Source organism: Vreelandella aquamarina, assembly GCF_020075495.1.
Lineage (GTDB): Bacteria > Pseudomonadota > Gammaproteobacteria > Pseudomonadales > Halomonadaceae > Vreelandella > Vreelandella aquamarina_A.
This window is the reverse complement of sequence record NZ_JABYQT010000001.1, coordinates 56294-286979: the sequence shown is the minus strand read 5'-3', so window position 1 is coordinate 286979 and position 230686 is coordinate 56294. Positions and strand designations below refer to the sequence as shown.

Below are 230686 nucleotides of genomic sequence, written 5' to 3'. Positions count from 1 at the left end.
ATCCCTAGCGTTTCATAAGGTGTTCCGCATGATAACGCAGATGGTCCTCGATGAACGAGGCAATAAAGAAGTAACTATGGTCGTAACCCGGCTGACGGCGCAGGGTGAGCGGATGGTCGTGGGCTTCGCAGACAGCTTCCAGGCGCTCGGGCTTCAACTGCTCTTCGAGAAACTGGTCGGCTTCGCCCTGATCGATGAACAGCCGCTGGCGCGAGGCACCGTTGGCGACCAGCTCGCAGGCATCGTACTGGCGCCAGCGTGACTGATCTTCACCCAGGTAATGAGTGAAGGCTTTCTGCCCCCAGGGGCACTCCATCGGGTTGACGATAGGCGCAAACGCGGAGACCGAGCTGAACCGACCGGGATGTCGCAACGCCAGAATCAAGGCGCCATGCCCGCCCATGGAGTGGCCGCTGATCGACTCGCGCCCATTGACCGGAAAGTGCTGGCGTACCACCGACGGCAACTCTTCGACAATATAGTCGTACATCCGGTAGTGAGGCTTCCAGGGCGCCTCGGTCGCGTTGACGTAAAAGCCGGCGCCGGACCCCAGGTCATAGCTTTCATGTTCACCGGGGAGGTCGGTGCCGCGAGGGCTTGTATCGGGGCAGACGATCGCGATGCCAAGCTCGGCTGCCAGGCGCTGGGCGCCGGCTTTCTGCATGAAGTTCTCATCGTTGCAGGTCAGCCCGGACAGCCACCATAAAAGCGGCACACGTTCGCTCTCGGCCTGGGGCGGCAGATAGACTGCAAACTCCATATCGCAGTCCAGCGCCCGGGAGTAGTGGCGGTAGCGCTTGTGCCAGCCACCAAAGCTGCGGTTGGCAGACACCAGTTCTAGAGTTTCACTCATGCTCATCGGCAGGCTCCTTGAAAAAGACAGGCGCGGCAGAACTTCTACCGCGCCTTGGCCCTTGTATCAGGGTAGAAACTTACAGGCCTTGCTCAGTAGTGCAGGACGGTACGGATACTCTTACCGGCGTGCAGCAGCTCAAAGGCCTCGTTGATCTTTTCAAACGGCATATCGTGGGTGATGAAGTCATCGATATTGATTTCACCGTTCATGTAACGTTCAACATAACCGGGCAGTTCGCTGCGGCCTTTCACACCGCCAAAGGCGGACCCTTTCCAGACGCGCCCGGTCACCAGCTGGAACGGACGGGTAGAGATTTCTTCGCCCGCACCGGCAACCCCGATCACGATCGACTCGCCCCAGCCCTTGTGACAGCACTCAAGCGCCGAGCGCATCACGTTGACGTTGCCGATGCACTCGAACGAGTAATCTACCCCGCCATCGGTCAGGTCGACGATCACCTGCTGGATCGGGTCGCTGTACTCCTTGGGATTGACGAAGTCGGTCGCGCCAAACTGCTTGGCAAGCTCGAACTTGTCGGCATTGACATCGATGGCAATGATGCGCGCCGCCTTGGCCATGACTGCGCCCTGAATGACCGCCAGACCAATCGCGCCCAGGCCGAAGACGGCAACGGTAGAACCCGGCTCCACTTTCGCCGTGTTGAGCACCGCACCAATACCGGTGGTGACGCCACAGCCCAGCAGGCAGATCTTGTCCATCGGGGCTTCCTTGGAAACCACCGCCAACGACACTTCGGGTACCACGGTGTACTCGCTGAACGTCGATGTGCCCATGTAGTGATGAAGCATCTTGCCGTCGAGCGAGAAGCGCGAGGTGCCGTCGGGCATGACGCCCTTGCCCTGGGTCGCGCGCACGCTGCCACACAGGTTGGTCTTGCCGGAAAGACAGAACTTGCACTTGCCGCACTCGGCCGTATACAGCGGAATGACGTGATCGCCTGGCTTGAGGCTGGTGACGCCTTCACCGACTTCCTGCACCACGCCGGCGCCTTCATGCCCCAGTACGGAAGGGAAGAGTCCTTCCGGGTCAGCGCCTGACAGCGTATAGGCATCGGTATGGCAGACACTGGTGGCCGCCATGCGAACCAGCACTTCGCCCGCCTTGGGACCTTCTACATCAATTTCGACCAGTTCAAGCGGCTTACCCGCTTCCAGGGCAACAGCTGCGCGTGACTTCATGGATTAACTCCTTAATACGGTTACTGCACTATAGACCAAACGTATCGCCAAGCAGTCGGGCACGGGCAGTGTAAGTTAGCTGGGGGGGCAAGAAAAAGCGGGATATACTCATAAGATTATTGCCTGTGTGCAACAATCAACCTGCCAGCGGGAACGACGATGCAACGATGGGACCGTATTGAAGCGTTTATCGAAGTGGTGCGGCTGGGCACGTTTTCAGCGGCTGCCCAGCACTTGAAGGTATCGACATCGCACATCAGTCGCCTTGTCAGCCAGCTTGAAAATCACTTGGGCATTCAGCTTCTCTACCGCACCACGCGCCAGATTCGCCTGACCGATGCAGGTGCTCTCTACGTGGAGCACTGCCAGCACTTGTTCGACGGCCTGAAGGACGCCGAACAGGCCATCAGTGAACTTCAGGCCAAGCCCCGCGGCTTGCTGAAGCTGACATCGGCCACCACCTTTGGCGAGCGGTATATCGCGCCTCTCGTGAACGACTTTCAGTGCCTGCACCCGCAGCTTGAAGTGCACATGCACTTTACCAATCGGCCGGTAGAGTTGATCGAAGAGGGGTTCGATATCGCCATTCGCATGGGTGTGCTCAAGGATTCGAGCCTGATTGCCCGGCGTCTGTGTCAGCGGCGCGAATACATTGTCGGTTCCCGGGCCTATTTTCGTCAGATGCCGCCGCCGCATACCCTGGCGGAGCTTGGTCAGCACCGCTGCCTGACGGGGTCACGCCCCAACTGGCTGTTCGAGGTAAACGGCCAGCGCCGTGAAGTGCGGGTGGAAGGCCGCTGGAGCGGCAACTCCGGCCCTGCCCTGCTGGATGCTGCCCTCAAGGGCCTGGGGCTTGCTCAGCTGCCTGACTACTATGTGGCCCCCTACCTTGCCAGCGGGGAACTCATCGCCGTACTCGACCCCTTTCAGCATCACGATACGGCGGTATGGGCGGTCTATCCGCGCCACCGTCACCTTTCACCCAAGATTCGTCAGTTGGTCGACTATCTGGCGGCGAACATTGACAAACAGCTACCCAAACGCTGAGTACCGGAGTAAAAGGGAGTATTCGGAGGCAAAGCGCGTCTGGACCGACATCTGAGGGCATTCTCGACGTGCGAGCATGCGTCAGTGACGATATAATGAACATTCACTAATGAATGTTTATAGCATCTGCTATGTCTTGCAAGGATACTCGATGTCACTCCCTCCACCCAACTGGCCCATCAACTTTAAAACGACCCTCATGCGCGCAATACTTTATGTACTGTTTATCGGTGCCATCGCTCAAGGCGCGTACCTGGAAGCGCTTTACATGCCTGAGCTTCGCTTCAGCGAGTACGGCTTTACCGAGCTTGCGCAGACAGCGGTGCTTGCCACGTGCTGCCTGATGCTGATCTACGTGCGCCACGTGCTCAAGATATGGCCGACGGTCACGCTGCTTCTGTTCGCCTTTATCGCCTCGTCACTGGTGCGTGAGCAGGACTATTTTCTGGACGAGTATATTGCCCGCCATACCTGGAAGATCCTGGTGGCGCTGATCGTGATTCCGTCGATTGCCTGGGTAGTCATCAAGCGCCATCAGTTCCTGGATGAATTTCGCTACTACAGCAACACGTTCGCCTTCGGACTTTTCGCCGGTGGCGTACTGACTACCTACGTATTTTCGCGTCTCTACGGGCGCAGCATCTTCTGGGAGGCAGTACTTGAAGACAACTATGTGCGCACCTTCAAGGATGCCGCCGAAGAGGTTACCGAGCTGCTTGGTTACAGCCTGATCCTGTTTGCCACCCTGGAGCTTTTGCTACTGGCACGACGCATCTACCTGACCCGACAGTTGCCCAGGTCAAGCTGACAGCCACCGCCTTTGCCTTCAACGCCGCCCTCGAGGCGGCGTTTCATTTTTTATATACCTCTATACGTAAAGCCATTTGCTCCGTTTCGGGCTTCTCCGTAGTGTTCGGGCTGACTCTTTTCAATTACCCAATCACCAAGCGGATATCTATGCCTCATGAACAATCCCAACAATACTGAAAAGGCGCAACGGCGCGGCGCATTCACGCGCTTTCTGGACAGTGTCGAATGGCTGGGCAACCTGTTGCCCCACCCCGTTACCCTGTTTGCCCTGCTGTGTATCTTCGTGGTTATCGCCAGCGGTATCGCCGGCGCGCTTGGCGTATCGGTAGCCGACCCGAGGCCGGCCAACGAAGGCGAGATCATTGCGGTCAACTCGCTGCTCAACGCAGAAGGCCTGCGGCGCCTGGTTACCGAAATGGTCACCAACTTTACAGGCTTTGCCCCTCTGGGCACCGTGCTGGTAGCCATGCTGGGGGTCGGCGTGGCCGAACACTCCGGCCTGCTCTCGGCCAGCATGCGAGCACTGGTGCTCAACCGCTCACCGCGCATCGTGACCTACGCGGTGGTATTTGCCGGCATCATGTCGAACATGGCCGCCGAGCTTGGCTATGTGGTGCTGATTCCGCTCGCCGCGATGATCTTCCACTCCCTGGGGCGCCACCCGTTGGCTGGCCTGGCGGCCGCCTTCTGCGGCGTTTCCGGAGGCTATAGCGCCAACCTGCTGATCGGCACCGTTGACCCGCTGCTCTCCGGCATTACCCAGGAAGCCGCGCGGCTGCTGGACCCGGCCTATATCGTAGGGGCCGAAGCCAACTGGTTCTTCATGTTTGCCAGCACCTTCTTCGTGACGCTGATTGGCGGACTGGTCACCGAGCGTATCGTGGAGCCCAAGCTGGGCAAGTTTGACTCGGCCTACGCCGAAAGCGATATCGACCAGCAGCGCATGGAAGGCCTGGGCGATCAGGAAAAACGTGCGCTGAAAGGCACCGGCCTTGCCGCTCTGGCGCTTGCGGCGCTGATCGCGGTCATGGTCGTGCCCGAAAGTGGTATTCTGCGCAACCCGGAAACGGGTCTGGTGAGCGGCTCGCCGTTTCTGCGCGGCATCGTGGTCATCGTGGCCGTCGCCTTTACCCTGCTGGGATTCGTCTACGGCCGCCTGGCAGGCACCATGCACAATGATCGCGATGTGGTAAACGCCATGGCCAAGAGCATGAGTAGCCTTGGGCTTTATATCGTGCTGGTCTTCTTTGCCGCGCAGTTCGTCGCACTGTTCAACTGGAGCAACTTTGGAACCGTCACCGCCGTTGCCGGTGCCGACCTGCTTGAATCCTTGGGTCTACGCGGGCCGGGCCTGTTTGCACTGTTCATCCTGCTGTGTGCTTTCGTCAACCTGTCGCTGGGTAGTGCTTCGGCTCAGTGGGCGGTAACGGCGCCTATCTTCGTTCCCATGCTGATGCTGATGGGTTACGCGCCGGAAGTGATCCAGGCGGCCTACCGGATCGGTGATTCAGTCACCAACCTGATCACCCCGATGATGAGCTATTTCGGTCTGATTCTCGCGGTAGCCTCGCGCTATCGCAAGGATATGGGAATCGGCACGCTGGTCGCGATCATGCTGCCTTATACGCTGTTCATGCTGATCGGCTGGAGCATACTGTTCTTTATCTGGGTATTCGTATTCGGCCTGCCGGTGGGCCCAGGCTCCGCGACGTACTACACGCTATAGCCCGCCTGGTTGGCAAGACATATCACGCTCACCCAACAAGAAAGCCCGCCGTATTGAACGGCGGGCTTTCTCGATACAGACAGGTAGTAGGCCTGCCCCCCCCCTTTCATAGCATGAGACAAGGCTTACGGGTTGCGGCTATCTCCCGCGCTGCCGGGAAGTGCCAGCGGGCGCTGGCCTGCCTGATCGCCCACGCTGAAGCGCCCGACCAGGCTATGCATATCGCCTGCCCGCTCATCCAGGGTCTGGCTTGCACTTGAGGCCTCCTGCACCAGACGCGCGTTCTGATGCGTAACCTGATCGAGCTGGGACACTGCCTGGTTGATCTGCTCGATCCCCGACGACTGCTCCTTGGTCGCATCGGCAATTTCGGTAACGTAACGGGTTACCGATGACAGGCTGTCGATGATCTCCTGCAGGTGCTGACTGGAGGCCTTGACCAGATGCTCTCCTTCATTCACCTTGGCAACGCTATCATCCACCAGATGGCGAATCTGGGCTGCCTCTTCGGCGCTGCGCCCGGCCAGCATGCGCACTTCCTGAGCCACCACGGCAAAACCACGCCCCTGGTCGCCAGCACGCGCCGCCTCGACCGAGGCGTTGAGCGCCAGCAGATTGGTCTGAAAAGCGATGTCATCGATCGCCTTGATGATCGAGGTGATCTTTTCACTGGCATCACGAATCTTGCCCATCGCCTCTGTCGTACGCGTGGCGACCTCGCCTGCCGAACGGGCGCGGTGATCAACGCTTGAACTGGCATCGCGCGCCTGATCGGCGTAATCGGCGGTCTGCCTGACCGTCGCGGTGATCTCTTCAAGACTCGAGGCCGTTTCAGCAAGCGACGCCGCCTGCTGATCGGTACGCTGGGAAAGGTTTTCATTACCGGCGGCGATCTGGCGGCTGCTGGTGGCAATGGCTTCGGCACTGTCACGAATCTGCGCGACCATGCCCTCGAAGGTGTCCATCATGCGGTTGAACGCTTGCGCCGTCTGTCCTACTTCATCGTTGTGCTGCAGCGCCAGACGCATGGAAAGATCGGCATTTTCACCAGCCGCGCCGCTGATATTCTCCATCTGACGACGCATGGTCACCAGCGGGCCGAGTACGCGCACCAGGGTGCGCCAGCCGAAAATGGCCAGCAGTGCAATCACGGCAAGCGTCACGGCAATCAGCAGCGTGCGCCCGGCATTGGCCAGCGTTTCGGCCTGGCCGGCGGCGCTGTCGGCCTGCTCCACCGCGTAGACTTCGATATCACGCAGCTGGGCACGCATATCATCCATCGCCTCGGACACTTCGCTCAAGGCGTCCTGAACGCGGGCGGCCATCTCGAGCTGCTGCTCGCGAAGCACGAAGACAGAGTCGTTATCACCGATCATCAGCGCTTCGACATCGGCGATGATCTGGTCAAGCTCGGCAATCATGGTGCGCTGCTCAGCCTCGGTACTGGGCGCTTCGGCAATCGCCGAAAGCGACTGGCGCGCGAGCATCACCTGCTGGGCAATCTCGTTGGTTCGCAGATGTACCAGCGCATCCTGGCTATGGGTCAGCGTCATCTGCCGGCCAAGGTCGGAAAGCAGCGCCACCGCCATGCGCACATTGCCGCTTAGCTGACCGATATCCGGCTGTACTTCGAACATGTTATCAAGCAGCTGGGTAGGCAATTCCGTCATGCCATCTTCCCGCCAGGCCAGCATCACCTCACGCTGGCGGCGCTCGCGGCGCACCTGGGCCAGCGCGGTACGCCCGGCAATATCTTCAGCGTTGAGCATGACCGTATGGATCATCGCCTCCATCTCAACCAGGCGCTCGTCGGTACGCGCCGATAGCGTGAGCGCTTCGCGGCGCACCTGTTCAAGCAGACGGTCGCCATCTTTCAGACGCTGGTAGCTGGCGGTGATCGTGGCCAGCTGGTCACGCTGGTCGATCGCCGCCTGGCCGCTTTGCAGCGCATCGAGTGCAGCATTGAAGCGGTCATCAAGCGGTTCCGGGGACATTACCTGATCGATGGTAGCGGCATCCGCCGTCAACAGATCGGTATGGCGCTGGCGGTACTCGCCCATGGTCAGCACCAGGTCACGACTGGCGGCCTGGAGAGGCATGACATCGTTGGTGATGTAACGCTGCGAGTTGATCAGCCGCTGGTTGGTTACCCACCCGGTGACTGCCAGTACAAGAGCGCCTATCACGGCCGCCAGAAATAGCGCGACCAGCATGGCGCGAATGCTCAGGGATCTTTTCATGTTTTTTTCGCTGTCAGGGTATCAGCAGAGAACTGCTTGTTTTAGGGGGTGAGCGCTGTCCAGTCCACGGGTTCGAAACGGCCGCTGCGAATGACCGTGGGCCATACGCTGTGACTGGCCTGATGCTGGTCGGCACTCAGGGTCAGCGGCGCATCCAGACCGATATCGACATTTTCAAGGCTCAGCAACCCATCCACGATGGACTCGCGGTCTGGTGCGGCCCCCGCTGCCTTGATCCCCTCGACGAACAATCTGGACGCAAGGTAACCTTCCAGCGAGATGAAGCTGGGCTCGGCATCCCCCGCATGGCGCGCCAGTGCGGCACGATAGCTTTCAACGGCGGGCAGCGCCGAATCCAGCGGCGGCACGACCTGGGTCACGATGACGCCTTCACCTTTATCGCCAAGCTCGTTGAGCAGCGCCTGGCTACCCACAAAGGAGACGTTCAGAAAGAGCGTGTCGGGCAGGTCTTCACGCGCCTCGCGGATAAAGTCGGCGGCGGGCCCAAAGGTACCCACGATAATGATCGCGCGCGGCGTTACCGGCGCCTGAAGAATGGCCGCTAGCCCCTGATGGATGTTACGCGTGCCGCGAGTAAACCGACCGTGGGCCAGGTGTTCGGCATTCGTTACGCCCTGAGCCTTCAAGGCATTGATGGCCCCGTTGTAGCCTGCATCACCAAAACTGTCGTTCTGTGTGAAAAACGCGATCTCCTCCGGTTCAATGCCAGCCTCCAGCAGCCCGCTGATCATGGTGGCGGTTTCTTCGGCATAGCTTGCCCGGTAGTTGATGACATAACGATCAGGCGGCGACCGGCGCAGTAGTCCGGCACCGGTAAACGCGCCAAACAGCAGCATCTGTTCATCGTTATGAATAGGCACGGTTACTGCGGCAGTCGGCGTGCCTACATTACCGATCGACGCCAGGATGGAGGTATCTGCAGCGACTTCCCGGGTATGCCGGGCCGCCTTCAGCGGGTCGTACTGGTCGTCAAAGGGGACCAGGGTCAACGGCTGACCGTTGACGCCTCCTTGTGCATTCACTTCAGCAAAATAGGTGCTGATACCCTGCTGCATTTCCATTCCCATCAAGGCCGCGCCCCCCGTCTGGGGCGCCACAATGGCGAACTTGAGGTCTGCCTGGGCAAGAGACGGTATTAGCACCGCCATCAGCCAATATATCTTGAACCTTCGCATCGCATTTCCTTATCAGCTATTTGACAAGCCAGCTTTCAATAGCCGACCAGAGCGCTCATGCCCCACCGCATGTTTCTCGCAAATGCTCGCTTGGCAGATACGTGTGGCGAGGGGGTTACCATGAAAATATCGACAGAAATTATACGACTAAAGGCTCATTTCATTTCGTTGAATTGCGGCAATTGTTAAACGATTTTAGATTTATAATAATAAGTTATTAAAAAATAGAGCATTTACGCATTGATTTACGCTTGTGACATCGGCGCCTAGGCCAGCAACGCTCTTGTATCGAACACAAGGCCATAAACGACAAGACCCCGCCGAGGCGGGGTCTTGTCAATACGCTTGGTCGCTGACAGCGTTACTCGTCAAGGAACGAGCGCAGCGGCTCAGAGCGGCTGGGATGGCGAAGCTTGCGCAGCGCCTTGGCTTCAATCTGGCGAATCCGTTCACGGGTCACGTCAAACTGCTTGCCGACTTCCTCGAGCGTATGGTCGGTATTCATGTCGATACCGAAACGCATGCGCAGCACCTTGGCTTCACGAGCAGTAAGACCGCCCAGCACATTGCGCGTGGCTTCAATCAGACCTTCGCCGGTGGCCATGTCGATCGGCAGCAGCATGGTGCCGTCTTCGATGAAATCCCCCAGGTGCGAATCGTCGTCATCACCAATCGGCGTCTCCATGGAGATCGGCTCCTTGGCAATCTTCAGCACCTTGCGCACCTTGTCTTCCGGCATCTCGAGGCGTTCGCCAAGCTCTTCCGGGGTCGGCTCGCGGCCCATCTCCTGAAGCATCTGGCGCGATACGCGGTTGAGCTTGTTGATCGTCTCGATCATGTGCACCGGAATACGGATGGTACGCGCCTGGTCGGCGATCGAGCGAGTAATCGCCTGACGAATCCACCAGGTGGCATAGGTCGAGAACTTGTAGCCGCGACGGTATTCGAACTTGTCCACCGCCTTCATCAGACCGATGTTACCTTCCTGAATCAGATCCAGGAACTGCAGGCCGCGGTTGGTGTACTTCTTGGCGATCGAGATCACCAGACGCAGGTTGGCCTCGACCATTTCCTTCTTGGCACGACGCGCCTTGGCTTCACCAATCGACAGCTTGCGGTTGACTTCCTTGAGATCCGCCACGGTGAGCTGCACCATGTCTTCCTCGAAGGCGATCTTGCGCTGCGAGCGGGCAATATCGGCACGCAGGGGTTCGAGACGATCAGCATACTTGGGCTGCGCCTCCTGGAAAGCATCCAGCCACTTGGGGTCGGATTCGCTGCCCGGGAACGACTTGATGAACGTCTTGCGCGGCACCTTGGCTTTCTTCACGCAAAGCTGCATGACCGCCTTTTCCTGGGCTCGCACCTGCTCGACGCTGATACGCACCTGACCTACCAGACGCTCGAAGTGCTTTGGCACCAGCTTGATCGGCGAGAAAAGCTCGGCAAGACGCTCCTGCTCGTCCTTCAGCTCAACGCTGCCGCGGCCGTGCTTGGCAAGCGCGGCTTCGACCAGGGCATTCTGCTCGCGAATCTGCTCGAAGCGGGCTCGTGCCTCTTCGGGATCGGGACCACCCTCGCTTGCGCTGGAGTCGTCCTCATCATCGTCGTCGTCATCGGAGACGTCGTCGTCATCGCTTAGCTCGGCATCGACCTCCGGCTCCGGCACGTCCGCCTCGGCAACACCGGGGATACCTTCGTCCGGATCGATGAAACCGGAAAACAGATCCGACAGGCGGCCAGGAGCTTCTTCATCCTGAGTGGCGTCGTAGGCTTCCAGAATCGAAGCGACCGCGCCTGGCAGGTATGCCAGCGCCGACATCACTTCGCGAGTACCCTCTTCGATCCGCTTGGCAATCTCGATTTCGCCTTCGCGGGTCAAGAGTTCTACGGTACCCATTTCACGCATGTACATGCGTACAGGGTCGGTGGTGCGACCCACGTCACTTTCCACCGCGGCAAGGGCCGCAACGGCCTCTTCCGCAGCGGACTCGTCCGTGGAGTGATCCGACATCATCAAGGTGTCTTCATCAGGCGCTTCTTCAGCGACACGGATACCCATGTCGTTGATCATGCCAATGATGTCTTCCACCTGATCCGGGTCGGCGATGTCCTCGGGTAAATGGTCGTTGACCTCGGCATACGTCAGGTAACCCTGCTCTTTGCCGCGCGCGATCAACTCCTTCAGACGTGACTGCTGCTGCGCATTTCCAGCCATAGAAACCCTATCTCGACGAAGAAGAATGAAACACCTGGTGCGCTGAATCGATTAAACTCAACAAGCCGGACATTATAGCGTAATTTACTGAACTTTTTCCAGCAAAACGTATTTTCGCGGTCATTCAGGTGTGTTAGTTTGTTCGGTTAGGTCAATATTTCACCAATGACCTCTAGATGGTATTGAAGCAGACAGAATTCAACCCTGCCCCTTCAGTTCTCGCTCAAAATCGCTGGGCCAGCTCCACCACCAGGGCTGCCAAGCGCTGACGCTGCTGTTTATCGAGCTTCTGTCCGGCACGCTCCTGTGCCAGCAACGCCTCGTACTCTTCCTCAGGCGAACGCTTGCGCTGCTTGTGCTGCAAATGCTCGACCAAGCCTGCAAGCTCGGCTTCCCGCGCGGCCTTGGGAATCAACAGCTCCCGCTTGGCAAACTCTGCCAGCACCTGCCCCTGCGGGCTGCCCTGAAAGTGAGCAAGCACTACCTGCGGGCTGCGATAGCGACCGGCCTGCAACAGCGCCATCAGGTCACGGCATAGCGGCGCATCATCATCGTCGGGCAGCCACTCAAGCGTATCGGGCAGGACCGAGACAAGGCCTGGTTCGTGCAAGAGCAGCTGCACGATACGGCCAACCGGCGACAGCGTCTGGCTACGCGTGCGGGGTTTAGACCGTCTAACGTATTCAGGTTCCCTGCTTTCTTCATGGTCATTTTCTGTGACCGGCTCCCAGTACGCCTGCTCCTTCGGTGGCGCGGCCCGCTTATCAAGCAGCGCCTGGAGCTGCTGCTGTGCAAGCCCGCTGCGCTTGGCAAGCGCTTCCAGCAGCAGCGACTTGAGCATACCTTCGGGCACCTTGTTCAGCGCCTCAAGCACCTGGCTTGCAAAACGCTCGCGCCCTTCCACCGTGTTCAGATCGCGCCCTTGCGCCGCCTGCTCGAACAGGAATTCGGAAAGCGGCATCGCGCAGGTGACGCGGTCCCTGAAGGCATCTGTCCCTTCGCGCCTGACCAGCGTGTCCGGGTCATCGCCTTCGGGCAGGAACAGAAACCGCGCCTCACGCCCATCGATCATCAGTGGCAGCGCGGTTTCCAGCGCCCGGCTGGCCGCCTGACGCCCAGCGCGGTCGCCGTCAAAGCAGAACACCACGCGGCTGACCAGCCGAAACAGGCGGCTCAAGTGATCTTCGGTGGTAGCTGTCCCAAGCGTTGCGACTGCGTTATGAATGCCATACTGGGCCAGCGCCACCACATCCATGTACCCCTCGACCATCACCAGTTGCTCGAGCTTGCTGGTGGCCTGGCGCGCTTCATAGAGTCCGTAAAGCTCACGTCCTTTATGAAACACCGGCGTTTCCGGCGAATTGAGATACTTGGGCTGCTCATCGCCCATCACCCGGCCGCCAAACGCGATCGTACGGCCACGCAGGTCGCGGATCGGAAACATTACCCGGTCGCGGAAACGGTCGTAGGTACGCCCCGTGTCCTCGCGATGGATCAGCAGGCCGTACTCGATCTGGACCGATTCGGAGATACCGCGCTCGCCCAGATGCTGCTTGAGCGCCTCCCAGCCGCCCGGCGCGTAGCCGATGCCGTAGGTCTGAATCACCTCGGAGGAGAGCCCCCGCCCTTCCAGATACTGCTTGGCACTCTGCCCTTCACCCATCCGCAAGCGTTCACGGTAGAAGCTGGCGGCAAGCTCGAGCAGATTGACCCCTTCCTTGCGCTTTTTATCGCGCTCACGGGCATGCGGGTCATCAGCACCTTCGCGCGGTACGTCAAGCCCCAGGCGTCCGGCCAGCTGGTCTACTGCTTCGGGAAAGGGAAGCTTGTCGTACTCCATCAGAAAGCGTAGTGCATTTCCGTGCGCACCACAGCCAAAGCAGTGGTAAAACTGCTTGTCGGCACTCACGGTAAACGACGGCGTCTTTTCCTGATGGAAGGGGCAGAGCCCTGAGTAGTTCCGGCCAGCCTTCTTGAGCTGCACGCGCTCGCCAACCACCTCCACCACGTCAACGCGGCCAAGCAGATCGTCGATAAAACGCTGTGGAATCTGACCTGCCATGAACTATGGACATCCTCGCGCATAACGCTGGCTCGCCTGGCAAGAGTCATCGGACCTGGAATCGGATCACTCTTGACGGCGATGGATCAATCGAAAAAACAAACGGCCACCTAGTGGCGGCCGCTTGGCATCCCTCTTGAGACAGCCAGCCAACTACGCTGACCCTCTCCAGGTACGGATCAATAGAGCCGTTCGAAACGCTTACGCTCACGCTGCAACTTCTTGGCGTGACGCTTCACGGCAGCTGCCGCTTTGCGCTTGCGCTCAGCAGTCGGCTTCTCGTAGTGCTCGCGACGGCGTACTTCAGAGAGAACACCAGCTTTTTCGCAAGAACGCTTGAAGCGACGCAGGGCGACGTCAAACGGCTCGTTATCACGTACTTTTACAGAAGGCATTAAGCACTCACCTACCTTAAGGAGTCTTGAGTTCGGATAGTACGCACACCGCTTGTGGCATGATTGCCTGGACGGTGCACGACCCAGTTTTACAGCGCACGATATTCTAGTCGTCAAAAGCCATTTTTGCAACCTGGCACCATCCTGAGCCTGCGGTTGCGCTTCGTCGGCTTTTGCAAGCCGGTGATCAAAGATGTGCTTTCAAATGGCTCAAGGACGCCTCGAGACGCGAAGACAACGCCTGCTCGTCCACGTTCAGAAGCTGGCCGTCACGCTTGGCCAGCCGCCCGCCTACCGCCACCAGCGATACATTGGCGGGCGTGGCGGCAAAGACCACGAACGCCGCCGGGTCCTCGGGCAGCATGCCCAGGTTGACGGCCCGGGTATCGATCATGATCACATCCGCCTGCTTACCGGGCGTCAGGGTGCCGATCTCGTCGCCCATGCCGATCGACTCCGCCGCCCGGGAAGTCGCCAGGGAGAGCAGGCGTCGACAGTCCACCGCCGTCTCCTCCCCACTGGCGGCAAGCTCCGTCAACGCGGCGGTCTTCATCACCGCAAACATGTCGCCGGTGCCCGCCAGCGCATTGCCGTCGATGCCCAGCCCCAGGCGCTCGACGCCTTCGAAGTGGGAGAGCCGCGTAATACCGTAAGCCACCCGATGCTCGGTGATCGGGGTCAGCGACAGGCTGGCCCCGGCTGCATTGAGCGCGTCCAGGTGGGCCGGCCTGGCATCGGTTGCATGCACCACCTGCAGCCCCGGAAACAGGAAATCGCCATCTATCAGCGCCTGGAACATGGCATGGTGCTCCTCACCGCTGACGTGTACGGCGATGGGCAGCCCCATGTCCCGTGCAACATCGTATTCGCGGCGCTTCATGGCCATGGCGTTCTCGTCGTTCAAGTCATCCGGCAGGCGCCAGGCAAGTCCCAGTGACAGGCGCCCCTGCTCGTCGAATCGCTCCCAGTCACGCTGCAGCTCGGCAAGCTGCTCGAGGTCGATCATGGTATCGGTCGTCTTGCTTTCATTACCGAACAGCAGACGCGCTCGCAGCGGCGAGGCAGCCAGTGCCTCTAGCGCGGCCTTGCCATGCGCCGGTGAGCGGTTGTTGTCAAAGAAGTCGTTGCTGGTGGTGACGCCGGCATTGACGTTCTCCATGGCCGCCAGGTATTCGCCTACCCAGGTATCTTCCGGACGAAAGTGCGAGCCCAGGCGATTGGTGACCGGGAAGAACAGGCGCTCCTCGGTTTGGCCGAACATGCCACGCATCTGGGTTTGCCACATATGGTTATGGGTATCCACCAGCCCCGGCATGACGATGCAGCCCTGTCCATCGACAATCTCCGCATCCCCTACCGCCAACTGCTCCCCCACCGCTTCGATGCGCCCATCCACCACCCAGACGTCGGCGTTGTGCAAGGGGGCCTGGCCCTCCTCCATGGTGAGAACGCAGGCGTTGCGGATACACCAGCTGCGCGGCGAGGCGTCCGAGGGCGAACTGGCCGGCGCCTGCGTGCTGGCAGCGTAAGCGCCGGGCAGTAACGTGCTGCCTGCCAGGGCGGTCATGCCACCCAGCAGATGGCGACGGGTGATGTTCAGGCGGTCCAGCATTGTCTTCTCCTTGGGTGGCTTGATCCATGCTAAAAATTTAACCCTAGTTGAGTGCTGAAAACCGTCAATAGTTAGGTAAAATTAATATTCCCGAGACAACGTCTTGATTGTCGTGTCGCAGGCGCCGCTGCCGAGCAGAGACAGGCATGCTAAAATCCGCTCACCCTGTGTCTGACCCTCTGTAGAGACTTTTTTATGCGTGTGCTTGGCATCGAAACCTCCTGCGACGAAACCGGCGTTGCGCTTTACGATACTTCACGGTCCGGCGGCAGTGGGCTGCTGGCCGACGCGCTGTATAGCCAGATCGCCATGCACGCGGATTATGGCGGCGTGGTGCCCGAGCTGGCCTCGCGCGACCATACCCGCCGCCTGCTTCCATTGATCGAACAGGTACTCAGCGACGCCGGATTGACCCGCCTCGACATCGACGGCATCGCCTACACCGCAGGGCCAGGCCTTGTCGGCGCGCTGATGGTCGGCGCCAGTACCGCCCACGGCATGGCCCGTGCGCTTGGCGTACCGGTGCTGGGTGTTCATCACATGGAAGGCCACCTGCTCGCCCCGATGCTTGAAGATGACGCGCCTGCGTTTCCGTTTGTGGCGCTTCTGGTATCCGGTGGCCACACCCAGCTGGTCGAGGTGAAAGGCCTTGGGGATTACGCGCTGCTGGGCGAATCGGTAGACGACGCCGCCGGTGAGGCGTTCGACAAGGCCGCCAAGATGCTCGGTCTTGCCTATCCGGGCGGCCCTCAGGTTGCCAGACTGGCCGAGCAGGGCGATCCCAAGCGGTTTCGCTTCCCGCGTCCGATGACCGACCGTCCGGGGCTCGATTTCAGTTTTTCGGGTCTCAAGACCCACACGCTGACCGCGATCCGTCAGCTTGAAACCGCCGGTGAACTGGATGAGCAGGCGCGCGCCGACGTGGCCCGCGCCTTTGAAGAGGCGGTAGTGGATACTCTGGTCATCAAGTGCCGTCGTGCGCTGGACCAGACGGGGCTCAAGCGGCTGGTCGTGGCAGGGGGCGTCAGCGCCAATCAGCGCCTGCGCGAGCGTCTGGCCCTGGAGTGCGAGAAACGCCAGGCGAAGGCCTACTACCCGCGTGGGCGCTTCTGCACGGATAACGGTGCCATGATTGCCTACGTGGGCGCCCAGCGTCTGGCGGCAGGCGAACAGGATAACGACGGCGTGATGCAGGCCACCCCCCGCTGGCCGCTTGATCACCTGGCGCCGCCCAGCCTTCCAGCCGAGTAAGGCACCTTCCTCTCAAGGCCCTTTCAGGCGCGGCTCCTCGCCGCGCCTGAGCCTTAGAATATTCAACCAGTGACGCAGCACCACCAGCAGGCTCAGCCCGCCCACTACCCCCACGTAAGCGGGTGCCAGCCACAGACACACCAGCGGCGCGGCCAGCGCACTCATCAGCGAGGCAAGTGCTGCGGTCTTGAGTCGCCAGGCCAGCAGTGCCCATATCGCTGCGCTGGCAATCGCCACTCCCGGCGCCAGTACCAGCAGCACGCCCAAGGCGCTGGCCACCGCCTTGCCTCCGCGAAAGCCGTACCAGACGGGATAGCTATGCCCAAGCAGTACCGCCAGACCAATCAGCCCTTGCCAACTGATGGGCAGCGCCATCAGCTTGCTGGCCAACACCACCGGCATGCCCTTGAGCGCATCGAGCATCAGCGTGGCACCTGCCAGGCGCGGCCCATGCAGACGCAGCACGTTGGAAAAGCCGGGATTCAGGGAGCCGGCACAGCGTGGGTCGGCAACGCCGGCCGCGCGGCAGACGCTGATCGCCGCAAGCCAGCTGCCGCTCAAGTAGCCAATCACTATCCACGCCATGGCATCGTTCCATCCTGCTGTCGTTTCGTCTCATCCTAACGTACAATCGCCGGCTTGTTGCAGCCGAGGAAACGCTCGTGGATCGCATTTTGATCGAAGCGCTGAAGGTAGACACCGTCATCGGTGTCTACGATTGGGAGCGCACCATTCAACAGACCTTAAGCCTGGATCTTACGCTGGCAACCGATATCCGCCCTGCCGCGGCGACCGATGATTTGAGCCTGACGCTGGATTACGCTGCCATCTGTCAGCGCATCCAGCGTTTTGCCGATGCGCACCAGTTCGCGCTGGTTGAAACCTTCGCCGAACGCCTGGCGGAATGTTTACGTCACGAGTTCTCGATTTCCTGGCTACGCTTGAGAGTACGCAAGCCCGGCGCCGTGCCCCAGGCGACCAGCGTAGGTCTTGAAATCACCCGTGGCGAGCTACCCACCGCCAAGGAGTGACCATGAGCCTGGTTACTGTCAGTCTAGGCAGCAATGTCGAGCCGGTGCGCCATATCCGTTTATGCCTGGATGCGCTTTTTGACACCTTCGGGGCGCTGCATATCTCCCGCGTGTTTGAAAGCGAGCCGGTAGGCTTCAGCGGCGGCCACAACTTCTATAACCTGGTAGTGGCCTTCGAGAGTGACCGCTCGCCCAGCGAGCTACAAGCCTGGGCCAAGGGCGTTGAAGTGCTTTACGGCCGCAAGCCGGACACTCCCAGGTACAGCCCCAGAGCCCTGGATATCGACCTGCTGACCGTGGGCGATCTGTGCGGGGTTGTCGAGGGCATCGAGCTGCCGCGCGGGGAAATCACCCAGAACGCCTTCGTGCTGCAGCCGCTCGCCGAACTGCTGCCCGAGGAGCGCCACCCCGCCTGCAACACGTCCTACGCCACGCTCTGGGCCAATTTCTCCCTGGGCAGTCAGCGCCTCTGGCCGGTGGATTTCACCTGGGGTAATGCCTGGCTATCCCGTGCCGAGGCCACTACCTTGAAAACCTCGGCGCGCTGAAGCCGTTCAAAGTGCCTCTTCTACCGCAAGCCGGCGCTGCTCACGTAGCGCCTCGCCCAACGCGGCGCCCTTGAACCCTTGCGCCATCAGCGCCTGGGGGCTTGCGCGGCGCGCCCCCTCCCAGGCGGCTTCGAGCGTCGCGACGTGCTCAGCGGCCAGTACGCCGACCAGGGCCAGCTGCGCCTTGACCTGGGCAGGCTTGCGCCAGCCGTCCAGCCGCTCCAGCCAGCAAAGCACCGCGTCGGTCGCCAGGGGGGCGGCCAGCAGTTGCCCGGTCAACGCGACATGGCGTGCCAGTTGTGCCACCGCATTGGGCAGGCGCAGACGCTTGGCCAGCGCCTCGCGCGCGGGGTCATCCAGTGGCGAGACCAGCCGCGCGTAGCGCCAGTGGGCAAGCGGCGTATCCTCATACTCGGGCACAGGCTCAAACGCCGCCAATCCTTGGGCAAGCGCCTCCCCGGCAAGCTCCGGAAACCAGATTTCGAGCGCCCGGCACTCGGCCAGGGTAGTGAAATATGCCTCGGGGCTTGGCTCACCCAGGGCCTTTTCGGTCTCGACCCACACCCGTTCGGCGGCCAGGTGCTCAAGCTCATCACTGCCGCTGACGTCGGTCATCAACGCCAGGGTGTCAGGGGCAATGGAGAACCCCAGGGGTGCATAGCGGGCCAGAAAGCGCGCGGTACGCAGCACGCGCAGCGGGTCTTCGCTGAACGCACCGGAGACATGCCGTAGCAGGCGCCTTTCGATATCCCCCTGGCCACCGAACGGGTCGACCAACTCGCCATCTGCGCCCTGGGCGATGGCGTTGACGGTCAGGTCACGGCGCAGCAGATCCTCCTCCAGCGTGACATCCGGGCTTGCGTGCACCTCAAACCCGGCATAGCCGTGGCCAGATTTGCGCTCGGTGCGCGCCAGGGCATACTCCTCGGCGGTATCCGGGTGCAAGAAGACCGGAAAGTCACGCCCCACCGGCTTGAACCCACGCTCCTGCATCATGTCTGGCGTTGCACCGACCACCACCCAGTCATTGTCGTAGACCGGCCAGCCCAGCAGCGCATCGCGCACCGCCCCGCCCACGCGGTAGACCTCAAGACCCGCGGTGCGGGGGTCAGTGGCAGCCATCAGTAACCTCCCCGCTGTCGACTGGGCACGCTCGTCCGCTCACCGGTTTCCAGGTCGAGCGCGGTCAGTGCACCACCCCATACGCAGCCGGTATCCAGTGCCTCGACCCGCACCTGTGCGCCGGGTGTGCGGCCTTCAAGCGCCGCCCAGTGGCCAAACAGCAGCCGCGGGTCGTCATGACGGGGGTACTGGAACCAGGGAGCAAACCCTGCAGGCGCGCTGTCGAGCCCCTCTTTCGCGGCAAAATCGAGCCGTCCATGAGCATCGATAAAGCGCATCCGCGCCAGGGCATTGACGATGAACCGCAGGCGGCCCATGCCCTCAAGCTCTTCACGCCAGACATCCGGCTGATTGCCATAAAGCTCGGTCAGAAAGCGCCCGGAATGCTCGCTGGCCAGCACCTGCTCTACCTCCCGGCTACCGGCCATCGCCTGCGCGATGCTCCACTGAGGCAAAAGCCCCGCGTGAGTCATCAGCGTGGCTCCCTCGCAAACGGCCAGCGGCTGGCTCTGCAACCAGTCCAGCAGTCGCTCGCGGTCCGGAGCGGCGAGAATGCCGTCCAGCGTATCGTGTCTTTTCTGCCGGCCGCCGCCACGCGCCACCACGAGCAGATAAAAATCGTGATTGCCCAGCACGCAGCGCACCGCGCCGCCCAGTGCCTCGGCCTGACGCAGGCACTCGAGCGAGCCGGGGCCGCGGTTGATCACATCGCCGACCAGCCACAGGGTGTCATGGGCGGGGTCGAACGACAGCGCTTCGAGCAGCGCCATGAATTCGGCATAACAGCCATGCAGATCGCCAATCGCGTAGGTACTCATGCGCGGGGCCTTTTATCGGGAACAGGAAATACCAGACAGGATAAAGCCTATGGCACGTAGCGCCCACCCCGAGGCATACGTAATGGCAAGGGTGCACGCATGCTTAATGCAGCTGGCACGGCACCGCCAACCGAAACGGCGCTACCGGCACCTCGAAAGCACGCTGGCTGTAGGTATTCAGCAGGGTATAGGCGCCTTCCATCACCCCCACCGGGGTCTGCAGAATGGCGCGGCTCGTGTAGCGAAAACGTTGGCCGGGGCCAATCAGCGGCTGCTGGCCCACTACTCCCTTGCCGCGCACTTCCTGACTGTCGCCACTACCCTGGGTAATCTTCCAGTAGCGCGCCATCAGCTGCACACTGTGCGGACTCTGGTTGTGTACCGTGACGGTGTAGCTGAAGACGTAGCGCGACTCCGCCTCGCTCGACTCCGCCGCTTGGTACTCCGGCGCAACACTGACCTCGATGGCTAGACCACTCACCCGTTGTCACTCCCTGCCGCATTTACCGCGTCGTCCGCCGCGACCTGATTGGCGATGGCCACGTACTCGGCCACCGTCAGCGTCTGGGGGCGGCGGGCCGGGTCGATCCCCAGCGCTTCCAGGGTCTCGGGGGTTACGCGGCCCTTGAGATTGTTACGCAGCGTCTTGCGCCGCTGACCAAAGGCCAGCTTGACCAGTTCGAACAGCAGTGCCGGGTCGTCGGCGGTATGCGGCAGCGTGGCGTGGGGCGTCAGGCGCACGATGGCGGAGTCGACCTTGGGACGCGGCACGAACGCCTCGGGCGGCACGATGAACAGTTGATCCACCTGGCAGTAGTACTGGGCCATCACCGAGAGCCTTCCCCAGTCGGTACCACCGGGCTTGGCCGCCAGCCGCTCGACCACTTCCTTTTGCAGCATGAAGTGCATATCGGCAATGGCGTTGCCCGCGGTCAGCAGGTGCACGATCAAGGGTGTCGAGATGTTGTAGGGCAGGTTACCTACCACGCGCAGCGCCGGGCCTTGGCCCTTGAGGGAGGCAAAATCGAACTTGAGCGCATCGCCCTCATGGATCACGAAATCCGGGTAGTTGAAGAACTGTACCCGAAGGCCCGGGATCAAGTCCCGGTCCAGCTCGACGACCTCCAGCGCCCCGGCGGCCTCCAGCAGCGGTCCTGTCAGTGCCCCCTGCCCCGGACCGATTTCAACAAGACGGTCACCTTCTCGCGGCCCGATGGCGCGCACGATACGCGAGATGATCCCCAGGTCACGGAGAAAGTTTTGACCGAAGCGTTTGCGAGCGCGGTGCTGCTGGGGCACTTGAGACATCTAACAGGGTTCCTTGGAGGTTTTCAGTACGTGAAGCGTATAAGGCGAGTAGCCCATGGGGCTAGCAGGCAGCATTGGAACGCTGGTTGGCGAGCCGACGGGCCAGCGCCAGCGCAACACCGAGGCTGCCAGGGTCGGCAACGCCCTTGCCCGCCAGATCAAGGGCGGTGCCATGATCCACCGAGGTGCGCACCAGCGGCAGGCCCAGGGTGATATTGGCGGCCTGGCCAAAGCCTGCGTACTTGAGTACCGCAAGCCCCTGGTCATGATACATCGCCAGCACCGCATCCACACCCGCCAGATGGCGCGGAGTAAACAGCGTATCGGCGGGCAGCGGCCCTTGGATGTCCATGCCTTCGGCGCGCAGGGCATCGAGGGCGGGAGTGATGATATCCAGCTCTTCGCGGCCCAGATGCCCTTCTTCACCGGCATGAGGATTCAAGCCACATACCGCAATCCGCGGCGCGGCAATGCCAAACTGGCGGGTCAGGTCGGCAGCCAGCAGGCGGCTGATATGGGTTACTCGCTCAAACGTGATGGCATCCGCCACCTCCCGCAGCGGCAGGTGAGTGGTGACCAGCGCCACACGCAGGTCAGCGCTGCCCTGCCAGCCTGGGGCGCTGGCATGCAGAGCGGCATCGGTGGCCAGCATCATGACCACGTCATCCACCTCGCAGGCATCGCGCAGCCACTCGGTATGGCCGGTGAACCCCGAGTAGCCGCCCTCGATGATCACCCCCTTGTGCAGCGGAGCCGTGACCATGGCCGCCGCCTCTCCGGCCTGACAAGCGCTGACGGCAAGTTCGAGGGTTGCCAGCACGTAGCTTGCATTGGCCGGGTCGAGCACGCCGGGCGTGACAGGCGCGCGCAGCGCCACCGGCCATACCGGCAATGCGCCAGCAGTGGCCATGACCGGCTGGCCGGGACTCGCCTGGACCAGCGTCACATCGAGCCCAAGCGCAGCGGCCCGCTCGCGCAGCATGGTCAAATCGCCAATCGCCACCGTCTGCTCGGGCAGCCTGCCCTGAGCGGCGAGCATCAGCACAAGTTCAGGCCCCACGCCTGCCGGTTCGCCGGTGGTAATCAGCAGCGGCAGGCCAGCGCTTGCACTCATTAGAGGCGGATATCCACAAAGGCTTCCGCGCGTATTTCCTGCTGCCAGGTCTGCAGCTCTTCATTGGCGCGGCGCTGGAAGATCGCCTGGCGAACCTGTTCGCGACGACTCTCGTCGGTCACGTTCTGGCGGCGACGCTCTTCCACTTCGATCACGTGATAGCCAAACTGCGAACGCACCGGCTCGGATACCTGGCCCTCGCTCAACGACTGCATGGCGTCTTCGAATGCCGGCACGGTCTGACCGGGACGAACCCAGCCAAGCTCGCCGCCGTTGAGGGCGCTGCCGCGATCGTCGCTGAACTCACGCGCCAGCGAGGCGAAATCCTCACCCTGCTGCAGACGCTGGCGCACTTGCTGGGCACGCGCCCGGGCCTGCTCTTCGTTACGCGTGGGGTTGAGCTCGACCAGAATATGGCGGGCACGAGTCTCTTCCACAAACGACTGGTCGCTGCTCTGGCTCATCTGCTGATCCAGCACGCGCTGAACATCACGATCGCTGACCGATACGCGCTGACCGACCTGGCGCTGCTGCACCTGACGCATGAGCATTTCGCGGCGAATTTCCTCACGCACGTCGGCCAGCGTCATGCCGTCGGCTTCCACCGCGTCGGCAAACTGCTCGAGGTTCATGTTGTTGGATTCGGCAATGCTGCGCAGCTGACGGTTGAGCTCGGTATCATCGATGCTCAGGTTGGCACGGCGCGCCAGCTGCAGCTGGATTTCATCCATTACCATACGCTCGAGCACCTGGGCTTCGAGTGCCGAGCGCGGCGGCAATGAACCGCCCTGGGCCTGAGCCTGCTGCTCGATCTGCGCGATGCGATCATTGAGTTCGCTGCGCATGATGACGCCCTCATTGACCACGGCCACCACGCTATCGATGGGCTGGCGCTGGGTGGAGGTATAGTCCTGAGCCGGGGATACCAGCGGGATTGCCAAAGCACCGGCGCCAATGCACAGCGCCATGACGCCCGTGGCCGATACTTTGCGCGCCTGGGCTAGCAGCGTATTTCTGGTCTTCATAAAAGGTCTCTTTCAGTCGCCATTCGACACCGTCTACAGGGGAGTAGGACGATAACCTGGAATGGTGCGTTCAAAATAGCTGTCGGCCTCTTGGCCAATGCCGCCTAAGCCACGGAATACAAAACGCAAGAACAGCCCGCGGTCGTTGAAGTCATCCTCGATGCGCGCCGTGTCGTTATCATCGACCCATTCGCGCCAGACAAGTTGCACGCCGTAGCAGCAGTCGTTCCACTGCAATCCGGCCAGTTGCTCAAGCGCGCGGTCGTTGGTCTGATCGTGCAGATAACGGCCAATCAAATCAATCCTGGGGCTCGCTTTCCAGGCAAACGACAGATCCCACTCTTCGCGGCTGTAATTGCGAAAGCTGTCATCCCCGGGCACCACGTCAGGATCGAAGCCTTCGATCTCCCACCGATAGCCAAGGTTCACTACATGACCTTCGGGGTGGCGATAGCGCAGATCGACGCTCGAACGCTCGGTCTGCTCGCGGTGGTCATCGTAAAGCCACTCGTAGCCGGTACTCCAGCGATCATTGATCTGCCAGTCCAGCCGGGTGACCAGCGGCGAGCGATCGCGCGTGGCCTGATAGTAGCGCTGCGGATTGACGTCAGGGTCAACTTCAGGCCTTGCAGGCAGCGTGTCCGGGTCGCCCTCGCTATCGATACGCCGATCGGCGAAGTAGACGCTCTGACCGACACCGAAGGTCAAGCGCTCCTGGCCACTGGCGTCTTCGACCAGGCGCGACTGCACCCCCAGCGACACGCGGTTGAGATCCCCTACCCGATCAGCGCCGGAAAAGCGGTGCGGCGACCACAGCTGATCCCAGGAGAAGGCGCGCTCGCGACTGTCAAAATCCGGCAACTGGGTCTGGTCGGTGCGCGGCACGTAGGCGTAGTTGAGGCGCGGCTCCAGCGTCTGGCGATAGTCGCGGTTGCCAAGCTCAAGTTCACGCTCGAATACCAGGCCACTATCTACGGACGTTACCGCCACGCTGCGCGTGGGGGAAGTGCCTCGCTCGGTCTCCCGTGCGCCATAGTCAAGCTGATAAGCGGTATACCAGAGTTCGGTGCGCGGCTCGATATAGCCCCAGGACTCCTCGCCACGCCAGCCAAGCGCGGGCGTCAGGTGCAAGCGGGTACCGGTGGCCGCTTCGCGCTCGGGCACCCGGCGCTCATCCACATCACGCCAGAAGTAGGTCGCGTTGGAGCGCCATTCGCTGTAGAGCCCACCGCCCAGTTGCCAGTTGGAGTTGGCCGTCAAGCTCGGCAAGCGGTAAAACGGCTTGTCGGTATCGCTGAGCGGGTCCTCAAGGCGCTGGAACCCCTGGGCGCGGGCATCGAGCTGCCAGCGCTCGCCCCGGTAATCCACCTGGGCCAGGCGCTCCATGCTGGCGCGGTCGCTGTCGCCAAACTCGCCACCGAAATCATCGAAGTAGCGGCCGTCGCTGGCGGCGCCGTAACGCAGGCGGTAGTTGCTGCGGCTGTTGACTCGGCCGGCATGCTGGGCATCGATATACCAGCGCTCCTCGCCGGCAAAGCGGTTGTCGTTACTGGAGTTGCCGTCATCGCGGCTCAGATAGCCGCCTTCCACGGTACCCGCGCTGTCGTCCAGCAGGTAGCGGTACTCGCCGTTGAGCAGCAGGCCGCGGTCCGTCATCCAGCGCGGGGTGATCGTGGCATCGTGATTGGGCGCAATGTTCCAGTAAAACGGCTGGGCGTAATCGATGCCGTCGGTCGAGAAGCCGATCGCCGGCCACAGCAGGCCGGTATGGCGCTTGTCATCGATCGGAAAGCGCAGCCACGGCCAGTAGAAAATCGGAACATCCTTGACCAGCAGACGTGCATTGCGCGCCGTACCGAATCCCTGGGCCTGATTGAGCCGAATGTCGCTGCTGGCCAGTTGCCAGGTATTGGCACCGGGGTCACAGGTGGTGAAAGTGGCGTCGCGCAGCCGATACTGGTTCTCGTCGAGCTGCTCGAGCTGGCTTGCCTGGCCACGCAGGTGCTGGTCGTACAGCACGTAGTGGCTGTTGTTTACCGTCGCCCTGTCTTCGTTGAACATCAGCGTCGCGCTGTCCCCTCTTACCAGCGCCTGGCCGTCGCGCAGCGCCAGGTTTCCCTCGGCGTCTACCTGCTGGCGTTCGGCGGGGAGAAAGATGCGCTCTGCCTCAAGCTCTGAATTGGCGCGCCGAAGCACCACGTCGCCGCGCAAAAGCGCCTCGCCATCGGTGGCGTAATCAGCTTCCTCGGTCTCGATCGACAGCGTTTCCGGATTCTGCTCGGCAGCCAGCCGGTACTCGGGCATGACATATCGCCCACGGCATAGCTGCTGGGCGGCTTCGCCTTGGCCCCAGGGCTGCCAGTCCAGCGCTTCAGCGGGCAGCGCCTCACCTTGCGCCACCGCTGAAAACGAGGCGCCAGCGAGCAGACTGCCCATCAGCGTATGCGCAACCGGTAAAGTGCGCGAAAATCGCTTGCCCATGTTCGTTATCCTTGGCATCCAGAATAGGTATTATACAGCGCGCATGATGCCCGACCAGCAAGGAGCTTGCATGTCCTCTTCCCGGATAGATGCCCTCACCCAGTGGGCCGCCCGAAAGCACGGCCTGACCCAGGCCGATATCATACTTTCACCGGCCGGCGGCGACGCCAGTTTTCGACGCTACTTTCGCCTGACCCTGCCCGACGGCAGCACCCAGGTAGTCATGGATGCGCCCCCGGCCCAGGAGGACTCCGCCCCGTTCGTCATGATCGGCCAGCGCTGGTACGCAGCCGGCCTGCCCGTGCCCAAGGTGCATGCCGCCAACCTGGAGGATGGCTTTCTGCTGCTCGATGACCTTGGCAACACGCCCATGCAGGATTACTTCATCGATGAAAGCACGACACTTGGCTACGTCGACACCGCGCTGGCGCTGATTGCCGAGCTGCAAAATCGGGCAAGCCCGGAGGGGCTGCCGGGCTATGATGCCTCGTTACTCACTCGCGAGCTCGACCTTTTTCCCGAGTGGTGCCTGGGCGAGTGGCTCGACCTGCCCGTCCCGGAAAGCTGGGAGGCACTTCGCGAAGCGCTTGTCCAGTCAGCGCTCGAGCAGCCGGTGGTCAGCGTACACCGCGATTTCGACGCCATGAACCTGATGGTCGACCAGGCGCGACTTTACATGATCGATTTCCAGGACGCCGTGGCAGGTCCTATCAGTTACGACGTCATTTCCCTGCTTTGCGGGCGCTACTGGCGGTTCACGCCGGCACAGTTTGCCCGACTTGCCGGTATTTTTCATGACCAGGCGCGCCGCGATGGCAGGCTGTCTGCCGCGTCAGGTCAGGCGGAGTTCATCACTCAGTGCCACGCCATGGCGGCTCAGCGCTCGCTCAAGGTACTGGGCATTTTCTGCCGCCTGACGCTGCGCGATCACAAGTCAGGCTACCTTGCGCGCCTGCCGCACTTTCTGGATCACCTGGAAGACAGCCTGGCCGCGCTACCGGAACATGCCCACTTTGCCCACTGGGTGCATGCCACGCTGCGCCCGGCCATTGCTCAGCGCCTTGTGGACGCGACGCCATGAAGGCGATGATTCTGGCCGCCGGGCTTGGCAAACGCATGCGCCCTCTGACTGACCACTGCCCCAAGCCCCTTTTGCCGGTCGCGGGCAAGCCCCTGATCGCCCATCACCTCGAGCGGCTTGCACAAGCGGGCATCGAAGAAGTGGTCATCAACGTAAGCTACCGCGCCGAACAGATCGTCGAGACACTCGGCGATGGAAGCGCCTACGGCCTGCACCTTCATTACAGCGTGGAAACCACCCCGCTTGAAACCGGCGGCGGCATCCAGAAGGCCCTGCCGCTACTTGGTGAGCAGCCCTTTTTACTCATCAACGGCGATGTCTGGTGTGACTACCTGCCAACCCCGGCCACGCTGCAAGGCCAGGACCTTGCACATCTGGTCCTGGTGGATAACCCGGCGCATCACCCAGCTGGTGATTTCGCTCTGCTGGGGAGCCGCGTTGCCGCCCAGGGCGAGCCGCGGCTCACCTTTGCCGGGGTGAGCATTATCCATCCCGCCCTGCTGGCTGGCCATCCGCCGGGCGCCTTTGCCCTGGCGCCGCTGTTGAAACAGGCCATGGCGAGCGATCGCGTCAGCGGTGAGCACTTTACCGGCCCGTGGGTGGATGTGGGCACACCCGAGCGCTTGAAGGCACTGGAGGCGCAGTTGAAGGCTCGCGGCCGAACGGTCAGCGTGTAAACAGTGCGTACTGGTCAGGAAATGTTATGCTGCGCGACTTACCTGTCGTTGCCTAGATAAGGAGAGCCACGTGAAAGCAAGGGTAAAATGGACGGACGGTCGTCAGTTTGTCGCCGAGTCGGGTAGCGGACACAGCGTCGTGATCGACGGCCCGCCCGACCACGGTGGCCGCAATACCGGGCCGCGGCCCATGGAGATGCTTCTGATGGGCATGGGCAGCTGCACCGCGTTCGACATCCTCAACATTCTTGATAAAGCGCGTGCCGATGTGACCGACTGCGTCGCGGAACTCGATGCCGAACGCGCCGATGAAGTGCCGGCGGTGTTTACCAAAATCCACGTGCATTTCGTGGTCACCGGCCGTGCCCTCAAGGAGAAGCAGGTCGCGCGCGCCGTGGAGCTGTCTGCCGAGAAATACTGCAGCGCCTCCATCATGCTGGTAAACGGCGGCGTCGACATCACCCACTCCTTCGAGATCGTCGAAGCTTGATGTCGCCAGGGCGCGACTGGCGCTGCTCTTGGCGACGTTACCTGCCTTCTTTTACACAGGCTGATTTTGCAAAGGCCCTGCCTGCCAGCATCCTGCCTGCAAAAAAAAAGCCCTGGCCGGATGCACAGCGTGCCCTGGCCGGGCATAATACGCCCCCTGCTGCCCTGCCGACGCTTATGACAAGCGCGCCGTGCGCATGGCACCAGGTTGGTTCATCGGTTCCGACGCTGGCTCGTCGGGGTATCCTCATCTGCCATAGGGAGGCTCGGACTTGACAGATAATCTCCGACTCCACGGGTTCAATAACCTGACCAGCTCCTTGAGCTTCAATATTTACGACATCTGCTACGCCAAGACCGAAGAGCAGCGTGCCGCTTATATCGATTATATCGATGAGCTTTACAATGCCGAGCGTCTTACGCAGATCCTCAAGGATGTCACCAATATCATTGGTGCACACGTGCTGAATATTGCCCGTCAAGATTACGAACCCCATGGGGCGAGTGTCACCATTCTCATCGCCGAGCATGAGCTTGATGAGGCGGATCCAGAAAAGACGGTGCCCGGTCCCGGCCCGCTGCCGGAAACCGTGGTTGCCCACCTGGATAAAAGCCATGTCACGGTACACAGCTATCCGGAATCGCACCCGGATAACGGCATCAGCACCTTCCGCCTGGATATCGACGTTTCCACCTGTGGTCATATCAGCCCGCTGAAGGCGCTGAACTACCTGATCCACAGCTTCGATTCCGATATCGTCACCATGGATTACCGGGTGCGCGGCTTTACCCGGGATGTGGACGGCAAGAAACTGTTCATCGACCACAAGATCGCCTCGATCCAGGACTATCTGGCCGAAGATACCAAGCAGGCGTACCAGATGATGGATGTGAACGTGTATCAGGACAACATGTTCCATACCAAGATGCTGCTCAAGGACTTCGAGCTCGACAACTACCTGTTCGGCACCTCGCGTCGCGACATCACCTTCGAAGAGGCGCGCGATATCGAAAGCCGCCTGCGCAAGGAGATGCTGGAAATCTTCTACTCACGCAATCTGGACTGAGCACCAGGCAAGTAGACGTAAAAAAGCCGACGCAAGTCGGCTTTTTGGTTCCTAGTAGACCCCTTCCTCGCCTTCTGGCCGAGTCTTGAAGCGCCGGTGCAGCCAGAGATATTGCTCGGGATGCTTGCGAATCGCCCGTTCGATGAACTGATTCACCCGCGTGGCGTCCGCCACTTCATCGCTGCTTGGGAAGTTCTCGAACGCCGGCAGACACTCGATGGTGTAGGTACGGTTATCCGGGTTACGGTGAAACATCAGCGGCACCACCGGCGCCCCGGTCATTCGGGCGATCTTGGACGTCAGCCGGATGGTGGCCGCCTGCTGGCCGAAAAGCGGCGCAAAGACGCTGACATCGCGGCCAAAATCCTGATCCGGCGAGTACCAGACAATATGCCCGGCTTTTATACGGCGAACCACGCCGCGCAAGTCATGCCGGTCGATCGCCTGGCCAAAAATGCGCGAGCGCGCCCGTGTCATGAAGCGCTCGAACAGCGGGTTGTTGTGCGGGCGATAGACGACATCCGCTGGAAAGAACAGCGAATGCAGCGCGCCGCCGAGATCCAGAGTCGAAAAGTGAATGCCCACTACCAGCACGCCCTTGCCCTGTGCCTTGGCCTGCGCCAGGTGCTCCTGGCCATTGTAGGCCACGCGATGGCGCAGCGCTTCTGCATCGCGGCACCAGCCCGTGGCCGTTTCCACCAGGCCGATGCCGTTGGCGATAAAGGTTTCCCTGACCAGTCTGCGCTGCTCATCGGCCCCTTTCTCGGGAAAGCAGAGCGCCAGGTTGGCGGCGGTAATATGCCGTCGCCGCTTGGCAAACCGCCAGGCCAGCAGCCCGATGGCCTTGCCCACCCAGAGCTTGACGCGCCAGGGGAGCCAGGCGGCCACGTACATCGCGGCAATGGCAAGCCAGGTGCCCCAGTAGCGTGGGTGGGCAAAGGAGTGTGGGTAGTGTGTTTTCGACATTCCAACAACCTAGACTGAGGGCGCCTGATAGCGCCGGGGTACGCGCGGCAATACGCCGGTTAACAGGGTGTAGCTGATGGTATCGCAGTAGCGCGCCACTTCATCGACCGACAGCACCGCACCATTGCGGGCAGTGCCCCAAAGCACCACTTCGCTGCCGATCTCAGCGTCTGCGATATCGGTTACATCCACGGTCAGCATGTCCATGGAAACCTTGCCGGCAATCGCGCAGCGCTGCCCGTTGACCAGCACCGGCGTGCCATCTACCGCATGGCGGTCATAGCCGTCGCCGTAACCGGCGGCCACTACCGCTATGCGCGAGCGGCGTGGTGCGCGCCAGCGGCCGCCGTACCCCACCGGCTCGCCCTCTTCGAGCTCGCGCAGGGCGATGATTTCCGAGCGCAGGCTCATGACCGGGCGCAGCTCACGCGTGACATCGTTGGCGATTTCCAGCGGATCGCTGCCGTAAAGCATGATGCCTGGGCGGTTCCAGTCGCCATGGGCGGCAGGCCAGGCAAGGGTGGCCGGCGAGTTGGCCAGGCAAAGCGGTGCGTCAAGCGTACTGGCCAGCGCCTTAAGACGTGCCATCTGCTGGTCGAAATAGCGGCCATCGCGGGCATCTGCCGTTGCGAAATGACTCATCAAATGCAGGGCGCCCACTTGCGGGGCCCTGGACAGGCGTTGCCACACAGAAGCGGCAGCCTCCGGTTCGAACCCCAACCGGTGCATGCCAGAGTCGACCTTCAACCACACGGGGATCGGCTGACGAGGCGAGAAGGCCAACAGCGCCTCTACCTGCCACGCGCTGTGCACGGCTACCCAGAACCGGTGCTGATCCACCAGCGGCAGCTCCTCGGCACTGAAAAAGCCTTCCAGCAGTACAACGGGTTTGGTAATACCGCCTTCGCGCAGCGCAAGTGCCTCTTCGATGCACGCCACGCCGAACGCCGGCACCTGGCTTTCCAGCGCCTGCGCGCACGCCACGGCCCCATGACCGTAAGCGTTGGCCTTGATCACCGCCAGCGAGCGGCTTTGCGGCGCGCAGCGGCACGCCAACTGATAATTATGACGCAGCGCGTCCAAATCGATATGGGCCGCTAACGGGCGCATCACATCTCTCGCTTATGGGTAATCGTTTATCGGAACCTTCCTCCCAACGGCAACGCACCGAGCGTAAACTCGGTGCGTTGCAGCCAGGGTGATGATACGTCGCTTGGTCAACTTTCGAAGATAGCTTCCATCGACAGTCCCTGCTTTTCAAGCGAACGGCGCAGTTTCTTCAGCGCCTCTACCTGAATCTGACGCACGCGTTCGCGGGTCAGGCCAATCTCGGCACCCACCTCTTCAAGCGTGGCCGCTTCATGACCGCGCAGCCCGAAGCGGCGTACCACCACTTCGCGCTGCTTTTCACTCAGCTCGTCCAGCCAGAGATCGACATGCTCGCGCACATCGCCGTCCACCAGGCTTCCTTCCGGCCCCTGGACATCGTCATCGGCCAGGGTATCGATCAGCGGCTTGTCGCTTTCACCGCCCATCGGATAATCCACCGAGGAGACTCGCTCGTTGAGGCCCAGCATTTTCTTGACCGTATCCACGGGCTTGTCGAGATGCTCGGCGATCTCTTCCGCCGTCGCTTCATGGTCAAGCTTCTGGGTCAGTTCACGGGCAGCCCTCAGATAGATATTGAGCTCTTTTACCACGTGAATCGGCAGACGAATGGTGCGCGTCTGGTTCATCAGCGCGCGCTCGATGGTCTGGCGAATCCACCAGGTGGCATAGGTCGAGAAGCGGAACCCGCGTTCGGGGTCGAACTTCTCGACGGCGCGGATAAGCCCGAGGTTACCCTCTTCGATCAGATCCAGCAGCGTCAGCCCCCGGTTGAGATAACGCCGCGCGATCTTGACCACCAGACGCAGGTTGGATTCGATCATCCGCGAACGGCCAAGCGGATCCCCCTTGCGTGCCAGACGGCCGTAATAGACTTCCTCTTCAGGCGTCAGTAGTGGCGAAAACCCTATTTCATTGAGGTAAATTTGTGTGGCATCCAAGCTCTGAGTCGATTGTCGATCCTCTCGCCCTAATGCTTTCTCAAAGGCATCCTCTTCTACTGCAACGTCATCATCGGCGTTTTCCAACGCTTCTTCGGCAGCATCAAGGTCAACCTCCTGTAGATCCTTCTCCAGCATACTCATGGTCTTACCCCCGTAGTATCGCCTGCCCGCCTTTTAAAGAAAATTAAAGGTAGTCGCACTGAATGTGCGTTGTACCGTTATTATTATTCGCTTGAACCGGCCATAGGCAGGCCGATTCAAGAAAGCTTTGCTGTTCGTTTTATCCGATTACCGTGTGGTTAGCGTGAAGGCAGAAAGGTCAAAGGATCTTGAGGCTGCCCGTCGCGGCGCACCTCAAAATGCAGCCTGACACTCTCTGCATCGCTGTTGCCCATGGTGGCAATGACCTCGCCTGCCTCGACCACGTCATTTTCGCTGACGTTCAAACTGTCGTTATGCGCATAGGCGCTCAGGAACTGGTCGTTATGCTTGAGCAAGATGAGATTGCCGTAGCCGCGTACGCCACTGCCTGCATACACGACAATCCCCGGGCCAGCTGCCTTGACAGGTTGCCCCTTTTGTCCAGCGATATCAATCCCGGCGGTTATCGAATCCCCTTCGCCGAACTTGCCGGTCACCTCGCCGCTGGCAGGCCACTGCCAGTCAATCGTCTCGGCAGGCGTGAAGGTACGCGACGAACGGTCGACACGCGCGGCTGGCGTGGGCGGTGTTGCCTCCTGGGTTGCCGATTGTGCAACCGTCTGTTGCGCAGGCTCGCGGGCCGGTTCTTCACGCGGTTGAGGCGTTGAATCCGGCTCAGCGGCGGCAACAACGTCAGGTTCGTCAGCGGCTGGCTCGGCCGAGGGTTCGCTGCTGGCGGCGACGGCCTGGGCACTGGCAACGGCCTGGTGATCGGGCGTCTCGGCGGGCTTGTGCTCGGCATTCAGGCGTTGATTGCGCTCGATGGCAGACTCATCGGGCAGCAGCCAGTCAAGCTCTTGATCGTTGCTTGCAACGGCGGTGGCCTGAGGCTTGAGCCCGGTGGCGACCACACCACGCGATTCGCTGCGTCCCGTCGCCTGAGGCTGGGCCTGTGCGCTTCCGGCCACATTGGCAGTCTCTCCCGCGCGCAGGGCGATCGTCTGTCCGGGATAGATCTGATAAGGGGCATCGATATTGTTCATGGCCGCCAGCTGGCGATAATCCAGGTTATGCTGCCAGGCAATGCCGTAGAGCGTGTCGCCTGCTTTCACCGTATATTGGGGCGAGTTTTCCACCGCCCGGCGCGCTTCGCTCAAATCGCGTACCTGTGGGGTGTTGTGCTGCTGATTGGCACACCCGCCAATTGCCAACACCAACGCTGACATCATGAAGACTTTACGCATGCAAACCCTACTCCTTTTCAGCGCTGTGCGGTATCTGTTGAATGAGTCGTTATCCTTCTTGCCGACCGGCGATTGAGCAGCACCACCAGCAGCGCGCCGATGATCATCAGGCCAACCACGCCGATGACCTGGGCAGAGCCACCGGTCAGCATCGCGTAATCATCCGGCAGCAGGTAGCGATAGGCCAGCGGTATCATCTGCCCTTCCGGTCCGATCTGGTAGCGTAACAGCTCCCGCCATGGCCAGAGAACCGGCAGCGAGCCGACAATGAAGCCCAAAAGCAGCTGCAGCGTAACGCCATGGTGGCGCTTCAGCAGCCAGGACAACAGGCGCGAAAACAGCGCAAGCCCCACCACGCAGCCTACGCCGAACAGCGCAATGATAGTGATATCAAGACTGCGAATAGCCCCCATGATCGTGCCGTAGAGCCCCATGGTGAGCAACAGGAAGCTGCCCGATACGCCCGGCAGCAGCATGGCGCTGATGGCAATACAGCCGGCCACCATGACCACCAGCGCCTCGTTGCCCAGCATCAATACCAAAGGCATCAGACTAGGCAGCATACGGGCAAGAAACAGCCCGACCAGCAGAGGCAGAATATACCAGATTCGCCAGCGATCGCCTGCCTGGCCCACCACCAGGGCAGATGCTGCCACCAGGCCGAAGAAAAAGCCATCCAGCAGCAGGGGATGTGTGTCCATGAGCCACAGCGCCAGGTGCGCCACGCTTACCAGGCTGACCGCCACGCCAGCCAGCAGCGGGATCAGAAACGCCAGGTTCAGATGGATGGCCAGTGCCTTCAGGCCGCCACGGTAAAGGGCCACCAAGGCGCCTGGGCCAAACTGCTTGATGGTATTGATCAACTCTTCATAGATGCCGGTAATAAAGGCGATGGTGCCGCCCGATACCCCGGGCACGGCATCCGCGGCACCCATTCCGGCGCCTTTCAGGAAAATTCCCAAGGGTTTACGCTTCAATCCACCACTCCTTGCAACAAAGGTACGAAGCGAACGGGTTCGAGCCGCCGCTTTTCAAAGGCGCCACCAATGCGCTTGATCTGGGTAAGCCATTGGCTGCCGTCCGGTTCTTCCAGTGGCGCAATCAACACGCCGTCACGGGTCAGCTGCTCGAGCAGCACTTCCGGCAGCGTCTGGGCGCAGGCAGTGAGCAGGATGACATCGAAGGGCGCCGCCTCCGGCCAGCCTTCACCGCCGTCGGCCAGTGTCAGTGCCGCTTCGGCTTCCAGGCGCCACAGCCTCTCGTAGGCTCGTTCATGCAATGCGTAGATACGCTCGATGGAGTAAAGCTCCTTGACCAGGCGCGACAGAATCAGCGTCTGGTAGCCGGAGCCGGTGCCGACTTCCAGCACCCGGCGCGGGTTGGCACGCACGACAAGCTCGGTCATGCGGGCAACCGTGAGCGGCTGGGAGAGGGTCTGCCCAAAGCCTATGGGTAGCGCCGTATCCTCATAGGCCCGGTGAGCCAGAGCCTCGTCGACAAACAGGTGCCGAGGCTCGCGGGCCATGACGTCAAGCACCTGTGGGTGGCGAATGCCCTGCTCGATCAGACGGTCGATCATGCGGTCTCGCGTGCGCTGCGAGGTCATTCCCCGCCCGCGCCGCTCGATCGAGGAGAGATCAGGCAAAGGCATCCAACCAGTCCTGCACATCGCTGCGCGCCGGATGGCGCGTCAAATCGGTTTGCAGCGGCGTAATCGAGACGAACCCGGCCTCGATGGCGGCAAAATCCGTATCGTTGCCATCATCGGCGTTGGCCGCCACAGGAGCGATCCAGTAGCGCGTACGACCGCGCGGGTCTTCAACGGGCAGCGGTTTTTCTGCAGGCCCCCGATAGCCAAGACGGGTGACCTTGACCCCCTTGATCGCCTCCCAGGGCACATCCGGCACGTTGACGTTCAACAGTGTTCTGGGCGGCAGGGAGAGCCGGTCGGCGGCACCGACCAGGCTGGCCGCCACCTTCGCCGCCGTCGCAAAGTGGCAGCTGCCGCACAGCGACATCGCAATGGCCGTCATGCCTAGATTGCGCCCCTCCATGGCGGCGGCCACGGTACCTGAGTAGAGCACGTCATCGCCCAGATTGCTGCCGTGATTGATGCCGGAAATCACCAGGTCCGGGCGCTCGTCCCAGATGCCGTTGACCCCCAGGTAGACACAGTCGGCGGGTGTGCCATCAACGCTGTAGAAGCCGTTGTCCAGGGCCGTCAGCGAAAGCGGCCGCGACAGCGTCAACGAATTGCTTGCACCGCTGCGATCGCGGTCCGGGGCTACCACGCGCAGCTTGGCGTGGGCCGCCAAGGCGTCATGCAGCGCCTTAAGTCCCGGCGCGTGAACACCATCATCATTGGAAAGCAGCAGTCGCCGCATGGGGTCTCCTTGTCAATCAGCGCCGCCTGGCGGCTTACGCCATGTCCGGGTGGTCGATCAGCTCACCTATCACGGCAGTGGCAAAGCTGCCGCGGGGCAGCGCAAACGAGAGTAGCACGCCTTCTGGCTCCCAGCGCAGTTGAGGGTCGATCAAGCGCATACGCAGGGCGCGCCGGGCGCACTTTACACCGCTTTTCTCAAGCCCTTCACACAAAGCCGGGTGTCGGTGTGCCAGCTGCGCTTCATAGGCCGCCGCCTTGCTCGCCTGACTCGCTCCACTACCGACACCCCAGAGTACGCCCGTAGGATGCACATCCAGCGCGTCGGTGCGAGCCAGCAGGTCCTGGTCGGTAGCCTCGATGGCGAAGACACTCTGCGTGCCCTCCAGCATCAGCGTATCGCCGGCAATCGGGCGGTTCCAGGTGCCGTCGGCCAGTCGGGCGCTCAGCAACTCGTTGAACAGAAAGCTTCGCGCCGTGGAAAGCATCATTCCCTGGCGGTCGTCACGCTTGCGCCAACCTCGTGCCAGCAGCGCTTCGGCACGCTGCAGATTACGCCCCTGGGGGCCAAAGCGCTGGGGGCCGAAATAGTTGGGCACACCGTGCTTGCAGAGTGCCTGCCAGCGGCGCTCGAAATCATCGGCCTGTACGGCTTCGCCGGTCAAGCGCAGGGTAAAGCCGTTGGTACGGTGAACGCCGCGCTTCAATTTACGCGGATGGCGGGCTTTTTCCAGCACCTTGATACCCAGCGCCCCGAGCGAAGCGTCAAGCTCGTCCGGCGCGTCGCGCCCAGGCAGATGCACGCTCAGCCATTGGCGCGTCACGGCGATGCGATCCTTCATGCCGGAGTAGCCAATATCTCGCTGGGTAACGCCACAGATCCGGCTGAGGCTCTTTACCACATCAAGCGTGGTCTGGTTGCGCTTCTCAAGCCGCAGCCAGAGATGTTCGCCGTGGGCTTCGGGGATGAAATCAAGCTGCTCATCGACCAGGAAGTCTTCAGGCCGGGCGCGGTACTGGCCCGGCTTGGGTACGCCGAACGTGGCATCCAGGCAGCGCTGCCAGCGGGGCAGTTCACTCATCGAGCGCCCCAGCGCGGCCCAGCAGCACCACGGCCTCGGCGGCGATGCCTTCACCCCGGCCAGTAAAGCCAAGCTGCTCGGTGGTCGTTGCCTTGACGTTGACCTGGTCAAGCGCCACGCCCAGCGTCTCGGCAATGGCGTTACGCATCGATTCGATATGCCCCGCCATCTTGGGCGCCTGGGCCATGAGCGTGGCGTCCAGATTGACAACGCCCCACCCCTTTGCCTGAACAAGGCTCATGACGTGGCGCAGCAGTTCACGACTGTCCGCGCCCTTCCATTCCGGGTCGGTGTCCGGAAAGTGGTGGCCAATATCGCCCAGCGCGCAGGCACCCAGTAGCGCATCGCTGATCGCATGCAGCAGCACATCGCCATCCGAGTGGGCGACAAACCCCTGCGAAAACGGCACCCTGACGCCGCCGATCATCAGATGATCCCCGGGGCCGAAACGGTGCACGTCAAATCCATGGCCAATTCGCATTGGGTTCTCCTAGGTTAACGGATCGAGTTGCGCGACCAGGATGGCACTGGCCAGAGCCAGGTCATCCGGGTGCGTGACCTTGAGATTGTCGCGCCGACCGCTGACCAGCAGCGGCTGCTCGCCCAGCGCTTCTACCGCCGAGGCCTCATCGGTCACCAGACGTTGATGGCACCGGGCGCTCTGCAGGGCCTCGAGCAGTAGCGCATAGCGAAACCCCTGAGGCGTCAGCGCGTGCCAGAGCCCGTCGCGGGGCTCGGTGCGCATACTGTGGCATTCGGCACTGGCGCGTTTCATGGTATCGGCGACCGGCATGGCCAGAAGCGCGCCGCTTGGGTGGCGACAGGCCGCCTGATAAAGGGTGTGCAGGTCATCGGGCGTAATACATGGCCGGGCCACATCGTGAACCATGACGATGTCATCTTCCTGGGCCGCTATTGCCACGAGTGCGTTGAGCACGCTGTCCATGCGCTCTTCGCCGCCACTGACCCGCTGCCAGCGGGCAAAGGGTACCCACTCGGGCTGAAACCAGGCATCGTCGCTGTCCAGACAAAGCACAAGAACCGCCTCGGGGAAGGCCTGATAAAGCCGAGCCAGGGTATGGGCCAGGATGGGCTGCTCGCCAAGTGTCAGGTACTGCTTGGGTCGATCCGCCCCCATGCGGCGCCCCTGTCCGGCGGCAGGCACGATCAGCCACAGTGTTCTATCGGCACTCACGGGGCCGGCCGCTCGCGCCCAAAGCTTGGCTGGGTAACCAGGCCCGCGTTGATACCTAAAAGCTCGGTGGCAATCGCCACGCCCGGCACCCAGAAAAACTGCTCGTCGCTGCGCACCATGCCCATATCGCTGCGGGCGCGCTCTTCGATGGCATCGAGCCCGGTCTTGAGGTCGGTGACCTCGGCCGCGAGCCGGGCGTTGCGCTCGCGCAGGGGCAGATTATCCGCCTCCTGAACGGCCACACGCTGCTCGACCACCTGCAGGTCGCGCCAGCCGCCATTGCCCAGCCACAGCGTATACTGGAGCAATCCCAGCACGCCAAGCAGTGCCACTACCAGCCACTTGTGCATTACCGATCTCCCGAGAATCAGATAAGCGGGTATGCAAGCCCCGCAGTAATGGCGCGCATTATGCCACCATGACGCACCATCAGCGAGCCGCTGATCACTTGAAGGGCAGCGCCTCCAGGGCGGCCTCCCGGTAGGCTGCCACGTGAGCGCCCTCCTCCTCGCAGAACCGGGCTACGCCAGCGGCAAGTCCTGGGTGGACCATGTAGTGCAGCGAGCGCACCCGCTGGGGGGCAAAACCACGCACTAGCTTGTGCTCGCCCTGGGTGCCGGGGTCAAAGCGTGCAAGCCCCTGCTCCAGGCAGTACTCGATACCCTGGTAGTAACAGGCTTCAAAGTGCAGGCAATCGGCGATTACTTCACTGCCCCAATAGCGGCCATAGAGTGTCTGCTCGCCGCGGAAATAGAGCGCCGCGGCCACCGGCTGCCCGTCTATACGGGCCTGTACCAGCATGAGCGCGTCAGGCATGGTGCGAAGCAGCTGTTCGAAAAAGGCCTGATTGAGATAAGGCGCACGCCCCCGCTCGTGATAGGTAATGGCGTAGCAGCGGTAGAAGTGCGCCATCGCTTCCGGCGTGATCTCGACGCCTTCAAGACGCTCGAGGCTTATGTCCTGCTCGGCCACCAGCCGTCGTTCGCGCTTGATCATCTTGCGCCGCTTGGAGGTGAGGCTTGCCAGAAACCCGTCGAAGTCGCCAAAGCCATTATCCTGCCACTGAAACTGCACACCCTCCCGGGCGATCAGCTCGGGAAACTGCGCTTGCCAGGCGCTGACATCGCCCTCGTCGGCAAACAGCAGATGCCAGCTCGACAGCGCCACCGGCAGGCTATGTGCCTGCCAGGCCTTTGCCAGCGCGGCGCGAACCGCTTCGGCATTGGCCTGCGGGGCAATCAACGTGCGCGGGCCCGGCACGGGAGTAAACGGAATGGCGCTGAGCAGCTTGGGATAGTACGTGCCGCCGGCGCGCTCGAACGCCTCGGCCCACCCCCAGTCAAACACGTACTCCCCATTGGAGTGATGCTTGCGGTACATGGGCAGCGCACCCACCAGTCGCTCGCCCTGCCAGATGCACGCATGACACGGCTCCCAGCCAGTGCTCTGGCAAACCGAGCCGCTGGCTTCCAGGGCATCCAGAAAGGCATGGCGCAAAAACGGCTGGTCGCGCCCCACCAGAGCATTCCACTGGCAGGCATCGATGTCCTGCATGGCGGATAGCGTAGAGCGTCTTAGTGGATACCCGGACATCGTATCTCCTGGAACAGGGGCGCTTGTCTGCCGCCTACTCTAGCATCAACCCACGCACGGTAGTTGCCCGGCTTAATAAGTGCGACCATCAATGGGCACTGCCGCCGGTGTCGGTCCGTGCATGCCCGAGTAGGCGAAACCGAGGCGTATGATTATCATGTATCTTGTCAACTTTATCAGGCTAAACAAGGTGCTAGCCACGGCATGCCAGCACCTGGCCAGCTTGACCCATTAATATTGTGGCGAAGTGACTAAAGCTTGCTTGCTCATGACCGATATTTAGATAAGTTAAATTGTTCATTTTTTTCATTTGGAAACCCGATGCAAGCCGCTGACCAGCCGCATAACGAAGCACAACGCCTTGCGGCATTGCGTGCTCTGAACGTTCTCGACTCACCACTTGAAGCCTCTTTTGACCGCATCACCCAGCTGGCGCGGGAAGTCTTCGAGGTACCGATTGCCCTGGTTTCGCTGGTCGACAAGGAGCGTCAATGGTTCAAGTCGCGTCAGGGACTGGCCGCCTGTGAAACCGAACGCAGCATCTCCTTTTGTGCTCACGCCGTTGCCCACGATGCGCCGCTGGTGGTCGAGGATGCGCACGCCGACGCACGCTTTGCCGACAACCCGCTCGTCACCACAGCACCTTTCATTCGCTTCTACGCCGGCCATCCGCTGCGCCCTACCGATGGCCTGCCTGTCGGTACGCTATGCATTATCGACCGCGAGCCACGTACGTTTTCAGACCGCGAGAAGCGCATCCTTAAAGGGCTTGCCCAGCAGGTCGAGGAGCTGTTGCGCCAGCACGTGCTCAAGGAGTCGTTATCCAGCACGGCCCGCCGCTTTGAGGCGCTGTTCACCAAAAGCGCAACCGGCAAGGTGCGCATCGATCGCACCGGCAGCATGATTGCTGTCAACCCCTTTGCGCTCAAGCTGCTTGGGTATACCGAAAGCGAACTGCTGGGCCGCAACGTTTCCATGCTGACCCCGGCCGATATCGCGCCGCGTCACGACGGCTTCATCGGGCGCTATCTTTCCGGCGGCGAACCCACGGTCATCGGGCGTGGGCGCGAAGTAGAAGCACAGCACAAGCAGGGGCACCGTGTGCCTGTGCATCTTGCCATCAATGCCATTCCCAACGACCAGGGCGAGGTGGTGGAGTTTCTGGGAATCCTGACGGATCTGAGTGATATCCACTCGGCCAATCAGCGTATCCAGAAAGAGCAGAGCCTGCTTAAAGTGCTTCACCAGGGGATAACCGACTATCAGGCACTGATGTCGGGAGAGCGGCTGTGGGTCTTTCTGATGGAGGCGCTGCGCGAGCTGACCGACAGTGACTATGCGCTGATCGGCGAGGTAAAGCCGTCAGATACCACCAACACTCTCAAGATACACGCGCTTACCGACCTTTCATGGAACGCCGAGTCGCGCGTTCTGATGGAGCGACTGCGCAGTGGCGACATGACACTGACCAATCCCAATTCGCTGCTTGGCCGAGTGTTCGCCTTCGGTGAAGTGATCATGACCGACGATGTGCTGACACACTCCAAGCGCGGCGGCTTTCCGCCGGGCCACCCCCACCTTACCAATTATCTGGGTGTACCGATCTATAGCGGCAAGCGCCTGATCGGCATGTACGCGATTGCCAACAGCAAGCAACCATTGGATCAGACCCTGATAGACTGGCTGCAGCCGTTTACCGATACCTGCGCCCTGCTCATCAACCTGTACCGGCAGATGGCCGAACGCGAACAGGTGACGAGGGACTTGGGAGCGGCCCGGGATCAGGCGGAGAAGGCCAGCCGAGCCAAGAGCGAATTTCTCTCCTCGATGAGCCACGAGCTGCGTACGCCCCTCAACGCCATCATCGGGTTTGCCCAGCTGCTGGGCAAGGGCCGCCGCGAGCCGCTGAGCAGCAAGCAGCAGCGCCAGGTCAACCAGATCGAAAAGAGCGGCCAGCACCTGTTGAGTCTGATCAATGAAGTTCTCGACCTGGCCAAGATAGAGGCCGGGAAAATGTCCTTTTCCATTGAGCCATTGCCGCTTGAAAACCTGCTCGACGACGCCTGTCTGACGCTTGAGGCGAGCATGGAAAAGGCCAATATCACCCTGGTACGCCGGCCCTTTTCAGCCAGCTTGTACATTGCGGCAGACTACACGCGCACCAAGCAGGTCTTGCTGAATCTGCTCTCCAACGCCATCAAGTACAACAGCCCCCGAGGTTCCATTACGCTCTCGGCCGAACAGGTGGATGGCCACGTGCGCATCAGCGTGGCCGATACCGGTCTGGGTATCGCGCCTGAGCGCCATCATGAGCTGTTTGAGCCGTTCAACCGCCTGGATGCTGAGCATGGGGCTATCGAAGGCACGGGCATTGGCCTTGCCATCACGCGCCAGCTGGTCGAGCGCATGAATGGCCGCATCGGCGTTGACAGCCAGCTTGGGCACGGCACCACGTTCTGGTTCACGCTACCCCAGGCTCACCCGAGTGCGTTCGACAGCAGCAGCCCAAGCGACAATAGCGCGCGTCAAGGCTTGGACAAACCGCACGCTTATACCCTGCTTTATGTCGAAGACAACCCGACCAATCAGCGCCTTATGGAAGATATCGTCGATGAGATCGACGAGCTCAAGCTGCAGATCGCGCCCAACGCCGAAATCGGCCTGGAACTGATGCGCCAGTCACCGCCAGACGTGGTCCTGATGGATATTCACCTGCCGGGGATGAACGGCTTTCAGGCGCTGGATATCATCCAGAAGGATCCTCATCTACGCGGTATCTATGTCGTTGCCCTGTCGGCCAACGCCATGGAGCGCGACATCATGCACGGCTTGATGGCTGGCTTCGATGCCTACCTGACCAAGCCCCTGAACATCGATCGGCTGACCGCAACATTGAACAAGTTCGTCACCCTGACGCCGGAGCAATCGTCATGAACCTAACCGACAAGCACCTGCTGGCGGTAGACGACAACCCTATCAACGTCGAGCTTCTGCTTGATCTTCTGGATGATCATGGCTTTAGCAACGTGCACGGCATAAGCGACCCGCGCGAGGTGCTTGCCTACTGCGAGCAGCACAAACCCGACCTGCTGCTGCTCGATATTCGCATGCCTTATCTGGATGGCTATGCGCTGATCAGTCTGCTGCAGGAGCGCTTTGGGCAGCAGACGCCTCCCGTCATCGTACTCACGGCACAGATCGACGACGAAACACGCTACCGTGCGCTCAATCTGGGCGTGCGCGATTTCATCACCAAACCGTTCAACCATGACGAAGTACTCCAGCGCATTCGCAATACGCTGCGCCTTGAACACCGCTACCAGATACGCGACCAGCAAGCAGAAACCCTCGAGCGCATGGTAGCGAAACGCACTCAGGAGCTGGACCGCCAATCGCGTACCGACCCCATTACCCAACTGCCCAACCGCCGTGGCTTGATGCAGGCGCTGCGCGAAGCCTCCCTGGGAGGCGCTGATACCGGGCTTCTGTTCATTGCGCTCGACCATCTGGATGAGGCGATTCGCCTGCATGGGTATCGCATTGCCGACCAGCTGGTTGGCCATATCAGCCAAACACTCCATTCAGCGCTGAGCAGCGAGTGCACGCTTGGCCTGTGGGGCGGCAGCGAACTCTTGCTGGTTACCCGTAGCGCCGACCAGCACTCCCTTGAGCGGCTGGCCACACGGCTGCTCGGCTTTTTCGAGCACGACCAGGCGCTGGATGATCTGTTGATTCCGTTAAACGCGCGTATCGGCATCAGCTGGACCACGGGCAGCTTCAATATCGAGCGGCTTGTACACATGGCCGCCCTGGCGCTGCCCCAGGACACTCCCCAGCGGATACAGAGCTACAGCGAAGCCCTCGAGGCCCAGCAGCGTCACCGGCTCAGCCTGCAGCAGGCCATCCGCGGGGCAACCCAGCGGGGCGAGATGTCCCTTGCGTTCCAGCCCAAGATATCGCTGGAGACTCAGGAGATCATCGGTGCCGAGGCGCTGCTTCGCTGGCATCATCCGGAACTTGGCCATATCTCACCGGCGGATTTTATTCCCCTTGCCGAGGCCAGCGGTGATATTCTGGCCATTGGCGACTGGGTGCTTGAAGAAACCATGCAATATATCGTGTCATGGCGAAAGCAGGGCCTGCTCAATGACCACTTTCATGTAGCGGTGAACGTGGCGGCGCGACAGTTGACCCGCCGGGATTTTGCAAAGCGGCTGCTGGAGCGGCTGGCGGGCTATGGCATTCCCGAGCGCTTTTTTGCACTCGAGGTAACCGAATCCGGGTTGATGAGCGATATGCAGAATGCGCGTATCCAACTGGCCCAGCTTGCCAGGATGAACGTAGCGGTTGCCATTGACGACTTTGGCACCGGGCATTCATCGCTTGCCTACATCAAGACGCTGCCATTTTCGACGCTCAAGATCGACCGCGCGTTCGTCATGGATATCGAGAATAACCCGGTGGATCGCCAACTGGCGGTGATGATTACCCAACTGGCGCACGCTGTCGGCTGTGACGTAGTGGCAGAAGGCATTGAAACGCCCGCCCAGGCGGCGTACCTGCATGCTATTGGTTGTGAAGCGGCGCAAGGCTACTATTATGCTCGCCCATTACCCGCCAACGACTTTATCGATTGGTGTAACCACTGGACACCCGAGCCTTCCCCACTCACTGCCATGGAGCTTGTTTGATGGCGCATGACTTGCTTGACCGCTTACGCGAACGCTTGGAAGAGCTGAACCGCTCCGAGCGCAAGGTAGCTAACGTGATTCTGGACGATCCGGCGGCGGCTACCAGCTTAAGCATCGCAAGCCTCGCTCAGTCGGCCAGCGTCAGCGAGCCCACCGTGAACCGGTTCTGTCGCAACTTTGGTGCCAAGGGGTATCCGGACTTCAAGATCAAGCTGGCCCAGAGCCTGGCCGGCGGCACGCCGTACGTTACCCGCGCCGTTGAGCCGGGTGATACCGCGACCCAGTACACGCACAAGATATTTGGTGCCACCATTGCCGCCCTCGATGAAGCTCAGCGCGATATCGACATGAACGCCGTCGAGCGCATGGTCGACTACCTGACCCAGGCAAAGCAGATCCACTTTTTCGGTCTGGGGGCGTCGGGTGCGGTGGCCCAGGATGCCCAGCACAAGTTCTTCCGCTTCAACCTGCCGGTCATGGCCTACGTTGACGTATTGATGCAGCGCATGGTGGCGGCTGCCTGCCATACTGGCGATGTGGTGGTGATCATTTCCTACACTGGACGCACTCGGGAGCTTGTGGATATCGCCAGAGTGGCGCGCGCGGCGGGCGCGGTGGTGTTGGGCATTACTGCCCCGGCCTCTCCCCTTGCTCAAGCGTGCAGTGCGACACTCGACGTTGCCACCCCGGAAGACACCGACCACTACATGCCGATGACGTCCAGGGTGATCCAGCTCACCCTGATAGACGCGCTGGCCACCGGGGTCACGCTGCGTCGCGGCGAAGGGTTTCTGCCGCATCTGAAGAAGATCAAGGACAGCCTGCGCGACACCCGCTTTCCGCTGGATAGCTAATCGCTAGAACCTAGGCCGACACGGCCGTGGTGACGGTGATTTCGACTTTCAGCTCGTCAGCCGGCATCGGCGCGCAGACACAGGTACGCGCCGGCGCATGGCCTTCGGGCACCCAAGCATCCCAGACGGCGTTCATGGCCGCAAAATCGCTGCCGTCCTTCAGGTAGATGGTGGCACTCAGCAGCTGCTCACGGCTTGATCCAATCTCCTCGAGCAGCGCATCCACGCGCGCCAGCATGCTCCGGGTCTGCTCGGTGATATCAGCGTTTCGCGCGTCCGGCCCGGCTACCTGGCCGCATAGGTAGGCAACGCCTTGATGAATGACTGCGCGACTCATGCGCGCTTTGGTATCGTGACGCTCGATAGTCATGGAAAACTCCACTGCCAACATGAAAAAAGGCAGTGTAAACGCCTGGCAAGTCTCTGACCACGCCTGAATGTTCAGCGCTCGGTAGGTACCGGGCGATGCTCGAACACCCGGCGCAGCACGAAACTCGTGTGCGCCCCGGTCACGCCTTCGATCCGGTTGATGACATGCAGCAGCAGGTGCTGATAGTCATCCATGTCACGCACCAGAATCTTCAACTGGAAGTCCGCCGCCTGGCCAGTGATGATCAAGCACTCGATCACGTTGGGAATCTCACGGATATGACGCTCGAAATTCTCGAACCGCTCAGACGTATGCTGATCCATGGCAATGTGCAGCAGTACCATCAGCTGATAGCCCAGCTGCCGGGCATCCACCTCGGCGCGATACTGCATGATCAGGCCATGCTCTTCCAGGGCACGAACGCGCCGCAGGCAGGGCGAGGCGGAAAGGCCGATGCGGTCGGCAAGTTCCTGATTGCTGATCCGGCCCTCCTGCTGAAGGATGGTCAGAATCTGTCGATCAAAGCGATCCAGAGTCAATGGTACTACCGACATGGTAAGCAGCCTCTGCCAATTAACTCGTATAATTTAAAATATTCTGCCAATCAATGCCAATATTGGCTTTTTCTTAGCAATCATCTAGCGCCGCAAACCCGTTACACTATAAAAACTGCCAAAAGCGGTAACCGTTGCCGTGCAGCGCTTTGTACCACGAACCTGCATCGATACACGTGCATGTACGAGCCCGGCCTACGCCAAAAGCGGCCAGTTTTCCAAGTCATCCATCTTCAGGAATCTAACAATGTCTGCTTTCGATCATCGAAAATACCGTCCAGCACCGCGCGTGCCTGCGTTCAACCGCCAGTGGCCTGACCGTGACCTGGATCGTGCCCCGATCTGGGTGAGCGAAGACCTGCGTGACGGCAACCAGGCGCTGCTGGAACCGATGACCGTCGAGCAGAAACAGCGTTTCTGGCACCAGATCATCAAGGTGGGCATCAAGGAAGTGATGGTCGGGTTTCCATCGGCAAGCCAGCCTGACTACGACTTCGTGCGCTGGCTGATCGAGGAAGACCAGATTCCTGACGACGTGACCATTGCCGTACTGGTGCAATGCCGCGAGCACCTGATCGAAAAGACCTTCGAATCCTTGGTCGGCGTCAAGCGTGCGATTATCCACCTGTACAACTCGACCTCGACCATTCAGCGTGAACGGGTATTCGAGATGGACCGCGACGGCATTACCGACATTGCCGTGCAAGGCGCCACCTGGGTGAAAACCTACGCGGCCAGATACCCCGACGTGGCCTGGCGCTTTCAGTACTCGCCGGAGAGTTTCTCCAGCACCGAAATCGACTTCTCGCTGGCAATCTGCGAGGCGGTCATGGATGTCTGGCAGCCCACGCCGGACAACAAGTGCATTCTCAACCTGCCAACCACGGTGGAAGTGGCAGGGCCTCACCATCACGCCGACCAGATCGAGTATTTCTGCCAGCACATCAGCCGCCGCGACAGCGTGATCATATCAGTCCATACCCATAACGACCGGGGCGGCGCGGTGGCCTCCGCCGAGCTTGCCCTGCTCGCCGGCGCCGACCGCGTGGAGGGCACGCTTTTGGGCAACGGCGAGCGCACCGGCAACATGGATATTGTGACGCTGGCCATGAACCTCTACAGCCAGGGCATCGATCCCAAGCTCGACCTTTCCAACCCGGATGAAATCATTCAGGTGGTTCACGAGTGCACCGGTATCACCATGCATCCGCGTCACCCTTGGGTCGGCGAGATGGTCTATACCGCGTTTTCCGGCAGCCACCAGGATGCGATTCGCAAGTCGCTCAAGCACCAGAAAAGTGATGAGCCTTGGCAAGTGGCGTACCTGCCGATCGACCCGCATGATATCGGCCGCGACTATCAAGCCGTCATTCGCGTCAACAGCCAGTCCGGCAAGGGTGGCATGGCGTTTTTGCTGGAGCGCGACTACGGCATCAACCTTCCGCGCTGGATGATGCTGGCGCTTGCTCCTCATGTGCAAAAAGAGAGTGAAGCGCGCGCCAGCGAGCTTTCAAGTGAAATGATTCGCCAGGTGATGTTCGACAACTTCACCCAGGAGGCGCCGCTGTCACTGGCGGACTACCAACTCTCCAAGGGCCAGCGCGAAGGTCTTGAAGTAACCCTGTGGCAGGGTAGCGAAACCCTGCGCCTGTCGGGCTCCGGCAACGGTGCCATGTCCGCGTTTACCGATGCCTGGGAGAAGCACTCCGGGGTCAAGGTGGGCATCATCGATTACAGTGAACACTCGCTGGGCGGCGACAGCGAAGCCAATGCCATTGCCTTCGTGCAGCTCAATATCGATGGTCAGCGTATCTGCGCCGTGGCCGAAGACAGCGATACCGTCAGTGCTTCTCTGAAAGCGCTTATTTCAGGTATCAACCGGGCCGGTGACATGACCAGGGCAGCCACCAATCGCCAGGACAGCGCGCTGACGGTCTAGGCACCTGGCAAGACACGAATCCTGAACTGACGCCTTGCGCGGCTTACCGCGCAAGGCGTTTTCTCGTGCACTGATGTCACATGCTAAAATCACTGCCAGTGCGTCGAGCATTCATTCAGCAAGCGGAGAGAGCATGGGCCAGGGCGTGATGAACGTACTGCTGGTAGCGCTGGGCGGGGCACTCGGTGGAGCGGGCAGATTGGCCATCTCCAATCTGATGGCGCACTGGCTGGGCAAGGCGTTTCCCTGGGGTACGCTCGTGGTCAATACTACGGGGGCGCTGGCGGCGGGCTGGCTGCTGGGCTGGCAGGGCTTGTCGGACACGGCAAGCGTCCTCTGGCTGTTCAGTATCGCGGGGCTGCTGGGTGGCTATACCACCGTCTCCTCGTTCAGTCTGCAGACGCTTGAACTGTGGCACGGCGGCCAGGCGGGGCGCGCAGCGCTCAATGCAGGCGCCACGATGACACTTGGCATTGTCATGGCGACGCTGGGCTGGGCGCTGTCGAAAGGCTTCTCATGAGTGTCTGGAAAAACTATCTGGCCGTAGGGCTTGGCAGCGGTGTGGGAAGCGCGCTGCGCTATGGCGTGTCATTGGTGTCCCAGGCGGCCCTGGGCAGCCACTTCCCGTGGGGTACGCTGCTGGTAAACGTGCTGGGGTCTGGTCTGATTGGCTGGTTAGCGGCCCAGGCGCTGCGCTTCCCCCAAGGCCAGCTGGCACGCTTGCACCCGCTACTGATCGCCGGCTTTTGCGGAGGCTTTACCACTTTTTCACTGTTCAGCCTGGAAACCCTGCACTTCGTCACGACTGGCCGGCCGTGGGCAGGACTTTTATACGTCATGGTGAGCCTGCCGCTCTGGCTGACAGCTGCCCTGCTGGGCGAACGTCTGGCACTTTCTTGCCGGTAGCCCTTAAAGGAAATTCAATGCGCGAGCAGCTGGAAAAACACCAGTGCTGGATATATCTGGCCTGTATCGGCCTGGGATTGACACTTGGTGTTGCGCTCCCCTGGTTTGCGGATGCACTTGAGCCGCTGCTTTGGCCGCTGCTGGGCCTGCTGATGTATACCACCTTTAGCCAGATCCCCCTGTCAAGCGTGGCCCGCCGCCTTACTGATGGGCGCTTTATCGCCGCGCTGCTGGTAGGCAACTTTATCGCCATTCCGGCCTTTCTGGCCCTTGCCGTGCACTGGCTGCCGCTCTCCCCTGCCGTATTGGTCGGGGTGTTGCTGGTACTGCTTGTGCCCTGTACCGACTGGTTCATCAGCTTTACCCATCTGGGCAAGGGCGACACATCCCGCGCCGTTGCCGCTGCCCCGCTGCTTTTATTGGTGCAGATGGGTGCCCTGCCTGCCTATCTATGGCTATTTCTGGGAACAGAGTGGTTTCAGCTGGCGCTCTCCGCCTCGCTCGTCAGCGCCTTTGCAGGGCTTGTCATGCTGCCCCTGGCCCTGGCCGGGCTGACCGAGTACCTAGGTAGCCGACACAAGCGCATCCGGCGCACCCTTGAGCATCTTGGCATACTGCCTGTGCCGCTTCTGGCCATGGTCGTATTGATCATCGCAGCCTCTCAAGCAAATAACCTGGGCGGCCTTTATCCGGTGATGGCTCAGGTGGTGTTTATCTTCATCGGCTTTCTGCTGTTTGCCGGCTGGCTGGGCCGCGCGCTTGGCAGGCTGTTCAAGCTGCCTGTCGCCAGCGCCCGAACGCTGGCCTTCAGCTTCGGCACGCGCAATTCGTTCGTCATGCTGCCTGTCGCCCTGGCCCTGCCCGAGGCATGGCAGGCAGCGGTGGTGGTGATTGTCTTTCAGTCGCTGGTGGAGCTTTTCGGCATGATCGTTTACCTGCGCTGGGTACCCAACCGGCTGCTGCCTGAAAACCAGAAACAAGAAAGCCGCCCGGCTAGCCGGTAGCGGGCGGCTTGGCGGCGCTGATGTCAAACAGCGCCGGCCTGGATCAGCGCAGAATCAGCACCGGGATCTGGCTGCCACGCAGCATGGCGGTCGTCGTGCTGCCTACCAGCAGGTGGCGAATGCGCGAGTGCCCGTAGGCGCCCATCACCAGCAGATCGATACCCTGTGCCTGTTCGTAGGCTTGCAATACCTCGTCCACCTCACCTGCACGAATGATGCCTTCTGCTCGGTGGCCCGCCTCACGCAGCGTGGTCATTGCCCAGTCAAGCTGGGAGCGATTTTCTGCCGTTTCGGCCCCCACGATCAGCACGTGACACTCGTTATCCGCAAACAGCGGCGAACGGGCCAGCATCTCAACCCCCTTGCGGGCCGTCTTGCTGCCGTCAAAGGCAATCAGCACCTTTTGCGGCGGCTTGAAGGTAGCCGGCACCATGAGGATCGGGCGGTGCACTTCACGCACGACGCGCTCGAGATTGGCGCCAAGATGATGGCTTGCCTGATGGGCGTTTTCACCCCGCTTGCCGATGACCACCAGGCGCGTCTCGCTTTCAAGCTCGGCCAGCGTCTCCACCAGAGCGCCGTTCACCTGGCGTGCGGCAGGGTTAGTCACACCGTGCTCAATGGCACGAGCCTGAGCTGCCTCCAGCATCAACCGGCCCTGCTGGCGGTTCACCTTGGCACGCTGCTCATCAAGGGTGGAAAGCGCCTCCAGCAGATGTTCCTGGGCACCAAGATGCAGATGGCCGGAAAGATCCTGCTCGTCGGGCACACCTGAGTGGTTATCAACCGCGTGCACAAAATTCAGCGGGGCGCCTAACGCAAGGCTGGCCCAGGCGGCATAATCACAAACGCCCTCTGAAAACCGGGAGCCGTCAATGGCGGCCAGGACGTATTCGGTAACAACGTGCTCAGTCATGCTGCTCTCCCTGTTCATCAACGATCACTCGTCAGTGGCCGCCCATCAGTTTGTCGACCGCCTGAGGGTCGTTGTGCACCGCGTAACGGTCGACCACCGTGGCACTGGCTTCGCTCAGCCCTACAAGCTCTACCTCGGTGCCTTCGCGGCGGAACTTGATCACCACGCGGTCAAGCGCCTGCACCGCGGTGACGTCCCAGAAATGCGCCTTGGACAGGTCGATTGTCACTTTATCAAGACTCTCCTTGAAATCGAATGCCGCCATGAAGCGCTCGGAGGAGGCAAAGAATACCTGCCCGACTACCTGATACTCCCGCGTGCGCCCTGCCTCCACCTCGACCGAGCCGATATACATGATATTACCCACCTTGTTGGCGAAGAACAGCGCCGCCAGCAGCACGCCAACGAACACGCCCAGCGCCAGGTTGTGGGTGCTGACCGTGACGGCAACGGTGGCCAGCATGACGATATTGGTGCTCAGGGGATACTTTTTCAGATCCCGGATCGACGCCCAGTTGAACGTGCCGATCGATACCATGATCATGACCGCCACCAGGGCCGCCATGGGAATCTGTGAAACCCAGTCGGATAGAAATACCACCATCAGGAGCAGCAGCACACCGGCGATCAGCGTGGAAAGCCGCGTGCGGCCGCCGGATTTGATGTTGATCACCGACTGGCCGATCATCGCACAACCCGCCATGCCGCCCAGAAGGCCCGCGCCGATGTTGGCCATGCCCTGGCCCTTGCACTCACGGTTCTTGTCGCTTTGGGTGTCGGTCAGATCATCCACGATGGTCGCGGTCATCATCGATTCCAGCAGGCCCACCACGCACAGCATCAGCGCATAGGGCAGAATGATCAGCAGCGTATCGACCGTCAACGGCACGTTGGGCCACAGAAATACCGGCAGCGTATCCGGAAGCTCGCCCATGTCGCCTACGGTGCGAATATCCATGCCGCTTGCCATGTACACGATGGTCAGCACCACGATGCACACCAGCGGCGACGGCAATGACCTGCCGATAACGGGCAGGTAGGGAAACAGGTAAATGATCCCCAGGCCCGCCGCCGTCATGGCATAAACGTGCCAGGTGACGTTGGTCAGCTCCGGCAGCTGGGCCATGAAGATCAGAATCGCCAGGGCGTTGACGAAGCCCGTCACCACCGAGCGCGAGACAAAGCGCATCAGCTCCGCCAGACGCAGATACCCGGCGATGATCTGGAACACGCCGGTCAAGAGCGTGGCCGCCAGCAGATACTGGAGGCCGTGCTCGCGCACCAGCGTGACCATCAAAAGCGCCATGGCGCCGGTGGCCGCGGAAATCATGCCGGGTCGGCCACCGGTAAAGGCGATGATCACCGCGATACAGAACGAAGCGTAAAGGCCGACCTTGGGGTCGACCCCGGCAATGATCGAAAACGCGATCGCCTCGGGAATCAGCGCCAGCGCCACGACGATACCCGAAAGCGTGTCGCCCTTGATATTGGAAAACCACTCATGCTTGCTGAAAAGTGCCATTCAGGGAGTCCATGGTTGTGATGTGAACACGACGCGCCAACGCCACCGCACAAGGGCAGAAGCCACGCCATAATGTCAGGTTGCAGGTTTCAAGCTAAAGATCGAAGGCGCCAAAAGCGCCCATGAAAACGACGGCCACAGGGGACCGATACGCCGCAGTAGCGCAAGCGCCAGAGCGTTTCAAGGGGGGAGTATTACCTAGGGTGGAGTCATCAACCCAACAGTCGGTCGTACAAGCGTCGCCTGTGAGCGTTTCATTGCGCGTATGCCTTGCCGTGAAAACGTGTGTCCTGTGCTGGCCGCGTGAGAGCTCGGGCCAACAAGGCGCGGAGTTTACCAGCAATCGACAAGGCCTGCACCCGCTAGACGTATGGACCCACGTGGCGGGATGACCGTGCACTTCGCCATGGCTTACCATAGGTATTCTGCAGCAAGACACCACATCTACGCCGGATCGCCACCCGAGCGATCATCATCACACCTGAGGAGCAGTACATGAGCCAGTCAATTGCAGTGATCAAGGGCGACGGTATCGGACCGGAAATCATGGACGCCACCCTGCGCGTGCTTGAAGCGCTCGAATGCGGGCTTGAGTATGAGTTTGTCGATGCCGGCCTGGTTGCACTGGAAAACCACGGCACCCTGATCCCCCAGGCATCGCTCGATGCCATCGAGAAGTATGGCGTTGCCTTGAAGGGTCCTCTCACCACGCCTATCGGCAAGGGCTTCTCCTCTATCAACGTGCAGCTACGCCGCCACTTCGACCTCTACGCCAACGTGCGCCCGGCGATCAGTTTCCCCGGCACCCGCTCGCGCTTTGAAGATATCGACATGATCACCGTGCGCGAAAATACCGAAGGCGCCTACCTTTCCGATGGCCAGGAAATGATCGACGACGGCAACACCGGCATTTCGGTGATCAAGGTCACCCGCAAGGGCTCCGAACGAATCGTGCGCTACGCCTTCGAACTGGCGAAAAGCAGCGGCCGCAAGAAGGTGACGGCAGTGCACAAGGCCAATATCATCAAGACCAGCTCCGGGCTGTTTCTGGACGTGGCCCGCGAAATCGCCCGTGAATATCCCGAGATCGAGTTTCAAGAGATGATCGTCGACAACGCCTGCATGCAGCTGGTGATGAACCCGCACCAGTTTGACGTTGTGGTCACGACCAACCTGTTCGGCGATATTCTTTCTGATTTATGCGCCGGCCTGGTGGGCGGCCTTGGCCTGGCGCCGGGCGCCAATATCGGCGAAAAAGCCGCGATTTTCGAAGCGGTACACGGCTCGGCGCCGGATATTGCCGGCAAAAAGCTCGCCAACCCCTGCGCCCTGCTGCTGGCCGCCGCGCAGATGCTCGACCACCTGGGCATGGCAGACAAGGGTGACGCCATCCGCCGCGGTATTCGTGCAGTGCTGGAAACCCGCCGCGACATGGTCACACCGGACATGGGCGGTACCGGCACTACCGATACGTTTGCCCAGGCCCTGGTGGAATACGTTCAGGCCTGACCCGCTTATTGTGCATCGCCTTTTCAAGCGCCCTTCTCCCGCAAGGGCGCAGCTTTCCCGCTGTTATCAGCCTCCATTGTACATACCTGTGACAGAAAACCTTTTATGACCGATCTTGCCAAGGGAAGAGTATTTTTCAGCCTCATCCTGAAAATTTGATTTTTATTAATATTAGTCGTTACCCCGCCAATCTTGTCGATACCTGCAGGAATACTAACGGTTCAAAAGACGCCTATCGGTAGGCATCTTCTGCCTATCACTCTATTTTCAGCACTAAAGCTAAGATTACTTTTCTCAATCACAAGTATTGAGAAAAAAGCAGTGCACATGTTGCGGGCAAGGGCTACTCTTTTACTCATAAAACTATACCAATCCTGTACAGAGAGCACCGTTCCCATGCTAGGCTTTCGTCGAAACTCATCCATGAAGGCTGCCTTGTGGCAGCACACGGCTTATATCACCTTCACCCCGACCGGCCATATCAAAAAGGCAAGCCCGCTTTTTTTGACCACGATGGGGTATACCCTCAAGGAAATAGAGGGCAAGCATCACCGCATGTTCTGTAGTCACACCGAAACCCAGGCCCTTGAGTACCAAGCGTTCTGGAAATCACTTGCCGACGGTGAAAGTCGTCGCGGGACGTTTCGGCGCTTCAATGCCAAGGGTGATGAGGTATGGCTGGAAGCGACCTACCTGCCCACACTTGATCGACGCGGTCGAGTCAAGGAGATCGTCAAGATCGCCAATGACATCACCGAAGCGCATATTGAAGCCGAGCGCAAGAATGCCGTTCTGCAGGCCTTGAATGGCTCCATGGCGGTTATCGAATTTACGCCGGACGGCCACGTGCTAGGCGTCAATGCCAACTTCGAGCGGGCCATGGGGTATACCAGCGATTCGCTGATCGGCTCTCATCACAAGCGCTTCTGCACCCCCGAATTCTATCGAATGCATCCAAATTTCTGGCAGGACCTGGCCCAGGGAGAAGCCAAACAGGGCAAGTTCGAGCGCTTGAATGCCCAAGGCAGAAGTGTCTGGTTGGAGGCCACTTACAATCCTATCTTCGACAGCCACGGCCAGGTGTTCAAGGTCGTCAAGTTTGCGACCGACATTACCTCATCGATAGAAGAGTCAGAGGCAGCTAAGGCCGCTGTCCACTCGGCCCAGAGCACTTCCACCCAGACCGAGCAGATCGCCCGCAGTGGATTGACGCACCTTCAACGGGTGATGGACGACGCCAAACAGGCGGCTCAAACCCTCGCTGAAGCGCAAAAACTGGTGGGGGCATTGACACAGCAGGCACAGAGCATCGACAGCATCACCACGTCCATTGCTCGTATCGCCAATCAGACGAACCTGCTGTCACTCAATGCGGCCGTGGAAGCTGCCCGGGCTGGCGAACAAGGCCGCGGCTTTGCCGTCGTGGCCAACGAGGTACGCCAGCTTGCCAAGGGCTCCAGTGAGGCGGTGGATGAAATCACCAGGGTGTTGAAAGAGAATACGGCGCTGGTCATGCAGACCACCGCAGCCATGCAGCAAGTGGTAGAGCAAGGCAAGTCGAGCCAGGAGAGCGTCAGCGAGATCGAAATGATCGTCAGTGAGATTCTGACGGGGGCGCGCAACGTCTCTACGTCGATCGATCAGCTGGCGCTGGAGTCGCCAGAACTGTAAGTCGGAGTCGGCCATGAAAAAGCCCGAAGAGCGGCGTCTTCGGGCTTTTTTAGCGCTGGTACAGAGTATCTTATTTCAGTGACGTCTTGCGCAGGTAAGGCAGCACTGCCTCGAACTCGCCAAACTTCTGCTTGGCATCTTCATCGGAAACGCTTGGCGGAATGATGACGTCCTGACCCACTGTCCAGTCGGCGGGTGTGGCAATACCATGCTTGGCCGTTGCCTGCAGCGCATCCAGCGCACGCAGGATCTCGGCGAAGTTGCGCCCGACCGTCATCGGATAGGTCATGGAAAGCTTGAGCTTCTTGTCCGGCCCGATAATGAACACCGACCGTACGGTAGCGCTATCGGCAGGCGTGCGGCCATCCGGCAGATAGGCATCTTCCGGCAGCATGTCGAACAGTTTGGAAACGTTCAGGCCTTCATCGGCAATGATGGGAAAGCCGACTTCGCTGCCACTATAGGTTTCGATATCCCCGGCCCAGCGCTTGTGATCCTCGACGCCATCTACCGATACGCCAATGACCTTGGTGCCACGCTTTTTCCACTCCGCGTCGAGCTTGGCCACGGCGCCAAACTCCGTGGTGCACACCGGCGTGAAATCCTTGGGATGGGAGAACAGAATGGCCCAACTGTCGCCAATCCAGTCGTGAAACTGGATCGCGCCCTGGCTGGTCTGGGCTTCGAAATCGGGAACAACGGCATTGATACGCAGTGACATGATGCCTCCTCACGGGTGGTTGTTTTAATACCTTAAACCACCATCAAGTAATTCGCTATAGATCATCCGGTGCTAAGACAACCCACTCCGCTTTAGCGTTCACTACGCAATAAGAGTGGTCATGGCTTCATGCTTGGCCAGGGCGAAAAGCGTCTACTGCTGACAATCGATCCTGCCTGAACGCAAAACGCCTCCCTGAGATGCGTTTCCCAAGGAGGCGTTTTCGCCTGCGCTGACGAATCAGGCGAAGACGTTGGTCCATTCACTGCGCTTGGCGAGCAGGTCGCGGGCAAGCTTCTGGGCACCTTCCAGGCTGTGGCTGGCGGCCCAGCCGCACTGCATTTCGTTGCAGGCGGGTACTTCGGTGGCCTGCAGTACATCGTTGAGCGTCTGCTCGATGATGCTCAGCACATCGTCGTAATCGTCGTGGTTGATCAGTGCGACATAGAAGCCGGTCTGGCAGCCCATCGGGCTGATATCGACCACTTTGTCGGTGTGGTTGCGCGAAAGCTCGGCCATCAGATGCTCGAGGGAGTGCAGCGCAGGCATCTCCATGTGCTCTTTATTCGGCTGACAGATGCGCAAGTCATACTTGTGTATCTTGTCGCCGTTCTGGCCCTGCTTGATATCGGCAAGGCGCACGTAAGGAGCTTTTACCTTGGTATGGTCCAGGTTAAAGCTTTCGACGTTCATCTTTTTTTCAGTCATGTCTGCTCCACGGTGTTCGATTGCATGGGCCCATTCTACACGCTTGGCCTAGACCTTGGGGGCATCGAAGTTCCAGGGTTCATCAGTGTAGACACACACGTTGGCGTCTTCGATATCTCCCTCGGGCGATTCAACGTGCTGGGCGAAGAAGTCCTGAATCTCCTTGCGCTGGCAGTGAGCTTCGAATGCCTTGCGGTTTGCCCAGATCTCGTGAAAGACGATGGGGTAGCTGGTGCCTTGCGCGAAGGGGTTATCGATCTGGCGAGTGACCGTGTAGTGAATGCAGGCATCTTCACGGTGCGTGTTGGGCTCGAGTGACTGAAGCGCCTTGAAGACCGCCTCCTCCTTGCCGGGCTTGGGTTTGAAGCTGGCTACACAGTAAATCTTCTCTGACATGATCGCTCCGATTCATTAAACGTGCGTCATTATGCGGCTTCTGTTACCGGGTGAACACCCTGGCAGATACGACGTAGCGAACCGCCTGAAAAACAGCAACGCCGCTGCATGGCAGCGGCGTCAAGTGACCGTTCAGCCGTTTATCAAACCGTAAACGCTGCCTGCTGCTGGCCGGTCTTGAGATCCCCCGAGCGGGTCAGCTCGTCGGTCACGCGATCGATGGCGCGCTTGGCACGTTTGATCATGTCGTCAACTTCACCGCGGTTGATGGTCAAGGGCGGCGCGAAGCCGAGAATATCGCCCTGGGGCATGGCGCGGGCAATCAGGTTCTCCTCCATCGCCGCGGCGGCAACCCGCGGGCCGACTTTCAAGGCCGGGTCGAAGTGCAGACGCTCGCGGGCGTCCGGCGAGAATTCGAGCGCGGCCATCAGACCGACGCCACGCACATCCCCTAAAAGCGGATGGCCCTCGAAGGTTTTCTTGAGCTGTTGCTGAAAGTAGGCGCCGGTTTCCGCGGCGTTGCCCACCAGGTTCTCGCGCTCGATGATATCCAGGTTGGCGATACCGGCAGCACAGCCCAGCGCATGGCCAGAGTAGGTCCAGCCGTGGCCGATGGGACCGAACTCATGGGTGCCGTCTTCGAGTACCTTCCACACCTTGTCGCCGACGATCACCCCGGAGAGCGGCTGATAGGCGCTGGTCAGTCCCTTGGCGATGGTGACCAGGTCAGGCTTCATGTTGTAGTGATGACTGCCGAAATCGGAGCCGGTACGGCCAAAGCCGCATACCACTTCATCGGCAATCAGCAGCACGTCGTACTTGTCGAGCACCGCCTGAATGGCGTCCCAGTAGCCTTCCGGAGGCGGCACGATGCCGCCGGTACCCAGTACCGGCTCGCCGATGAACGCCGCCACGGTGTCCGGGCCTTCTTCGAGAATCATGGCTTCGAGCTTCTCGGCACAGAAGGAGGAGAACTCGAGCTCGGTCATGCCATGCTGCTCGGCGCTTCGCAGATAGTAGTGCGGCGCCTCGGTATGGCGAATGGTGTCGATGGGCAGATCGAAATGATCGTGGAAGGCTTTCAGGCCGGTCAGCGAGCCTGACGCAATACCCGAGCCGTGGTAGCCGCGCATGCGTGAGATGACCTTTTTCTTCTGCGGGCGGCCCAGGACGTTGTTGTAGTAGCGCACGATCTTGAGCTGGGTTTCGTTGGCGTCGGAGCCCGACATGCCGTAGTAGACCTTGGACATGTTCATGCCGGCGATTTTCAGAACGCGCTCGGAAAGCTCGATCTGCGGCTCGTTGGAGTGGCCTACGTAGGTGTGGTAGTAGGAGAGTTCCAGCGCTTGCTTGTAGATCGCCTCGGCGACTTCGGTGCGCCCGTAGCCGATGTTGACGCAGTAAAGCCCGGCGAAGCCGTCGATGAACTCGCGCCCATCCTTGTCCACGATATGGATGCCCTTGCCGCCGGTAATCACGCGGCCCGGCGCGTCGCCGTGGGCAAAATCACGCAGGTGGGTGGAGGCGTGGAACGTCACCTTGCGGTCGCGTTCGATCAGGTCCTGATGCTGGCTCATGGCGTTCTCTCTGTACGATAAACCTCCCCGATCAGCGGGGCGGCATTTGAAATATTGCGGGCTTCACGGCTAGTCAGGCACACGCGAACACGCTGTAAACCCATCCCTGGGCGCTCGGCTTTTTCATCCCTGAAAAAGACGGTTCGCTTAGTGCCTGACCAGCCTCTACCGTGATTTTATCCGCACTAGCTTCCCGACACCGAACCCAGCGCGCCGAGGCAGTAGTACTTGGTTTCGAGATACTCGTCGATGCCGGTGGCGCCGCCTTCGCGGCCAAGGCCGGACTGCTTCACACCGCCAAAGGGCACCGGCGGGCCGGTCATCTTCACCGAGTTGACGCTGACCATACCGTACTCCAGCGCGCGCATCAGCTTCCAGATACGGCGAATATCGTGGGTACAGAGGTAGGCGGCCAGGCCGTACTCGGTGTCGTTGGCAAGCTCGATCACCTCTTCATCACTTCCGTAGGCGGTGATGCCGGCCACCGGGGCGAAGTTCTCCTCGCGCCAGACCTTCATCTGCGCCGTCACGCCAGTCAACAGTACCGGCATGAAGAAGTTCTCGCCCGGCGCCTGGCGCTGGTCGCCGGCTACCAGCGTCGCGCCGCGGGAAATCGCATCGTCGACGATCGCGGCAGCCTTCTCAACCGCCTGGCGATGAATCAAGGGGCCGAGATCGACGTCGCTCTCGAACCCGTTGCCTACCCTGAGCGTGGCCATGCGTTCGGCAAAGGCGGCGACAAAGGCGTCGTGAATGGATTCATGGACCAGGATACGGTTGGCCGCCAAGCAGTCCTGACCGGCGGTCTGGAACTTGGCATCCACTGCGGCAAAGGCCGCCTCCTTTGGGTCCATGTCTGGTCCGACAATAAACGGCGCGTTGCCCCCAAGCTCCAGGGAAAGGCGCTTTACGGTGCCGGCGCTCTGCTCCATGAGCAGACGCCCCACCCGGGTGGAACCGGTAAACGAGAGCGCCCGAATGCGCGGCTCTGCGCACAGGATCTTCGATACCTCGGCAGGCTCGCCCAGCACCACGTTGAAGATACCCGCCGGAATACGCGCACGCTCGGCAAGCTCCGCCAGCGCCAGCGCCGAAAACGGCGTCTCGTTGGCGGGCTTGACGATCACCGGGCAGCCCGCCGCCAGTGCCGCCGCCGCCTTGCGGGTAATCATCGCCAGCGGGAAGTTCCAGGGGGTGATCATCGCCGCGATCCCCACCGGCTCCTTGAGGGTGCCAAGCGCTGCGTTGGGGATATGGCTCGGAATCGTCTCGCCGTAGGTGCGTTTGCTCTCTTCGGCGAACCAGCGTACAAAGCTCGCCCCGTACTCCACCTCACCGCGGGCATCGGGCAGTGGCTTGCCCTGCTCAAGGGTCATGATAGTGGCGAGGTCTTCACGATTGGCCTGGATCAGGTCATACCAGGCCAGCAGACGCTCGCAGCGCTCGTCGGCACGCAGGGCACGCCACTGGACAAACGCACGGTCAGCCGCATCCACCGCGGCGGTAACCTGACCCGATTCCAGTAGCGGTATATGCCCGATGATCTCACCGGTGGCCGGGTCATGCACGGCTTCTTCCCGGCCACCGTTGGAATGGGTCCATTGGCCGTTCACGTAGGCGTACTGGCGAAACAGGCGCGGGTCTTCCAGGCGTTTGGCAAGCGTCGTCGATAGCGTGGTCATGGGCACCTTCCTCACGATGGGCAAACGGCTAAAGAGCATCCGCTTGCAGTCGATATAGCCTAAAGAAGACACCGCACGAAGTGTTTTTGAAAGTACTCCCTAAAGACGCACTATTTTTGCCGAACCCAGCCTTAACGTGCTCTTTTTTTGGCGAGCCTCTCAAGAGAGGTCGAAGTATTGAGCGGTTATCCAAATGGTCAGGAACTCCTTCCATGCCCATCCGGCGTTGGTGCTAATATGTCCAACCGCGCTGAACCAGATTGATTGGCGCAAGGGTTGTTAGTGCCTTAAATAGTTCTCCCTGCGCAAGCGCGCAGAACAAAACGATCACCCAGTGAGAATGCCGTGTACCGACTCCCCTACTTCAAGCTGCTTGCCCAACCAAGCGGTGGCACTACGGTAAAAAAGCGCTATGACATTGATCGTCACGACCAGCGGCTGCGCTCGCTACGGCTGCTCAGTACCCTGGTGACGGTTCTGTACTTCTGTTACATACCCGTTGATATCTACCTGCTGGCGGACATCGGCCTTCGTTCGGTGCTGCTGCGCGTTCTCGTGGCAGTCCCGCTGGTTGCCTTCATGTTCTACTATCTCAGGCGCCCCGGGCCTATTCGCCACAAGGAGCTTGTCAGCATCATCCTGGTCAGCCTGGCCGCGTTGATATGGTGCTTGAGCATGCTCGGAACCAACGACCCGCGCGTGCTGCACTATTTTTACGCCGGACTCGTTTTCCAGCTGGCCCTGACCATCGTGCTCGCGCACCCGTTCGAGTACAGTGTTTACGCCTCGCTGTTTCTCTGCGCCTGCCTCTACACCACTATCTGGTTCTTGCCCGGAGCGAATACGGAGTACGTGATCAACCACCTCGTGGTGGGGGTGCCCACCGTCGCGCTGACTCTGATGGCGAACTATCGCTTCTCTTACGAATCGCTGCGTCTTTACTTGCAGCATGTGAATAGCGATGAACTGCGCTCCGAACTTGCCGCGCGCAACAAGGCCCTGGAGAAAATCTCGCATATCGACCCGCTCACCGGCATTGCCAACCGCCGAGGGTTGAGCCGTCATGCGGCATCCCTGACGCTGCGCCGACGCTCTGCGGACAAGCACGTAGCGGTCATTTTGATCGATGTGGACCACTTCAAGGCGTTCAACGACGCCTACGGACATGACGCGGGGGACGACTGCCTGAAACAGGTGGCCCAGGCGATCAAGAATGCGTGCGGTCCGCGGGATATGGCTTGCCGTTACGGGGGCGAAGAGTTCCTGGTGCTCCATACCCTGGGCGCAAGCAGCGTTCTTTCGGGTGGAGCGCTTGGCAAGCGCATCAATGCTGCCGTGGAGGCGTTGAGGATTCCCCATCAGGATTCTTCCCACGCGTACGTGACGGTGAGCGTCGGGGTCTGCGTCGGGATATTCGAGCAGGGCAAGGCGCTGAAGCCGTTGATCCAGAGGGCCGACCAGGCGCTCTATGCAGCTAAACATGCCGGGCGCAACTGCGTATACGAAGAACAATATAGCGACGTGGCGAGCGTTCAGCCGTCGCTTTTCAAGGATGCTTGATGTATCTCGCAGGTATCGATACCCATTGCGCTCTGCTTGACCGTCTTGGTCACGATATAGGTGCAGTAGCGCTCGATGCCCACTTCGGACACCAGCCAGCGGTCCATCAGCCGCTGGTAGCTGTCGATCGAGCGGGTTTCGAACTTCACCAGGTAATCCACCCCACCGCCAACGGCGACGCACTCGGTCACTTCCGGGGTATCGAGCACCAGCGCCTCGAAGCGGGCAAAACTTTCGGCATTGTGCGCTTTCAACTCGATCTGGACCCATACCGGGGTGCGCGGCACCAGTACTCTGGCATTGATGCGCGCGGTGTAGCCCTCGATGACTCCGGCTTTTTCCAGACGCTTGACGCGCTCCCAGCAGGGGCTGATCGACAGGTTGATCGCCTCGGCCAGACGGGATTTGGTGATCCGCCCGTCCCGGGAGAGAATGTCGAGGATCTTCAGATCATAGCGGTCAAGTTTCATCATGCCGGGGCTACGCTTTTAGACGTTCGACGACATCGGCAATCACCGCAATGGTGTCGCCCATGTTGACCAGCGCAGGCGCACGACGCGCCATCAGGATCCCGTCGCGCTCGGCGCGGTAGGCCACCGGTTCGCTGCCGGTACGCGTCATGTCATGAACGTAGGCCAGCACCTGCCCCCGGGTCACGGCATCGCCCAGCGCCACGGTCATCTCCAGCACGCCCTGATGCTCGCTCTGCACATAGCAGCTGGCATCCGGCATATCCAGATAGACCTGCCCGCCTTCCGGCATTTCCACCTCGCCTTCCATCAACCCGTAATGGATCAGGAAATTGCGCACGCCGCGTTCGGTAATTGCCATGCTTTGCGGAGTGGAGGTACCGCCGCCGCCGAGCTCCGTGGCCACGAACACCTTGCCCTGGCGCTCGCAGGCGGTATCGAAGAGTCTTTCGGCGTCGAGTTCGAACATCACCATGGCATAGGGAGCGCCAAACGCCTTGGCGCCATCGAGCGCGGCCTGCTGCTGAGCCTTGTCATCGAGCACATGAGAGGCGCCGAAGGGCAGGATATCCAGCGTACGCCCGCCGGAGTGCAGATCCAGCACCACATCGCTCATGGGCACCAGCACGCGGGTGAAATAATCGGCGATCTGCAGCGTCACGCTGCCATCGGGGTCGCCGGGGAAGCTGCGGTTGAGGTTACCTTTATCCATGGGCGAGGTGCGTGCGCCCGCCATCACCGCCGGGGTATTCATGCAGGGCACGATGATCACCCGCCCGCTGACCTCTTGCGCGCTCAGGGCGTTGGCGAGTTTCAAAAGCGAGGTAATACCTTCGTACTCGTCCCCGTGATTGCCACCGGTCAGAAGTGCTGTAGGGCCGTCGCCATTCTTGACCACCGTGATCGGGATCATGACGGCTCCCCAGGCCGAGATGTCCGTCGAGATGGGCAGTTTCAGAAAGCCGTGCTGTACACCATCGGCATCGAAGTCGACGGTCGCTGAAATCGGGCTGGGTCGCAGGGTCATGGCGATTCCTTCAATCAATAGGTTACTTGACGAACAGCTGTCGCGGGAAATTGGCCAACGTCTCGCAGCCCGTCTCGGTGATCAGGATGCTTTCGGTAATCTCGAGGCCCCAGTCATCCACCCAGAGGCCCGGCATGAAGTGAAACGTCATGCCCGGTTGCAGGATGGATTCGTCCGAGGGCCGCAGGCTCATGGTGCGCTCGCCCCAGTCAGGCGGGTAGGAAATCCCGATGGGGTAGCCGCAACGCGCCCCACCCCGGTCGAAGCCGTACTTGTCCATCGCCGCCCCCAGGGCCATGGCGATATCCGCGGTGCGATTGCCGGGCTTGGCCACCGCCAGGCCGTTTTCGATGCCTTCCAGCAGGGCGGATTCGGCGCGGATGAAATCGATCGGCGGGCGCCCCAGAAACACGGTGCGCGACATCGGCGCATGGTAGCGCTTGAACACCCCGGCGATCTCGAAAAATGTTCCCTCCCCTTCGCGAAACGGCGTGTCGTCCCAGGTCAGGTGCGGGGCCGCTGCATCCTTGCCGGTGGGCAGCATGGGCACGATGGCAGGGTAATCGCCACCATGCACCTTGCCGTTCTCGTCCACGAAGCCCTCGATGCCGACGCGGTAGATTTCCGAAACCAGCTTGCTCTTGGGAAGCCCCGGCTCGATCACCTCGAGAATGCGCGAATGCATGCCCGCAACGATCTTGCCGGCCACCCGCATATAGGCAATTTCCTGGGGCGACTTGATCGCCCGGCACCAGTTCACCAGCGCGTTGGCGTCGAGAAAGCGGGCATGGGGCAGCTCGCGCAAAAGGCTCTGGTACGCCTTGGCGGAGAAGTAGTAGTTGTCCATCTCCATGCCCACCACGCCGGTATGCCAGCCCCGGTCCGGCAGAATCGACTGGGCCAGGTAATCCATGGGGTGCATGTCCGGATTCTGGACGTAGTAGTCCGGGTAATAGGTGATGTTGGCCGGATCGATCCAGCAGGTGCGCAGCGCCCCGTTGGCATCCATGCGCCGCCCGAACCAGACAGGCTCGCCTTCAAGGCCCACCAGCACGCACTGGTGAACATAAAACGACCAGCCGTCGTAACCGGTCAGCCACGCCATGTTGGAAGGGTCACTGACGATCAATACATCGATGCCGCGGCTGGCCATTTCGGCACGCACCTTCCACAGGCGGCTTGCATACTCTTCACGCGTAAAGGGCAGGGAAACCTGAGTCATCGGGCAACTCACCATCAAAGATCACTAAGTACCGATGCGCTTGAATGACACCTGGCACCGGGCCACAGGATCGACCTGGTCACTGCCGCTTGAGGGGTGCCAACGTCGTCTTGTCTCGATACTAGCACCCCCCCTTGGTCATGGGTCAAAGCCTTTGTGAACCTCAGCTCGCCTGCTCCTTCAGGCGGCTGCGCAAAAGTTCGAGCACGGCGCGCTCATCCGGGCCGATCAACTGCTCCTTTTCAAGCTCGTGTTCGACCAGCTGGCGAAAATGCTCGAGGGTACGGCCATCCAGGTAGCTCTCGACCACGCGGGGGTCGATATAGCTGGCCTTGGCAATGCTCGGCGTATTGCCCAATGACTTGGCGACCCGCTCGACCGCCTGGCGCACGTTTTTCTGGCTGACTTTTTCATCTTCGCCAACGCCCAGCTCTTCAAGCGCCAGCGCCGCAATGGAGGTTCCCGCCCAGGTACGAAAATCCTTGGCACTGAACTCCTCCCCCATGACCTCGTGGATATACGCATTGAGCTCGGTGCTGTCCACCCGCACCTTGTTACCTTCACCATCGAAGTACTTGAAAATCTCGTAGCCGGGTATGTCATCGAGCTCGGCGACCACCTGGGCAAGCTTGGCATCTTCCACGACTCGGTGCTGATGCTGACCGCTTTTGCCCTGATAGTCGAAAATCAGTTCGTCGCCGTCGATAGTGAGGTGCTTGGAGCGCATGGTGGTCAGCCCATAGGAGTCGTTCTCGCGGCGGTAGCGCTCACTGCCCGGTCGAAAGTAGGCGCTGTCGATCAGCCGTACCATGCAGGCCAGCACTTTTTCCCTCGGCATACCTTCAAGCGCCAGATGCTGCCCGGTGATGCGTCGCATGGTGGTCAGCCGCTGGGCAAAATCCACGATGCGGTCAAACTTCTTCGCTTCGCGCGCTTCACGCCATTCGGGATTGTAGACGTACTGCTTGCGCCCGGCGTCGTCACGCCCCACGGCATAGATATGGTGGCGACGGTCAAGGGTTATCTCGACCTCGCGCCAGGCTGGCGGAATGGCCAGAGAGTCGATCCACTCCCGCCAGCGCACGTCGCGTAGCGTATTGCCGGAAGCAGTTTTATAGGTGAAGCCCTTGCCGCGTCGATGGCGGGTGACCTTGCGCGGTGAAACGGATGGCATGGCAATTTCCCTTTACCTTGATCTTGCCTTATAGCGTAGGCCAGACTTTCGCTTTCTTCGCCGTGGCTGAGCGCCAACGGATGAAATTAGTGGATAGCAAGCAGTACGTTACGACTTGCAGCACATGCCGGGCGCGCCCATGCTAGTGGCTTGATCGCGAAATCAGCCTAGGGAGACGAGATGAAAATTGTGGTGCATATCGACAACGCCCGGCAGTGGCAGGAAGCCCTGAGTCAAGCACTGCCCCAGGCCACGGTGCTGACCAGCGAGGCCCCGGCGGATGAGCGCAGGGGCGCCGATTATCTGGCGGTATGGAAAGCGCCTGCGCATCTTCTACAGGAGCAGACCGCACTCAAGGGCATCATCAACCTGGGCGCCGGGGTGGACTATCTCTTGAGCACGAAGGGATTGCCCGCCAATGTACCCATCGTCAAACTGCGCGATGCCGGCATGGGCGAGCTGATGGCCGACTACGCGCTATACGGGGTACTGCATTTTTACCGCAGCATGGACCGCTACGCCGCACAGCAACCTCACGCTTGCTGGAAACCGCACACAGTGGTCGAAAAAGCCGACTGGCCGGTGGGTGTACTGGGCCTGGGCGCGATTGGCGCTCATGTCGCTACTACCTTGCAGCAGGCGGGGTTTCCGGTGCTGGGCTGGAGCCGTTCACCCAAGGCCATCAAGGGCGTGGAGTGTCTACATGGCGACGCGGGGCTCGACGCGCTGCTGCCTCGCGTGAAAAGCGTGATCACCATCCTGCCCGATACCGCGGCCACCCGCCACCTGCTCGATGCCAGGCGGCTGGCTCAGTTGCCAGAGGGTGCCAGTATCATCAACCCCGGCCGCGGCAGCCTGATCGATGAGCAGGCTCTGCTCGAGGCGCTTGGCAGCGACGATGCCCCCGGGCACGTGCGTGGCGCGCTGCTGGATGTCTTTCACGAAGAGCCACTACCCAAAGAACACCCGCTCTGGCAGCATCCGCGGGTCGTCATCACGCCGCACATGGCCGCCCCGACGCCGCTCGCCGAAGCCATCGATCAGGTGATCTCCTACCTGCACGCCTTCGAAGCGGGCGAAACGCTGCCTACCGTGAGCTCTGGCCAGGGATACTGAGCCGCTCGCCGCTCAGATGAGGAAAAGCTAGAATACCGGCTAGCGTTAGAGAGTTAGAGTTATAGAAAGGACGTTGCGATCACGCGCAGGAACCAACGCCTGCGTTTCGCCCTCTATCGATACACTCGTTTTTTGCCCCTGCCCGGTCTTATTGGGCAATCGCTTGTCAACAAGGAGAGTCACCATGCGACACGCCCATTTAACGCCCCTGCTGGGCGCCACCTGTCTTTCGCTGCTGGCCTTTCAGACCCAGGCCGGTGAAGAAACCCAGCAGGCGCTCACTGACCTGGCCCCGTTTGAGGCGCAGTACCGCCTGGAAACCCGTGGCTGGCCGAGTGCGACCATTACCCATACGCTTTCTCGGGAAGGCTCGCACTGGCTGACCGACATGCGCTTTTCCGTTGCCATCGCGCGGGGTCAGGAGTACAGCCGCTTTTCAGATAGAAACGGCACCATACGTTCCCTGCTTTACAGCAGCAGCTATTCGCTGCTTGGTGTAGGCGACAGCTACCAGCTCAACGAGGCCGACATCCCGAGCATTGACCGTCAAGCCGCGCTGGTCGATCTTTCCCGCCGGGCGGGGCATGAATCATGCACGCAAGCAGCACCTTGTGATCTCGAGTTTGTCGATCACCGCGGGCGCGATGAACACTTTCAGTACTACGCCGTGGAGGAGCTGCAGACGGTGAATGTACCGGCGGGCGAATTCGAGGCCCAGCGGGTCGTGCTCAACGACATCGAAAAGCCCGACCGTTTTCTTGAAATCAACTTCCACCCTGACTGGCCCGGACTGATCGTCTCGGCGGAGTACCTGAAAGAGGGGAAACGCCAGACCCGCATTCGGCTGACCAGCTTTACACCCTAAAGGGGCATCACACCTTCAATGCTGTCTGGATTACTGATCATTCTTCTGCCCCTGATAGGGGGCTACCTGGTACCCATTCGCTCCCCTTATCTGCAATCGTTGATCAACCGGGCCGTCAGCGGCTCGGTATATCTCATTTTGCTTCTGATGGGTATAAGCCTTGCCGGGCTTGAAAACCTGGCAAGCCAGCTCTCGCGGCTGGGCGGCAATGCGTTCGTGCTATTTGGCATCACCGCCGCGTTCAACCTGGGCGCCCTTTGGTGGCTATCCAGACGCCTAGCGCTGACAGCAGGCACGTCACCGGTCGTCAAAAACGCCCCGACCAGCAAGCTTGCCGCCATGCAGGGCTCGCTGATGTTGCTGGTCGCGGTGGTGGTGGGCGTGGTGGTCGGTTTGGGGCTGGGGCCCCGATTGGGCGAGCCGCTTTTTAAAACGGCGGACCAATTGGCCGAGTGGGTGCTTTATGCGCTGCTCGCCCTGATCGGCTGCCAGCTGCGCAACTCCGGCATGCCGCTTCGGCAGATCCTGCTCAACCGGCTGGGGCTTGCCATCGCGCTTACCCTGGCCGCAAGCTCCCTGCTTGCCGGGCTGCTGGCAGCGCCTCTGCTCTCGCTTACCTGGAACGAGGGCCTGGCCATGGCAGCCGGTTTTGGCTGGTACTCGCTTTCCGCGATTCTGATCGGCGATCAGCTGGGGCCGCTTTTGGGTGGCGTTGCGTTTTTCAACGATCTGGCCCGCGAGCTTTTGGCCTTCGTTCTGATTCCACTGGTCATTCACCGCCATACAGCGCTTGCCATCGGCTACGGTGGCGCCACCTCCATGGATTTCACCCTGCCGGTCATCCAGCAACACGGTGGCGTGGTCTGCGTGCCCATCGCCGTTGTCAGCGGCTTTATCCTCTCGCTGTTGTCCCCCCCCTTGATTCTTTTTTTCCTTTCCCTGTCGGCCTAGGCCGGCAGCCATCGTGTGCGCTGCGCCTGGCTGGCTTGGCCCCTCCGCGGCGCCACGCCACTTCTCGATCGCCATGTCTGGGTAACTTGAACGCTATGTCTCTGGAACCGACGAAGCCCTAAAAACAGATAAAACCCTACTAAACAATTAATAAATATAAAGAATAAAACAAGCATTCTTGTTTATCTTATAACGTCTGTTTTTTTGACTCTCATCAAACTATTCAGCAAAAACCATATTTTTTAGATACTTAAAAAATATATTAAACACTCGTTCCAAAAGCGACAATTAATCTACTATTTCATAAAAAGGATAATCTATATTATGGTTATCCCGCGTATCGCCAGCGTATGCTTTTTAAACACTTTATCGAGTGGTAACGATAGCGTCTCTCCTGATGGCAAGGCAGCCAGCAGGAAACGTAAGTAAATCGTTAAAAAGATGAGTTATCTAGACACGATAACTGACCATGGTAATCCAAGGAGGTTGAACATGGGTAGTGTGGCTTTTGGCGAGGCAAGAAACGAGGATAGTGGCTCCGAGAAGAGTTTAAAAGAAGTCAGCGATGAAGACCCAGGTATAGGGGCTACCTCTTTTACTACTTCCCCTGTAAAAAAACCCTACTCTTCGGCTCAAGGCTTCACTGGTAGTCCTGATAGTACAGGGATCAGTCAATCGCATGACGACCATCCCGATGCATCACAACGCATTCTCTTCGTTACCACCGAAATTACCGATTTTGTGAAAGTCGGCGGTCTGGGCGATGTCTCCTCTGCGCTACCCCGTGCACTTGCCGCCCATCACGATGTGCGCGTATTGATACCTGCCTATCGTGAAATGATCCACTCCGAGCATGACATCGTGCCAGCCGGGCACGTACCGGCCTTTGCCGGATTGCCAGCCTGCGATATTGGACGTATCACCTGCAGTGACGGGTTGATCCTCTACGTGCTGCTGTGCCCTGAGCTCTACGAGCGCGAGGGCACACCCTATGGGAGCGGCGCAAGTGGCTATGGCGATGGCCAGGGCGAAGGCTGGGCGGATAACGACATCCGCTTTGCCCGACTGTCGCGTGCAGCGGCAGACATCGCCCTGGGCCAGGCCGACCTCGACTGGCAGCCTCAACTGCTTCATCTCAACGATTGGGCCTGCGGGCTCGCGCCGGCCTATCTCCACTGGCAAGGCCGCCCGGTACCCTCGGTATTCACCATTCATAACCTGGCGTACCAGGGCCTTTTCAGTGCTTCACGCATGGCACTGCTCGGGGTTCCTGAAGAGGCCTTTCACATCGAGGGCGTCGAGTATTACGGCGAGTTCTCGTTCATGAAGGCAGGCATCAACTACGCCTCGCAAGTCACCACGGTCAGCGCCACCTATGCCCAGGAAATCACCACGCCCAAGTTCGGCTGCGGGCTGGACGGCCTGTTGCGCTGCAAGTCCGAACAGGGCCGCCTGAGCGGCATTCCCAACGGTATCGATGACTCCTGGGACCCGCGTACCGATAGCCATTTGGTGCAGGCTTTCTCCTGCAACGACTGGCGGGGCAAACGCGCCAATGCCGATTACGCGCGGCGCTTTTTCGGCTTGGCTCCGAGTCAGGGACCACTGTTTGCCGTGATTTCCCGTCTGGTACATCAAAAAGGCCTCGACCTTACCATCGAAGCTGCCAAGGCCATCGTCCATGCCGGCGGCCAGATCGTCTTCATGGGCTGCGGCGAGCGCCACGTGGAAGACGCTCTGCGCCAACTGTCGCAGCGCTTTCCAGGGGCGATCTCCGCCTATATCGGCTTCGACGAGTATCAGGCCCGCAGCCTTTTTGCCGGCAGCGATTTTCTGCTCATGCCCTCACGGTTCGAACCGTGCGGATTGAGCCAGATGTACGCCCAGCGGTTTGGCTCGCTGCCGATTGCGCACCGCACCGGCGGCCTGGCCGATACCATCGAAGATGGGGTCACCGGATTTCTGTTCGATGACATGCAGTTTGAAAGCTACATGCGTGCCATCCAGCGGGCGTTTGCGGTGTACAGATCGACCGACCTGTTCAATGCCATGCGAGGCGCGGCGATGGTGGGACGCTATCACTGGAAGCAGTCGATCGTGCCTTACAGCAAGCTGTACCGGTCGACCATCGAACAGATGGGCAATGCGACAACACTGGCCTGCCAGTAGAGGTGACAAACGCGATGTTGGAAACGCTACCATTCCACGAAGACGCCTTTCAACCGCTGCTGGGTGCTCAGGTCGTTGAAGCAGGACGCACGCGGTTCACCCTTTGGGCGCCAACGGCGACGCGAGTAGACGTCGAAGTCGAGGGGCTGCCCAGCACCACGATGACGCCCACTCACGATGGTTACGTCACCGCGGAGCTGGCCTGCGGCCATGGCGCGGGCTATCGCTACCGCATATTCACCGAAGACGACGAGCAGGGCACCCTGATACCCGACCCGGCGGCCCGCGCTCAGCAAGCGGATATCGATGGCCCAAGCCTGGTGATCGACCCGCGCCACTACGCCTGGAAAGCCACTGACTGGCGCGGGCGCCCCTGGCACGAAACGGTGCTTTACGAGCTGCACGTGGGGGCACTGGGAGGCTTTGAAGGGGTGCGCCAGCATCTGGCCTATCTGGCTGAACTGGGAGTAACCGCCATCGAGCTGATGCCGGTGGCGGAGTTTCCCGGCGCACGCAATTGGGGGTACGACGGGGTACTGCCCTACGCCGTGGAAGCCTCCTACGGCAGTCCGGATGACATGAAAGCCCTGATCGACGAGGCCCACCGCCTGGACATCATGGTATTTCTCGATGTGGTCTACAACCACTTCGGCCCGGACGGCAACTACCTGGCAAGCTACGCCACCCCCTTCTTTCGTGAGGACCTGACCACCCCCTGGGGACCTTCCATCGATTTCAGGGCCCCTCAGGTGCGCCGCTATTTCATCGATAACGCCTTGATGTGGCTAGAGGAGTATCGCCTGGACGGCCTGCGCTTCGACGCCGTTCACGCGATCAGCGAGCAGGATTTTCTGACCGAGCTGGCCGAGACGATCCGCAGTCGAATGGATTCCGAGCGGCACGTTCATCTGGTGCTGGAAAACGAAGGCAATACCGCAAGCCTGCTCGCCCCCCGGCAGTTTACCGCCCAGTGGAATGACGACTGGCACAATGTGATGCACGTCCTGCTGACCGATGAGCAGGAAGGCTACTACAGCGACTTCGTGGAGGGCGCCACCCAGCGCCTGGCACGCTGCCTTGGCGAAGGCTTCATCTTTCAAGGGCAGACGTCGCGCCATGGCCACATCCGTGGCGAGCCCAGCGCACACCTTCCCCCCACCGCTTTCGTCGCTTTTCTGCAGAATCATGACCAGACCGGCAATCGTGCCCTTGGCGAGCGCTTGAGCGTTCTGGCCGACGCCGAGAAACTGGCGGCCGCTGCCACGTTGTTGTTGCTGTCGCCGATGATTCCCTTGCTGTTCATGGGCGAAGAGTGGGGCTCCACGCAGCCATTTCTGTTTTTCACCGAACACAACGAAGACCTCGCCGAAGCCGTTCGCGAAGGGCGCCGGGCAGAGTTTGCCGACTTCAGCGCCTTTCGTGACGAAAAGGCCCGCGCACGGATTCCCGACCCCAACGCCCTGACCACCTTTGAAGCGTCGGTGCCGGATTTTGCCGCACGAGAACGTCCACCCCACGCTGACAGCCTGGCGCGTTATCGCCAGTTGCTCGCTCTGCGCCACCAGCACATCGTGCCCCGCCTGGAAGGGGCTGCTTCCCAGGGGGCCGAAGCACTTGGCGACAAGGCCGTACTGGCCCGCTGGCGGATGGGCGACGCGACTCAGCTTGTGATCGCGCTCAACATGAGCGAACAGCCCGTGACGATGCCCCAGCAACGAGGCGAACACTTGCATGAAACACGCAGTGGGGCCGCGGGCGCGGCTGCAAACGGCCAACTCTTGCCCCGCGCGGCCATCGCCTGGCTGAACCGCGAATCGTCTGCTGATGAGGTGGCTTCATGAAAACAGACCTGCGACAACTTGCCGAAGCGGCCGGGCTACTGCTCGAATGGGAGAACAGCGACGGGGAGCCCTGCCAGTTGCCCGAAGAGACGCAGCGCCACCTGCTGGACATTCTCGGCTTCAAGACAGCCAGCGAGGCGGACATCAAGGAGAGCCTCGAGCGCCTGCATGAACCACAAGACCCGGCCAAGTGGCCGCCCCTGCTGACGTGTGATGCCGACACGCCGATTGCCCTTCCCTCACCGCTCCCGCCTGGTCAGGCATTTACCCTCACCCTGGAACAGGGTGGTCAGGTCAATGGCCATCTGGAGAGTGATGGCCGTCTGCCCGGCATAGCGGACATCGGCTATCACCAGCTCGAGATTGCCGGTGTTCGGTTGACCCTCGCTGTCGCCCCTCGACAGTGCTATTCACCCGGCGATGCCAGCGGCGAAACCACGCCGCGGCTGTGGGGCCTGGCCGCTCAGCTTTACGCGCTGCGCCGCCCGGGTGACGGCGGCATCGGTGATGTCATGGCCCTTGAGCAGTGCACACTTCAGGCCGCCGAGCAAGGCGCGGATGCCGTGGCCATCAGCCCGACACATGCCATGTTCAGCGCCAATCCGGAGACCTATAGTCCATACTCGCCCTCTACCCGGCTGCTTCATAACGTGCTGTATAGCGCCGCCGAGCCTCTGCTGGGTGAATCCTGGGTTCACAAGGCACAGGCACGTAGCGGATGGCAGGCAACGCTGCGCCAGCTCGAAGCGTGCGAGCTGCTCGACTGGCCCGAGGCAGCGCGCGCCAAGCTCGCCTGGCTGCGCTGCCTCTATGAGGATTTCACCAACCGCGAGGACGACGCGGCCAACACGCTGCGACAGGCGTTTGAGACCTTTCGGCACCAGGGCGGCACCATGCTCGAAGACCACTGCCGCTTTGAAGCCCTGCAGGAAAAGCTCGGACCGAGTGACTGGCGCACCTGGCCTGCAGAGCTGCGCGACCCGGCCAGCCCGGCGCTTGCCCGGTTCGCCGAGACCCAGGCGTTTGACGTCGGCTTTCACGCCTTTCTGCAATGGCTCACCGCCGAAGGCCTCTCTCGTGCCCAGCAAACGGCACGCGAGAGCGGCATGGCCATTGGCCTGATTGCCGACCTGGCAGTAGGTGCCGATGCCAGCGGCAGCCAGACCTGGAGCCGCCAGGCAGACATGCTGGAAGGCGTCTCCATCGGCGCCCCCCCGGACCTGTTCAACGCTCATGGCCAGGACTGGGGCCTGGCCGCCTTCTCCCCTTACGGCCTGAAGCGTTCAGGGTTTCGCAGTTTCATCGACATGCTGCGCAGCGCCTTCGCTCACGCGGGCGGGGTACGTATCGACCATATTCTGGGCTTGATGCGCCTGTGGCTGGTTCCTCATGGGTCCTCGCCCACGCAAGGCGGTTACCTGTGCTATCCACTGGATGATCTGCTGCGCCTGATCGCCCTCGAATCCTGGCGGCATCGCGGCATCGTGATCGGTGAAGACCTGGGCACCGTGGCCCCGGGCTTTCGTGAGCGCCTGAGCGAGCGTGGCATCCTGGGCATGCAGGTGCTGTGGTTCGAACAGGATGAAAAGAACGACTTTCTTCCCGCCCGTCAGTGGTCGCATGAGGCCATGGCCACTACCTCGACCCATGACCTGCCCACCGTGGCCGGCTGGTGGGCAGGGCGTGATATCGAATGGCGCAGCCGCCTTGGACTATTGAAGGAGACGCAAACCGCTGCCAGTGAGCAGCAGACTAGATGCCAGGAGCGCGCCAAGCTGGCCGCCACGCTTGGCCTTTTGGGCACCACACCTGCCACCCAGACCCTGGAAGCCGCCGATATCCCGGTTTCCAAGGTGCTCGATGCCTGCGTGCGCCACCTGGGCGGCACCGCTGCCCCCTTGCTGCTGCTCCCCGTGGAGGATGCCCTAGGGCTCGAGGAGCAGGCCAATCTGCCGAACAGCGTGGATGAACATCCCAACTGGCGCCGCCGCTTTACCGCCGAGGCCGACCAGCTGTTGGCTTCCGATGAAACACGCACACGGCTAGCCACGCTGGACCAGGCGCGCAAGGCCGCGGCCCACTCTCCTTCCCACTCCGCGCTTTCCGGGAGGCCTGCTCATGAATGACATACGCGCCACGCTGCGGCTGCAGTTTCATCGCGACTTTACGCTAGCCGATGCCGAGCGCTGGGTGGACTACTACAAGGCCCTTGGCATCAGCCACCTTTATGCCTCTCCGCTGCAGGCATCACGGACGGGGTCTGCGCATGGCTACGACGGTATCGACCCTACCCGCATCGACCCGGAGCTCGGCGGCGAAGCCGCATTGAAAAGCCTGGTGGCCCGGCTGCGTGAACGCGGTATGGGGCTGGTTCTGGATATCGTGCCCAACCACCTGGCGGTAGGCGGCTCGCAAAACCCGTGGTGGCTGGATGTACTGGCCTGGGGTGAGCAGAGCCCCTATGCCGGGTTCTTTGATATCGACTGGCACTCCCCGGATCCAACGCTTGCCGGCAAACTGCTCGTACCGTTTCTAGGCGCCCCTTACGCCGAAGCGCTGCGCGCAGGCGACCTCGTGCTTGGCCATGACGCTGACAGCGGCGGATTTCACGTCGATTATCACGAACATCGTTTTCCCATCGACCCACGCCACTATGGCGATATCCTGCGCTTTGCCGAGCACAACGCGCTTTACGAGCAGGCTGCGTTTTTCGAATCCCTGCAGCACGACGAAGACGCCTATGGGGCGGCGCAAGACATGCGCGCCCAGTTGACCAAGGTCATGGAGTCCGCCGCGGCGCAAAAGGCGACCAGGGCGGCGACCGCGCTGTTCGATGGCACCACTCCCCACGGTGCCACGCGACTTCACGCCCTGCTAGAGCGTCAGCACTACCGCCTGGCGTGGTGGCGCACCGCCTCGGATGAGATCAACTGGCGGCGCTTTTTCGACGTCACCGAACTCGGCGGTGTACGGGTCGAGATCCCCGACGTGTTCGACGCCGTGCATGCCCTGCCACTACGCCTGGTCGAGCAAGGCTGGGTCGATGGGCTGCGCGTTGACCACGTGGACGGGCTGGCCGACCCTCGCGGCTACTGCCAGCACCTGCGCCAGCGCCTGGATGCCCTGGCAAAAAAGCGTCACGCCGAGGCGCCGCGCCATGTGCCTCTCTATGTGGAAAAGATTCTGGGCGATGGCGAAACGCTGCACACTGACTGGGGCGTGGAAGGCACCAGCGGCTACGAGTTCATGAACGAGGTTTCGGGGATACAGCACGACCCGGCCGCCAGCGCGCCACTTGGCCAGCTTTGGCAGCAGATGAGCGGACGCGAGGCCGATTTTACCGCCGAGGTACGCCTTGCCAGACGCGAGATACTCGAGTCTCTGCTGGCCAGCGAGTTTTCGGCCTGCGCGCGCGCCCTGCACCGTGTCGCTCGCGCTAGCCTCGAGAGCCGGGACATTACCCTGGCCGCCATCCGCCGGGCACTTGAGGCGCTGATTGTCCACTTTCCTATCTATAGAAGCTATGCCGACGATAAGGGCCGCCCGGCGGCCGATGCCCCCTTCTTCAACGCGGCGGTTCGGGGCGCACGGCAGGTACTGAGCCCGCCGGATACAGCGGTACTCGAGACACTGGAGCGCTGGCTGGGGGGAGAGGCGCCCAGTGAGTGCGCCACGCAGGAAGAGCGCCAGTTGCGCCAGCGCGCCATTACCCGTTTTCAACAGCTCACCTCGCCGGTGGCCGCCAAGGCGGTCGAGGATACCGCCGGCTACCGCAGCGCCGTGCTGATTTCGCGAAACGACGTGGGCTTCGATGGCGAGCATTTCAGCCATACGCTCGAGCACTTTCACAAGGCCAACGCCCGGCGCGCCCAGGATTTTCCGCAGAGCATGGTGACCACCGCCACTCACGACCACAAGCGTGGCGAGGATGTGCGCGCCCGGCTGGCTGCCCTGAGTGAAGTACCAGCGTACTTTACCGCCCAGGTCGAGCGCTGGCGGCGGATGGCGGCACCGCTGCGCCAGACCCTGCCCGAAGGGCCGGCCCCCTCCCCGGGCGATGAGCTGATTGCCTATCAGATACTGCTCGGGGCCTGGCCGCCTACGCTCGACCCGCAGGATGACGATGCCATGCAGCGGTTCATCGAGCGGCTGACCGAGTGGCAGCAGAAAGCCCTGCGCGAAGCCAAGCTAAGAAGCCACTGGCTGTGGCCCGACGAGGCCTACGAGACCGCCTGCCGCGACTTTCTGGAAGGCGTGTTGACGACGCCGGCCCTGCGCGACTCGCTGGCCGCCGCCGCACGCGAGCTTGACCTGCCGGGGGCGGTCAACGGACTGGTGCAAACGACACTGCGTCTGACCGTTCCCGGCGTGCCCGACCTCTACCAGGGCAACGACTTCTGGGACTACAGCCTGGTCGACCCGGACAACCGCCGCCCCGTCGACTACGCCTTGCGCCAGGCAGCGCTTGCTGAAGCGCTCCCCCCTGCCAAGGCGCTGCCTGCCTGGCGTGACGGACGAATCAAGCAGGCCATCACGGCCCGCCTGCTGGCCTTGCGAAGCCGCCGCCCGGCGCTGTTTGCTCAAGGCGATTACCAGCCACTTACGGGCACCGGCGAGCAGGCCCATCGCATGGTGGCCTTCACTCGTCGGCACAACGGCCAGGAACTGCTGGTCGTGGCTGCGCGTCTTGCCACACCGCTTTTAAAAGCCGCCGACCGACCGCTGATCACGCAACCCGCGTGGGGTGACACGTCCCTGCCCTTGAGTCCTGGCGACTGGCAAAACGTCTTGACTGACACACACCTGGACGCAGGCAGCGGCGGCGTTTACCTGGCCACCCTGCTTCGTGATCTGCCCGTGGGCGTCTATCTACGTGAAGAATCTACGTGAAGGCCTCGCGTCGCCGTACCTACACTGCCACGACCTCAACACAGAGCCACATCGAAAGAGTACATAGGGAGAGCTGAGATGACTGACGAAGAACGCGTACGTCAACTGGCCTACAGCATCTGGGAAGCTGAAGGACGCCCCGAAGGGCAACAGCAACAACACTGGGACAGGGCGCTCAAGATAGCCGCCGCCGAGCAGGCAGCCGGCAACGATGCCGACCTCGAGGAGGTGGGCGACCCCATCGACGAGACTCCCCTTCTCGAAGACGACCTGCCTCTGGAAGAGGACGAACTTGGCATTCAGGAAAATCGCCTGCCCCTGGAAGACCCGGACGGGGATCCTTCCTTCGATGAAGTTCCCTTTCGGGATGACGTGGCGGCGGGGCAGGACGTCCCTGTTCAGGACCGCGGCCACCCGCCTCAGATGCCGACCCCCGAGGCTACGCCCGGCTCGCTGGAACCTCTGCCCGAGGATTCTGCCACGGTTAAGCGCACCCGTCGCCCCCGGCGCGCCAGCGAGCCCGCCTCCGCTGACGATACCCGCAAAACCACGACAAAGCGCAAGACCAGCACGGGCAAGGCCAGTACGAGCAAGGCCAGTACGAGCAAGGCCAGTACGAGCAAGGCTAGTACGAGCAAGGCCCCGGATAGTGACAAGATGAAAGCGGGAGCGGCGAAACGATCCAAGCCGACGTCTGAATAGCGTCAAGTCAAAACGATAGCCCCCAATCGAATGGCCGAACAGCTCAAGGATGAAGGTAATGAATACAAGCCAAGATCGGCGGGACAGCAGCGATTCCGTTGCCCCGGATGAATCACCCAGCGTCATGCGGCGTTCGCGCGTTCATGAAGGCTCCTCGTTCCCCCTCGGCGCCACCTGGGATGGGCTGGGCGTGAATTTTGCGCTCTTCTCGGCGCACGCCACTCGGGTCGAGCTGTGCCTGTTCGACGATACCGGCGAGCACGAGCTCGAACGCATCGAACTGCCCGAATATACCGACGAGGTGTGGCACGGTTATCTGCCGGACGCGCGACCGGGCCAGCTCTACGGTTACCGGGTCCATGGCCCCTACGCCCCCGAACAGGGCCACCGCTTCAATCATCACAAGCTCTTGCTCGACCCTTACGCCAAGCAGATCGTCGGCGAGATCAAATGGGACGAGGCGCTGTTTGGTTACACCATCGGCCATGCCGACGCCGATTTGAGCTTCGACGAGCGCGACAGCGCACCGTTCATGCCGCGCTGCCGGGTGGTCGACCCGGCCTTTACCTGGGGCCGCTCTCAAGGGGTACAGCGCCCCTGGGACCGCACCGTGGTCTACGAGACCCACGTGCGCGGCTATACCATGCGCCACCCCTCGGTGCCCGAGGCGCTGCGCGGCACCTTTGCGGGCCTGATGGTCAACGATGTCGTCGAGTATATTCGCTCGCTGGGGGTGTCGTCGGTCGAGCTTCTGCCCATCCACGCCTTTGTCGATGACCAGCGCCTGCAGGAGCTGGGCCTGCACAACTACTGGGGCTACAACACCCTGGGGTTCTTCGCCCCGCATTCGCCCTATCTTTTCGGCGACAACATCAACGAATTCAAGGAAATGGTCGCGCGTTTCCATGCCGCCGACCTGGAAGTCATCCTGGACGTGGTCTACAACCATACCGCCGAAGGCAACGAGCTCGGCCCGACGCTTTCGCTCAAGGGTATCGACAACGCCTCCTACTACCGGCTGATGCCCGAGGAGCCGCGCTACTACATCGACGATACCGGCACCGGCAACACTTTGAACCTGAGCCACCAGCGTGTGCTGCAGATGGTCACCGATTCGCTGCGCTACTGGGCCACCGAAATGCGCGTCGACGGTTTCCGCTTCGACCTGGCGACCATTCTCGGACGCGAGCCTCACGGGTTCGATGAAGGCGGCGGCTTTCTCGACTCCTGTCGCCAGGACCCGGTGCTTGGCCAGGTCAAGCTGATTGCCGAACCCTGGGACTGCGGCCCCGGCGGCTATCAGGTGGGCGGGTTTCCACCGGGCTGGGCGGAGTGGAACGACCAGTTTCGCGATACCGTGCGCGCTTTCTGGCGGGGCGATGAAGGGCAACTGCCGACGCTTGCCACACGACTCATGGGCTCGGCGGATTTCTTCAATCGCCGCGGTCGACGCCCGTTTGCCTCGGTCAACTTCGTCACCGCCCACGACGGCTACACCCTGTTTGATCTGGTGGCCTACGACGACAAGCACAACGAAGCCAACGGCGAGAACAATCAGGATGGCCACAGCCATAACCTCTCCTGGAACCACGGCGAGGAAGGCCCCAGCGACGACCCCGACATCCAGGCGCTGCGCCTGCGCCAGATCCGCAACCTGATCGCCACCACGCTGTTTTCTCAAGGCACGCCCATGCTGCTGGCCGGCGACGAGCTCCTGCGCACTCAGCAGGGCAACAACAACGCCTACTGCCAGGACAACGAGATCAGCTGGCTGGACTGGAACCTGGATGGTGATGGCCACGCGATGATCGAGTACGTCCGCCGGGTCAATGCGCTGCGGCTACGCTACCCCATCCTGCGCCGGGGGCGCTTTCTCTCCGGTGACTACAACGAGGAGATGGGCCTCAAGGAAGTGACCTGGCTTGCCCCGGACGGCAACGAAATGGATGTCGGGCGCTGGGAAGACCCCGAGGCGCGCACCCTGGGCCTGCTGCTCGATGGCCGCGCCCAGCCTTCGGGCATCCGAAAGGCCGGGGCCGATGACACCCTGCTCTTGATTCTAAATGCCCACCACGATGCGGTGGCCTTCCAGCTACCCGAAGCGCCCAGCGGCAGCGGCTGGCGATGTCGCCTCGACACCAGCCAGACCCTGAAGGATACGTCCTCACCGCGCGCCTTTGGTGAAGAGTACGCCATGGAGGGCCGGTCGCTGGCCCTGCTGGAGTTGGTTCAACAGGCGGATGACAGCGTTTGACCCTCAGCGGCGCAACGACAAGCGCCAGGTTTTGCGTTGCAAGGAGAAGCATGCGATGAGTTCAACTGTCTACCCAGCGCCGGGGACCGACCCGGCGCAAGGCGATATCCAGGCCGCCCTCGAGGCTCCACGTATCGCTATCGAAGCCGTCAGCCCGTCTCTCGACCAGGGGCGCTTCGCGGCCAAGGCGGTGGTCGATGAGCCGGTGCTGGTCAAGGCCACGATCTTCGCCGATGGCCACGATGTACTCGCCGCGGCGATCTGCTGGCAGGATGATGAAGGCCGTGAGCAGCGCGAGCCCATGCAGTTGAGCAAACCGCTCGGTCTCGATGTATGGGAAGGCCACTTCACGCCGCGCCGATTAGGGCGCCACACGTTCGTCATCGACGCCTGGTGGGATGTTTATGCCACCTACCGCTACGAGCTTTCCAAAAAGCATCAGGCGGGCGTGGCGGTGGGGCTCGAACTCGAAGAAGGTCGGCGTCTGATCGAGCGCGCCGCCAGGCGCAGCGAAGGCGCACTGCAGGACGCCTTGCAAGACGTCCATGCGCAGTTTCAAACGACCGAGCAGGAGGCCGAGCGCGTTGCCCTGCTGCTGGATGCCGACACCGCCCGGCTGATGCAGGAGGCGGATACCCGCCCGCACCTGACCCGAAGCGATACCCGCTACCCCCTGGAGGTGGAGCGGCTCAAGGCGCGCTTTGCCAGCTGGTACGAACTGTTCCCCCGTTCGGAAACCGATGACCCCCGCCGTCACGGTACGTTCAAGGACGTTCACCGCCGCCTGCCCATGATTCGTGACATGGGCTTTGACGTTCTCTATTTCCCGCCGATTCATCCGATCGGGCGCGCCCATCGCAAGGGGCCCAACAACAGTCTGGAAGCCGGGCCGAGTGATCCGGGCAGCCCCTACGCCATCGGCAGCGCCGACGGCGGCCACGAGGCCATTCATCCTGAACTCGGCACCCGCGAGGACTTTCGCGAACTGGTGCGTGCGGCAAGCCGGCACGGCCTGGAGATCGCGCTGGATTTCGCCATCCAGTGCTCGCCGGACCACCCGTGGCTCAAGGAGCACCCGGGCTGGTTCTCCTGGCGGCCCGACGGCTCGATTCGCTACGCCGAGAACCCGCCCAAGAAGTATCAGGACATCGTCAACGTCGATTTCTACACCGAGGAGGCCATGCCGGCCCTCTGGTGCGAGCTGCGTGACGTGGTCCAGGGCTGGGTCGATGAAGGCGTGAAGATCTTTCGCGTCGATAATCCGCACACCAAGCCGCTGCCCTTCTGGGAGTGGCTGATTGCCGACATCCGAGCCCGTGACCCCGAGGTGATGTTTCTGGCGGAAGCCTTTACCCGCCCGGCCATGATGCTGCGCCTGGGCAAGCTCGGCTTCAACCAGAGCTACACCTACTTCACCTGGCGCCATACCAAGGCCGAGCTGACCGAATACTTTACCCAGTTGAACGAAGCGCCGCTGCGCGACGGCTACCGTCCCAACTTCTTCGTCAATACGCCGGATATCAACCCCTACTTTCTGCAGTCCTCCGGGCGCCCCGGCTTTCTGCTGCGTGCGGCACTCGCCACCATGGGTTCCGGGCTATGGGGCATGTACTCGGGGTTCGAGCTGTGCGAAGGCGCCCCGGTGCCGGGCAAGGAGGAGTATCTCGACTCTGAAAAATACGAGATTCGCCCTCGGGACTATCGTACGCCCGGCAATATCGTCCACGAGATTACCCAGCTCAACCGGATTCGGCGCGAAAACCCGGCCCTGCATACGCATCTGAACCTCGTCGTCCACCGCGTTCACAACGACCGTGTGCTGCTTTTCAGCAAGCATACCGAAGCGCTGGACAACGTCATTCTGGTGGCCGTCAACCTGGACCCTTTCGAGCCTCAGGAAGGCGCTTTCGAGCTGCCGATGGCGCTTTGGGATCTCACCGACCAGGCGTCACTGCAGGTCGAAGACTTGATGAGCGGCAGGCGCTGGGCCTGGCACGGTAAATGGCAGTCGTTGCGCCTCGACCCCGGCGCGCTGCCGTTCGCCATCTGGCGTCTGCACCCCGCTTTCTGACCGGGCTGGCGGATTATTCGAACGGGGTTCGACGCAACCCCATGTGAGTCAATGTGGACACACCGATGAAAACAGGGAGGGCAAGCCAATGATGGATGCCAGCAGCGAAACGCACGCCGTCGAAGCGATGGATTTCCTCGACGACCCACTCTGGTACAAGGACGCCGTGATCTATCAGGTCCACGTCAAATCGTTCTTTGACGCCAACGACGACGGGATCGGCGATTTCAAGGGCCTGATTCAGAAGCTCGACTATATCGTCAGCCTCGGCGTCAATACGATCTGGCTACTGCCGTTCTACCCGTCACCGCGGCGCGATGACGGCTACGATATCGCCGAATACACCGGCGTCAGCCCCGACTACGGCACCCTGGATGACGCCAAGCGCTTCATTCAGGAGGCGCACCAGCGCGGGCTGCGCGTGATTACCGAGCTGGTCATCAACCATACCTCCGACCAGCACGAGTGGTTTCAGCGCGCCCGTCACGCACCGGCCGGCTCACCGGAGCGGGACTTCTACGTCTGGTCGGACACCGACCAGGCCTACGCCGGCACGCGGATCATCTTTCTGGATACCGAATCCTCCAACTGGACCTGGGATCCGGTGGCCGGCGCCTACTTCTGGCACCGCTTCTACTCCCACCAGCCGGATCTCAACTTCGACAACCCCGTGGTCCTCGACGAGATTCTCAAGGTCATGGAGTACTGGCTGGACATGGGGGTCGATGGCCTGCGCCTGGACGCCATTCCGTACCTGGTCGAGCGCGAAGGCACCAACAACGAAAACCTGCCGGAAACCCACGTGGTGCTCAAGAAGATCCGCGCGGTGCTCGATGAGCGCTACCCGGACCGCATGCTGCTCGCCGAGGCCAACCAGTGGCCCGAGGACACCCGCCCCTACTTCGGCGATGGCGACGAGTGCCACATGGCGTTTCACTTCCCCTTGATGCCACGCATGTACATGGCACTGGCCCAGGAAGATCGCTTTCCGATCACCGATATCCTGCGCCAGACGCCGGAAATTCCCGCCAACTGCCAGTGGGCGATCTTCTTGCGCAACCACGACGAGCTGACCCTCGAGATGGTCACCGACAAGGAGCGCGATTACCTGTGGAACCACTACGCCTCCGACCGCCGGGCGCGCATCAACCTGGGGATTCGCCGCCGCCTGGCACCGCTTCTGGAACGCGACCGGCGGCGTATCGAGCTGCTCAACAGCCTGCTGCTGTCGATGCCGGGCACACCTGTGCTCTATTACGGCGACGAGATCGGCATGGGCGACAACATTTATCTTGGCGACCGCGACGGCGTGCGCACGCCCATGCAGTGGTCGGTGGATCGCAACGGCGGCTTCTCCCGCGCCGACCCGGCAAGCCTTGTGCTGCCGCCGGTGATGGATCCGCTCTACGGCTACCAGACGGTCAACGTCGAGGCCCAGGTGCGCGACGCCCATTCGCTGTTGAACAACATGCGCCGCCTGCTGGCGGTACGCAGCCAGCACCGCGCCTTCAGTCGCGGCACCCTGCGCCCGCTCTATCCGACCAACCGACACATCCTCGCCTACCTGCGTGAGATGACCCTGGACAACGGCGACACCGAAACCCTGCTGTGCGTGGCCAACGTGGCCAGTACCGCCCAGGCCGTCGAGCTCGATCTTTCCGCCTTTGCAGGCCAGGTGCCGGTGGAAATGGTCGGGGGCAGCGCCTTTCCGCCGGTGGGCCAGTTGAGCTACCTGCTCACCCTTCCGCCCTACGGGTTTTTCTGGTTCCTCTTGGCCCCGGCGACCGCCATGCCCGAGTGGCATACGCCGACCCCCGAGCCGATGCCGGATTTCGTCACCCTGATCATCAAGAAACGCCTAGAGGAAATTTTCCAAGGCGAGTCGAGGCAGCTGCTCGAGCGCGAGACCTTGCCGCACTACCTGACCAAGCGGCGCTGGTTTGCGGCCAAGCAGGCGCGCGTCGAGGAGATCACGCTGCATTCACTGGCAAGTCTCGAGCACAGCGGCCATACCCTGCTGCTTGGCGAACTGGAGATCACCCATGCCCAGGGCCACGAGCGCTATCAATTACCGTTGGCATTTTTGGCCGAGGACGAGCAGAGCAGCCCCCTTGCCCAGCAGCTTGCCATGGCGCGGGTACGCCGCTTCCATGAAGTGGGCTTGCTCACCGATGCGCTGACCCTGGACGCCTTTACCCTGGCCGTGCTTGACGCCCTGCGCCAGGCCACGGTGCTGCCAGGCGCAAGAGGCGCCATCCACTTCACGCCTACCCCCGAGCTCGTCGAGCTGACGCTGCCCGAGCGCCCCGACATTGCCCAGCAGGGCGCGGAGCAGTCCAACAGCTCCGTGGTGATCAACCATCAATTGGTGCTCAAGCTGTTTCGGCGCCTGGAGCCCGGCATTCACCCGGAGGCAGAGATCGGTCGCTATCTGACCGAGCGAGGCTATATCAACACCGCGCCGCTGCTTGGCGAAGTGACCCAGCTCGATGAGCAGGGCACGCCCCAGACCCTGATGATTCTGCAGGGTTTCATCGATAACCAGGGCGATGCCTGGTCGTGGACCCGCACCACGCTCGAGCGCGCGATCCGCGAGGCCCTGGAAGACGAGCAGTCAAACGCCCCCCCGGGCAAGTCGCGCTACGGCGCGTTCGACGAGCTGGAAGCCTTCGCCGCTACCCTGGGCCAAAGGCTTGGCGAGCTGCACATGGTGCTGGCACTGCCCACCGATGACCCGGCGTTTGCAAGCGAAGTGGCCGGCCCTTCCCACACGGCGCACTGGAAAGCACGCGTGCGCCAGCGCGTCGAAGAGGCGCTGGATCTGCTCGAGCGCCACCTGGGTGCCGCGGATGCCGCCGAGCAGGCAATCGCCGACACCGTTCTGGCCCAGCGCGACAAGCTGCTCGCCTCCATCGACTACATGGCGACCCTGGCCGAGGGCAGCCTGATCACGCGTATTCATGGCGATCTGCATTTGGGTCAGGTGCTGGTGGCCCACGACGATGCCTATATCATCGATTTCGAGGGTGAACCGGCACGGCCACTTGATGAGCGCCGCGCCAAGGACAGCCCGCTGCGTGATGTGGCCGGCATGCTGCGCTCCTTCGATTACGCCTACGCCAAGATCGAAGAGGCCCAGGGAGGGCACCATGAGGCAGAGACTTCCCACAAGGGCCATGACGTGGTGGAGCAGTACCTGCTCAGAGGGCGCCAGGTGTTCTTGAATGCCTACTGGCAGGCAACGCAGGAACTTCCCCATGAGTGGAAGAAAGCCAACGGCGCCGCGGCGGCGGTCGACCTGTTCGTGCTCGAAAAGACCGCCTACGAGATCGCCTACGAAGCCGCCAACCGCCCGGCCTGGCTGGGCGTGCCGCTGCGCGGCCTGGCGGCCATCGTCGACCAGCCAAGCCCAGGAGAGTCACATGAATGACATTACCGCTACCCGGCCCGTGCTGGACCGCACCCTATGGCTGAGTGAAGACGACGCCGATGCCCTCATCGAAGGCACCCACCGCGACCCCTTCTCGGTATTGGGTATCCACAGCGATGAACAGGGCGACTACCTGCGCGCCTTTCTGCCCGGCGCCATTGGCGTGGACGTGCTGGACCGTGACGGTAGCGTGCGCTGCTGTTTGACGGGCCTCCAGATTCCCGGCCTGTTTGCGGCAAGGCTGCCCCACGCCGCCCCCTACCAGTTGCACATCCGCTGGCCCCAGGGCGAGCAGATCACCGAAGACCCCTACAGCTTCGGCCTGCTGCTGGGTGAGATGGATCTCTACCTGCTGGGCGAAGGCAATCACCGTAATCTGGGGCACTGCCTGGGCGCCCAGCCCCTGACGGTCGAGGGCGTTCAGGGTGTGCGCTTTGCGGTCTGGGCGCCCAACGCTCGCCGCGTCTCGGTGGTGGGCCATTTCAACAGCTGGGATGGTCGACGCCACGTCATGCGCCTGCGTCACCCGGCCGGGGTGTGGGAGCTGTTCGTTCCCCGCCTTGGCCCGGGCGAGGCGTATCAATACGAGATTCTGGAAGCCCAGGGCACGCTCGGCCGACGCGCAGACCCGGTGGCGCTGGCCACCGAAGCCCCGCCCTCCACCGCCTCGGTGGTCGCCGACACCACACCGTTTACCTGGCATGATGACGAATGGATCGCAACGCGGGCAAAGGCGCACGCCCCCTCTCGCCCCATGAGCATTTATGAAGTACATGCGGCCTCCTGGCGCCGCCACGGCGGCGACCACGGCGAGCTCTACAGCTGGCGGAACCTTGCCGAGCACCTGATTCCCTACGTGCTCGATCTGGGTTTCACCCACGTAGAGCTTCTGCCCATCATGGAGCACCCCTTCGGCGGCTCCTGGGGCTACCAGCCGCTGGGCCAGTTTGCCCCCAGCGCCCGCTTCGGCACACCCGCCGACTTCGCCTACTTCGTCGATGAGTGCCACCGCGCGGGGCTTGGCGTGATTCTTGACTGGGTGCCGGCGCACTTCCCCACCGACCCCCACGGTCTGGCACGCTTTGACGGCACGGCGCTTTACGAGTACGAACACCCTTTCGAGGGGTTTCATCAGGACTGGAACACCTACATCTACAACCTGGGCCGGCGCGAGGTGCACGGCTTCATGCTGGCCTCGGCGCTTTTCTGGCTGAAGCATTTCCATGTCGATGCCCTGCGCGTGGATGCGGTGGCCTCCATGCTCTACCGCAACTACTCGCGCAAGGAAGGCGAGTGGATTCCCAACCGCCACGGCGGCCAGGAAAATCTGGAGGCGATCGATTTTTTGCGCCATCTCAATGACGTGGTCAATGAGGAGGCCCCCGGCACCCTCGTGATTGCCGAGGAGTCCACGGCCTGGCCGGGGGTGACCCAGCCGACCGCAGAAGGCGGGCTGGGGTTTGCCTACAAGTGGAACATGGGCTGGATGCACGACACCCTGACCTACATCGCCAAGGACCCGATCTACCGCTCCCACGCCCACCATGAAATGACCTTTCCCATGGTATACGCGTTCTCGGAGCGCTACGTGCTGCCGATTTCCCACGACGAGGTGGTACACGGCAAGGGCTCGCTGATCGGCAAGATGCCCGGCGACGAATGGCAGCAATTCGCCAACCTGCGCGCCTATCTGGCGCTCATGTGGTCACAGCCGGGCAAGAAGCTTCTGTTCATGGGCGGTGAGTTCGCCCAGTGGCGCGAGTGGAGCCACGACCGCGAACTCGACTGGTCGCTGCTCGATGAGCCCCGTCACGCCGGTATCCACCGGCTTCTTGGGGATCTCAACCGCTGCTACCGGGAACTGCCCGAGCTGCACGAATGCGACAGCGAACCGCAGGGTTTTACCTGGGTAGTGGGCAACGACAACACCAATAGCGTGTTTGCCTGGCTGCGCTGGAGTGCCGCCGGCGAGCCGCTGCTGGTGGTAGCGAACCTCACGCCCATCCCCCGCGAGGGTTACCGCCTCGGCGTACCCCAGGCCGGTCGCTGGGAGGAGCGCTTCAACAGCGACGCCGAGTGCTACGGCGGCTCGAACATGGGCAATCTGGGCCAACTCACCGCCAGGGACGCGCCGCTGCACGGCCAGAGCGCCAGTCTTGAACTGACGCTGCCGCCGCTGGCGGTGCTGCTGCTGCGCCCGGCAAGGGCGCTTTAGGCGCGCGTTTGTTCACTCGAAGCTAGCTAAAAAAGCCCCTGGCGCCTTCGCGCGAGGGGCTTTCTTGTTCTGAAACGGGGAAACCGCGGCCCGAATCACGGTGACAGGTAGCTCTCAAGCTTGCTTTCCAGGTGCATGCGCACCGCCGGCCATTCGGCTTCGATGATCGAATACACGACGGTATCGCGCAGCGAGCCATCACGCATGATCTGGTGACTACGCAAGATGCCGTCCTGCTTGGCGCCCAGGCGCTCGATCGCCGTGCGCGAGGCCTGGTTGAAGAAGTGGGTGCGAAACTCGCAGGCTACCGCGTTCGATGCCTCGAACAGGTTCTGCAGCATAAGATACTTGCACTCGGTGTTCACGGCGGTGCGCCGAACCGACTGCGAATACCACGTATAGCCGAGCATGGCGCGCCGATTGGCAGCATCGACCTGATAAAACCGCGTGGTGCCGACAATGTCACCACTCGCTTTATGGCGGACGGCGTAGGCTACCTCTCCCTTCTTTGCACCCTCCATCGCACTTTCCACATACGCGGCCATATCATCAGGATGAGGTACATTTGCGTACCAGATTTTCCATGCCTCACCTTCGGCAACTGCCTGCTGTAGCGGCTCAATATGCCCTGAATGCAGATGTTCGAGAATAATATGCTGACCTTCCAGCTGCTGTTCAGTAATAAACACGGCCGCTCTCCTGTCGGTAATACGAACGTTTCATCTCATTAGCATCGCATCAATCGTTGGCGCACCGCTACTGTGGCAGGCGCACAAATTCTGCAGGATGACCGCCACGTTTTGTTTACCTCTTCAGAGTCATCGCCGCCTTTGCCAGCGCGCTCTGGCTGTGGCTGATAGGCAGCGACGGCCACGTGTTCGCGCGCCTGATGCAGTCGCTTTTCGATATGGCCAAGGTGAGCGTGGATATCACCCTGGTGCTTTTTGGGCACCATGACGCTGTTCAGCATCGTCATGCTCTTTCTGGTGGCCGGAACGCGGCGTGAAGGTGTACAACGCCTTCATCGAAGGCGCGAAGGAAGACGTGAGCTTTACCGTCACGCTTCTTCGGCGCCATCGGCATTACCCGCATTCGCCACGGCCTGGGCTGCGCGCTGTTCGCCGACGCCGCGGGGGTGATCACGGCGATCGGCGTGTGCTACTGGTTCTTTGGTTGATCGTTTACTGACTAGCTCGTTCGCCGGCCAGGTGATCGCTAAGGGCGTGGAAGAACTCGGTGACCGGGACGATCTCGAAGGCTTCGGCCTTGGGCTGGGCGCCGGTCATGGCGATCACCATGTCGTTGTCCGGGTCGATGAAGATCCACTGGCCAAAGATACCCACTGCCGAGAACGCACCCTCGCCTTCCGGCCACCAGGAGTAACCGTACTCGACCTCTTCACCACCGATCTCGTGAGGCCGCGCCGACTCCGCCACCCAGCCTTCGGGCAGCACGTTGGGCGTGTGGTACTCCTCGAGCACGAACTGGCCAAAGCGGGCGTAGTCGCGCAGCGTGATCAGAAGGCCGCTGCCGCCGATCTCCTGGCCGTCTTCACTGTCGAGCCACCACCTGGCGTCCGTCTCCATGCCGTAGCCTGACCAGATCTTCTCGGACAGGTACTCGGAGGCACTCTTGCCCACCGCCCCGTTGATGATCGCCGAGAGTAGCTGGGTTTCGCCGGTGCTGTAGTTCCACACCGTGCCCGGCTCGGCGGCGCGCTCGAGACTCCCCATGAACTCCAGAAGCGCGCCGGGGCGCTGCTCGAGCTGCACTTCGAGCATCTGGCGACGCTGGGAGCTTTCGTCGGCGTAGGTTTCGTCCCAGGCAACGCCGGAGGCCATGAGCAGGATCTGCTCGACGGTGACATCGTCGTACACGCTGCCCTCGAGCTCGGGCACGTACTTGCTGACGGCGTCATCCAGGCTTTCGATGAAGCCGTCGTTGAGCGCGGCGCCAATGAGCGTCGAGGAGACGGACTTGGCGATCGACATCGACATCCAGGGCGTATCCGCCGTGTTGCCCAGAGCGTACTGCTCGAACACCACGTCGTTGTCGTGCACCGCCATCAGGCCGCTCACCCGGTTGAGTGCCATGAAGTCGTAAATATCGTAGGTCACGCCCTCATGGGTGAGCGAGAAATCCTCGAGCGAGGCCTCGCGCGCGCCGAACGGGTGCGGCTCGGCCGCCGCCTTCACCGTGCGGGTCGGGAACAGCCGGTCGATGTGGCGGGAAAGCTCGACCTGCTCGTCGGGCATCATGCGCCCGCTGTAGAGCTTGCGTACCTCCGCCTGGCTCTGCTCGGAGCTCTGGGCCAGGCTTGCGCCGGAGACGAGGGTCAGGGCGGCGGCAATCGAAGTCAGTCTCATCGAAGTCATGGCATTTCCGGTCAATGAATAGGGGTTCAAGAGGCCCGACGCGCGCGGGCGGCGTGAAGTTTCTTGTAGCTTTCGATCAAACGCTGGTGACGCTCCAGACCCTCGAGCTGCATATTGGTGGGTGTGAGGCCAAAAAAGCGCACCGTGCCCTCCACCGAGCCCACGACCGCGTCCATGGTCTTCTCACCGAACATGCGCTGGAAGTTGGGCAGGTAGTCGTCGATTTCAAGCTCGTCATCGAGGGCAATCTCCAGCGCCGCGTTGACGGCCTGGTAGAACAGGCCGCGCTCGACGGTGTTGTCGTTGTACTGCAAGAACATCTGCACACAGTCCAGCGCTTCTTCATGACGGCCAAGCGCCAGATAGATCAGAAGCTTGAGTTCCAGGATGGTGAGCTGGCCCCAGACGGTGTTCTCGTCGAACTCGATGCCGATCAGGGTGATGATATCGGCGTGGTCGTCCATCTGGCTCTCCTCCAACCGCTCGACCAGATCGAGCAACTGGTCGTCCTCCAGGCGGTGCAGGTTGAGGATATCCGCGCGGTAGTCGAGCGCTTTATTGGTGTTGTCCCAGATCAGGTCCTCGATCGGGTACACCTCGGAGTAGCCCGGCACCAGAATGCGGCACACCGGCGCGCCGAGATCCTCGTGCACGGCCATGTACACCTCGGCGCCGAGCTCCTCGAAAATGCCGAACAGCGTCTCGGCCTCTTCCTCGTTGGTGCCGGAAAAATCCCACTCGCTGAACTCGAAATCCGCCTTGGCGCTGAAGAAACGCCAAGAGACCACGCCGACGGAGTCGATGAAGTGCTCGACGAAGTTGTTGGGCTCGGACACCGTCTGCGAGTTGAAGGTGGGCAGCGGCAAATCGTTCAGGCCTTCGAAGCTTCGCCCCTGCAAGAGTTCGGTCAGGCTTCGCTCCAGCGCCACCTCGAAGCTCGGGTGGGCGCCGAAGGAGGCAAACACGCCCCCGGTGCGCGGGTTCATCAGCGTCACGCACATCACCGGGAACTGACCGCCCATGGAGGCATCCTTCACCAGTACCGGAAAGCCCTGATCTTCCAGCGCCTTGATGCCTTCGACAATGCCCGGGTATTTCGCCAGCACATCCTGCGGCACGTCCGGAAGCGCAAGCTCCTGCTCCAGAATCTCGCGCTTCACCGCCCGCTCGAAGATTTCCGACAGGCACTGCACCTGGGCTTCCACCAGGGTGTTGCCCGCGCTCATGCCGTTGCTCAGGAAAAGATTCTCGATCAGGTTCGAGGGGAAGTAGACCGTCTCGCCGTCGGATTGGCGCACGAACGGCAGGGAAACGATGCCGCGGGCCTCGTTGCCGGAGTTGGTATCGATCAGGTTCGAGCCTGAAAGCTCGCCTTCCGGGTTGTAGATCGCAAGCGTGTGCTCGTCGAGGATTTCCTCGGGCAGCTCATCGTTTGGCCCCGGCTTGAACCACTTCTCGTTGGGGTAGTGCACGAAATCGGCATTCGCGATCTCTTCGCCGAAGAACTGATCGTTGTAAAAGAAGTTGCAGGACAGACGCTCGATGAACTCGCCCAGCGCCGAGCACAGCGCGCTCTCCTTGGTGGCGCCCTTGCCGTTGGTGAAGCACATGGGCGAGGCTGCATCGCGAATGTGCAGCGACCACACGTGGGGCACGATATTGCGCCAGGAGGCGATCTCGATCTTCATGCCGAGGTCCGCGAGAATCCCGCTCATGCGGGCGATGGTCTCCTCCAGCGGCGCATCCTTGCCCTCGATATAGGTTTCGCCACCTTCGGGGGCGCCCATCAGCAGCGCCTGGGCGTCCTCGTCGATGTTCTCGACCACCTCGATCTGAAACTCCGGGCCGGTCTGCACCACCTTCTTGACCGTGCAGCGGTCGATGGAGCGCAGGATGCCCTGGCGATCCTTCTCGGAGATGTCTTCGGGAAGCTCCACCTGGATCTTGAAGATCTGCTTGTAGCGGTCTTCCGGGTCAACGATGTTGTTCTGGGAAAGACGAATGTTCTCGGTCGGGATATTACGCGCGTTGCAGTACACCTTCACGAAGTAGGCTGCGCACATGGCCGACGAGGCCAGAAAGTAGTCGAACGGCCCCGGTGCGGAGCCGTCGCCCTTGTAGCGGATCGGCTGGTCGGAGATGACCGTGAAGTCGTCGAATTTGGCCTCCAGGCGGAGGTTGTCGAGATAGTTGACCTTGATTTCCATAAAGCGGGCATCCGGAGCAATGAGTGTGCCCTGCCCTTTCATGCCGGGCAGCGGGCGAATTGGCGCCCATTATCCAGTTTTTCACCCGCTTCGTCTTGGTAAGTCTCGTTAGATGCTCATTCAGCGCCGAGCAGAAACGGAAGAGCTTCGTCTAGCAGTACCTCTGGGATTTCCTCGGGGATATAGTGGCCGCAAGGCAGCGCTTTGCCTTCCACCTGAGGTGCCACCTTGCGCCATTCGCTCAGTGCATCAAAGCAGGTTTCAATCGCGCCTTCAGCACCCCACATCACTTTCAACGGGCAGGTGAGCTTTACGTCAGCATCGATATCGGCCTGGTCATGAATCAGGTCAATCGTGGCACTGGCGCGATAGTCGCCGCAGATGCCGGTTGCAGTGCCGGGCAGCGCCAGACACCGCTCGTACTCGGCCAGGGCTTCTTGTGTGAACGGCGCCATGCCTGCGCTGCGCGCTCCCATGACGCTGTTCAGGTACTGGGCGGGGTCGCTCTTGATCAATATTTCCGGCAGCGGCTGGGGGCGGATCAGAAAGAACCAGTGCCAGTAGCTACGTGCAAAGGCGTCGGTGGTGCCGCGATACATGGCAAGGGTCGGCGCAATATCCAGCAGCACCATGCGCTCGACGCGCTTGGCATAATCCACCCCCAGCCGATGGGCCACGCGGGCGCCGCGGTCATGGGCCAGCACCTTGAAGCGCGCAAAACCAAGCGCCTCCATCAGCTCGGCCATGTCGGTGGCCATGGTACGCTTGGCGTAATTCAGGTGCTCAGGGTCGTCATCGGGTTTGGCGCTGTCGCCGTACCCGCGCAGGTCGGCGGCAATCACGGTGAAGTGCCGGGCAAGCGTTTCCGCGACCTTGTGCCAGATGACGTGAGTCTGCGGGTGGCCATGAAGCAGCAGTAGCGCCGGGCCACTGCCGCCCTGGCGAAAAGCGATCTCGACGCCGTTGACATGGCGGGTGTGTTTTTCATAGCCGCTAAACATGACGATCTCCTGGCCGGGGATGGGTAAGCGCAGGCCAACAGTCTACGTCATTTTCATAAAGGCCACTCAGTCGGCGGGTGGGGCAAGAACCTGCTGGAACAGCAGCGTCTCGAACACGTCCATGGGCGCGACTGACTTCAACGTCTTGGCGCGTAGAATGGCGCCTTCCCAACCGGAAAGGATAAAGCTTGCCAATTGTTGGGCATCGTGTGCAGAGCTGATGGCGCCCTGTGCCTGGGCGGCACTCAGGCAGTGGGCAAACCGCGCCTCCCAGCGCTGGAACGTGTGATCGAGCGCCTGCCTGAAACGATCGCTCTGCCCGGCCAGCTCCTGGCCCAGGTTACCGATCAGGCAGCCGGTGGCGTGGTCGCACTCGCGCATATAGGCGCGGCCGGTGGCAAAGTAGTGTTTCAGGCGCTCGAGCGGGGGGATCGCCGGGTCTTCGAGCAGCACGGCCAGGCGTGCGTCGTAGTCGTCGGCAAAGCGCTCGATCACCGCCAGCCCAAAGTCCTCCTTGCTGGAGAAGTAATGATAAAACGAGCCTTTCGGGACGCCGCAGGCGTTAAGTACGGCATTGATGCCCGTGGCGTTATACCCTTGCTGGGTAATCAATTCGGCACCAGTATCAATCAGCCTATCGCGGGTGGCGGTGTTTTTCATGGGCTTGCACAAGACTCATCGGGCGGCAGTTATTCCATCAGTGACGGGTTACGCGGCTAAAATGACTAGCCGGGTCGGCTGGCGAAGGGTTGCACGCTCTTTTCATAATGCTTGCCCAATCGCTGCGACCCGATGCGTGATGCTAGCATGATACGCGTTCTTTGCCGGAATTTTTGCTGCTTCCCTTTTTGTTCTCACAACGGATATCCGTGTTGATGAAATCTATTGACTCTTCGCCTTCGGCTCAGCAAGGCCGTGTCCGTCTGGGTAGCGTGGCTGCGCTGCTGGTGATGGTGGTGGGCCTGGCGTGTGCCTGGTGGATCATCACTCAGCCGCCGCGAATCGAACGCCGTCCGCCGCCAGCCCCCACCCCACCGGTGGTCGATGTCATCGCACTCGAACGGCGCCCTCAATCACCCACCTTGAGCGGTTTTGGCCGAGTCGAGGCCGAGCAGCAGGCCATGCTGGCCAGCCGGGTGGCGGGCCAGCTCGAGCGCTTCGGCGAGGGGGTTCTGCCAGGTCAGGTAGTCGAGCAAGGCGCACCGCTCGCCTACATCGACCAGGCCGACCTGCGTCTGGCGCTGGAAGACGCTGAAGCGCAGCTCAGCAATGCCGAGGCACAGTTGGCTTTGGAAAATGCCGAACAGCAGCGCGCGCGCAGCGAGTACGAGTCCTTTGGCCGGCAGCTCTCCGCCGAGCGGCGCTCGCTGGTGCTGCGCGAGCCGCAGTTGCGCCAGGCCCAGGCTCAGCTCACCCAGGCACGCGTGGTCCGCGACCAGGCGGCGCTGAACCTCGAGCGGGCCACCCTGACCGCGCCCTGGAAAGCGATGGTGCAGGAGCGCCTGGTAGGCGCCGGCAGCCTGCTGAGCCAGGGCACGGAGCTTTTGAATCTGGTAGGCGTCGAGCAGTTCTGGGTGCGCGCATCGCTGCCCGGCGAGGCGCTTGAGTGGCTGGAGCCTGGAAACCCGGTCACGCTGACCAGCCGGGGCTGGCCGGAGGGAGGGAGTCGCATGGGCACCCTGGTATCGATTCTGCCCAATCTGGAAGAGAACGGGCTACAGGCGCAGCTGCTGATTGCCGTCAACGACCCGCTGGCGCTGGAAAACGACGGCCCGGCACTGCGTCTGGGCGATGTGATGCGCGTGGCGTTTGAAACCCAGGCCCAGGAAGCGCTGATCGCCCTGCCCTCGGCGGCCCTGCGCCCCGGCGAGCGCGTCTGGTGGGTGGATGACGAGGATCGCCTGCACAGCACCACGGTAACGCTTGCCTACCGCGGCGAGGACCAAGCGCTGATACGCAGCGGCCTGGAAGCCGGCCAGCGGGTCGTTATTTCCGGGCTTGCCCAGCCCCGCGAAGGGCAGCAGGTACGCGTGCGCACGCGCGGTGACACGCCGGCAAGCGACAGGGAGAGCAACTGATGCGCCGTGGCCCTATCGCCTGGATGATCGATCATGGGGTGGCGCCCAATCTCTTGATGGCGCTGTTTATCGTGGGCGGTCTCATGGCATCGCTTGCAATCAAGAAAGAGGTCTTTCCCGAGTTCGAGATCGAGATCGTCCAGGTCTCCATCAGCTACCCGGGCGCCACGCCGGAAGATGTCGAGCAGAGCCTGCTGCTGCCCGTCGAGGCGGCGATTTCCAACGTCGAGGGGATCGACGAGCTGACCTCGAGCGCCGGCGAAGGCAGTGGCATGGTCAGCGCCACGCTGATCGATGGTGTGGACGTGATGCGCGTTTATCAGGATATCCAGCAGGCCGTCAATGCGATTACTACCCTGCCCAATGCTGCCGACCCGCCCCGCTTCACCCTGGCGGGCCGCTCGCGCAGCGTGGTCAGCCTGCAGGTCTACGGCGCGGTGGGGCTGGCCGCGCTTCACGACGCTGCCGAAGATGTACGTGCCGAGCTTCAGGCCGCGCCAGGCATCTCGCGGGCCGAGCTTTCGGGCAACCGCGAGCGTGAAATTCAGGTGCACCTGGATGAAGAGGCCATCGAACGCTACGGGCTCGACCATCAGGAGCTGGCCAGCCGGATTGGCGCCGAGGCGCTGGACCTGGCCAGCGGCCAGCTCACCACCGCCGAAGGCGAATGGCTGATTCGCTACCAGGGCCGGCGCAACAGTGCCGCCGAGTTCGCCGAGCTGCCCATTCTCATCACTGCTCAGGGCACGCCGGTGCTGCTTGGCGATATCGCTCGCGTCAGCGACGGCTTTGCAGAAACCGACCGTGAGGAGTTCTACAACGGTGAGCCGGGGCTTTCGGTGAACATCTACCAGATTGGCCATCAGACACCGACCAGTATCTCGCAGGCAGTATATGGCGAACTCGACAGGCTGCGCGCAGGCCTGCCCCCTGGGGTCAGCCTGGATGTCGCCCGCGACAGCTCCAAGGTATATGAAGATCGCCTGAGCCTGCTGCTCAAGAACGCCTGGATGGGCCTGGCGCTGGTACTGGTGCTGATGGCGCTGTTTCTGGAAGCACGCCTGGCCTTCTGGGTAACCCTGGGCATCCCGACCGCCTTTCTGGGCGCCATGCTGTTTCTGCCCTGGATCGGCGTATCGCTGAACATGATGTCGATGTTTGCCTTTATCATCGCACTCGGCATCGTGGTGGACGATGCGATCATGGTGGGCGAGAACATCTACAGCTACCGTGAAGAGGGCTACTCGCTGCGCGATGCGGCAGTCAAGGGCGCCAGCGAAATCGCCACCCCGCTCACCTTTGCCATTCTTTCCAACATCGTGGCATTTCTGCCGCTGCTGTTCCTGCCGGGCTTTCTGGGCATGCTGTTTGCCACGGTGCCGGTGGTGGTGATTACGGTTTTCCTGATCTCCTGGGCCGAAGCGCTGTTCATCCTGCCCGCCCACCTGGCCCACAGCCGCAAGCCGCGTGAAACCCCGGCCTGGCAGAAACCGCTTGAAGCGCTGCGCCAGCGCCTGCAGGGCGGGCTGCACCACTTTACCTACCGCCGGTTCGAGCCGTTTTTGCAGCGCGCCCTCGACCAGCGCCTGCTGAGCATCGCGCTGGGCGTGGCGGTGCTGCTCGTCGCCTTGTCCTGGGCGATGAGCGGGCGACTCGGGTTCTCGCTCATGCCGCGGGCCGAGTCCGACCAGGTCCAGGCCGCCGTGACATTGCCGATTGGCACCAATATCAGTGTCAGTCGGGAACTGAGCCAGCAGCTTCTGGGGGCCGCCGAGCAGTTGAGCGAGCGCGAAGAGAGCCTTTCGTTCAGCAGCACACGCAGCCGCCTGGATGGCGAAAGTCTCGAAGTACGCCTGGATATTGCCCGCGAAAGCCTGGAGGCATGGCCGCCATCACGCATTGCCCGTGAATGGCGCGAGATTACCGGCGATCTGGTGGGTGCCCAGTCGGTGCGCTTCGAGTCCGACTTTGGTGGCCCCGGCAGTGGCGCCGCCCTGAACCTGCGCCTTTCACACCCCAACACCCAGGTGCTGGAAGCCGCCGCGGCGCGCCTGGCCGAGGTACTTGGCGAATACGGCCTGACCGACATCGACAGTGGCATTGGCGATGGTAAGCCCCAGCTGGAAATGCGCCTTTCGGCGGAAGGCCGCGCGCTGGGTCTTACCGGCAGCGACCTGGCCCAGGCCCTGCGCGGGCCGCTTCAGGGCGCCACGGCGGTGGAGCAGTTCATCGGGCGCAGCGAGATCAGCGTGGAAGTGCGCCTGCCCGAAGCCGACCGCGATAGCTTGAACGAGCTTTACCGCCTGCCGGTACGCACCCCGGAGGGGTTGAGCGTGCCGCTCTCCCGCGTGGCCGATATTACTCTGAGCCAGGCTTCCAGCAGCCTCGAGCGTATCGACGGCCGACGTATCATCACCGTTACCGCCGACTCCGAGGGCGACCAGACCATCAATCAGGTGCTTGCCACGCTGCAGGAAGACGTCTTCCCCACGCTGACCAATACCTGGCCGGGACTCGAGGTCAGCCTGGGCGGCCGCCAGCAGGATACCGCCGACAACCTGGCCTCGCTGCGCACCGCCATGTGGCTGATGCTGGCCGCCCTGTACGCGCTGCTGGCCATTCCGTTCAGAAGCTATCTGCAGCCCCTGCTGGTACTCGCCGCCATCCCCTTTGGTATCGTGGGGGCCGTGGTGGGCCACATGATCATGGGCTTCGGGCTTTCGATCATCAGCCTGCTGGGCATGCTCGCGCTCTCCGGGGTGGTGATCAACGATGCCCTGGTGCTGATCGACTACGCCAACCGCAAGCGGCGTGAAGGCATGGCACCGCGTGAGGCCATCGTGGCCGCCGCTACCCGCCGGCTGCGGCCGATCATGATGACCACGCTGACCACCTTCCTGGGGCTGGCGCCGATGATTCTGGAAACCTCGCGTCAGGCGCGCTTCATGATTCCCATGGCCATTTCGCTGGGCTTTGGCATGATCTTCGCCACCGTCATTCTGCTGATTCTGGTGCCCTGCCTGTATCTGGGCATGGAGAACTGGCGCGAACGGAGGAGCATGCCGTCAAGACCTCATCAGGAGGGTACAGTCTGATGACGATCCCCCTGATCAGATGGCGGCCTTCACGGCTGGGGCTGAAACTCTTCGCCGCGATCCTGAGTGTCAACGTGGCCATTTCCGCCAGCATGTTCCTGGCCGTGTCCTACAGTATCGACCGCGGGTTCATCGACTACCTGAACCAGGCTCAGGAGCGCCGCGCCATGCTGCTGGCCGACGGCCTGATCACCCGCTGGGAAACCCAGGGCAACTGGCGCTGGCTCGAGCAGAATCCCGAACGCTGGCCGCATATCGTGCGCTTCGAGCTGGGCCAGGAGCATCGCGAGCGCCCCTCCCCGCTTGGCGAAGCGCAGGATTTTGCCCTGCGCGCACCGGGGGGTGAGTTCGTCGTGCCGCCCCGTAATGGCCGCACAGGGTCCGGCGACTGGCGCTGGCTTACGCTCTACAGCAACCGCGAAGCCATCGGTTCGCTGGGGTTTCGTCCGCCGCAGCAGATGATGGAACGCATGGAGAACCGTTTTCTGGAGCTCCAGCAGCGCAACCTGGTGATCATCGTCATCTCGATCGGCCTGGCCTCGCTGCTGCTGGCCGCCGGGCTCTCCTGGTGGCTGAGTCGGCGTACCCGCGCTCTGGCGGTGGCGACCAGACGCCTGACCCAGGGCAACTACCATACCCGCCTGCCCGAGCGCGGCCGGGACGAACTGGCAAGACTCGCGCGGGACTTCAATGTGCTGTCCGCGACCCTTGAAGCCAACCGCGATGCCCGGGCACGCTGGGTATCCGATACCGCCCACGAGCTGCGCACGCCTCTGGCCGTGCTGCGCGGCGAGATCGAGGCAATGCAGGATGGCATTCGTCCGCTGAATCAGGAAAACTTGGGTTCGCTGGCCCAGGAAGTCGCCCAGCTCGAGCATCTGGTGGCCGATCTACGCCTGCTGTCGCAAAGCGATGCCGGCGCTCTGGATATTCATCTAGCGCCGATGAACCTGAGCGCCAGCCTGGCAAGCCGCCTGGAAGACGCCGATCGCTGGCTGAATGAAAGCGGCCTTGCGCTTGTCACACGGATTGCGCCTGATGTGATGATAAGAGGCGATGCCCAGCGTCTGCACCAGCTATGGAACAACCTGCTGGATAACAGCTGTGCTTATACCGATGCCCCCGGCACGCTCCAGGTGACGCTGGGTATCGAGGAGCAGCAGGCGGTGATTACCTGGCAGGACAGCGCCCCGGGCGTGCCTGAAAGTGAGCTTTCACGGCTTACCGAGCGCCTTTATCGCGTCGAGGGCTCCCGCAATCGGGCCAGCGGCGGCAGCGGCCTCGGGCTCTCCATTGCCAGCGCCCTGGTGAGTGCTCACGGCGCCACGCTTGAAGCCTCCAGCGCGACGCTGGGCGGGCTGTGCTGGACGCTGCGCTTTCCCCTGCTGACGGCCCATTCATGATAAAAGAGCCTTCCATGACCCAAGACACTACGCTGTTGATCGTTGAGGACGAGCCCAAGATCGCCCGCCTCATGGATGATTACCTGACGTCCCATGGCTATCGCGTGACCACCCTTGGCCACGGCGATGAGGTGCTTCCCTGGCTTGCCGAGCACTCGCCCGAGCTTATCCTGCTGGACGTCATGCTGCCCGGCAAGGATGGCCTGACCCTGTGCCGTGAGATTCGCAACACCTGGCCCGCCATCGCCATCATCATGGTGACCGCCAAGGTGGAGGAAGTGGACCGGCTGCTGGGCCTCGAGCTGGGCGCCGATGACTATATCTGCAAGCCCTTCAGCCCACGCGAGGTGGTCGCGCGGGTAAAAGCGGTGCTGCGCCGCAGCCAGGCGCTGGCCGAGCAGTCATCGCCGAATCACCAACGTGACGCGGCGGCCCCCGTCACGCTCGATGAAGACGGCTGGCAGGCGCTGGCAAATGGTCAGGACCTGGGCCTGACCGCGGTTGAATTCCAGCTGCTGCGGGTCATGATGCAGTCGCCCGGACGCATCTTCAGCCGCGAACAATTGATGGATCACATGTACCGCGACAACCGCATCGTCTCCGAGCGCACCGTCGACAGCCATATCAAGAAACTGCGCAAGAAGATCACCGAGGCCCTGCCCGAGCAGGAGATCATTCGCTCGGTGTATGGAGTAGGCTACAAGTACCAGCCGGAGGGGTAATTGCAGACGCTGAAGACCTTCGTTATTGCACACTCCGTGCATCGGGTTTGCACGACGCTGCCGGATACTGCCATGGTCAACTTACCAGGAGGTATGCCATGAAACTGTCATTACGTCAGATGTTCGCCCCGACCCTGCTTGCTCTGGCACTGGCCCCGCTGGCCTTCTCGGCTCAGGCGGAGCAGCACGAAGGCCGCGGCTCAGACGCTGATCGTGAAGCGTTCCATCAGCGTATGGAAGAGCGCCGCCAGGAAGTGTACGAGCGTGCCGGCTTGAGCGACGAGCAGCAGCAAGCGCTCAACGAAATCAACGCCGAGCACTACCAGGCCATGCAGGCGCTGCGTGCCGAGCACGAAGAAAAAGTCGCCGACATTCTGTCCGAAGAAGAGCGCGATGCCCTGAAAGAGGCCATGAAGGAAGTCCGTGACGAGCACCGCGGCGAAGGTAAAGGTCACGGCCGTCGCGGCGGGCACGAGCACCAGAATGATGAAGCGGAAGCCGCCAGCGAATAAAAACCGCTGATAGCCACTCAGTCGTATCAAGCAAACGCCCGGCACCGCCGGGCGTTTTCATGGGCGAGCTATGGGTTGCGTCTAGAAAAAGCCCAGCGGATTGATGTCGTAGCTGATCAGCAGGTTCTTGGTCTGCTGATAGTGCTCGAGGGCCATCTTGTGGGTTTCACGGCCCACGCCGGATTTCTTGTAGCCGCCGAAGGCGGCATGCGCCGGGTACTGGTGGTAGCAGTTGGTCCATACGCGGCCGGCCTGAATACCGCGCCCCATGCGAAATGCCACGTTGATATCCCGGCTCCATACGCCTGCGCCGAGCCCGAACTCGGTATCGTTGGCAATCGCCAGCGCTTCCTCTTCGTCCTTGAAAGTGGTGACCGCGACCACCGGGCCGAAGATCTCCTCCTGGAAGACGCGCATCTTGTTGTCGCCTTTCAGCAGCGTTGGCTGGATGTAGTAGCCCTTGTCATAGCTCGGGTCGAAGCTCTCCTTGTTGCCGCCGGTGAGGAACTCGGCCCCTTCTTCGCGGGCAACGTCCATGTAGGACATGATCTTGTCGTACTGCTCCTGGGATGCCTGAGCGCCTACCTGCACGTCGGTATCCAGGGGGTTGCCGCGCTTGATGGTCTTGGTGCGCTCGAGCACCTTGGCCATGAAGTCGTCGTACATGCTCTCCTGAATCAGCGCGCGCGAAGGGCAGGTACACACTTCGCCCTGGTTGAAGAAAGCCAGCACCAGCCCCTCGACCGCCTTGTCGATGAACGTCGGCTCGGCGTTCATGATGTCGGCAAAGTAGATATTCGGCGACTTGCCGCCCAGCTCCACAGTGGACGGAATGATGTTTTCAGCGGCGCACTTGAGAATGTGCGAGCCCACCGGCGTGGAGCCGGTAAAGGCGATCTTGGCGATGCGCTTGCTGCTGGCCAGGGCCTGCCCTACTTCCTCGCCGAAACCGTTGACGATATTGACCACGCCCGGCGGCAGCAGGTCGCCGATGATCTTGATGAGTTCCAGAACGGACGCGGGCGTCTGCTCGGCAGGCTTGAGCACCACGCAGTTGCCGGCGGCAAGCGCCGGTGCCAGCTTCCAGACGGCCATCAGGATAGGGAAGTTCCAGGGAATGATCTGTCCCACCACGCCCAGCGGCTCGTGGAAATGGTAGGAGACGGTATTGGCATCGATATCCGCCGCCGTGCCTTCCTGAGCGCGAATACAACCGGCAAAGTAGCGGAAGTGGTCTACCGCCAGCGGGATGTCGGCATTCAGGGTTTCACGAACGGCCTTGCCGTTGTCCCAAGTTTCGGCCACCGCCAGAAGCTCCAGGTTCTGCTCGATGCGGTCAGCCATCTTGAGCAGGATATTGCTGCGCTCGGCGGCGGAGGTCTTGCCCCAGGCCGGGGCGGCCTTGTGGGCGGCATCCAGCGCTTTATCGATATCTTCCGCGGTCGAGCGCGGAATTTCGCAGAATACGTCTCCATTGACCGGACTGATATTGTCGAAATACTGCCCGTTCACCGGCGCCACGAATTCGCCGCCGATATAGTTGCCGTAACGTTTTTCAAATGACACCACGGCGTTGGCTTCACCCGGATTGGCGTAGATCATCACAAGGCTCCTGCATATTATGGTTATTGAAAGCGCTCATTCAGTGTGGGTCACCACAGCACTTTACGAAATAGCCCATTAGCAGAATGCCCCATTGTCTGATCGCCGGGCAAGGCTTAGCCGGGCAGGTTGTCGCGCCGCCACCCCTGCAAGGCGGCATGGGTGCGCGTGGCACTGTGGCGCAGTCTGCCGAACACTTCATCCAGCTGGCATGGCGTGGCGGCCTTGTCATCGGCCAGTACTTCGAGCCGCTTGGCGTAGTCGGCAAGCTGCTCGGCTCCCATGCTCAATGATTCGCCGCGCAGCTGGTGGGCAAGCCTTTTTACCTGCTGCGCCTGTTCGTCGAAAATCCCCTCGGCAGTAACCAGATAAGCCGCCAGTTGCGACAGATAGTCACTTACCTGCTGATGGTAGAGCACTACAAGGTGTACCAGCTTTGCCTCGCCCAGGCTCGCTCTGAGCATGTCGAGCGTGGCGGTATTGAGTAAATCCTGATGAGAGGCGTCGGCTCTGGCCTCGTGCAGCATCGGCATCAGGGCGGGCGTGGCGGCGGGCAGCAGGTGCATCGCAAGCACGTTGCTCAACCCCGACAGCGACAGCGGCTTGGTGATGTAGTCATTCATCCCAGCATCCAGACAGAACTGCCGATCATTGCCCCCCGCGGTCATCGCCACGATCGGCACACTGGCAAGCCAGCCGCCATGCTCTCGCAGTCGCCGGGTCACGACCAGGCCATCCATGTCCGGCAGCTGGATATCCATGAATATCAGATCCACCCTCTGGGTATCCGCCATGGCCAGCGCTTCGTGGCCGTTTTCTGCATACACCACGTCACACCCCAGGCGCGAGAGCAGCCCCGTGGCCACCTTGCGGTTGATCGCATTATCTTCCACCAGCAGCAACGAAGTGCCCGTAAAGTCACGCGCTGGTTCCTTGGGCAGCTTGGTGACGGCGGGACTTGCCGCTACCAGCGGCAGTTCACAGCTGAACGTGCTGCCCTGGCCCGGCTGGCTTTGCACGCGCAAATGCCCCTGCATGGCCTCGCTCAATCGCTTGGAAATGGCAAGTCCGAGGCCGGTGCCTCCGTAGCGGCGTGCTACCGAGGCATCGGCCTGCTGAAAGGGCTCGAACAGGCTGGCCTGCTGTCTTTCATTCAGGCCACAGCCGGTATCGCTGACCTCCAGCAGCAAGTGTTCGACCGTGGAAGAGACGCGAATGGTGACGCGACCGTAGTCGGTGAACTTGATCGCGTTGGCCACCAGGTTCAGCAGGATCTGCCGGACACGCCCGGCGTCCAGCATGACCCAGGACGGCACCAGTGCATCGATATCCACTTCGAGCGTCAGCCCCTTGGCCTGGGCGCGGGGCTCAAATAGCGCCACCACACTGTCGATCAAGGGCTTCAGCGCCGTTGGTGAGGTCTCGAGCGTCAAGTGACCCGCCTCGATTTTCGAGAAATCGAGAATCTCGTTGATCATGGCCAGAAGCTGATTGGCGCTGTCGTGAATGGTGCGTGCGTAATCTTCCACCTGGGCGGGACTAGCCGGCTCGCGAAGCAGTTCACTCATGCCGATTACCCCATTGAGCGGGGTGCGTATTTCGTGGCTCACCATGGCCAGAAAATCCGACTTGGCCTGGTTGGCAGCCTGGGCCTGTTCGGCGGTGACTTCAAGCTGCTGACTCAAGAGTTCCTGCTCGCGTCGGGCCGCCGCGCTTTCGCGCATTTCACGCACCAGAAACACGATGACCAGCAAGACGGCCAGGCTCATGCCTACCAGTAGCGTCATCAAGAGCTTGTAGAGCGTGCTCAGAAGAATTCGCTCTTCAGTGGCCGACTCGGCCAGATAGCCGTTGATGGTGATGACGAACCGCTCGGTCAGCTGGGTCAGCCGGTTGAGTTCGGCCTCGAGCTCGACGAGCGGCAGCTCATCGAGCTCGCTTTGGGGGCCGAGCATGGGGTCGAGCAGCTCCATCTGCTGCTGAATGTAACCAAGTAATTCACTGGCGCCCGAGGCGGCTTGCAAGAGCGAATTGACCTCGCCCTCCTGCAGCAGCATCACACGGCTGTAGAGCAGCTCGAAGCGCAGATTGAGTCCATCCTGGGTGTCCGAATCCAGCGGGGTACGCGTGACCGAGAGCAAGTGATTGAGCAGTTGAACGGCGTCCCGGTCCAGCTTGTAAACCACCCAGGCCGTATCCTCACGCAGGCTTTGGGTCAGGTTATCCTGGCGCCAGGAGGCAAGCGCTGCCACGACCAGGGCGCCGGCAAACAGCAGTACGGTGAACATGGCCACCAGCTTGAGCCGGCGGGGGTAGCGCAGAAGCCTTGGTGCTTGTACCACGGTGCGGCTAAAGCGCATCGATACGCATGACCTGCCAGACGGCCCGGAAGCGTATTTTCTCGCTCAGCAGTACCTCATCCTGGTCGAAGGGATAAAGCACCCATAGCGGACCGTACTCGCGGATGGGCATGGGTTCACCGTTACGCTCGAGCGCCAGGATGACCTCATAGTCGTCGAAATCAGTCATCGGGATTTCAGCAGCATACCCGTTGAGCGCCGATACCTGCACCGTCTCGCTTTCAGCGCCCACATACTCGAGCAGGTCGCGCATCAGCGGGCCCGAGTAGTGGCTGACGCCGCCGGTCCAGGGTGTACTGGTGTCAAAGCCATGCTGGGGCAGCGCCTTCAGCATGGCCATGTCCAGATGCGCTTCGCCTTCGGCATTCTGATGCTTGATATTGCCTTTCACTTCCAGGATGACCGCACCGTCAGGTGCAGGCAGCGCCTCATCAGGGGCTGCCTGCGCCCCTTGGGATACACACAGTGCCATCAAGGCCCAGCCAGCCAATAACGTTTTCACGATCATTTCCTCACAAAATCCTGCGTTAGCGTCAAGCCCTCAGGGTCTTCATCGATACCGGAAGAGAGGACGCGCACCGGTACGTCGAATCAGGCCGAGTGGTGTTTTTAAAAACATTCTGTCGTTCAAGCGCTGTCGTTCAAATACTGTCGTTCAACTACTGTAGAAACGCCGGCTCGATGGAGCCGGCGTTGTCAGCATGACGACAGGCGTTAGCCCGGCTAGCGCACGATCATGACCGATACCTTGGCATGATGCACTACATGTTCGGCATTGGGACCCAGCACGTAGTCAACGAACTTGTGCTTGGTGTGCGACGCCATGACGATCAGGTCGGCATCGAGCTTCTTGCCCACCTTGATGATCGCCTCCCAGGGCGAGCCGTCCACGATCACGCTCTGGGTCTTGACGTCTTTCGGAACATGCTCGTCGATGAAGCGCTGCTGCGCTTGCTTCATCGCCTCATGAGCCTTTTCCGAAAAGTTCTTCGGAAAGTAGGCCCCGACCATGGGCATCTTGAACTCCGGCAGTACCGACACGATATGCAGCGATGCGCCAAACGTCTGGCAGAGCGTGACCGCCGTGGGCAACGCCTTCTGCCAGGAGGTCGCCTCGTTCAGATCCACGGGAAGCAGCACTTTCTGGTACATGACGCTCCCCTCAGGCCACGGCCGCTGCATCATCATCCTGCTCCTTGCTGCGCCGACGGCGCTGCAGCAGCACGACAAGACCAAACAGCCCCAGGGCAGGTAGCCACATCCACTCCTTGGTCCAGCGATCCACCGGCGCCAGCACCTGGGTGATTTCCTGGTCGAAATCAAACCCCAGCTCCGCCGCCGGGCCGCCAAACGCCACGAAGTCGACCAGCGTCTGATCACCATCCACGTAGAGCTCCATGCCCAGGTTCTCCAGACGCTCTTCGCCGGTGTCGCCGCTGGGCACAGGCACCAGGATATAGGTCGACATGGGGGCCCCGAAATCATCCTCGCCGGCTATCTGCACGCGCAGGCTGCTGCCATCGTCGACTCGTCCAAGCGCCTCGGCAAACTGGGCAGGCGGCACCGATTCGTAGGGGTCGTGGATCTTGTCCATCCAGAAGCCGGGGCGGAACAGAGTAAAGGCGACCAGCAGCAGCAGCACTGACTCGTACCAGCGGCTGCGTGTCAGCATATAGCCCTGGGTGCCAGCGGCAAAGATCAGCATGGCGATCGTCGCTACAATGAATATCACCACCCCTTGTGTCACCGTGACATCGATCAGCAGCAGATCCGTGTTGAAGATGAACAGAAACGGCAGCGCCGCCGTACGCAGGCTATAGTAGAACGCCTGGAAGCCGGTGCGCAGCGGATCGCCCCCCGACACCGCCGCGGCGGCAAACGAGGCAAGCCCCACTGGCGGTGTGACATCCGCCATGATCCCGAAGTAGAACACGAATAGATGAACGGCGATCAGCGGCACGATCAGACCGTTTTGCTGGCCCAGCATCACGATCACCGGCGCCATCAGCGCCGACACCACGATATAGTTGGCGGTGGTGGGCAAGCCCATGCCCAGAATAAGGCTCAAAAGGGCGGTCAGCAGCAGGATCATCATCAGGTTGCCGCCGGACAGTAGCTCGACGACATCCGCCAGCACCAGGCCCACGCCGGTTTGAGATACAGCGCCGACCACGATGCCCGCCGTGGCCGTGGCGATACCGATACCGATCATGTTGCGCGCGCCGGTTACCAGGCCATCCCACAGATCCAGAAAGCCTTCCTTGATATCGGCCGCCATCTTGCTGCGTCCGCGGAAGATGGCGATGATCGGACGCTGCGTCACCATGATGAAGATCATGAATACGGTCGCCCAGAACGCCGAAAGCCCTGGTGACAGGCGTTCGACCATCAAGCACCAGACCAGCACGATGACCGGCAGAATATAGTGCAGGCCGACCATCACGGTGGGCCGGGTCTGCGGCAGCTTGATGACCTTGGAGTTCGGGTCATCCATCTCCAGTTCGGGGTAGTAGGAGCTGATCTTCAAAAGCCCTACATAAACCGCTGCCAGGCCCAGTGAAATGACCCAGGGAGTGGCTTCACCCAAAACGGGCTTCAGCCAGCCCAGGCCGTAATAGACCGCAACCGACAACCCCATGAGCAGCAAAAGCCCCGTCAGAAAGCCGATCACCTTGTTCAGCAGCGGACGAGCCGGGTTGCTGGACGGCAGCCCCTTCATGTTGGCTTTCAGGGCTTCCAGATGAACGATATAGATCAGAGCAATATACGAAATGATGGCAGGCAGGAAGGCGTGCTTGATGACTTCGACATAGGAAATGCCCACGTATTCGACCATCAGAAACGCCGCCGCGCCCATGACCGGCGGCATGATCTGCCCATTGACCGAGGAGGAGACTTCCACCGCCCCGGCCTTTTCAGCACTGAAGCCCACCCGCTTCATCATGGGAATGGTAAAGGTACCCGTGGTCACCGTATTGGCAATCGAGGAGCCGGAAATCAGACCGGTCATGCCCGAGGCCACGACCGCCGCTTTGGCCGGGCCGCCCTTGAGATGGCCCAGCAGAGAAAACGCTACCTTGATGAAATAGTTGCCGGCGCCCGCTTTATCCAGCAACGCGCCAAACAGTACAAACAGGAAGACAAAGCTTGTGGATACCCCAAGTGCGATGCCGAACACGCCCTGCGTGCCAAGCCATTGGTGGTTGATCAACCCGCCAAGGCTGACGCCGCGGTGGGCCAGGATACCGGGCATGTAGGGGCCAAACAGCGAGTAGCCGATAAAAATCGCGGCGACCACCATCAGCGGCGGCCCAAGTGCGCGGCGGGTGGCTTCGAGCAGCATCACGATGCCCAGGATGCCGATCACGATATCCTGGGTAATAGGCCGACCAGGACGTTGCGCCAGGTCAGAATAGAATATGAACAGGTACGCGCCGCAGAAGGCGGCAATCGCGGCAAACGCCCAGTCCTGTAACGGAATACGCTCACGCGGTGAGCGCTTCAACGCAGGATAGGCCATGAAGGCCAGAAAGAGCGCAAACGCCAGGTGAATAGAGCGCGCTTCGGTGGCGCTGAACACGCCAAAGCCCACCATGTAAGGAAGTGGCGATGCAATCCATAGCTGAAACAGCGACCAGGCAGCTGCAATGCTTACCAGCAGCTTACCGGGTACGCCGTGCGGCTTCCTTGCCCCTGTGTCACTGGCGGCGACCATATCATCAAGGTCGTCCCCTGTGGCTGCCAAGGGTTGTTTGTCATCACGCATACGCTTGTCCTGCCTAATGGTCAGCGCTGACAATCAGCGCTTTCAACAAGAAGCGCGGACACCCCAGGTGCCCGCGCTTGTCACTTCTAAAGCGATCGCTACCGGTCATGGCCAATAGCGTAACGCCAAGCCTTACTCGATCCAGCCACGCTCACGGTAGTAACGCGCCGCGCCATCATGCAGCGGTGCGGTCAGACCGTCGGCTATCATGTCCTCTTCGTTGAGGTTCTCGAACGCCGGGTGCAGACGCTTGAAACGATCGAAGTTGTCGAACACGGCCTTGACCGTTTCGTACACGATGTCTTCGTCAACGTCGGCAGACGAGACGAAGGTCGCCGCGACGCCGAAGGTTTCAACGTCTTCGTCGTTGCCACGGTACAAGCCGCCCGGGATCACGGAACGGGTGTAGTACGGATACTCTTCGATCAGCGCATCGATCTCGTCGCCGGTCACGGATACCAGGCGGGCGTCGATCGTGGTCGTCGCTTCCTGGATGGAACCGTTCGGGTGGCCCACTACATAGACCATGGCATCGATGTTGTTATCGGAAAGTGCCGAGGCCTGCTCGGCGGCATCCAGCTGGGAGGCCAGCGCGAAGGTGCCTTCATCCCAACCGAACGCATCCATGACCACGTCCATGGTGTTGCGCTGACCAGAACCCGGGTTGCCGATGTTGATGCGCTTGCCCGGGAAATCGCTGATGTTCTCGATGCCGGAGTCGGCACGAGCCACCACGGTGAGCGGCTCGCCGTGCATGGTGAAGACGGCGCGCATGTCTTCCCACGGGCCCTCGCCTTCGAAGTTGGCTTCACCGTTGTAGGCACGGTACTGAACGTCGGACTGAACCACGCCCATGTCCAGCTCGCCGCTCTTCATGCCGTTGACGTTGGCAACGGAGCCGCCGGTCGACGGTGCGTTGCAGCGAATGTTGTGCTCTTCGCTACCGCGGTTGACCATACGGCAGACCGACTGGCCCACGACATAGTAAACGCCGGTCTGACCGCCGGTACCGATGGTGATATAGCGCTCCTGGGCGACGGCGGGTGCAGCGAACGTTGCCGCTGCGATTAATGCGCCTGAAAAGGCAGCAGTAGAAAATACATGGCGTTTCATGGACATACCTCTATCTTGATGTTGTGAGCGTTATGCGTTCTGGAAACCCCCATCAGCCTGTCCCCTTTGGGTGAACCTGCTTCCAGAACGTTTTCAAGACAAACTGTCATAACCCGGCACCGATTGTGCCGACCATGGCTACTTTAGCGAAAAACAATCCGCTTGGCGAAACCATGATAGGCAAGCGGCGCGCTTAGCGCCGCCTATTGAAACACGACTTTCCCCTTGCGTAACGTTTAGTCAGCGTTAATGGCCATGCCTCTTTTGCATAGGGGGCATGAGATGAACACTCGATGGCCTACTTAAGCGTAGCGACATCTGATGGTTTCGCTATTGCCACGCGAGTCTCCTCTTAAACGTTATAGCCCAGCATCTGGGGCAGCCATAGTGCAATGGCCGGAAAAATCGCCACCAGCGCCAGGGCACCACTCATTGCCAGCACGAACATCAGCGCCCAGCCGAGCGTGTGCTCGAGGCGGATCTTGGCGACTTCCGTCGTCACCATCAGATTGACCGCCACCGGTGGCGTGAACTGGCCGATGGCAATATTCATCGCCAGCAGTATGCCGAACCACACCGGGTTCCAGTCGAAGTGCTGCATGACCGGAATCAGGATGGGCATCATGATCAGGTAGATCGAGATGGCATCGAGCAGCATGCCTGCTACCAGCACGGCCAGCATGACCAGGATCAGCAGCACGACACCGTTATCGGTAAGGCCGATGATCCACTCCGCCAGGTGACGGAAAGTGCCCAGCATGGTACCCGCCCAGGCAAAGATGCCGGCCAGGGCGATGATCAGCATCACCACGCCGGAAACGATCGCGGCTTCGCCCAGAAGCGCCCATAGGTCACGCAGCGACAGCTCACGAGTAAAAAAGAGCCCGACCAGCGTACCGTAGGCAACGGCCACCACCGCCGCCTCGGTAGGGGTAAACAGCCCCGAGCGCAGACCACCCAGAATCAGGATGGGCGCAAACAGCGCCGGCAACGCCTCCTTGAAGGTGGTACGCACGCTCAAGCGCTCACTCTCTACCGTAGGCGAGCCCTCCCAGCCGTTGCGCCGGGCCAGAATAAGCGCCGGCACCAGCAGCGAAAGCCCGGCCAGAATGCCCGGAAAGAGCCCTGCGGCAAATAGTGCGCGCAGGTCTACCCCGGGTACCACGATAGAGTAGAGAATCAGCGCCACCGAAGGCGGAATCAGAATCGCCGTCGAGGCCGAAGCGGCAATCAGAGTGGCAGAAAACGGCTTGGGGTAGCCCGCCCGGGTCATGCTGGGCAACATCACCATGGCAACCGCCGCGGCGTCCGCCGGGCCCGAGCCGCTCATGCCCCCCATGATCATGCACACCAGCACCGCCACCAGCGCAAGCCCACCGTGGCGGGGGCCAATCAGGGCCTGGGCAAAGCGCACCAGGCGCAGCGCCACGCCCGAGCGCTCGAAGATCAACCCGGTCAGAATGAACAGCGGAATCGCAATCAAGGGATACTTGGCAATGCTGTTATAGGTGTTCGTGCCAAGCGTTGCCAACATCTCCGGTGACAGCCCCAGCACGATACCCACCGCCCCGGAAAGAGCCAGCGAAAACGCTACCGGCACACCGGCAATCAGCAGCCCGGCAAACGCCAGGATCATCCATACATCAGGCGTCATCAGCCATCTCCCCGGTCAGCCGTGCGCGGGTCTGCTGGAAAAGCCGCCACAGCATGGCCAGGGTAAGTACCGGCAGCCACACCAGATACCACCACTGCGGCAGACCAAGCCCCGGTGAGAGCGACTCCCACTGGTACTCCTGCCAGGCGAGCTTGCCGCCGTACCAGGTGATCAGCCCCAGCACCAGCGCACCGCACAGCGCCTGAAACACGATCAGCGCATGGCGATAGCGCGGCGGCAGTGCTCGCTCCAGAAAGCCGATACGGATATGCCGGTTGCGCCGCAGGGCCACCGAAGCGCCGGCAAAGGTTAGCACCACCAGAAGGAAAACGGAAAACTCTTCGGTAAAGGAGAACGACCCGCCGGTCACGTAGCGGGTGATCACGTTGCCCAAACTGATCAATGAAATCACGACAAGCGCCAGCGCACCTATCCAGCGCTCGGGCCGTGCATCAGGAAAGCCTTTCATGAAAGCCTCGTCACTACGGCGCCCCCCGAGGCCGGGAGGCGCAACATCAGAAAAGCGATTAACGCGCGTCAATAGCCGCTTGAGCGGCCTCTACCAGAGGTTCGCCAATACGCGGTGCCCACTTCTCGTATACAGACTGGGTCGCATCGGCAAAAGCCTGATATTGGGCGTCGGTAAGCTCGGTGACCGTCACGCCGCGCTCCTGAATGGCGGCCAGCCGTTCGCTCTCCTGCTCGCGGGTCATGGCGGTTTCCCATTCACCGGCTTCGAGTGCCGTTTCGCGCAAGAGGGTCTGCTGCTCTTCAGAGAGGGTCTGCCATACCTGCTGATTCACCGCAAAGATCAACGGGTCGTTCATGTAGTTCCAGAGCGTCAGATGTGCCTGACCTACCTGGTCGATGCGCGCCACGTCAAACACGGAAAGCGGGTTTTCCTGACCATCCACGGCGCCGGTGGTCAGCGCCGGCTGGGCATCGGTCCAGCTCATCTGCGTGGGGTCAGCGCCCAGCGCGTTGAAGGTATCCTGAAACAGCGGCGAGCCAACCACGCGAATCTTCAGCCCGTCCAGATCGTCGGGCTCGGTGATGGGGCCCCGCGAGTTGGACACCTGGCGAAAACCGTTTTCGCCCCAGGCCAGCGGCACTACGCCGCGCGACTCGATGGCCTCGAACACCATCTCGCCCGCTTCACCGCCGGTGATGGCATCGACCGCCGCCTCATCAGGAATGAAGAACGGAAGCGAGAACAGGTTGAGTGCCGGCACCTGGGGCGACCAGTTGATGGTCGAACCCACCGCGGCATCGATCAGGCCCGAGCGCATGGCGGAAAACTCGCGGGTCTGGTCGCCGGATACCAGTTGAGAGTTGGGGTAGACGCGCAGGGTCAGCTCGCCCTCGCTGCGCTCTTCCACAAGCTCGGCCCACTTTTCAGCGGCCTGCCCCCAGGGAAAGGCGTCGGATAGCACCGTCGAGACAGAGAGTTCGCGGGCCTGGGCAGATACCGCGAGCGTCAGCAGGGCGGCTCCGGCAAGGCCGATCGTTGTGTGTGTCATGTGGCGTGTCAGCGTCATGGTAATTCCTTTTTATCTATTTTTTATGGTGGGTCGCCCGCGCCTGCTTACACAGGCAGGCAGCTCCCGGCCCTATTGTAGGGACTTGAAAGGCGAAGGGAAGACGCACAAGCTGATATGATGTGCCAAGCATTTCATTTTCATTCATACCGGATACTGCCGTGCCTCTACGCGATCTACTGCTCGGCCTGGTGGTCATTGCCATCTGGGCGCTCAATATCATTGTGATCAAGGTGGGCGTCGCTGAGCTTCCGCCTCTTTTGATGACCACACTACGTTTCATGCTGGTCGCCATTGTGCTGGTGCCGTTCTACCCGGTGTCCCGCGCCCAGCTGCCGTTTCTGCTGCTGCTCTCCTTTACCTTCGGCACCCTGCACTTTGCTCTGCTGTTCATTGGCCTGGGTCAGGCCGAGGCGGGCACTGGCGCACTTCTGGTGCAGATGGGAACCCCCTTCGCCACGCTGCTGGCAGTGATATTTCTCAAGGAGAAGCTGGGGGCCAAGCGCTTGGCGGGGCTCTTGCTGTCATTTGCCGGAGTAGTGGTGCTGGCTGGCGGGCCGACGCTGCCTTCGCCGCTTCCGCTTGGCATTCTGCTGATGAGCGCTTTCGGCTGGGCGGTATCGCAACTTTTGATCAAGCGTGGCCCGGCCATTGCACCACTGGCCCTGGCAGGATGGGTGGCGCTGCTCGCCGTGCCCCAGGTAGCCCTTGGTTCCTGGCTGTTTGAAAACGGGCAGTGGCAGGCGCTAAGCGAGGCAAGCTGGGCGGGCTGGGGAGCGGTCTTCTATACCGCGGTGATGTCGTCGATCGTGGCGTATGGCATCTGGTATGCCCTGCTGCGCCGCCATCCGGTCAACCGGGTGGTGCCGATGACGCTGCTGGTACCTGTGCTTGCCGTGGGCCTGGGCGCACTGCTGATGGGCGACACTCTGGGGTTTCATAAGCTGATGGGCGGCGGCCTGGTCGTGGCGGGAATCGGCTTGATCCTGATCCGCTTTCGCAAGCGCCCGGCGCTTTAGATTTGTCGACTACGCGAGGTCGTCTGACCTCGCATCACTTCGTCACTCGTCAGGCTGACAGAACCCCGCCTCGCCCGGTACCGACACGCAGTCGCCAACCTGAATGTTACGCGCGGCGAAGTAGCCACCGTTGACCTCAAGGGCGGCATGATAGGCCGCTCCCGCCGGGTAGGTGGGGCATTCGCCCGGCGCGCTGGATTCACAGGGCGGCATGGTGTTGATGGCCACGATGCGCCCGTCTTGATCAATAAACGCGATATCCAGCGGGATCAGCGTGCGATACATCCAGAAGGCGTTGCTGGCCGGCTGCTGCTGCTCGAACCGGAACAGCATGCCGCGCTGCTCGGGCAGGTGCTCACGCTCCATCAGCCCCCGCTGACGCTGGGCCACGGTTCGCGCCACTTCCACTTCCAGGCGGTGCGGGCCGCCATCGCTATGAATGGCCAGTGCCAGCAGCTCGCCATGCTGCTGGGCATCACGTTTTTCATCGGCGCTGTCTGCCAGGGCAAGCGCGCTCCACAGCGTACCGGGAAGCAGCGCCACCAGCGGCAGGCCTAGCGCCGCTTTCACTACCAGGCGGCGGGTCGGGTTCATGAGCGTTTCCTTTAGGCAGCCGGCTGATCGGCAATGGTCATGACTTTCATGGTATTGGTGCCGCCATGGGCATTCATGTGGTCACCGCGGGTGAGGATGACGTGATCGCCCGGCTCGGCAAGGCCATGCTGCACCAGCAGTTCGAGCGCTCGGTCGTTGAGCTCGGTGGCACTCATTTCAGAGGTATCAAAGGGCAGTGAGACCACGCCCCGATAGAGCGCCATACGCCGCTGGGCAATCGGGTTATGGGCAAGGCCCACGATCGGCAGCCCGGAGCGAATGCGCGAGGCAATCAGCGGGGTGTAGCCAGAAGCGGTCATGCAGGCAATCGCCGCCACGCCGGTCATGTGGTTGGCTGCGTACATGGCCGACAGCGCGATGGTTTCATCGGGGCGGGTAAAACCTTCATGGATGCGGTGGCCGGACTCCTGGGCGAGCTTTTCACGCTCGGCGCCGAGACAGATGCGCGCCATGGCTTCCACGGTTTCCACCGGGTAGTCACCGGCGGCGGTTTCCGCCGAGAGCATTACCGCATCGCTGCTGTCCAGCACGGCGTTGGCCACGTCAAACACTTCAGCGCGGGTAGGCAGCGGCGCGGAGATCATGCTCTCCATCATCTGCGTGGCGGTGATTACCGCGCGGTTGAGCGAACGAGCGCGCTTGATCATGCGTTTCTGAACGCCCACCAGCTTGGCATCACCGATTTCCACACCCAGATCGCCTCGGGCGACCATGACCGCTTCCGACGCTTCGATAATGCCATCAAGCGTGGCATCGTCCGCCACTGCTTCGGCGCGCTCCACCTTGGCGACCAGGCCAATCTCCTTGCCCTCCTCGCCCAGCAGGCGGCGTGCCTCATGCATGTCGTCTGCATGGCGGGGAAACGAGATCGCCAGGTAATCGACGCCAATCTCGACGGCAGTCTTCAGGTCTTCCTTGTCCTTGTCCGTCAGTGCCGGCGCCGACAACCCGCCGCCCTGCTTGTTGATACCCTTGTGGTTGGAGAGCTTGCCGCCCACCACCACCTGGGTGTATACCTTCTGACCCTCCACGCGGGTCACGTCCAGCACCACGCGGCCATCATCCAGCAGCAGGCGGTCGCCGGCGTCGACGTCCTGGGCCAGCGTCTTGTAATCGCAGCCTACCTGCTCGGCATCGCCGGCATCGCGGTCCAGCGCCATGTCCAGCACGAACGTCTGGCCCACCTTAAGGTTGACCGCGCCCTCCTTGAACCGCGCAATACGGATTTTCGGGCCCTGAAGATCCCCCAGCGCCGCCACGCTGCGGCCCAACTGGGCAGCTATTTCGCGCACTCGCATCAGGCGCTTGCGATGATCATCCGGCGTGCCATGGGAGAAGTTCAAACGTACAACGTCCACCCCCGCTTTCAGCATCGCCTCCAGAACGCCCTCACGGTCACTGGCGGGGCCTAGGGTGGCGACAATCTTGGTACGGCGAAGCGGAACATGGGTCTGTGCGTTCATAATTATCCTAAACAGTTTTCCAAGCAACCATGAGGTGTTTCATTAGCTTATCAGTATAAGACTACCAAGATGACAACCGTAAGCCAGGGTGACAAGTTATTCAGGCAGGGAAATCGTGATTTCCAGCGGGTACTCTTCGCAATTATTGCCTTCGCCGCCACGGTCCACCACCAGAAACTCGCCTTCACGCTCAAGCACCGACTGAATGGCGTGCCAGGTACCGGCGCGGTAGTTCACTCCCTGGCGGCCGTCGGTGACGAAGGCCCGCACGTCACCGGGGTCGATGGTGTCACCAGGCGGGGCAACCACCACGATAAAGCGCTCCTGATGCAGCGGCATGAAGGCCTGGCTGCCCAGCGGGTGGCGCTCCAGAAAGGTGAGCGCCAGCGGCAGCGAGACTGGCTGGCTGACAAAGATGCTGATCAGCGCGCGGGCGCCCTCGCCAAGCGTTTCCACCAGAGCGAGGTCGTGATGGCGCTGGGTGCGTCCGGCATTGATGGGAAACGACGCGCTGCTGCGCGCGTCGATCACATCACCAAAAGACGCAAAGGCGTCCGGCGTCAGCGGGGTAGCGGTCAGGTTCAGCATCGTGATTCCTTAGCGCGAAGAAAGCTTGAGGGCGGCATGGCGGTTCACGTCCTTGTACAGCAGGTACCGAAACGGCCCCGGGCCACCTGCATAGCACGCCTGAGGGCAGAAGGCACGCAGCCACATGAAATCCCCCGCTTCCACCTCGACCCATTGCTGGTTCAGGTGATACACCGCCTTGCCCTCCAGCACGTAGAGGCCGTGCTCCATCACGTGGGTTTCATCGAAGGGAATCACGCCGCCGGGCTGGAAGGTGACGATATTGACGTGCATGTCGTGGCGTACGTCATTTGGATCGACAAAGCGCGTGGTCGCCCAGCGGCCTTCGGTGCCCGGCATCTCGACAGGCGTGATCGCCTGCTCGTTGGTCACGAAGGCCTCGGGTACCTTCAGGCCATCAACGAATTCGTAGGCCTTGCGTACCCAGTGAAAGCGCACGGGCTCGCGTGACTCGTTGCGCACCCGCCATTCGCATCCTGGCGGAATGAACGCATAGCCTCCCGGCGCCAGGATGTGCCGCACGCCCTCCAAGGTCAGGGTAAGCTCGCCTTCGACCACGAACAGTACGCCCTCGGCCTCGGCCTCAGGCTCGGGCTTGTCGCTCCCCCCGCCCGGTGCCACTTCCATGATGTACTGGGAAAACGTCTCGGCAAAGCCTGACAGCGGTCGCGCCAGCACCCACAGGCGCGTGCCTTCCCAGAACGGCAGATTGCTGGTCACGATATCGCGCATCACGCCCTTGGGGATCAGCGCATAGGCCTCGGTAAACACCGCACGATCAGCGGTCAGCTGTGTCTGCGGCGGATGTCCGCCCTGGGGGGCGTAGTAGCTGGCGGGTGGGCGAGTACTTGGCATTGTGTCTCCTCGTTATTATCACGGGCGCTCTGGCGCCCGGTCGTACTGTGCTTTATGTATCGGCAAGCTTTTAGTTATCGGCAAGGCTTGTGAAACACTCATCCCGATAGTAACGTCTTTAGAAACTTTCGTTTCAAGAATCTAACAAAACAGACGCGTCATGACATCCACCACGCATCCGCGACGAATGGCATCAGCGCTTTACCCAGGCCATCTAGCGCTCGCAAAGCTCAAGCTCATCAATGTCCTGATAGAGCTCACCGATGGCATGAATACGCGCCCGGCCCTCGGCCAGCCGCTGATGCAGCAGGCTGTTCGACAGCAGGCTGATAAGGCTCATGGCGCTGGCGTAGCTGTCGAAGGCCGACACCGTGTCCAGCGGGCATTCAAGCCACCAATCCACGCGGGGGGCATGGGCTCTGGCGGTGGCGTCGCCAAACAGCAGTACGCGGCACTCCTTGGCCGCAAGCGTCGCCAGCAGGGTATTGAAGACCGCCGGTCGCCGCCGGAACCCGAACAGCACCACCACGTCCTTCTCCCCCAGCGATACAAGCTCCTCGGCCAGGCTCTGGTTCGGCTGCGGAGCCAGGCTGACATGGTCACGCGCCTGGATCAGCTGCTGGCGAAAATGCACGGCAAGCGGGTAGCTGTTACGAAATCCAATCAGCACGATGCGCCCGGCGTGATCCAGCGCGTTGACCACCGCTTCGAAATGTTCGGGCGCAACGCTGGCAAACGTCTGGCGCAGGTTATCGTGCTCGCGAGCCAGATGGCGCTTGAAGTGCGCTTCATCCGGCCGTTCGCTGCCGGTCACCAAGGGCACGCCAAGGCTGCGCAGCTGCCTTGCATGCTGCTTGACCACCTGAAAGTTCTCGAAGCCCAGCCGCCGGAACAGGCGACTGACCGTGGACTTGGATACACCCGTCGAGCGGGCCAGATCCGCGGCACTGAAGGTCGCCAGGTCATCGAAATGATCAAGGATAAAGGTGGCTACACGCTGCTCCTGAGCGCTCAGCTCGGCAAACTGCCGGGTAATTCGCTGGCCAATATGTGGCATCGAAGAGGAGGACGATATCGCCAAGAAAGACTCCTTTAGCGCGTGCAGGACACGCACGTAAAACAAACATAAAAATAGAGGGCAAATGCACAGCAAGCGCATATGCCCAGGTAAAGCCGCCAGCTCACATAACGATAACGTTCATCAATGCGAGGCACTCCATGTCCCCCAACCCTCAGCGCTCTACCCCACCGCCAGAAACAACGCCCAAGCGAGGATGGTGTCGGGTTCCCGATATCTACGTCATTCTGTTCATCTTCATTGCCATGGCGGCCATTGCCACCCACTTTGTGCCCGCCGGCGAGTTCGAACGCGTGCCAGGCCCTGCCGGGCGAACCACGATTGACCCGACGTCCTTCCAGTTCGTGGAGGCCGCCCCTGCCGGTGTCACCGACTTCATGCTGGCCATTCCCAACGGGCTGATCAGCGCTGGCGAAGTGGTGTTCTTCACCTTCATGATCGGCGGCATGTTCATGGTGCTGCGGCGTACCGGCATCATTGAAATCGGCGTGGATAAACTGACGCGCCGCTTTGCCAATCAAAGCCTTCTGATGATTCCGGTGCTGATGACGGTGTTTGCCCTGATTGCCACCGTGATTGGTACCCAGGAGCTTGCGCTGGTCTACGTGCCGGTCATTCTGCCGCTGATGATTGCGCTACGCTTTGATTCGATTACCGCCGCGGCCGTAGCGCTGTGCGCCACCACTGCCGGATTTGCCACCGGCCTTTTGAATCCGATCAATACAGGGCTTGCCCAGCAGCTATCGGATCTCCCCCTGTATTCAGGGCTTGGGCTGCGTGCGCTCGCTTTTATTGCCATTCTGGGCGCGGCGATTTTCTTCGTGATGCGCTACGCCCATGGCGTTCAGCAGAACCCGGCCTTGAGCCTTGTTCAAAACGAGGCCGCCGAGGCGGACAAGCGCTCACGCTACCAGCATAGCGTGAGCGCGTCAGCGCGGGTGGCCAGTATGCGACAGAAACTTGCCTCGGCGGCCACGTTCATCTTCTTTGCCGTGCTGGTTTACGGCGTGTTGCGCCAGGGCTGGTTCATGCTCGAGATGGCCGGGCTATTCATCATCATGGGCGTGGTGGTCGGGCTGATTGCCGGCCTGAGTACCGACGATATCTGCGAAGGCTTCAACCAGGGCTTTCGCGATGTGCTGGTCGGCGCCATGATTGCCGGCGTTGCCCGGGGTGTGGCGGTGATTCTCGAGCAGGGCCAGATCATGGACACCCTGGTGTACGCGCTTGGCAACGTGGTCGGTGAACTGCCCACCCTCCTTTCCGCCATCGGCATGTACCTGGCCCAGCTGCTGTTCAACTTCGTGATTCCCTCCGGCAGCGGCCAGGCGCTGGTGACCATGCCAATCATGGCACCGTTATCCGACATGATCGGCGTTACCCGCCAGACCGCCGTACTGGCCTTTCAGCTCGGCGATGGCATGGGCAATATTCTCTATCCGACTTCCGGCTACTTCATGGCCACCCTGGCGCTTGCCGGCGTGACCTGGCAGAAGTGGGTCAAGTTCTTCTTCCCGCTGTTCTGCGTCTGGGTGCTGATTGCCCTGGGCTTTCTCGTCTTCGCCCAGGCGGTGCAGTGGGTAGGCTAACCCGTTAGCCGTCCTTGATCCGGCGCCGGATGGTGCTCTGCCCAGTGGCGGGCAATATCGATCCGGCGCGCCACCCATACCCGGTCGTGAGATTCGATGTAGTCGAGAAAGCGCTGAAGGGCGCGGAATCGGCCGGGGCGGCCCAGCAGGCGGCAATGCATGCCGATCGAGAGCATCTTGGGTGCTTCCTCGCCCTCCTCGTAGAGTACGTCGAAGGCGTCGCGCAGGTAGGTGAAGAAGTGATCCGCGGTGTTGAAACCCTGCGGCGCGGCAAAGCGCATATCGTTGGTATCCAGGGTATAAGGCACGATCAAATGAGAGTGCTCGCTGCCCTGGCTGTCGGTCACCCGCGTCCAGAAAGGTAGATCATCGCCGTAGTAGTCGCTGTCGTAGGTGAAGCCGCCTTCATCCAGCAAGAGCCTGCGCGTATTGGGGCTGTCGCGCCCGGTGTACCAGCCCTGGGGCTTCTCGCCATAAAGGCGCTGGAAGATCTCCATGGCCTTGTGCAGGTGGTCGCGCTCGATATGCTCCGGCACTTCCTGATAGTGAATCCAGCGGTAGCCATGGCAGGCAATTTCATGGCCAAGCTCTTGAAACGCCTTGGCAACCTCCGGGTTGCGCTCCAGCGCCATGGCCACGCCAAACACCGTCAGCGGCAGCCCGCGACGCTCGAATTCGCGCAGGATTCGCCATACGCCGCTGCGCGAGCCGTACTCGTAGATGGACTCCATGCTCAGATGGCGATCCGGGTAGGCGGCTGCCCCGATGATCTCGGAGAGAAACTGCTCGGAGCCGCTATCGCCGTGCAGCACGCTGTTCTCTCCGCCCTCTTCGTAGTTGAGCACGAACTGAACGGCAATCCTGGCCTTGCCGGGCCAGTTGGCCTGGGGCTGATGGCGTCCGTAGCCGATAAGATCACGGGGGTAGAAAGAAGCCGTCGTCGAGGTCATGGGTCAGGTCCTTGTCATGCGGGCTCAAGTCAGCCTGAAAGCCCTTGGTAGTTGTATACAAAATAGCCAGATTGGTAGAGCACTGCAATACGTCGAACTGCCAAGTCATCAGCCATGCCCGCTCAGAACGCTTTAAAACCGCCATCAACTGACCGTCTGGTCAGCCGCCTACCACCTTTAGCGCATGGGAAAGGTCTTGCGCTGGGTGATAAACCGCCCTATTTTCGTATACAAGATGACTCAACCTGCTCACCTGCGGATCGCTTATCGTGCATATACACATCATCAATCCCAATACGACCGCCTCGATGACTCAGGCCATCCATCGCGCTGCCGAGCAGCAGGCCGCCAATGGCACGCGGGTCAGCGCCTCCCAGCCCGAGTCGGGCCCGGTCTCGATCGAGAGCCATTTCGATGAGGTGGTCAGCGCAGTAGGCGTTGCCGAAGAGGTGCTCAAGGGCGAGCGTGAAGGCGGTATCGATGCCTATATCGTGGCCTGCTTTGGCGACCCGGGCCTGCTCAGCGCCCGCGAGCTGACCCGCGCGCCGGTCATCGGCATCGCCGAGGCGGCCTTCCACCTGGCCACCCTGATCAGCACGCGCTTTTCCATCGTCACTACCCTGGGTCGCACCGGCATCATCGCCGAGCACCTTCTGGAGCAGTACGGCTTTCGCCACCACTGCCGGCGTATCCGCGCGGCGGAAATCCCGGTGCTGGATCTCGAGCACGACCCGGATGCGGCGTTCAAGCGTATTGTCGCGGAGTGTTGTCGGGCTCGCGACGAAGACGACATAGGCGCCATCGTGCTGGGCTGCGGCGGCATGGCAGGGCTTACCCAGGAGATCAGCCGCGAAGTGGGGATTCCCGTGGTCGAAGGCGTCAGTGCCGCCTTGAAGCTGGCAGAGTCATTGGTGGGCCTGGGGCTGCACACGAGCAAGCATGGTGATCTGGACTATCCGCGTCCCAAGCCGTTCACCGGCAAGTTCGCCGCGCTCTCGAATCTCCAGCCGCCCAGGCAGTAATGACTCACCAGACAGTAACGACTCACCCGCTGTAGAAAAACCGGTTATCAGCACTACCCATAAAAGCAACAAGCAACAGAACGTCCAGAGCACGCCACGCCGCAAGCGTATTCAGGCATCGCCTGAAATATCAACAATACTCATAATCTTGCGAGGACGACATCATGAGCACAACCACGTCTGCTCTTGCGTCAGAAAACCTGCCCGCCGCCGGCCAAGCTGCGGCAACCAAGGCGCTGGGCGCTGAAAGCCTGGCACCGCAACATACCCGGATAATGGGACGAGGCTCCTATTTTCTGGCCTGGTTCGGCGGCTGTGTCTCCATCGGCACCTTTGCCATGGGATCGAGCGTGGTCGGTACGCTCAACCTGCTGCAGGCAACGCTTGCCATCGCCATCGGCTGCTTCGTGATCGGCGTGGCGCTGGCGATCAACGGCGCTCCTGGCTACAAGTACGGCATTCCCTTCATGGTACAGGCGCGCTCCGCCTTCGGCTTTACCGGTACGCGCATTCCGGGGCTTGTGCGTGCCGTGCCCGCCGTGGTGTGGTACGGCTTTCAGAGCTGGATTGGCGCGGGTGCACTCAACATGGTGTCCGCCACTCTGTTCGGCTTCGATAACCTGGTGTTCTACTTCATCACCTTCCAGCTTTTGCAGATCGCGCTGTCCGTGACCGGTTTTCAGGGCATCAAGTGGCTCGAGAATATCGGCAGCATTTTCATCCTGGGTTCGCTGACCTACATGTTCTATGCCACGGTGCAGCGCTACGGCGATGAGCTATCGGCAAGCCTTCTGACCATGGAAGGCTCCTGGGGCATGCCGTTCTGGAGCGCGACCATGCTGTTTCTGGGCATCTACAGCACCATGATGCTCAACGTCAGCGATTACGCTCGCGAGCACAAGAAAGGTACCGGTTCGAGCCTTCTGGCCACTATCTATGCCATGTCGATTCTCCCCTGCACGCTGTTCATGGGCCTGATCGGCTACATGGTGTCAGAGGCCACGGGCACTGCCGACCCCATCCAGGTGTTTGCCAATGCGGTGGATAACACCCCGCTTTTGATGATCACCCTGCTGTTCATCGCCTTCGCCCAGGTCACCACCAACGTGCTCAACAACGTGGTGCCGCCCACCTACGTGCTGATGGACGTGTTCAAGATCCGCTTTCCGGTGGCCACCGTGATCGTTGGCCTGCTCGCCTTTGCCACCTTCCCCTGGAAGCTGGTTCAGCCGGAGTCGGCCGCGGGCCTTCAAATGTTCGTGCAAACCTACTCGGCGTTCCTTGGTCCGATCTTTGCCATTCTGGTGGTGGATTACTACGCCGTTCGGCGGCGCACGCTGGATATCGACAAGCTCTACGACGCCAATGGCCCGTATCAGGGCGTGAACCTGGCCGCACTGATCGCCACGGCGGTAGGCATTGTCGCCGCCCTCTCTTTCTCGTCGGTCTCCTGGTATGCAAGCCTGCTGCCGGCAGGGGTGACCTACTACCTGCTGATGAAGCACTGGGCCCCCTGCCAGCGCTTTGCCCCATGAAGAAAACGACGGCAGCACTACCGAGCCAGACAGCACACAAAAACGAGAGTTCGTAATGAGAGAGCGTGAAACGACCAGCGACCTGGATATACGCAGCATCGACCCGACGCTGTACAACGACGACCTGGCGCCGGTAAAACCCGAGGCGCGCAGCTGGGGCGCCTTCGAGATATTCAACGTCTGGTCCAACGATATCCAGAGCCTGTTTGGCTATACCCTGGCCGCGTCGCTGTTTCTGACCTATGGCCTGAACGGCTGGGCGGTAATGGCAGCGATCATCCTGGCAGGCGTCGTGGTGATGTTTCTGGTCAACCTGACCGGCAAGCCCAGCGTGAAGTACGGCATTCCGTTTCCGGTGATGGTGCGCGCAAGCCTTGGCGTACGTGGCGCCAACCTGCCCGCCATGCTGCGCGCCATCGTGGGGATCTTCTGGTACGGGGTGCAGACCTATTTCGCCTCGACGGCAGTAACGCTGATGATTACCGCGTTCTTCGGTGCGGGTAGTGGCAGCACTTTCCTGGGGCTTTCCGGCGTCGCCTGGGTGTCGTTTTTGATCGTGTGGCTGTTTCAGATCGCGATCTTCTGGCAGGGCATCGAGCGCATCAAGCACTTTCTCAACTGGGCGGGGCCCTTGGTTTATGTGGTCATGCTGGTGCTGATGGGCGTGGTCTGGTATCAGGCCGGTGACGCGCTGCTGCCCGCAGTAGGCACGATCTTCAGCGGCAGTGGAGAGTCCGGCGGCGGTGTGGCGGCGTTCTTTGCCATCGTCGGTACCATGGTGGCCTACTTTGCCGCAGTGGTGATCAACTTTGGCGATTTCACCCGCTTTGTGAAGAGCGAGCGCCAGATGAAGCTTGGCAACCTTTTAGGCCTGCCGCTGAACGTGGCATTCTTCTCGTTCATCGCCCTGATCATTACCGCGGGCACCCTCGTCCTGTTCGGCGAAGCGCTGACCAACCCGGCGGATATCGTCGAGCGAGTCGATTCACTGCCGCTGACCATCGTCGCCGCGCTGACCTTCTTTGCCGCGACCGTAGGTATCAACCTGGTCGCCAACTTCATTCCGCCCGCTTATGACCTTGCCAACCTGTTCCCCAGCAGAATCAGCTTCAAGCTGGGCGGGCTGATTACCGCAGTGATCGCCTTCTTTGTCGGCGCCTTCTGGCTCTCGTTCATCAGTCAGATCGGGATTGCCGGCTTCGTCAATGCCCTGGGGGCGATCGTGGCGCCCTTCTACGGCATCATCGTGGTGGACTACTACCTCATCAAGCGCCAGCGCCTGGACATGCAGGCTCTGTTCTCTTCAAGACCCGGCAGCGCCTACTACTACACCAACGGCTGGAACCCCCGCGCGCTGATCGCCTTTGGCGTCGCGGCACTGTTCTCGCTCTCGACCGTGCTGGTGCCCGCGCTTTCGAGCCTTGACGGTTACGGCTGGCTGATTGGCGCGGGCCTGGGTGGCCTGTTGTACTTCGGACTGATGCGCCAACGGGCTTGAGCTTTGCCCTTCGCGTAACGCGCGAACGCCCGGCATCAGCCGGGCGTTCGCATGACCTGCAGGCGCCGCTACCCGCCGAAGATATCCTGCAAATCCGGCACGTCGTCCTCTTCCTCGACCATGGAAAGCGACGCTTCGATGGCTTTCAGGTGGCGGCTCATGAACGCGCGGGCGCGCTCGCCATTGCCCGCCTCCAGGTAGCCGATCAGGTCGTCGTGGTCGTGAGACTCGCAGCCCAGGTGGCCTGGGTGGCCGTAGACCGCCAGAATCAGCGAGGAGCGCGAGCAGAGCCGCTCGACGAACTCGGCAAGCGTAGCGTTGCCGGAAAGCTGTGCCAGGCGCACGTGAAAGTCCGCCGATAGGCGAATGGCCGCGCTCTGCTGGCCTTCACGCAGTGCCTTGCGCTCCCGGTGGGCCATGTCGCGCAGTTCAGCCGCCTCCTTCGTGCCTATGCGCCGGGCTACCTCCGGCATCAAGCCACACTCGACCAGCTGGCGGGCGTCGAATACGTCCTTGGCCTCATTTGCCGTTGGCCGGGTCACGCGGGCACCACGTCTGGGCGTCAGCGTGACCAGCTGCTCGAGCGCCAGGCGCTGCAGAATCTTGCGAATCCCGGTGCGGCTGATCGCAAACACCTCCGCCAGGGCATCTTCACGCAGCCGAGCACCGGGCTTCAGGCGCTGCTCGACAATGGCATCGCTGACCGCTCGGTAGATGATTTCATGGCGCTCATCACCCTCTTTTTCCGAAGCGGTCCGCTTGGCGACCGCCTGCACATCACTCATCTAGCGCTCCTGTCGGCTGGCAATCAACTTCCCCGGTAGGTGGAGTAGCCATACGGGGACAAGAGTAGCGGCACGTGGTAGTGCTCATCCGGGTCCGCCACGCCAAAACGCACGGGAATGACGTCCAGAAAGCGCGGCTCGGCGGCCTCAACCCCCTGTACGCGCAAATAGTCGCCTACATGAAACACCAGCTCGTACTCCCCGGAGGTGAGGTTTTCGCCTTCCAGTACCGGCGTATCGCAGCGTCCATCCATATTGGTCACTGCTTCGCCCAGGTGTTCGCGCTGCCCGGCTTCCACGCGAAATACTTCGATGGTAATTCCATGCCCAGGCTGGCCCTTGGCGGTGTCCAGCACGTGCGTTGTCAAATGTCCCATAGCGGCTCCTTGCTGCTATCTGGTGGTCAAGAGTGGTAGGCCTAGATTACCTTCGTGTGATTAATATTGTATACATGATTAGCCAATGCACACATTCAGGGGGAACGTCATGGTATCCGATACCGCCCACCAGCTGCTTGACCCGCGCCCCAGCGAGCTGTCGCTGGAAGCCTTTATCGATGGCTACGGAGATATCTATGAGCATTCGCCCTGGGTCGCCGAAGCTGCCTGGCGGCAGGGATTGAATGATGCACACGACGCCCCTGACGCACTGGCCATCAAGATGGGGCAAGTGCTTGAGCAAGCACCCGCCGAGCAGCAGATAACCGTGATCAAGGCGCACCCGGACCTGGCCGGCAAGGCGGCCCTTGCCGGTGAGCTGACCCCGGACTCCACGCGCGAGCAGGCAGGCGCAGGGCTCGATCAGTGTACGCCGGAGGAATTTACGCGTTTCAAGACGTTAAACGATACGTACAAGGCAACGTTTGGCTTTCCTTTCGTGATTGCCGTCAAGGGACTCGACCGTCACGCTATCCTGGCCGCCTTTGAAGCGCGGTTGAACAATGATGCCACCACCGAGCGTCAGACGGCCATCGAGCAGATAATTCGCATTGCCAAGCTGCGGTTGAGAGCCAGGGCTCGGGGCGATTGAAGCACCCGGCCTGACATGGCAAAAGCGCCGCACCCAAGGGTGCAGCGCTTTTCGACCACGGCAGATTATCTGCCGTCAGAAAGGAGCTTACGACTTGACGGCGTCGGCCGCTCTTTGCGTGCCATCTTCCGCTGCCTGCTGGGTTTTCTGGGCAAAATTCTGGCCAATGGACGTCATTTTCTCGGAGTCGCCCTTGACGCGCTCCATGAAGTCGCTGGCCACACGCTGCTGGCTCTCCAACGCCTGCTTGAAGCTATCGGCATCCTTGACATCCAGCCAAGTACGCGCCTGAGAAATGGTCATGTCGGAATAGGCGCGCGCCGCGTCCATCTGGGCACCCATCAACTTTTCGTAATAATCCAGCGCTGCCAGCGTGTAAGAACGCATAGGCGATACAAACGTAGACTCGAACTGTTGGGTCGTATTTTCTGCAGTCTTCATCATGACATCTCCTAGAGTAAGCCAGCAGGTCGCTACTCGGTCATACTGGAAGCGATGCTGATGCGTCGGCGTCTGCCGTTGCTATCCACAAGCTAGCAGTGCTTATTGTGCATCGCAACATGATTTTTTTAAATTCCTCGCCAGACGCCCTCACGATTCACACTAACGCTTTATTTATCAGCAGGTTGGAGAATAAAAAGAGGTAATGATGAATCTTGAAACATTCGCTGCATCCGCTCACTAACCAGTATTCATACCAGGTCACGAATCGTGATGGCTTGGCCTGCAACGCCACCATGAACCGCCAGCATGCGCTGAAACCACGCCTCAACCGGCGCATTCGCCTCGCCCAGGGTTTCAAGCGATACGGTATACGCCCACATCAGGCTGCCAAACAGCAGATAGTCGGCACCGCTGGGAGCCTCGCCATCCAGAAAAGCAGTTTGCGCCAGCTGGTCGCGCACAGGGGCAAGTAGCATTGCCAGCTGCTTTCTGGCCCCATCCGGGTCATGCACCTCCTCCAGGCGAGCCCCAAAGCGCGCCTCGCGGGTTTCACGAAAATAGGCCCGGTCGTCTGGATGAATAGCCATCAGCAGGTCCATCGCCACCAGACGAAACAGCGCCGAGTTTATACTGCGTTCGACAAAGTGCTTGAAGAACAGTACCCGCTGAAAGCTCGTGCCCTCGCCCAGCACCGGCGCGTGCGGATAGGTGTTGTCCAGGTAGCGCAGGATGTCGAAGCTGTCGGTAATCACCTGGTCGTTATCGCACAGCACCGGCACCTTGTCGTAATCGGCAAATGCCAGCGCCTGCTTGTCCTCAAACCGCCAGGCGACGGTATCGAAATCCAGCCCCTTGTGAGCAAGCGCCATACGAACGCGCCAGCAGTAGGGAGAAAAACGCAGACGTTCATCACGGCCACACAGGTCATAAAGGGTGCGCGTCATCTTTATTATCCTCGTCATCAGCGAACTGGAATCATCGGGATTGGTTGAGCATCAACGGCTGGCCGGGCAGGTAGAGTGCTTCTACCCTGTCTTTTAGTCTAATGGTTACTGACAGCACCCGCGTTAAGCGAGATCAACAAATACAATACAAAACATTAACTTATGATCTTGCAGCCGTCACTGGCAAAGGTGGCAGCAGCGTCTTGAGTGGTAATACCAATTTTCCAATGATGTTATTTTTGTGGCCGGGCCGTATCTTTCACACTGTCGCGTCCAGCGCCTTGTACGCTGGATGAACGTGAAGTACATCAAATAAATAACCGGGGCGGCCTTCTCCCATGAATGAAACAATACTAGCTCTTCTGGCTTTCCTACCGCTACTGCTGGCGGGCATTCTGCTCGTTGGATTCAAGATACCTGCCAAGATCGCCATGCCGATCGTGTTTCTTGCGGCCGCCATTATTGGTCTGACCGCCTGGGACATGTCGTTTAACCGTGTGGCGGCCTCGACCATTCAGGGCCTTATCCAGACCGCCGGCCTTTTGTGGATCATCTTCGGCGCGATCTTGCTGCTCAACACGCTCAAGCACTCCGGCGGCATCACCGCCATTCGCAACGGCTTCTCCGGTATCAGCCCGGACCGGCGCGTGCAGGCCTTGATCGTGGCCTGGCTGTTTGGCTGCTTCATCGAGGGTGCGTCGGGCTTTGGCACCCCCGCCGCCGTGGCTGCGCCGTTGCTTGTTGCACTGGGGTTCCCCGCCATGGCCGCCGTGGTCGTGGGCATGATGCTGCAGTCCACGCCGGTCTCCTTTGGTGCGGTGGGCACACCGATCATCGTGGGCGTGGGCACCGGGCTCGACCGTAACGGCATTACCGAAAGCCTGGTCGCCAACGGCTCCTCCTGGGAGGTGTTCTTCAGACTGATCACCAGCGAAGTGGTCATCACCCACGGCATCGTGGGCCTTATGATGCCCTTGATTCTGGTGACCGTGATGGTGCGCTTCTTCGGCGCCAACAAGTCCTGGAAGGAGGGGCTATCGATCACGCCATTTGCGATCTTCACCGGTATCGCCTTCGTGGTGCCCTACATGCTGGTCGGCGTGTTCCTTGGCCCGGAATTCCCCTCGATGATCGGCGCCATGGTGGGCCTTGCCATCGTGGTACCGGCGGCGCGTAAAGGCTTCTTGCTGCCGAAGGACACCTGGGACTTTCCGGAATCCAGCTCCTGGCCGGACGAGTGGATCGGCAAGCTGCAGATCAAGCTCGACGACGTGACGGGCCAGGCGCCGATGTCTACTTTCCGCGGCTGGATTCCCTACGTGCTGCTGGCACTTTTTCTGGTCGCCTCGCGCACTATCGAGCCACTGCAGGCGGCTCTGACATCCATCAACCTGAACTGGGCCAATATCCTGGGTGAAACCGGCGTCAGCGGCGGCGTCCAGCCGCTCTACCTGCCCGGCGGCATCATTCTGGCGGTGGTCGCGATCACCTACTTCCTGCACCGGATGAACGGCGGCCAGCTGAAGGCGGCGGTGTCCGAGTCCACCAAGACCATTTTCGGCGCGGGCTTCGTACTGGTGTTCACCGTGCCGATGGTGCGCATTCTGATCAACTCCGGCGTGAACGGAGCGGACCTGGTTTCGATGCCGGTAATGATGGCTCAGGCCGTGGCCAACGGCGTGGGCGATATCTACCCGCTCTTCGCGCCCGCCGTCGGGGCACTTGGTGCCTTCATTGCGGGCTCGAACACCGTCTCGAACCTGATGCTCTCGGAGTTTCAGTTCAACGTGGCACAAACCCTCGGGGTGTCGACGGCAATGATGGTCGCGCTTCAAGCCGTAGGGGCTGCCGCGGGTAACATGATCGCCATTCACAACGTGGTCGCGGCGTCTGCCACCGTGGGGCTTCTGGGCCGCGAGGGCGCGACGATCCGCATTACCATTCTGCCGACGATCTACTACCTCACCTTTGCCGGCATCATCGCGCTGATCGCGTTCTACGTTCTCGGCGTCACCGATACACTGATGTAGTAAATCGCCTAGATGGCATAGCTCGCAACGTAAAAACCACCCTTTCGAGGGTGGTTTTTTTCGGGTATCCGGTGATCATTTAACATCCATAGGCAAACATTAAACGACCCTGAGTTTGTCGCACAGCTCAAACAAGCTATCTATTGTAAAAGCCGGGACATTTGATTTTGTCGGCCCACCACCACTGACCGCCCCCCTTCCCGCTTGAGCCATGCGGTTTGCAGTCCCGCCAAATGGGCGCCTTCGACATCCAACTGCCAGTCATCGCCTATATGGAGTATTTGATTGGGCGTGACGTCAAGGGCCCGTGCAGCTGCGTGAAATATCGCGGGCTCCGGTTTGGCCACGCCCGCCTCTTTTGCTGCAATCGTTACCTGGAAAAAATGCTTGAGCCCGATGATATTGAGATCGGAATTGCCATTCGTGATCGCCGCGATGGGATAACGCGCACTCAACCAGTCGAGCGCAGGCAAGACGTCATCAAACAGCACCACGCGCTGTCGCTCGGCATAGAAAACATCATAGGCTTCATCGCATAGATCCGGGTTTTCCCCTGCGATTCGAAGAATTTCACGGATAGACGCCCGTCGCAGCAGCGCCGGGTCGTGTGCCAGATCGAGTCGGCTGATGGCGATCTTTTTGCGAAAATGCCCCAGGGATGCCGAACTCGTCAGTACATCACGGGTAGATGGCGCACTTTTCAGCAGCCATTGGTGAAGCGCTACTTCTGCACGGCTGACGGCAGCATCGAACCCCCAGAGGGTATCGTCCAGATCCAGCGACAGCGCCTTGGCGCTTCTCAGGTCCATAAGGAGTGCAACTCGGGCTTTGCAATCCGAAGGTAGTCCTGCGTATTCAGTACCATCGAACGATCGAGCCGACCCGCATTGAAAGCAATTTCATCGTGCTCTTCTACCAGTGCAGGGTCGACCAGTAAGTGAATGCGAGGTGAGAACGAAAACGGCGGGATGGCCCCGATTTGACAGCCCGTTTCAAGCGTCGCCTCTTCCGGGCTTGCGAGTGTCGCTTTCTTTATCCCCATGGCGCTGGCGACCTTTTGAAAGTCCAGTCTCTTGTTGCCCGGCAAGATGGCCAGCATGAGCACGTTCGGATCGTGCTTGCTCTTGCACAGCATCGCCTTTGCTCCCTGTTCCTCGGACGTACCGCGTATCTGGGCAACGCTTTGGGACTTGCCTTCAGGGGGGTGTTCGATCACGCGAAAGTTCGCATGTTGCTCTTCAAGCAGCTGTTTGAGTTGATTAAACATGAATGGAAAATTCCAAGGGCAAAACGTCTGTAACGGAAAGAGAACGAGAGATGGGACTCTCGTTCTCCAGGAAAGATCAGGAAACAGCGCGGTCATGAGCAGGTGGGGTCTGCTCCTGATGTGTCTCTGCGGGCGCCACCATGTCATCGGACCTGAGTACATGAGGGGTGTCGTAGGCGGCTTGATCGAGCTCACCTTCGCTACGGGCGACCAGGCAGGTTACCGCGCAGTCGCCTACTACGTTCATCGACGTACGCGCCATATCGAGAATCCGATCGATGCCAGCGATGATGGCCACGCCCTCGAGCGGAAGGCCGATTGAAGTCAGTACCAGCGACAGCATGATCAACCCCGCACCCGGCACGCCGGCGGTACCGATGGACGCCAGCGTCGCGGTCAACACGATCGTTACATACTGGCTGGTGCCTAGATCGACACCATAGGCCTGCGCAATGAACACAGCCACTACGCCTTGGTAAAGTGCCGTACCGTCCATGTTGATGGTCGCGCCTAATGGCAGGACGAAGCTAGAGATGCGGCGTGACACGCCCAGGTTGCGCTCGGCCGCCATCATCGTGATCGGCAGCGTTCCCGAACTGGAGGTGTTGGTAAAGGCGACCAGCATCGGCTCGACGCTGCCCTGGAAGAATCGTACGGGGTTAAGCCGAGCGGCGAACTTGATCAGCCCCCCGTAAACCACAAGTGCATGGATGGCGCAACCGAGATACACCATGCCGATGACCTTGGCAAGCGGAGCCAACACGTCGAGACCATAGGTACCGGCCACCCAGACCATCAGCGCAAACACGCCATAGGGCGCAAAGGCGATGATGATCGATGTCAGCCGATACATCACTTCAGCAGCCGAATCGAAGAAATTCTTCACGGGCTTAGCGACATCGCCTGCGAGAACGATCGCGATACCGAACAAGACCGCAAAGACGATAATCTGCAACACGTTGGCGGTCGCGAACGCTTCAATCGGGTTGGTCGGAACAAGCCCCAGAAGGGTATCGGTGATGGTTGGTGCTTCGCTGGCATTAGCGTTTACGTTGCTGGCAGAGGCCGCGCCTATATCGACACCGACGCCGGGTTTGAAGATAGCCGATAAGGCAAGACCAATCGAAATCGCCACGGCTGTCAAAACCAGGTACAGAGCAAACGTTTTTGCTCCGAGCCGCCCCATGGTAGCGAGATCCTGCAGTGAGGTGACGCCAGTGACCAGTGAAACGAAGATCAGCGGAACGATCAACATCGTGATCGCGCGGATGAAAAGATCGCCGATCGGTTTGAAGCTGGCGGCGATATCCGCATTACCTGTTTGATTGAGCACTACCCCCAGAACCAGACCCAGCGCTAGCGCGATGAATATCTTCTTCCAGAGCGGCATATTGCGCCAGAAAGACAATGGTCCACGGCGAGTGCGTGAATGAGAGGTGTTATTTATCATTATGTTACTCCTTTTTCAGCATTTTATTGATTTATATGCCGTTATACGCTTGATGCACTTACATGGGCGTAGTGTTTTACCCGCTGGCTGACAGCAAATAATTAGCTAGAAAAAGTTATTGCTGGGTTTCGTTATTCGGTCTGAGCATCGCAACGGCTTCCACTTCGACACCAAACCCGAAGTGCAACTGTGCTACGCCAGCCACCGCGCGGGCGGGACGGTGCTCGCCGATCCAGCTGGCATAAAGCTCGTTGAAGCGTGGCCAGTTGTTGATATCGGTGACATAAATACGCACCTGCGTAAGCCTGGTTCTATCGAGATCGACGCATGCCAGACAGGCATCGACATTCTCGAGCACCTGACGTGCCTGCTCTTCGAAAGAGTGGTTGGTCAATTGGGTGCCATCCGGCTGGATAGGCAACTGGCCCGAGATGAATACCTGGTCGCCTGCCACGCATACATGGGAGTAGTGGCCGCCGGGGGCAGAAATCTCTGAACTGTTCTGGCAAAGGATATCGGTGTGTTGAACGGCTTTATTCATTGGTCATTTCTCTTTATGTGAGACAAAGGGGTGCCTTGACCCTCAATCGAAGGATTGAAGACTGGACATTGAAATGGATATGGATGGCCCGTCACCGGGCCATCAGAAGGTTACGAGGTCAGCAGGCTTGCAAACCTTGCCATGTCGACGTTGCCGCCACTGATGATCACGCCAACGCGTTTACCCTCAAGCTCGGCCTTCATCTGCCGCGCTGCGGCGAAGCCAAGACAGCCGGTCGGCTCGACCACCATCTTCATGCGCTCGGCCATGAAGGCCATGCAGTCAACAAGCTCTGCATCCGTCGCGGTGAGGATGTCGTCGACATTGCGCTGGATAATGGGAAAGGTCACCTTGCCCAGATACTGGGTCTGGGCGCCATCAGCAATGGTTTTGGGTGTATCGATATGAACGATCTGACCACTGCGGAACGATTGCTGCCCATCGTTGCCCGCCTCGGGCTCAACGCCATACACCTTGCAGTCCGGAGACAACGCTCGGGCCGCTAGCGCGCACCCCGACAGCAAGCCACCACCGCCCAGACACACAAACAGTGCATCCAACGGACCGACTTCTTCGAAGAGCTCCTTGGCTGCCGTGCCCTGGCCCGTCAGAACATCGGGGTGATCATAAGAAGGAATCAGGGTCTGGCCATGTTTCTCGGCCAGGTCGCGGCCAATCTGTTCTCGATCCTCGGTATAGCGGTCATAAAATATGACGTTGCCACCATAGCCTTGTGTTGCTGCTACCTTGGCGGCCGGCGCATCGTGTGGCATCACGATCGTTGCAGGAATGTCCAGGATTCTGGCTGATAGCGCGATGGCTTGGGCATGGTTGCCGGACGAGAAAGCCACGACACCGGCCCGCTTCTGTTCAGCACTGAATTTCGAGAGCGCATTGAAGGCGCCACGGAACTTGAAGGCACCCATACGCTGAAAGTTCTCGCACTTGAAAAATATCTGTGCCCCCAACGCTTCATCAGCAGTACGCGATGTCATCACCGGTGTGTGGCGGGCGTAGCCCTTGATACGTTCGGATGCGGCGACCACATCGTCAAAGGTGGGAAGATGGTTCATGAGGCACCTCCTGCTGGCCCATCACCTGGGCTATACACTACGGATATCCACGCACATCGCGGATGTTTAAAAGACGCTTGTCACAATGGCCGACGTGTCGAGCGGGTTCGTGATCGGCTTGAAAATGGGCGGTTACTTCGCATAGCTGTAGACCGATGCACGAGAGACGCCCAGGTGCGCGGCAACGATCTCCATCGCGCGGCGTAACTCCAGCAGGCCGGCGGCCTTCAACTCCTTGACCAGGACGCGACGATCTTCTGCCTTCAGCGCACGTGGCGTGGTGGCCATACTCGCTGCGAACTGATCGATACGCGCACGAATCGCATCAGCGCCCGCCGCGTCAAAGGTTTCCTTGGCTGGCGCCTCTGTCTGAATATCGACGAACTGGTTCAGCATGCCCTGAAAGCCTTGAAACACCGTGAGGTCGATGTTCATGCACAGCGCTGCAATATAGCGGCCTTCGGAATCCTTGATGCCGATCGAGGTGCTTTTGACCTGGCGGCCATCAGCAAAGCTGTTCGGGTAGTTGGCAATGACCTGCTCGAATTCGGCGTCCTTGATGCGGGCTAGCCCCAGTTCAGTGGCCGGATGGCCGACTTCGCGGCCAGACAGGTTGTTGTGAATGGCAAGCACGGCATGTGAAGGATCCAGCAGGTCGTGCACCACGATCTCGCAAAAGGGCGTGAACGTTTTGGCGAGTCCCTCGGCAACCTGTTTGATCTGCTCGAGCAGCAGGCGCTGCTCGGGAGTACGTTTTGTCATGATAGAGGCCAGTGCTCCTGAATGTTTTAGACAGTTTGTTCAGATCTGGACAATCTGTCAATATATCAACTCCATTACGTTTGCAGAACGAGCGCCCCCATGACCAGTATCCAGGAAATCGACACGCCTGCCGCCCTCATCGATGTGCCGCGCATGCAGCGCAATATCGAACGTATGCAGGAACGTATGAACACCCTCAGCGTGCGTTTTCGCCCGCACGTCAAGACGGCCAAGTGCCTGCCCGTTGCTGGGGCACAGCGGGAAGCTGGCGCCGAGGGCATCACTGTTTCCACCCTCAAGGAAGCCGAGCAGTTCTTCGAGGCGGGGTTTTCCGACATTCTGTATGCCGTTGGCATTGTGCCGAGCAAGCTTTCTCAGGTGCTTGCCCTGCGAAAGCGCGGCTGTGATCTAAAGATCATCGTGGACAATGTCGAAACGGCGCGGGAGATCGGCCGTTTCGGTAAGGCGCACGAAGACGTCTTCGACGTGTGGATCGAGATCGACACCGACGGCCATCGCTCGGGCATCAAACCGGAAGAGGAAGCGCTGCTGGAAATTGCCCGCGTGCTGCAGGAGGCAGGCATGCGCATGGGTGGCATCATGACTCACGCAGGCTCCAGCTATGACTACAACACCCCGGAAGCCCTGAAGGCTATTGCTGAACAGGAGCGTGCAGGCGCCGTACGTGCTGCCGAGAGACTACGGGAAGCCGGCTTGCCCTGCCCGGTTGTCAGCGTCGGATCGACGCCGACGGCCCTGTCGGCAGAACAGCTCGACGGTGTAACGGAAGTGCGCGCTGGTGTCTACGTACTGTTTGACCTGGTGATGCGTAACGTTGGCGTGTGTACAGAAGACGACATCGCCTTGAGCGTTCTTACCACCGTTATCGGCCACCAGCAAGAGAAAGGCTGGGCGATTGTCGATGCCGGCTGGATGGCCATGAGCCGTGACCGCGGCACTCAGAAACAACCACATGATTTTGGCTTTGGTCAGGTATGCACCGAGGATGGAACGTTACTGGAAGGCTACATCCTGAGTTCTGCCAATCAGGAGCACGGCGTGCTCTCCCACGTGGGTGAGACGGACAAGAACATCCTGGAGCGCTTCCCTATTGGTACGCGACTACGCATTTTGCCCAATCACGCCTGCGCGACCGGTGCACAGCATCCCGAATACCAGGCCATATTGCCCGATGGTACTGTTCAGACCTGGCCTCGCTTCTACGGTTGGTAACTGAGGAATCGACATCTACCCGCCTCACCGTGGTAGCCGCTATCTCTCAGCCGCTAGTCGAGTCGCTTGAGCTTTTGGGCGTGCTCCCGGCCGCGCTCCACATAGCTTTGCGCGTTGAGCTTGAGGCCATCCACCGCGCCTTCGGGCAGCGTCTTGACCACCCGCGCCGGCGAACCGACGATCAGTGAATTGGGCGGAAACACCGCGCCTTCTTTCACGAAGGCGCAGGCCCCGACCAGGCTGTTCTCGCCGATCACCGCGCCGTTCAATATCACCGCCTGAATACCGATCAAACAGCCGTCCTCCACGGTGCAGCCGTGGAGCATCGCCTGGTGGCCGACGGTCACGCCACGGCCTACCTTGAGCGGGTAGCCCGGGTCGGCGTGGAGCACCGCGCCATCCTGAATGTTGCTCTCCTCGCCCACTTCCAGGCGCTCGGTGTCGCCGCGCAGCACCGCCTGGTACCAGACGCTGGCGCGGGTTTTCAAGGTTACCTGCCCGATCACGTCCGCCGTCTCGGCGATATAGACGTCTTCGTGTATCTCGGGTTGATGTTCTGCATATTGGTAAATGGCCACGTGCTTCTCCTGTTCGTTATTGTCGATAGCCCGTCCAGTCAGGCTAACGCCTGTTCCAGCAACCAGGCAACAGGCGGTGTTTTCACCACGGTTCTATTCGCATGGCCGAACGCTCCAGGCGCTCACTCTCGGCTTCAAGCTCACGCAGAAGTTCGCTGATACTGGTCAGATGCTCAAGCGCTACCTGCTTGGCCTGTTCGGCATCACCGGCCACCACGGCGTCGTGCAGCCGGGCGTGCTGGCGGTTGATCATTTCTCTAGGGCCTTCGCGGTGGTAAAGGTGCTTGACCGAGGCGAATACCGAACTCAGCAGCAGGTCGGTCAAACTCTGCAGCGTATGCACCAGCACCGGATTGTGCGAGGCCTGGGAGATCGCCAGATGAAAGGCGTGATCCAGCCGTGCCAGCGGTTCGACCTCGATAGGCGCTGCCTGCTCGACGTAGTCGGCCATCTCGCGATAGCGCCGGGTGATGACCACCCGATCCATCGAGGTGCCTCGCCGGGCCGCCAGAAACGCCGATTCGCCCTCCAGCAGTGCGCGCACTTCCAGCAGATCGAACAGCGTGCGCGGATGATCGTTGAACAGGTGCATCAGCGGACTCTGCTGATGCATGGGCAGAAGCGACGCCACCGTAGAGCCGTGGCCTTGGCGGGTATCGATGATCTGCTTGCTGCGCAGAATACGCAGTCCCTCTCGCAGCGACGCCCGCGATACCTTGAGCCGCTCGCACAACCGGCGCTCGGACGGCAGCAACTGGCCCGGGCGAAACACGCCGTCCAGAATCAGCTGTTCGAGCCGCGCCGCCACGTTTTCCGGCGTGCGCCGCCCGGCTACTTGCTCCTCGCTTGAAAGCGTCATGCTCTCTCCTTTCAAACCATGGGCGTCTTGCATCCTGTCAGCCGCCAGTGGTTTGACCCGGTGGCAGCCCTTACCCACCAAGAGCACCTGAATATGCCATGCCCTTGGTATCGTCGACCAATTACTGGTCTGACCATTGCACCACAGTCTGGACAGGCACACAAAAAAAGCTCAGATTGACGCCATTGCCGACCGACCGTGCGGTTACTTTTCAATGATAAAAACCGGGATGTCGTGATGAATATCCTCTTTGATGAACGCCTTGATGGCGAGCTTGCACGCCGTGACAAACACGAGGTCCTGACGGATCTACAGCAGGCCGCCCCTGGCATGACCCTGCTTCACCGCGAGGAAGACCTGCGCCCGTTCGAGTGTGATGGTCTGGCTGCCTACCGCGTTCTGCCCATGCTGGTGGCCCTGCCGGAAAGTCTTGACCAGGTGGAAGCGCTGCTCAGGCGCTGCCATGCACTGGGTGTACCGGTGGTAACCCGCGGCGCAGGCACCGGGCTTTCCGGCGGCGCGCTGCCCTTGGAGCAGGGGGTGCTGCTGGTGATGTCGCGCTTCAACAAGATCATAAGCGTCGACCCGAATGCCCGCCTGGCCCGTGTGCAGCCAGGGGTACGCAACCTGGCCATTTCCGAAGCGGCCGCTCCTTACGGGCTTTACTACGCGCCGGACCCCTCCTCCCAGATTGCCTGCTCCATTGGCGGTAACGTGGCGGAGAACGCCGGCGGCGTGCACTGCTTGAAGTATGGTCTGACCGTACATAACGTGCTGCGCGTGGATGTGCTGACCATCGAAGGCGAGCGCATGACGCTCGGCGCCGAGTCCCTCGACGCGCCGGGGTTTGATCTTCTTGCGCTGATGAACGGTTCGGAAGGCATGCTGGGGGTGGTGACCGAGATCACCGTCAAGCTGCTGCCCAAACCCGAAACCGCCAAGGTGTTGATGGCAAGTTTTGACGATGTCGAAAAGGCAGGCCGAGCGGTGGGCGATATCATCGCGGCAGGCATCATTCCCGGCGGGCTCGAGATGATGGACAGGCTCGCCATCCAGGCTGCGGAAGATTTTGTCCGCGCGGGCTACCCGCTGGATGCCGAAGCGATCCTGCTGTGCGAACTCGACGGCGTGGAAGCCGATGTCGACGACGATTGCGAAACGGTGCGCCGGGTACTCGAGCAGGCCGGCGCCACCCAGATCCAGCAGGCCCGCGACGAGCTCGAACGGGCGAAATTCTGGGCCGGGCGCAAGAATGCCTTTCCAGCCGTGGGTCGCATGTCGCCGGACTACTACTGCATGGACGGCACCATTCCGCGTCGCGAACTGCCCCGCGTGCTCAAGGGCATCGCCGCCTTGTCTGAAGAGAGCGGTCTTCGTGTGGCGAACGTGTTCCACGCTGGCGATGGCAACATGCACCCCTTGATCCTGTTCGATGCCAACAAGGAAGGCGAGCTTGCGCTTGCCGAGGAGGTAGGCGGCAGGATTCTCGAGCTGTGCGTGGCCGCCGGCGGTTCGATCACCGGCGAACACGGCGTAGGGCGCGAAAAGATCAATCAGATGTGCAGCCAGTTCCAAGCCGACGAGATCAGCGTGTTTCACGCCCTGAAAGCCGCCTTCGACGAGAAGCGCCTGCTGAACCCCGGAAAGAACATTCCCACGCTTGCCCGCTGCGCCGAGTTTGGTGCCATGCACGTGCATAACAATGAACTGCCGCACCCTGAGCTACCGCGCTTTTGATGGCACAAGGATACTTCATGACTGATCTAGCGATTCACTCCGTTGATGGCGATATCGCCGATACCCTGTGTGATCAGGTGCGCACGGCTTATGAAGCGCGCACGCCGCTGCGCATCGTCGGCGGCGACACTCGCGCCTTCTATGGCCGCGCGGTCGAGGGCCAGGAGCTCTGCCTGGCAGAACACAGCGGCATCGTCGCCTACGACCCGGTGGAGCTGGTGGTTACCGTACGCGCCGGTACGCGCCTTGACGCATTGCAAAGTGCCCTGGCCGAACACCATCAGATGCTCCCCTTCGAGCCGCCGGTGTTTGGCGCACAAAGCACCATCGGCGGCGCGGTTGCAACCGGGCTTTCCGGCCCGCGCCGCCCCTGGGCAGGAGCAGCGCGGGATTTTGTGCTGGGCACCCGGGTGATCACCCAGGAAGGCAAGCTGCTGCGCTTTGGCGGCGAAGTCATGAAGAACGTGGCGGGTTACGATCTTTCGCGCTTGATGACCGGCGCCCAGGGTACGCTTGGCGTACTTGCCGATATCTCCTTCAAGGTGCTGCCCATCCCCACCGCAAGCCACTGCCTGCGCCTTGCCATGAGTCTTGAGGACGCCCTGGGCAAGCTTGCCGAACTGGGCCGCCAGCCGCTGCCCATTACCGCGGCAGCCTGGCATGCCGGCGAGCTTTTCATTCGCCTTGAAGGGGGTGAAAGCTCGGTGAAGGCCACTCGCGAACGCCTGGGTGGTGAGGCGCTGGACGCCGAGTTCTGGACGTCACTGCGCGACCATACGCTTGATTTCTTCACCCTGGCCGAGGGCCAGGCGCTCTGGCGCCTGTCGCTTCCCCCCCATACGCCGCCGCTTTCACTGGATATCGCCGATGCTGATATCTTCTACGACTGGGCCGGCAGCCAGCGTTGGGTGAAGACGGCACTGGATGCCAAGACCCTGCGCGATGCCTGTCAGGCGGCCGGTGGGCACGCAACCTGCTACACCCCCGAGGCCCAGGGCGGCGCGGCCGAGCCTTTCACGCCCCTCAATGCCGTGGTGGAAAAGTATCACCGCCATCTTAAAACCCAGTTGGATGCCCACGGCATTTTCAACCCCGGTCGTCTTTACGCGGCATTTTAATCAGGAGAGCTGATATGCAGACGCATTTCACCGATGCCGATCGTCAAAAGCCGCATATTCAGGAAGCCGAGCGCATCCTGCGCACCTGCGTGCACTGCGGGTTCTGTAACGCCACCTGCCCCACCTATCAGCTGCTGGGCGATGAGCGCGACGGCCCGCGCGGGCGCATCTATCTGATGAAGGAGCTGCTGGAGAGCCGCGACGATGACGACCAGGTCACCGAAGAGACGAGGCTGCACCTGGACCGCTGCCTGACCTGTCAGAATTGTGAAACCACCTGCCCATCCGGCGTCGAGTATCACAAGCTTCTCAACATCGGCCGGGCGGAGATCGAGCGGCGCGTACCGCGACCACCGGCGGACCGCGCCCAGCGCTATGCGCTGCGCAAGATGATGGTCGAGCCCAGGCGCTTCAAGGCGCTGCTCACACTGGGCCAGACCTTCAAGCCGCTGGTACCTGCCAAGCTGCGCAACAAGATGCCCGCCGCCCCGATGGATGCCGGCAAGCGCCCCGCCCCCCGGCATGCCCGCCGCATGCTGATTCTGGAAGGCTGTGTCCAGCCAGGCCTTTCGCCCAACACCAACGCGGCCACGGCGCGCCTGCTCGACCGTCTGGGCATCAGTTTGAGCCCGGTGAGTGAGGCCGGCTGCTGCGGGGCGATCGATTTTCACCTCAACGCCCAGGATGATGGCCGTGCCCGCATGCGTGCCAATATCGATGCCTGGTGGCCACACATCGAGCAGGGCATCGAGGCTATCGTGCAGACCGCCAGTGGCTGCGGCGCGTTCATCAAGGAGTATGGCGACATGCTCAAGGATGACCCTGACTACGCCGAAAAGGCCAGGCGGGTCAGTGCGCTGGCCAAGGACATCGTCGAGGTACTGCGTGAAGAGCCGCTGGAGTCGCTCAAGGTGGCTGAGCCACAGCGGCTCGCCTTCCACTGCCCGTGTACGCTTCAGCACGCCCAGAAGCTCAACGGCGCGGTGGAAGGTGTGCTTACCAAGCTCGGCTTTGCGCTGACCCCGGTGCAGGATGCCCACCTGTGCTGCGGCTCGGCAGGCACCTATTCGATCACTCAGCCCGAGCTTGCCACCCAACTGCGCGACAACAAGCTCAATGCCCTGGAAGCGGGCAACCCGGAGCTTATCGTGACCGCCAACATCGGCTGCCAGACGCACCTGGCGGGCGCCAACCGCACGCCGGTGCGCCACTGGATAGAAGTCGTGGACGCCGCACTGGCCTGATAGCGTTATCTTGGCCGCGCCTGCCCGGCGGCGCGGCTTCAACCCGAAGAGCACGTTGCAAACCACAGGAAACCGATATGCAAACCAAAGCGATTCTTGCCCTCGCCGATATCAACAAGATCCTCGATGCCGCCCAGCAAGAGGCTGACAGCAACGCCTGGCCGGTCACCATTGCCGTGGCCGACGATGGCGGCCACCTGCTGGCACTTCGCCGCCTGGATGGCGCCGCTCCCTTCAGCGCCGACGTGGCGACTCACAAGGCGCGCAATGCAGCGCTGGGCCGCAAGGAGACCCAGGTGTTCGAAGAGATGATCAACGGCGGACGCACGGCATTTGTGACCGCCCCGCTGCAGGGCCTTCTATCCGGCGGCGTGCCGGTCATCGTGGATGGACAGGTGATCGGCTCGGTCGGCGTATCCGGCGTCAAGCCCGAACAGGACGTGCAGATCGCCAAGGCGGGGGTCAGCGCCATTGCGTGATGAATGCACGGCAAGCGCATACGAAAAACCCCGGATCGATGATCCGGGGTTTTGGAATTCGTTCGGTATCAACCGAGCGTGCTTGATGGCGGACCGGACGAGACTCGAACTCGCGACCTCCGGCGTGACAGGCCGGCATTCTAACCAACTGAACTACCGGTCCGCAGATAAAGCACTTTGACGCTATTGCAACCATTTAAAAGGACTTTAAATGGTGGGTGGTACTGGGTTCGAACCAGTGACCCCCAGCTTGTAAGGCTGGTGCTCTCCCAACTGAGCTAACCACCCGGGTCGTTGACGATTCGTCAACCTATCTTCAACAGATAATCTGCAAGTTATCGTGGCGGACCGGACGAGACTCGAACTCGCGACCTCCGGCGTGACAGGCCGGCATTCTAACCGACTGAACTACCGGTCCGAATAGCGATAACTGGCTTCAAAGCAGGTGAGCGTGATGATGGCGGACCGGACGAGACTCGAACTCGCGACCTCCGGCGTGACAGGCCGGCATTCTAACCAACTGAACTACCGGTCCGCTGTGACATCATGCTGATGCTACTTTGCTACTGCTTCACGTTTCCAGGCCATCTTGCGATGGTGGGTGGTACTGGGTTCGAACCAGTGACCCCCAGCTTGTAAGGCTGGTGCTCTCCCAACTGAGCTAACCACCCGCTGGTCACGTGGCGCTGCATTCTACAGAAGCCTGCCTGAATGTCAACACGTTATGTTCAAACTTTGTGGTTCAAACCAGCGCGTTGCTCACATTCCCGACGGCGTCCCATGAGCGCGGACGAAGGATGCCGCAAGTTGGGCGGCTTCGTCAATCAAAAACTCATGTTTCAATCCTGACACCCGCCTTGGCTTGAAATCGTGATCGCCATCGGCAAGCCAGGCAAGGCGCGTGTGCTGGGGCAGTGTATAACCTTCCACTTCCTCACGCGTGCCAAACGGGTCGCGCTCGCCTTGAAGTACCAGCAGCGGGCAGCGAATGTCCGGCCAGTGGCCCAGGCGCAGCTTCTCTGGCGCCTTGGGTGGATGAAACGGATAGCCGGCCACAATGACGCCCGGGCAGCCGGGCCCCGCTATCGCGCCGCGGTGCAGGGCACTTGCCAACAGCGTGGCGATGCGCCCGCCCATGGACTTGCCCCCTACCCAGAGCGGCAGGGTGCCAAGCGGTTCAAGCGCGTGATACCACGCGGCAAAATGCTCGAGCGTGCGTTCGACGCGGGGCGGCGGACGGCGCTTTCCCTGCTCCTGCATCTGCTGCATGTAGGGAAAGTCGATCGCCAGTACCTGGATGCCGTGCTCGGCAAGCGCCTTGATGATCCGTTGCATGAACGCCGACTGATGGCCAGCACCGGCGCCATGCGCCCACAAGAGCCGCCCATGGCGCGCTTGCCCCACCACTGCCAGCGGCCCCAGGCCGTCTACCAGCAAGCGTGGCGCAACAGACTCGTCGAGCGCCTCGGCCAGCGCGGCTGGCAGGATTGGTAGGTAGTCTGCGTAAGCATTCTGGCTCACTGCTTTATCCTTTTTGAAGTTGTCGGGCGCCATTTTGGCGGGCTCGAGCGCCTTGCCCGGTTAATTCGCCCCGAAGGCAGCGATCCTGCTACTCTTTTCGAACCACTGATTTTGAACCACTGAAGACTGGTCTTGATTCACTCAACGACACCGGGCCCTGGCCTGAAGGACATCCGTTTGGTCGAGAAAACGCCACCGACCCCGTCACCCCTAGAGCGGATAACCAAGGCATGACGACACCTGCCGCCTGCTACCACTGTTCAAGCCCCGTGCCTGCCGGCGCAGCCTGGCAGATCACCCTGGATGGCGTATCTTACCCGGTGTGCTGCCCAGGCTGCGAAGCCGTGGCACATGCCATCGTGCGGGGCGGGCTCGAGCACTACTACCGGCAACGCACCGAACCACCTGCAAAACCCGCAACGCAAGCCGTAAAGCGGGACCTATGGGCGCACTTCGATCTCCCCGAACGCCAGCAATGGGTCAGCCTCGAACCGTCAACCGGTAAGGCAAGTGCCACCCTGGCTGTCGAGGGGATCACCTGCAATGCCTGCGCCTGGCTTATCGAGCACCGTTTGAACGCACTCGAGGGGGTTGCTGCCAGCGCGGTGGATCTGGCTCACCATCGGCTCAGGGTCAGTTGGTACTCTGAAACGCTCAAGCCTTCGACGTTGATGGCCGAGCTTGCCGCCATCGGCTATAGCGCCCTGCCTTCCACGCCCGATCCTGTCCAGACTCGCCTTCAGGCACGCATGCGGCTCACCGCTAGAGGGCTGACGGTAGCGACGGCCAGTCTGGCTGGCAACGCCATGCTGACGCTCTTCCCTTCGGGCGGACTTGAAGAGAACACCCCTGGGCTTGTTGCCGGGGTGTCGATTGCGCTTTCCAGCGCTGCCATGTTCGCCGCCATGCCCTTTTTTTGCCGTGCGCTGGGCGATTTGAAGCGCCGCCAGCCGGGTCTGATGGTGCCTGTCAGCCTGGTGCTTGTCAGCGCCTACCTGGCTTCGGTCTACGCGGTTCTGCATGGTGATGGGCATTATGCAGACGCCATCGCCCTGCTGGTGACGCTTTTGCTTCTTGGCCGCTACACAGCGCTTCGCAGCCGGCTGAAAATGCTTCGTCAATGGACGTTGCCGGCGTTTGCCACCCGGCTAGAGGGGGTAACGCGGCAGGCCAGCGTACAGGAAGCGCATGAACGCCTGGTTCGCGCCACTGCGCTGTTAGCCGGCGACTGCATCAGCGTGGCGCCTGGCCAGCGCCTGCCCGCTGACGGCACTATCCTCCAGGGCGAATCGAGTCTCGACACCTCGCGCCTTACCGGCGAGCCGCTGCCGGTGGCCTGCCGGGCGGGCGATGACGCGCTGTGCGGCGCTCTCAACCTGGAGAATCCGCTGCTCCTTGAGGTATCCCGGGCAGGCGACCAGACGCATGCGGGATCGATCAGTACCGCTATTCGAGCCAACTGGCAAGCGCGGTGCCCGGATGCGGCGGACGCGCCCTACGTGCATGTCTGGGTACCATGCCTGCTCGCGGCAGCGGCGGTGACCACAGGGCTTTTGTGGGGCACCTCCCAGGCCGTCGATACGCTTGTTGCCATGCTGTTGGCAGGCATCCCGCTTGGCCTGTCACTGGCCACGCCGCTGGCGCTTGGCACCACGCTCCAGCAGCTTGGCAGACGCGGGGCATGGGTGACTCGCCCAGGCGCCCTGCTCGTCCTGGCGCGCAAGGCGCCTGTCACTTCGCACCCTGACGTGGTGCTGCCTGGCCCTCGCGCCGGGCGCCTTGACGAAGTACAGGCGATGGCGCGTCTTGCCAAGCGATGCGCGCAGCAGAACCGACGAATTGCGCTCGGGGTCACGCTCGCGCTGGTAGGGCTGGCAGCGTCAGGCCAGCTCTCTCCCCTGGGTGCGGTTTCGGGCAGCGCCATCAGCGTGCTGGCGGTGCTTGGCAATACGCAGCGGCTGCTGGGGCGCCCCTGCGCTTCAAAGGAGACCCATGAATCCCACCGGGCTTGATCTTCCACCTCTGTTGGCCGCATTCGTGTTCGGCCTGCTGGGCGGCGCCCACTGCATCGGCATGTGTGGTGGCATCATGAGCGCGCTGAGCTTTGCCGTGCCGCCCAGCATGCGCCGCCCCGGGCGTATGGCCGGCCTGCTGCTCGGCTATAATCTGGGCCGAATCACAAGCTACATGGCGGCAGGCGCTCTGGTAGCCGCATTGGGTACGCTGATATCGCTTGCGCCTCTTGCACGTCAGGTGCTGCAGGGGCTGGCGGCGGTGATGCTGATCCTCATGGCGCTATATATCGCCGACTGGTGGAAGGGGCTTTTGGGTATCGAAGCCGTGGGCAGACGCCTTTGGCGCTACCTCGAACCGGTCGGGCGACGGCTGATGCCGGTGGTTCACGTGCCCCAGGCATTCGCCCTGGGCGCTATCTGGGGGTGGCTGCCCTGCGGGCTGGTCTACGCCATGCTGGCCTGGAGCCTGGCAATGGCCGCGCCGCTTCATGGAGCCATGCTGATGGGCGCTTTCGGCCTCGGCACGCTGCCAGCGCTGCTGGCCACCGGGTTTGCCGCCCGCAAGCTTGGCGGCCTGATTCGCCACCCGGCCACGCGCACACTGGCAGCATTGGTGATCATCACCTTTGCGCTATGGCAGCTGTGGACACTGAATGCCCACTCGGACGGGCACTCGCACGATCACTCAGGCCCCGCTACGCACTCCCATTCACATGCGCCTTCCCATCCACATACGCCTTCCCACCCCATTCATTGATGTGGCTCAACACTTCACGGCGCTGTCTCGGTTACTGTTTCGGCAGGTTTTAACGTATCAGCCACCGGAGGCGTTTTTCATGCCCATACGTGCCCCTGTTGCCTCCCTGCTCGCCCTGGCCGCCAGCCAGCCGATGCCTCATTGGGACGACGCTCTATTGCGCCGCTACGACAAGAGCGGCCCGCGCTATACGTCCTACCCAACGGCGCTTGCCTTTCATGAGCGCTTCACACCAGATGATACCGCTCAGGCGCTGGAGCGCAGCAACCAGCGCGGTCGCCCGCTCTCGCTTTATGTTCACGTGCCATTTTGCCGCAAGATCTGCTTTTACTGCGCGTGCAACAAGATCGCTACCAAGGACACCTCGCTGGCCGAACCCTACCTCTCGCGGCTCGACCGCGAAATGGTGCTGGCAGCACGCCACCTGGACACCTCACGGCCGGTCAAGCAGTTGCACTGGGGCGGGGGGACGCCCACTTTTCTCTCGCTTTCGCAGATGAGCGACCTGATCGACCGTCTGGATGCCCGGTTCGGGCTTTCCGACGACCCCGAGCGTGATTACGCCATCGAGATCGATCCGCGCGAGGCGGACGTCTTCACCCTGCGCCACCTGCAGTCGCTGGGCTTCAACCGCTTGAGCCTGGGGGTTCAGGATCTGAGCCCCCAGGTGCAGAAGGCGATCAATCGCCACCAGCCGCGCGTGCTGACCGAAACGCTGATGGACGAGGCCCATCGGCTGGGCTTTCGCTCGCTGAACCTGGATCTCATCTACGGCCTGCCCTTTCAGACCGAAAGAAGTTTCGCCGACACTCTGGCCCAGGTGATCGAGCTGAATCCGGCGCGGCTGTCGGTGTTCAACTACGCGCATATGCCGGAACGCTTCAAGCCCCAACGGCGCATCAAGGAGGATGATTTGCCAGGAGCCGAGGAGAAACTCGCGATCCTGCGCACCACGATCGAGATGCTGACGGCGGCGGGCTATGTGCATATCGGCATGGATCACTTCGCCAAGCCCGATGACAGCTTGACGATCGCCCAGGCCAACGGCACGCTGCAGCGCAATTTTCAGGGGTATTCAAGCCACGCCCAGTGCGATCTGATCGGTCTCGGGGTTTCGGCCATCTCGCGTATCGACGATGTCTACGCGCAGAATCCGACCAGCCTTGGCGACTACGAAGCCGCCTTGGATGAAGGTCGACTAGCCACGGTAAAGGGTGTGCGCTTAAATAAGGATGACCTAATAAGGGCGGACGTCATCGAACGGCTGATGTGTGATATGCGCCTCGACCTGAACGCGATTGGCCAGCGCTGGAACATCGAAGCGACCGACTATTTTGCCGGCGCGCTTGATACGCTGCGCACCGCCGAGCAGGATGGGCTAATCACCTGGCAAGGTGCTACGCTAGTCGCAACCCCCATGGGGCGGCTCTTGATTCGCCATCTGGCCATGGCGTTTGATGCCTATCTGCCTGGTCATACGGGCGCGCGCTATTCAAGAATCGTCTAACGGGCTGAACGCGCTGATATCTACTGGGCACAAGACAGGGAGAGATGTATGTCACTACCGGCAAGCCAACGCCGCTCGCTTCTTCAGGAAGCCCGCTGTCAGACCTGCAGCTTGAGTTCGCTGTGTCTGCCGCTGGCGCTGGAACTGGAGGACATGGGGCAGTTCGACGCCATCATCCGCCGCCGGGCGCCGCTGAAAAAGGGCGAGCCGCTGTTTCGCCAGGGCGACCGCTTCACCAGCGTATATGCGGTGCGCTCGGGCAGCCTGAAGCAGATCACCAGCGAAGGTAACGGCAACGATCAGTTGACCAACTTCTTCCTGCCAAGCGAGCTCGTCGGCCTGGACGGCATCGATGAAGAGCACTATCCAGGCAGTGTCATCGCGCTTGAAACCACGACCGTCTGCGAGATTCCGTTTGACCGGCTGGATACGCTTTCAGAAGAGCTGCCGGAGCTGCGCGGGCAGCTCTACCGCAGCATGAGTAAAGAGCTTCGCGATGACCGGCGCATGATGCGCCTGCTTTCGCGCAAGACCGCCGACCAGCGGCTGGCAAGCTTTTTACTCACGCTGTCAGAGCGCTTTCGGCGCCGCGGCTACTCGCCCTACAGCTTCCGGCTTTCCATGGCGCGGGCGGACATCGGCAACTACCTGGGGTTGGCCGTCGAGACGGTCAGCCGTATCCTGAGCCGCTTCCAGCAGCAGAAGGTGGTGGCCGTCTCGGGCCGGGAGGTCAACATTCTCGACATGCAGCGCCTGGTGGCGCTGAGTGAAGAGGATGACCAGACGATCAACTCACGTTGAACGCCTGAATACGCCCGCTCATCAGTTCGGCCTGCTTGGCTTCAAGCCCTGCAAAGTCAAACAGGTCACGGTCGGCAAGCTGGGAAGGAGCGACATTGGTAACCGCCTTGAACATGCTTTCAAGGCGGCCCGGGTATTTCTTGTCCCACTCGGCAAGCATCTCCTTGACGATCTGGCGCTGCATGTTGGGCTGCGAGCCGCACAGGTTACAAGGGATGATCGGGAACTCCATCAGCCGCGAGAACTCGGCGATATCCGCCTCCTTGCAGTAGGCCAGAGGACGAATCACGATATTCTTGCCATCGTCGGAGAGCAGCTTGGGCGGCATTGCCTTGAGCGTGCCGCCAAAGAACATGTTCAAAAACATGGTTTCCAGAATGTCTTCACGGTGATGCCCAAGGGCGATCTTGTTGGCGCCGATCTCTTCGGCAAAGCCGTAGAGCGACCCGCGGCGCAGCCGTGAACACAGTGCACAGGTAGTCTTGCCTTCCGGAGTCTTCTCCTTCACGACCGAGTAGGTATCACGCTCGAGAATATGGTACTCCACGCCGAGGCCGTCCAGGTAGCGCGGCAGCACGTGTTCGGGAAAGCCGGGCTGCTTCTGATCCATGTTGACCGCCACCAGGGAAAAGTTCACCGGGGCGTTGCGCTGCAGGTTGCGCAGAATCTCGAGCATCGTATAGCTGTCTTTACCACCGGACAGGCAGACCATGATCCGGTCGCCTTCATTGATCATCTGATAGTCGATAATGGCGTTACCCACTTCACGCCGCAGTCGCTTTTGCAACTTGTTGAATTCACGCTTTTGTTTGGCATCAACAGTGTCCCGCTGGCCGTCATGGCCAGCCGTGGGCGCAACCGTTGCCGTGGCGGGGTCAAAATGATCGATGTGTTGCATGGTATAAGCACTGCCAATGGTAGAAGGAGCAGCGGCTATTCTAACAACACTCCCCGCCTTCGCCCAACTGGCAAGCTTGCGACCGTTAAGCGGCAGATACTAACCAGATTGGGCCATATCGCGCTGCAGGCGCATGTACAAAAGCGCGCTGGCGGTTGCCTTGCCAAGCAATCCCCGGGCAGCAACCGAAGGAACCTGCCAGCACGTCAGCGCCTCTGAAAACTGGCAAGAGGTCTCGACCAGCGGATGCCGACGGCGCAGCTGCCGGTGGTGCAGCCTCGCCACATCTACCTGGGCATTGGGCAGCCCGAACCCCAGATGAGCCCTGAAGGCGCTGTCGAGCATTATCAGCTGCTGCTCCAGCTGCCAGCCGATCAGCGGTCGGTTACCGATGAACTCCGCCAGCCCTCTCAGGGTATGGGCGCTGAAGCATAGCGTGGTCTGGGTATCATAAAGCTCCTGATGACGGCGCACGGTCTTGTCACACGTGGCCTCGCCGTCAGCCAGGGTCGCCTGCCATGCCTGACTGAGCTGAACGCGCTGCTGGTTAAGCACTACCGCGGCGATACTGAGCACCGGCTCAGGCCCTGGTGTAACCTGGCAGGCCAAGGCGACCAGCTCCTCTCCCATGTAGGGTTGAAACAGCCAGGCATAAGGCGAATGGGCATGGCGCCGCCGATCCCGCTCTCGCTTGAACAGCATGCGTAGCGAGCGTCCGACCAGCGTTGCGTATTTATCGATCTGCTGCATGCTGCTCATGAGTACTCTAGGTGATAACGGTGGGAAAGGTGCTGCTTGAAGTCTTTCACGATATGCAGCGATTCACGCAGCAGATCCCGCTCGAGAGATGAGAGCTCCTGAACGACCACGCGGTTGGCGTGCGCATCGTCAACCGCCTGACTGCTCAACTGTTGCTTGAGGCGCAGTTCGGTAAATAGCGAAAGTGCCTCGCCCAGGTCATCGGCCACACGGCGCTCGAGGCGGCCGTCATCGGCCAGCGCCTCCAGGCGACCTAGCGTCGAGGTCTCGCCGATACGCCGCTCAAGCGCCATGGTGCGTACACCATGCACGATCGGAAAAATCCCGCCTTTCTTGATATCAATACCGTGCTGGGGCTTCTTGAGCGAGCCAAACAGGGTAAGCGGTGTAGAGAAGCGCAGCGCCGTACGGGCCAGGTAGGAGAGCAGTATCTCGTCTCGGGCGCAGCGCTCGAACAGCGCTTCGCGCACGCTTTCCACAAGCCTTGGGTTGCCCGCTACCGCATGGGCGTCAAGCAGGATGGCAAGCTTCATGAGGCTGTCGCCATCGCGCACGTCGGCCCACTGGGCAATGCGTTTTTTCCACTGACTGACGCTTGCTACCCACTGGGGATTGGAGACCATGATGTTTCCCGGGCATGGTGGGTAGCCCAGCCGAATCAGCGTATCCGTCAGGCGCTGCATATCGCCTGCCACATCGGGCCACGCTGCGTCATCTTCAAGAATCAATCCATTGTCCTGATCGGTCTTCAGGATCTGCTCACCTCGCCCTTCGCTGCCCATGACCACGAGGCAACTGTGCAAGTGGTGCGTCTCGTTCACGGTAAATGCCCAGGCCTTGTTCATGATGCGACCGTTGAGCGCGGCCAGCAGGTCCATGGCGAAACGCAGCTTGACCCCCTGGGCCATCAGTGCCCGGACCAGCTCCGGCGTACGCTGGCTGGCCGCCGCCAGCGCATTCAGATCCGTTGCCTGTTCCACCTGCAGGCTGACCACGTAGCTTCGGCTGGAGAAGTAGCTCAATACGTCTGTGAGTTCGACCACGCCTTTCAAGACGGCGCGCTCCATGACCACCACGCGCGTCACCTTGTGCCGGGTCATCAATACCAGAGCTTCAAAGAGATATTGCGTGGGCGTCACCGTGACCAGCGAGAAGTGCGCAAGCCGGTCGACCGGCGTTTGTTGACTGAAACCTTCCATCACCAGGCCGTTAAGAAGGTCGGTCTTGGTGACCATGCCAAGTGTGCCCTGGGTTTCGACCAGCAGGCTGTCGGCGTGACTGTCGTTAAGCGTTCTGACGGCGTCGGCAATGCTGCTTTTGGCATCGACCAGCAGCGGGTCGCGCATGCATTCACTCACGCTTGCCAGCATGAAGCCCGCCATGGTGACGCCCCCCTCGGCACGCTTTTCGGTCAGCAAACGCGCCTTGTGTGCCAGCGACTGCCGGAAAAACTGCTCGAAGGGTGGATACTGACGGCACAGCTGAAGAAACAGCGCACGGGGCAAGAGATAGCAAAGACACTCCTGTTCGGCCTGGAAACGGTAGCGACTCTTGCCATTCAAGATACTGATGGCGCCGAACAGATCCCCCGCCGTATAGTGCCCCAAACGAGCGCTGGCGGCGGGTAGCGTGGGATCGATCTCCGCCACGTCACCCTTATGCACCAGAAACACATGCTCGCCGTTCGCCCCCGTTTCCAGAATGACGCTATCGCGTTCGAAGTAGGCCAGATCCAGGCTGCGGCGAACATGGTCGCGCCCCTCATCATCCAGCAGCGTAAAAGGCAATTGGGACAGATCGACATCAACCATGGGGCACGCCCTCAATGTCCGGCAGGTCGCTTGTTGTTAAACGCAAACACGTTCTGCCTGACAATGGCAGGCAACCGGCCAGACCTGGTTAAACTCATGTTAAGGTAAAACAGAAACGAAACGCCCATTAAGCAAGAGCAACTGAAACAGTCATTCGATCTGATTACCCCTACTTTGGGATATACTGCCAACGTCGACACGACGTTTGGTCTAACGACGAAAGTCGTGTCTTATCGCATTTACACAAGCATATTCCGTGCTTTCTTCAAAGTAGCAAACATTATCTTTCAACCCTACCCTAGACCATGGTTCAAGTGGCTTACCTCATTCGAGCGTCAGGAAAAAATCTCTTTCATTACAGACAGATTAAAATCAAGGCCTGCGCCTGCTCGATTCGTGATACCAAAGTCTGGGATTATTTTTTAGCTGTTATTGTCCAGTATTAACACGGTATGATTCAGGGCAATCACACAGGGCCTTTCCGCACTTTCCCTAACGCTAAAAGTGATCATTCAAGCAAACGGAAACCTGACAAGAGCCGATAATTAAAACTAAGTGGTTTTTGGCGCGCAATTACCCTGATACGCCAAACGCTATTCCTGGTGAACTTTCCAAACCCTAAAAACACAAGTGGAGAGCAACACAATGGCAGACGACAAATCCAATGCTGCTGAATACTGGAAAGCCAATGTTCGCTTAATCTTCGGATGCCTGGTGGTATGGGCATTCGTCTCATATGGGTGTGCGATCCTGTTTCGCCCCCTTCTGGCGAACATTTCTGTCGGGGGAACAGACCTCGGCTTCTGGTTCGCCCAGCAAGGCTCCATTCTTACCTTCATCGTGCTTATCTTCTTCTACGCCTGGAGAATGAACAAGCTCGACCAAAAATTTGGCCTTGGGGAGTAAGCCGGTATGAGCCAGTTTGCAATCAATCTTCTGTTCGTCGGCGCCTCCTTTGCCTTGTATATCGGCATTGCGGTCTGGGCGCGGGCAGGGTCCACCAAGGACTTCTACGTGGCGGGTGGCGGCGTTCATCCGATTACCAACGGCATGGCCACGGCCGCAGACTGGATGTCGGCGGCCTCGTTCATTTCCATGGCGGGCCTGCTGGCCTCCGGCGGCTATGCCAACTCCACCTTCCTGATGGGCTGGACCGGCGGTTTCGTTATTCTGGCGATGCTGCTGGCGCCTTACCTGCGTAAATTCGGCAAGTTCACCGTACCGGACTTCATTGGCGACCGCTTTTACAGCAATACTGCCCGCTTCGTTGCCATCGTGTGTCTGATCATTGCATCCGTCACTTACGTCATCGGCCAGATGACCGGCGCCGGCGTTGCCTTCTCGCGCTTTCTGGAGGTCAGCAATACCTGGGGTATCTGGCTTGCCGCGCTGATCGTCTTCCTGTATGCGGTGTTCGGCGGCATGAAGGGGATCACTTATACGCAGGTGGCCCAGTACATCGTACTGATCGTGGCCTACACGATCCCTGCCGTCTTCATCGCCTTTCAGCTCACCGGCAACCCGATCCCCATGTTCGGCATGTTCAGTACGCATACCGAATCCGGCGTTCCCTTGCTGCAGAAACTCGATGATGTAGTCAGCGCACTGGGCTTTCAGGACTATACCGCTGACGTCGACAACAAGCTCAACATGGTGCTGTTCACGCTCTCCTTGATGGTGGGTACCGCTGGTCTTCCTCACGTCATCATCCGCTTTTTCACCGTGCCCAAGGTATCCGACGCTCGCTGGTCAGCGGGCTGGGCACTGGTGTTCATCGCCCTGCTCTACCTGACCGCACCGGCGGTAGGCTCCATGGCACGCCTTAACCTGATGACCACGGTCTATCCGGAAATGGCCGGGCAAGTGGAAAACTACGAAGAGGCAACTCAGAATCCCATCCTGTACGAAGATCGTCCTGACTGGTTCCGCACCTGGGAAGATACCGGCCTGATCACCTTCAACGACCTGAACAACGACGGCCGTATCCAGTTCTACAACGAGACGGCTGACTACACGGATCGCGGCTGGGAAGGCAACGAGCTGACGGTCAACAACGACATCCTGGTACTGGCGAACCCGGAAATCGCCAATCTGCCGGCCTGGGTCATCGGCCTGATTGCCGCTGGCGGTATCGCCGCTGCCCTTTCAACCGCGGCGGGCCTGCTGCTTGCCATCTCCTCGGCGGTCAGCCACGACTTGATCAAGACCATGATCAATCCCAAGATTTCCGAGAAAGGCGAAATGCTGGCGGCGCGTATCTCCATGGCGGGCGCTATTCTGCTGGCCACGTACCTGGGCTTGAACCCGCCCGGGTTTGCCGCTCAGACCGTTGCACTTGCCTTCGGTATCGCCGGTGCCTCGCTGTTCCCGGCGCTCATGATGGGTATCTTCTCGACCCGCATGAACAACATGGGGGCGATTGCCGGTATGCTGTCGGGCCTGATCTGCACGCTGCTTTACATCTTCACCTACCTGGGCTGGTTCTTCATTCCCGGCACCAACACGCTGGCCAACACGCCGGATAACTGGATCCTGGGAATTTCGCCGCTCTCCTTCGGTGCCGTGGGTGCGATGATCAACTTTATCGTGGCCTTCGCGGTCTCCAGCGTCACGGCCAAGCCGCCGCAGGAAATTCGCGATCTGGTGGAAAGCGTTCGCTATCCAAAAGGTGCTGGTGCAGCCATCGACCACTAAGCCATAATCATTCCTGGCGTTTGGCGTCGGGATCAAAAGTGACCATCGGGCCTCCTCTGGGAGGCCCGATGACTTTCAGAAGGAAAAATTATGATATGGCACCTGATTGCCGCCGTGTTTGCCGGGCTTGCCGGCGCCGGGATCGGCCTGCTGCTGCGTACGCTCAGCGGCAAACGACTGCCCAAGTGGATCGTCCCGGTATTGGGCGGGCTGGGCATGCTGGGCTACCAGATCCAGGTAGAGTATTCATGGTTCGAGCACAAGAAGGCACAGTTGCCCGAGACGGCCATTGTGATATCCAGCGATACGTCGACCGCGTTATGGCGCCCCTGGACCTTCGCGTTTCCCATGACCACCAGGTTCAGCGTGGTGGACAGTGACAATATCGTGGCGCGTGAAATCGATGGCACGCCGGTCGTGGAATTTCTTCTGTACCAGTTCGAGCGCCACCATACCGATATCCTCATCGTGCAGCCTTACGTCCTGAACTGCGCAAGCCGCGAGCTGGTGCCGCTTGACAGCATCGGTGGTGAGGCGGAAATCGGGGAGCTGCGCCGCCTGCGCGACACCTCGCCCCTGCTGACCACGGTATGCGGACTCTCCACCGCTTGAGCGAGACGCGTATGCCGCTCTTCGCCTAGAATGGGGGCCTGCACGCGCCTTGGCGGGCGCCAATAATCGTTGGCTGGGGAAATAGGCATGTTTCACGGTGGGCTGCTGGTCGCGGTATCTCTACTCTATATCGCCGTACTGTTCGGCATTGCCTGGTACGGCGACCGCCGCGCACGCACCCATGGGGCCAGCCGCCGCCGCCCCATCATCTATAGCCTCGCGCTGGCCATCTACTGCACTTCGTGGACCTTTTACGGCGCGGTAGGCCAGGCCGCCACCGCCGGGTGGTCGTTTGCCAGCATTTTCGTCGGCCCGATTCTGACGTTTCTGCTGTTCTGGCCGGTGCTGGCCAAGATGATTCGTGTGGCCAAGCACCAGAACGTGACGTCGATTGCCGACTTCATCGCCTCGCGCTACGGCAAGACCCAGTCGCTTGCCGCCTTTGCAAGCCTGGTGGCGCTGATCGGCACGCTGCCTTATATCGCCCTGCAGCTCAAGGCCGTTTCGACCACCTTCAGCGTCCTGACCGATACCGATACGTCCGGGGCGCCGCTGTTTGGCGACACCGCTTTTTACGTGGCAATCGTCATGGTGGTGTTTGCGATTCTGTTCGGCACCCGACACACCGACGCCACCGAACACCACGAAGGCCTGATACATGCCGTGGCGTTCGAGTCCATCGTCAAGCTGCTGGCGTTTCTGGTACTCGGTGCGTTCGTGACCTGGGGCATGTTCGATGGCCTGGGGGAGCTGATGGGCCATGCCGAAAGCCAGCTTGAACTTCAGCGCCAGCTCGCCAATCAGGATTTTGGCCAGAGTTTCTGGGCCCAGACACTGCTCGCCATGCTGGCGATTCTGTGCCTGCCCCGCCAGTTTCATGTGGCCGTGGTGGAGAACATCCACCCGGATGATGCCACCAAGGCGCGCTGGCTGTTCCCGCTCTACCTGCTGGCCATTGCCTTTTTCGTGGTGCCTCTGGCTGCCGCCGGACTGATGCTCTTTTCCGAAAGTGGCGTGGAGCCGGACACCTACGTGCTGGCGCTGTCCATGCACTCCGGCCAGCAGTGGCTGACGCTTCTGACCTTCATTGGCGGCTTTTCCGCCGCTACCGGCATGGTGATTGTCGCGGCCGTGGCGGTCTCGATCATGATCTCCAACGAAATCGTGATTCCGGCACTGTTCCGGCTGCGCTGGTTCGATACCAAGGCGCGCGACTACGGCCGCCTGGTACTGCGCGCACGGCGTATCACCATCGCCGTGGTGCTGGCCATGGCCTATGGCTTCTACCGGATGATTGCCGAATTCACGTCGCTGGCCTCTATCGGCATGCTCTCCTTTGCCGCGGCGGCACAGTTCGCGCCCGCGCTGATCGGCGGTCTTTACTGGAAACGCGGCAACCGGCTGGGCGTGATCGTGGGCATGAATGCGGGCTTTGCCATCTGGGCCTACAGCCTGCTGATGCCAGCAATGATCAACGCCGGCGTCCTGCCTGCCGCGTGGCTTGCCGGCGGGCCGCTGGGCGTGACCTGGCTCTCGCCTACGGAGCTGTTTGGCCTGCATCTGGGCGATAGCTTCACCAACGGAGTGATGCTCTCGCTCGGGGTCAACCTGTTCTGCTATATCTTCATTTCCCAGGTAACCTCCCAGCGCGTGGTGGAGCGTATTCAGGCCTCGCTGTTCGTGGACAGCGTGGAAACCCGCCAGACCTCGGTCAACCGCCCCTGGACAGGCGCCACCACGGTGGGCGATCTCAAGGTATTGTGCGAACGCTTTCTGGGGGCCGGTCAGGTCGACCGGGCCTTCGAGGATTACGCCCGCCGCATCGGCAAGCCGCTGGATAACGGCACGCGGGCGTCGATCGACGTCATCCAGTTTACCGAGCGCTTTCTGGCGTCGGTACTGGGCGCCTCATCGGCGCGCATCGTGGTGAACTCGGCGCTTCAGGGCCGCGGAATCGGTATTTCCGACGTCATCTCGATTGTCGATGAAGCTTCTCAGGTGCTGGAGTTCAACCGGGCGCTGCTGCAGGCTACCATCGAGAACATCAACCAGGGCATCAGCGTGGTGGATCAGAACCTGCGCCTGGTGGTCTGGAACCAGCGCTATCTTGAGCTGTTCCGCTTTCCCGACCACCTGATCCGGGTGGGTGCGCCGATCGACCGCATCTTCCGCTACAACGCGCACAACGGCGAGTACGGTCCCGGCGATCCGGAAGAGCACGTTCAGTTGCTGCTGGACAACATTCGTGATGGCCACCCTCACCGCTACGTGCGCTATCGCCAGGATGGCAGCGTGCTGGAAGTTCAGGGCAACCCCATGCCCGGCGGTGGCTTTGTGTATACCTATCAGGATATTACCCAGCAAAAGCGCATCGAGGAGGCGCTGATTCGTTCGGAAAACAATATCCGCATCTACACCGACAACGTGCCCGCACTGATCGCCTATTTCGATAAGGAGTGCCGTTACCTGTTCACCAACCGGGCCTACGAGCAGGCGTTTGGTATCGACCGCAACGCGGTCATTGGCCGCCGCTATGAGGACGTGCTGTCGCTCAAGCAGACCGAGGAGCGCGCGCCCTGGGTCGAGCGCTCGCTTGCCGGCGAGCGGGTCAGCTTCGAGGTGGCCATGCGCGTCAACGACGTCATGCGTTACATGCTGGTGACCTACACCCCCCACTTTGGCGATAGTCAGTCGATTCTGGGCTTCTTTGCGCTTTATCAGGATATTACCGAGCGGCGCCGGGCAGAGATCGCCCTGAAAGAGACCAACGAAACTCTCGAAGAGCGCGTGCGCGAGCGTACCCAGGCGCTTTCTGAAGCCAACGCCGCACTGCGCCAGGAGAACCGCGTGCGCGCCGAGGCCGAACAGGCGCTGCGCCAGGCCAAGCAGCTGGCCGAAGATGCCAATGCCTCCAAGACCCGCTTTCTGGCCGCAGCAAGTCATGACCTGCTGCAGCCACTCAACGCTGCCAGACTCTTCACCTCGGCGCTGATGCACAACATTACCGCCCCGGACACCCAGCGCACCATCGGCCATATCGACAACTCGCTACAGGCCGCCGAAGAGCTGCTGGGCACGCTTCTGGATATCTCCAAGCTGGATGCCGGTGCGCTTACGCCCCGGCGCAGCCACTTTGCGCTGGCAGATATCTTCCGCCCGCTGCGCGCCGAGTTCGAGGCCATGGCCGACAATCGCGGCCTGGACTTCATGGTAGTGCCGACCCGGCAGTGGGTCGACTCCGACCCGCAGATGCTGCGCCGGATCGTGCAGAACTTTTTGTCCAACGCCATTCGCTACACCCAGCACGGCCGGGTGCTGCTGGGCTGTCGCCGCCAGGGCCAGCGGCTGGTGATTGAAGTATGGGACAGCGGCCCCGGCATCCCGCAGTCCAAGCTGACGGAAATCTTTCAGGAGTTCCGCCGCCTGGATCAGGTTTCAAGGCACAAGGAGAGCGAAAAGGGCCTGGGCCTTGGGCTCTCGATTGCCGACCGCATGAGCCGGGTGCTCGATCATCCTATCAAGGTGCGCTCCTGGGAGGGCGTGGGCACGGTGTTCTCGGTCAGCGTGCCGATCGTCGCGCCCAGGGAAATCAGCACTACCGAAGAGCCGGCCAGCAAGCGCAACGGCAACAAGCTCGCCGGAGCGCGTATCGTGTGCATCGATAACGAGACGCTGATTCTCGAAGGCATGACCGCCATGCTCAGCGGCTGGGGCTGCGAGGTGTTCACCGCCACCAGTATCGGCGGAGCCAAGTCGATTCTGCGCAACATGGACGGCGACCCGGATGCGATTCTGGCCGACTATCACCTGGACAACGAAGTCACCGGCCTGATGGCGCTGGAAGCGCTCAGCGAACGCGTGATCGGCGCGGTGCCGGGCATCGTGATTACCGCCGACCGTACCGAGGAAGTGGCCGAGCTGGTCAAGCGTACGGGCTACCAGCTGCTGCTCAAGCCGGTCAAACCCGCCGCGCTGCGGGCGCTATTGACCCGCACGCTGCAGGCCAGCCGAGCCAAGAGCTGAATGCAGCGCACCAAGACAAGAGAAAACCTCGCTTATGGCAACCATAAGCGAGGCTCTCTGAGATGGTGCTGGGTGATCAGGATTCGACTTTGGGCGGCTCGACTTCCAGTTTCTGGGCTGCAATGACCGCCTGGGTGCGCGAATGAACACCAAGCTTGCGCAGGATGGCCGTCACGTGTGCCTTGATGGTGGCCTCCGAGACGTTGAGCTCGTAGGCGATCTGCTTGTTCAAGAGCCCTTCGGTGAGCATGTTGAGCACGCGAAACTGCTGGGGCGTCAACGAGGCAATCGCCTCGGCAAAGCGCGACTCTTCCTCGCTGGTCTCTTCGAGCACGTTGGCCAGCGCTTCGGGCAGCCAGACTTCGCCCTGAAGAATTTCGCCCACCGCTTCGGCAATCAGCTGCAACGAGGAGGATTTGGGGATGAAGCCCGAGGCGCCGTAATCGATGGCCCGGCGAACAACGTAGGGCTCGTCGCTACCTGATACCACGGCCACCGGAATGTCCGGCATCTGGCCGCGCAGTTGAATCAGCCCGGAGAAGCCGTGTGCGCCCGGCATGTGCAAATCCAGCAAGATCAGATCGGCATCGGGATGACGATTGACCACCTCCGTTGTGGCCTCCATGGTGTCAGCTTCGACTATCTCGGCCTGCGGGGCCAGCTGACGTAACGCCTGGGTGAGCGCTGCGCGAAACAGCGGATGGTCGTCTGCGACGATAAACTTATGGGCTACTGCCATGGATACTCCTCCGGTTCCTCGTGCAGCGGTATTACCGGCCGCCGCGACGCTAGGCTCATACGGTCACATGGTACCCCATGGGCTGATTCAAGCCCAACTCTCCCATGCACATTGGTTATCGTTATGTCACCCGTTCAAACGCAACAGTGCCGGCCCCGTGGCCGGCACTACAGCGCGCAAGCGCAGTATGCTGCTATCTACGCCCTGACTGGTTGGCGCTTATCACATCAGATGGCTTAGCCAGGCTAAGCTCACTGAGTGTCAAGCTACTACTGATTGGCGCGATGCTCAATCAAATCGTCAACCACCGAGGGGTCTGCCAGTGTACTCGTATCTCCCAGGCCGTCACACTCATTGGCGGCAATCTTGCGCAGAATACGCCGCATGATCTTGCCCGAGCGGGTTTTCGGCAGCCCCGGCGCCCACTGGATGACATCCGGCGAGGCGATCGGGCCGATATCCTTGCGCACCCACAGCGAAAGCTCTTTCTTGAGTTCATCAGTCGGGTCGACACCGTCGTTCAGGGTGACGTAGATATAGATACCCTGCCCCTTGATATCGTGAGGGAAGCCCACCACTGCCGCTTCGGCGACCGCAGAGTGCGCGACCAGCGACGACTCGATCTCGGCGGTGCCCATGCGGTGGCCGGAGACGTTGAGCACATCGTCCACCCGGCCGGTGATCCAGTAGTAGCCATCCTCGTCGCGGCGGCAGCCGTCACCGGTAAAGTACATGCCGTCGTAGGTGGAGAAGTAGGTCTGCACGAAACGCTCGTGGTCACCCCAGATCGAGCGCGCCTGACCAGGCCAGGAGTCGAGAATCACCAGATTGCCTTCTGCTGCACCCTCGATCTCGTGGCCTTCGTTATCCACCAGCGCGGGCTGCACGCCGAAGAACGGCCGCGTGGCTGAGCCCGGCTTGAGGTCAGTGGCACCCGGCAGCGGGGCAATCATGATGCCGCCGGTTTCGGTCTGCCACCAGGTATCCACGATCGGACATTTCTCGTTGCCGATCACGCGATAGAACCACTCCCAGGCTTCCGGGTTGATGGGTTCACCCACCGAGCCGAGCAGGCGCAGGCTATCGCGCGAGCTTGTGTCCATCACGCTGTCGCCGTGGGCCATCAGCGCGCGCACGGCGGTTGGAGCGGTGTAAAGGATATTGACCTTGTGCTTGTCTACGATTTCACCCAGACGGCCATGGGTCGGGTAGCTCGGCACGCCTTCGAACATCAGGGTGGTCGCACCATTGGCAAGCGGCCCGTAGACGATGTAGCTGTGTCCGGTTACCCAGCCGACATCGGCACTGCACCAGTAGATTTCGCCCTCCTGGTAATCGAACACGTACTGGTGTGTCATGGCGGCGTAGGTGAGGTAGCCGCCGGTGGTGTGCTTGAGCCCCTTTGGCGCGCCGGTCGAGCCCGAGGTGTAGAGAATGAACAGCGGGTCTTCCGCGCCCATCGGCTCGGGGTCGCATACGCCCTGCTGGCGATCGACCAGCTCATCGAACCAGAGGTCGCGGCCCTCGACCCAGTCGATATCACCGCCGGTACGCTTCACCACCAGCACGTTCTTGCAGACATCGGTGCCATCGCGGGTCAATGCGGAATCGACGTTCTCCTTGAGCGGCACCTGCTTGCCGCCACGCACCGACTCATCGGCGGTAATGACCAGCTTGGAGTCGGCGCCGATGATGCGCTGGGCCACCGCGTCCGGCGAGAACCCCCCAAACACTACCGAGTGCACGGCGCCGATCCGCGCACAGGCGAGCATGGCCATGGCGGCCTCGGGAATCATCGGCATGTACAGCGTCACGGTATCGCCTTTCTCGATACCCAGCGATTTCAGGGCGTTGGCCAACTGACAGGTGCGCGCATGCAGTTCGCGATAGGTAATATGCTTGGAATCGTCCGGGTTGTCGCCTTCCCAGATGATGGCGGTCTGATCGGCGCGCTTTTCCAGATGGCGATCCAGGCAGTTGGCGCTGACATTGAGTACGCCATCCTCGAACCAGCGGATATCCACATTGTCGCGTTTGAAAGAGGTGTTCTTGATCTTGGTCGGCGCTTTGATCCAGTCCAGGCGCTTGGACTGCTCTGCCCAGAAACCTTCAGGGTCATCCTTGGACTGCTGGTACATGGCCGTGTACTTGTCTTTATCGGCCCAGGCATTGGCGGCGATGGCATCGCGCACCGGGTAGACGTTTTGATGTTCGCTCATGGTTGCCTCTGTCCGTGGAAATGCACTGTTATAAAAATATAGTCGGTATGCCTAGGGGCTGCGCCGACACCACTAATCGTCCCCTAGCATAAACCTCCCCAAGGCACCTTCCCCTTAGACATTGGTATTAGCGATTTTTAATTAAAAAACAGCAACCTATGACGATTATCCTGTCCCATCCGGCGTATGGACCAGGCTTTTTCGGCAATGGCGGCAACGATAGCGGCGCCCTTTGCTCACCAGGGCGTGACGTCGAGGCGTCAGCGCATGGGTGCGACAACCACAGCGGTAGAGGTAAGGCGCCGGCTGGGCTTTGTGTACATCGAAGCAGTGTGTCACCCGAGCCGGAAGGCCAAATAAATCGCGCATCACGGTCTGCCATTCGCGCCCGTGGGGCTTGAAGCGACGCGCATTGTCCAGGTGAAAGACCAGCCAGTGAGCCATCTCGTGGGGGATGACGTCATCGAAGAAAGCGGCGCGATTATCGTCCAGCAAGATAGGGTTGAAGCGCAGACCGCCACGGCCCATGTGGGCCTGCCCGGCACTGGCGCCTTTCAGATCGAACCAAACGCCAGGGCGTGGCAGCGTGGGATAGACCTCCAGACAGCGCTGCCACGCTTCATCCACGCGCTCCAGGGCCGCCTTGTGCAGCGCCTCGCTGGAAAGGGCGGCCAGTTCCTCTTGCGGCCAGGGCGGCAGTGGCGATACGCCCATGGGTGATCTCCCTATTAGTGATAAACTAGTCGTCCATCGACGTCTGACACTTGCTATTCATCAATCGATCACCCCATGAGGTTTGCCATGGCAGAGCGCCCCCACGACGCAGCGCCCGACACCGTCCCCCCGCAGCCGCTGCTGGCCGACGAACAGCTTGACCGGCTGGATGACTTCCTCGACTCGGAGCAGGTAGACGAGGACGCGCTGGATCTGATCTCGGCCCATGGCTTTCTGGTCGCGCTTGCCGTTGCCCCGAGCGAAGTGCCTGCAACCCAGTGGCTGGCCGAGCTGTTCCAGGGCGAGCCGCGCTACGCAGACGATGCAGAGCGCGATGAGATCATCATGCTGCTGACGCAACTGCGCGATAATGCGGTAGCGGTTCTGGAGCAGGGCGGCCTGCCGGAGCTGCCCTTCGAGCTGACCCTGGATGGGCTGCCCGCCGAAGAGACCTCGATCGGCGACTGGTGCGCGGGTTTCATGGAAGGCGTCTTCAGCGACGAGAGCGCCTGGTTCCAGGATGACGAAGAAGCCGCTGCCACGCTGCTGCTGCCTTTCATGCTGCTTTCGGGACTGTTTGACGACGAACCCGACATGGCTGACATGGCCAGCGATACCGCCCGCCAGGAAGCGCTGGTAGCGCAGTTGCCCGAGCTGGTGCTTGACCTGTACCTGCACTACCGCGTGCCACCGGAAACACCGAAACCCAAACCGCGCAAGAAGACCCCGGCCAAAGGCGGCAAGCGCCGCTGAATCGCCTCGCGGCGCTATTTGAGCCGGGTGACGATGGAGTCCAGCGTGCCGAATATCCACTCGAAGGCACGCTGCGACCAGGCGCGTGCCGCCCACTCCTCGGCCAGCACCTCCTTGCTGGCTGCAAAGTTGCGCTCAAACAGCGCCTGCACGTCGCTTGCCAGGGTCGGGTCGATCGCTTCCTGATTGGCTTCGAGGTTCCAGTGCAGGTTCCAGTGATCGAAATTGCACGAGCCGATACTCACCCAGTCGTCCGCCAGCACGAACTTGGCATGAATGAACGTCGGCTGAAATTCGTAGATGCGCACGCCTGCCTTGAGCATCGCCTGGTAAAAACGCTGCCCGGCGTAGCGCACGCCGGGATGGTCGTGCTTGGCGCCCGGCAGCAGCAGGCGTACGTCCACTCCGCGCTTTGCCGCGCGTACCAGACGCCGGCGCAGGGTGAAGGTAGGCACGAAGTAAGGCGTACACAGCCACAGGCGCTCCTGCACACCCCCTACCTGCTGATACAGCGAGCGCCGAATGGCCTGGTAGCGGTACCCACGGCCCTGCATGGCCCGTCCATCATGGCCGTCCTCGAGCGCCTTGGCCTTGCGCTGCTTGGGCAGCGGTTCGGGTGGGCGCTTGTCATCGGCGCGGGTCAGGCGCGAGCGCCACAGCCGACGAAACAGCATTTCCCAGTCGGCCACGACCGGCCCTTCGATACGCACGGCAATCTCATACCAGGCCTTTAGAAACTCATCGACCGCCCCGAAACCACCGGTAAAGGCGACGCTGCCGTCGACCACCATGATCTTGCGGTGGTCACGGCTCAAGTTTCGCGCCAGCGAGTGAAGCCCAAGAGGATTGAAAAAGCGCAGCGCCACGCCGGCCTTCTTCAGCCGCTCCCGGTCAGCCCTTGCAAGTCCGCGGGCGCCGTAGCCATCGAGCAGCAGGTAGACACTGATACCTCGACCGGCTACGCTTGAAAGCACCTCGATCAACTGGTCGGCAAACTCGCCCGACTCCATCAGATAAAGTTCGACCAGCACGTAGTGGCGAGCACCCTCGATGGCCTCGAACATGGCGGGTAGAAAGCGCGACGCTTCGGGCAGCAGGGTAAAGCGATTGCCCTTACGCCATGTCATCGGCTGATACTTCATAAAGACCTGCTCCTTTGACTATCTCTTGCACTATCCCTGGCACTCTACCCTGTCCTGACGATGCAGTGACTTCTTTACATAAAGATCATAGCGGCTGGTCTTGCCTTCCAGCACATGCTGTGGCGCTGGCCCTGCCACGGCAGGCGCCTTGCGCGGCCGTTTGACCACGACTCGGTGAGTGGCAATATCCAGCGCGGCTTCCAGCAGGCGAGACGCGTCATCGTCGCTGCCGGCCAGCTCGCGAAACAGGCGCATCTCCTTTTTGACCAGCGCGGACTTTTCCCGATGGGGAAACATCGGGTCCAGATGAATGACCTCGGGACTGAACCCGGCGTCTTCGATCAACGCACCAAGCATTTTGGTGGCATCCCCCTGGCGCAGCGTCATGCGGGCGATGATCTCGGCAATCTCGCTTTCACGCGCGGCCCGCGCCAGACCGTCTTCCAGAAGTGCGGCAATCGCCTCGACCCGCTCGATCAGCAGGACCCGGGCGCCCAGGCTCGCCAACACGAAGGCGTCCCGGCCAAGCCCCGCCGTGGCATCTACCACGCTTGGCGTCACCCCTCTGGCAAGCCCGCAGGCCTTGGCCACCAGCTGCCCGCGTCCGCCGCCAAACTGGCGCCGATGAGCGGCCTTGCCTTGGGCAAAATCGACGCTCAGCGGCTTGCCATAACGCTTTTCGTCCCCGGCCAGCACCAGTCGCCCATCCTGACGTACCAGCGCCAGTCCTTCGGGCAGTTCAGCGGTTGGCAGTACACTCATGCCGGCTTTTTCCAGGCCACGTCATTACGCAGGTAAACCGGCTGCGCCTGGTGGGCAGGCTTGCCAAGCCCGGCGGCGAAATCATCCGCGCCAAGCCAGGCCATCTCTTCAGCACGAGGCTCCATATCGACCAGGTGCTGGGACATGCGCACCTGCACGGTGGGAGCAAAGCGCTCCCAGAGGGTAAAGCCGGTGCCGACGCCGACCCAGTCGGTTTCGTCCTCCGGCAGATGAAACGCTTCGGGCGCCAGCACGGCTTCGTCGAGCTCGAGGCTCACGCTATCGTGCAGGCAGTGCCAGGTCGCCGCGTAGATCTCGCCCATGCGCGCATCAAGCGCGGTGACCACATAGCGAAAGTGAAAGCGCCGGTGGGCCTGAAGCGCCAGCGCCTTGAGCGTCGACACGCCAAGCAGCGGACGGTCAAGCCCGAAGGCCAGCCCCTGGGCAGTCCCGGCAGCAATACGCAGCCCGGTGAACGACCCGGGCCCCTGACCAAAGGCCACGGCATCGAGGTGCGCCGGGGTAATCCCGGCCTCCGCCAGCAGTTCGTCCACCATGGGCATCAGCCGTCGGGTATGGGCGCGCGGCGTCATCTCGTGGCGTACCAGGCACTCGCTGGCGGCGCCATCCCGGCGCAGCAGCGCCACCGAACAGGCGCTGGAAGAGGCGTCTAGCGCCAGAAGGTGTAACGACATAGCAATTCAGCACTCGTGATAAGTATTCGGCCATTATACCTTTCGCGCTCCCAGACGACGATGGCCCGCATCAGCGGGCCATCGGGAAGCGCTACGGCAGGCGTCAGCTAAGCGCTTCTTTTACCTGACGGGTAATATCGGCCACGCTGCCGACACCCTCTACCCGGTGGTACTGAGGCGCAGCATCCGGGTCGCTTTCCGCCCATTGCTGGTAGTAGTTCACCAGAGGGGCGGTCTGGTCGTGATAGACCGAAAGGCGATTGCGTACGGTCGACTCCTGGTCGTCCTCGCGCTGAATCAGCTGCTCACCGGTCACGTCATCCTTGCCCGGCTCCTTGGGCGGATTGTGGTCGATATGGTAGACCCTGCCGGATGCCGGATGGACACGGCGGCCCGCCAGGCGGTTGACGATTTCCTCATCCGGTACTGCAATTTCCAGTACGTGGTCGATCTTCACGCCACCTTCCTTCATGGCGTCCGCCTGGGGGATGGTGCGTGGAAAACCGTCAAACAAGAAGCCGTTTTCACAATCCGGCTGGCTGATACGCTCCTTGACCAGATCGATGATGATCTCGTCGGATACCAGCCCACCGCTGTTCATGATCTCCTTTACCTTGAGCCCCAGCTCGGTGCCGTCTTTAATCGCCGCGCGCAGCATGTCCCCGGTGGAAATCTGGGGAATCTTGAACTGCTCGCAAATATATTGAGCCTGAGTCCCCTTCCCCGCGCCGGGGGCACCCAACAGGATTAAACGCATGGCACTGCTCCTTGAATGAAAAAAATGCAACACAATGAATTAACCGACAATAACCGCGCCACTCAGGCGGCACAACTCCCCAAAAGCCTGAGATAGCCTTTTTTCTGAAATTTTTTTAAATAAAACAGCCAAATGATGAAAGCCTTGTACTTTGGTCACTCCTGCGGCTGCCCCAAACGCACGCGGCGCCCCCTAGGGGCGCCGCGCGTTGGACCTTACCGCTTCTTGCCATGCATTCGGCAAGTACCGCATTACAGCAGCAAGCGGCGAATATCGGTCAGGACATCAGCCAAAAAGGCCGTGAAGCGTGCCGCATCGGCACCGTTGATGGCTCGGTGATCGTAGGAGAGCGACAGCGGCATCATCAGGCGCGGCTGGAAGGCGCTGCCATCCCAGACTGGCTTCATCTGTGCCTTGGAAACCCCCAGGATGGCCACTTCCGGCGCATTGACGATCGGCGTGAATGCCGTACCACCAATCGAGCCCAGACTCGAAATGGTGAAGCACCCACCGGTCATCTCTTCACGCTTGAGCTTCTTGGTTTGTGCCTTCTTGCCAAGCTCGGCCATCTCCTTGGCGATCTCGATCAAGGATTTCTTGTCGGCATCGCGCAAAACCGGCACCATCAGGCCATCTGGCGTATCCACGGCAATCCCGATGTGAACGTAGTTCTTCCAGACCAGCGTATCGCCGTCGCCCTTGAGACTGACGTTGAACTGCGGGAACTTCCTGAGCGCAAAGGCACAGGCCTTCACCAGAAACGGCAGCGGCGTGAGCTTCGCGCCCTGAGCCTCGGCTTCCGCCTTCATCGACTTGCGGAAGCTCTCGAGCTCGGTGATGTCCGCCTCGTCGAACTGGGTAACGTGAGGCACGTTGAGCCAGCTGCGATGCAGATTGGTCGCGCCCATCTTGAGCAGACGTCCCATCGGCTTCTCTTCCACTTCCCCAAACTGGCTGAAGTCGACCTCGGGAATCGGCGGGATGCCAGCGCCACCTGTCGCCGCAGCGGCGCCACCGGACGCCTGGGCCTTGCCCTGATTGGCAATGACTTGCTTCACATAAGCCTGCACGTCCTCCTTGAGCACGCGCTCCTTGGGGCCGCTCGGCTTCACCAGGCCAAGGTCGACACCCAGCTCACGAGCCAGCATGCGCACGGCCGGGCCGGCATGCACCAGCTTGCCATCCCGCGGCTTGTGGGCCGCCATCTGCGCTTCCGGGCTTGGTGCGCCGCCAGTTGCCGGTTTTTCCTGCTTGGCTGCGGGTTTCTCGGAAGCCTTTTGCGATGCCTCTTTCTTCGGCGCCGGCTTGGAGGCGGCTTTCTTCGCCCCCGCTACTTCGATGTAGCCGATCAGGTCGCCTTCGGAAACCGTATCGCCTTCCTTGACGCTCAGCTCGACGAGCTTGCCTTTATAGGGGCTCGGCACGTCCATGGAGGCCTTGTCGGACTCGAGCGTGATCAGCGGGTCTTCTTCGTTGATCTCATCGCCGACGGCAACGCCAATCTCGATGATCGGCACATCGGTGGAGCCGGAAATATCCGGGACACGGATTTCCTTGCGCTCGGACTCGGCACTCTCCTCTTCGGTGCTGTTGCCTTCTTCATCGGCGGTGTCGGCGGCTGCCTCGAGATCATCGGAGACTTTCGGGTCCTTGGCACCTTGCGGCGCATCGGCGGATTCGCTGGCGTCGTCAGCGTCGCCACCCTCGCCCTCGACTTCCATCTGGCCGATGACGTCACCCTCGGAAACCGTATCGCCCTCTTTTACCGTAAACGCGACGATCTTGCCGGTATAAGGGCTCGGCACGTCCATGGAGGCCTTGTCGGACTCGAGGGTGATCAGCGTGTCTTCAGCGCTGACCTCATCGCCTTCACCAACGGCGACTTCGATGATTTCAACGTTGTCCGAGCCGCCCAGATCCGGCACCTTGATATCCACGGTCTGCTTGCCGCCGCCGGATTTCCGGGCGTTTTTCTGCTCGGCCTCGGGTGTCTCTTTCGCTTTCGGGGCTTCCTTCTGCTCGGGTTCGGACGCCTGCTTGTCGCCCTCTTCCTCGGCATCGCCGCCTTCGGCTTCCAGTTCAACGATATCGTCACCTTCGGAGACGGTATCGCCCTCCTTCACCAGCACTTTGATGACCTTGCCGCCTTTCGGGGCGGGAATGTCCATGCTGGCCTTATCGGACTCCAGCGTGATCAGGGTGTCTTCCGCTGCAATGACGTCGCCTTCCGACACCGCGATCTCGATGATTTCGACACCTTCGCTACCGCCGATGTCGGGCACTTTGATGATTTCGCTACTCAAGGTCGCGCTCCTTTCAAATCGGATCGAGCCGGCGGGTCACTTGACCCGCCGGGCAGCGGTTTAGCTGATCAGCGGGTTGGGTTTGCTGGCGTCAATGCCGTACTTCTTGAGAGCCTCGCCAACGAGCTTGCCCTCGATATCACCACGGCCTGCCAGCGCACGCAGCGCCGCGACGGTGACGAAGTAGCGGTCCACTTCGAAGAAGTGGCGCAGCTTCTCACGCGTGTCTGAACGACCGAAGCCATCGGTACCCAGCACGGTGTAGCTACCCGGTACCCAGGCACGCACCTGATCGGCGTAGAGCTTCATGTAATCCGTCGAGGCGATGACCGGGCCATCGCGGCCTTCCAGACACTTGGTCACGTGAGGCTTGTTGGCCTCGGCGTCCGGATTCAGGAAGGCTTCACGCTCGAGCAGCAGCGCTTCACGGCGCAGCTCGTTGAAGCTGGTCACGCTCCAGATATCGGCGCCAATGCCCCAATCCTTTTCCAGCAGCTCGGCGGCGGCTTCCACTTCGCGCAGAATGGTGCCGGAGCCCATCAGCTGAACGCGACCCTTGTCGCCTTGGGTTTCACGCAGCAGGTACATGCCCTTGACGATGTCGTCGACCGGCACGTTTTCAAGCTCTGGATGCTCGTAGTTCTCGTTCATCACGGTCAGGTAGTAGAAGCAGTTCTCTTTATCAGTGAACATGCGCTTCAGACCATCCTGAACGATGACCGCCACTTCGTGAGCGTAGGTCGGGTCGTAGCTGCGGCAGTTGGGAATGGTGGAGGCCTGGATCAGGCTGTGACCATCCTGGTGCTGCAGGCCTTCGCCATTGAGCGTGGTGCGTCCGGCAGTACCACCGACCATGAAGCCGCGCGCCTGCAGATCGCCTGCGGCCCAGGCCAGATCGCCAATACGCTGGAAGCCGAACATCGAATAGTAGATGTAAAACGGCAGCAAGGTGACATGGTTGTTGCTGTAGGACGTTGCCGCGGCAATCCACGCCGACATCGCGCCTGCTTCCGTAATACCTTCCTCGAGAACCTGACCTTTCTGGTCCTCGCGGTAATACATGATCTGGCCCTTGTCCATCGGCTCGTACTTCTGGCCTTCGGCGGTGTAGATACCCAGCTGACGGAACATGCCTTCCATGCCGAAGGTACGCGCTTCATCAGGAATGATCGGCACCACCTGCTTGCCGAGCTTCTTGTCCTTGACCAGACCGTTCAGCACGCGCACGAAGGACATGGTGGTCGAGACTTCACGCCCCTTCGAGCCACCCATCTGGGAGGCAAACGTCTTGTCTTCGAGCGAGGGAATTTCCAGCGCCTCGAAGTCGCTCTTGCGGCTCGGCAGATAGCCGTTCAACCGCTCGCGCTGAAGGTGCATGTACTTGAGCTCGGGCGAATCGTCTTCCGGCTTGTAGTACGGTACGTCCTTGAGCTGTTCATCGGTGAGCGGAATGCCGAAGCGGTCGCGGAATTTCTTCAGCGCCTCGTACTCCATGCTCTTGACCTGGTGCGCTTCGTTGGCCGCTTCGCCATCGCCGGAGCCCATGCCGTATCCCTTGACGGTATGCGCCAGGATGACCGTGGGTTTACCGTTTTGGGTATTCACCGCTTCGTGATACGCCGCGTACACCTTGAAGGGGTCGTGGCCGCCGCGGTTGAGCTTCCAGATATCCTCGTCGGAGAGCTCCTTGACCATCTCTTCGGTTTCAGGATACTTGCCGAAGAAGTGCTCGCGCGTATAGGCGCCGCCGTTGGCCTTGTAGTTCTGGTACTCGCCGTCGACCGCTTCGTCCATGCGTTTTTGCAGGAAACCTTTCTTGTCCTTCTCGAACAGCGGGTCCCAGTGACGGCCCCAGACGACCTTGATGACGTTCCAGCCAGCACCGCGGAACACGCCTTCGAACTCGTCCATGACGCGGGAGTTGCCGCGTACCGGGCCGTCGAGACGCTGCAGGTTGCAGTTGATGACGAAAATCAGGTTATCCAGGTTTTCACGGCCGGCCAGCGAAATGGCGCCCAGGGATTCCGGCTCGTCGCACTCACCATCGCCCATGAAGCACCAGATCTTGCGATCGTACATGTCCTTCATTTCACGGTGATGCAGATATTTCATCACGTGAGCCTGGTAGATCGCCTGGATGGGACCAAGGCCCATGGAGACGGTCGGGAACTGCCAGTAATCCGGCATCAGCCAGGGGTGCGGGTAGGACGATAGGCCGTCGCCATCCACTTCCTGACGGAACTTGTCCATCTGCTCTTCGGACAGGCGGCCTTCCAGGAAGGAGCGTGCGTAGATACCCGGCGCCACGTGGCCCTGGATGTAGATCAAATCGCCGGCGAAGTCATCCTTGGGCGCACGGAAGAAGTGGTTGAAGCCCACATCGTACAGGGTGGCCGATGACATGAAGCTGGCAATATGGCCGCCAAGCCCGGGGTTTGCCCGGTTATTGCGAATGACCTGGGCGATCGCGTTGTAGCGGATCAGCGAGCGGATACGCCGCTCCATGAACAAATCGCCAGGCATCGGCGCTTCACGGTGAAGCGGAATCGTGTTGCGGTGCGGGGTTGTCACCGAGAAGGGCACCTTCATCCCGTCCCGGCGCAAGCGATCCGCCAGGCGGGTCATCAGGTAACGGGCGCGATCTTCGCCCTCACGATCCAGAACCGATTCCAGGGATTCCAGCCACTCCGTGGTTTCGACCGGATCGAGATCTTCTCTTGTCTCCAGACTCATAGAGGTCTCTCCGAATGACGATAAATGACATGAGCCCCGCCAACCCGTGTGGGCCTGGGGCGGCTGCGGTGATTGGTGGCCACCGCAGATAAGCATTTGCGCGGTAACGCTACCGGTATTTTCGTTCTACATTCAACGAGCTACACGGCTTGTAATGTAGGAAAGCTACACGAATGTCGTAAAAGTTAGCCTTTTGTATATAGGAAGATACCGCAAAGTCGCCTTGCTGCCAATTATAGAACTGCTGAAAAGGCTATCGAAAACAAACTATTGCACCGCAACATAAGCGGTTTCAAAAATCATTTCCAGACTTTTATAAGCTGCCTGGTGTAGTTAAACTACTGTTTTATTCTCTTGCGCGTGAATCACTTATCCTGTGTCTCTAAAGTCCGTTAACGCTCTCGTTGCTTAATGCCTGATAAAAATAGGCCCAATCAAAGGCAGGCCCCGGGTCGGTCTTGCGCAGAGGCGCGATGTGAGCGTGGCCCGTGACTCTTGACTCATCGAGTTCAGGATAGCGCGCCATCAACCATCTCACGAGTTTTACCAGCGCCTGATACTGAGCCTTGGTAAACGGCGTGACATCGTCACCTTCGAGCTCGATACCCAACGAAAAATCGTTGAGCGCCTGGCGTAGACTTGCGCACCGGCTGTCCCACCATCGTGAACGCCCGGCATGCCAGGCGCGCTGATCTGTATCAACAAACTGCACGCACTCACCGTCGCGTCGAATCAAGAAATGTGCCGACACGCGCAGGTGGGCGATTTCGGCGAAGAACGGATGCTCATCCGCCACCAGCTGATTGGTGAACAGCGCCTCGATCGCTGCGCCACTGAACTGCCCAGGCGGCAGGCTGATCGCATGCAGCACCACCACGGAGACTTCGTTGCTCGGGCGCGCGTCGCAGTTGGGCGAGGCACGCTGTCGTGCGTGCGGATACTTCACACCTGTCGTGTCATCACTGCTCATTCACAAGGCCTCCTGTAACCGACATTTGCAGTTTCGCTGCTCTTTGCTCGCTCTCTTACTATAATGCCGGTCACATTTGCCGATGCCCAGAGAACTCACTGCCATGAATGACCAGAATGCGCTTGCCGAAGAGATCCGTCTCTGTGCTGCCCGCCTGCTTGCCGAGGATGTCGGCAGCGGTGATATTACCGCTCAACTGATCCCCGAGCACCAATGGGCGACCGCCAAGGTCATTACCCGCGAGGCCTGCGTACTGTGCGGCACGGCCTGGGTAGAGGAAATCTTTCGCCAGCTCAACGAGCGCGTCACCCTGCGCTGGCAGGCCGCCGACGGCGACCGCCTGGACCCGGAGCAGTGCTTCCTGGAAATCGAGGGACCGGCCCGCAGCCTGCTGACCGGCGAGCGCGCGGCCTTGAACGTGCTGCAGACACTTTCGGCTACCGCGACCGCAACCCGAGCGTATGTCGACCTGATCGAAGGCACCGGCGTGCGCCTGCTGGATACCCGCAAGACGCTTCCGGGCCTGCGCCTGGCGCAGAAGTATGCCGTTACCTGTGGCGGCGGGTACAACCACCGCATGGGGCTGTGGGATGCGTTCTTGATCAAGGAGAACCATATTGCCGCCTGCGGCGGGATTCAGGCCGCGGTTGCCAAGGCGCGGGCGCTGTCTCCCGGCCTGCCGGTCGAAGTGGAAGTCGAAACCTTTGAAGAGCTGGATCAGGCCCTGGCGGCCGGTGCCGACATCATCATGCTGGACAACTTTGCCGTGGAGGATCTGTACGTGGCCGTCGAACTCAACGGCGGCCGGGCAACGCTTGAGGCGTCGGGCAATGTAGAGGCGGCAACGCTGAAAACCATTGCCGATACCGGCGTTGACTGCATCTCCAGTGGCGCTCTCACCAAGGATGTGACGTCGGTCGACCTCTCCATGCGCATCACCCAGACGTTCAACGTCCAGGGCTAGGCGAGGTCAGGTCTCGATGGCGCTCAAGCGTTTTTCCAGTCGATAGCGCTTGAGCGACTCGCCGCTGCGCTCGACCCACTGCTCGCCACGGTTTTCCCAACCGCGGCGCAGCAGGCGATCGAACAGCACGTCGCTTGCCTCGATCTCCACCCGGTCGATGCCCTGCTCCAGCAGCATTCGCTCGGCATGAATCAACAGCGTCGTTCCGATTCCACGCCCGGCAAGCGACGGCCAGACGTACAGGGTCTCGATGCGTCCCTGTTCGATATCCAGCTCCAGAAAGCCTACGCAGCGCCCGTCACACACCGCGACCAGCGTAGTGTAGAGCGCATGACGAACCGCCCAGGCGCTGGCCTCGCGGGGTAGCGCATTGGCCCAGGCACGTCGCTGGCTCAATGTATAGTGGTTCGCTGCTCCCTGCATGACCGCGTGATAGAACACTTCCGCCTGGTCGGCGGCATCACGCGCCAGGGCGGCGCGGTAGGTTACCCGGGCCGGAGAGGCTTCAGGCGCAGAAAGCTCGTCGATCGTTGGCATTCACCACCTCTACGCAGTTATCGAAATGAGGATGACGGGGCACTCGGCGCATGACGCCAGGCTGCTTTATACTGGGGCGCCTATCTCAGCATAAGGCAGTATCATGTACAACGCCCCCGCCAGCGCGCCCTTTACGCTCACGCCGATTGGTCACGTCGAGAGCGACTACCCGGACAAGTTTGGCATCCCGCGCCAACCGGGCCTGGCACCGGCGGCAGAGGCCAGCCTGATACTGGTGCCACCCTATGACGATCCGCTCGCCGTACGCGGCCTTGACGCCTTTAGCCATATCTGGGTGTCGTTCATCTTTCATCAAAGCCCCGCCCGCTGGACGCCCCTGGTGCGCCCACCCCGCCTCGGCGGCAATCAGAAAGTGGGCGTATTCGCCAGCCGCAGCACCCATCGCCCCAACCGGCTGGGGCTCTCGTTGGTGAAACTGGCCGGTATCGACACCCGAGGCGGCGTTCGCCTGAAACTCGAAGGCTGCGACCTGGTAAGCGGCACGCCGGTGGTGGATATCAAGCCCTACCTGCCCTGGGCAGAAGCGCACCCGGAGGCCAGCGCCGGCTTTGCGCCCGAGGCGCCGCCCCTGTTGCAGGTAAGCTTTAGCCAGCAGGCGCTCGACACGCTGAGTGCCCGCACCGACAGCGCCACCCTGCATACCTTGATTACCCAGATACTAGGCCAGGACCCGCGGCCCGCCTATAAGCGAGACGAAGAAAGCGAGCGGGTATATGGGGTGCGCCTGCGCAATGTGGATGTGAAATTCTGCGCCGTGCAAAACGACGAAGCCACCACGTTGAACGTGGTGGCTATCGAGTCGGTCACAGCGTAGTGATGTCTACGCCGTCGGGAAGGTAATCCCCAGGCGCCGCCCCACTTCCTCATAGGCTTCGATCACGCCACCCAGGCCCTGGCGGAAGCGGTCCTTGTCGAGCTTTTCGCGGGTGTTGGCGTCCCACAGCCGACAGCCGTCGGGTGAGAACTCGTCACCCAGCACGACTTCGCCCTTGAACACGCCGAACTCCAGCTTGTAGTCCACCAGCAGCATGTCGCCCTCAGCGAAGAGCTGCTTGAGCACGTGATTGACCTTGAAGGTCAGCTTTTTCATCTGCGCAAGCTGCTCCGGGGTCGCCCAGCCGAAGGTTTCCGCCAGCGACTCGTTGATCATCGGGTCGCCCTTGTCGTCGTTCTTCAAGAACAGCTCGAAGGTGGGCGGGGTCAGCGCGATTCCCTCTTCAACACCCAGACGTTTTACCAGCCCGCCTGCGGCAATGTTGCGCACCACGCACTCGACCGGAATCATCTGCATCTTCTTCACCAGGCTTTCCGTGGGGGAAAGCTGCTTTTCAAAGTGCGTGGGAATCCCGGCTTCCTGCAGACGCTCCATGATGAACGCGTTGAAGATGTTGTTTACCATCCCTTTACGGGCAAGAGCTTCTTTCTTCTTGCCATCGAACGCGCTGGTGTCATCACGAAAATGCAGCACCAGCAGGTCCGGATCATCGGTGGTATATACAGATTTTGCCTTGCCGGCATAGAGTTCTTGGCGCTTTTCCATGAGGGCTCCGAAAGGGATCAAGTCAACAGGTTAACGTAAATAGCTGGAAACACGTTCGAGCAGCTCGCGCTGGTCCTCGGCGGTGAACGCCCGATCGCTGGCATTGACGGCACGCAGGACGGTCTGGTTGCCATCCGGCTGCAGCACCAGGCGTATCTCTTGTGACATCTGGCGCACGTCCCGACTGAACACAATCTGCAGCGGGTTGCGGCCGCGTTCGGTTTCCGTCATGTAATCAATCAGGAACTCATAATTGTCAGCGTCGGCGCCCAGCAGGTTGCGCTGCCCTTCCTGAGTAAAATCCAGCGCCAGGTAATGATTGAGTTCGGCCCATACGCGGTCCACCGGCTGGGGGATCACCGCTTCCCAGTCATCGCCCTGCTCGCGAAGCTGCAGCGTCTGCTGGGTATTCAGGCGCTGTGCGTTCCAGGAGGAGGTCGCACTCTGCGAGGCGCTGCGAGCGCTCAGGTACTCTTCCAGGGCATCCAGGCAGTTGGTGATCGTCTGGCCATTGCGTTCACAGCGCACTTCGCTGTTGCCCGAGCGCATGGCGCTTTGCAGGCGCAGGTCGGCCTGGGAGGTCACGATGACACCCCGGGACACATCGCTTTGCTGTACGCCCAGCTGGCGGCTTTGCGCAAAGGCTTCAAGCTGGGGCCAGACCGAACCGGTATCGGCAGCCACCACCAGCCAGCTTTGATTACCGACCTGACGGCGCTCAACGTACTCGGCTTCCAGGCCACTGCCAATGGCCAGCGACTGCGGCGGGCGCACGTCCGCGGCTTCCTTGATACGGGCGCCCTGGACCGCTGCCTGGGGTACGGGCAACGCATCCTGGTAACGCTGGGCATTGCGGGTTTCGGGTAGTACCAGAGGCGGTGCCGGAGCGGCCTTGGTGTAGTCCAGGTTGCGGTCGTGGTAGTAACCATCACGCGCACACCCGGCCAAAGCGACAGCCGTTACGAGGGCCAGCGGTATCCATTTAAGCGCACGTTTTTCAAGCACAGAGCTCATCAAGCCACCTTAAGTCAACAGAGCCGCTGCCCGAATCGCCTCGAGGCGCGTCAGGCAGCAAGAGTATCTCGCTGGGTGCGATAAAAGAGCATTACTCCTCGATCACGCCCGCCAGTTGCATCGCTTCACTCACCGTGGCGTGGTACTTCTCGGATAGCCACGTCAGCGGCAGGCGAATCCCTGCGTCCATGTATCCCATGCGGTTAAGCGCCCACTTTACCGGAATCGGGTTCGACTCGATGCCGAGGTTGGTGTGCAGCGGCATCAGGCGGGTATTGATCTGGTGGGCTTTATCCGCATCGCCCGCCACGGCCGCCGCGCACAGCTCATGCATTGCCTTGGGTGCGACGTTGGCGGTCACCGAGATATCGCCGTGCCCGCCCATCAGCATGAAGTCGCAGGCGGTTGCATCATCACCGGAGTAGAGCATGAAATCGCTGCCTTTGAGCCGAGAGATTAGATCCTCTGCCCGCTCAAGGTTCCCGGTGGCATCTTTCAGGCCAATGATATTGTCCACGCTTGCCAGCCGCACCACGGTCTCGTTATAGAGATCAGAGCAGGTACGCCCCGGCACGTTGTACATGATGACCGGCAGCTTGCTGCCCTCGGCCACGGCCTTGAAGTGCTGGTACAGGCCTTCCTGGGTCGGCTTGTTGTAGTAAGGGCACACCGACAGGCAGTAGTCGGCGCCTACTTCGCTGGCGTAGCGGGCAAGCTCCACGGCTTCGGAGGTGGCGTTGGCGCCGGTACCGGCAATCACCGGAATGCGCCCGTTGACTTCCTCGACCACGCTTCGGATGACGTCAAAGTGCTCGGCAAACGACATGGTGGTCGGCTCGCCGGTGGTGCCCGCAGCCACGATACCGTCGGTGCCGTTTTCAAGGTGGAAATTCACCAGACGACGAAGCGCCTCCCAGTCGATGTCGCCATTGACTTTCATCGGCGTCGCCAGGGCGACGATGCTGCCTGTGATCATCCGTTTATTCCTCACCTGCAAAATGTGAAATCAAGCCCGGGGCAAGGCATCGAACAAGACGCCGGATGGCGACCTGGAGTCTCAGCGCTATCACTTTCGAGCTTACAGGGGGTAAATGGTACTCAGGCGATTCAAGCCTGTACAGCGCAAACCGCAGCGAGTTTACGCCGTGCGCCTCATCGTGCTTTGACATGCTGCCTCAGGTTGCGTGTAATCACCCAAGCCCCTGCCCACCAAAAGGAGTCTGCATGAGCATTGAAATAGGCAAGCCCGTTCCCGATTTTTCCGCCACCGCCACAGGTGATACTACCGTGACGCTGGCAGCACTGCGCGGCAAGCAGGTCGTCATCTACTTCTATCCAAAGGCCAGCACGCCGGGATGCACCACCGAAGGCGGCGATTTCCGCGATCGCAAGGCTGCTTTCGACGACGCCAACACCGTGATACTGGGTGTTTCAAGGGATGGTCTGCGCGCTCAGGAAAACTTCAAGACCAAGCAGGATTTCAACTTTGAGCTGATTTCCGACAAGGATGAAACGCTCTGCGCGCTGTTTGACGTGATCAAGCTGAAAAAGATGTACGGCAAGGAGCACCTGGGGATCGAGCGCAGCACTTTCTTGATCGACGCCGAGGGACGGCTTGCCAAGGAGTGGCGCGGCGTCAAGGTGCCGGGTCATGCCGAGGAAGTACTGGCCGCGGCGCAGGCGCTCGACGCCGGCCGATAAGCCAGACGCCCGCCCGGTATCACCGAGCGGGCGTCCTTTCCGCTACCCTTGGCAAGCGTCCGGGTAGGTCGTATCCGTTAGCTGGCCGTCACGTCAGGAATCCACGCGCACGATGCCGCTGGCCGCTTCCTTTTCGTGAATGCCTCGCGGCCAGGCGTAGATCAGCGCCTTCAGCAGCGTCGCCAACGGAATGGCGAAAAATACGCCCCAGAAGCCCCAGATACCGCCAAAGAAGAGCACCGCCACGATGATGGAAACCGGGTGGATGTTGTTGGTCTCGGAAAACAGCACCGGCGAAAGCACGTTGCCATCCAGCGCCTGGATGACGGCGTAGGCCACCAGGACATAAAAGAACTGATCGCTCAAGCCGAAATAGAAACCCGCCACCGCTGCCACGGGCAGGGTCGCCACTGCCGCCCCGATGAAGGGCACCAGCACGGAAAACCCGACCAGCACGGCCAGAAGCGCCGTATAGGGCAGCCCGAAGAAGGTGAAGGTAAAGAACGCAACGCTTCCCACGATCATGATCTCGATGAACTTGCCGCGGATATAGTTGGCGATCTGGCAATCCATCTCCTGCCAGATACGGGTCAGCAGGCTACGCTTTTGCGGCAGCAGCGACAGGGTAAAGCCGACCAGCACCTCACGGTCCTTGAGCATGAAAAAGACCAGAATGGGCACCAGCACCAGATAAATGATCAGCGACATCACATTGCCAAGCGAGGCAAGCGAAAGTGTCAGGGCACGCTGGCCCAACTGACTGATCTCGCGGCTTGCCACGCCGATCCAGCTCTGCATCTGGTCCGGCGTGATCAGGTTAGGGTAGCGCGCCTGCAGGTCATCCAGCCACGCCTGGCCACTGGCAAACATCCGGGGGGTTTCCTGCACAAGCCCTACCAGCTGATTCCAGATCAAGGGCATCAGGATGAACGCCAGGGTGAGCAGCGCGCTGACAAAGGCCAGAAAGACGCTGATGACCGCTAGAAGATGCGGCACGCCGCGCCGGGTCAGCGTGCTGACCACGCCCTGCAGCAAGAAGGCCAGTATCAGCGCGGTAAAGAACGGCGCCAGCATGCGGCCAAACCAGATGATGGCGGCAAACCCGGCCACCAGTATCAGCAGGAGCACCAGCGCTTCTTCGTCGGAGAAGTAGCGCTCGACCCAGCTTTTCAGAATCGTCCGCATGGTCATGGACGCCCATCCCCCGCCTTGCGTATCCAGAAAATGTACGTCTCGCCTTCTTGTGTCCGCGCTTCCATGGTGTGGCCGCTTTGCTCGGTAAAAGCGGCCATGTCGCGCCACGAGCCCGTATCCGAGGCGCGCACCTCCAACAGCTGCCCGGCGGCCAGCCCGGCAAGCGCCTGTTTGGCCTTGAGCAGGGGCAGCGGACAGTGCAGCCCGCTTGCATCAAGTACCTGGTCGGGCTGAAGGCCTGTCGATGATTCAGCCATACGTACTCCCAAAAATGCCTGCATGAACACCGCATTGTTGCATAAACTATTTACTTTGCGATGCTCAATGCGTATTTGATTTAACGGCACGTCACTGCACCCATTCAATGTCCCAGGTCGACCGCTGCGCCTTACCCTTATCAATGAGGATGCCATGCCGCACTTACGGAACGCTTACTCCCGCGGGCTCAAAGCACTTGTCGTTGCCTTGAGCCTTGGCGCCCTGAGCCCAGCCAGCCACGCACTCAACGACTACCACCTGCCCGCGCTTGGCGGCGCGGCCTCCTCGGCGACCAGCGAGGAGGCCCGGCTAGGGCGTGCCTGGCTGCGCCAGTTTCGCGCGCAAGCCCCGCAGTGGCAGGACCCGATCGTCAGCGATTACCTGGATACCCTGGTGGCCCGGCTGATGCCCTACAGCCAGATGGGCAACCTGCAGCCCATTACCGTGATGGTGGATAACCGCTCGCTCAACGCCTTTGCCGTGCCGGGCGGGGTGATTGGCATCAATTCCGGACTGTTCGCCTTTGCCGAGGATGAAGGGGCATTCGTCTCGGTCATCGCCCACGAGCTTGGTCACCTGTCGCAGCGCCACTACGCGCGCGGCAGCGCCAGAGCCGAGCAGACACAGCTACCCGCCATGGCGGCCATGCTGGCCGGCATGCTGGTGGCCGCCAGCGGCGGCGGTGACGCCGGCCTTGCTGCCGCCATGGGCTCCCAGGCGGCGCTGATTCAAGACCAGCTCACCTATTCACGCCGCTTCGAGCAGGAGGCCGACCGTGTTGGCCTGCAGGCCATGGCCAATGCCGGCTACGATCCACAGGCCATGGTGCGCATGTTCGCCGCCATGCAGCGCATGGCCCGCCTGCAGGGCGGTACACCACCGGAGTTCCTGCTGACCCACCCGGTATCCGACAGCCGCCTGAGCGATGCCCAGGCTCGCGCCTCGCAGTTGAGCATTGCCGACACGCACACCAGCGACACGCTCTACGACATGATGCGCGCCCGCGCCCTGCTGAGCATTTACCGCAACTCGCCCCAGCAGGCGGCTTCGCGACTTGCCCAGGAGGGAGCAGAAGAGCCTGCCCGGCGCTACCTCGATGCACTGATTGCCGCCCGTAACGGCCAGAGCGACCGCGCACTGCAGATGATCGACCAGTTGGCCACCGAGCTGCCAGACTACGGCATGCTGCCCGCCACCGGGGCAAGCCTTGCCCTGGAGGCCCAGCGCTACGACGACGCCATCAGCCGCAGCCAGCGGCTGCTGCGTTTCATGCCAGGCTACCTGCCCGCTCAGCTAGTGCTGGCAGAAGCCCAGCTGCAGCGCGACCCGAACGCGGCCTACTCGCTCTTGAACGATATAACCGCGCGCCACCCGGAGAATCCGCAAGGCTTCAACCTGCTGGCGGAGGCGGCCGGACGCAGCGGACACGATAGCTGGGGGCACCTGGCCCGTGCCGAGTACCTGCAGTTGACCGGACGCGTCGATCAAGGCATACGCCAGCTCTCCCTGGCCCGCGATACCGCCGAGCGTGAAAACGACACGCAGGCGCTGGCGCGTATCGAGCAGCGTCGTGAGGCGTTTATCGAGTACCGCAAGGCGCTGGACGACTTCTAGGCATCTCAACGCAACGCGCCCGGCGCAGGGCCGGGCGCTGTGAAGCAGGGCTTGGCTGCGCGCGGTACTAGCGCCGGGCGTTGAAACTCAGCATCCGCTCCAGGGGCATCAGGGCACGCAGACGAAGCGCCTCGTCCACCACAATCTCGCCGCTGCCCTGGCGCAGGGCGTCCGCCAGGTTATCCAGCGCGTTCATGGCCATCCACGGGCAGTGGGCGCAGCTACGGCAGGTGGCGCCATTACCGGCGGTAGGCGCCTCGAACAGCGCCTTGCCCGGCACCGCCTGCTGCATCTTGAAGAAAATCCCCCGGTCCGTGGCCACGATCAGCTTGTCATTGGGCAGCGTCTTTGCGGCGCTGATCAGCTGCGAGGTCGAGCCGGCCACATCCGCCATGCGCACCACGGGCTCCGGCGACTCCGGATGCACCAGCACCGCAGCGTCAGGGTAAAGGCGCTTGAGGTCTGCAATCCCCTTGGCCTTGAACTCTTCATGGACGATACAGGCCCCTTCCCACAGCAGCATGTCCGCGCCGGTCTTTTTCTGGATATAGCCACCCAGGTGCTTGTCCGGCGCCCAGAGAATCTTTTCTCCCCGGGCCTGCAGGTGCTCGATCACCTCGACGGCAATGGAGGAAGTCACTACCCAGTCAGCCCGCGCCTTGACCGCGGCCGAGGTGTTGGCGTAAACCACCACCGTGCGATCCGGGTGAGCATCACAGAAGGCATTGAAGGCCGCCTCGGGACAGCCGAGGTCCAGCGAGCAGGTGGCCTCGAGGGTTGGCATGAGCACCCGCTTTTCCGGAGACAGGATCTTGGCCGTCTCGCCCATGAAACGCACGCCCGCCACGACTAGCGTGGTCGCCTCATGACGTGCGCCGAAGCGGGCCATTTCCAGGGAGTCGGCCACACAGCCACCGGTCTCTTCGGCCAGCTGCTGAATGGCATCGTCGGTATAGTAGTGCGCAACCAGTACCGCATTGTTGGCCTGAAGCAGTGCCTTTATCTCGGCCACGCGCGCCTGGTCTTCTGCAGGGATACGGGTAGGGCAATAAGGGCTTTGTTGCGGAGCATCAAGCTCTGCCGTAGTCATCATAGTCATCGTGTCTACCACTGTGACGAACAGGGAATCCCCCTGTTGAACACCGTCGCGGCAGTGTCATCCACAGCTGCCGCCCGCCATTGCACCAGGCCTTTGCGTCTTTCGCGGCGGCCGGGCGCAGATCCGCCTTTGCACCATGTTTCAAGCGCGAAAAGCGTGGGCTATTGTGGTGGCAAGCCACAGCGCTTCGCAAGTGGCAGCGAAGGCAGAAGCCGCACACGGCAAAACGCCCCTGGCAGCGAGGCTACCAGGGGCGTTGAATTTGGTGGGTCGTGTAGGATTCGAACCTACGACCAATTGATTAAAAGTCAACTGCTCTACCAACTGAGCTAACGACCCAAATTCATGCTTTGATGACGTTCTATCACAGCGCCGCTCAAGACCGGGCCGTATTTCGTTCAAGTGGTGGGTCGTGTAGGATTCGAACCTACGACCAATTGATTAAAAGTCAACTGCTCTACCAACTGAGCTAACGACCCCCTCGAACGGATGCATATAGTACAGATACGACTTATGGATGGCAAGGGCTTTTTTAGCTTTCTCTCAACGCCCTGCTTTCGTCAGGCCGCTCAGCGACGGTTCTGCCTGGGCTTGCGCATCGCCTGCACCGGACGGCGCTTGTTCTTGTCACGGCTCCAGCGGTTCTTCTCGTCGGGCGTGAGCTCAGGTACCTTGCGGGTTTCCAGGTTGGCAAGCGTGGCCAGGTCATCGACTTCGTCCTGGGTCAGCTCGACCCACTCGCCTGCCTTGGCGCGCTTGTCCAGGAAGATATTGCCGTAGCGCACCCGCTTCAGGCGGCTGACGGTAAGCTCCTGGGATTCCCACAGGCGACGCACTTCGCGGTTGCGGCCCTCCAGGATCACGACGTGGAACCAGGTGTTGATGCCTTCGCCGCCGAACTCCTGAACGTCGGTAAAACGCGCCGGGCCGTCTTCGAGCATGACGCCATCCACCATGGCGACGATATGCTCACGCTTGACCTCTCCCATCACACGCACCGCGTACTCCCGCTCCACCTGGGTCGAGGGATGCATCAGGCGGTTGGCGAGTTCGCCATCGGTGGTGAACAGCAGCAGGCCGCTGGTATTGATATCCAGACGGCCAATGGCGATCCAGCGCTCGCCTTTCAAGCGCGGCAGGCGCTCGAACACCGTGCGACGGCCTTCCGGGTCCTTGCGCGTGCACAGTTCGCCTTCGGGCTTGTTGTACATGATCACCCGGCGCGGCGCTTCGTTTTCCGGGCGCAGCGTCACGGGCCGGTCATCAAAATTGACCTTGTCACGCATATCGACGCGGTCGCCCAGCTTGGCGACCTGGCCATTGACCTTCACCCGGCCGTCGGCAATGGCAGTTTCCATCTCGCGCCGTGAACCAAGCCCGGCTCGCGCCAGCACCTTTTGCAGTTTTTCGTTGGCGGGGGGCGTGTTAGTGCTCTGAGTCATGATCGTCTGACCTCGTATCATTGGTCTGCGTGCGGGCGCTTTCATCATCGGTGCGCTGCGCACGTGCCGCGAGCCGTGCTTCCAGATCGGCAAAGCTCAGCGGCTGGGTTAACGCCGTCTCGGCGTGGTCGTCGGCTGTCTCAGCCGTCTCGGGTGGCGCATCCTGCACGCTTTCCGGCGCCTCGTCCAGTCTTTCCTGCCCGTCTTGCTCATCAGCTGAAGCGCTGGCCAGCGGCAGGTCTTCCTGGGTATCTTGTGTATCAGCGTCGTCGCTCTCGCCCCACTTGGCAAGCTCGTGCATGGGGGGCAAGGCATCCAGCGTCTTGAGCCCGAAGTCGTCCAGAAAGCTGCGCGTGGTGGCATAGACCGACGGTCGTCCGGGTACGTCGCGGTGCCCGACCACGCGAATCCAGCCGCGCTCCATCAGGGTGCGCATGATCGAACTGCTCACGCTGACGCCGCGCACCTCCTCGATGTCTCCACGGGTAACCGGCTGACGATAAGCGACCAGCGCCAGCGTTTCCAGCAGCGCCCGGGAGTAGCGCTGGGGGCGCTCGTCCCACAGCCGCGACACCCAATGCGACAGCCGTGGGCGAATGCGCAGCTGAAACCCTGAAGCAGTCTCGACCAGCTCCAGCGCTCCCTCCTTGTGGCGCGCCGAAAGCCTGGCCAGCGCCTCGCGAAGCTCCCGCCGGGCGGGGCGCTCCTGTTCCAGAAACAGCGTTTCAAGGCGCTCCAGCGCCAGCGGTTCGCCGGCGGCCAGAAGCGCCGCTTCCATAATGTCGTCTAGGGTCGTGTCTCTCATGGCGACTTCTCATCGGGCTCGAAGGCCGGCTCGTCAAACGCCGACGCCTCGAACACATCCTCTTCTGCATCGACCTCGGTACCGCTGCGCGCGCGTACATGAATCGGCGACAGCGGCGCATTCTGGACGATCTCGATCATCGACTCCTTGGCCAGCTCCAGTATCGCCATGAAGGTGACCACCACGCCCGCCCGTCCCTCTTCCAGCACAAACAGGGCCTCGAAGGGGGTGTAGTGCTCCTGGGTCAGCTGCTCCATGATCCTGAGCATGCGCTCACGGGTCGAGAGCACCTCCCGGCTGATCTGGTGCGCCTGAATGAGCTCGGCGCGCCTGAGAACGGAAGACAGCGCGCCGAGCAGTTCATCGAGCTCCACGTCCGGATGAATCACCCGCGCCTCGATCGGCGGCAGGCCGGCCTGCACGCTGAACCAGTCGCGGCCCATGCGCGGCAGCGTATCCAGGGTTTCGGCCGCGGCCTTCAGGCGCTCGTACTCCTGAAGTCTTCGAATCAGTTCGGCACGCGGGTCCTCTTCCTCCTCGCCTTCTGCCTTGGGCGGCCTTGGCAGCAGCGTGCGCGACTTGATCTCCGCCAGCATGGCCGCCATCAGGAGATACTCGCCGGCAAGTTCGATCTCCATGGCCTTCATCAGCTCCACGTACTCGATGTACTGGTGAGTGATGGCGGCCACGTTGATGGTCAGGATATCCAGGTTCTGCCGGCGGATCAGATAGAGCAGCAGGTCCAGCGGGCCTTCGAAGGTTTCCAGAAACACGCGCAGCGCTTCTGGCGGAATGTACAGATCCTCCGGCAACTGGGTGATCGGCTCGTCGAACAACCGCCCAAGCGCTTCCTGCACCGGCGCTGATGCGGTGTCAGGGGGTAAATCTGTCTCAGCCGGGGCGCCTTGTGTCTCGCTCACGCGGTAGCTATCTCCTGGTCAATGGGCTGGCGGGCAGTGTAGCAAAACCGGCAGAGGCAAGCGCTGGCGCCTCAGCCGGCCTCGTCGGCCTTGCGGTAGCGGCCATGGTAATCGAAAAGCTTGTCGCGAATCTGAAAATGCCGCCCCACCTTGCGCCCGACCACGAAATCCGGTGCGCGCAGGCGCCGCTCGTCGGCGATGACCTCCTCCGGCGTCTGCGGCTGCCAGGGCGTGCCCGGCGCGCGCAGGTGGCGGCGCAGAAAGGCGGCATAAAACGCCCGGCGCTGGGCAGGGGTTTCCAGGGCAAACCACTCGGCGAGCGTCGCGCCGTCCTCATCGTGATAGGTCACCTTCAGCCGCGGCAGCCCGCGCCCGTTGCGGGTCGCCTCGAGCTGCATACCGCTGACCCGCAGCACCCGCGCGTCCTTGAGTTTCAGGGCGTCCTTGAGCTTGTCGTCGGCATCCACCAGCAGCTGTTCGCAGCCGTGACATCGCCGGGCGGCGATATCGTTCTCCGCGCCACAGTGGTCGCACACCTTGAAGCGAAAGCGAAAATCGCACTGAACGCGGCGGCCGTCGTCATCCTCCACCAGCCCTTGGCAGCGGCGGCCAAAGTGTTCGATGACCAGCTCGCCGTCGCGCTTGCCCCAGAACAGGTTGGCGTGGCCACAGGCCGGGCACGGCACCTGAACCGGCTCGTTGTCACCGGGCGGCTTCGGCTCGCCTACTTCCGGCGCGTAGAGATCCCAGGGGTTGCCGGCGTAATCCAGAATCAGGCACTCCTGCTTGCCCGGCGAGAGGCGCAGGCCCCGCCCGGCAATCTGCTGATAGAGGCTCACCGACTCCGTGGGGCGCAGCATGGCAATCAAATCCACGTGCGGCGCATCGAAGCCCGTGGTCAGCACCGAGACGTTGACCAGATACTTGAGCGTGCGCGCCTTGAAGGCATCGATCAGCGCGGTGCGCTCCACCGACGGCGTAGCCCCGGTAATCAGCGCCGCCTCCCCCGCCGGCAAGTAGCCCATGATCTCTTCGGCATGGGCCACGGTGGCGGCAAAGATCATCACTCCCTGGCGATCAGCGGCCCGCTCGATGATCTGGCGGATGATCATGGGCGTGGCGCGGTTGCCGGCCACGACCCGGTTCAGCTCGGCTTCACGGTAATGGCCGCTCTCGGCAGGCGCCAGCAACGAGAAATCATAGCCTTCAATGGCCATGTCCAGGCGTTTTGGCTCGGCCAGATAGCCCTGCTTGACCATCAGCCGCAAAGGCTGCTCGAACACGCAGTCGCGAAAGAAGCTCTCCTCGCCCCCGCGCACCATGCCGTGGTAGTGGCGGTAGTAGATGAACCCTTGCCCCAGCCGATAGGGCGTGGCGGTCAGGCCCAGCACCTTGAGATGTTCATTCTGAGCCCGCAGGTGATCGATGACCTGGCGATAGCTGGCATCCTTGTCCAGGGAGACCCGGTGGCACTCGTCGATCACCAGCAGCGTGAAGCCTGCATCGTTGAAGGCGTCCAGGTTGCGCACCACCGACTGCACCGAGCCGAACACCACCTGACGCGACGCCTCCTTGCGCTTGAGCCCGGCGCTGAAGATGTCCGCCTCGAGCCCATAGGCCTGGTACTTGGCGTGATTCTGCTCGACCAGTTCGCGCACGTGAGCAAGCACCAGCACACGCCCACGGGCAAGGCGGGCAAGCTCGGCGATGACCAGCGACTTGCCGCTGCCGGTGGGCAGCACCACCACGGCAGGCTCGCTGGAGCCGCGAAAGTGCTCCACGACGCGTTTCACGGCATCCGTCTGGTAAGGCCGCAAGGCAGGTGACGACATGATGCTCCTTCGGCAAAAATGATTGAACCAGGCGCCCATGGGCCCGGTAGTCCTGCGCTAAGCGATGACGGCGGCCCCAAGGCCGCCGTCATGCGTTGCTGTTGTGTTACCAGGCGGCGCTTAGCCTACCCATACCCGCGCGTTGCGGAACATGCGCAGCCAGGCGCCGTCTTGTGTCCACTCTGCCGGGCGCCAGGAGTTGGTGACCGCACGGGTCACGCGCTCCGGGTGAGGCATCATGATGGTCACGCGGCCATCCGGCGTGGTCAGGCCGGTAATGCCTGATGGCGAACCATTGGGGTTGGCCGGGTAGCGGGTAGTGACCTGGCCATAGTTGTCGATATAGCGCAGGGCGATCTGGTTGCTGGACTGCATGCGGCGCAGATGCGCGCTGTCGCGGAACTCGGCACGCCCTTCTCCGTGGGCCACGGCAATGGGCAGTTGGGAGCCCTCCATACCCGCCAGCAGGATCGAAGGTGTCTTCTCGACCCGCAGCATGGCGACCCGTGCCTCGAACTGCTCGGATTCGTTGCGCACGAAGCCAGGCCACTCCTCGGCACCGGGAATCAGCGACTTGAGCTGGGAGAGCATCTGGCAGCCGTTGCACACGCCCAGCGAGAAGCTGTCCTCGCGGCTGAAGAACGCCGCAAACTGCTCGCGCGCGCGCTCGTTGAACAGCACCGACTTCGCCCAGCCGCCGCCAGCGCCCAGTACGTCGCCATAGGAGAAGCCGCCACAGGCGACCAGCCCCTTGAATTCATCCAGGCTGACGCGGCCTTCAAGGAGGTCGCTCATGTGCACATCCACCGCGTCAAAACCGGCCTTGTCGAAGGCCCAGCCCATCTCGACCTGACCATTGACGCCCTGCTCGCGCAGTATCGCCATGGCGGGCTTGGCCAGGTTGACGAACGGCGCGCTGATGTCCTCGTTGACATCGAACGTCGGCGTGGCCGAAAGGCCCGGGTCGCGTGCATCGAGCAGGTTGTCGAACTCGTTCTTGGCACACTCGGGGTTGTCGCGCAGCGCCTGAAGGCGGTAGCTGGTCTCCGACCAGGTACGCTGGGTCAGCTGGCGGGTAGTTTCCAGCAGCGGCTCTTCGAACAGGGTGACGCGTACCTGATCGTCGTAGCGCGGTCGGGCGATGACGCCGCAGGTCTCGATGCCCGCCACGGCAAATTGGGTCAGTACTTCTTCGGTGTGCTGGCGGTTGACCTGAATCACTGCGCCCAGCTCTTCGGAGAACAGCGCGTTGAGCGCTTCCACCGGCTCGTCGATCATCCAGTCGAGCTTGATCTCGAGCCCGGCGTGGGCGGCAAAGGCCATCTCCAGCAGGGTCACCAGCAGGCCGCCATCGCTGCGGTCATGATAGGCCAGCAGCTTGCCATCACGGTTGAGCCCCTGGATTACCTCGAAAAACGCCTTCAGGTCTTCCGGGTCATCCAGGTCCGGGCAGTTGTCGCCCACCTGACCGTAGACCTGGGCAAGCGCCGAGCCACCCAGACGGTTTCGGCCGTTGCCCAGGTCGATCAGGATCAGATCCGACTCATCCTGCTCCATGTTGATCTGGGGCGTCAGCGTGGCCAGCGCATCGACCACCGGGGCGAACCCGGTAATCACCGCCGCCAGCGGCGAGGTGACGCTTTTCGCCTCCAGCTCGCCCTGCTCGTTCTCATCCTGCCAGGCGGTGCGCATGGACATCGAGTCCTTGCCCACCGGCACGGCAATGCCAAGCGCCGGGCAAAGCTCCATGCCCACCGCATGTACCGCGTCATACAGCGCTTGATTCTCGCCGGGATGATCCGCCGCGCTCATCCAGTTGGCCGAGAGCTTGATATCGGAGAGCTTGGCAATCGGGGCCGCCGCCAGGTTGGTGATTGCCTCGGCCACCGCCAGGCGGGCACTGGCGGCCGGGTCGATCAAGGCCACCGGCGGGCGTTCGCCCATTGCCATGGCTTCACCGGCATGGGTGTCGTAACTGGCGGTGGTCACTGCCACATCCGCTACCGGCACCTGCCAGGGGCCGACCATCTGGTCGCGGGCAACCTGCCCGGTAATCGAGCGATCGCCAATGGTGATCAGGAAGCTCTTGGAGGCCACGGCAGGCAGGCGCAGTACGCGGTCAAGCGCCTCGCGCAGATCCAGGTTATCCAGCATCACGCCGGAAAGCTCGGGCGTGCGACGCTCGAAACTGCGCTGCATCTTCGGCGGCTTGCCGAACAGCACGCTCATGGGCAGATCGATCGGCTTGGTATTGAAGTGACCATCGCGCACTTCCAGGTGGTGATCCGCCTGGGCCTCGCCGACGACCGCATAAGGGCAGCGCTCGCGCTTGCACAGCGCATCGAAGGTCGCCAGGTCTTCCGGCGCCACCGCCAGCACGTAACGCTCCTGGGCTTCGTTGCACCAGATTTCGAGCGGGCTCATGCCGGGTTCGGCGTTGGGCACGGCGCGCAGGTCGAAAAGCCCGCCGCGGTTGCCGTCCTTCACCAGCTCCGGCAGCGCGTTGGAAAGCCCGCCTGCGCCTACATCGTGGATAAAGCGGATCGGGTTCTTGTCCCCCAGCGACCAGCAGCGGTCGATGACTTCCTGGGCGCGGCGCTCGATCTCCGGGTTCTCGCGCTGAACCGAGGCAAAATCCAGATCGGCGCTGGAAGTACCCGAGGACATGCTGGATGCCGCCCCGCCGCCCAGGCCAATCAGCATGGCCGGGCCACCCATCACGATCAGCTTGCCGCCGACGGGGATATCGCCCTTCTGCACGTGCTGGGCGCGAATGTTGCCATACCCGCCGGCAATCATGATTGGCTTGTGGAAGCCGCGCCGCTCGATACCGCCCTCGTTGAGCGCCTCCTGCTCGTAGGTACGGAAGTAGCCGGTCAGGTTGGGCCGGCCGAACTCGTTGTTGAATGCCGCCCCGCCGATCGGGCCTTCCAGCATGATGGAAAGCGCCGACTGCATGCGCTCGGGCTTGCCGTAATCGAACGCTTCCCAGGGCTGCACGAACTCTGGAATGCGCAGGTTGGAAACGGTGAAACCGGCAAGCCCCGCCTTGGGCTTGCCGCCGATGCCGGTGGCGCCCTCGTCGCGGATCTCGCCGCCGGAGCCGGTGGCTGCCCCCGGGAAAGGCGCAATCGCCGTCGGATGGTTGTGGGTCTCCACCTTCATCAGGATATGGATGGGCTCCTGATGCGCGCCGTAAAGCGCGCGCTCGTCTTCGGCACCGGTCAAGGGCGTGGCGAAGAAACGCCCGGCCTGGCTGCCCTTGATGACCGCTGCGTTATCGCTGTAGGCGGAGAGCACGTTATCCGGCGACGTGGCAAAGGTGTTCTTGATCATCTTGAACAGCGACTGGGCCTGGGGCTCGCCGTCGATCACCCAGTCGGCGTTGAAGATCTTGTGCCGGCAGTGCTCGGAGTTCGCCTGGGCGAACATCATCAGCTCGATATCGGTCGGGTTGCGGTTCAGTTCGTTGAAGGCATCGACCAGATAGTCGACCTCATCGTCGGCAAGAGCCAGGCCCAGCTCGCGGTTGGCTACCACCAGCGCTTCGCGGCCACTGCCCAGAATATCCACGCTGCCCAGCGGCGCCGGGTCGTGGCGGGCGAAAAGCCGCGCCGCATCAGCGGTGTCTTCCAGCACGGTTTCGGTCATGCGGTCGTGCAGCAGCGCCGCCACGGCCGCCAGGCGCTCACTGTCAGGCGCACTGCTGAAGGCGACCCGGTAATCCACGCCCCGCTCGATGCGGCGGACACCGTCAAGCCCGCAGTTGTGGGCAATGTCGGTCGCCTTGGAGGACCAGGGGGACTGCGTTCCTAGGCGCGGCACGACCAGAAAGCGCCGGCCATCGTCCAGCTCGGCATCCTGGAGCGCGGTGCCGTAGTCCAGCAGTTGGGCCAGGCGCTCGCGGGAGGCATCACTGAGCTCTTCACGGTGATCAATGAAATGAACATAGTGGGCAGACAGCGCCTCCACCTCGGGGACACGTTCACGCAGCACCGTTAACAGCCGTGTATGACGGAAGGCAGAAAGGGCGGGCGCGCCTCGCAGTTCGAGCATATCCTGAAGCCTCTAGAGCAGGGAGAATTCGAGCAGGGTAATAGAGGCCGCCAGGCGGCCCCCTTCATGACACTGGTTGGCACCATGATACTGGAAAGCGGCGGCCACACGAAATCAACAAGGTGACAGCCTGCCCTCGGCTGGGTATCGTGGCAGCTTGTTTCAAGCTGACAAGACCCCATGCCGACGCTGATTCACCGCCATCTCCCGCCCCGCTCGCGCCTCTATTTTGCGTTACTAATCATTGTTTTACTGATTCTTGTGCCGACGTTTCCCAAGCTCTTGCCAGGGGAGCATCTAGCGCAGATCAAGGCACGTGATTTCATTACCGCCCATACCCGCAATACGCCCACGACCTACTACGAAGGACGCCAGGGGCCGACCGGTTTCGAGTATGAGCTGATGCACCTGTTTGCCGAGCATCTGGGCGTCAGCCTGAACCTGAACGCCAAGCACCATCCTGAGAGCGTGCTTTCGGCGGTGCGTGAGCGGGGCGATTTTGGTGCCGCGGCCCTGCCGCTCAAGCCCGCCACTCCCGGAATACATTACACCCGCCCGATCATTCAGATGCAGCCGCTGGTGGTCTATCGCCGCGGCCTTTACGGTATACAGGAGCCAGCCGACCTGGTCGGGCTCGAGCTTGGCACCCTGAGCGACGCAGGCACCAGCGAAGCGCTGCGCGAGCTCCAGCAGGAGTACCCCGCCTTGAGCTGGAAGGAGTCCCCGGCACTTGAAATTGCCGAGCTGCTTGCCCAGGTAGAGAGCGGAGCGCTCGACGCGGCGGTAATCTTTGATCACCAGTTCAGGCTCAACCGCCTGTTCTTCCCCGAGGTCGAGCGCGGCTTTCTGGTGGGTGACCCGCTCTCCATGGTATGGGCCGTGCCCAGCGGGCGTGGACTGGGGCTGCTGGAGGAAGCCAATCGGTTCTTGCAGGATCTGGATGAAAGCGGCACGCTCAATCACCTGGTCAACCGCTACTTTGGCCACGATGACTATCTGGAGTATGTGGGTACACGCACCTTTCTTGCCCATCTGGACGCCCGCCTGCCGCCGCTCGTCGAGCTTTTCCAGCAGGCCGCCAGCGATACCGGGTTTGACTGGAAGCTGCTGGCCGCCGTGGGTTATCAGGAGTCGCACTGGGATGAAGAAGCCGTCTCGCCGACCGGCGTGCGCGGATTGATGATGTTGACCCACCCGACCGCCGACGAAATGGGCGTCAACAACCGGCGCGACGCAGCGCAGAGTATCGATGGTGGCGCGCGCTACCTGCGCAGCCTCAAGGACCGACTGCCGGAAAGCATCACCGGAAATGATCGCCTGTACATGGCCATGGCGGCTTACAACATAGGGCTTGGGCATCTTTACGATGCACGCAAGATCACCGAAACCCGTGGCGGCGACCCGAACCTGTGGCGCGACGTGCGCGAGTCCCTGCCGCTCTTGCAGCATCAGGCCTGGTACGGCCAGACCCGCCACGGCTACGCGCGCGGCGGAGAGCCGGTCATCTACGTGCGCAATATTCGCCGCTACTACGAAATGATCGAGTACGTGGAGCGTAGTCGTCAGCAGTTTTTCCACCTCGAGCGTTCGGGCAGCGACAGCCCTTCGCTGCTGCCGTTCGAACTTGTCCCACCGAGAAACCCGTGATTTAAAGCCGCCCCCGCACCATGCACATACCTGGGCACATCGGACGTTCTTGCATGAAAAATAATTACCTAAATCCGGGAATTAAAGAAAATTCAGCGCATATGGATTACGCTTTTCTAATCGCTGAACACATGCGCTGACGATAACAAGCTCGTTGCGTTGACAAGACGTCAGCCGCCAGTACGGTAAAGTGACAGGCAGGATGGGGGTACGTGGGTCTGCCGCCACCAGCTCTACCGTATCTGATAGACAGATTGCCATAACGGGAAACCAGGGACTGCTTCAATGAACGCCAGCGTCGATACCCTTGCAAGCCATGAAACCGCGTTGCAGACGCTACGCGATACACTCCAGGCCCGCCTTTCACAACTGCTGCCAGAAGGTAGCGAGCGAGACCTGGTGAGCGCGGCCATGCGCGCAGGCACCCTGGCGCCGGGCAAGCGCATTCGGCCCCTGCTGCTGCTGCTGGTAGCACAGGACCTGGGCGGCTCGGCCGAACAGCCCGGACTTGTAGACCTTGCCTGCGCGGTGGAAATGGTCCATGCCGCTTCGCTGATTCTGGACGACATTCCATGCATGGACGACGCAGCGCTGCGCCGTGGCCAGCCGACGATTCATCGCCAGTTTGGTGAAAGCGTGGCAATTCTTGCCGCCGTGGCGCTGCTCAGCCGCGCGTTTGGCGTCGTGGCCGAGGCCCAGGGCCTGACGGACAGCTGCAAAACCCAGGCATCCGCAGAGCTTTCCCGCGCGTCGGGTCTTGAAGGGCTGGTACAGGGCCAGTTTCGTGATCTCAGCGAAGGCGCCCATGCCCGCAGTGCTGACGCCATTCTCTCGACCAACACGCTGAAGACCGCCACGCTGTTCGAGGCCACGCTGCAGATGGCCGCCCTGGCAGCAGGTGCGCCTCACGAGGTGCGCCACCCCCTGCGTCGATTTGCCGAGGACCTGGGGCAGGCCTTTCAGCTGCTGGATGATCTCTCCGATGGCTGCTGCAGCACCGGCAAGGACATGCACCAGGACAGCGGCAAATCGACCCTGGTGGCCATTTTCGGTCCAGAGGACGTACACCGGCGCCTGCAGACGCATCTGGTTCGCGCCGACGAGTATTTGACGCGCGCCTGTGGCCAGCAGGCCGTTACCCGAGGCTTTGTACGCGCCTGGTTCGACAGGCAGCTGGCCATGCTCGGCGGATGACACAAGGCCTGCCAGGCGTACCTTGCCCGTTTTTCGGGATTTTCATACCAGGTTCAAGGGAGTGGACATGCAGGAGTCAGAGCTGACCCAGCGCAAGAACGATCATCTGGATATCGTGCTCAATCCGGCGCTGGCCGTGCAGAAGACCCGTACCGGGTTCGAACGCTGGCGCTTTGAGCACTGTGCGCTGCCCGAACTCGATCTGGACAGTATCGACCTGGGCACATCGCTTTTCGGGCGAGCCATGCAGGCGCCGCTGCTGATCAGCTCCATGACCGGTGGCGCCAGCCGCGCCAATGACATCAACCGTTTTCTGGCCGAGGCGGCGCAGACACTGGGCCTGGCCATGGGCGTCGGCTCCCAGCGGGTAGCCCTTGAAAGCGACGCCAACTGGGGGCTGACCCGCGAGCTGCGCCTCCTCGCCCCGGATATCCCGCTGCTGGCCAACCTGGGCGCGGCCCAGTTGACCGGCCAGCGCAGCATCGACTACGCCAGGCGAGCGGTGGACATGATCGAGGCAGATGCCCTGATCATTCACCTGAACCCCTTGCAGGAAGCCCTGCAGACCGGCGGTGATCGCGACTGGCGCGGCATTCTTGCCGCCATCGAGCGCATCACGGCCTCACTCGGCGCCCCGGTGGTGGTCAAGGAGGTCGGCGCCGGGCTCTCTTGTGCGGTTGCCCGCCAGCTTCAGGAAGCAGGAGTGGCCATGCTGGATATCGCCGGTGCTGGCGGCACCAGCTGGGCCGCCGTCGAAGGCGAGCGCGCCAGCACACCGCAAAAGCGTGCCGTTGCCATGGCGTTTTCCAACTGGGGCATCCCCAGCGCCCAGGCGCTGTGCGAGGTACGCCAGGCACTGCCCACGATGCCGCTGATCGCCTCCGGCGGTATCAACGACGGTATCGATGCGGCCAAGGCGCTGTGCCTGGGCGCTGATCTGGTGGGCCAGGCCGCGGCGGCCCTGCACAGCGCTACCACCTCGCTTGACGCCGTCATCGACCACTTCCGGATCGTGATCGAACAGCTCAGGGTCACCTGTTTCTGCACCCAAAGCGCTGATTTGACGGCGCTCAGGCATGCCGTGCTGCGGCGTATCGAGGATGGTGCATGAGCCACTATGCGGTAGTCGCCCCACCGCTTTACAGCCACGTCAAGGCGCTTCAGGCTCTGGCGGTCCAACTGATCGAGCGCGGCCACCGGGTCACCTTCGTGCAGCAGTTCGAGGCGCGCAGCCTTCTCGACGACCCGCGCATCGGCTTTTATCCGCTGGGCGAAACGCGCCTTGCCCCGGGCAGCCTGGCCCGAACCCTGGCGCTTGCCGCTCACCCATCGGGCCTTGGCCTTTTCCGGTTGATCGACGACCTGGCCGCCACGACCGACATGCTCTGCGCTGAGCTGCCTGCCGCTCTCGAGGCGCTCAAGATCGATGGGCTGATCGTCGATCAGATGGAGGCCGCCGGCGGGCTGGTAGCCGATGCGCTCGACCTGCCCTATGTATCCATCGCCTGCGCCCTGCCGGTCAATCGCGAACCGGGCCTGCCGCTGCCGGTCATGCCCTTTGGCTACTCGACCAGCGCCCGCGCTCGCCACCGTTATGATGCCAGCGAGAAAATCTACGACTGGCTGATGCGCCGCCACGCCCGGGTGATCGAGCATCATGCCCGACGCCTGGGGCTTGCGCCGCGCCGTTCGCTGCACGAGTGCCTGTCGACGCTTGCCCAGATCAGCCAGACCCCAGCTTCACTGGACTTTCCGCGCTCGGCGCTGCCCGCCTGCTTTCATGCGGTAGGACCACTGCGCAATGAACGCTCAAGCCATTGCCCCAAAGCGCCGGGCGTGATGCCGCCAAAACCGTTCGTGTTTGCTTCGCTCGGTACGCTGCAGGGGCACCGCTACCCGCTGTTTTGCAAGATCGCCAAGGCCTGCCAGCGCCTGGAAATGCCGCTGTTGATTGCTCACTGCGGCGGGCTGGACGCTGCTCAGGCGGCCCGGCTAGAGCGCCACGGCACCACCTGGGTGACCGATTTCGCCGACCAGCCTGTCGTACTTGCCAAAGCCCGCGCCGTGATTACCCATGGCGGCCTGAATACCGTGGTCGATGCCATCCACAGCGCCACTCCCATGCTGGCTGTGCCGCTGGCGTTCGACCAGCCCGGCGTCGCCGCCCGCATCGAGCATCACGGCATCGGGCAGCGCGTCTCGCGGTTTGCCCGAAGCACCACATTTGCCAAGCACCTGAGCGGTCTGCTCAATGACGATATCTATCGACTGCGCCTGCGCACCATGCACCCGACGCTCGCCCAGGCCGGCGGGGCGGCCAGGGCAGCGCGGATTGCCGAAAAAGCGCTCGGCGAGCGTCGTCCCGTTCTGGCGGAGGCCGCATGAACGATACCCGGTGGGATCTCATTTTAGTCGGTGCCGGCCTTGCCAACGGCCTGATAGCCTGGCGCCTGCATCAGTGCCAGCCCGAGCTCAAGGTGCTGCTGCTTGAGGCCGGCGCCACGCCCGGCGGCAACCATACCTGGTCGTTTCATGAAGGGGACCTGAGCGCCGGCCAGCACGCCTGGCTCAGCCCACTGGTGGCCCACCGCTGGCCGGATTACGACGTCTTCTTTCCTGCGCTTGCCCGCACCGTGGCCGGCGGCTACGCAAGCGTCACCTCCGAGCGCTTTGCCGAGCTCATCCGCCAGGCGCTTGGCGAGCGTCTTGTCACGAATGCGCCGGTCACTACGCTTACGCCCACCTCGGTTACCCTGGAGGATGGCCGCACTTTCAACGCAGCAGCGGTGATCGACGGGCGTGGCTACCAGCCAAGCCCGCACCTGACGATCGGGCTCCAGGCGTTTCTCGGCCAGCAGTGGCAGCTCGAGCGCCCCCACGGGCTGAGCCGCCCGCGGCTGATGGACGCCACCGTGGATCAGCAGGGCGGCTACCGGTTCGTCTATACCCTGCCACTGACGCCCACGACGCTTTTAATCGAAGACACCCACTACATCGACCGGGCCACGCTCGACCACGACCGGGCACGGCAAAATATCGCCCACTACGCCAAGGCGCAGGGCTGGGTAGTGAAAGCCCTCCAGCGCGAAGAGCAGGGCAATCTGCCGATCACCCTGACCGGCAATCACAGCGCCTTCTGGCAGGCGGCCAAGGGCCTGCCCCAGAGCGGCCTGCGCGGCGGGCTGTTTCATCCGACCACCGGCTATTCGCTGCCGCTGGCCGTAACGCTTGCAGACAGGATCGCTGAACAGACCCGCTTGACGCCGGAGTCGCTGTATCGCCTTATTCACGCTTATGCCCGGCAGTGCTGGCGGCAGCAGCGTTTTTTTCGCATGCTCAACCGCATGCTGTTTCTGGCCGGCCCCGACGACAAGCGCTGGCAGGTCATGCAGCGCTTTTACGGCCTGAACGATGGCCTGATAGCACGCTTTTATGCCGGCCGGCTGACGCTTGCCGACCAGGCGCGAATACTGACGGGCAAGCCGCCGGTACCGGTAGGCGAGGCCTTACAGGCGGTTCTCAAACAAACACCTCGGCTGCGAGCCTTTCATGATGAGTAAAGCAATCGTAATCGGGTCAGGCTTTGGCGGCCTGGCCCTGGCCATTCGTCTTCAGGCGGCGGGCATTCCCACCCTGATTCTCGAGCAGCGCGACAAGCCTGGCGGGCGCGCCTACGTCTATCAGGACCAGGGATTCACCTTCGATGCTGGCCCCACGGTGATCACCGACCCGAGCGCCATCGAGGAGCTTTTCACCCTCGCCGGCAAACGCCTTGACGACTACGTCGAGCTGATGCCGGTCACGCCCTTCTACCGGCTGTGCTGGGAGTCCGGCAAGGTCTTCGATTACGACAACGACCAGGCGCACCTGGAGGAGCAGATCGGCCAGTTCAACCCGGCGGATGTAGAAGGTTATCGGCGCTTTCTAGACTACTCCCAGGCGGTGTTCAAGGAGGGCTATCTGAAGCTTGGCACCGTGCCGTTTCTGTCGTTTCGCGACATGGTGCGCGCCGGGCCGCAACTGGCGCGCCTGCAGGCCTGGCGCAGCGTCTACAGCATGGTCGCCAAGTTCGTCGAGGATGACCATCTGCGCCAGGCGTTCTCGTTTCATTCGCTGCTGGTCGGGGGCAATCCGTTTGCCACCTCCTCCATCTACACGCTGATTCACGCGCTCGAGCGCGAATGGGGCGTCTGGTTTCCGCGCGGCGGCACCGGCGCGCTGGTGCAGGGCATGGTCAAACTCTTCAAGGACCTGGGCGGCGAGATCGAATTCAATGCCGAAGTCACGCAGCTAGAGGCCGAGGGCAACACCCTGAAGGCGGTAAAGCTGGCCGATGGCCGGCGCATCGACGCCAGCGCCGTGGCCTCCAACGCCGATGTGGTGCACACCTACGAAAAGCTGCTCGGCCATCATCCGGTAGGCGCCAAGCGCAGCACCTCGCTCAAGCGCAAGCGTATGAGCAACTCACTGTTCGTACTCTATTTTGGCCTCGACCACCACCATGAGCAGCTGGCCCACCATACCGTCTGTTTCGGGCCGCGCTACAAGGAACTGATTGACGATATCTTCAACAGCGACGCCCTGGCCGAGGATTTCTCGCTCTACCTGCATGCGCCCTGCGTCACCGACCCCTCATTGGCACCCCCCGGCTGCGGCAGCTACTACGTGCTAGCCCCCGTGCCGCACCTGGGCACTGCTGATCTTGACTGGGAAGTGGAAGGTCCGCGACTGCGCGAGCGCATCTTCGACTACCTGGAGGCGCACTACATGCCCGGGCTGCGCGATCAGCTGGTAACCCACCGGATGTTCACGCCGTTTGATTTTCGCGACCAGCTGGGCGCACACCAGGGCTCGGCGTTTTCCATCGAACCCATCCTGACCCAGAGCGCCTGGTTCCGCCCGCATAACCGCGACAGCCGCATTGCCAACCTTTATCTCGTGGGCGCCGGCACGCACCCAGGCGCGGGTGTCCCGGGCGTGATCGGCTCGGCCAAGGCCACCGCCGGGTTGATGGTGGAGCAGCTGAGCCCATGAACCAGCCACTTCTTGACCACGCCACTCGCACCATGGCCGTTGGCTCCAAGAGCTTCGATACCGCGGCCAAGTTGTTCGATGCCGAGACCCGGCGCAGCGCGCTGATGCTCTACGCCTGGTGCCGCCACTGCGACGACGTGATCGACGACCAGGCACTGGGCTTCACTACCGGTGCCGCCAGCACTACCGACGCGCAGACGCGTCTGGCAGGCCTTGAAGCACAGACCCGCCAGGCCTATGCGGGCGAGCCCATGCAGGTACCCGCCTTTGCCGCGTTTCAGGAAGTCGCCTTCAAGCACGCTATTGCCCCCCGGCGGGCGTTCGAGCATCTGGAAGGCTTTGCCATGGATGTACGCGAGGAGCACTACGCCACCTTCGAGGATACGCTGCGCTACTGCTATCACGTGGCGGGCGTGGTGGGATTGATGATGGCGCAGGTGATGGGCGTGCGCGATGAGCACGTGCTGGATCGCGCCTGCGATCTGGGCCTGGCGTTTCAGCTCACCAATATCGCCCGGGATATCGTCGAGGACGCCCACACCGGGCGCTGCTACCTGCCGGCAAGCTGGCTTGCACAAGAGGGGCTGACGGTCGAGACGCTGAGTGACCCTGCTCTTCGCCCTCGGGTTGCGCGGCTTGCCGGGCGCCTGGTCAACGAGGCCGAGCCCTACTACGCCTCCGCAAAGGCCGGGCTTGCCGGACTGCCGCTACGTTCGGCCTGGGCGATTGCCACCGCCCACGGGGTCTACCGCAGGATTGGTCTGAAGGTGCAGCGGGCCGGGGCGCACGCCTGGGACAAACGCCAGAGTACCAGCCGCTCGGAAAAGCTGGCGCTGCTGGCCAAGGCGAGCGCGCTTACGCTCAGTTCTCGCGTCGCGACGCCTGAGCCGCGTCCGTCGGGGCTTTGGCAGCGCCCGGCGTAGTTGACTGGCGGCGCTTGAGCGTCGCCTCGAGCTTTTCCACCGGCGGGGAGTAGAGAAAGCCAAACGATACGCAGTCCTCGCGGCTCTTCACTGCATGGTGCAGCCGATGAGCCTTGTAGAGGCGCTTGAGGTAGCCGCGCCGGGGAATATAGCGAAACGGCCAGCGCTTGTGCACCAGCCCGTCGTGTACGATGAAATAGATTGCGCCATAAGCGGTCATGCCCGCGCCGATCCACTGCAGCGGCCATACACCCGCCGTGCCGAGGGCGATCAGGCCAATGGCGAAAATCGCAAACACCACGGCATACAGATCGTTGCGTTCGAACCATCCGGTACGCGGTCGATGGTGCGAGCGGTGCCAGCCCCACCCCCAGCCGTGCATGATGTACTTGTGAGCCAGCGTTGCAAACACTTCCATGCCGGCCACCGTCAGCAGAACGATCAAGATATTCCACACTGCGAGCATATAGTCTCCACGCCACGTCGAGTGACCGCCTGAAACCCAGGCAGATCCGAACAAGCCTAGCGTCTTGCGGCAAAAAACGCTTTCAAGAGTTTTCTGGACGCCGGCGCCAGCACGCCGCCATTCACCTCTATTCGATGGTTGAACCACGGCTGGGCAAGCAGATTGGCCTTGGACTCCACCATGCCGGTACGCGGCTCGGCAGCGCCGTACACCAGCCGTTTCACCCGGGCATGAACCATGGCGCCGGCGCACATCATGCACGGCTCCAGCGTGACATACAGCGTGCACTCCTCCAAGCGGTAGTTGCCGCAGACTTGCCCGGCCTCACGCAAGGCGCGAATTTCTGCATGACCACTTGGGTCACAGCTGGCCACCGGGGCATTATGGGCGGCTGCCAGTATGTCACCATCGACACTGACTACCACCGCCCCTACCGGCACTTCGCCCGCCTCGGCCGCCAGATGCGCCTGCTCGAGGGCACGGTGCATGTAAAATTCGTCGCTGCGTATCAAGGCAAACTCCGCTAAGGTAGCAAAATGTTGTGCGCGGCGGCCCTGTTGCAGGCGCAAGCCCGCCCTCATGGACCGCATTGGATAGCCCAAGGATACCCAGAATGACCGACGCGCTGAATACGCTAGTAAATTTACTTGAGCTCGAAACCCTCGAAGAGACACTGTTTCGTGGCCAGAGCCAGGATTTAGGCTTTCCTCAGCTGTATGGCGGCCAGGTGCTTGGGCAGGCGCTGGCCGCCGCCTCGCGCACGGTGCCCGCCGAGCGCCGCCCGCACTCCCAGCACGGCTATTTTCTGCGCCCCGGCGACCCCCACCGCCCGGTGGTGTACCAGGTGGACAACGTACGTGACGGCGGCAGTTTCACCACGCGCCGCGTCACGGCAATTCAGAAAGGGCGGCCGATCTTTTTCTGCAGCGCCTCGTTTCACGCGCCGGAAAAAGGCATCGAGCATCAGCGCGCCATGCCGGATGTCGACGCCCCGGAAGCGCTGATCGAAAGCGGCGCGGCCAAGCATTCACGTTTTCCCGGCCACCCGATCGAGTTTCTGCATATCAAGGGCAATCCGGGCCACGGCGAGCCGGCCGGGCAGTGCCTGTGGTTCCGCTTTTCCGGCACGCTGCCCGATGACCCGGCCCTGCACCGCCACCTGCTTTCCTACGCTTCGGACTTCAACCTGCTGACCACCAGCCTGCTGCCCCACGGTATCGAATTTACCGACCCGAAGCTGCGCATCGCAAGCCTGGACCACACCCTGTGGCTTCACGAGGACACCCGCCTGGACGAGTGGCTTTTGTACGTGATCGACTCGCCCTGGGCGGGCGGCTCGCGCGGACTGGCGCGCGGGCATATCTACAGCCGCGATGGGCGCCTGATTGCATCCACCGCCCAGGAAGGGCTGACCCGCATGCACGATGAGTCCATTCGCTGACAGCAAGCGTCAAACGCCATGGCCAGAAAGCACAACGCCCGCAGCATGGGCGGGCGTTGTGCAGCTTTCAAGCGAGACGATCAGTCGCCGTAGACGTCATTGATCGTCTTCAGCGGGTAGTGCGCCGGGTAAGGCTTGCGCGCCACACCGGAATCCACCGCCGCCTGGGCCACCGCCGACGAGACACGCTCGAGCAGGCGGATATCCACCGGCGTGGGGATGATGTAGTCGCGGCCAAAGCTCATTTCCGTGCGCTCGTAGGCGCTCAGCACTTCCTGGGGCACCGGCTCGCGGGCCAGATCCTTCAAGGCGTGTACCGCCGCCAGCTTCATGGCTTCATTGATGCGCGTGGCGCGTACATCCAGCGCCCCGCGGAAAATGAACGGGAAGCCCAGCACATTGTTGACCTGGTTGGGGAAATCCGAGCGGCCGGTGGCCATGATCACGTCCGGGCGTGCTTCGCGGGCAACGTCCGGGTGAATTTCCGGGTCCGGGTTGGTGCAGGCAAAGATCACCGGGTCAGCGGCCATCTTCTTGACCTGCTCGGCGGACAGCAGGCCGGGGCCGGACAGGCCGATGAACACATCGGCGCCATCGATGGCATCATCCAGCGTGCGCATCTGGGTATCGAGGGCAAACTCGGCCTTGTACTCGTTGATGCCGTCGCGACCGGTATGGATAACGCCCCGACGATCCAGCATCACCAGGTTCTCTTTCTTGGCACCGCAGGAAACCAGCAGGCGCATGCAGGCAATCGCTGCCGCCCCCGCACCCATGCAGACGATCCTGACGTTCTCGATCGACTTGCCGGCGATTTCCAGCGCATTGAGCATACCGGCTGCGGTCACGATGGCGGTGCCGTGCTGGTCGTCGTGGAAGACGGGGATATTGCACCGTTCGATCAGCGCTTTCTCGATCTCGAAGCACTCCGGCGCCTTGATATCTTCAAGGTTGATACCGCCCCAGGTATCGGCAATGCGGGCGACGGTGTCGATAAACGCCTGCGGGCTTTCCGCATCGACTTCGATGTCCACCGAGTTGATACCGGCAAAGCACTTGAACAGCACGCCCTTGCCTTCCATGACCGGCTTGCTGGCCAGCGGCCCCAGGTTGCCAAGGCCTAGAATGGCGCTACCGTCGGAAATGACGGCGACCAGATTGCCCTTGCCGGTATAGCGGTAGGCGTTTTCAGCTTCGCGCGCGATTTCACGAACCGGCTCGGCCACGCCCGGGCTATACGCCAGCGCCAGATCCCGTGCGGTAGCGGTGGGCTTGGTCAGCTCCACGGAGAGCTTGCCGGGGATCGGTTGTGCGTGATAGTCCAGCGCTGCCTGCTTGTTTGCATCCGTCATGGTCGCGTCCAATTAGCCTAAAGTAGTAAAACAGATAAGTCCTTTCAGAATATAGAAAAACACCGGCTGCCTCAAGCGATCCGTCAACCCAAACGAGAAACCCGCCTTTTAGTGAATTTTCCTTCACGTTGATTACTTTTAACAGCTATTTGCTGAATCTTATGTAAACACACTCTAGCCATAACGGTTTGCTTATTGCTGTAGCGCAGCATTCATGAAAATCCCTTCCATTTTCCAGGCAATAAAAAACCCACGCCGTGGCGTGGGTTTTTCTGCGGCACACATTGGGTGTGCGCAGTGGCTTCCGTGAGGATCAGCCGCGCTTGACAGCAGCGCCGAAACGCTTGTTGAAGCGCTCTACGCGGCCACCAGTGGTCGCTTGCTTCTGCTTGCCGGTGTAGAACGGGTGGCAGTTGGAGCATACGTCCAGCGAGAAATCCTGGCCAGAAGTAGAACCGACCTGGAAGCTGGCACCGCAAGAGCAGTTGGCGGTGACCGTGTTGTAATTCGGGTGGATACCTTGTTTCATCGTGATGACCTCTCAAGCTATATGCCGCCACCTGATCCGCTGCCAGGCACCGCATACGGGTTTGGAAAAACTGCTAACCGGTTAACCGCCGGATCGTATAGATTCTGAGCGGCCGCATATTTTAGCAAAACTTATCGCCGGAGGCCAATTGCCTGACACTGTTTCTTTACAGGTGCTGAAAATCGCCTTGCCTTCTCCGCTGCGCCGCCTGTTCGACTACCTGCCGGCCAGCCGTGTCCCCCCCTGCGGCTGGCAGCCGGGGCTTCGCGTACGCGTGCCCTTCGGGCGGCGCGACGTGGTGGGCGTGGTGGTTGAACTGGCGAATGACAGCGAGCTTCCGCGCAGCCAGCTGCGTGCCGTCATCGAAGCACTGGATGACACGCCGCTCCCCAAGGACTGGCTGTGGCTGTGCCGTTTCGCTGCCCGCTACTATCAGCACAGCCTGGGCGATACGCTGCATCACGCCATGCCCGCCAGGCTGCGCCAGGGCCACCCCATGGCCGGGCGTACGCAGACACTGTGGCGGGCCAATAGGCAGGTTTCGCCGGACTTGAACCGCGCGCCCAAGCAGGCGGAGCTATACGCGCTGCTCTGCCAGCATCCTCATGGTCTGGCCACTCGCGCCGTCAGCGCCCACGGCTTTGGTCGCGAGCAGCTCAACGCGCTGATGAAAAAGGGCCTGGCCTACTCGCAGGACATCACGCTGACGGCCCCCGAGCCGCCAAGTGGCAATCTGCTGGCCGCCCCGGCCCTGCCGCTCAGCCGCGAACAGGCAGTGGCGCTTTCGACCCTGCACGAGAAGCTGGATGGCTACCACCCTTGCCTGCTTGAAGGCGTCACTGGCAGCGGCAAGACCGAGGTCTATCTGCAGCTTATTGAAGCGGTGGCGGCCAAGGGCAAGCAGTCGCTGGTGCTGGTACCCGAGATCGGCCTGACCCCGCAGACGCTGGCCCGCTTTAGAAGCCGCTTTCGCGCGCCGGTCGTCGCTCTGCACTCGGGGCTGACCGACCCTGAACGGCTGGACGTATGGGAAGCCGCCGCCAGCGGGCGGGCGCTGATCGTCATCGGCACGCGCTCGGCGATCTTCACCCCGCTTGCCAACCCGGGAGCGATCATCGTCGACGAGGAGCACGACGGCTCCTACAAGCAGCAGGACGGGCTACGCTATCACGCCCGGGACCTGGCCGTGGCCCGCGCCCATTACCACGGCATTCCGCTGCTGCTGGGCAGCGCCACGCCCTCGCTCGAAAGCCTTCAGCAGGCACTCTCCGGCAGCTATCGCCATGTGCGCCTTACCCAGCGCCCGAGCCGCCATCAGCCAGCCAGGCTCGAGCTGATCGACCTGCGCCACCAGCGTCGTCAAGGCGGCCTGCTGCCCGAAGCGATCAAGGCGATCAAGTCGACCCTGGCCGCCGGCAAGCAGGTGCTGGTCTTCATCAACCGGCGCGGTTTTGCCCCAACGCTTGCCTGCCACGCCTGCGGCTGGATAGCCGAATGCGGCCAGTGCGATTCGCGCATGACCTTGCACCGCCAGCCGCCGCTGCTCGCCTGCCACCACTGCGACAGCCGCCGGGCGCTGCCGGATGCCTGCCCCGAGTGCGGCAGCGGCGATTTACGCGCGCTCGGGGCAGGCACCGAGCGTACCGAGGAAACACTGCAGGGCCTTTTCCCCAAGGTGGCGGTACACCGCATCGACCGCGACAGCACGCGCAAGAAAGACAGTTTCGAGCAGATTCTCAAGGAGATTCAGCGCGGCGAACCCTGCCTGCTGGTGGGCACGCAGATGCTCGCCAAGGGGCACCACCTGCCCCACGTGACCCTGGTGGTGGTGATCAATGCCGATGGCGGGCTCTACGCCGCCGACTTCCGCGCTCTTGAGCACAGCGCCCAGCTTCTGGAGCAGGTAGCGGGCCGGGCGGGCCGCGCCGCCGACCCAGGCCGAGTGCTGATACAGACCCTGCATCCGGATGACCCGCACCTGGGCCAGCTGGCCGAACAGGGCTACGGTGCGCTCGCCCGCAACCTGCTTGAAGAGCGTCGCCTGGCCCAGCTGCCGCCCTTCACCTTCATGGCGCTGTTACGCATTGAAAGCCCCAGAGAAGAAGCGGCACTGGCGCTTGCCCAGCAGGCAGGCCAGGCGCTTCGCCAGTGGCTTGGAGAAACCCGGCTTGCCACTCACTGCCTCGGGCCCGTGCCTGCCCCCATGGAGCGGCGCCAGAACCGCTATCATCTTCACCTGATGCTGGCTGCCGGCAAGCGCAGCCAGCTGCACGCGGCCGCCAGTTGGCTGGTGCAGTGGATGGAGGCTAACCGTGAGGCGCGCCGGGTGCGCTGGTCAATCGACATCGACCCGCAGACCCTGAGCTGATCCTGGCCAGACTCGTACCAGGTCACTGAAAACGGCTCTGAAAGGCCGGACCAGACAGGGGCACTTATGCCCTGATCGCATCAACCGCTTTGAAACTGTGCGTCAAATGCTGATAATGGCCGCTTTGCTGATGCACCTAGGCCTGGCCTGAGCGCCCGCGACCTGGCCCGCCTAGCCGTGCTTGCCTGCACACGCCGCCACCGACGTTATCCGGATACCGACATGAAAGACACGATTATTTCCCTGCTCACCGGCGCGGTCGACGCGCTCAAGCACCAAGGCGTGCTGCCCGCTGACCTTCAGCCCACCATCAAGGTTGACCCTACCAAGGACAAGGCCCACGGCGATTACGCGACCAACCTGGCGCTGATGCTGGCAAAGCCGGCGGGCAAGAATCCTCGGGAGCTTGCCGAGGCGATGATTACCGCCCTGCCCCAGAGTGACGCCATCCAGAAAACCGAGATTGCCGGCCCCGGCTTCATCAATTTCTTTGCCGCCGCCGATGCCGCCGCGCAGATCGTCGCCCAGGTGCTGGACTCCGGCGACGCCTTTGGCCGCAGCCTGGTGGGCAAAGGGGAAAAAGTGCAGGTGGAATTCGTTTCCGCCAACCCCACCGGCCCGCTGCACGTGGGCCACGGCCGGGGGGCGGCAATCGGCGACTGCCTGAGCCGCCTGCTGGAAGCCACGGGTTACGACGTGACCCGCGAGTTCTACTACAACGATGCGGGGGCGCAGATCGCCAACCTGGCGCGCTCGGTGCAGGCGCGCGCCAAGGGCCTGGGCCCGGACGATGCCAGCTGGCCGGAAGACGGCTACCGCGGCGAGTACATCATCGATGTCGCCAATGATTACCTGGCCGGCAAGACCGTCACCGCCGATGACCGTGAAGTCACCGCCAAGGCCAACCCGGACGACCTGGACGCCATCCAGGAGTTCGCCGTGGCCTGGCTGCGTCGCGAGCAGGATCTGGACCTCAAGGCCTTTGGCGTCGAGTTTGACGTCTATTTCCTCGAGTCCTCGCTGTACGAAGATGGCAAGGTGGATGAGACGGTCGAAAAGCTCGTTGCCAACGGCCATACCTATGAAGAAGATGGCGCCATGTGGCTGCGCACTACCGACTTTGGCGACGACAAGGACCGCGTCATGCGCAAGCGTGAAGGCGGCTATACCTACTTCCTGCCCGACGTGGCCTACCACTTGAACAAGTGGCAGCGCGGCTTCACCACGGTGATCAACGAGCAGGGCGCCGACCACCACTCCACCGTCACCCGGGTACGCGCCGGGCTTCAGGCGCTGGAAGTGGGCATTCCCAAGGGCTGGCCGGACTACGTGCTGCACCAGATGGTCATGGTGACGCGCTCGGGCGTCGAGGTAAAGCTCTCCAAGCGGGCCGGCAGCTACGTCACGGTACGCGATTTGATCGATGAAGTGGGCCGCGATGCCACGCGCTTCTTCCTGGCGGCACGCCGCGCCGATTCCCAGCTGACCTTTGATATCGACCTGGCGCGCTCCCAGTCCAACGACAACCCGGTGTACTACATCCAGTACGCACATGCCCGGGTCAGCAGCATGCTGCGCAAGGCCGAAGCCGCCGACCAGCCGTTTGACCACGCCCTCGCCATGGCCAACCTGGCCCTGCTGGACAGCGACCAGGAGAAAGCCGTACTCAACCGCCTGGCGCGCTACCCGGAAGTGGTCCAGAACGCGGCCCGCAACCGTGAGCCTCAGCAGGTAGCCCAGTACCTGCTCGACCTGGCCGGTGATTTCCACACCTGCTACAACGCGGTCAAGGTCATGGTCGATGACGACACTCTGCGCAACGTTCGCCTGGCGCTTGGCCTGGCGACCCGCCAGGTGCTGCGCAACGGGCTGGACCTGATGGGCGTCAGCGCCCCCGAGGAGATGTAATACATGGCCAGCCCGCGCAAGAAGCCCTCCCGCCGCGGCGCGACGTCGCAGCGCAAGGCGCCCCGGTCGTCCAGCGGTGGTGGTTTTCGCCTGCCCGGCTGGGCGTGGGGCCTGGCCGGCATGGCAGCAGGCTTTTTCCTCGCCCAGCATCAGCACGGCACCGCCCCCTGGCAGGATGCGCCGAGCGACCAGCCCCAGGCCACGGTGCTTTCAAAGCCGGAGAGCGCCGAGCGCGCCGCCGCCCGCGAAAGTGAATCATCCAGCCAGCCGGCGATGCCAACGTTCGAGTTCTACACGCTGCTGCCGGAGACCGAGGTCATTGCGCCGGGCGTGACGCTGCCCTCCAACGTTACCCGTCCTGACGTTGCCGAACAGGCGGCGGACGCCTCGGGGAACGCGCAAACCGGGGATGACGACCCGATCGCTCAGGTCATCGCGGCCAACACGCGCCCCGAAGAGCAGGCCAGCGCCGCGCCGCAGGCAGCCCCTGCCGCCGCCAGTTCGCCCAACCGCTACATGCTGCAGGCCGCCTCGTTCAAAGAGCTGGGGGATGCCGAACAGCTGCGCGGCCGGCTGCGCAATCTCAGCCTGCTGGCTCATATCAGCGAAGTCCAGGCCGGTGGCGACACCTGGCATCGGGTGCAGGTGGGGCCGTATGAGGATACCCGCGAGCTGAATCGTGCCCAGGACCTGATGACCACTCAGGGCATCGAGCCCCTGCTGATCCAGCTGCAGAACTGATAACGCGGCATGCATTATCCGGCGGGCGGTTGATTTTTCATCAACCGCCCGCATTTTATTGTCCATTGTCTTTTCAGGCGGCCGCCCTTTCATTCATCAGGTGGCCGGACAGTTACCGGGAGCCAGCCTCCCTCAAGGAGTCATCTCCATGACCACTATCGTATCCGTACGTCGCGGTGATCAGGTCGCCCTGGCCGGTGACGGCCAGGTATCACTTGGCAATACCGTGATGAAGGGCAACGCCAGCAAGGTGCGTCGCCTCTACCGTGGCAAGGTACTTGCCGGGTTTGCCGGCGGCACCGCCGATGCGTTCACGCTGTTCGAACGCTTCGAAGCCCAGCTCGAGAAGTATCAGGGCCACTTGACCAAGGCGGCCGTGGAGCTTGCCAAGGACTGGCGCACCGACCGCGCCCTGCGTCGGCTCGAAGCCCTGCTCGCCGTGGCGGATCACAGCGCGTCCTTGATCATCACCGGCAACGGTGACGTGGTCGAACCCGAGCGCGGCATCATCGCCATCGGCTCCGGGGGCAACTTCGCCCAGGCCAGCGCCCGGGCGCTGCTGGAAAACACCGACCTGTCGGCGCGCGAAATCACCGAGAAATCGCTGCAAATTGCTGGTGACATCTGTGTATTCACCAATCATCACGTGACGCTCGAAGAGCTTGATACCAACGAACGTTGAGGTTGAATTATGACTCAGATGACACCCCGCGAAATTGTTCACGCCCTCGATCAGTACATTATCGGCCAGAAGGACGCCAAGCGCGCCGTGGCGATTGCGCTGCGTAACCGCTGGCGGCGCATGCAGCTCGACGCCGAGCTGCGCCCGGAAGTGACCCCGAAGAACATCCTCATGATCGGCCCGACCGGCGTGGGCAAGACCGAGATCGCCCGGCGGCTTGCCAAGCTCGCCCGCGCGCCGTTCATCAAGGTGGAGGCGACCAAGTTCACCGAGGTCGGCTATGTAGGCCGCGATGTCGAATCGATCATTCGTGACCTGATGGAAGCCGCGATCAAGATGGTGCGCGAGCACGCCAAGGAGGAGGTCGGCCATCGCGCAGAAGACGCCGCCGAAGATCGTGTGCTCGACGCCCTGCTGCCCCCGCCCCGCGGCCAGGAAGACAAGCCGCGTGAAGAGAGCAGCACGCGCCAGTCGTTTCGCAAGAAGCTGCGCGAAGGCCAGCTCGACGACAAGGAGATCGATATCGAAGTGCTCTCCCAGGGGCCGGGCGTCGATATCATGACCCCGCCGGGCATGGAAGAGATGACCAACCAGCTGCAGAGCCTGTTCTCCAGCATGGGCCAGCAGAAACGCGAAAGCCGGCGGGTGACCGTCAAGGAAGCCCTGGTGCTGCTGCGCGACGAGGAAGCGGGCAAGCTGGTCAATGAAGACGAGATCAAGGCGCGCGCAGTGGAGTCCGTCGAGCAGCACGGCATCGTGTTCCTGGACGAGATCGACAAGGTCGCCAAGGGCAGCGGTCAATCAAGCGGCGGCGAAGTCTCCCGAGAGGGCGTGCAGCGCGACCTGCTGCCGCTGATCGAAGGCTCCACCGTGTCGACCAAGTACGGCATGGTCAAGACCGACCATATCCTGTTCATTGCATCGGGTGCCTTCCATCTGTCGCGCCCGTCGGATCTGATCCCGGAGCTTCAGGGCCGCCTGCCGATCCGTGTCGAGCTCGATGCGCTCACTCCGAATGATTTCAAGCGTATCCTGACCGAGCCATCGGCCTCTCTGACCAAGCAGTACCAGGCGCTGCTGGCCACCGAAGGACTTGATGTCGAGTTCACCCCGGACGGCATCGAGCGCATTGCCGAGATCTCCTGGCAGGTCAACGAAGGCACCGAGAACATCGGCGCGCGGCGCCTGCACACCGTGATGGAGCGCCTGCTGGAAGAAGCCTCGTTCAAGGGTGGCGACATGGATAGCCCCTTGACCATCGATGCGGATTACGTCAACGCCCAGCTGGGCGAGCTGGCGGTCGACGAAGACCTGTCGCGCTACATTCTGTAAGCCTGCCAATCGGCACGGTCAGGGCAGCTTGCCGCCGCGCTTGCCATCGCACGCACCGCGGGGCAAGCTGCCTTTCATCGTCTATCGTCACGAGGTGATGCATCCATGAACGCCCCTACGACCGCCCCGATTCCCAGCCGGGTTCACTATCACAAGCAGTCGCGCGAGCTGGAGCTTGGCTACTCAAACGGCGACACCTACCGGCTACCTGTCGAGTTCTTGCGGGTCTACTCGCCCTCGGCCGAAGTACGCGGCCACGGTGGCGACAGCGCCGTGCTGCAGGTGGGCAAGAAGCACGTCGGGCTGCAGAACATTACCCAGACGGGCAACTATGCGCTGAAGCTACATTTCGATGATGGCCACGACAGCGGCCTTTACAGCTGGAACTACCTGTTCGAGCTTGCCACTCATCAGCAGGCGTACTGGGACAACTACCTCAAACGGCTGGAAGACGCTGGCGCCTCCCGGGAGCCTGCCGGCATTCACTTCAAGCAGCTGTGAATATCCATCACCGATACTGCCTGTTTCAGCCACTATAATGAGGCATGCCTGCGCTGGCGCAGACAAATTGGGCCAGACAAGGCTACAATATCGGCAATCTTTTAACACGGCGACCATCCGGTCGATTGTTACCGCCTCGAAATCGGGAGCTAAAGCCCCATGAGCCCCACGGAAAAGCGCACCACCCATTTTGGATACCAGGAAGTACCGGTCGACGAGAAAGCCTCCCGTGTCGCCGATGTCTTCCACTCCGTTGCCGCCCGCTACGATGTCATGAACGATTTGATGTCCATGGGCATCCACCGGGTCTGGAAGCGGCTCACCATCGAGCGCGCCGGTGTGCGCCCCGGCCATCACGTGCTGGATATCGCCGGCGGCACCGGCGACCTGACGCTCAAGTTCTCGCGCCTGGTGGGCCCGCGCGGCAAGGTGGTGCTGGCGGATATCAATGCTTCGATGCTCAAGGTAGGCCGCGACAAGCTGATCGATAACGGCGTGGGCGGCAACGTCGAGTACGTTCAGGCCAACGCCGAATGCCTGCCGTTCCCGGATAACAGTTTCGACTGCATCACCATTGCCTTTGGCCTGCGCAACGTCACCGACAAGGACGCCGCCCTTCGCTCCATGGCGCGGGTGCTCAAGCCCGGTGGCCGGCTGCTGGTACTGGAGTTCTCCAAGCCCAACAACCCGCTGCTCTCCAAGGCCTACGACGAGTACTCCTTCCGCCTGCTGCCGCGCATGGGCGAACTGGTGGCTGGTGATGGCGAAAGCTACCGTTACCTGGCCGAATCGATTCGCATGCATCCGGACCAGGAAACGCTCAAGGCCATGATGGAAACCGCAGGTCTTGAACGGGTGGAGTACACCAACCTGACCGGCGGTATCGTGGCCCTGCACCGCGGCATCAAGCTATGACCTTGCCGTACTGCATGCAGAAGTCTTTTACGGCATTTCCCTACCAGAGGTCAGCATGCTGGTAACCCCGACCCTGCTCCTGGCCGGTTGTGAACGCACGCTCAACGCTCTGCTGGCCCGCGACCCGGCGGCCCCTTCGCGCCTGGCGGCGTTGGCGGGCAGTCGCCTGCTGGTGCGCCTTGAAAAGCCTCATCTCGAGCTTGTGCTGCACTATCACCTGTCAGGCATCGATCTGATGCACGGCGACAACGTCGAGGAGAGCGATGTTGATGCCGTGGTAGAGCTTACCCCCGAGACATTTTCCGAGTGGATCAGCGGCGCCTCCATCGAACGGCTCATGTTCGACGGCAAGCTGGCCGTACGCGGGCGCATTCACCTGCTGGAAGCCACCCGCGACCTGCTGTTTGACCTGGATATCGACTGGGAGGGCGAACTTGCCCGCTGGCTCGGTGACATGCCCGCGCATTCGCTGGCCGAAGGCGTGCGCCGCCTGACGCGCTGGGGACTGCGCGCCAGGGATGAGCTGCTTCAGGACGTTTCCGAATACGTGTTCGAAGAGGCACGCCTTCTGCCTGGCCGACAGCAGCGTGATTTGCTGCGTGACCATCTGACCGAGCTCGAGGTGGCCACCGACCGTCTGGAAGCGCGCCTTGACCGGCTGCATCGCCGTCTGACCCGAGCAGTATCCGACCATGATGTATCGTCTGCTGCCCAGGAGCCGCGTGCATGATCATGAGCTTGCGCTTGTTCAAGATTCTTTGGGTGATTGCGCGTCATCGACTGGACACGCTGATTCCCATGGAGCGCCTGCCGCTCTGGCTGCGTACCCTGCTGTGGTTTTCGCCACTACGGCTGATGCCGGTGGGCAAGCGTACCCGCGGCGAGCGCCTGCGCCTGGCGCTGGAAGCGCTTGGCCCCATCTTCATCAAGTTTGGGCAAATGCTCTCCACGCGGCGGGATCTCCTGCCCGATGACATCGCCAACGAACTTCGCCGGCTGCAGGATCAAGTGCCGCCTTTTCCAGCCGACCTTGCCGCTGCCCGCGTCGAAAAGGAGCTGGAAATGTCGCTTGAAGAGGCGTTTGCCGCATTCGAGCAAACGCCTCTTGCCTCGGCCTCCATTGCCCAGGTGCATTCTGCCAGGCTGCACACCGGTGAAGAGGTGGTGGTCAAGATCATTCGGCCAGGCATCGATCGCATCATGCGACAAGACATGACGCTGATGTATCAGGTCGCCAGACTGTTTGCCAAGATACCCGAAGCGCGCCGACTGCGACCGGTGGAAGTCATCCGCGACTACGAAGCCACCCTGTTTGACGAGCTCGATCTTTACAAGGAAGCGGCCAACACCTCCCAGCTCAAGCGCAACTTCAAGGACTCACCGCTGCTGTTCGTGCCGACGATTTACTGGCCTTTCACACGCCGCCATGTCATGGTTCAAGAGCGCATCCGCGGTGTTCCCGTCGCGGACATGGAGACGTTGATCTCGCAAGGCGTGAACCTCAAGAAACTCGCCGAGCGTGGCGTCGAGCTGTTTTTTACCCAGGTATTCCGCGACAACTTCTTTCATGCCGACATGCACCCCGGCAATATCTTCGTCAACTGCGACAACCCCGAAGACCCTCAGTATATCGCCATCGACTGCGGTATCGTGGGGAGCCTCACCCGTGAGGACCAGGACTATCTGGCGCGCAATCTGCTGGCATTTTTCCATCAGGATTATTATGAAGTTGCCGCGCTGCATATCGAGTCGGGCTGGGTAGGCGAAAACACCCGAGCCAACGAGTTTGCCGCCGCCATTCGCACCGTGTGCGAGCCGATTCTCGAAAAGCCGCTGAAGGATATTTCCTTTGGCCAGGTGCTGCTGGGGCTTTTCCAGACCGCGCGACGCTTCAACATGGAGGTTCAGCCGCAGCTGGTGCTGCTGCAGAAGACGCTGCTCAACATCGAGGGGCTGGGTCGTCAGCTCTATCCGGAGCTAGACCTCTGGAGCACTGCCAAGCCCTACCTCGAACAGTGGATGAAAGAGCGTGCCGGGGTCAGCGGGCTCTGGGAGTCGCTGAAGCGTCAAGCGCCCGAACTCTCTCACCAGTTGCCCGAACTTCCCGTGCTTGCCCACCAGGCGCTTACCCGCATGGAAATCGAACACCGCCAGCGTCACCAGCAGGTAGACGCCATTCATCATATGCAGCGCCACATGACTCGCCAGGGAAAACGCCATTACCGTCTGCGCATCGGGCTTCTGCTGGTGGCCATTGCCCTGGCCTGGCAGCCGCTGAGCGGCTGGGCAAGCGCCCAGGAGTGGCCGGTGCTGGCCGGCGCGGGCCTTGGCCTGCTGCTACTGTTGTGGCAATAGCCGGGTTTTCGGTACGCCATCTGTTTCAAAGGAGAGACATGAACACGCCCCCCAACCCAACGTCTGAATCGGCGCCTGTACTGGATACCCTGGCCGAGGTACTCAGAACGCGTCGCAACGCTTCTCCGGATAATTCTTATGTCGCCTCCTTGCATCACAAGGGTTTGAACAAGATACTCGAAAAAGTGGGCGAGGAAGCGACCGAGACGCTACTGGCCGCCAAGGATGCCGAACACGGCAGTGCGGAGCAGCGCCATGCGGTCATCGCAGAGACCGCCGACCTGTGGTTTCATAGTCTGGTCATGCTGTCGCATCTGGAGCTTGACCACCAGGATGTATTGAACGAGCTGGCGCGACGCTTTGGCATGTCAGGCCATGACGAAAAAGCCGCCCGTACGCCATAATAGCAAGACGACCCTGAATCAATGAGGACATGCATATGTTAGGTGGCATCAGTATTTGGCAGTTGCTGATTGTATTAGGCATCATCATCCTGATCTTCGGCACCAAGAAACTGCGCAACGTGGGCAGCGACCTGGGCGGCGCGGTCAAGGGCTTCAAGAAAGCCGTTCATGAAGACGAAAAGGACGAGAAACCCGCCGATCAGCCCCACGCCCAGGTAGGCCACGAAGAACCGGTCAATACCTACGACGTGCAGGCGGAAGAGAAGACCACGCCCCGCAGCGAAGAGCGCAAGTAATCTATGCTGGATATCGGTTTTCTTGAACTGATGCTGATCGGCATCGTCGGGCTGCTGGTACTTGGCCCCGAGCGTCTGCCGCGGGCGGCACGCACGACCGGGCTGTGGGTTGGCAAGATCAAGCGCACGATATCCGGCATGCAGCGCGAAATCAGCGCCCAGCTTGAAGCCGAAGAGCTGCGCCAGACGCTCAAGGATCAGCAGAAATCCTTGAACGACAGTCTGAAAAAGGCCAAGCAGGAGGTGGAAAGCATTGCCGACCCCTCCTCGCCGGCAGCGCCCAATGCGACGTCCCAGGCGCCCAGGGAAACCGAGCGACGCGTCGCCCAGGCGAGTGCGCAGCTCGATGATGCCCTGCAGGAAGTCAACGATACGCCGCCAGAGCCGGCCTCTTCAGACCATCCCCCGGCGACCTCTCACAAGGATAGCAATCACCCATGAGCACTCCTGGCGACTCTCGGGAGCCCCCGCAGGGCCAGCAGCAGGCACCGCTGATCGAACACCTCATCGAGCTGCGCATGCGGCTGGTGCGGGCGGTCGTCGTGGTACTGGTGGTTTTTCTGGGCCTTTATGCCTTTGCCAACGACATCTACAGCTTCGTGGCCGAGCCGTTGATGGCCCTGCTGCCACCCGGCTCGCAGATGATCGCCACCGAAGTGGCTTCGCCGTTTCTCGCGCCGTTCAAGTTGACGCTGGTGGTAGCGGTATTCATTGCCATTCCTTTCGTGCTGCATCAGGCGTGGGCCTTTATCGCGCCGGGCCTCTACGATAACGAAAAGGCGCTGGCGATCCCGCTGCTGGTATCGAGTATCGCGCTTTTCTACGCCGGGGCCGCGTTTGCCTACTACGTGGTGTTTCCGCTGCTGTTTGCCTTTTTCACCCAGACCGGGCCTGAAAACGTCGCGGTAATGACCGATATCAACCAGTATCTGAACTTCGTGCTGAAGCTCTTTTTTGCCTTCGGCCTGGCCTTTGAAATACCAATCGCCACGTTCCTGCTGATTCTGTCCGGTGCTACCAGCGTGCAGAGCCTTTCCCAGAAGCGGCCCTATATCTTCCTGGGCTGCTTCGTCATCGGCATGCTGCTGACCCCGCCAGACGTGGTGTCACAAAGCCTGCTCGCCCTGCCCATGTACCTGCTGTATGAAGTGGGCCTGCTGTTTGGCCGCCTGGTGCGTAAAAAGCGCGAGGAGAAAGCGGCCGCCGAAGAGCAGGAGTCCTAGGCTCGCTGTCAGGTTTCAGAACGCCTCTGCCCGTTCTTCGGCAGAGGCGATTGAGCTCAAGGACTCAGCGGCTTCTGATCCATCATTTCACCGACCCGCTCCACCAGCTTGAAAATACCGGTAGCGGCTTCACTGATACGCGTTGCCAGCATATAGGCGGGCGTGGTGACCACGCGATGTTCAAGATCCACCACGATATCGTCGACTGCGCAGCTGCGGTGCAGACCGCCCATGGCACTGATGGCACCCGCCACGCCCGGGTCATGGCCCACGGTGACCGCAATACTGTCGCCCAGCAGACGTGGCACCAGCACCGGGGAAATACACATCAGGCCAATGGGTTTGGCGTCTTCCCAAAATGGTGTCAGCGCCTGCTTGAGGGCGTCCATCACCTGCATGCCATCACCTTCGCTGGCGAAGTCGGAGAGGTTCTTGGCCACGCCGAAACCGCCCGGCACGATCACCGCGCCAAAGTCATCGGCGTTCAGCTCGCCTAGCGGCTGGATATCGCCGCGGGCCAGGCGCGCCGATTCCTGAAGCACGTTGCGCGTCTCTCCTTCTTGAACATCCTGGGTCAGATGATTGACGACGTGATGCTGCTCGATATCCGGAGCAAAACAGCGGTAAGCGATACCCAGCTGATCCAGCCGCAGCAGCGTCAGCGTGGTCTCATGGATTTCAGAACCATCAAAAACGCCGCAGCCTGCCAGCACTACTGCTACCTGTTTGGTCATGCCTTTCTCCTTGTCCCTGGGTTGCCTCTTGTTATCAGGCAAGCAAGCGCTAACTTTAGTCAGTCAGGAGCACGGCCACAAGACGGCTTTCGCCGTAGGACATGCCTGATATACTCCGGGCAGGCCTTTGGGCATTCTCATTTTTGACCCAGTTGGGAGAGAGACGTTGAGTACATTGAGTTCCCGCCAGTTTCCCGGTACACGCATGCGCCGCATGCGCCGCGACGACTTTTCTCGCCGCCTGATGCAGGAATCCACGCTGACCCCGTCTGATCTGATCTTGCCGGTATTTGTGCTGGAGGGCGAAAACCAGCGCGAGGCGATCCCCTCCATGCCGGGCGTCGAGCGTTTGTCGATCGATTTGCTGATCGAGCAGGCAAGAGAAGCCCATGCGCTTGGCATTCCCGCCCTGGCGCTGTTTCCCGTGGTGGGCAGCGAGCAGAAGAGCGAGCTTGCCGAAGAGGCCTACAACGCAAGCGGCCTGGTTCAGCGCAGCGTGCGAGCGCTCAAGGAAGCGTTGCCGGAGCTCGGCATCATTACCGATGTGGCGCTCGACCCTTATACCAGCCATGGTCAGGACGGCATTCTCGACGAGCACGGCTATGTCCAGAATGACCGTACGGTCGATACGCTGCTCAAGCAGGCGCTCTCCCATGCCGAAGCCGGTGCCGATGTACTGGCCCCGTCCGACATGATGGATGGCCGCATCGGCGCCATTCGCCGGGTGCTTGAACAGGATAACCTGCATAACGTGCGCATCATGGCCTACAGCGCCAAGTACGCCTCCAAGTACTATGGTCCGTTCCGTGATGCGGTCGGCTCGGCGGCCAATCTGGGCAAGGCCGACAAGCGCACCTATCAGATGGACCCGGCCAACAGCGATGAAGCGCTGCACGAAGTGGCCATGGACATCAGCGAAGGCGCCGACATGGTCATGGTCAAGCCCGGCATGCCCTACCTGGACGTGGTTCAACGGGTCAAGAGCGAACTCCGGGTGCCTACGTTCGCCTATCAGGTAAGCGGCGAGTACGCCATGCACCGTGCCGCGTTCGACAACGGCTGGCTGGAAGCGGAGCCTGTCATTCTGGAATCGCTCATGTGCTTCAAGCGAGCTGGCGCCGACGGCATCCTGACCTACTTTGCGCTGGAAGCCGCGCGCCTGCTGCAGGCTGAGCGCTAGGTCCGACGCCGAAGATGACAAATAGGTGACACTTATTTGTCATCTTTACTCCCCATACTGCTCGCAAGACAGGTATCGCGCTATGCTAATGAAAGCCATTACGGCGGGGGAGCCACCATGGACCAGAACGTTTCACCATCCACGACGCTGACGGAATCCGCAAGCCCCGAGGGCGAAAGCCTGCCGCTGCGGATCAACCGCACACCCAACGGCGTGCATGCCAGAGAAGCGCTCAGCGAAACCGACCTCGACGACCCCCAGCTCTACTTCAACCGCGAGCTCTCCCACCTTCAGTTCAATATTCGCGTACTCGAGCAGGCGCTGGACGATGCCCACCCGCTGTTGAACCGCTTGATGTTTCTGCTGATCTTCTCCTCCAACATGGATGAGTTCTTCGAAATCCGCGTGGCGGGCCTGAAGCATCAGCTGGCACTTGGTGACAATACCACCGCCGCCGACGGCCGCCTGCCCAAGGCAGTGCTGAGCGAGATTTCCGAGATTGCTCATCAGCAGATCGCTCGCCAGTACCACATTCTCAACGATACCCTGCTGCCGGCGCTGGAGCATCAGGGGCTGCGCTTTCGCCGCCGCGACCAGTGGACCGAGCAGCAGAAGGCCTGGGTGTATGAGCTGTTCAACAACGAAATCATGCCGGTCATCAGCCCCATCGGCCTGGACCCGTCGCACCCCTTCCCTCGCTTGGTCAACAAGAGCCTGAACTTCATCGTCGAGCTTGAAGGCAAGGACGCCTTTGGCCGAGCGGGCGGCATGGCCATTCTCCCCGCACCACGCTCACTGCCAAGGCTGATGCCGCTGCCCAAGGAGCTGTGTGCCGAGGGCTTTTCCGAGTACGTGTTTTTGTCGTCGATGATTCACGCCCACGCCGAGGAGCTGTTTCCCGGCATGCGCGTGCGCGGCTGCTATCAGTTCCGGCTGACCCGCAACGCGGACATGACCGTCGACCCTGAGGAGGTATCAGACCTGGCCTCGGCGCTGCGCGGCGAGCTGCTTGCCCGGCGTTACGGCCGCGGCGTACGCCTGGAGGTCGCTGACAACTGCCCGGATGACCTGACCAATTTCCTGCTTCGCCAGTTCGAGCTGGACGCAGAAGATCTCTACCGCGTTCAGGGTCCGGTCAACCTGACCCGCATGATGTCGGTGCTGGGCGATGTAGACCGCCCTGAGCTGATGTATCGCCCATATATGCCGGGCATCCCCAAGGCGCTGAAAACCGGCAGCCTGTTCGATGCCATCGCCAAGAACGACGTGCTCCTGCACCACCCGTTCCAGTCGTTCTCGCCGATCGAGGAACTTCTGCGCGAAGCGGCTCGCGACCCGGACGTGCTGGCCATCAAGCAGACGCTCTACCGTACCGGTGCCGACTCACCGATTGTCAGCGCCCTGGTGGATGCGGCAAGCCAGGGCAAGGAAGTCACCGTGGTGATCGAGCTGCGCGCCCGTTTCGATGAGGCCGACAACCTGCAGCTCGCCTCGCGCCTGCAGGAAGCCGGGGCCATCGTCATCTATGGCGTGATGGCCTACAAGACCCACGCCAAGATGCTGCATATCGTACGCCGTGAGAAAGGCGAGCTGCGCCACTACGCGCATCTAGGCACCGGCAACTATCACTCCAAGACCGCCAAGCTCTATACCGACTACAGCCTGCTTACCGCCAACACCGCGCTGTGCGCCGATGTGCACAAGGTGTTTCAACAGCTCTCGGGCATGGGCCGGGCACGCAAGATCGACACGCTGCTGCACGCCCCCTTCACCCTTCACGAGCGCCTGGTAGAGATGATCGATCGCGAAGCCCAGCTGGCGCGCAAGGGCAAGCGTGGCCATATCATCATCAAGTGCAACTCGTTGACCGAACCCAAACTGATCAAGGCGCTCTACCGTGCCTCCCAGGCAGGCGTCGAGTGCGATCTGATCATTCGTGGCATGTGTTGCCTGAAACCCGGCCTGCCGGGTGTCTCCGAAAACATTCGCGTACGCTCGATCATCGGCCGCTTTCTGGAACATACGCGGGTCTTTCACTTTCACAACGACGGCAAGTCGGAAACCTGGTGCTCCAGTGCCGACTTCATGTCACGCAACATGTTTCACCGCGTTGAAACCTGCTTTCCGCTGCTGGACAAGAAGCTCGCCACGCGGGTACGCAAGGACCTCGAAACCTATCTGGTCGATAACTGCCAGAGCTGGCTTTTGCAGAGTGATGGCAGCTACCGCTCCCAGGACCCCGGCAGCGGCGATGCCATCAGCGCCCAGGAGACCCTGCTTTACGCCTACGCATCCAAAAGCTAGGCGTGCCGAAGCAATGGTTTCACTTCCCCGGTCGAGTATGGAAAAATGCATGAAACTCATGCTTTTCGACAATTCGGGTGAATAGGCTTCAACATGATCGAGTTACGCCATTTACGCACCCTGCTTGCCCTGCGCGAGACGGGTTCACTGGTGGAGGCGGCCGAACGCGTTCATCTTACCCAATCGGCTCTTTCTCACCAGTTGAAGGATCTGGAAAGCCGAATAGACAGCGCGCTGTTCGTGCGCAAGACACGGCCGGTTGAATTTACCCGTGCCGGCCTGCGGCTTCTGGCGCTGGCCGATCAGATCCTGCCGGAGGTCCGCAAGGCCGAGCGCGATGTGGCTCGCCTGGCAGGTACCGAACAGGGGCGTCTGCACATGGCCATCGAATGTCACAGCTGCTTTCAGTGGCTGATGCCCACGGTGGACTACTTTCGCGATCACTGGCCGGAAGTGGAAATCGATATCCCCAGCGGTCACCACTTCGACCCGTTACCGGCGCTGGCCCGCGAGCAGCTCGACCTGGTGATCACCGCCGACCCCCAGCCGCTTGACGGCGTGCACTACGCACCGCTGTTTCGCTATGAAGGGCTTCTGGCCGTCGCTCGCCAGCACCCCTACGCCGGGCAGGGCTTCGTGGAGCCGCAGGCGCTGGCGGACCAGACGCTGATCACCTACCCCGTCGAGCAGTCTCGCCTGGACGTGTTTACTCAGTTTCTCGACCCCGCCGGCGTGCGCCCCCAGGAGATCCGCACCGCAGAACTCACCATCATGATGATGCAACTGGTCGCCAGCGGACGCGGCGTCTGTTCATTGCCCAACTGGGCATTGACGGAGTACCTGGAGCGCGACTACGTCAGCGCGGTAAAGCTCGGCGAACACGGTATCTGGAGCACGCTGTATGCCGCCATTCGCGAAGAGACGCTGGAGGCGCCCTGGATGCAGGATTTTCTGCGCACCGCTCAGGAAACCTCGTTTGCGGTGCTGTCAGGCATCAAGCCGGCGGCTCGCGACGAGGAACCAGCAGCGTAAAGCGGGCACCGCCAAGCGTGGGGCTGGTATCCACCGTGACACTGCCCCCGTGGCCTGCCATGATCTTCTGGACAATCGACAGCCCCAGGCCATAGCCGCCAAGGCTGCGGGCTCGGCTGTCATCCAGCCGGGTGAAGGGCTTGAAGATATCAACGCGCGCATCGACGGGTATGCCAGGGCCGTCGTCTTCGACATCGATACGCACCAGCTGGGCTTCGCTCCATAGCCGGATGGTAATGTGTCTTTTACCATAGCGACAGGCATTGCCTACCAGATTCTGCAGCGCCCGCTGCAGGTAGCGCGGCTCGGCCATGAGCTCGATATCCGGGCCATCGGCAAGCGACAGGGAAAGCTCCTCATGCAGTGGCGCCAGCGTCTCGATCACCCGTTCGGCCATGGCGCGACAGTCCACCAGGGCCATTTCCAGCTCGGCACCGTTCACACTCTCCCCACCCAGACGCGCGTAGGTGAGAATCTCATCCACCAATGTATCGAGTTCGGAAATATCCGCATCAATGCCCTGCAGCTGGCGGCGAATGGCGGGCTGGTCGGTCATGTCTTCCACCATCTGCACGGCAAAGCGAATCCGCGCAACCGGCGTGCGCAGCTCGTGGGAGACCGCGCGAATCATCTCCTGCTGGCCGCGCAACAGGGTCTGCACCTGACTTGCCATGCCATTGAAGGCCATGCCCAGACGGCCCAGAAAATCGTCGCTCTCGACCTTCACTCGCGTCTCGAGCCTGCCGCTGGCAATACGCGTGGCGGCCAGCTCCAGGCGTGCCATGCGCGTTTCGATATTGCGCATGATCAGGTAAATGATCAGACACAATACCACCATGACCCCGATCAGCAGGGGCAACTGCAGATTCATGGGCAGCGTGTGCCCCCGCATGATCGGGCCCGCCATCACCCAGGACTGCTCATTCGGCAATTGGTGAAGCAGGCTGATGGCAAGCTTGTCCGACGTCAACAGGGTCAGGACGTCACCCTGTTCCAGCTGGCGCTGCTGTCGGTCGGTCAGGTTGTCGGGAAGCGTCGACAGTAAAAGAAGCGGCCAACTGCCAGAGCTTAGCCCAGCCAAGGCGCTCTCGCGCTGATCATCTGACAGCGCACCAAGCCACTCTCCCAGCAGAAGCATGCTCCCCTGCCACTGGCGCTCGCTCCAGGACGCCAGCGTGGCCTCCAGCAGCCATGGGCTGTCTGGAAGCCGCTGGCGAAGACGCCACGGGTCTTCGGACACCAGTACGCTGCCACGTTCGATGCGCTTTTCTGCAAAATAGCCAAGCTCCACGTCGCTGATGCGCCGCAGGGTAAGCTGCATGCCCAACCGCTCGGCAAAGCGGCTGATCAAACGCTCCCGCTCGTCATCGGATACCTCCGCCAGCTGGTGGGTCATCAGTGTCATGGGCAGCGCCGCCAGCTGCTCGCGGTAATCCTCACGGCGCACCTGCTCGATGAACGACCGGCCGCCCAAGGCGATCAAGAGCACGACGCACAGCGCCAGGCCCAGCAGCAGGTAGAACTTGAGAAACGAGCTATGGCTAAGCGGTCGAAGCATGACACTTGCCCTTGACGTTCATCAGCTGTCTTTCACGAAGAGATAGCCTTTACTGCGCACGGTCTTGATGCGGTGGGGCTGGTTGGGGTCGTCGCCAATCTTGGGCCGGATGCGCGACACTCGTACATCGATGGAGCGGTCCTGGCCGTCGTACTTGATACCGCGCAGCTCGGTAAATATCTCTTCACGGGTCAGCACTCGTCCTGCGTTGCGTGCCAGCAGCCACAAGAGATCGAACTCGGCGCTGGTCAGGTCGATACGCTCGCTGGCAAGCCAGGCTTCGCGAGTCGCGTTATCGATTTCCAGGTTATCAAAGCGCAGGCGCATCTCGCCGTTGGGGGCCGGGCCGTCGGCGCGACGCAGCAAGGCACGCATGCGGGCCAGCAACACCCGAGGCTGGACGGGCTTTGGCACGTAGTCGTCCGCCCCCATCTCGAGTCCCAGAATCTGATCAAGGTCGTCGGTACGCGCCGTCATCATCATGATGGGGCCGGCGAAATTGGGACGGACACGGCGGCAGATGGAGAGGCCGTCTTCGCCGGGTAGCATCAGATCCAGAATCACCAGATCCGGCTGCAGAGTCAGAATACGATCGGCGCCCTTGGCACCGTCGGCTTCCAGAGTGACCTGGAAACCGTTAGCTTCAAGATAGTCACGCGTGAGCTCGGCAAGCCGCTGGTCGTCTTCGATAATCAGGACATGATCCTGATCAGGATAGTCAGGCATCACGGTTTCCTGTGATTCAAGCGCCTGAAATTGCTCTTCCAAGTGATTTACCATCTCATCCCTCACTCTGCCTGGGCAGTCCGTCATCCATCCATCTGCCCGTTATAAAAAAAGCAGGCTATCACCTGTTCATACGATACCTTGAAATCCTTGACCGCCTGATGCTGCTGCAGTATGCCTTTTCGCGTTTCGCAGGCCCTCGCGTCCTCTTGATTCTTCTACCGGCGAGGACTAATGTAAGGGCAAGAAAGCAGGCTGTCGACAATCAGACAGGAGGTTGAGCCATGGGAGATGGCAAGGCGAAAAGTGTTATCAAGCGTATTTACGTTCCCACTCAGGTGCGCGACCTGCCCAATGGGGAAAAGCTGAAAATTCCGGGGCATTATAAGGCGCCACCGAATCAGGGAAATAGCGCGTAGCCATACATCGTAATAGAAAAGGCAGGCGCAAGGCCTGCCTTTTTTAATACAAGACGTATTTCAGAAGTGGCGCTACCCTTTTGGCCCCATCAACAGCCAGATGATCAGCCCGACCAGCGGGAAAAACAGCAGGGCCAGTATCCACAGAAGCTTGGCAACGCCTCCGGCCGAACTCTTGGCAACCTTGACGATGGCCCATACCAGAATGATGAGCCAGATAAGACCTAACAATCCACCTACTTCGATACCCATAGCAGTTCCTTAGCGTGTTGTATCCATGAGCTTTCAGCTAAGCACATGACCGCCATGTTCACAAGCAGCGTTCAAGAGTCGGGCAGGCTCAGGACCATTTCGCCGCCGCGTATCTCGATGTTGAGCAGGTGCAGAAAACTCATGCCCAGCAGTACCGTATCGTCATCCATGCCGGGGCTGATGGAGCCTTGGACGTTGCTTGCCCGAATACCACCAAGCACTACTTCATCGAGCTCGGTAAGGTGGCCCTGCACCCGACCATTGGCAGTGCTGAACCAGGCGTTGCGCCCACGCTCCAGGCCCAACTGGCGAGCCAGCTGGTCCGAGACGGCCACATAGGTAGCACCAGTATCCAGCAGGAACCTGACCGGCTCGCCGTTGATTTCACCAGGCGCTTCAAAATGCCCCGAGCGGTTACGCTTGAGCGTCACCGGACTACCGTCGGAGGCGGACTGCACGATATGCGCATTGGGCGTCATGATCTTTTCCATACCGCCATCCAGCCACCACGTTCCAAGCCCGATGAGCAGTACCCAGAAAAGCATCATCATCACGATGCCGCCACGCTGTGCTGAATGCATTATAGGCTCCCTGCTTGGTGTGTTAGGCGCTCTTCCAGGCAATGGCGGCCTCGCGGCCGCGGCGCTCGTTGACGCGTGCACAGACCAGCATGGCCACCACAAAAAGGCCGACACATAAAAGAATAGACGCCTGCAGACCAATCATTGCCTGCAGCACACCCAGCATCACGATTCCCAGCACCCCGGCAAGCTTGTTGGCCAGCCCCCAGAAGCCAAAGAACTCGGCGGATTTTTCAAGCGGCGAGAACAGCCCCACCAGCGCCCGGCTAGCCGATTGGCTGGAACCCAGGCTGAGACCTGCCAGACAGCCCACGACCAGAAATACGTACTGAGCCTGCCACTGCCAGCCAAACCATGCGCTTGCCAGCGTGGCTATTTCCGGCGTGGCCCAGATGGCAATGATGGCCATTACCCAAAGCCCGAGGGTGACCTGATAGGTACGCTTGGCCCCCAGGCGGTCCTGAAGCCAGCCAAATCCCAGGGCACCTGCTGCCGCGGTGACCTGGACGATGATGAACATGATGTTGCGCACGCTCTCGTCCCAGCCAATGACCTGGGCGCCGTAAATGAACGCAAAGGCAATGATGATGTAGACCCCGGCCATGGAAAACAGCAAAGAGATCAAGAACACCGTCAGATCCTTGAAATAGCGCAACTCGCGCAAGGTCGAATGAACACGCTGCCGAGCGATTCGCCAGTACGCCACGCCGGAGGGTTTCGGAGTACCGCGCTCCTTGAGCCACAAGAAGGTAGGCAAGGCAGTCACCAGGAAAAAACCTGCCGCGAAAGGTCCTACCCAGCGTATGCGCTCAAAGTTTTCCGCTGTGGCCTCGCCAAGCATCAAGAGCGTGAAACCGGCGGCAAACAACCCGCCGATATAGCCAAGCGACCAGCCGAAACCGGAAATCTTGCCAAGCTTCTCCGGCGGGCCAAGCTCCGGCAGAAAGGCGGCAATAAAGGATTCGCCCATGGAGTAGGCATAGTTGGACACCACGATCAGCACAAGCCCCATGACGACATACCCAGGCGCCACGAAGTAGAGCATCGCGGTGGTAGCAACCGTGGCGAGATAGCTGAGCATCAAAAAGCGCTTCTTTTCCGCTCGGTAATCCATCACCGCACCACACAGCGGCGCGGTGATCACCACCATCAGGTAGCTGATCGCCAATGCAAGGCTCCACAGGAAGTTGGCCAGTCGAAAGCCGTCGCCCCGATCACCCACGATGACCGTGGTAAACAGCTCGCCAAAGACGACGGTGATAATCAGCAGGGTATACGCCTGGTTGGCGAAGTCGAACATGGCCCAGCCCACTATTTCCCGGCGCGAGGCATAGGCAGCGGGGGCCTTGGCAGCATCATCTAGCAACATACGGGCTCTCTTGTAAGGGCAACAGGCAGGTATCGACCTGCGGGGCAACGATCAACGCCGCTTCATGGCGGGTAAGCATACTGCGAAAGCAAACGCCCGGCCTATAGCCGGGCGCTTTGACTAGCGTTACAACAGGTTGGCCTATAAAAGCCAATGTGCCAAGACAGCAGAAAGCCCGACGACCAACGCCGTGACCACAGCCACGGTGACTATCCTGTCGAGCCAGCGGTCCAGCCAGCGCTCAAGTGCTGCTCCCTTGGGCTGGCGCCGCGTGGCACCGTGTCGCCCCTGCCGAGCCATCAGCATCCCCGCTCCATGTGTCTGCTCCTGAAGGCCTGATCAATACCCTGTAACTATGGATACGCCGATTGACGATACTCGGCATACGCCGCAGACGCTCTTCTTTGCCCACCTGCTCGGCTTCAAAAGCGTCGCCACCCACCGGCGTTTCGCCATGGCGACGACACAGCTGCGTCAGCATGGCTTCACGGTGAGCACGCAGCTCGCGCACCAGCACGATCACCATCATATACAGAATAAAGGTAAACGGCAGTGCCGCAAGTACCGATGCCGACTAAAGCCCGGCAAGGCGGTAGCCGCCGCCAGGCCAACGTTATCGCCGTTGAGTTCCATGTTCAGCGCCGCGCCGCCAAATACGCCAATCCACAGGCAAGCAAAGGCGACACCAGCAGCACGCCAAACCCTGCCGCCAGCAGCATGCTTATTCAGGAAAAGAAGCTGTAGTTGGTAGTTGGGCGTACTGTCCGAAGGCCCATCTTCGCATACTTGCTGAACGCAAGGGGAAACAAAAAAGATGACAGA

The 230686-nt window shown here is 61.3% G+C and carries 196 protein-coding genes, 7 tRNA genes and 1 pseudogene; 87 read left to right on the top strand and 117 right to left on the bottom strand.

What is annotated here, in order from left to right; genetic code table 11:
- Positions 1-4 precede the first annotated feature (4 nt).
- Together fghA and HW452_RS01295 are read right to left on the bottom strand one after the other, a co-directional pair.
- Positions 5-859 carry an S-formylglutathione hydrolase gene (fghA, locus tag HW452_RS01300; protein WP_224104296.1) on the bottom strand — a complete coding sequence of 285 codons (855 nt, stop codon included), beginning with the start codon at positions 857-859 and terminating at the stop codon, positions 5-7.
- 86 nt (positions 860-945) lie between these two features.
- The gene (locus HW452_RS01295) at positions 946-2055 is read right to left on the bottom strand and encodes an S-(hydroxymethyl)glutathione dehydrogenase/class III alcohol dehydrogenase (RefSeq protein WP_224104295.1); all 1110 of its coding nucleotides are present in this window, start codon (positions 2053-2055) and stop codon (positions 946-948) included.
- Positions 2056-2214: 159 nt separating this feature from the next.
- Here HW452_RS01295 and HW452_RS01290 point away from each other — a divergent pair, with 159 nt between their 5' ends.
- The 3 genes from HW452_RS01290 (at position 2215) to HW452_RS01280 (ending at position 5638) form a co-directional block, all read left to right on the top strand.
- Positions 2215-3102: a LysR family transcriptional regulator gene (locus HW452_RS01290; RefSeq protein ID WP_224104294.1), complete on the top strand. Its 888-nt coding sequence runs from the start codon at positions 2215-2217 to the stop codon at positions 3100-3102.
- Positions 3103-3253: 151 nt separating this feature from the next.
- Entirely contained in the window at positions 3254-3910 is a 657-nt protein-coding gene (locus HW452_RS01285; RefSeq protein WP_224104293.1) for a hypothetical protein, read from the top strand.
- A gap of 156 nt (positions 3911-4066) precedes the next feature.
- Positions 4067-5638, top strand: coding sequence for an AbgT family transporter (locus HW452_RS01280; RefSeq protein WP_224104292.1), 1572 nt, complete (start codon positions 4067-4069; stop codon positions 5636-5638).
- 125 nt (positions 5639-5763) lie between these two features.
- Here the strand turns inward: HW452_RS01280 and HW452_RS01275 are convergent, their stop codons facing one another.
- The 6 genes from HW452_RS01275 to HW452_RS01250 all read right to left on the bottom strand — a co-directional run bounded on the left by HW452_RS01275 (position 5764) and on the right by HW452_RS01250 (position 15361).
- Positions 5764-7878, bottom strand: coding sequence for a methyl-accepting chemotaxis protein (locus HW452_RS01275; RefSeq protein WP_224104291.1), 2115 nt, complete (start codon positions 7876-7878; stop codon positions 5764-5766).
- A gap of 41 nt (positions 7879-7919) precedes the next feature.
- A complete protein-coding gene (locus HW452_RS01270) occupies positions 7920-9047 on the bottom strand; it encodes an ABC transporter substrate-binding protein (RefSeq protein WP_224104290.1) in 1128 nt (375 codons plus the stop codon).
- A 388-nt stretch (positions 9048-9435) separates the two neighbouring features.
- Positions 9436-11292 (bottom strand): RNA polymerase sigma factor RpoD, encoded by a 1857-nt coding sequence (rpoD, locus tag HW452_RS01265; RefSeq protein ID WP_224104289.1) that lies wholly within the window; start codon positions 11290-11292, stop codon positions 9436-9438.
- 223 nt (positions 11293-11515) lie between these two features.
- The gene (gene dnaG, locus HW452_RS01260) at positions 11516-13354 is read right to left on the bottom strand and encodes a DNA primase (protein WP_224104288.1); all 1839 of its coding nucleotides are present in this window, start codon (positions 13352-13354) and stop codon (positions 11516-11518) included.
- Between the two features lie 179 nt (positions 13355-13533).
- The gene (rpsU, locus tag HW452_RS01255; RefSeq protein ID WP_016416934.1) at positions 13534-13749 is read right to left on the bottom strand and encodes a 30S ribosomal protein S21; all 216 of its coding nucleotides are present in this window, start codon (positions 13747-13749) and stop codon (positions 13534-13536) included.
- A gap of 187 nt (positions 13750-13936) precedes the next feature.
- A complete protein-coding gene (locus HW452_RS01250) occupies positions 13937-15361 on the bottom strand; it encodes an amidohydrolase family protein (RefSeq protein ID WP_224104287.1) in 1425 nt (474 codons plus the stop codon).
- 195 nt (positions 15362-15556) lie between these two features.
- Between HW452_RS01250 and tsaD the strand changes: the two genes are divergently transcribed.
- Positions 15557-16612: a tRNA (adenosine(37)-N6)-threonylcarbamoyltransferase complex transferase subunit TsaD gene (gene tsaD / locus HW452_RS01245; RefSeq protein ID WP_224104286.1), complete on the top strand. Its 1056-nt coding sequence runs from the start codon at positions 15557-15559 to the stop codon at positions 16610-16612.
- Between the two features lie 12 nt (positions 16613-16624).
- Here tsaD and plsY read toward each other — a convergent pair whose 3' ends face one another.
- On the bottom strand, positions 16625-17197 hold the full coding sequence (gene plsY / locus HW452_RS01240) for a glycerol-3-phosphate 1-O-acyltransferase PlsY (RefSeq protein ID WP_224104285.1): 573 nt from the start codon (positions 17195-17197) through the stop codon (positions 16625-16627).
- Positions 17198-17274: 77 nt separating this feature from the next.
- On the opposite strand from plsY, the gene folB reads away from it, so the two are divergent.
- Both folB and folK read left to right on the top strand, forming a co-directional pair.
- Positions 17275-17643 (top strand): dihydroneopterin aldolase, encoded by a 369-nt coding sequence (gene folB, locus HW452_RS01235; RefSeq protein WP_224104284.1) that lies wholly within the window; start codon positions 17275-17277, stop codon positions 17641-17643.
- Between the two features lie 2 nt (positions 17644-17645).
- The gene (gene folK / locus HW452_RS01230; RefSeq protein ID WP_224104283.1) at positions 17646-18191 is read left to right on the top strand and encodes a 2-amino-4-hydroxy-6-hydroxymethyldihydropteridine diphosphokinase; all 546 of its coding nucleotides are present in this window, start codon (positions 17646-17648) and stop codon (positions 18189-18191) included.
- Between the two features lie 6 nt (positions 18192-18197).
- On the opposite strand, the gene HW452_RS01225 is transcribed toward folK, so the two are convergent.
- The 7 genes from HW452_RS01225 to HW452_RS01195 all read right to left on the bottom strand — a co-directional run bounded on the left by HW452_RS01225 (position 18198) and on the right by HW452_RS01195 (position 26059).
- Positions 18198-19313: a polynucleotide adenylyltransferase gene (locus tag HW452_RS01225; RefSeq protein ID WP_224104282.1), complete on the bottom strand. Its 1116-nt coding sequence runs from the start codon at positions 19311-19313 to the stop codon at positions 18198-18200.
- Positions 19313-20131, bottom strand: coding sequence for a symmetrical bis(5'-nucleosyl)-tetraphosphatase (locus HW452_RS01220; protein WP_224104281.1), 819 nt, complete (start codon positions 20129-20131; stop codon positions 19313-19315). The genes HW452_RS01225 and HW452_RS01220 overlap by 1 nt, the downstream gene beginning before the upstream one ends.
- A 103-nt stretch (positions 20132-20234) precedes the next feature.
- Complete coding sequence (apaG, locus tag HW452_RS01215; protein WP_224104280.1) at positions 20235-20612, bottom strand: Co2+/Mg2+ efflux protein ApaG; 378 nt, start codon at positions 20610-20612, stop codon at positions 20235-20237.
- Complete coding sequence (rsmA, locus tag HW452_RS01210; RefSeq protein ID WP_224104279.1) at positions 20609-21439, bottom strand: 16S rRNA (adenine(1518)-N(6)/adenine(1519)-N(6))-dimethyltransferase RsmA; 831 nt, start codon at positions 21437-21439, stop codon at positions 20609-20611. The genes apaG and rsmA overlap by 4 nt, the downstream gene beginning before the upstream one ends.
- A gap of 61 nt (positions 21440-21500) precedes the next feature.
- A complete protein-coding gene (gene pdxA, locus HW452_RS01205) occupies positions 21501-22553 on the bottom strand; it encodes a 4-hydroxythreonine-4-phosphate dehydrogenase PdxA (protein ID WP_224104278.1) in 1053 nt (350 codons plus the stop codon).
- Positions 22553-23578, bottom strand: a complete 1026-nt coding sequence (locus HW452_RS01200; protein WP_224104277.1) for a peptidylprolyl isomerase — start codon at positions 23576-23578, stop codon at positions 22553-22555. Before HW452_RS01200 ends, pdxA begins: the two co-directional genes overlap by 1 nt.
- A 33-nt stretch (positions 23579-23611) precedes the next feature.
- Positions 23612-26059 (bottom strand): LPS-assembly protein LptD, encoded by a 2448-nt coding sequence (locus HW452_RS01195; RefSeq protein WP_224104276.1) that lies wholly within the window; start codon positions 26057-26059, stop codon positions 23612-23614.
- Between the two features lie 70 nt (positions 26060-26129).
- Between HW452_RS01195 and HW452_RS01190 the strand changes: the two genes are divergently transcribed.
- From HW452_RS01190 to speD, 4 genes are all read left to right on the top strand, one after another.
- Positions 26130-27140 carry an aminoglycoside phosphotransferase family protein gene (locus HW452_RS01190; protein WP_224104275.1) on the top strand — a complete coding sequence of 337 codons (1011 nt, stop codon included), beginning with the start codon at positions 26130-26132 and terminating at the stop codon, positions 27138-27140.
- Positions 27137-27817 (top strand): N-acetylmuramate alpha-1-phosphate uridylyltransferase MurU, encoded by a 681-nt coding sequence (murU, locus tag HW452_RS01185; RefSeq protein WP_224104274.1) that lies wholly within the window; start codon positions 27137-27139, stop codon positions 27815-27817. The genes HW452_RS01190 and murU overlap by 4 nt, the downstream gene beginning before the upstream one ends.
- A gap of 70 nt (positions 27818-27887) precedes the next feature.
- On the top strand, positions 27888-28307 hold the full coding sequence (locus tag HW452_RS01180; protein ID WP_224104273.1) for an OsmC family protein: 420 nt from the start codon (positions 27888-27890) through the stop codon (positions 28305-28307).
- Positions 28308-28578: 271 nt separating this feature from the next.
- Positions 28579-29373, top strand: coding sequence for an adenosylmethionine decarboxylase (speD, locus tag HW452_RS01175; RefSeq protein WP_224104272.1), 795 nt, complete (start codon positions 28579-28581; stop codon positions 29371-29373).
- Between the two features lie 51 nt (positions 29374-29424).
- Here speD and lpxL read toward each other — a convergent pair whose 3' ends face one another.
- From lpxL to HW452_RS01115, 12 genes are all read right to left on the bottom strand, one after another.
- Complete coding sequence (gene lpxL / locus HW452_RS01170) at positions 29425-30339, bottom strand: LpxL/LpxP family Kdo(2)-lipid IV(A) lauroyl/palmitoleoyl acyltransferase (RefSeq protein WP_224104271.1); 915 nt, start codon at positions 30337-30339, stop codon at positions 29425-29427.
- Positions 30340-30348: 9 nt separating this feature from the next.
- The gene (gene alr / locus HW452_RS01165; protein ID WP_224104270.1) at positions 30349-31449 is read right to left on the bottom strand and encodes an alanine racemase; all 1101 of its coding nucleotides are present in this window, start codon (positions 31447-31449) and stop codon (positions 30349-30351) included.
- 107 nt (positions 31450-31556) lie between these two features.
- A complete protein-coding gene (rpoS, locus tag HW452_RS01160) occupies positions 31557-32531 on the bottom strand; it encodes an RNA polymerase sigma factor RpoS (RefSeq protein ID WP_224104269.1) in 975 nt (324 codons plus the stop codon).
- Positions 32532-32689: 158 nt separating this feature from the next.
- Positions 32690-33775, bottom strand: a complete 1086-nt coding sequence (locus HW452_RS01155) for a peptidoglycan DD-metalloendopeptidase family protein (protein WP_224104268.1) — start codon at positions 33773-33775, stop codon at positions 32690-32692.
- 17 nt (positions 33776-33792) lie between these two features.
- Positions 33793-34752 (bottom strand): DUF368 domain-containing protein, encoded by a 960-nt coding sequence (locus HW452_RS01150; protein ID WP_224104267.1) that lies wholly within the window; start codon positions 34750-34752, stop codon positions 33793-33795.
- A complete protein-coding gene (locus HW452_RS01145; protein WP_224104266.1) occupies positions 34749-35426 on the bottom strand; it encodes a protein-L-isoaspartate(D-aspartate) O-methyltransferase in 678 nt (225 codons plus the stop codon). Before HW452_RS01145 ends, HW452_RS01150 begins: the two co-directional genes overlap by 4 nt.
- Entirely contained in the window at positions 35413-36159 is a 747-nt protein-coding gene (surE, locus tag HW452_RS01140) for a 5'/3'-nucleotidase SurE (protein ID WP_224104265.1), read from the bottom strand. Before surE ends, HW452_RS01145 begins: the two co-directional genes overlap by 14 nt.
- A 34-nt stretch (positions 36160-36193) precedes the next feature.
- Positions 36194-37240, bottom strand: a complete 1047-nt coding sequence (truD, locus tag HW452_RS01135) for a tRNA pseudouridine(13) synthase TruD (protein WP_224104264.1) — start codon at positions 37238-37240, stop codon at positions 36194-36196.
- On the bottom strand, positions 37233-37721 hold the full coding sequence (gene ispF, locus HW452_RS01130; RefSeq protein WP_224104263.1) for a 2-C-methyl-D-erythritol 2,4-cyclodiphosphate synthase: 489 nt from the start codon (positions 37719-37721) through the stop codon (positions 37233-37235). The genes truD and ispF overlap by 8 nt, the downstream gene beginning before the upstream one ends.
- 9 nt (positions 37722-37730) lie before the next feature.
- Positions 37731-38435: a 2-C-methyl-D-erythritol 4-phosphate cytidylyltransferase gene (gene ispD, locus HW452_RS01125; protein WP_224104262.1), complete on the bottom strand. Its 705-nt coding sequence runs from the start codon at positions 38433-38435 to the stop codon at positions 37731-37733.
- Positions 38432-38785, bottom strand: coding sequence for a cell division protein FtsB (ftsB, locus tag HW452_RS01120; protein ID WP_224104261.1), 354 nt, complete (start codon positions 38783-38785; stop codon positions 38432-38434). The genes ispD and ftsB overlap by 4 nt, the downstream gene beginning before the upstream one ends.
- 94 nt (positions 38786-38879) lie before the next feature.
- Positions 38880-40028: a GNAT family N-acetyltransferase gene (locus HW452_RS01115; protein ID WP_224104260.1), complete on the bottom strand. Its 1149-nt coding sequence runs from the start codon at positions 40026-40028 to the stop codon at positions 38880-38882.
- A 321-nt stretch (positions 40029-40349) separates the two neighbouring features.
- Between HW452_RS01115 and HW452_RS01110 the strand changes: the two genes are divergently transcribed.
- Genes HW452_RS01110 through hexR form a run of 3 tightly spaced genes read left to right on the top strand, consistent with a single transcriptional unit; the run spans position 40350 to position 45573 of the window.
- The gene (locus HW452_RS01110; protein ID WP_224104259.1) at positions 40350-42962 is read left to right on the top strand and encodes an ATP-binding protein; all 2613 of its coding nucleotides are present in this window, start codon (positions 40350-40352) and stop codon (positions 42960-42962) included.
- Positions 42959-44719 (top strand): EAL domain-containing response regulator, encoded by a 1761-nt coding sequence (locus HW452_RS01105; protein ID WP_224104258.1) that lies wholly within the window; start codon positions 42959-42961, stop codon positions 44717-44719. The genes HW452_RS01110 and HW452_RS01105 overlap by 4 nt, the downstream gene beginning before the upstream one ends.
- Positions 44719-45573 (top strand): transcriptional regulator HexR, encoded by an 855-nt coding sequence (gene hexR, locus HW452_RS01100; protein WP_224104257.1) that lies wholly within the window; start codon positions 44719-44721, stop codon positions 45571-45573. The genes HW452_RS01105 and hexR overlap by 1 nt, the downstream gene beginning before the upstream one ends.
- Before the next feature lie 10 nt (positions 45574-45583).
- Here the strand turns inward: hexR and HW452_RS01095 are convergent, their stop codons facing one another.
- Both HW452_RS01095 and HW452_RS01090 read right to left on the bottom strand, forming a co-directional pair.
- Positions 45584-45943, bottom strand: coding sequence for a RidA family protein (locus HW452_RS01095; protein WP_224104256.1), 360 nt, complete (start codon positions 45941-45943; stop codon positions 45584-45586).
- 71 nt (positions 45944-46014) lie between these two features.
- Positions 46015-46497 carry an Lrp/AsnC family transcriptional regulator gene (locus tag HW452_RS01090; RefSeq protein ID WP_224104255.1) on the bottom strand — a complete coding sequence of 161 codons (483 nt, stop codon included), beginning with the start codon at positions 46495-46497 and terminating at the stop codon, positions 46015-46017.
- Positions 46498-46744: 247 nt separating this feature from the next.
- On the opposite strand from HW452_RS01090, the gene HW452_RS01085 reads away from it, so the two are divergent.
- The 4 genes from HW452_RS01085 (at position 46745) to HW452_RS01070 (ending at position 50346) form a co-directional block, all read left to right on the top strand.
- On the top strand, positions 46745-48436 hold the full coding sequence (locus HW452_RS01085; protein WP_224104254.1) for a 2-isopropylmalate synthase: 1692 nt from the start codon (positions 46745-46747) through the stop codon (positions 48434-48436).
- A 133-nt stretch (positions 48437-48569) separates the two neighbouring features.
- Positions 48570-48956, top strand: a complete 387-nt coding sequence (locus tag HW452_RS01080) for a CrcB family protein (protein WP_224104570.1) — start codon at positions 48570-48572, stop codon at positions 48954-48956.
- Positions 48953-49342: a fluoride efflux transporter FluC gene (locus HW452_RS01075; RefSeq protein WP_224104253.1), complete on the top strand. Its 390-nt coding sequence runs from the start codon at positions 48953-48955 to the stop codon at positions 49340-49342. The genes HW452_RS01080 and HW452_RS01075 overlap by 4 nt, the downstream gene beginning before the upstream one ends.
- Before the next feature lie 17 nt (positions 49343-49359).
- On the top strand, positions 49360-50346 hold the full coding sequence (locus HW452_RS01070; RefSeq protein ID WP_224104252.1) for an arsenic resistance protein: 987 nt from the start codon (positions 49360-49362) through the stop codon (positions 50344-50346).
- Between the two features lie 43 nt (positions 50347-50389).
- Here HW452_RS01070 and HW452_RS01065 read toward each other — a convergent pair whose 3' ends face one another.
- Together HW452_RS01065 and HW452_RS01060 are read right to left on the bottom strand one after the other, a co-directional pair.
- A complete protein-coding gene (locus HW452_RS01065; RefSeq protein WP_224104251.1) occupies positions 50390-51262 on the bottom strand; it encodes a universal stress protein in 873 nt (290 codons plus the stop codon).
- 31 nt (positions 51263-51293) lie between these two features.
- Positions 51294-52784 (bottom strand): SulP family inorganic anion transporter, encoded by a 1491-nt coding sequence (locus tag HW452_RS01060; protein WP_224104250.1) that lies wholly within the window; start codon positions 52782-52784, stop codon positions 51294-51296.
- 495 nt (positions 52785-53279) lie between these two features.
- Here HW452_RS01060 and HW452_RS01055 point away from each other — a divergent pair, with 495 nt between their 5' ends.
- Both HW452_RS01055 and HW452_RS01050 read left to right on the top strand, forming a co-directional pair.
- Positions 53280-54293 carry an isocitrate dehydrogenase gene (locus tag HW452_RS01055; RefSeq protein WP_224104249.1) on the top strand — a complete coding sequence of 338 codons (1014 nt, stop codon included), beginning with the start codon at positions 53280-53282 and terminating at the stop codon, positions 54291-54293.
- A 423-nt stretch (positions 54294-54716) separates the two neighbouring features.
- Positions 54717-55964 carry a methyl-accepting chemotaxis protein gene (locus HW452_RS01050; protein WP_425348076.1) on the top strand — a complete coding sequence of 416 codons (1248 nt, stop codon included), beginning with the start codon at positions 54717-54719 and terminating at the stop codon, positions 55962-55964.
- A 70-nt stretch (positions 55965-56034) separates the two neighbouring features.
- Here HW452_RS01050 and HW452_RS01045 read toward each other — a convergent pair whose 3' ends face one another.
- The 5 genes from HW452_RS01045 to HW452_RS01025 form a co-directional block, all read right to left on the bottom strand.
- The gene (locus tag HW452_RS01045; protein ID WP_224104247.1) at positions 56035-56685 is read right to left on the bottom strand and encodes a peroxiredoxin; all 651 of its coding nucleotides are present in this window, start codon (positions 56683-56685) and stop codon (positions 56035-56037) included.
- A gap of 240 nt (positions 56686-56925) precedes the next feature.
- Entirely contained in the window at positions 56926-57393 is a 468-nt protein-coding gene (locus HW452_RS01040; protein WP_224104246.1) for an S-ribosylhomocysteine lyase, read from the bottom strand.
- Positions 57394-57441: 48 nt separating this feature from the next.
- Positions 57442-57789, bottom strand: coding sequence for a putative quinol monooxygenase (locus HW452_RS01035; protein ID WP_224104245.1), 348 nt, complete (start codon positions 57787-57789; stop codon positions 57442-57444).
- A 143-nt stretch (positions 57790-57932) separates the two neighbouring features.
- Positions 57933-59366, bottom strand: a complete 1434-nt coding sequence (locus HW452_RS01030; RefSeq protein ID WP_224104244.1) for an aspartate aminotransferase family protein — start codon at positions 59364-59366, stop codon at positions 57933-57935.
- 185 nt (positions 59367-59551) lie between these two features.
- A complete protein-coding gene (locus HW452_RS01025; RefSeq protein ID WP_224104243.1) occupies positions 59552-61048 on the bottom strand; it encodes an NAD-dependent succinate-semialdehyde dehydrogenase in 1497 nt (498 codons plus the stop codon).
- Positions 61049-61393: 345 nt separating this feature from the next.
- On the opposite strand from HW452_RS01025, the gene HW452_RS17625 reads away from it, so the two are divergent.
- Entirely contained in the window at positions 61394-62608 is a 1215-nt protein-coding gene (locus tag HW452_RS17625) for a GGDEF domain-containing protein (RefSeq protein ID WP_224104242.1), read from the top strand.
- Here HW452_RS17625 and HW452_RS01015 read toward each other — a convergent pair.
- The 4 genes from HW452_RS01015 to HW452_RS01000 form a co-directional block, all read right to left on the bottom strand.
- Positions 62581-63081: an Lrp/AsnC family transcriptional regulator gene (locus HW452_RS01015; protein ID WP_224104241.1), complete on the bottom strand. Its 501-nt coding sequence runs from the start codon at positions 63079-63081 to the stop codon at positions 62581-62583. The genes HW452_RS17625 and HW452_RS01015 overlap by 28 nt on opposite strands.
- Positions 63082-63088: 7 nt before the next feature.
- A complete protein-coding gene (gene doeB, locus HW452_RS01010; protein ID WP_224104240.1) occupies positions 63089-64105 on the bottom strand; it encodes a N(2)-acetyl-L-2,4-diaminobutanoate deacetylase DoeB in 1017 nt (338 codons plus the stop codon).
- Positions 64106-64127: 22 nt separating this feature from the next.
- Positions 64128-65327, bottom strand: a complete 1200-nt coding sequence (gene doeA / locus HW452_RS01005; protein WP_224104239.1) for an ectoine hydrolase DoeA — start codon at positions 65325-65327, stop codon at positions 64128-64130.
- A gap of 163 nt (positions 65328-65490) precedes the next feature.
- Positions 65491-66501 carry a DNA topoisomerase IB gene (locus HW452_RS01000; protein WP_224104238.1) on the bottom strand — a complete coding sequence of 337 codons (1011 nt, stop codon included), beginning with the start codon at positions 66499-66501 and terminating at the stop codon, positions 65491-65493.
- Positions 66502-66681: 180 nt separating this feature from the next.
- Between HW452_RS01000 and HW452_RS00995 the strand changes: the two genes are divergently transcribed.
- From HW452_RS00995 to glgB, 12 genes are all read left to right on the top strand, one after another.
- Positions 66682-67617 (top strand): 2-hydroxyacid dehydrogenase, encoded by a 936-nt coding sequence (locus HW452_RS00995; RefSeq protein ID WP_224104237.1) that lies wholly within the window; start codon positions 66682-66684, stop codon positions 67615-67617.
- Between the two features lie 184 nt (positions 67618-67801).
- Positions 67802-68482, top strand: a complete 681-nt coding sequence (locus HW452_RS00990; protein ID WP_224104236.1) for a hypothetical protein — start codon at positions 67802-67804, stop codon at positions 68480-68482.
- An 18-nt stretch (positions 68483-68500) separates the two neighbouring features.
- Positions 68501-69433 carry a lysine exporter LysO family protein gene (locus HW452_RS00985; RefSeq protein WP_224104235.1) on the top strand — a complete coding sequence of 311 codons (933 nt, stop codon included), beginning with the start codon at positions 68501-68503 and terminating at the stop codon, positions 69431-69433.
- A 492-nt stretch (positions 69434-69925) separates the two neighbouring features.
- The gene (gene glgA, locus HW452_RS00980) at positions 69926-71602 is read left to right on the top strand and encodes a glycogen synthase GlgA (protein ID WP_224104234.1); all 1677 of its coding nucleotides are present in this window, start codon (positions 69926-69928) and stop codon (positions 71600-71602) included.
- Positions 71603-71616: 14 nt separating this feature from the next.
- Positions 71617-73443 carry a malto-oligosyltrehalose trehalohydrolase gene (treZ, locus tag HW452_RS00975; protein WP_224104233.1) on the top strand — a complete coding sequence of 609 codons (1827 nt, stop codon included), beginning with the start codon at positions 71617-71619 and terminating at the stop codon, positions 73441-73443.
- The gene (gene malQ, locus HW452_RS00970; protein ID WP_224104232.1) at positions 73440-75569 is read left to right on the top strand and encodes a 4-alpha-glucanotransferase; all 2130 of its coding nucleotides are present in this window, start codon (positions 73440-73442) and stop codon (positions 75567-75569) included. The genes treZ and malQ overlap by 4 nt, the downstream gene beginning before the upstream one ends.
- On the top strand, positions 75562-78333 hold the full coding sequence (treY, locus tag HW452_RS00965) for a malto-oligosyltrehalose synthase (RefSeq protein ID WP_224104231.1): 2772 nt from the start codon (positions 75562-75564) through the stop codon (positions 78331-78333). The genes malQ and treY overlap by 8 nt, the downstream gene beginning before the upstream one ends.
- Positions 78334-78411: 78 nt before the next feature.
- Positions 78412-79035: a DUF2934 domain-containing protein gene (locus HW452_RS00960; protein ID WP_224104230.1), complete on the top strand. Its 624-nt coding sequence runs from the start codon at positions 78412-78414 to the stop codon at positions 79033-79035.
- 58 nt (positions 79036-79093) lie between these two features.
- Complete coding sequence (gene glgX / locus HW452_RS00955; RefSeq protein ID WP_224104229.1) at positions 79094-81289, top strand: glycogen debranching protein GlgX; 2196 nt, start codon at positions 79094-79096, stop codon at positions 81287-81289.
- A gap of 55 nt (positions 81290-81344) precedes the next feature.
- The gene (locus tag HW452_RS00950; protein WP_224104228.1) at positions 81345-83360 is read left to right on the top strand and encodes an alpha-1,4-glucan--maltose-1-phosphate maltosyltransferase; all 2016 of its coding nucleotides are present in this window, start codon (positions 81345-81347) and stop codon (positions 83358-83360) included.
- A gap of 88 nt (positions 83361-83448) precedes the next feature.
- Complete coding sequence (gene treS / locus HW452_RS00945; RefSeq protein ID WP_224104227.1) at positions 83449-86790, top strand: maltose alpha-D-glucosyltransferase; 3342 nt, start codon at positions 83449-83451, stop codon at positions 86788-86790.
- On the top strand, positions 86783-89005 hold the full coding sequence (gene glgB / locus HW452_RS00940; protein WP_224104226.1) for a 1,4-alpha-glucan branching protein GlgB: 2223 nt from the start codon (positions 86783-86785) through the stop codon (positions 89003-89005). The genes treS and glgB overlap by 8 nt, the downstream gene beginning before the upstream one ends.
- A 95-nt stretch (positions 89006-89100) precedes the next feature.
- Here the strand turns inward: glgB and HW452_RS00935 are convergent, their stop codons facing one another.
- The 5 genes from HW452_RS00935 to HW452_RS00915 form a co-directional block, all read right to left on the bottom strand.
- Complete coding sequence (locus HW452_RS00935; RefSeq protein WP_224104225.1) at positions 89101-89694, bottom strand: GNAT family N-acetyltransferase; 594 nt, start codon at positions 89692-89694, stop codon at positions 89101-89103.
- Between the two features lie 492 nt (positions 89695-90186).
- On the bottom strand, positions 90187-91380 hold the full coding sequence (locus HW452_RS00930; protein ID WP_224104224.1) for a serine hydrolase domain-containing protein: 1194 nt from the start codon (positions 91378-91380) through the stop codon (positions 90187-90189).
- A 26-nt stretch (positions 91381-91406) separates the two neighbouring features.
- Positions 91407-93587: an OsmC domain/YcaO domain-containing protein gene (locus tag HW452_RS00925; protein WP_224104223.1), complete on the bottom strand. Its 2181-nt coding sequence runs from the start codon at positions 93585-93587 to the stop codon at positions 91407-91409.
- Positions 93588-93703: 116 nt separating this feature from the next.
- Positions 93704-94588, bottom strand: a complete 885-nt coding sequence (locus HW452_RS00920; RefSeq protein WP_224104222.1) for an alpha/beta fold hydrolase — start codon at positions 94586-94588, stop codon at positions 93704-93706.
- A gap of 66 nt (positions 94589-94654) precedes the next feature.
- A complete protein-coding gene (locus HW452_RS00915; RefSeq protein ID WP_224104221.1) occupies positions 94655-95248 on the bottom strand; it encodes a TetR/AcrR family transcriptional regulator in 594 nt (197 codons plus the stop codon).
- 215 nt (positions 95249-95463) lie between these two features.
- Here HW452_RS00915 and HW452_RS00910 point away from each other — a divergent pair, with 215 nt between their 5' ends.
- The 5 genes from HW452_RS00910 to HW452_RS00890 all read left to right on the top strand — a co-directional run bounded on the left by HW452_RS00910 (position 95464) and on the right by HW452_RS00890 (position 102398).
- Positions 95464-96666: an efflux RND transporter periplasmic adaptor subunit gene (locus tag HW452_RS00910; RefSeq protein ID WP_224104220.1), complete on the top strand. Its 1203-nt coding sequence runs from the start codon at positions 95464-95466 to the stop codon at positions 96664-96666.
- The gene (locus HW452_RS00905; RefSeq protein WP_224104219.1) at positions 96666-99761 is read left to right on the top strand and encodes an efflux RND transporter permease subunit; all 3096 of its coding nucleotides are present in this window, start codon (positions 96666-96668) and stop codon (positions 99759-99761) included. Before HW452_RS00910 ends, HW452_RS00905 begins: the two co-directional genes overlap by 1 nt.
- Complete coding sequence (locus HW452_RS00900) at positions 99761-101164, top strand: ATP-binding protein (RefSeq protein ID WP_224104218.1); 1404 nt, start codon at positions 99761-99763, stop codon at positions 101162-101164. Before HW452_RS00905 ends, HW452_RS00900 begins: the two co-directional genes overlap by 1 nt.
- Positions 101165-101178: 14 nt before the next feature.
- Complete coding sequence (locus HW452_RS00895) at positions 101179-101886, top strand: response regulator (protein WP_224104217.1); 708 nt, start codon at positions 101179-101181, stop codon at positions 101884-101886.
- Positions 101887-101984: 98 nt separating this feature from the next.
- Positions 101985-102398: a hypothetical protein gene (locus HW452_RS00890; RefSeq protein ID WP_224104216.1), complete on the top strand. Its 414-nt coding sequence runs from the start codon at positions 101985-101987 to the stop codon at positions 102396-102398.
- A gap of 81 nt (positions 102399-102479) precedes the next feature.
- Here HW452_RS00890 and exaC read toward each other — a convergent pair whose 3' ends face one another.
- From exaC to HW452_RS00845, 9 genes are all read right to left on the bottom strand, one after another.
- Positions 102480-104000 carry an acetaldehyde dehydrogenase ExaC gene (gene exaC, locus HW452_RS00885; protein ID WP_224104215.1) on the bottom strand — a complete coding sequence of 507 codons (1521 nt, stop codon included), beginning with the start codon at positions 103998-104000 and terminating at the stop codon, positions 102480-102482.
- A 116-nt stretch (positions 104001-104116) separates the two neighbouring features.
- A complete protein-coding gene (locus HW452_RS00880) occupies positions 104117-106360 on the bottom strand; it encodes a hybrid sensor histidine kinase/response regulator (RefSeq protein ID WP_224104214.1) in 2244 nt (747 codons plus the stop codon).
- Positions 106350-106868 carry a molybdopterin-dependent oxidoreductase gene (locus tag HW452_RS00875; RefSeq protein WP_224104213.1) on the bottom strand — a complete coding sequence of 173 codons (519 nt, stop codon included), beginning with the start codon at positions 106866-106868 and terminating at the stop codon, positions 106350-106352. Before HW452_RS00875 ends, HW452_RS00880 begins: the two co-directional genes overlap by 11 nt.
- A gap of 215 nt (positions 106869-107083) precedes the next feature.
- Positions 107084-107512 carry a universal stress protein gene (locus HW452_RS00870; protein WP_224104212.1) on the bottom strand — a complete coding sequence of 143 codons (429 nt, stop codon included), beginning with the start codon at positions 107510-107512 and terminating at the stop codon, positions 107084-107086.
- 10 nt (positions 107513-107522) lie between these two features.
- Positions 107523-110126: a TRAP transporter permease gene (locus HW452_RS00865; protein WP_224104211.1), complete on the bottom strand. Its 2604-nt coding sequence runs from the start codon at positions 110124-110126 to the stop codon at positions 107523-107525.
- A gap of 132 nt (positions 110127-110258) precedes the next feature.
- On the bottom strand, positions 110259-111239 hold the full coding sequence (locus HW452_RS00860; RefSeq protein ID WP_224104569.1) for a TAXI family TRAP transporter solute-binding subunit: 981 nt from the start codon (positions 111237-111239) through the stop codon (positions 110259-110261).
- A gap of 352 nt (positions 111240-111591) precedes the next feature.
- Entirely contained in the window at positions 111592-112893 is a 1302-nt protein-coding gene (locus tag HW452_RS00855) for a TRAP transporter large permease (RefSeq protein ID WP_224104210.1), read from the bottom strand.
- Positions 112883-113362 carry a TRAP transporter small permease gene (locus HW452_RS00850; RefSeq protein ID WP_224104209.1) on the bottom strand — a complete coding sequence of 160 codons (480 nt, stop codon included), beginning with the start codon at positions 113360-113362 and terminating at the stop codon, positions 112883-112885. Before HW452_RS00850 ends, HW452_RS00855 begins: the two co-directional genes overlap by 11 nt.
- 58 nt (positions 113363-113420) lie before the next feature.
- Complete coding sequence (locus tag HW452_RS00845; RefSeq protein WP_224104208.1) at positions 113421-114431, bottom strand: DctP family TRAP transporter solute-binding subunit; 1011 nt, start codon at positions 114429-114431, stop codon at positions 113421-113423.
- Positions 114432-114592: 161 nt separating this feature from the next.
- Between HW452_RS00845 and HW452_RS00840 the strand changes: the two genes are divergently transcribed.
- A complete protein-coding gene (locus tag HW452_RS00840) occupies positions 114593-115450 on the top strand; it encodes a DMT family transporter (RefSeq protein WP_224104207.1) in 858 nt (285 codons plus the stop codon).
- A 42-nt stretch (positions 115451-115492) separates the two neighbouring features.
- Here the strand turns inward: HW452_RS00840 and HW452_RS00835 are convergent, their stop codons facing one another.
- The 5 genes from HW452_RS00835 to HW452_RS00815 all read right to left on the bottom strand — a co-directional run bounded on the left by HW452_RS00835 (position 115493) and on the right by HW452_RS00815 (position 120052).
- Positions 115493-116044, bottom strand: coding sequence for a DUF192 domain-containing protein (locus tag HW452_RS00835; protein ID WP_224104206.1), 552 nt, complete (start codon positions 116042-116044; stop codon positions 115493-115495).
- A gap of 11 nt (positions 116045-116055) precedes the next feature.
- Complete coding sequence (gene pyk, locus HW452_RS00830; protein ID WP_224104205.1) at positions 116056-117528, bottom strand: pyruvate kinase; 1473 nt, start codon at positions 117526-117528, stop codon at positions 116056-116058.
- Between the two features lie 96 nt (positions 117529-117624).
- Entirely contained in the window at positions 117625-118116 is a 492-nt protein-coding gene (locus HW452_RS00825; RefSeq protein ID WP_224104204.1) for an ureidoglycolate lyase, read from the bottom strand.
- A 9-nt stretch (positions 118117-118125) separates the two neighbouring features.
- Positions 118126-118971, bottom strand: coding sequence for a bifunctional allantoicase/(S)-ureidoglycine aminohydrolase (locus HW452_RS00820; protein WP_224104203.1), 846 nt, complete (start codon positions 118969-118971; stop codon positions 118126-118128).
- Positions 118972-119185: 214 nt separating this feature from the next.
- On the bottom strand, positions 119186-120052 hold the full coding sequence (locus HW452_RS00815; protein WP_224104202.1) for a MurR/RpiR family transcriptional regulator: 867 nt from the start codon (positions 120050-120052) through the stop codon (positions 119186-119188).
- A 137-nt stretch (positions 120053-120189) separates the two neighbouring features.
- Between HW452_RS00815 and HW452_RS00810 the strand changes: the two genes are divergently transcribed.
- Positions 120190-121638 (top strand): YfcC family protein, encoded by a 1449-nt coding sequence (locus HW452_RS00810; RefSeq protein ID WP_224104201.1) that lies wholly within the window; start codon positions 120190-120192, stop codon positions 121636-121638.
- Here HW452_RS00810 and puuE read toward each other — a convergent pair.
- The gene (puuE, locus tag HW452_RS00805; RefSeq protein ID WP_224104200.1) at positions 121635-122588 is read right to left on the bottom strand and encodes an allantoinase PuuE; all 954 of its coding nucleotides are present in this window, start codon (positions 122586-122588) and stop codon (positions 121635-121637) included. The genes HW452_RS00810 and puuE overlap by 4 nt on opposite strands.
- A gap of 269 nt (positions 122589-122857) precedes the next feature.
- Between puuE and HW452_RS00800 the strand changes: the two genes are divergently transcribed.
- The 3 genes from HW452_RS00800 (at position 122858) to HW452_RS00790 (ending at position 126643) form a co-directional block, all read left to right on the top strand.
- Complete coding sequence (locus HW452_RS00800) at positions 122858-123610, top strand: aspartate/glutamate racemase family protein (RefSeq protein ID WP_224104199.1); 753 nt, start codon at positions 122858-122860, stop codon at positions 123608-123610.
- A gap of 164 nt (positions 123611-123774) precedes the next feature.
- On the top strand, positions 123775-125145 hold the full coding sequence (locus HW452_RS00795) for an NCS1 family transporter (RefSeq protein WP_224104198.1): 1371 nt from the start codon (positions 123775-123777) through the stop codon (positions 125143-125145).
- A 55-nt stretch (positions 125146-125200) separates the two neighbouring features.
- Positions 125201-126643, top strand: coding sequence for an NCS1 family nucleobase:cation symporter-1 (locus HW452_RS00790; RefSeq protein ID WP_224104197.1), 1443 nt, complete (start codon positions 125201-125203; stop codon positions 126641-126643).
- A 68-nt stretch (positions 126644-126711) separates the two neighbouring features.
- Here the strand turns inward: HW452_RS00790 and HW452_RS00785 are convergent, their stop codons facing one another.
- Together HW452_RS00785 and uraH are read right to left on the bottom strand one after the other, a co-directional pair.
- Complete coding sequence (locus HW452_RS00785; RefSeq protein WP_224104196.1) at positions 126712-127428, bottom strand: GntR family transcriptional regulator; 717 nt, start codon at positions 127426-127428, stop codon at positions 126712-126714.
- A 23-nt stretch (positions 127429-127451) separates the two neighbouring features.
- Positions 127452-127805, bottom strand: coding sequence for a hydroxyisourate hydrolase (gene uraH / locus HW452_RS00780; protein WP_224104195.1), 354 nt, complete (start codon positions 127803-127805; stop codon positions 127452-127454).
- Between the two features lie 109 nt (positions 127806-127914).
- Here uraH and uraD point away from each other — a divergent pair, with 109 nt between their 5' ends.
- Complete coding sequence (gene uraD / locus HW452_RS00775; protein ID WP_224104194.1) at positions 127915-128457, top strand: 2-oxo-4-hydroxy-4-carboxy-5-ureidoimidazoline decarboxylase; 543 nt, start codon at positions 127915-127917, stop codon at positions 128455-128457.
- An 87-nt stretch (positions 128458-128544) separates the two neighbouring features.
- Here uraD and HW452_RS00770 read toward each other — a convergent pair whose 3' ends face one another.
- Entirely contained in the window at positions 128545-128901 is a 357-nt protein-coding gene (locus HW452_RS00770) for a phasin family protein (protein ID WP_224104193.1), read from the bottom strand.
- Between the two features lie 248 nt (positions 128902-129149).
- A complete protein-coding gene (locus HW452_RS00765; RefSeq protein ID WP_224104192.1) occupies positions 129150-129845 on the bottom strand; it encodes a glutathione S-transferase family protein in 696 nt (231 codons plus the stop codon).
- A 338-nt stretch (positions 129846-130183) separates the two neighbouring features.
- On the opposite strand from HW452_RS00765, the gene HW452_RS00760 reads away from it, so the two are divergent.
- Positions 130184-131875, top strand: a complete 1692-nt coding sequence (locus HW452_RS00760) for an L-lactate permease (RefSeq protein ID WP_224104191.1) — start codon at positions 130184-130186, stop codon at positions 131873-131875.
- A gap of 140 nt (positions 131876-132015) precedes the next feature.
- Here HW452_RS00760 and HW452_RS00755 read toward each other — a convergent pair whose 3' ends face one another.
- From HW452_RS00755 to HW452_RS00730, 6 genes are all read right to left on the bottom strand, one after another.
- Positions 132016-132684, bottom strand: a complete 669-nt coding sequence (locus HW452_RS00755; protein WP_224104190.1) for an HAD family hydrolase — start codon at positions 132682-132684, stop codon at positions 132016-132018.
- Complete coding sequence (locus HW452_RS00750; RefSeq protein ID WP_224104189.1) at positions 132675-133142, bottom strand: YbaK/prolyl-tRNA synthetase associated domain-containing protein; 468 nt, start codon at positions 133140-133142, stop codon at positions 132675-132677. Before HW452_RS00750 ends, HW452_RS00755 begins: the two co-directional genes overlap by 10 nt.
- Positions 133143-133218: 76 nt before the next feature.
- Positions 133219-134592 (bottom strand): dicarboxylate/amino acid:cation symporter, encoded by a 1374-nt coding sequence (locus HW452_RS00745; protein WP_224104188.1) that lies wholly within the window; start codon positions 134590-134592, stop codon positions 133219-133221.
- Between the two features lie 115 nt (positions 134593-134707).
- Entirely contained in the window at positions 134708-135133 is a 426-nt protein-coding gene (locus tag HW452_RS00740; protein ID WP_224104187.1) for a RidA family protein, read from the bottom strand.
- A gap of 110 nt (positions 135134-135243) precedes the next feature.
- Positions 135244-136206: a threo-3-hydroxy-L-aspartate ammonia-lyase gene (locus HW452_RS00735; RefSeq protein ID WP_224104186.1), complete on the bottom strand. Its 963-nt coding sequence runs from the start codon at positions 136204-136206 to the stop codon at positions 135244-135246.
- A gap of 132 nt (positions 136207-136338) precedes the next feature.
- A complete protein-coding gene (locus tag HW452_RS00730) occupies positions 136339-136968 on the bottom strand; it encodes a helix-turn-helix transcriptional regulator (RefSeq protein ID WP_224104185.1) in 630 nt (209 codons plus the stop codon).
- Positions 136969-137067: 99 nt separating this feature from the next.
- Between HW452_RS00730 and HW452_RS00725 the strand changes: the two genes are divergently transcribed.
- The gene (locus HW452_RS00725) at positions 137068-138201 is read left to right on the top strand and encodes a DSD1 family PLP-dependent enzyme (protein ID WP_224104184.1); all 1134 of its coding nucleotides are present in this window, start codon (positions 137068-137070) and stop codon (positions 138199-138201) included.
- Positions 138202-138254: 53 nt separating this feature from the next.
- Here the strand turns inward: HW452_RS00725 and HW452_RS00720 are convergent, their stop codons facing one another.
- On the bottom strand, positions 138255-138779 hold the full coding sequence (locus tag HW452_RS00720) for a gamma carbonic anhydrase family protein (RefSeq protein WP_224104183.1): 525 nt from the start codon (positions 138777-138779) through the stop codon (positions 138255-138257).
- Positions 138780-138861: 82 nt separating this feature from the next.
- A complete protein-coding gene (gene glcC, locus HW452_RS00715; RefSeq protein ID WP_224104182.1) occupies positions 138862-139638 on the bottom strand; it encodes a transcriptional regulator GlcC in 777 nt (258 codons plus the stop codon).
- A gap of 237 nt (positions 139639-139875) precedes the next feature.
- Between glcC and glcD the strand changes: the two genes are divergently transcribed.
- The 4 genes from glcD to HW452_RS00695 all read left to right on the top strand — a co-directional run bounded on the left by glcD (position 139876) and on the right by HW452_RS00695 (position 144216).
- A complete protein-coding gene (gene glcD, locus HW452_RS00710) occupies positions 139876-141375 on the top strand; it encodes a glycolate oxidase subunit GlcD (RefSeq protein WP_224104181.1) in 1500 nt (499 codons plus the stop codon).
- A gap of 17 nt (positions 141376-141392) precedes the next feature.
- The gene (glcE, locus tag HW452_RS00705; protein WP_224104180.1) at positions 141393-142493 is read left to right on the top strand and encodes a glycolate oxidase subunit GlcE; all 1101 of its coding nucleotides are present in this window, start codon (positions 141393-141395) and stop codon (positions 142491-142493) included.
- Between the two features lie 14 nt (positions 142494-142507).
- Positions 142508-143737 carry a glycolate oxidase subunit GlcF gene (gene glcF / locus HW452_RS00700; RefSeq protein ID WP_224104179.1) on the top strand — a complete coding sequence of 410 codons (1230 nt, stop codon included), beginning with the start codon at positions 142508-142510 and terminating at the stop codon, positions 143735-143737.
- Between the two features lie 77 nt (positions 143738-143814).
- On the top strand, positions 143815-144216 hold the full coding sequence (locus HW452_RS00695) for a heme-binding protein (RefSeq protein WP_224104178.1): 402 nt from the start codon (positions 143815-143817) through the stop codon (positions 144214-144216).
- Positions 144217-144302: 86 nt separating this feature from the next.
- Here the strand turns inward: HW452_RS00695 and HW452_RS00690 are convergent.
- From HW452_RS00690 to HW452_RS00665, 6 genes are all read right to left on the bottom strand, one after another.
- Positions 144303-144379 (bottom strand) — tRNA-Asp (locus tag HW452_RS00690).
- A 49-nt stretch (positions 144380-144428) separates the two neighbouring features.
- Positions 144429-144504, bottom strand: a tRNA-Val gene (locus HW452_RS00685).
- A gap of 53 nt (positions 144505-144557) precedes the next feature.
- A tRNA-Asp gene (locus HW452_RS00680) sits at positions 144558-144634 on the bottom strand.
- Positions 144635-144674: 40 nt separating this feature from the next.
- Positions 144675-144751: transfer RNA gene (locus HW452_RS00675), tRNA-Asp, on the bottom strand.
- A 60-nt stretch (positions 144752-144811) separates the two neighbouring features.
- Positions 144812-144887: transfer RNA gene (locus HW452_RS00670), tRNA-Val, on the bottom strand.
- 88 nt (positions 144888-144975) lie between these two features.
- On the bottom strand, positions 144976-145737 hold the full coding sequence (locus HW452_RS00665; protein WP_224104177.1) for an alpha/beta fold hydrolase: 762 nt from the start codon (positions 145735-145737) through the stop codon (positions 144976-144978).
- A gap of 230 nt (positions 145738-145967) precedes the next feature.
- On the opposite strand from HW452_RS00665, the gene HW452_RS00660 reads away from it, so the two are divergent.
- The 4 genes from HW452_RS00660 (at position 145968) to fnr (ending at position 150817) form a co-directional block, all read left to right on the top strand.
- Entirely contained in the window at positions 145968-147749 is a 1782-nt protein-coding gene (locus HW452_RS00660; protein ID WP_224104176.1) for a heavy metal translocating P-type ATPase metal-binding domain-containing protein, read from the top strand.
- The gene (locus HW452_RS00655; RefSeq protein ID WP_224104175.1) at positions 147730-148509 is read left to right on the top strand and encodes a sulfite exporter TauE/SafE family protein; all 780 of its coding nucleotides are present in this window, start codon (positions 147730-147732) and stop codon (positions 148507-148509) included. The genes HW452_RS00660 and HW452_RS00655 overlap by 20 nt, the downstream gene beginning before the upstream one ends.
- Before the next feature lie 79 nt (positions 148510-148588).
- Entirely contained in the window at positions 148589-150016 is a 1428-nt protein-coding gene (gene hemN, locus HW452_RS00650; RefSeq protein ID WP_224104174.1) for an oxygen-independent coproporphyrinogen III oxidase, read from the top strand.
- 48 nt (positions 150017-150064) lie between these two features.
- On the top strand, positions 150065-150817 hold the full coding sequence (gene fnr / locus HW452_RS00645; protein WP_224104173.1) for a fumarate/nitrate reduction transcriptional regulator Fnr: 753 nt from the start codon (positions 150065-150067) through the stop codon (positions 150815-150817).
- Here the strand turns inward: fnr and ttcA are convergent.
- The 3 genes from ttcA to HW452_RS00630 form a co-directional block, all read right to left on the bottom strand.
- Positions 150804-151715, bottom strand: coding sequence for a tRNA 2-thiocytidine(32) synthetase TtcA (gene ttcA / locus HW452_RS00640; RefSeq protein ID WP_224104172.1), 912 nt, complete (start codon positions 151713-151715; stop codon positions 150804-150806). The two genes, fnr and ttcA, sit on opposite strands and share 14 nt — an antisense overlap.
- Before the next feature lie 99 nt (positions 151716-151814).
- Positions 151815-152474 (bottom strand): DNA polymerase III subunit epsilon, encoded by a 660-nt coding sequence (locus HW452_RS00635; RefSeq protein ID WP_317986298.1) that lies wholly within the window; start codon positions 152472-152474, stop codon positions 151815-151817.
- Positions 152471-154285, bottom strand: coding sequence for a DUF294 nucleotidyltransferase-like domain-containing protein (locus tag HW452_RS00630; protein ID WP_224104171.1), 1815 nt, complete (start codon positions 154283-154285; stop codon positions 152471-152473). Before HW452_RS00630 ends, HW452_RS00635 begins: the two co-directional genes overlap by 4 nt.
- Positions 154286-154930: 645 nt before the next feature.
- Between HW452_RS00630 and HW452_RS00625 the strand changes: the two genes are divergently transcribed.
- The 4 genes from HW452_RS00625 to HW452_RS00610 all read left to right on the top strand — a co-directional run bounded on the left by HW452_RS00625 (position 154931) and on the right by HW452_RS00610 (position 161614).
- Positions 154931-155191, top strand: coding sequence for a DUF4212 domain-containing protein (locus HW452_RS00625; RefSeq protein WP_224104170.1), 261 nt, complete (start codon positions 154931-154933; stop codon positions 155189-155191).
- A 6-nt stretch (positions 155192-155197) separates the two neighbouring features.
- Complete coding sequence (locus tag HW452_RS00620) at positions 155198-156979, top strand: sodium:solute symporter family protein (RefSeq protein ID WP_224104169.1); 1782 nt, start codon at positions 155198-155200, stop codon at positions 156977-156979.
- 90 nt (positions 156980-157069) lie between these two features.
- A complete protein-coding gene (locus tag HW452_RS00615; protein ID WP_224104168.1) occupies positions 157070-157591 on the top strand; it encodes a hypothetical protein in 522 nt (173 codons plus the stop codon).
- An 87-nt stretch (positions 157592-157678) separates the two neighbouring features.
- Positions 157679-161614, top strand: a complete 3936-nt coding sequence (locus tag HW452_RS00610) for a hybrid sensor histidine kinase/response regulator (RefSeq protein ID WP_224104167.1) — start codon at positions 157679-157681, stop codon at positions 161612-161614.
- A gap of 76 nt (positions 161615-161690) precedes the next feature.
- Here HW452_RS00610 and HW452_RS00605 read toward each other — a convergent pair whose 3' ends face one another.
- From HW452_RS00605 to HW452_RS00595, 3 genes are all read right to left on the bottom strand, one after another.
- A complete protein-coding gene (locus HW452_RS00605; RefSeq protein WP_016916171.1) occupies positions 161691-162353 on the bottom strand; it encodes a LuxR C-terminal-related transcriptional regulator in 663 nt (220 codons plus the stop codon).
- Positions 162354-162622: 269 nt separating this feature from the next.
- Positions 162623-164572, bottom strand: coding sequence for an acetate--CoA ligase (gene acs, locus HW452_RS00600; RefSeq protein WP_224104166.1), 1950 nt, complete (start codon positions 164570-164572; stop codon positions 162623-162625).
- 165 nt (positions 164573-164737) lie between these two features.
- Positions 164738-165286: a SprT-like domain-containing protein gene (locus HW452_RS00595; protein ID WP_224104165.1), complete on the bottom strand. Its 549-nt coding sequence runs from the start codon at positions 165284-165286 to the stop codon at positions 164738-164740.
- A gap of 87 nt (positions 165287-165373) precedes the next feature.
- Between HW452_RS00595 and HW452_RS00590 the strand changes: the two genes are divergently transcribed.
- On the top strand, positions 165374-166039 hold the full coding sequence (locus HW452_RS00590) for a YecA family protein (protein WP_224104164.1): 666 nt from the start codon (positions 165374-165376) through the stop codon (positions 166037-166039).
- A 14-nt stretch (positions 166040-166053) separates the two neighbouring features.
- On the opposite strand, the gene HW452_RS00585 is transcribed toward HW452_RS00590, so the two are convergent.
- The 7 genes from HW452_RS00585 to ampD form a co-directional block, all read right to left on the bottom strand.
- Positions 166054-167181, bottom strand: a complete 1128-nt coding sequence (locus HW452_RS00585) for a phospholipase D-like domain-containing protein (RefSeq protein ID WP_224104163.1) — start codon at positions 167179-167181, stop codon at positions 166054-166056.
- 30 nt (positions 167182-167211) lie between these two features.
- Positions 167212-167943: a class I SAM-dependent methyltransferase gene (locus HW452_RS00580; RefSeq protein WP_224104162.1), complete on the bottom strand. Its 732-nt coding sequence runs from the start codon at positions 167941-167943 to the stop codon at positions 167212-167214.
- On the bottom strand, positions 167940-168638 hold the full coding sequence (gene tsaB, locus HW452_RS00575) for a tRNA (adenosine(37)-N6)-threonylcarbamoyltransferase complex dimerization subunit type 1 TsaB (protein WP_224104161.1): 699 nt from the start codon (positions 168636-168638) through the stop codon (positions 167940-167942). The genes HW452_RS00580 and tsaB overlap by 4 nt, the downstream gene beginning before the upstream one ends.
- A 103-nt stretch (positions 168639-168741) precedes the next feature.
- Positions 168742-169395: an adenylate kinase gene (gene adk / locus HW452_RS00570; RefSeq protein ID WP_224104160.1), complete on the bottom strand. Its 654-nt coding sequence runs from the start codon at positions 169393-169395 to the stop codon at positions 168742-168744.
- 251 nt (positions 169396-169646) lie between these two features.
- Complete coding sequence (gene aceF, locus HW452_RS00565) at positions 169647-171698, bottom strand: pyruvate dehydrogenase complex dihydrolipoyllysine-residue acetyltransferase (RefSeq protein ID WP_224104159.1); 2052 nt, start codon at positions 171696-171698, stop codon at positions 169647-169649.
- A 60-nt stretch (positions 171699-171758) separates the two neighbouring features.
- Positions 171759-174431, bottom strand: a complete 2673-nt coding sequence (aceE, locus tag HW452_RS00560; protein WP_224104158.1) for a pyruvate dehydrogenase (acetyl-transferring), homodimeric type — start codon at positions 174429-174431, stop codon at positions 171759-171761.
- Positions 174432-174813: 382 nt separating this feature from the next.
- On the bottom strand, positions 174814-175401 hold the full coding sequence (gene ampD, locus HW452_RS00555; RefSeq protein ID WP_224104157.1) for a 1,6-anhydro-N-acetylmuramyl-L-alanine amidase AmpD: 588 nt from the start codon (positions 175399-175401) through the stop codon (positions 174814-174816).
- 103 nt (positions 175402-175504) lie between these two features.
- Between ampD and nadC the strand changes: the two genes are divergently transcribed.
- A complete protein-coding gene (gene nadC / locus HW452_RS00550; RefSeq protein ID WP_224104156.1) occupies positions 175505-176365 on the top strand; it encodes a carboxylating nicotinate-nucleotide diphosphorylase in 861 nt (286 codons plus the stop codon).
- 6 nt (positions 176366-176371) lie between these two features.
- Here the strand turns inward: nadC and HW452_RS00545 are convergent, their stop codons facing one another.
- Positions 176372-176902: a GNAT family N-acetyltransferase gene (locus tag HW452_RS00545; protein ID WP_224104155.1), complete on the bottom strand. Its 531-nt coding sequence runs from the start codon at positions 176900-176902 to the stop codon at positions 176372-176374.
- A gap of 103 nt (positions 176903-177005) precedes the next feature.
- Between HW452_RS00545 and tsaA the strand changes: the two genes are divergently transcribed.
- Positions 177006-177737, top strand: a complete 732-nt coding sequence (gene tsaA, locus HW452_RS00540; RefSeq protein WP_224104154.1) for a tRNA (N6-threonylcarbamoyladenosine(37)-N6)-methyltransferase TrmO — start codon at positions 177006-177008, stop codon at positions 177735-177737.
- 6 nt (positions 177738-177743) lie between these two features.
- On the opposite strand, the gene purC is transcribed toward tsaA, so the two are convergent.
- The 3 genes from purC to dapA form a co-directional block, all read right to left on the bottom strand.
- On the bottom strand, positions 177744-178463 hold the full coding sequence (purC, locus tag HW452_RS00535; RefSeq protein WP_224104153.1) for a phosphoribosylaminoimidazolesuccinocarboxamide synthase: 720 nt from the start codon (positions 178461-178463) through the stop codon (positions 177744-177746).
- Between the two features lie 30 nt (positions 178464-178493).
- Positions 178494-179477: an outer membrane protein assembly factor BamC gene (bamC, locus tag HW452_RS00530; RefSeq protein WP_224104152.1), complete on the bottom strand. Its 984-nt coding sequence runs from the start codon at positions 179475-179477 to the stop codon at positions 178494-178496.
- A 91-nt stretch (positions 179478-179568) separates the two neighbouring features.
- Complete coding sequence (dapA, locus tag HW452_RS00525) at positions 179569-180453, bottom strand: 4-hydroxy-tetrahydrodipicolinate synthase (protein WP_224104151.1); 885 nt, start codon at positions 180451-180453, stop codon at positions 179569-179571.
- A gap of 248 nt (positions 180454-180701) precedes the next feature.
- Between dapA and HW452_RS00520 the strand changes: the two genes are divergently transcribed.
- On the top strand, positions 180702-181178 hold the full coding sequence (locus tag HW452_RS00520) for a peroxiredoxin (protein WP_224104150.1): 477 nt from the start codon (positions 180702-180704) through the stop codon (positions 181176-181178).
- A gap of 93 nt (positions 181179-181271) precedes the next feature.
- On the opposite strand, the gene HW452_RS00515 is transcribed toward HW452_RS00520, so the two are convergent.
- Complete coding sequence (locus tag HW452_RS00515; RefSeq protein WP_224104149.1) at positions 181272-182369, bottom strand: AI-2E family transporter; 1098 nt, start codon at positions 182367-182369, stop codon at positions 181272-181274.
- On the bottom strand, positions 182366-182629 hold the full coding sequence (locus HW452_RS00510) for a sulfurtransferase TusA family protein (RefSeq protein WP_224104148.1): 264 nt from the start codon (positions 182627-182629) through the stop codon (positions 182366-182368). The genes HW452_RS00515 and HW452_RS00510 overlap by 4 nt, the downstream gene beginning before the upstream one ends.
- Positions 182630-182783: 154 nt before the next feature.
- Here HW452_RS00510 and HW452_RS00505 point away from each other — a divergent pair, with 154 nt between their 5' ends.
- On the top strand, positions 182784-184244 hold the full coding sequence (locus HW452_RS00505; protein ID WP_224104147.1) for a M48 family metalloprotease: 1461 nt from the start codon (positions 182784-182786) through the stop codon (positions 184242-184244).
- A 67-nt stretch (positions 184245-184311) separates the two neighbouring features.
- On the opposite strand, the gene nadA is transcribed toward HW452_RS00505, so the two are convergent.
- The 8 genes from nadA to purL all read right to left on the bottom strand — a co-directional run bounded on the left by nadA (position 184312) and on the right by purL (position 194398).
- Entirely contained in the window at positions 184312-185343 is a 1032-nt protein-coding gene (gene nadA, locus HW452_RS00500) for a quinolinate synthase NadA (RefSeq protein ID WP_224104146.1), read from the bottom strand.
- A 263-nt stretch (positions 185344-185606) separates the two neighbouring features.
- Positions 185607-185682: transfer RNA gene (locus HW452_RS00495), tRNA-Lys, on the bottom strand.
- A gap of 64 nt (positions 185683-185746) precedes the next feature.
- A tRNA-Lys gene (locus HW452_RS00490) sits at positions 185747-185822 on the bottom strand.
- Positions 185823-185912: 90 nt separating this feature from the next.
- Positions 185913-186785, bottom strand: coding sequence for a 23S rRNA pseudouridine(2605) synthase RluB (gene rluB, locus HW452_RS00485; RefSeq protein WP_224104145.1), 873 nt, complete (start codon positions 186783-186785; stop codon positions 185913-185915).
- Positions 186769-187590, bottom strand: a complete 822-nt coding sequence (scpB, locus tag HW452_RS00480; RefSeq protein WP_224104144.1) for an SMC-Scp complex subunit ScpB — start codon at positions 187588-187590, stop codon at positions 186769-186771. The genes rluB and scpB overlap by 17 nt, the downstream gene beginning before the upstream one ends.
- The gene (locus HW452_RS00475) at positions 187587-188510 is read right to left on the bottom strand and encodes a segregation and condensation protein A (RefSeq protein WP_425348075.1); all 924 of its coding nucleotides are present in this window, start codon (positions 188508-188510) and stop codon (positions 187587-187589) included. Before HW452_RS00475 ends, scpB begins: the two co-directional genes overlap by 4 nt.
- A gap of 71 nt (positions 188511-188581) precedes the next feature.
- Positions 188582-190342 (bottom strand): DEAD/DEAH box helicase, encoded by a 1761-nt coding sequence (locus HW452_RS00470; protein ID WP_224104143.1) that lies wholly within the window; start codon positions 190340-190342, stop codon positions 188582-188584.
- Between the two features lie 120 nt (positions 190343-190462).
- Complete coding sequence (purL, locus tag HW452_RS00465; RefSeq protein ID WP_224104142.1) at positions 190463-194398, bottom strand: phosphoribosylformylglycinamidine synthase; 3936 nt, start codon at positions 194396-194398, stop codon at positions 190463-190465.
- A 180-nt stretch (positions 194399-194578) separates the two neighbouring features.
- Here purL and mltF point away from each other — a divergent pair, with 180 nt between their 5' ends.
- The 7 genes from mltF (at position 194579) to crtB (ending at position 203196) form a co-directional block, all read left to right on the top strand.
- Complete coding sequence (gene mltF, locus HW452_RS00460; protein ID WP_224104141.1) at positions 194579-196045, top strand: membrane-bound lytic murein transglycosylase MltF; 1467 nt, start codon at positions 194579-194581, stop codon at positions 196043-196045.
- Positions 196046-196330: 285 nt separating this feature from the next.
- Positions 196331-197239 (top strand): polyprenyl synthetase family protein, encoded by a 909-nt coding sequence (locus HW452_RS00455; protein WP_224104140.1) that lies wholly within the window; start codon positions 196331-196333, stop codon positions 197237-197239.
- Between the two features lie 67 nt (positions 197240-197306).
- Complete coding sequence (gene fni / locus HW452_RS00450) at positions 197307-198350, top strand: type 2 isopentenyl-diphosphate Delta-isomerase (RefSeq protein ID WP_224104139.1); 1044 nt, start codon at positions 197307-197309, stop codon at positions 198348-198350.
- The gene (locus HW452_RS00445; protein ID WP_224104138.1) at positions 198347-199624 is read left to right on the top strand and encodes a glycosyltransferase; all 1278 of its coding nucleotides are present in this window, start codon (positions 198347-198349) and stop codon (positions 199622-199624) included. Before fni ends, HW452_RS00445 begins: the two co-directional genes overlap by 4 nt.
- Entirely contained in the window at positions 199621-200799 is a 1179-nt protein-coding gene (gene crtY, locus HW452_RS00440; RefSeq protein WP_224104137.1) for a lycopene beta-cyclase CrtY, read from the top strand. The genes HW452_RS00445 and crtY overlap by 4 nt, the downstream gene beginning before the upstream one ends.
- The gene (locus HW452_RS00435) at positions 200789-202273 is read left to right on the top strand and encodes a phytoene desaturase (RefSeq protein WP_224104136.1); all 1485 of its coding nucleotides are present in this window, start codon (positions 200789-200791) and stop codon (positions 202271-202273) included. Before crtY ends, HW452_RS00435 begins: the two co-directional genes overlap by 11 nt.
- Positions 202270-203196, top strand: a complete 927-nt coding sequence (gene crtB / locus HW452_RS00430; RefSeq protein ID WP_224104135.1) for a 15-cis-phytoene synthase CrtB — start codon at positions 202270-202272, stop codon at positions 203194-203196. The genes HW452_RS00435 and crtB overlap by 4 nt, the downstream gene beginning before the upstream one ends.
- Here the strand turns inward: crtB and HW452_RS00425 are convergent.
- Both HW452_RS00425 and tadA read right to left on the bottom strand, forming a co-directional pair.
- On the bottom strand, positions 203135-203662 hold the full coding sequence (locus tag HW452_RS00425) for a sterol desaturase family protein (RefSeq protein ID WP_224104134.1): 528 nt from the start codon (positions 203660-203662) through the stop codon (positions 203135-203137). The two genes, crtB and HW452_RS00425, sit on opposite strands and share 62 nt — an antisense overlap.
- 56 nt (positions 203663-203718) lie before the next feature.
- Positions 203719-204171, bottom strand: a complete 453-nt coding sequence (tadA, locus tag HW452_RS00420; RefSeq protein ID WP_224104566.1) for a tRNA adenosine(34) deaminase TadA — start codon at positions 204169-204171, stop codon at positions 203719-203721.
- Between the two features lie 104 nt (positions 204172-204275).
- On the opposite strand from tadA, the gene HW452_RS00415 reads away from it, so the two are divergent.
- A complete protein-coding gene (locus HW452_RS00415) occupies positions 204276-205103 on the top strand; it encodes an acyl-CoA thioesterase (protein WP_224104133.1) in 828 nt (275 codons plus the stop codon).
- An 80-nt stretch (positions 205104-205183) separates the two neighbouring features.
- Here the strand turns inward: HW452_RS00415 and HW452_RS00410 are convergent, their stop codons facing one another.
- Both HW452_RS00410 and rpmE read right to left on the bottom strand, forming a co-directional pair.
- Positions 205184-206455, bottom strand: a complete 1272-nt coding sequence (locus HW452_RS00410; protein ID WP_224104132.1) for a malic enzyme-like NAD(P)-binding protein — start codon at positions 206453-206455, stop codon at positions 205184-205186.
- 313 nt (positions 206456-206768) lie between these two features.
- On the bottom strand, positions 206769-206984 hold the full coding sequence (gene rpmE, locus HW452_RS00405) for a 50S ribosomal protein L31 (RefSeq protein ID WP_106373773.1): 216 nt from the start codon (positions 206982-206984) through the stop codon (positions 206769-206771).
- A gap of 148 nt (positions 206985-207132) precedes the next feature.
- Here rpmE and HW452_RS00400 point away from each other — a divergent pair, with 148 nt between their 5' ends.
- The 13 genes from HW452_RS00400 (at position 207133) to tatC (ending at position 219709) form a co-directional block, all read left to right on the top strand.
- Positions 207133-209352 carry a primosomal protein N' gene (locus HW452_RS00400; protein WP_224104131.1) on the top strand — a complete coding sequence of 740 codons (2220 nt, stop codon included), beginning with the start codon at positions 207133-207135 and terminating at the stop codon, positions 209350-209352.
- A gap of 222 nt (positions 209353-209574) precedes the next feature.
- A complete protein-coding gene (gene argS / locus HW452_RS00395; protein ID WP_224104130.1) occupies positions 209575-211260 on the top strand; it encodes an arginine--tRNA ligase in 1686 nt (561 codons plus the stop codon).
- Between the two features lie 3 nt (positions 211261-211263).
- Positions 211264-212001, top strand: coding sequence for an SPOR domain-containing protein (locus tag HW452_RS00390; protein WP_224104129.1), 738 nt, complete (start codon positions 211264-211266; stop codon positions 211999-212001).
- 148 nt (positions 212002-212149) lie between these two features.
- Positions 212150-212683 carry an ATP-dependent protease subunit HslV gene (gene hslV / locus HW452_RS00385; RefSeq protein WP_224104128.1) on the top strand — a complete coding sequence of 178 codons (534 nt, stop codon included), beginning with the start codon at positions 212150-212152 and terminating at the stop codon, positions 212681-212683.
- Positions 212684-212692: 9 nt separating this feature from the next.
- Positions 212693-214015: an ATP-dependent protease ATPase subunit HslU gene (gene hslU / locus HW452_RS00380; RefSeq protein WP_224104127.1), complete on the top strand. Its 1323-nt coding sequence runs from the start codon at positions 212693-212695 to the stop codon at positions 214013-214015.
- Between the two features lie 105 nt (positions 214016-214120).
- A complete protein-coding gene (locus HW452_RS00375) occupies positions 214121-214516 on the top strand; it encodes a gamma-butyrobetaine hydroxylase-like domain-containing protein (protein WP_224104126.1) in 396 nt (131 codons plus the stop codon).
- 159 nt (positions 214517-214675) lie between these two features.
- Positions 214676-215431: a bifunctional demethylmenaquinone methyltransferase/2-methoxy-6-polyprenyl-1,4-benzoquinol methylase UbiE gene (gene ubiE, locus HW452_RS00370; RefSeq protein ID WP_224104125.1), complete on the top strand. Its 756-nt coding sequence runs from the start codon at positions 214676-214678 to the stop codon at positions 215429-215431.
- 55 nt (positions 215432-215486) lie between these two features.
- Complete coding sequence (locus HW452_RS00365; protein WP_224104124.1) at positions 215487-216161, top strand: ubiquinone biosynthesis accessory factor UbiJ; 675 nt, start codon at positions 215487-215489, stop codon at positions 216159-216161.
- 2 nt (positions 216162-216163) lie between these two features.
- On the top strand, positions 216164-217786 hold the full coding sequence (gene ubiB, locus HW452_RS00360; RefSeq protein ID WP_224104565.1) for a ubiquinone biosynthesis regulatory protein kinase UbiB: 1623 nt from the start codon (positions 216164-216166) through the stop codon (positions 217784-217786).
- 38 nt (positions 217787-217824) lie between these two features.
- The gene (locus tag HW452_RS00355; protein WP_224104123.1) at positions 217825-218190 is read left to right on the top strand and encodes a phosphoribosyl-ATP diphosphatase; all 366 of its coding nucleotides are present in this window, start codon (positions 217825-217827) and stop codon (positions 218188-218190) included.
- Positions 218191-218225: 35 nt separating this feature from the next.
- Positions 218226-218486, top strand: a complete 261-nt coding sequence (gene tatA, locus HW452_RS00350; protein ID WP_224104564.1) for a Sec-independent protein translocase subunit TatA — start codon at positions 218226-218228, stop codon at positions 218484-218486.
- 3 nt (positions 218487-218489) lie between these two features.
- Positions 218490-218927 (top strand): Sec-independent protein translocase protein TatB, encoded by a 438-nt coding sequence (gene tatB / locus HW452_RS00345; RefSeq protein WP_224104122.1) that lies wholly within the window; start codon positions 218490-218492, stop codon positions 218925-218927.
- Positions 218924-219709, top strand: coding sequence for a twin-arginine translocase subunit TatC (gene tatC, locus HW452_RS00340; RefSeq protein ID WP_224104121.1), 786 nt, complete (start codon positions 218924-218926; stop codon positions 219707-219709). Before tatB ends, tatC begins: the two co-directional genes overlap by 4 nt.
- 56 nt (positions 219710-219765) lie before the next feature.
- On the opposite strand, the gene elbB is transcribed toward tatC, so the two are convergent.
- On the bottom strand, positions 219766-220443 hold the full coding sequence (gene elbB, locus HW452_RS00335; protein WP_224104120.1) for an isoprenoid biosynthesis glyoxalase ElbB: 678 nt from the start codon (positions 220441-220443) through the stop codon (positions 219766-219768).
- A 166-nt stretch (positions 220444-220609) separates the two neighbouring features.
- On the opposite strand from elbB, the gene hemB reads away from it, so the two are divergent.
- From hemB to HW452_RS00320, 3 genes are all read left to right on the top strand, one after another.
- Positions 220610-221623: a porphobilinogen synthase gene (hemB, locus tag HW452_RS00330; protein ID WP_224104119.1), complete on the top strand. Its 1014-nt coding sequence runs from the start codon at positions 220610-220612 to the stop codon at positions 221621-221623.
- A gap of 117 nt (positions 221624-221740) precedes the next feature.
- On the top strand, positions 221741-223927 hold the full coding sequence (gene ppk1, locus HW452_RS00325) for a polyphosphate kinase 1 (RefSeq protein ID WP_224104118.1): 2187 nt from the start codon (positions 221741-221743) through the stop codon (positions 223925-223927).
- A gap of 93 nt (positions 223928-224020) precedes the next feature.
- A complete protein-coding gene (locus HW452_RS00320) occupies positions 224021-224959 on the top strand; it encodes a LysR family transcriptional regulator (RefSeq protein WP_224104117.1) in 939 nt (312 codons plus the stop codon).
- Here HW452_RS00320 and HW452_RS00315 read toward each other — a convergent pair.
- On the bottom strand, positions 224922-226517 hold the full coding sequence (locus tag HW452_RS00315; protein WP_224104116.1) for an ATP-binding protein: 1596 nt from the start codon (positions 226515-226517) through the stop codon (positions 224922-224924). The genes HW452_RS00320 and HW452_RS00315 overlap by 38 nt on opposite strands.
- A gap of 21 nt (positions 226518-226538) precedes the next feature.
- A complete protein-coding gene (locus HW452_RS00310) occupies positions 226539-227297 on the bottom strand; it encodes a winged helix-turn-helix domain-containing protein (RefSeq protein WP_317986297.1) in 759 nt (252 codons plus the stop codon).
- A 230-nt stretch (positions 227298-227527) separates the two neighbouring features.
- On the opposite strand from HW452_RS00310, the gene HW452_RS17525 reads away from it, so the two are divergent.
- Positions 227528-227662, top strand: coding sequence for a hypothetical protein (locus tag HW452_RS17525; RefSeq protein WP_263433502.1), 135 nt, complete (start codon positions 227528-227530; stop codon positions 227660-227662).
- A 72-nt stretch (positions 227663-227734) separates the two neighbouring features.
- Here the strand turns inward: HW452_RS17525 and HW452_RS00305 are convergent, their stop codons facing one another.
- The 4 genes and pseudogenes from HW452_RS00305 to HW452_RS00290 form a co-directional block, all read right to left on the bottom strand.
- Entirely contained in the window at positions 227735-227914 is a 180-nt protein-coding gene (locus HW452_RS00305; RefSeq protein WP_224104114.1) for a PLDc N-terminal domain-containing protein, read from the bottom strand.
- Between the two features lie 71 nt (positions 227915-227985).
- Positions 227986-228495, bottom strand: a complete 510-nt coding sequence (locus HW452_RS00300; RefSeq protein ID WP_224104113.1) for a retropepsin-like aspartic protease family protein — start codon at positions 228493-228495, stop codon at positions 227986-227988.
- 22 nt (positions 228496-228517) lie between these two features.
- Complete coding sequence (locus tag HW452_RS00295) at positions 228518-229864, bottom strand: MFS transporter (RefSeq protein WP_224104112.1); 1347 nt, start codon at positions 229862-229864, stop codon at positions 228518-228520.
- A gap of 352 nt (positions 229865-230216) precedes the next feature.
- Positions 230217-230539, bottom strand: a pseudogene (locus tag HW452_RS00290) (hypothetical protein); the annotation flags it as partial.
- Positions 230540-230686: the final 147 nt, after the last annotated feature.

Excerpts from the sequence above, each read along its gene's own strand:
- fghA (WP_224104296.1), bottom strand. The coding sequence starts at position 859 with ATGAGCATGAGTGAAACTCTAGAACTGGTGTCTGCCAACCGCAGCTTT.
- HW452_RS01295 (WP_224104295.1), bottom strand. The coding sequence starts at position 2,055 with ATGAAGTCACGCGCAGCTGTTGCCCTGGAAGCGGGTAAGCCGCTTGAA.
- HW452_RS01290 (WP_224104294.1), top strand. The coding sequence starts at position 2,215 with ATGCAACGATGGGACCGTATTGAAGCGTTTATCGAAGTGGTGCGGCTG.
- HW452_RS01285 (WP_224104293.1), top strand. The coding sequence starts at position 3,254 with ATGTCACTCCCTCCACCCAACTGGCCCATCAACTTTAAAACGACCCTC.
- HW452_RS01280 (WP_224104292.1), top strand. The coding sequence starts at position 4,067 with ATGAACAATCCCAACAATACTGAAAAGGCGCAACGGCGCGGCGCATTC.
- HW452_RS01275 (WP_224104291.1), bottom strand. The coding sequence starts at position 7,878 with ATGAAAAGATCCCTGAGCATTCGCGCCATGCTGGTCGCGCTATTTCTG.
- HW452_RS01270 (WP_224104290.1), bottom strand. The coding sequence starts at position 9,047 with ATGGCGGTGCTAATACCGTCTCTTGCCCAGGCAGACCTCAAGTTCGCC.
- rpoD (WP_224104289.1), bottom strand. The coding sequence starts at position 11,292 with ATGGCTGGAAATGCGCAGCAGCAGTCACGTCTGAAGGAGTTGATCGCG.
- dnaG (WP_224104288.1), bottom strand. The coding sequence starts at position 13,354 with ATGGCAGGTCAGATTCCACAGCGTTTTATCGACGATCTGCTTGGCCGC.
- rpsU (WP_016416934.1), bottom strand. The coding sequence starts at position 13,749 with ATGCCTTCTGTAAAAGTACGTGATAACGAGCCGTTTGACGTCGCCCTG.
- HW452_RS01250 (WP_224104287.1), bottom strand. The coding sequence starts at position 15,361 with ATGCTGGACCGCCTGAACATCACCCGTCGCCATCTGCTGGGTGGCATG.
- tsaD (WP_224104286.1), top strand. The coding sequence starts at position 15,557 with ATGCGTGTGCTTGGCATCGAAACCTCCTGCGACGAAACCGGCGTTGCG.
- plsY (WP_224104285.1), bottom strand. The coding sequence starts at position 17,197 with ATGGCGTGGATAGTGATTGGCTACTTGAGCGGCAGCTGGCTTGCGGCG.
- folK (WP_224104283.1), top strand. The coding sequence starts at position 17,646 with ATGAGCCTGGTTACTGTCAGTCTAGGCAGCAATGTCGAGCCGGTGCGC.
- HW452_RS01225 (WP_224104282.1), bottom strand. The coding sequence starts at position 19,313 with ATGGCTGCCACTGACCCCCGCACCGCGGGTCTTGAGGTCTACCGCGTG.
- HW452_RS01220 (WP_224104281.1), bottom strand. The coding sequence starts at position 20,131 with ATGAGTACCTACGCGATTGGCGATCTGCATGGCTGTTATGCCGAATTC.
- rsmA (WP_224104279.1), bottom strand. The coding sequence starts at position 21,439 with ATGTCTCAAGTGCCCCAGCAGCACCGCGCTCGCAAACGCTTCGGTCAA.
- pdxA (WP_224104278.1), bottom strand. The coding sequence starts at position 22,553 with ATGAGTGCAAGCGCTGGCCTGCCGCTGCTGATTACCACCGGCGAACCG.
- HW452_RS01200 (WP_224104277.1), bottom strand. The coding sequence starts at position 23,578 with ATGAAGACCAGAAATACGCTGCTAGCCCAGGCGCGCAAAGTATCGGCC.
- HW452_RS01195 (WP_224104276.1), bottom strand. The coding sequence starts at position 26,059 with ATGGGCAAGCGATTTTCGCGCACTTTACCGGTTGCGCATACGCTGATG.
- HW452_RS01190 (WP_224104275.1), top strand. The coding sequence starts at position 26,130 with ATGTCCTCTTCCCGGATAGATGCCCTCACCCAGTGGGCCGCCCGAAAG.
- murU (WP_224104274.1), top strand. The coding sequence starts at position 27,137 with ATGAAGGCGATGATTCTGGCCGCCGGGCTTGGCAAACGCATGCGCCCT.
- lpxL (WP_224104271.1), bottom strand. The coding sequence starts at position 30,339 with ATGTCGAAAACACACTACCCACACTCCTTTGCCCACCCACGCTACTGG.
- alr (WP_224104270.1), bottom strand. The coding sequence starts at position 31,449 with ATGCGCCCGTTAGCGGCCCATATCGATTTGGACGCGCTGCGTCATAAT.
- rpoS (WP_224104269.1), bottom strand. The coding sequence starts at position 32,531 with ATGAGTATGCTGGAGAAGGATCTACAGGAGGTTGACCTTGATGCTGCC.
- HW452_RS01155 (WP_224104268.1), bottom strand. The coding sequence starts at position 33,775 with ATGCGTAAAGTCTTCATGATGTCAGCGTTGGTGTTGGCAATTGGCGGG.
- HW452_RS01145 (WP_224104266.1), bottom strand. The coding sequence starts at position 35,426 with ATGCCTTTGCCTGATCTCTCCTCGATCGAGCGGCGCGGGCGGGGAATG.
- surE (WP_224104265.1), bottom strand. The coding sequence starts at position 36,159 with ATGCGGCGACTGCTGCTTTCCAATGATGATGGTGTTCACGCGCCGGGA.
- truD (WP_224104264.1), bottom strand. The coding sequence starts at position 37,240 with ATGAGTGAACTGCCCCGCTGGCAGCGCTGCCTGGATGCCACGTTCGGC.
- ispF (WP_224104263.1), bottom strand. The coding sequence starts at position 37,721 with ATGCGAATTGGCCATGGATTTGACGTGCACCGTTTCGGCCCCGGGGAT.
- ftsB (WP_224104261.1), bottom strand. The coding sequence starts at position 38,785 with ATGCACAAGTGGCTGGTAGTGGCACTGCTTGGCGTGCTGGGATTGCTC.
- HW452_RS01115 (WP_224104260.1), bottom strand. The coding sequence starts at position 40,028 with ATGTCCGGGTATCCACTAAGACGCTCTACGCTATCCGCCATGCAGGAC.
- HW452_RS01110 (WP_224104259.1), top strand. The coding sequence starts at position 40,350 with ATGCAAGCCGCTGACCAGCCGCATAACGAAGCACAACGCCTTGCGGCA.
- HW452_RS01105 (WP_224104258.1), top strand. The coding sequence starts at position 42,959 with ATGAACCTAACCGACAAGCACCTGCTGGCGGTAGACGACAACCCTATC.
- hexR (WP_224104257.1), top strand. The coding sequence starts at position 44,719 with ATGGCGCATGACTTGCTTGACCGCTTACGCGAACGCTTGGAAGAGCTG.
- HW452_RS01095 (WP_224104256.1), bottom strand. The coding sequence starts at position 45,943 with ATGACTATCGAGCGTCACGATACCAAAGCGCGCATGAGTCGCGCAGTC.
- HW452_RS01090 (WP_224104255.1), bottom strand. The coding sequence starts at position 46,497 with ATGTCGGTAGTACCATTGACTCTGGATCGCTTTGATCGACAGATTCTG.
- HW452_RS01085 (WP_224104254.1), top strand. The coding sequence starts at position 46,745 with ATGTCTGCTTTCGATCATCGAAAATACCGTCCAGCACCGCGCGTGCCT.
- HW452_RS01080 (WP_224104570.1), top strand. The coding sequence starts at position 48,570 with ATGGGCCAGGGCGTGATGAACGTACTGCTGGTAGCGCTGGGCGGGGCA.
- HW452_RS01075 (WP_224104253.1), top strand. The coding sequence starts at position 48,953 with ATGAGTGTCTGGAAAAACTATCTGGCCGTAGGGCTTGGCAGCGGTGTG.
- HW452_RS01070 (WP_224104252.1), top strand. The coding sequence starts at position 49,360 with ATGCGCGAGCAGCTGGAAAAACACCAGTGCTGGATATATCTGGCCTGT.
- HW452_RS01065 (WP_224104251.1), bottom strand. The coding sequence starts at position 51,262 with ATGACTGAGCACGTTGTTACCGAATACGTCCTGGCCGCCATTGACGGC.
- HW452_RS01060 (WP_224104250.1), bottom strand. The coding sequence starts at position 52,784 with ATGGCACTTTTCAGCAAGCATGAGTGGTTTTCCAATATCAAGGGCGAC.
- HW452_RS01055 (WP_224104249.1), top strand. The coding sequence starts at position 53,280 with ATGAGCCAGTCAATTGCAGTGATCAAGGGCGACGGTATCGGACCGGAA.
- HW452_RS01050 (WP_425348076.1), top strand. The coding sequence starts at position 54,717 with ATGAAGGCTGCCTTGTGGCAGCACACGGCTTATATCACCTTCACCCCG.
- HW452_RS01045 (WP_224104247.1), bottom strand. The coding sequence starts at position 56,685 with ATGTCACTGCGTATCAATGCCGTTGTTCCCGATTTCGAAGCCCAGACC.
- HW452_RS01040 (WP_224104246.1), bottom strand. The coding sequence starts at position 57,393 with ATGACTGAAAAAAAGATGAACGTCGAAAGCTTTAACCTGGACCATACC.
- HW452_RS01035 (WP_224104245.1), bottom strand. The coding sequence starts at position 57,789 with ATGTCAGAGAAGATTTACTGTGTAGCCAGCTTCAAACCCAAGCCCGGC.
- HW452_RS01030 (WP_224104244.1), bottom strand. The coding sequence starts at position 59,366 with ATGAGCCAGCATCAGGACCTGATCGAACGCGACCGCAAGGTGACGTTC.
- HW452_RS01025 (WP_224104243.1), bottom strand. The coding sequence starts at position 61,048 with ATGACCACGCTATCGACGACGCTTGCCAAACGCCTGGAAGACCCGCGC.
- HW452_RS01015 (WP_224104241.1), bottom strand. The coding sequence starts at position 63,081 with ATGATGAAACTTGACCGCTATGATCTGAAGATCCTCGACATTCTCTCC.
- doeB (WP_224104240.1), bottom strand. The coding sequence starts at position 64,105 with ATGACCCTGCGACCCAGCCCGATTTCAGCGACCGTCGACTTCGATGCC.
- doeA (WP_224104239.1), bottom strand. The coding sequence starts at position 65,327 with ATGACTCAGGTTTCCCTGCCCTTTACGCGTGAAGAGTATGCAAGCCGC.
- HW452_RS01000 (WP_224104238.1), bottom strand. The coding sequence starts at position 66,501 with ATGCCATCCGTTTCACCGCGCAAGGTCACCCGCCATCGACGCGGCAAG.
- HW452_RS00995 (WP_224104237.1), top strand. The coding sequence starts at position 66,682 with ATGAAAATTGTGGTGCATATCGACAACGCCCGGCAGTGGCAGGAAGCC.
- HW452_RS00990 (WP_224104236.1), top strand. The coding sequence starts at position 67,802 with ATGCGACACGCCCATTTAACGCCCCTGCTGGGCGCCACCTGTCTTTCG.
- HW452_RS00985 (WP_224104235.1), top strand. The coding sequence starts at position 68,501 with ATGCTGTCTGGATTACTGATCATTCTTCTGCCCCTGATAGGGGGCTAC.
- glgA (WP_224104234.1), top strand. The coding sequence starts at position 69,926 with ATGGGTAGTGTGGCTTTTGGCGAGGCAAGAAACGAGGATAGTGGCTCC.
- treZ (WP_224104233.1), top strand. The coding sequence starts at position 71,617 with ATGTTGGAAACGCTACCATTCCACGAAGACGCCTTTCAACCGCTGCTG.
- malQ (WP_224104232.1), top strand. The coding sequence starts at position 73,440 with ATGAAAACAGACCTGCGACAACTTGCCGAAGCGGCCGGGCTACTGCTC.
- treY (WP_224104231.1), top strand. The coding sequence starts at position 75,562 with ATGAATGACATACGCGCCACGCTGCGGCTGCAGTTTCATCGCGACTTT.
- HW452_RS00960 (WP_224104230.1), top strand. The coding sequence starts at position 78,412 with ATGACTGACGAAGAACGCGTACGTCAACTGGCCTACAGCATCTGGGAA.
- glgX (WP_224104229.1), top strand. The coding sequence starts at position 79,094 with ATGAATACAAGCCAAGATCGGCGGGACAGCAGCGATTCCGTTGCCCCG.
- HW452_RS00950 (WP_224104228.1), top strand. The coding sequence starts at position 81,345 with ATGAGTTCAACTGTCTACCCAGCGCCGGGGACCGACCCGGCGCAAGGC.
- treS (WP_224104227.1), top strand. The coding sequence starts at position 83,449 with ATGATGGATGCCAGCAGCGAAACGCACGCCGTCGAAGCGATGGATTTC.
- glgB (WP_224104226.1), top strand. The coding sequence starts at position 86,783 with ATGAATGACATTACCGCTACCCGGCCCGTGCTGGACCGCACCCTATGG.
- HW452_RS00930 (WP_224104224.1), bottom strand. The coding sequence starts at position 91,380 with ATGACTTCGATGAGACTGACTTCGATTGCCGCCGCCCTGACCCTCGTC.
- HW452_RS00925 (WP_224104223.1), bottom strand. The coding sequence starts at position 93,587 with ATGGAAATCAAGGTCAACTATCTCGACAACCTCCGCCTGGAGGCCAAA.
- HW452_RS00920 (WP_224104222.1), bottom strand. The coding sequence starts at position 94,588 with ATGTTTAGCGGCTATGAAAAACACACCCGCCATGTCAACGGCGTCGAG.
- HW452_RS00915 (WP_224104221.1), bottom strand. The coding sequence starts at position 95,248 with ATGAAAAACACCGCCACCCGCGATAGGCTGATTGATACTGGTGCCGAA.
- HW452_RS00910 (WP_224104220.1), top strand. The coding sequence starts at position 95,464 with ATGAAATCTATTGACTCTTCGCCTTCGGCTCAGCAAGGCCGTGTCCGT.
- HW452_RS00905 (WP_224104219.1), top strand. The coding sequence starts at position 96,666 with ATGCGCCGTGGCCCTATCGCCTGGATGATCGATCATGGGGTGGCGCCC.
- HW452_RS00900 (WP_224104218.1), top strand. The coding sequence starts at position 99,761 with ATGACGATCCCCCTGATCAGATGGCGGCCTTCACGGCTGGGGCTGAAA.
- HW452_RS00895 (WP_224104217.1), top strand. The coding sequence starts at position 101,179 with ATGACCCAAGACACTACGCTGTTGATCGTTGAGGACGAGCCCAAGATC.
- HW452_RS00890 (WP_224104216.1), top strand. The coding sequence starts at position 101,985 with ATGAAACTGTCATTACGTCAGATGTTCGCCCCGACCCTGCTTGCTCTG.
- exaC (WP_224104215.1), bottom strand. The coding sequence starts at position 104,000 with ATGATCTACGCCAATCCGGGTGAAGCCAACGCCGTGGTGTCATTTGAA.
- HW452_RS00880 (WP_224104214.1), bottom strand. The coding sequence starts at position 106,360 with ATGCGCTTTAGCCGCACCGTGGTACAAGCACCAAGGCTTCTGCGCTAC.
- HW452_RS00875 (WP_224104213.1), bottom strand. The coding sequence starts at position 106,868 with ATGATCGTGAAAACGTTATTGGCTGGCTGGGCCTTGATGGCACTGTGT.
- HW452_RS00870 (WP_224104212.1), bottom strand. The coding sequence starts at position 107,512 with ATGTACCAGAAAGTGCTGCTTCCCGTGGATCTGAACGAGGCGACCTCC.
- HW452_RS00865 (WP_224104211.1), bottom strand. The coding sequence starts at position 110,126 with ATGCGTGATGACAAACAACCCTTGGCAGCCACAGGGGACGACCTTGAT.
- HW452_RS00860 (WP_224104569.1), bottom strand. The coding sequence starts at position 111,239 with ATGAAACGCCATGTATTTTCTACTGCTGCCTTTTCAGGCGCATTAATC.
- HW452_RS00855 (WP_224104210.1), bottom strand. The coding sequence starts at position 112,893 with ATGACGCCTGATGTATGGATGATCCTGGCGTTTGCCGGGCTGCTGATT.
- HW452_RS00850 (WP_224104209.1), bottom strand. The coding sequence starts at position 113,362 with ATGAAAGGCTTTCCTGATGCACGGCCCGAGCGCTGGATAGGTGCGCTG.
- HW452_RS00845 (WP_224104208.1), bottom strand. The coding sequence starts at position 114,431 with ATGACGCTGACACGCCACATGACACACACAACGATCGGCCTTGCCGGA.
- HW452_RS00835 (WP_224104206.1), bottom strand. The coding sequence starts at position 116,044 with ATGAACCCGACCCGCCGCCTGGTAGTGAAAGCGGCGCTAGGCCTGCCG.
- pyk (WP_224104205.1), bottom strand. The coding sequence starts at position 117,528 with ATGAACGCACAGACCCATGTTCCGCTTCGCCGTACCAAGATTGTCGCC.
- HW452_RS00825 (WP_224104204.1), bottom strand. The coding sequence starts at position 118,116 with ATGCTGAACCTGACCGCTACCCCGCTGACGCCGGACGCCTTTGCGTCT.
- HW452_RS00820 (WP_224104203.1), bottom strand. The coding sequence starts at position 118,971 with ATGCCAAGTACTCGCCCACCCGCCAGCTACTACGCCCCCCAGGGCGGA.
- HW452_RS00810 (WP_224104201.1), top strand. The coding sequence starts at position 120,190 with ATGTCCCCCAACCCTCAGCGCTCTACCCCACCGCCAGAAACAACGCCC.
- puuE (WP_224104200.1), bottom strand. The coding sequence starts at position 122,588 with ATGACCTCGACGACGGCTTCTTTCTACCCCCGTGATCTTATCGGCTAC.
- HW452_RS00795 (WP_224104198.1), top strand. The coding sequence starts at position 123,775 with ATGAGCACAACCACGTCTGCTCTTGCGTCAGAAAACCTGCCCGCCGCC.
- HW452_RS00790 (WP_224104197.1), top strand. The coding sequence starts at position 125,201 with ATGAGAGAGCGTGAAACGACCAGCGACCTGGATATACGCAGCATCGAC.
- HW452_RS00785 (WP_224104196.1), bottom strand. The coding sequence starts at position 127,428 with ATGAGTGATGTGCAGGCGGTCGCCAAGCGGACCGCTTCGGAAAAAGAG.
- uraH (WP_224104195.1), bottom strand. The coding sequence starts at position 127,805 with ATGGGACATTTGACAACGCACGTGCTGGACACCGCCAAGGGCCAGCCT.
- uraD (WP_224104194.1), top strand. The coding sequence starts at position 127,915 with ATGGTATCCGATACCGCCCACCAGCTGCTTGACCCGCGCCCCAGCGAG.
- HW452_RS00770 (WP_224104193.1), bottom strand. The coding sequence starts at position 128,901 with ATGATGAAGACTGCAGAAAATACGACCCAACAGTTCGAGTCTACGTTT.
- HW452_RS00765 (WP_224104192.1), bottom strand. The coding sequence starts at position 129,845 with ATGACGCGCACCCTTTATGACCTGTGTGGCCGTGATGAACGTCTGCGT.
- HW452_RS00760 (WP_224104191.1), top strand. The coding sequence starts at position 130,184 with ATGAATGAAACAATACTAGCTCTTCTGGCTTTCCTACCGCTACTGCTG.
- HW452_RS00755 (WP_224104190.1), bottom strand. The coding sequence starts at position 132,684 with ATGGACCTGAGAAGCGCCAAGGCGCTGTCGCTGGATCTGGACGATACC.
- HW452_RS00750 (WP_224104189.1), bottom strand. The coding sequence starts at position 133,142 with ATGTTTAATCAACTCAAACAGCTGCTTGAAGAGCAACATGCGAACTTT.
- HW452_RS00745 (WP_224104188.1), bottom strand. The coding sequence starts at position 134,592 with ATGATAAATAACACCTCTCATTCACGCACTCGCCGTGGACCATTGTCT.
- HW452_RS00740 (WP_224104187.1), bottom strand. The coding sequence starts at position 135,133 with ATGAATAAAGCCGTTCAACACACCGATATCCTTTGCCAGAACAGTTCA.
- HW452_RS00735 (WP_224104186.1), bottom strand. The coding sequence starts at position 136,206 with ATGAACCATCTTCCCACCTTTGACGATGTGGTCGCCGCATCCGAACGT.
- HW452_RS00730 (WP_224104185.1), bottom strand. The coding sequence starts at position 136,968 with ATGACAAAACGTACTCCCGAGCAGCGCCTGCTGCTCGAGCAGATCAAA.
- HW452_RS00725 (WP_224104184.1), top strand. The coding sequence starts at position 137,068 with ATGACCAGTATCCAGGAAATCGACACGCCTGCCGCCCTCATCGATGTG.
- glcC (WP_224104182.1), bottom strand. The coding sequence starts at position 139,638 with ATGACGCTTTCAAGCGAGGAGCAAGTAGCCGGGCGGCGCACGCCGGAA.
- glcD (WP_224104181.1), top strand. The coding sequence starts at position 139,876 with ATGAATATCCTCTTTGATGAACGCCTTGATGGCGAGCTTGCACGCCGT.
- glcE (WP_224104180.1), top strand. The coding sequence starts at position 141,393 with ATGACTGATCTAGCGATTCACTCCGTTGATGGCGATATCGCCGATACC.
- glcF (WP_224104179.1), top strand. The coding sequence starts at position 142,508 with ATGCAGACGCATTTCACCGATGCCGATCGTCAAAAGCCGCATATTCAG.
- HW452_RS00695 (WP_224104178.1), top strand. The coding sequence starts at position 143,815 with ATGCAAACCAAAGCGATTCTTGCCCTCGCCGATATCAACAAGATCCTC.
- HW452_RS00660 (WP_224104176.1), top strand. The coding sequence starts at position 145,968 with ATGACGACACCTGCCGCCTGCTACCACTGTTCAAGCCCCGTGCCTGCC.
- HW452_RS00655 (WP_224104175.1), top strand. The coding sequence starts at position 147,730 with ATGAATCCCACCGGGCTTGATCTTCCACCTCTGTTGGCCGCATTCGTG.
- hemN (WP_224104174.1), top strand. The coding sequence starts at position 148,589 with ATGCCCATACGTGCCCCTGTTGCCTCCCTGCTCGCCCTGGCCGCCAGC.
- fnr (WP_224104173.1), top strand. The coding sequence starts at position 150,065 with ATGTCACTACCGGCAAGCCAACGCCGCTCGCTTCTTCAGGAAGCCCGC.
- ttcA (WP_224104172.1), bottom strand. The coding sequence starts at position 151,715 with ATGCAACACATCGATCATTTTGACCCCGCCACGGCAACGGTTGCGCCC.
- HW452_RS00635 (WP_317986298.1), bottom strand. The coding sequence starts at position 152,474 with ATGAGCAGCATGCAGCAGATCGATAAATACGCAACGCTGGTCGGACGC.
- HW452_RS00630 (WP_224104171.1), bottom strand. The coding sequence starts at position 154,285 with ATGGTTGATGTCGATCTGTCCCAATTGCCTTTTACGCTGCTGGATGAT.
- HW452_RS00625 (WP_224104170.1), top strand. The coding sequence starts at position 154,931 with ATGGCAGACGACAAATCCAATGCTGCTGAATACTGGAAAGCCAATGTT.
- HW452_RS00620 (WP_224104169.1), top strand. The coding sequence starts at position 155,198 with ATGAGCCAGTTTGCAATCAATCTTCTGTTCGTCGGCGCCTCCTTTGCC.
- HW452_RS00615 (WP_224104168.1), top strand. The coding sequence starts at position 157,070 with ATGATATGGCACCTGATTGCCGCCGTGTTTGCCGGGCTTGCCGGCGCC.
- HW452_RS00610 (WP_224104167.1), top strand. The coding sequence starts at position 157,679 with ATGTTTCACGGTGGGCTGCTGGTCGCGGTATCTCTACTCTATATCGCC.
- HW452_RS00605 (WP_016916171.1), bottom strand. The coding sequence starts at position 162,353 with ATGGCAGTAGCCCATAAGTTTATCGTCGCAGACGACCATCCGCTGTTT.
- acs (WP_224104166.1), bottom strand. The coding sequence starts at position 164,572 with ATGAGCGAACATCAAAACGTCTACCCGGTGCGCGATGCCATCGCCGCC.
- HW452_RS00595 (WP_224104165.1), bottom strand. The coding sequence starts at position 165,286 with ATGGGCGTATCGCCACTGCCGCCCTGGCCGCAAGAGGAACTGGCCGCC.
- HW452_RS00590 (WP_224104164.1), top strand. The coding sequence starts at position 165,374 with ATGGCAGAGCGCCCCCACGACGCAGCGCCCGACACCGTCCCCCCGCAG.
- HW452_RS00585 (WP_224104163.1), bottom strand. The coding sequence starts at position 167,181 with ATGAAGTATCAGCCGATGACATGGCGTAAGGGCAATCGCTTTACCCTG.
- HW452_RS00580 (WP_224104162.1), bottom strand. The coding sequence starts at position 167,943 with ATGAGTGTACTGCCAACCGCTGAACTGCCCGAAGGACTGGCGCTGGTA.
- tsaB (WP_224104161.1), bottom strand. The coding sequence starts at position 168,638 with ATGTCGTTACACCTTCTGGCGCTAGACGCCTCTTCCAGCGCCTGTTCG.
- adk (WP_224104160.1), bottom strand. The coding sequence starts at position 169,395 with ATGCGTTTAATCCTGTTGGGTGCCCCCGGCGCGGGGAAGGGGACTCAG.
- aceE (WP_224104158.1), bottom strand. The coding sequence starts at position 174,431 with ATGAGTCTGGAGACAAGAGAAGATCTCGATCCGGTCGAAACCACGGAG.
- ampD (WP_224104157.1), bottom strand. The coding sequence starts at position 175,401 with ATGAGCAGTGATGACACGACAGGTGTGAAGTATCCGCACGCACGACAG.
- nadC (WP_224104156.1), top strand. The coding sequence starts at position 175,505 with ATGAATGACCAGAATGCGCTTGCCGAAGAGATCCGTCTCTGTGCTGCC.
- HW452_RS00545 (WP_224104155.1), bottom strand. The coding sequence starts at position 176,902 with ATGCCAACGATCGACGAGCTTTCTGCGCCTGAAGCCTCTCCGGCCCGG.
- tsaA (WP_224104154.1), top strand. The coding sequence starts at position 177,006 with ATGTACAACGCCCCCGCCAGCGCGCCCTTTACGCTCACGCCGATTGGT.
- purC (WP_224104153.1), bottom strand. The coding sequence starts at position 178,463 with ATGGAAAAGCGCCAAGAACTCTATGCCGGCAAGGCAAAATCTGTATAT.
- bamC (WP_224104152.1), bottom strand. The coding sequence starts at position 179,477 with ATGAGCTCTGTGCTTGAAAAACGTGCGCTTAAATGGATACCGCTGGCC.
- dapA (WP_224104151.1), bottom strand. The coding sequence starts at position 180,453 with ATGATCACAGGCAGCATCGTCGCCCTGGCGACGCCGATGAAAGTCAAT.
- HW452_RS00520 (WP_224104150.1), top strand. The coding sequence starts at position 180,702 with ATGAGCATTGAAATAGGCAAGCCCGTTCCCGATTTTTCCGCCACCGCC.
- HW452_RS00515 (WP_224104149.1), bottom strand. The coding sequence starts at position 182,369 with ATGACCATGCGGACGATTCTGAAAAGCTGGGTCGAGCGCTACTTCTCC.
- HW452_RS00510 (WP_224104148.1), bottom strand. The coding sequence starts at position 182,629 with ATGGCTGAATCATCGACAGGCCTTCAGCCCGACCAGGTACTTGATGCA.
- HW452_RS00505 (WP_224104147.1), top strand. The coding sequence starts at position 182,784 with ATGCCGCACTTACGGAACGCTTACTCCCGCGGGCTCAAAGCACTTGTC.
- nadA (WP_224104146.1), bottom strand. The coding sequence starts at position 185,343 with ATGACTATGATGACTACGGCAGAGCTTGATGCTCCGCAACAAAGCCCT.
- rluB (WP_224104145.1), bottom strand. The coding sequence starts at position 186,785 with ATGACTCAGAGCACTAACACGCCCCCCGCCAACGAAAAACTGCAAAAG.
- scpB (WP_224104144.1), bottom strand. The coding sequence starts at position 187,590 with ATGAGAGACACGACCCTAGACGACATTATGGAAGCGGCGCTTCTGGCC.
- HW452_RS00470 (WP_224104143.1), bottom strand. The coding sequence starts at position 190,342 with ATGTCGTCACCTGCCTTGCGGCCTTACCAGACGGATGCCGTGAAACGC.
- purL (WP_224104142.1), bottom strand. The coding sequence starts at position 194,398 with ATGCTCGAACTGCGAGGCGCGCCCGCCCTTTCTGCCTTCCGTCATACA.
- mltF (WP_224104141.1), top strand. The coding sequence starts at position 194,579 with ATGCCGACGCTGATTCACCGCCATCTCCCGCCCCGCTCGCGCCTCTAT.
- HW452_RS00455 (WP_224104140.1), top strand. The coding sequence starts at position 196,331 with ATGAACGCCAGCGTCGATACCCTTGCAAGCCATGAAACCGCGTTGCAG.
- fni (WP_224104139.1), top strand. The coding sequence starts at position 197,307 with ATGCAGGAGTCAGAGCTGACCCAGCGCAAGAACGATCATCTGGATATC.
- HW452_RS00445 (WP_224104138.1), top strand. The coding sequence starts at position 198,347 with ATGAGCCACTATGCGGTAGTCGCCCCACCGCTTTACAGCCACGTCAAG.
- crtY (WP_224104137.1), top strand. The coding sequence starts at position 199,621 with ATGAACGATACCCGGTGGGATCTCATTTTAGTCGGTGCCGGCCTTGCC.
- HW452_RS00435 (WP_224104136.1), top strand. The coding sequence starts at position 200,789 with ATGATGAGTAAAGCAATCGTAATCGGGTCAGGCTTTGGCGGCCTGGCC.
- crtB (WP_224104135.1), top strand. The coding sequence starts at position 202,270 with ATGAACCAGCCACTTCTTGACCACGCCACTCGCACCATGGCCGTTGGC.
- HW452_RS00425 (WP_224104134.1), bottom strand. The coding sequence starts at position 203,662 with ATGCTCGCAGTGTGGAATATCTTGATCGTTCTGCTGACGGTGGCCGGC.
- HW452_RS00415 (WP_224104133.1), top strand. The coding sequence starts at position 204,276 with ATGACCGACGCGCTGAATACGCTAGTAAATTTACTTGAGCTCGAAACC.
- HW452_RS00410 (WP_224104132.1), bottom strand. The coding sequence starts at position 206,455 with ATGACGGATGCAAACAAGCAGGCAGCGCTGGACTATCACGCACAACCG.
- rpmE (WP_106373773.1), bottom strand. The coding sequence starts at position 206,984 with ATGAAACAAGGTATCCACCCGAATTACAACACGGTCACCGCCAACTGC.
- argS (WP_224104130.1), top strand. The coding sequence starts at position 209,575 with ATGAAAGACACGATTATTTCCCTGCTCACCGGCGCGGTCGACGCGCTC.
- HW452_RS00390 (WP_224104129.1), top strand. The coding sequence starts at position 211,264 with ATGGCCAGCCCGCGCAAGAAGCCCTCCCGCCGCGGCGCGACGTCGCAG.
- hslV (WP_224104128.1), top strand. The coding sequence starts at position 212,150 with ATGACCACTATCGTATCCGTACGTCGCGGTGATCAGGTCGCCCTGGCC.
- hslU (WP_224104127.1), top strand. The coding sequence starts at position 212,693 with ATGACTCAGATGACACCCCGCGAAATTGTTCACGCCCTCGATCAGTAC.
- HW452_RS00375 (WP_224104126.1), top strand. The coding sequence starts at position 214,121 with ATGAACGCCCCTACGACCGCCCCGATTCCCAGCCGGGTTCACTATCAC.
- ubiE (WP_224104125.1), top strand. The coding sequence starts at position 214,676 with ATGAGCCCCACGGAAAAGCGCACCACCCATTTTGGATACCAGGAAGTA.
- HW452_RS00365 (WP_224104124.1), top strand. The coding sequence starts at position 215,487 with ATGCTGGTAACCCCGACCCTGCTCCTGGCCGGTTGTGAACGCACGCTC.
- ubiB (WP_224104565.1), top strand. The coding sequence starts at position 216,164 with ATGAGCTTGCGCTTGTTCAAGATTCTTTGGGTGATTGCGCGTCATCGA.
- HW452_RS00355 (WP_224104123.1), top strand. The coding sequence starts at position 217,825 with ATGAACACGCCCCCCAACCCAACGTCTGAATCGGCGCCTGTACTGGAT.
- tatA (WP_224104564.1), top strand. The coding sequence starts at position 218,226 with ATGTTAGGTGGCATCAGTATTTGGCAGTTGCTGATTGTATTAGGCATC.
- tatB (WP_224104122.1), top strand. The coding sequence starts at position 218,490 with ATGCTGGATATCGGTTTTCTTGAACTGATGCTGATCGGCATCGTCGGG.
- tatC (WP_224104121.1), top strand. The coding sequence starts at position 218,924 with ATGAGCACTCCTGGCGACTCTCGGGAGCCCCCGCAGGGCCAGCAGCAG.
- elbB (WP_224104120.1), bottom strand. The coding sequence starts at position 220,443 with ATGACCAAACAGGTAGCAGTAGTGCTGGCAGGCTGCGGCGTTTTTGAT.
- ppk1 (WP_224104118.1), top strand. The coding sequence starts at position 221,741 with ATGGACCAGAACGTTTCACCATCCACGACGCTGACGGAATCCGCAAGC.
- HW452_RS00320 (WP_224104117.1), top strand. The coding sequence starts at position 224,021 with ATGATCGAGTTACGCCATTTACGCACCCTGCTTGCCCTGCGCGAGACG.
- HW452_RS00315 (WP_224104116.1), bottom strand. The coding sequence starts at position 226,517 with ATGCTTCGACCGCTTAGCCATAGCTCGTTTCTCAAGTTCTACCTGCTG.
- HW452_RS00310 (WP_317986297.1), bottom strand. The coding sequence starts at position 227,297 with ATGGTAAATCACTTGGAAGAGCAATTTCAGGCGCTTGAATCACAGGAA.
- HW452_RS17525 (WP_263433502.1), top strand. The coding sequence starts at position 227,528 with ATGGGAGATGGCAAGGCGAAAAGTGTTATCAAGCGTATTTACGTTCCC.
- HW452_RS00305 (WP_224104114.1), bottom strand. The coding sequence starts at position 227,914 with ATGGGTATCGAAGTAGGTGGATTGTTAGGTCTTATCTGGCTCATCATT.
- HW452_RS00300 (WP_224104113.1), bottom strand. The coding sequence starts at position 228,495 with ATGCATTCAGCACAGCGTGGCGGCATCGTGATGATGATGCTTTTCTGG.
- HW452_RS00295 (WP_224104112.1), bottom strand. The coding sequence starts at position 229,864 with ATGTTGCTAGATGATGCTGCCAAGGCCCCCGCTGCCTATGCCTCGCGC.